Origin of the sequence: Ensifer sp. (genome assembly GCF_031989085.1) — a bacterium.
GTDB lineage: Bacteria > Pseudomonadota > Alphaproteobacteria > Rhizobiales > Rhizobiaceae > Ensifer.
Genome location: NZ_DALZXU010000001.1, coordinates 1,690,911 through 1,918,074 on the forward strand (window position 1 = coordinate 1,690,911; position 227,164 = coordinate 1,918,074).

Consider the following 227,164-nt stretch of genomic DNA (forward strand, 5'->3'; position numbering starts at 1 on the left):
GTCAAGGAGGGGGTGACCCGCGCCTTCGGGGCGAAGTTGCGGACGGGCCTTGCCCAGGGGACGAGCGGTCCGACGCGATCGTTCGTGACCGGGCTCGTCGCGACGATTGCCCTGCAGAGCTCGACTGCAACGGCACTGATGACCGCGTCCTTCGTCGAAAAAGGGCTCATTCGCGCGCGCATGGCGCAGATTGTCCTGCTTGGAGCCAATGTCGGCACGGCGGTCACCGCCTGGATCGTCGCCACCGGCATCGAATGGTTGTCGCCGATGATCATCCTGGTCGGTGTCGTGTTGCACCGCGTCAGCCGGTCGAACGCCCGCCAGGGACTTGGCGCGGCCTTTGTCGGGATCGGCCTGATGCTGTTGTCGCTGCATCTACTGGGGGCCGCGACCGAACCGATGCGCGAATCCCAGGCGCTTGCGGCGTTTCTCGGCATGCTCGACAGTGCCTGGCCGGTGGCCCTGATCATATCGGCAGGCCTTGCCTTCGCGTCGTCTTCAAGCCTTGCCGTGGTCATGCTGGTGCTTTCGCTGTCAGCGGCCGGCATTCTTTCCGTCGGGCTGACGGTGGCGCTGGTGCTCGGCGCCAATCTTGGCGGAGCGATCCCGCCGGTCATGGCGACGCTATCTTCGGCGCCGCCTGCGCGTCGTGTCACGCTCGGCAATCTCGTGGTTCGTGCCATCGGTTGTCTCATCGCGCTGCCGCTGACCGGCATCAGCGTCGAACTCCTCCAAAGCCTGCCCTTGCCGAAGCAGAACCTGCCGGTCGACATCCATCTGGCGTTCAATCTTGCTGTGGCGGTCCTCGCCTGGCCGTTCGCCGGGCTCTTGTCGCGGCTGATGACCCGCTTCATCCCCGACAGCGAAACGGACGAGACAGGCCCGCGCTATCTCGACGAGAATGTTCTGCACACGCCGGTCATGGCACTTTCGGGCGCGACACGGGAGGTGTTGCGCGTCGGCGATCTGATCGAAATGATGCTGATCCGCGCCCAGACCGCGTTCAACAACAATGAACTCTCTGAGATCCGCGATGTCGGCAAGTTCGAGAAGCAGGTTGACCTGTTGCAGCAGGAAGTGAAGATCTTCCTGTCTCGCCTTGGCCGCGACGGGCTGAGCCCTGAGGATGGTCGCCGTTCTATCGTGATCATCGACTACGCCATCAATCTCGAGCACATGGGCGACATCATCGAGAAGGGGCTGTGCGAGCAGATCACCAAGAAGGTCAACAACGGGCTCAAGTTCTCAGAGGACGGCTACCAGGAGCTCAAGAGCCTTTTCAACCTTACGATCGACAACCTGCGCGTCGCCCAGACGATCTTCGTGACCCGCAACGCCGATCTCGCCCGGCAGTTGATCGAGGTGAAGGTCAATGTGCGCCATATGGAAAAGCGGTCGGCCGAGCGGCATATCGAGCGATTGCGCGACGGCCGACTGGAGAGCCTGCAGACCAGTTCGCTGCATCTCGATATGCTGCGCGACCTGAAGCGGATCAACGCCCATATCGCATCCGTCGCCTATCCGATCCTCGAGGAGAACGGGCTCCTGACCGAAAGCAGATTGCGGCCGCCGGCCTGATCGTCAAGATCCGGTAGCCGCTTCCCCCGCGCGCAGTCCGCTGCGCACGAATGCATCGTAGCATCGCGTCAGCTTGATGCGCGAGTGGCTGGTTTCGAGGCTTGGCAGGTAGAGTGCCAGAAGCGCCCTGTTGACGTTGGTCGTCGGGCAGGTTGGTACGAGGGCTATGTCGACGGCGGTGACGGCCGCGCGCACGTCTTCATCCGGTGGCGGGATCGCGCGGAACGGATCCGCGCCGATGGCAACATGCTTGGGTGCGTGACGGTCCATGAGCCAGGGAAACGGATTGGCAAAATCGATGTTGAAGATCGTGTCGAAGCGAATGCCATTGGACTGTTCATAGGCGCGCAGCGCATCGATGGCTTCGTCGATATTGGTGAGCCAGCCGGTTTGAAAGTCGAAATCGCTGTAAAGCAGGAACGACGGCAATTCGCCGGCCCTCGCCAATGCCTCGAAAGCTCCAGGCTCGGATATGTAGATATCGCGCATCCGCTCGGCCCGAAGGGCGAGGATCGGGCGGACGTTGACGGCCCCCATGGTTTTCAGGTTTCGGCTTTCGATCGTGATGTTGTTGGCAGCACCGATCCAGGCGCGCGCGCTTTTTTGCGCGATGACTGTCATCGGCGGCAGTGCGGCGGCACTCGCCAGCAGCGAAATCGTTATGGTGCGCGTCCAGGAGCCGCCGTGAGCGATACAATCAAGTGTGATCTTGAGCAGCAATGGATAGAGGAAGATGAAGGCCTGGCTGCCGGTATTCTGGCTTTCGAACAGGATGCCGGCGACCACGAACGCGCCGAGCCAGACGAAATTCTGGTCGAAGACCTTGCCGATCGCGGCGAACGAGCGCTGGCGATAGGCGTTGCGCAGTGACGCGGAAAGTCCCGACAAGCCTGTAAGGAGCAGGATGAGGCAGAGCAGCCCCGCCGGCAGCAGCAGCCCGGCATTGAGCGATGCGGCCTGCAGAAGGCGCGTCAGCAGGATCCCGTCATTGACGTCGAGCAGAGCCAGAATGTCGCCGATATAGGCCGACACTGCGCCAAGCGACAACTCGACCAGGGCGAGCGCCCCAAAAAACACCAAGGCCGCCGCTGCCGCGTCGCGCAGCCGCATACGTCCCGCGACAAAGGCCGTCAGGCACAGGATCAGGCCGGCGACAGTTCCGGTGACCTTGACGAAGAAAAGCGCGGTCATGGCTCCGGCGACGACCGTGACGAGAATGCGCGGGTTGCGCACATAGATCAGCGCGGCCGCCAGGACATAGAGCAACTGGCAGACCTGCCGATTGTAGATGCCAAACCCATCCGAACCCGGATAAGGATAGAAGTCGCCGGTGTTGAACGGAAGAATGGAATAGAGAAGGAACGGCAGCAGGACAGCATAGGCAAGTGTCCGGGAGCGTTTCTGCATGTCGAGCGTCACCAGGCCGATCAAGGGACCGGTGACGATGAGAAGGCTCCAGCTGGCCAGCAGCAGGGGGTGGCCATTCGGAAAGACCGCTTGCAGGGCCGCAAACAGATAGTAACCGAGCGCGCCGACAGGCGCGAAAAAGTCGACCGATGGGATCTGTCCATCCTGAAGCCGGTTGGCGGCGTCGAGATAGAGGTAATGATCCCAGAACATCGGGCCGATCGGCTGTGGGATGGTAAAGGTCAGAAGCAATGCGAGGAGAACGAGCGCCGCAAGCAGGACCGCGATCGGCGAGCGGATGGCCGAGTAAACGCTGTCTTCTGACTTCGCCGATGCGTCGAGATCGGTGCGGGCATGCATTCTGGTCCCTCCCAAGGGAGCGGTGCACGCGCATGGGTTGTCGAGGCAGGCTCCGTCTCTCCTTATGGCATCATCCGGTTGTAACCGGGTTAACGTGACGTGATTGTATGGATTATGCTTCCCGCAATATGTTGCTGGTAGCAAAGTGCCGAATCGGGCAGCGCCGGTCGCTGCCCCCAAGAAAAAGACCAAGGAGATCATTGGATGGAACGGAGTTGCCTGGCGATTGTACTGGCCGCGGGTGAAAGCACGCGGATGAAGTCATCGATGTCGAAGGTGCTGCATCCCGTGGCCGGAAGGCCGATGATCGCCCATGTCGTCGACGCGCTTTCGAGCGCTGCCATATCCGATGTTGCGCTCGTGGTCGGGCGTGACGCGGAAGCCGTATCCGCTGCAGCAGGCGTTGCCGGGGTGTCGATTGGCTCGTTTCTGCAGAAGGAGCGCCTGGGCACGGGCCATGCGGTTCTTGCGGCGCGTGAGGCGATCGCGAAGGGGTTTGACGACATCCTGGTCGTATTCGGCGACACGCCGCTGATCACGCCCGAGCCGCTGAAGGCGGCACGCGATGGACTTGCGGCCGGCAACGACGTGGTCGTCATTGGCTTTCAGACGGCCGACCCGTCGGGCTATGGCCGGCTGATCGTCGAGGACGGCGCGCTGCTGGCGATCCGCGAGCACAAGGATGCGACCGAGGAAGAGCGCCGGATCACCTATTGCAATGGTGGCCTGATGGCGATCGACGGCCGCAAGGCGCTCGATCTGCTCGACCGCATCGGCAATGATAACGTCAAGGGCGAATATTACCTGACTGACCTGGTCGAGATCGTGCGGACGCTCAGTGGCCGCGCCATCGCGGTCGAAGCGCCTGAAGAAGAGCTGACCGGCTGCAACACCCGCGCTGAGCTCGCCTATATCGAGCGGCTCTGGCAGCAGCGCCGCCGGCATGCGCTCATGCTGTCAGGCGTGTCGATGATCGCGCCGGAGACCGTCTTTCTCGCCTGGGACACGGAATTGCAGCAGGACGTTCTCGTCGAGCCGAATGTGGTCTTCGGCCCGGGTGTGCGCGTCGAGAGCGGTGCAATCATCCATGCGTTCTCGCATCTGGAAGGCGCCACGGTGCGCGCTGGCGCAACGGTCGGCCCCTATGCGCGCCTGCGGCCCGGTGCCGATCTCGGGGAAAAGTCCAAGGTCGGCAATTTCTGCGAGGTGAAGAAGGCGGAAATCGGCGCCGGCGCCAAGGTCAACCACCTGACCTATATCGGCGACGCTTTCGTCGGCGCCGGGTCCAACATCGGTGCCGGCACGATCACCTGCAACTATGACGGCGTGAACAAGCATGAAACGCGCATCGGTGAGAATGCCTTCGTTGGCTCGAATTCCTCGCTGGTGGCGCCGGTTACGATCGGCGACGGCGCGCTGGTGGCGTCGGGCAGCGTCATCACCGAGGATGTGCCGGCCGACGCGGTCGCCTTCGGCCGCGCGCGCCAGGAAATCAAGCCGGGCAGGGCACGGGTTCTGCGTGAGCGTTACGAGGCGGTAAAGGCGGCGAAAAAGGCTGCCAAGACAGCCGGATAGCGTCCGCGTTAAACACTGAAACCGAAAGTGAAATCGGGGCGGATTGCCTCGTCCGGCAAATGCGTTACCAAGGCAGCGCGCCGGGCGGGACTTCCGCCCTGTCGATTGGGGCGTCGAGACGGCGCGGGATGAATTCGGAGACGATTATGTGCGGTATTGTTGGCGTCGTTGGGAACCAGCCGGTCTCGGAGCGTCTGGTCGATGCGTTGAAGCGGCTGGAATATCGCGGGTATGATTCGGCAGGTGTTGCGACCATCCATGCGGGTGCGCTTGAGCGCCGCCGCGCCGAAGGCAAGCTCGTCAATCTGGAGGCCCGCCTGCGCGAAGAGCCGCTGGCCGGCACGATCGGTATCGCTCACACCCGCTGGGCGACGCATGGCGCCCCCACCGAGCGCAACGCCCATCCGCATTTTACCGACGGCGTTGCCGTCGTTCACAACGGCATCATCGAGAACTTCTCCGAGCTGAAGGACGAGCTGATCGCCGGGGGGGCGAAGTTCGAAACGCAGACCGACACCGAAGTCGTGGCGCATCTGTTGGCAAAGTTCCGCCGCGACGGCCTTGGCCGGCGCGAGGCGATGCATGCGATGCTGAAGAAGGTGACCGGCGCCTATGCGCTGGCCGTCCTCTACCAGGACGATCCGTCGACGATCATGGCGGCGCGCAACGGCCCGCCGCTGGCGATCGGCCACGGCAAGGGCGAGATGTTCCTGGGGTCCGACGCGATCGCGCTGTCGCCCTTTACGAACGAGATCAGCTATCTCGTCGATGGCGACTGGGCGGTGATCGGCGCCAATGGCGTGCATATCTTCGATCTCGCCGGCAATGCGGTCGATCGCCCGCGGCAGATCTCGATGGCGGCGGCCTATTTGATCGACAAGGGCAATCACCGGCACTTCATGGAAAAGGAAATCTATGAGCAGCCGGAGGTCATCTCGCACGCGCTCGGCCATTACATCGACTTTTCCGAAAACCGCGTGAAGACACTTGCCGGCTCGATCGATTTTGCCGGCGTGCCGAGTCTCGCGATCTCTGCCTGCGGCACCGCCTATCTCGCCGGTCTCGTCGGCAAGTACTGGTTCGAGCGTTACGCGCGGCTGCCGGTCGAAATCGACGTCGCCTCCGAGTTTCGCTACCGCGAAATACCGTTGTCGTCGCAGTCGGCGGCGCTGTTCATCTCGCAGTCGGGCGAAACCGCCGATACGCTGGCGTCGCTTCGCTACTGCAAGGACCATGGCTTGAAGATCGGCGCCGTCGTCAACACGCGTGAATCGACCATCGCGCGCGAATCCGATGCGGTGTTTCCGATTCTGGCCGGCCCCGAGATCGGCGTTGCCTCGACCAAGGCATTCACCTGCCAGCTGGCGGTGCTTGCAGCCTTGTCGATCGGCGCCGGTCGCGCCCGCGGCACGGTCTCAGCGGACGAGGAGCAGGTGCTCGTTCGTCACCTCACCGAAATGCCGCGCATCATGGGCCAGGTGCTGAACGCCATCCAGCCGAAGATCGAGGCGCTGTCGCGCGAGCTGTCAAAGTGCAAGGACGTGCTTTACCTCGGCCGCGGCACCAGCTTCCCGCTGGCGATGGAAGGTGCGCTGAAGCTCAAGGAAATCTCCTATATTCACGCCGAGGGTTATGCCGCCGGTGAACTGAAGCATGGTCCGATCGCGCTGATCGACGAAAACATGCCGGTGATCGTGATTGCCCCGCATGATCGCTTCTATGAGAAGACCGTGTCGAACATGCAGGAAGTGGCGGCCCGCGGCGGTCGGATCATCCTGATCACTGACGAGAAGGGGGCGGTCGCCTCCAAGCTCGAGACGATGGCGACGATCGTGCTGCCGAACGTCGACGAGATCATCGCGCCGATGATCTTCTCGCTGCCGATCCAGCTCCTCGCCTATCACACCGCCGTGTTCATGGGCACCGACGTCGACCAGCCGCGAAATCTGGCAAAGTCGGTGACGGTCGAATGATTGCCATTCGGCCGGAACGAACGGGCGACGAACAGGCGATCCACGACGTGACGGCTGCGGCCTTCAAAGATCACCCGCACAGCGACCAAAGCGAGCCCTTCATCATCGAGCGCCTTCGGGATCAGGGCGCTTTGACGCTTTCGCTTGTGGCGGAGGAGGAGGACGGAAGTATCGTTGGCCACGTCGCCTTTTCGCCGGTGACGCTGACGCCGCCGGTTGCCGGCTGGTTCGGGCTCGGTCCCGTGGCCGTCTCGCCGGATCACCAGTCCAAAGGCATCGGCAGTCGACTGATCCGCGAGGGGCTCGCCCGGCTGGGCTCGGACGGCGCGGCGGGCTGTGTGGTCATGGGCGATCCCGATTATTACCAAAAGTTCAGATTCCGGCATGAATCTTCGCTTGTATTCCCGGGTTGTGCGCCGCAATATTTCATGGCGCTGGCCTTCTCCGGCGCGGTGCCTGAAGGCACTGTTGCCTACCACCCGGCTTTCGGCGTGGAGTGAGGTTTAGACGGAAGAGGCATGACGGAAAATTCGAAGAGCAGCTTCATTGCGACCCGGTTGCGGAACTACTTCCTGACGGGGCTGATCATCTGTGCTCCGTTGGCGATTACCGTCTGGCTGGTGCGCACCTTTATCGAGTGGGCCGATGGCTGGGTGAAGCCCTATCTTCCCAATCTCTATAATCCGGATACCTATTCGCCCGTGGCGATACCTGGGTTCGGGCTACTGGTCGCGCTTATCGTCATCACGCTGGTCGGTTTTCTCACCGCCAACCTCGTCGGGCGTTCGATCGTTGCCTTCGGTGAGTCGTTGCTCAACCGCACACCGCTGGTTCGCACCATCTACAAGTCGCTGAAGCAGATTTTCCAGACGGTACTGCAGGAGCAGTCCTCATCGTTCAAAAAGGCGGGCCTGATCGAATATCCGAGCCCCGGGCTCTGGTCGCTTGTTTTCATCGCAACCGATGTCAAGGGAGAGGTCGCAGCCAAGTTCAGTGAGCGCGGCATGGATATGGTCACGGTGTTCCTCCCGCCGACCCCGATCCCGACGGCCGGTTTCCTGCTGTTCGTGCCGCGCGACAAGATCATCCCGCTCGAAATGAGTGCCGAGGATGCGGCCAAGCTGCTGATTTCCGGCGGTCTCGTGGCTCCGGATTACAAGCCGCTCGCCAACGCGCCGCCGCGCAAGATTGCGCAGCAGAAGAGCGCCTGACGGCACTGTTCGCACGCACTCTCGGTAAAATCGCTTCGGTTTTCGCTCGGATAGGTCAGCCGGCGCGCAGGAAGCGGATCGCTTCGTCACGCCGATGCAGGTAGAGCAGGGTTCTCAGTGCCTCGCCACGCGGCGATGTCAGGTCCGGATCCCGTTCGATCATGTAGGCGGCGTCCTTGCGGGCGATTTCGAGCAGATCGCCGTGCGCCTCGAGACTGGCGATGCGAAAGCCCGGCGTGCCGGACTGGCGCGTTCCCAGCAATTCGCCTTCACCGCGCAGTTTCAGGTCTTCCTCGGCGATCAGGAAGCCGTCTTCACTGTCGCGCAGGATCGATAGCCGCGCCCGGCCGGTTTCGCCAAGCGGGCTCTTGTAGAGCAGAATGCAGGTCGAAGCCTCGTCACCGCGGCCGACGCGGCCGCGCAACTGATGCAACTGCGCCAGCCCGAAGCGCTCGGCATGTTCGATCACCATGATCGTGGCATCGGGCACGTCGACGCCGACCTCGACGACGGTGGTGGCGACGAGCAGGCGGATTTCCCCGTTCTTGAACGCGAGCATGACGGCGTCTTTTTCCGCCCCGTTCATGCGGCCGTGTACCAGTCCGACATCCCGCCCGAAGCGCTTTGCGAGCCCCTGGTAGCGCTCGTCGGCTGACATGACGTCGATCGCCTCGGACTCTTCCACGAGCGGGCAGATCCAGTAGGCTTTCTTGCCTTCCTGAAGGGCCGCGCCCAGCCGGTCGACGATTTCGTCCGTCCGCTCGGTTGGAATGGTGACCGTCTGGATCGGTTTTCGCCCGGCCGGCTTTTCGGTGAGCTTGGAAACATCCATGTCGCCGAAGGCGGCCAGGACCAGGGTGCGTGGGATCGGCGTGGCGGTCATAACCAGCATGTGCGGTGAGATGCCCTTGGCGGTCAGGCGCAGACGCTGGTGGACACCGAAGCGGTGCTGTTCGTCGACGACCGCAAGCGTGAGCTCCCTGTAGTTGACGGTGTCCTGAAACAGGGCATGCGTGCCGACGACGATCCGCGTCTCCCCGGAGGCGATGCGCTCGACGATCGCGTCTCGCTCCTTGCCCTTGGTGCGGCCGGTCAGGACATCCATGGTGATGCCAGCCGGAGCGGCCATTTTCGAAAGCGTGGCGAAATGCTGCCGCGCCAGGATTTCCGTCGGCGCCATCAACACGGCCTGGCCGCCAGATTCGACCGCCGCCAGCATCGCCATCAGCGCGACCATGGTCTTGCCAGATCCGACATCGCCCTGCAGCAGGCGCAGCATCCGATCGTCCCCGGCCATGTCTTTCAGGATGTCCGTGATCGCAGTCGACTGGCTCGCCGTCAGCGAAAACGGCAGCGCGCCGATGACGGGGCCAGAGAGTTTGCCTGTCGCGTGCACCGGCGTGCCGGAAACCTTTCGCAGACGCTGGCGAACAAGGGCAAGGGAGAGCTGGCCGGCCAGGAATTCGTCATAGGCCAGCCGTCGGCGCGTCGGCGCTTGCGGGTCGATGTCGGTGGCATCGCGCGGCTCGTGCAAGGCGCGGAAGCTGTCGGCGGCACTTTGAAAACCCTGCTTCGAAACGAGCGTGTCGTCGATCCACTCCGGCATTTCCGGCACGCGGGCGACTGCCGCCTCGATCGATTTGCGCAGGATGCGAGCCGAGAGCCCGGCGGTGAGGCCATAGACGGGCTCGACGAGTGGCAGGTTGTCCGCCTCGCTTGCCTTGACCATATAATCGGGGTGAACCATCGACGGTCGGCCGTTGAACCAGTCGACCTTGCCGCTGACGATGATCGTTTCGTCGACCGGCAGCGATTTTTCCAGCCAGTTGCCTTTGACGCGGAAGAAGGTGAGCGCCAGCTCACCGGTCTCGTCATGCAGAAATATGCGGTAGGGCAGGTTCTGCTTGCCGGATGGCGGTGGCTGATGGCGATCGACGCGCCCGGTGATCGTCACGATGACGCCCTGTGGAGCATTGGCGATCCCCGGCTGATGTCGCCGATCGATCAGCGAGTGCGGCGCATGGAACACGAGGTCGACCACGCGGCAGTCCTCGATGCTCTCGCGGCCGAGAAGCCGGGCATACAGCTCTCCGATCTTCGGACCGATGCCGGGCAAAGTGTTGAGCGGTGAAAAGAGCGGGTCAAGCAGGGCAGGGCGCATGGCGATGAAATTGCGACGACAATTTGCAGTTTGGCAAGGCTGACAATCATCTATTCAGCGTTTATAGAGCCCATTGACGACAAACCGTACCTCCGCGGACGGCAGGAAGGAATCCCCATGACTGGCATTTCACGCACCAGCGCCGATCTCGATCCGCGTCGCCGCCGGATCCTGTTTCGCGCCTGGCATCGCGGCATCCGCGAAATGGACCTCGTTCTCGGACAGTTCGCCGAAGCCGAGCTGCCGGGCTTGTCCGAGGTCGAGCTGGACGAGCTGGAGGTCATCATGGCCGAGGAAGATAACGACCTCATCAAATGGATCATCGGTGAAAAGCCGGTGCCTAAGCAGTACCAGACGCCGATGTTCGAGCGCATCGCCGCCTATCGTCCCGATTTCGAGCGGCTCCCTGAAGAGATGAAGTAGATCGATGCTGGCTGGCCTTCACCCGAAGAAGATTGTAGCGGCGACGCGTGAAGTCACGATTGGCCCGGTTCCATCTGGCGCCGAGGCGCTGGTGCTTGCGGATCTCGCCCGTGCCGGTGCGCCGGTGGCCTACATTCTCTCGGATGGCCAGCGTATTGCCGATCTGGAGCAGGTGCTCGGCTTCGTCGCTCCCGATATTCCGGTGCTGACGCTTCCGGGCTGGGATTGCCTTCCCTATGACCGTGTGTCGCCTAGCGCCGATACGTCGGCGCGCCGGCTTGCGGCGCTGAGCGCGCTCATCGCCCACCGCAAGAAGCCACATGCCGCGATCGTGCTGGTGACGGTCAATGCGGCCCTGCAGAAGATCTCGCCGCAGGACGTGATCGAGAGCCTTGCCTTCTCGGCACGGCCCGGCAACCAGGTGCGCATGGACGATGTTGCTGCCCGTCTGGAGCGCAATGGCTTCGAGCGCGTCGCGACCGTGCGTGAAGTCGGCGAATATGCCGTGCGCGGCGGCATTCTCGACGTCTTCGTGCCCGGTAGCGCCGATCCGCTAAGGCTCGATTTTTTCGGCGATACGCTCGAGACCATCCGCTCCTTCGATCCAGCAAGCCAGCGCACGACCGGTCAGGTCCGCTCCCTCGATCTCAATCCAATGAGCGAGGTGTCGCTGACGCCGGAGACGATCAGCCATTTCCGCACGCGGTATCTGTCGCTGTTCGGTGCAACCACCCGGGATGACGCGCTCTACCAGGCTGTTTCCGAGGGACGCCGTTATGCCGGCATGGAGCATTGGCTGCCGCTGTTCTACGATCGCCTGGAGACCGTCTTCGACTATCTTCAGGGCTTTCGCATCGTCACCGACCATCTGGCGCGTGAAGCTGCAGCCGAACGCTCGAAGCTCATCCTCGATTATTACGACGCCCGCCATACGGCGGCATCGCCTGGCAAGTCGCTGGCGACACAGGGCACACCCTACAAGCCTGTGCCGCCGGAATTCCTGTATCTGAACGCCGAAGGTTTTGCCGCCGCGTTGGCTGAGCGCAACGCCGTCCGCCTCACGCCCTTCAGCGAGCAGGAAGGCGAGGCGCGCCAGGTCGTCACCGTCGACGCACGCCAGGGCGTGCGCTGGGCGAAGACATCAGGCGAAGGCGAGGCCGAGGGCGATCGCGTCAACGTCTTCGATCAGGCGGTCAAGTACATCGCCGAGAAGCGGTCTAAAGGCTCCAAGGTTATCGTCTCGGGCTGGAGCGAGGGCTCGCTCGACCGCCTTTTGCAGGTGCTGGTCGAGCACGGCCTCGGCAATATCCGCCAGATCAAGGCGCTCGCCGACATCAAGACGCTGAAGCCGGGCGAGGCTGCGTCCGCGGTTCTCAGCCTCGAGGCCGGCTTCGAGACGGGTGATCTTGTCGTCATCGGCGAGCAGGATATTCTTGGCGACCGAATGGTGCGCCGTTCCAAGCGGCGCAAGCGCGGCGCCGACTTCATCGCCGAGGTCGCCGGCCTCGACGAAGGCAGCTACGTCGTGCATGCCGAGCACGGCATCGGTCGCTTCGTCGGGTTGCGCACAATCGAAGCTGTCGGTGCCCCGCATGACTGCCTCGAACTGGTCTATGCCGACAATGCCAAGCTCTTCCTGCCGGTCGAAAACATCGAGCTTCTGTCGCGCTACGGTTCCGAGGGAACGGATACGATCCTCGACAAATTGGGCGGCGTCGCCTGGCAGGCCCGCAAGGCCAAGCTCAAGAAGCGCCTGCTCGACATGGCGGGCGGTCTCATCCGCATTGCTGCCGAGCGTCATACGCGCCACGCCCATGTGCTGGTCGCCCAGGATGGTGTCTACGACGAATTCGTCGCCCGCTTCCCCTATGACGAGACCGAAGACCAGCTGAATTCGATCGACGCCGTGCGCGAGGATCTCGGCAGCGGTCGCCCGATGGACCGGCTCGTCTGTGGCGACGTCGGCTTCGGCAAGACGGAGGTTGCGCTGCGGGCGGCCTTCATCGCCGCCATGAACGGGGTGCAGGTGGCCGTCGTCGTGCCGACGACGCTGCTGGCACGACAGCATTTCAAAACCTTTACGGAACGTTTCCGTGGTCTGCCGATCCGCATCCAGCAGGCATCGCGCCTGGTGGGATCGAAGGAACTGGCGTTGACCAAGAAGGAAGTGGCCGAAGGCAAGACCGATGTGGTCGTCGGGACCCATGCCCTGCTCGGAACATCGGTCAATTTCGCCAATCTCGGCCTGCTCATCATCGACGAAGAACAGCATTTCGGCGTCAAGCACAAGGAACGGCTGAAGGACCTGAAGTCGGATGTGCATGTGCTGACGCTGTCGGCAACGCCGATCCCGCGGACGCTGCAACTGGCGCTGACGGGGGTGCGGGAGCTGTCGCTCATCACCACGCCGCCGGTCGACCGCATGGCGGTGCGCACCTTCATCTCGCCGTTCGATGCACTGGTGATCCGCGAGACGCTGATGCGCGAGCACTATCGCGGCGGCCAGAGCTTCTACGTCTGCCCGAGGCTCAGCGACCTCTCGGAGATCCATGATTTCCTGAAATCAGATGTACCCGAACTGAAGGTCGCCGTCGCCCATGGCCAGATGCCAGCGACCGAACTCGAAGACATCATGAACGCCTTCTATGAGGGGCGTTACGACGTGCTCTTGTCGACGACAATCGTCGAATCCGGTCTGGACGTGCCGACGGCCAATACCCTGATCGTCCATCGCGCCGACATGTTCGGCCTGGCGCAGCTCTACCAGCTGCGCGGTCGAGTCGGGCGCTCGAAGGTGCGCGCCTTCGCGTTGTTCACCCTGCCTGTCAACAAGACGTTGACGACGACCGCCGAGCGGAGATTGAAGGTGCTTCAGTCGCTCGATACCCTTGGTGCCGGCTTCCAGTTGGCAAGCCACGATCTCGATATCCGCGGCGCCGGCAATCTGCTCGGCGAAGAGCAGTCCGGCCATATCAAGGAAGTCGGTTTCGAGCTGTACCAGCAGATGCTCGAGGAGGCCGTTGCCGAGCTCAAGGGCGAGGAAGAGGTCCACGACACCGGGTGGTCGCCGCAGATCTCCGTCGGTACGCCGGTGATGATCCCGGAACATTACGTGCCGGACCTCCATCTGCGGCTTGGCCTCTACCGCCGTCTTGGCGAATTAACCGACCTGAAGGACATCGACGGCTTCGGCGCAGAAATGATCGACCGCTTCGGTCCGCTGCCGATCGAAGTGCAGCACCTGTTGAAGATCGTCTACATCAAGTCGCTCTGCCGCACCGCCAATGTCGAAAAGCTCGACGCCGGTCCGAAGGGGGTCGTCGTCCAGCTCCGCAACAAGGAATTCCCCAACCCGGCAGCGCTGGTCGGCTACATCGCCAAGCAGGGCACGTTGGCGAAGATCAGGGCAGACCACAGCATCTTCTTCCAGCGTGAGCTGGTGACGCCGGAAAAGCGCCTCTCAGGCGCCGCGATGGTGATGACGCAGCTCGCAGGTCTGGCGAAGCAGGCGTAACCGGCTTCCTGGGACCCGTATTTTCCGACGGCACGCAAGCCCTTCCACCGCGTCGGTCAGACGCGGTGCGATGGCCTCACAATCGACAGAAGCGCTTTTGCCCCGGATCGACGCAGATCGCGCGGACTATGCGGTGGCTTTCAACTGGGCGATTTCGCGAAGTGCATTGCTCAATACCTCGACCGATTGCGCGCCCATCACGGCATATTGCCCCTCGATGATGAAACAGGGGACGCCGGTCACACCCATCTCGCGCGCCATGCCGATCTCTTCCTTCACGGCATCCTTGTCGGCGTCCGAGTTGAGGAGTGCGGCGATAACAGGCCGGTCGAGGCCGGCCTCTGTGGCGATGTCGAGCAGCACCGCGTGATCGCCGACATTCCGGCCCTCCTCGAAGTTCGCCTTGAACAGCAGGCCGACGACGGCCGACTGCGCCGCATCGCCATGGGTGGCGGCCCAACGGATGAGCCGGTGCGCATCGAGCGTGTTGGGACTGATCTTTACGGCATCGAAATCGAACGCGATGCCATCCGCATGGCCAAGCCCGCGCAGCATTTCATGCGCCCTGTCGACCGCTTCCTGACCGCCGAGCTTGGCGGCAAGATGCTGCTTGTGATCCACGCCTTCCGGCGGCAGGTCCGGATTGAGCTGATAGGGCCGCCATTGCACCGCTACCTGCAGCTCGGCGCCGACATTGGCGACGGCCTGGTCGAGCCTTGCCTTGCCGAGATAGCACCAGGGGCAGACAACGTCCGATACGATATCGATGCTGACGGTTTGCATGGTGCTTATACCTTTCCTGTTGGCCAAAGCTGCGAGATAAGCCGGTTCCATCCGGCTTTCAATGCGTTACCAAAAGGGAACCGCCCCTTTTACTGGGCGTTTTCGTCCCACCAGACCGGCAACTGGTAGCCGTAAAGTGGCACCGTCGCCGGCCGGGCGATATGCTTGCGCCTGGCGACCCACTGTGCGTCCAGATGGTAGAGCGGCACGAGATAGGAGTTGTTGACCAGCAACCGATCATGTGCCCGCACCGCGGCGGTGAAATCCTCGGACGTCCTGGCCTGCAGGATGTTTTCAACCATCCGGTCGACGTCCTTGTCGGCGACGCCGGCAAAATTGTCGCTGCCCTGGCGGTCGCGCGACTGTGATGTCCAGCGGCCAACCTGCTCGACGCCCGGCGACAGCGTCGACGGGAACGACTTGATAATGACGTCGTAGTCGAAAGATTGGCTGCGCTGCTGGTATTGCGAATCGTCGACGGTGCGCACGGAGGCCTTGATGCCGAGCGGCGCCAGGAAACGCTGGTAGGCGAGGGCGATCTTCTCCTGACCGGCATTCTGGCTCATGATCTCGAAGGCGAGCGGCGCGCCTTTGGCGTCCACCATCTTGCCGTCCTTGATCTGATAGCCAGCCTCGCGCAGCAGCGAGACAGCGACGCGCAGCACGTTGCGGTCGCGCCCCGAAGCATCCGTCACCGGCAGGCGGTAGGTGCCGTCGAGGATCGCCGGGTTGATATGCTCGCGCGCATCGCCGATCAGACCGAGTTCGCGGTCATCGGCTGCCGCGCCGAGGAACGAAAGCGTCGAGTTCTGCCAATAGCTCTGGGTGCGGGTGTAGGCGCTGTCGAACAGGTTCTTGTTGACCCATTCGAAATCGAAAACGAGGGCCAGGCCCTGGCGGAGCTTCAGGTTGTCGAACATCCCCTTGCGGGTATTGAAGACGATACCGAGCATGCCTGACGGTGTTTTCGGCGTGAACGTCTCCTTGACGACGTCGCCGGAGCGAACGGCCGGAAAATCGTAGCCGCGCGCCCATTTCGTGGCGCTGCCCTCGGCATAGATGTCGATCTCGCCTTTCTTGAAGGCCTCGAAAAGGGAGTTCTCCTGCAGGAAATATTCGACGGAGATTTCGTCGTAATTGTCGAAGCCCACCTTGGAGGGAAGGTTCTTCGCCCAGTAGTCCGGGTTGCGGCGGTAGACGATGCGCTCGCCAGGCTTGACCTCTGCAACGCGGTAGGGCCCGGAGCCGACCGGCGGCTTGAGCGTGGTCTGGTCGAAGGTCGCGACATCCGTTGCATGTTTTGGCAAGACGGGAGAGAGGCCGAGAAGCAGCGGAAGCTCTCGGTCGGCATCTTCAGTGAAGGTGAAGCGGACGCTGAGGTCTCCGACCTTCTCGAGCTTGGCCACCTTCGCCATCCGGTTGGCGAAGGGGACGCGGCCCTTGTCGCGCATCAGCTCGAAGGTGAAGATGACGTCGTCAGCCGTGACGGGCTGGCCATCGGCCCAGCGGGCATCCGGGTTGATATTGAACTGGATGAACGTCCGGTCGTCGTCCCATTCCACCGTCTGGGCGAGTAGGCCGTACATCGTGAAGGGTTCGTCGCGAGAGCGCTGCATCAGCGATTCGTAGACGAGATTGCCATATTCCGGATCCCACATGCCGCGCGCCGTCGTGCGCATGCTCTTCAGAATGAAGGGATTGAGGCTGTCGAAGGTCCCGACCACCCCATAGGAAATCTTGCCGCCCTTCTTTACATCGGGGTTGACGTAGGGGAAACTTTTGAAATCCGCGGGCAGAGCGGGTTCGCCATGCATCGAGATGGCGTGGACGGGTGCGGCCAATGCGGCGCCACCGAATGCGGTTGCGGCCAACAGGATGGCCAGACCGGAAAGAATTGTGCGCAACGGTATCTCCAGTGAAGTGGCATTTGGCCGATTCCCGGCACGTTACCAATGCCGGCCGACAATTCCAACCGACGCTATACGCAAATTCGGGCAGGCAAGAGGTCAAAAAAAAGCAAGAAACACTGGATAAACCGCACGAGCCAATGTAACAGGTGTTTCCGGAAACGGGGTCATGCATTTGCCTTATTTGGCCAACAGGACAACGGCGGCTGACGATACTCACCTGCGGAACGAATGTTCCGTTACCGGATTTCAGGAGACGGAATCACAATGTTCTTCAAGTCGAACTTCACCAAACGTGCGGGTCTGGCAACGCTGGCGCTCTCGGTAGCAGCTGCGGGCGTCCCGAGCGTTGCATCTGCCCAGCAGGCAGGTGGCAAGCCTCCGCAGGGTTGGTTCAAGGTCTGCACCAAGCAGGAAGACAACGATGTCTGCATCGTTCAGAACCTCTTGACGGCAAACAACGGTCAGCTCGTGACCGCAGTCGGCCTCATCACCGTGACCGGCAAGGTCAACCGCAAGGTCCTGCAGATCTCGGTCCCGTCGGCCCGCTTGATCCCGACCGGCGTTCAGATGCAGATCGACGGCGGCAAGCCGGTGAAGCTCGACTACGCCATCTGCATGCCCGACAAGTGCGTGGCTGAAGCGCCGCTCTCCGACCAGCTGATCGCCAGCCTGAAGAAGGGCAACGAGGTGGTCTTCACCTCCGTCAACTTCCAGCGCGCGCCGAACCCGATCAAGATGGGCCTCGAAGGCTTTACCGGCATTTTCGACGGCGAGCCGATCGAACAGTCGCAGCTCGAAGAGCGTCAGCGCCTGCTGCAGGAAGAAATGCAGAAGAAGGCTGAAGACGCACGCAAGAAGCTTGAAGAGGCCCAGAAGGCCGCCAAGCAGAACTAAGCGCTTCCGCTATCTCAGACATAAAGAAACGCCCGGACGGTGTCCGGGCGTTTTTCATTTGAGCTGGAGGCAACGAGGTTTCCAGCCATCCTCGACGCGTCTATCCGGACGCGGGGTGGTTAGTGGCTGAAGGTGACCTTGGGCTTGTAGTGCCCGATATCGTCCTTATCGAACAGGGCGTCGACCTGAGCGTGGCGTATCGGCCGATCGCTCTCGTCGGAAACCAGGTTCTGCTCGGACACATAGGCGACATACTCGCTGTCGTCGTTCTCGGCGAACAGGTGGTAGAAGGGCTGATCCTTGGCTGGGCGGATCTCCTGCGGAATGGCATTCCACCATTCCTCGGTGTTTGCGTATTCCGGGTCGACGTCGAAGACGACGCCGCGGAACGGGAAAACCCGATGGCGAACCACCTGTCCGATCTCGAATTTCGCGTTTCTCTGTTTCATGACGCAACACATCCTTTCAAGGGATTATCTGGGTTGCCAGACCCAAAACATCAATAGGGTGTCATGCACGGCTTCGTGTACGCCTCAAAAACACTCCTCTTCAAAGCAGCAGCGCGTTCCCCCAAAAAACAAGCCGGCGGGATCCCTTGAACCCCGCCGGCTTGCCATGTCGTTTCAAACCGGATGCGGCATGCGCCGACCGGCCCGTCGGTCTTAGACCGAGTAGTACATGTCGTACTCGACCGGGTGCGGGGTCATTTCGTAGCGCATGACTTCGTGCATCTTCAGTTCGATGAAGGAATCGATCTGGTCGTCGTCGAACACGCCGCCGGCGGTCAGGTACTTGCGATCCTTGTCGAGGCTTTCGAGCGCTTCGCGCAGCGAGCCGCAGACGGTCGGGATCTTCTTCAGTTCCTTCGGCGGCAGGTCATAGAGGTCCTTGTCCATGGCCTTGCCCGGATGCAGCTTGTTCTTGATGCCGTCGAGGCCGGCCATCAGCATCGCTGCGAAGGCGAGGTAGGGGTTCGCGGTCGGGTCCGGGAAGCGGACTTCGACGCGCTTGGCCTTCGGGTTGGTGCCGAACGGAATGCGGCACGAGGCCGAGCGGTTGCGCGCGGAATAGGCGAGCAGAACCGGTGCTTCATAACCCGGGACGAGACGCTTGTAGGAGTTCGTCGACGGGTTGGTGAACGCGTTCAGCGACTTGGCATGCTTGATGATGCCGCCGATGAAGTAGAGGCACGATTCCGACAGGCCGGCATATTCGTCGCCAGCGAAGGTCGGCTTGCCGTCCTTCCAGATCGACAGGTGAACGTGCATGCCCGAGCCGTTGTCGCCGAAGATCGGCTTCGGCATGAAGGTTGCCGTCTTGCCGTAGGCGTTGGCGACCTGGTGCACGACGTACTTGTAGATCTGCATCTTGTCGGCGTTGCGAACCAGCGCGTCGAACTTGACGCCGAGTTCGTGCTGGGCCGCGGCCACTTCGTGGTGGTGCTTTTCGACGGTAACGCCCATTTCGGACAGAACCGTCAGCATTTCGGAGCGCATGTCCTGGCAGCTGTCGATCGGCGGAACCGGGAAATAGCCACCCTTGACGCGCGGACGGTGGCCGAGGTTGCCGGTCTCGTAGTCGGTGTCGTCGTTGGACGGCAGTTCCGAGGAGTCGAGCTTGAAGCCGGTGTTGTAGGGGTCGGCCTTGTACTTGACGTCGTCGAACACGAAGAATTCGGCTTCCGGGCCGACGAAGACGGTGTCGCCGATGCCGGATGCCTTGAGGTAGGCTTCAGCCTTCTTGGCCGTGCCGCGCGGATCGCGGTTGTAGGCTTCGCCCGAGACCGGGTCGAGAATGTCGCAGATGATGACCATCGTCGACTGCGCGAAGAACGGGTCCATATGCGCTGTTTCCGGATCGGGCATCAGCACCATGTCGGACTCGTTGATGGCCTTCCAGCCGCCAATCGAGGAGCCGTCGAACATGACGCCGTCGGCGAACATGTCTTCGTCGACGCAGACGACGTCCATCGTTACGTGCTGCAGCTTGCCCTTCGGATCGGTAAAGCGCAGGTCGACGAACTTGACGTCGTTGTCCTTGATTTGCTTCAGAATATCGCTTGCAGTCGTCATGTTCGGTAATTCCCTGTGTAAGATGACGAGATTTGAAAGTGGCAGGGCCGAGTGGCCCTTGAGGATCAGATGGCGTCGAGGCCGGTTTCGCCGGTCCGGATTCGGATGACTTCCTCGATGTTGGAAACGAAAATCTTTCCGTCGCCAATCCGGCCGGTTTGCGCGGCATTGCGGATCGCCTCGATGACGGCCTCCGCGTTTTCGTCCGCCAGCACCACTTCGACCTTTACCTTCGGCAGGAAGTCCACGACGTATTCGGCGCCGCGATACAGCTCCGTGTGACCCTTCTGTCGACCGAAGCCCTTGGCTTCCGTGACGGTAATACCCTGCAGGCCGACTTCCTGAAGGGCTTCCTTCACTTCGTCGAGCTTGAAGGGTTTTATGATCGCTTCGATCTTTTTCATGAGAAAATGTCTCTCCGCTTCTCCCTTTAAAGCAGGATCATGCCCGCTCACCGCTCAATATGCACGTTGCATGCCAGTTTTTCTGCAAAATGATGCTCATGCGGCAAAATTTCTTCCGGTTGGTCATGACTGGCCGCGTTCCATGCCTTTGCGTCCGGGTAATCTGCCTATTTTTTGTAAGGTTTCCGGCTCTGACGCTTGGTCGGCGGCAAGGGGTGAGGCGTATCCGCTTGGCAAGCACGTTATTTGAGCAACAAATATGTGCAAATGCATCATTTGGAGGCATCGCCTGTGCCTCTATCCCCTCTTGCCGCGGGCTTGTGGACAGGGCTAAGTCTCGGGCATGCACGCATCGCTCCAAGACCTCTTGATCACGCCGGCTCAAATGGCCGCAATCGACCTGGCGGCTGCCCGATCGGGGATCGACAGCTTCCTGTTGATGCGCTGCGCCGGATCGGCGGTGGCTGCCGCCGTACTCAGGCATTACCCGCAGGCGCAGCGCTATGTCGTGCTGTGCGGCCCCGGCAATAATGGTGGCGACGGCTATGTCGCTGCACAGGCTCTGGTCGAGAGTGGTGCGGATGTCGCGGTCTTCGCCTTCGGCGATCCATCCACGCTTCACGGCGACGCCGCCTGTGCGCGACGGCTGTGGCGTGGGACGATTGGGCCGCTTGCCGATCTCGTGCCGCGCAGCGGAGACGTCATCGTCGATGCGCTCTTCGGTGCAGGACTAGCGCGCGATCTGCCGGGGCCCGTTGTCGCGGCAATCGAAAGGGTCAATGCGGAAGATCTTCCCATTGTTGCCGTCGACCTGCCGACGGGCGTGGATGGTCGGACCGGGCAGGTCAGGGGTGCCGCCTTCGCTGCACGTCACACGATCACGTTCATGGCCAGGAAGCCTGGACACCTGCTGCTGCCCGGCCGCTCGCTATGCGGCGCGCTTGAGGTCCACGATATCGGCATTCCCGCACGTATCGTGGTGGCAGAGGACGGTGGCCTGCGCGTCAACGCGCCGGCGCTCTGGTCGGCGCATGCGACAAGGCTCGATGCGTCGAGCCATAAATTCCGGCGCGGCCACCTCGCGGTCTTCTCGGGCGGGGCGCAGGCAACGGGTGCGGCGCGCCTGTCGGCCACGGCCGGTCTTGCGGCCGGGGCGGGCCTGGTCACGGTCGCATCGCCGACGTCTGCCCTAGAGACCAATGCAGCCCATCTGACGGCCGTGATGCTGAAGGCAATAGACGACGGGCAGGACCTGGAGCGATGGTTGCAGGATGTGAGGCTCGGTGCGTTTGTTCTCGGACCTGGATTCGGCATCGGCGACCGCGCGCGCAACTTTGCGCTTACGCTTTGCGACCGGGCGCTGGTGCTTGATGCCGATGGCATTACGTCGTTCCAGGCGCACACGACGGCGTTGTTCGCCCGGCTGGCGGCCGCGTCGGGCAGGGTGGTGATGACGCCGCATGAAGGTGAATTTGCCCGGCTGTTCCCCGAAATTGCGCGGGACGTCAGCCTATCGAAGATCGAGAAGGCACAGGCAGCCGCGCGGATCAGTCACGCCACGATCGTCTACAAGGGCGCCGACACTGTGATCGCCAGCCCCGATGGCAAGGTTGCCGTCAACGCCAACGCACCGCCGTGGCTGGCGACAGCCGGATCCGGTGATGTGCTTGCAGGAATTATCGGCGCGCATCTGGCGCAGGATATGCCGGTCTTCGAGGCGGCGGCGGCGGGTGTCTGGCGCCATGGCGCAGCCGGCACACGTGCCGGGGTTGGACTGACCGCCGAGACGCTGGTTGCGTCGATCCCGCCGCTTGGCTGACACGTCTCGTGTCGTCACATCTACGACGGAAAACGCCCTCGGATCGCCCGTGCGAGCCGAGGGCGCTGAAATGCTGATTAACCGCGTGTGCCCTTGGCGATCGGCTCCTGATAGGTGAAGCCCAAATCCCAGGGGAAGTAGATCCAGGTGTCCTGGCTGACTTCGGTGACAAAGGTGTCGACCATCGGCCGGCCCTGGGGCTTGGCGTAGACGGCGGCAAAATGTGCCTTCGGCAGCATGGCGCGAACCTCGGCTGCGGTCTTGCCGGTGTCGGTCAGGTCGTCGATGATCAGCACGCCTTCGCCGCCATCCTTGGCGATCTCCGGCGCAATGCCCTTCAGCACCTTCATCTGACCTTGTGTGTCGTAGTCATGGTAGGAGGCGATGCAGACCGTCTCGATCATACGAATGTTGAGCTCGCGGCAGATGATAGCCGCGGGCACCAGGCCGCCGCGGGTGATGCAGACCATCGCGCGCCATTCCTGCCCCTGGTCGGCCAATCGCCAGGCGAGTGCCCGTGCATCACGGTGAAACTGATCCCAGGAAACGGGGAAGGCTTTATCGGGCAGGGACATTGGTGGGCTCCGGATTGTCTGGACGATGTAACGACGAAGCATCCGGCAGATCGGGCAGGCGCAGACGCTTCATCCTGATTTGCCGACATGCAATAGCGGCAATGATGGCCGATGTGCAAGGCCCTCGCATGCCTGCCATCTGGGCAGTACGGGGCGTGGCCGTGTTCATGCCTTGGCGCGGGAGGCGGTAATCGCATCGATCATCGCCTGCACATCGTTTGCTGCCGCAGACAGAGCCTGCGGATCGCGGGCCCGGACGACGATGTCGGTGGAGAAAACCTTGCCGTCGAATTTGGGGTAGGAGCCGATGCTCGTCTGCGGATGGTCTTTCTGGACCTGGGTCAACGGCGTGCCGATATCGCCTTCGCCGTAGGGGGAGCGTACCGATTGCGAAAGCAGCGGCGTGCCCGTCTGCAGCTCCGGCATGATCGCATCGAGCATCGCCTGAAATACCTGCGGCACGCCCGCCATCACGTGCACGTTGCCGATTGCAAAGCCCGGAGCCGTTGAGACCGGATTGGCAATCAGCCGCGACCCTTCCGGCATGCGCGCCATGCGCTTGCGGGCGTCGGAGAATTCCATGCCGCGACGCTCGTACATAGCAGCCAGCAGCGCCATCGCTCGTTCGTCATAGATGCACTCGACACCGAAAGCCGCCGACACGGCGTCGGCCGTGATGTCGTCATGGGTCGGGCCGATGCCGCCGGAGGTGAAGATATAGTCGTAGCGTGGGCGCACGGCGTTGATGGCGTCGACGATCGATGCCTCCTCGTCGGGCACGATCCGGACCTCGCGCAGATCGATGCCGACCATCGTCATCATGTCGGCGAGGTGGCCGATATTCTTGTCCTTGGTTCTGCCTGATAACAGCTCGTCGCCGATAGCGACCATGGCGGCAGTGACGATCTTGGGGCTGCTCATTGGCGATCCTGCTTATGTGAGGCAATTGTTCAGTAGCATCTCGTGATTGTTCGAGAATTGAGAACGCTCTGTTGACCGTGCGGCTTCTGGCAACCGGTCGCATTTTGATAAATCCTGCACCCGATGGTAATCAAGCGGAATTGCCTGAATCCAAAGGAGCATTTATGGCCAAGGTTCTTGTTCTCTACTATTCGGCATACGGCCACATCGAAACGATGGCTTACGCGGTGGCCGAAGGGGCCAAGTCGGCAGGTGCCGACGTGGTCGTCAAGCGCGTCCCCGAACTGGTGCCGGAAGACGTGGCCAAGGCATCCCATTTCAAGGTGGATCAGGCAGCACCGATCGCGACCGTCGACGAACTGGCAGGTTACGACGCCATCATCTTCGGTGCCGGCACGCGCTACGGCACGGTCGCATCGCAGATGCGCAACTTCATCGACCAGACCGGCTCGCTCTGGGCGCAGGGAAAGCTGGTCGGCAAGGTTGGCTCGGTCTTCACGTCTTCTGCCACGCAGCATGGCGGCCAGGAATCGACCATTCTCGGCTTCATTCCAACCCTGATGCATCACGGCATGATCGTCGTCGGCCTTCCCTATGCCTTCCAGGGCCAGATGGGGCTTGAGGAGATCAAGGGCGGTTCGCCCTACGGCGCCTCGACCATCACCGGTGGTGATGGCGCACGCCAGCCCTCGGCAGTCGAACTCGACGCCGCCCGCTACCAGGGGGCTCACGTCGCCAAGATCGCTGCGAAGGTTTCAGCATAAGCTGTTGAAAAGACGTACAAGCCTGCAGGGAAAGCGGCCACCGCAAGGGGCCGCTTTCTCGTTTTGTAACAGCCTGTCACATTCTGATTCGCGAAAGTGGCCTATTGGCCCCTTCCTGTGTTAATATCCGCTGGTCGGCACCCGTGTGCCTTTGACGAGGAGGAATGTTGGGCCGGGCGGTGACGGCTCGCGAAGGGCGTGAACGTCTCTTCGCAAGGCAGGGAGAGAAGTATGGCGCGCATCACGTACTCCATCGTTCCCCATGACGGCGGTTGGGCCTACAAGGCAGCCGACGCCTTTTCGGAACCCTTTCCCAGCCGAGAAATGGCGCTGGCGGCTGCCAAGGCCGCGGCAGCAGAACAGCAGGTCGGCGGCGACGACGAGGACATCAGTTTCCAGGACGAAAAAGGCGACTGGCACTTCGAACACACCGATGGCGGCGACCGGCCCGAGGCGACCGTCGAAGACGGTTGACTGACTTTTCGGACGATTTGAGCGGTCCGATCCACATTCAGCATCTGCAAGCGTACTGCGTCCACTGCGTCAGCATTAGCGGAGGATTTTCAATGCGGCATTATAGCGTTCAGATCTTCACCTGGACTGCCCGTAACGGCGTGCAACAGGTAGGGTCGTCAATTGAAGTCGATGCCCTCAATCCGAAGGCGGCAGCGGTCTCGCTGCTTGGCCTGCGGCTGGAGGACAAGGGAGCCTGCACGAAATTGGCGGTCAGGGTGTGGCACGATGATGCGCACATGGCCGAATGCGACTGCTTCTACTACCACTGAGCGGCAAATCGATCCCAAGCGAAACGGCTGAAAACCGCGCGTCGAGCGGCGGCAGAGCTATTGGCTGGAGCGTTCTTCCTGAAACCATAAATTGGTGCGGGCGGCGGGGCTCGAACCCGCACAGCCAAGGCCGAGAGATTTTAAGGCCATATATATAGGGCTCTCGTAGCCTCCCATTGCATGTGCTAGGGTGCTGAAATATAAAGGGAAACACACAATTTGCAGCGGCAGCGAGTTTCTACGGAATGCTACCAAATGCTGTAGGTTTGTACCCTGAGATATACCCTAGCCAAGCCGAGGGATTTTACATGGCCGAACTGATTTCAGAGTCATACGTCCGCGATAGATTGCCAAGGGCAATGGCGGGCAAGGGCGAAGCTTTCAAGCGCGACCGCCAGATTACCGGCTTTGCCGTCCGTTGCCGAAAGGCGGCAGGCGACAGCTTCATACGGACGTTTTTCTTCGAATATCAGCCGCCGGAAATCGCGGGCCAGAAGCCGCCGCGCAAGAAAATATCGCTTGGCGACTGGCCGACGCTTACCGCCGACGAGGCGCGGGAAAAAGCCCGCCTCATGGCCCAGCAGCTCAAGGACGGGATCGACCCGGCCACCATGCTTGCCAAGAAAAAGGCAGAGCCGGTTTTCGAGGAACTATGGACGCAATTCAAGGAAGAGCATCTTTCGCTCAAGGGCGAGGGGACGCAAAAGGATTATTCGGGCCGCTATCGGCGCGTCCTGTTGCCAGCCTTCAAGGGCCGTAAGGTTTCGAGCATAACGCGGGGCGAGGTAAACGCCTTGCGCGCCAAGCATGCGCCGAAGAAAACCGAGGTGAACCGTTCGTTCGCGGTCGGCTCGAAAATGTTCTCGTTCGCGATCATGAGTGAATTCTGCGAGAACAACCCTTTCAAGGGCGTCCAACGCTTTACCGAGAAGCGCAAGGAAGCATGGTTGGACGAAGACGCATTGCCGCGCTTCGTTGCCGCCTTGCTCAAGGCCGAAGGCCCGCGTGGCGATCTGTTGCGGTTCCTCTGCTGTACCGGCTGGCGCGTCTCTGCGGCGCGGTTCCTCCGCTTCGATCAGGTCGACTTGATGCGGCTGGAATGCCACTTGGAGGATTCTGAAACGAAGAAGACGGCAACGGCCTTGGCCCCCGACGCGGCAACGCTGATCCAGCGCCAGCCGCATAAGTTCGGCTATGTCTTCTCGAACACCAAAGGCCGCGAGCCGATTTGCTACAAAAAAGTTCTGGAAGGGCTAGGCGAGGTATGCGAGGCGGCGGGCCTCGAACGGGTAACGCCGCATACCTTGCGCCGAACATTGGCAACCCATGCCGCGATTGGCGGCGCAACTGTTCCTGAACTCATGGCCGCGTTCGGCTGGTCCGGCCCCGCCATGGCCATTCGTTATGTCCAGAAAAGCAAGTCGCTGGCCAAGCAAGCCGTCGAAAGCAATGCCGCGCTGGTCAATGTGTTGGGGAAACACAGCGCCGAGGTAATCGAATTGCCGCGTCGGCAGATTTAAATTTTTAAATCGAAATGCAGAATGGCGGGGCGCAATGTAATACCCTGATACACGGTGTTACATAATCCTGATACCAACTGATACCATCTGATACCGCTGAAATTTTAAACAGTTTAAACCGCCTTTCGGGGCGGTTTTTCTATGTCTTGATTTTAGCGTTCCTTGGGCGCTTGCTGGTTCTCATGGCACCGGAAGCAAACAAGGAAGGGCGCGAACCATGAATATTGTCGATCGGGTAAACCGGCGCATCGCCTATTGGCATGAGCAAGGCTTTCATGGACCGGAAACGTATTTGAAGCTGGCAACGGATACTGAGCTTCCGGCGGAAATCGAGGAAGACGACGCGGGGCAACTTGCCGGGATCGAAAAGAACGGCATGAAAAGCCGCCGCAGCCGTAACCAGCCGCCGCCCTACCTGAAAAAGGGCAAATATCCGGTCTACCCGCGCTACGAATTCTTTACATGGATCGCCAGCCAATACCGGCAGCCAGCCGCCGCTGAATAGCAGAACGCCGCCGGGAAACCCGACGGCGCGCTATTCTTTGGCGTGGCTCAGTGACTACCCTTGCCGCCCCGAAAATAACGCCGCCGGTTTCTCGCCGCAAGAGGAGCCGCACATGCAACGTCATTCAGAAGCCTTGGTGCTGTAATGCCAGCGCGGCGCGGAGATAGCCCCGTCGCCGCTCATGCCCTTCCTGCGGAAAACCCTTTTGCCAATTTGGCAAAAAAGCAGAGCCAAGAGCTAGAAAAGCTCCGGGCCGAACGCAATCGGCTGGCGATCGATATCGCCAACGAAAAGCGCGGCATTGCCGTGGCGCTCGATTACCTCCGAAGCGGAAGGGCCGACATGGCGCGGCGCTATCTGGAAAGGCGGCTCAAATGATGGACCGGCTTTCGCGGCAGGCGCGGCGAGCCGAACGCCGCAAGGAAATCCGGGCGGAAAGCTGGTTATGGCGGTTGGCCGAGGATCATCGGCTGCGCGGCGGATTCAAGCCTGTCCCGTATAAGCCGCTGCCAAGCGAGCGCCGCCGACAGCATGAACGGGATTGGCTCGATGGACTCGAGCGCGACAGGCGCGGCAAGCCGCTAACCTCATTGGCCAATACCCTTTGGGCGCTCCGCGAGGACTGGAACCTGTCGGGGCTGATAGCGCTCGAACCCGGCAAGGGCCGCGCCGTTCTCAAAGCCCGCCCGCCCTGGGCGGATGCATTCAGAGATTTCGAAATGCGCGGCTTTTCCCATCGCGACATGATCGAGCTTCATGCCTACCTCGAACGGCTCATGCCGGGGATCAAGCGAAGCATGGTTCTGGAAGCCGTTCATATCGCCGCCGCCGAAAACGCAATGGAACCCTGCTATGAACAGGCATGAGAACGGCTACGCCCGCGCTAAGCAAGGCGAACCGCCGGAACTGACCAAGGGCGAGATTCTGCTATCAGATATCTATGATTTCCTTGGGCGGTTTATCAGCTATCCAAGCGAACATGCGCGATTGGCCCATGCCCTCTGGATCATTCATACGCATTTGATGGAGTGTTGGGAGTCGACGCCGCGCATTGCGTTCCTTTCGCCGGAGGCCGGTAGCGGCAAGACCCGGTGCCTCGAACTGACGGAACTCATGGTTCCGAACCCGATCCCCGCCGTTAACGTTTCCGCGGCCTACCTGTTTCGCAAAGTTGGCGGGGCGGAGGAAGCGCCGACGATTATCTACGATGAGATCGACACGGTTTTCGGGCCAAGGGCTGGCGACCATGAGGACGTGCGCGGCTTTCTGAATGCTGGCCATAGGCGCGGGGCCGTTGCTGGCCGTTGCGTCGTCAAAGGCAAGAATATCGAAACCGAGGAACTTCCTTGTTACGCCGCCGTCGCCTTGGCGGGTTTGGGCAAGCTACCGGACACAGTTCTAACCCGCTCCGTCATTATCCGTATGCGAAGGCGCTCTCCAAGCGAACGGGTTGACCCATACCGCCGCCGCTCGCATGGGCCGCAGGGGGAAGCGCTGCGCGAACGGATCGAGCAATGGGCGAATACCCATTCCGGAGCGCTCGACGGGTACTTGCCGGAAATGCCGGGCGGCATTGTCGATCGAGACGCGGACGTTTGGGAACCGCTGCTTTCTGTTGCGGAAATCATAGGCGGCGAATGGCTGCCGAGGGCGCATGTTGCGGCTGTTGCGCTTGTTGCGGCTTCTAAGAGGGACAGGGGAAGCTTGGGGGAAAAGTTGCTTTCCGATATTCGTAATATCTATGGTGATATTCTCTATAGAATTAGTTCGTCAGCCTTAGTTGAATCGCTCATCGAACTCCCTGAATCGCCTTGGGGCGATCTCAAGGGAAAGCCGTTGAACGCCAATGGCTTGTCCCGGCTTTTGAAAGAATACGAGATATCCTCCAAGGAGATCCGTTTCCGAAATATCCCCTCTGACCGCGCTGAAAAATACGACGGTACGCACAAGGGCTATGAGCGGGGCGACTTCGTCGATGCCTGGGAGCGTTATCTTCCGCCGCCGGTTCCCCCCCTGTCCCACGATGAAGCCGCAACAGCCGCAACAAACGCAACAGAGGGCGCGGAAACGCTCTTTGGTGAATGAACCGCGCCGCCCGGACGACGGCAAAAACAGGAGGAAAGAGCATGACGATTTTCACAAGGGCAACGTTCGAGGAACGGGCGCTGTTTGAACGCGTCCTTGCGGCAATCCCCAATATGGAGAAGGGGTTCACCTTGCCAGCTTTCGCCGTCGCCGCGCTTGAATTGTTGCCACCCGGCTCAACAGACGAGGACGCGAAGTCGCTCTTTCGCCGCTGCAATCGAGCGCCCAACGATGAGGTGACGGTGGACGTGCCAGAGGGTGCGAGTGCCGACGCAATCAGGGCCATGGCCGATCTTATCCGCGATGGTAAGGGCGACAACGAGGTGTTGCGACTGACAGCTAGACACTACGGCGTCGTATCCTTGGAAGCGCTCGCAGCCAGCCATCGGCAATGCGCCGACGACTACGAGCGCGAGGCCGATGCATTGAGCCGCTATGTCGCATCAAGAGAAGCGAAGCACTGATCCGACCCCGGCCATTGGGGGGCATGGCCGAGGGATACAATCGATACACTTTCCGCGTGGGTTATCATGTATCGATACAATTTGAAAGTGCGTTGCGATCAATGCCGATCAATGGAGGAACGGAAATGCTAATGACGTTCGATGAACTGTTGGCACATCTGAAGAGCAAGCATCCAGACACCGGGGAACAGATGCCAAGGCCTTGATGCAGGCCGCCAAGGAAAACCGGCCAGCGGCTATCGTTTTCGATGATGCCGGGAAGCCGCACCTCATCATGGTCGGCCAACCGGTGGGGCGGGCATAAGCGGGGAATCCGCGCCGATTCGAAGCCTCCGCCAAATGGCGCAATCGAGCCACGAAATGGTTCGGGGCAACTTACCGTGGGTGCCCTCGGAATTTTCCTAGGTAGGAGCGTGCCCATTTTGCTTTGCGCATTGGCTGGCCCTGTCACCAAGCTATTAATTTGATCTTAACGGGGGGCGGTAATATATATCGACTCATGAGATTCCAAGTTGACAAGGAAAAGACTGTTGAGGCGCTGCTCTATATCGTGACGCGATATGGCGAGGTTGGCCGTTTCCACGCGCTGAAAACATTGTACTACGCCGACAGAGAGCATTTGCGCCGCTATGGCCGCCCGATAACAGGTGATCGCTACATCGCGATGGAAAACGGGCCGGTGCCGTCCTACGCATACAATGCCCTTAAGCATGAGGTTGCTGAGCCCGAACGCGCCAACGTGGCAGAGGCACTTTCGCCCGGTGAGAGCGAACGTCACCCCACGTACGTGCCGCATCGTGACCCTGACTTGAGCTATTTCAGCAAAACGGACATCTCTTGCATAGATTGGGCGGTCGATTACTGCCGCAAGCGCAGTTTCGGCGCAATATCCGACGAAACCCATGAACATCTCGCGTGGAAAAAAGCGCCATTGAATGGCGAAATGAACGTCGCCGATATGCTCGACGGGGTTGAGCAAGACATCATCAACGAGGCGGAGACGTTCGCATCGTATGGCGTCTTGTAAGCTTGGCCACATCTACATCGTTCCAACCGTTCTGACGAAGCCGCCGAAGGACAAATACGCGATATGCGTATGCGTTGCTGATGGATACTTTATTTGGGTAAACACAGAAGCCCGCCAAGATGGCATCGATCAGCTCCAGATACCGGCCGGTTGCCACCGCCTTATCAGACACGTTAGCCATGTCGACTTGTCGCGCATCGTCAAGCATCCTGATTTCGAGTTGGACAACGCCAAAGAATTTGAATGCATCTCGGCCCATCTTGCCCAAGGCGTCATTGACCGGGTTCAAGCTGGCCTAGACTTGTTGCCAGCAAAACATGCCGAGCTCATTATTGAGAACCTGCGAAAGCTACTTTGAAGGGCGCGCGCCGGACCGGGCACTCCAGTGCTTGGGCGGAATGGGCCGCTTCGTCCCTCGCTGCGTTGGCCGATGATGCCATCCGAAGGTTTCAAAGTCAGCTGCCTTCGCTTGTACGGCTGACCTTGATATAATCACCTTGGATAGCTTTCGCGCGCCATTACCGTGCTATCCTCAAAAATCAGGAACATGAATCGCACTAGCGTCGGAGGGTTGCGCGATGAATTGTCATGTTCCAGATTTCCGAGACGGCGAGCAACTGCATTGGCTCGACGTTCGCGCCGACGCCGCTCTTCTGGAAAGTGACCAAATCGACGGCGTCGAATTTCTCACCCGCGCATTCGTCCGCCTGTTATCGGTTTCTGAGGCCGAAATCCGTGCATGGCCTCGCGAAGCGCTTGAGGCGGTTGCCACTAACTTGCGCGAGAGCATTCGGGCACATGTGGAGGGACAGCGTGATTAGCTTAACCAGCCTTCCCTGGTCGCGCGCGATGTACCTTGGAGGCCAGCGGCAGCGCGGGGAAATTACCGAGGCCGATTATTGCGCGCGCCTGATCGCACTATACGCGGTTCGCTCTGGTCGTCGCCTGTCGGAAGCCGAACTGCATGAATGGGAACTCGGCGAGCTTGTTGCGCTGGCAGTGCAGATCGTTGGCAGGTTTAATCTCGGCGAGGAACTAGGCGACCAATGACAAGCATTGAGCCCAAAAGGGATTAGATTAGTCGAGATGGCCGTTGGGGTCGCCAGTTGTGGGAACGGAAAATGCCCTCATCCTTGCAACAACGGAGTCAGTGTATTCGGCCACGGCGGTAAAGACGAAGTGGCAGAAGTCGACTTGAAATAAAGAAGCTCCGCCGAACTTTATGTCATGGTCGTCGGCACGCATGAAGCTCACTGGATGAGTATGTACAAAGGCCGAAAGGTAAGATTGATTGAAGTCGAAAACGTCACCATCCCACCCGGCCTCACGCGCTGCCCCCCGGACGCCGTCGACGAACATAAACGTCCCTTTTTGATACTCCGCGATCTTTTCTTCACTGTATAAAAGTCCCGCGCCCAATGACTTTATTTTATCGAGAATTTCTTGTTTGATCACATCCTTGCTTTCAAAGAACGGGAACTCAACTCCGCGCTTGGTAAGAGCCTTTAGGAAACGACTGCGATTGTTGGTATCGTGTAGAAAAAGCAGCTGTCGTCTGAAGTCCCAGCGATTCAGTGAAAGAGACGGCTCAGATATGTACATTGTCATTAGAGCCGCATCGATTGACGCCCGGGCAAGCGTTGCAATCGAGAAATGATCAAGAATTGCTGTTTCCTCGGGATCGTGCACTAGATCAGTAGCGAGCGACATTATCGACATATTGTGGCTGATCATCTTTGCAAATACGAACAGGCCACGCATTTGACGGCCTGTCATCGTCTTGCCCATAGCTCCGTCTGAGACGTCCACGGCCCTTTGTGTTGCCGCGGAAAGGGTTTCAAATCCGGAACGGAGAGGAGCGATGTCAACTTCCTCTTGTTTCGAAGTGGCCCTCATTATTTTCATTATGACGCGCTCCGTCGATTCGTTCGGACGATTAGAGCGGGGAAAATCTCTGATTGTAAGTGGCGATTGCCGCAATTGGCTCCCGCAGCTTCAGAAAGCTTGCCTGCATGCGCGGTGTCAGCAACGGCTGTCGGGAGGGAAGCTTATTCGCTATCTCTGAGTTATGCAGCCAAGGCCGAGAACACGCCCTGTCCCGATCCTTGCCGGCTGGTGGCCCGGTTAAGTCTTAAGTCTGCCATTTCTGCATCCAGCGCTTAAGATGCATATGGGCATTGTCCTGAACCCATGCTTTCAAGGCTTCTTCGCTTTCGAAAGTGGGGCTATCGGGCATATCGGCTTTGCTGGTTGGCCGGAACGTATAGCTACCGTTCCCACCCCGAAGCGAGCCGATATAGTAGCCGTCGCAGAGAACAAGCCAGCCATATGGCGAGCCGTGCCAGTCGTTCGGTAGGTACTGGATAACGTTCGAGCGTCCCGTGTTGCTGGCCATGATCTTGCAGCGGTTCCTTTCAATGTCCATCATCATTCAATCAGCAGAGCTGTAAATACAACGTTTGCCGTCAGCCATGGCCCAAGACTCCAATAGAGTGGGGCTACTGGGGGTAAGTGTTTCATAAATCTCATGGGCCGGGGGGGATGGCACAACACTAGAGAGGGAGGGGCCGCGGATCGCGGCTGAAGTCTTGGTGTAGCTTCCGGGAAAAAATGTTTTGGGGACGTTTGCCAAAACGGGGAAAAAACGCCCTCAATAACCCCTACTGACCCGGCTTGACCGGCATTTCATTTCGTTTGTTCCGGTTCCGAAACTATATGGTACAATCGAGCCAGCCGCGAGGGAACGGGACCGGCCCCGCATGGAACGAACGAACCCCTCCGCGCCAACTTTGGAGGGTTTTTCATGTCAGAGGCAATTATCGACGCCGTTGGAACGCTTGTTCGCGACGTTCGACATGAATTGTTGGGCAAGATCGATAACGTCAAATCGTTGGCGATCAGCGCCAGCCGAACCGCCCAAGCCTCAAAGCGCCAGCAAGTGCCGATCCGCCGAACGCTGGTCCGCGCCGCCGTCGCCCGGTTCGTTTGCTTTCCGGCCAAGCGCGACCCTTTGGTTTTTGCCGAGGAGCAATGGAAATCGGGCCATGTCGCCGACGCCATCCTTTCCCCCGGCGCTTTCGTCTCGAAAGCCGTAACGAACCCGGCCATGACCTCGGTTGCCGGTTGGGCCGCCGATCTTCTCGGCACTTCGGTCGGAATGTTGGCCAGCCTTGCGCCGACCAGCGTTTTCGCGGCGCTATCAGCCCGCGCATTGGGCGTAGAACTGGCGGCCATGGGCAACGCAAACCTTCCGTATCGGGTAACGCCTGGTAGCGTTCCGAACCCGTTCATTGGCGAGGGCCTGCCGCTTCCGGTTCGGCAATTCCAGTTCGCCGCGAACAGCCTCCGGGGATACAAGGCGGGCGCTATCAGCCTGTTCTCCGCCGAAATGGCCAAGCGCTCGGTTTCCAGCCTCGAAACAATCCTTGGCCGGTTCTTGGAGGAGGATATCGCCGCCGGGATCGACGCGGTTCTGTTGGGCAACGCCCCGGCCTCCGCCAGCCAGCCGGCGGGACTGTTGAACGGGGTAACGGCGACAACCGCCTCGACGGGAACGGGCCTTGAAGCCCTGATAGCCGATATTTCCGCATTGCTGGCGGCGGTGCCGAACGTTGCCGACCCGACGCTTATCGTTTCGCCCGCGGATTTTGCGCGCGCCGCGCTCCTCGCCCCCAACCTTGGCGGCGGCCTATCGATTATCGCCAGCGAGAACGTGCCCGCGGGGAAAGTGATCCTGGTAGACGCCGCCGATATCGCGGTTGCGAGCGAGAACGACGGGACGCTCGATATCACCGAGGACGCGAGCGTTCATAGCGCCGAACCGGCCTTGCCGATTGCTACCGGAACCGCGGGCGCGGGCGCGGATACCGCCGCGCCGCATACCTCGCTTTTCCAGACGAACTTGTTGGGAATTCGCACGCTCGAGTCCGTCAGTTGGGCCATGCGCAGGCCGGGGCGCGTTGCCTTTATCGAGGCGGTTGCATGGTAAGGGCGGCTGAATTCATCCCGGCGGCGGGGTTGCCCGAATATCGCGCGTTGCGAGCCGACGAGGCCGCCCAAGGCGGCTATACCGTAGAGCCGGTTATCGCTTGGCGCGTAGCGGGCGACAGGCTGGCCCCGGTTACGCCTTGGGGAACGCTAAGCGAGGAACTTGCTGTTCAAGGCCCCAACCAAACCGTCTATGCCGCCGAGGGCCAGTTCAAGAGCCCCGCCGAGTGGCTGGCAAGCAGGCGGGTGAAGAAGCGTTAAACCGGCAGGGGCCAATGGAAACCCCTTGCTGGCGCGGCGGCGGTAAAGTGCAACCGTCGCCGCAACTATCCGGCTTCTCAAGCCGGGGCGCGGCGCTTCATGGTGCGCGTGCCTCCAACTCGTTTTTTAGAGCCGTTACCGCCTCCATAAGGTGCGCGAGCGGCTTGTCCTTGCAATAGTTATCGATCCACGTCCACATTGCATCGGCGTCTGGCTTGGGTTCGAGAAAATCGCTGCCCCATGATGCAACGTTGTGGCCAGACAAATAACCGGCAATCCATGATCGCTGTTGAAGGCTGTCCGCGTTGTCCGCAGCGCGATTTTTTTGCCATACGCGGCATGAAGTAAATCCAGCGCCCCAAACCTTTTTGGCGGATGCGCCGTCCGCTGTGGCGATGACCAGAGCAAGCCCAAGCAACAGTGTGCGGATCATTGTCCCTCTTTCCAGATGGTTCATTAGTTTCGAACGAATGTGCTGGATTGTGTCAGGAAGGCAAGCCGCATAAGCCGCCTATCGCCCATACCGAACCGGGCAACCGCGCGCATGCCGAACCGGCGGGGCTTTCCCGGCCAAGAGGCGCAGGCGGGCCAATAGTTCCCGGCTAGGCTCGGCTTTCGAATATCGAAGGGCATAGAGGCTTTCCGGCGAGATATCGAGCCTGCGGCAAATCTCGTCGCGCCTATGCCCCTTGGCGATCAGCGCTTCGATAATTTCGCGCGGCGTCATGGCTCGCCTCTTGGTCGGGGTGAACCATGCTTACGCCAGACTGTTTCCAGCTTCGAAAAGCTTTCGGCGCTTGGGCAACGGCTATCGCCTACCGCCGCCCTGAATACCGTCGAGGCCGCTAGCTTGGCCTCCCGCCCTATCATGCGGTGGGTAAGGCCCGTTGAAAGTAGGCCTTGGGCCATGCTTTCGAACTGGTGGGCTATGGAGGGTTCGCGCGGCATACGCGAAGAATAAAACGCGGCGGCCAAACGGGCAAGAAACGCGGGGTACAAGAAAAAACCATTCGGCCTGATTCGGGCGAGTAGCGAACAAAGGGCGAAAATATTGTACCCTGATTTGTACCCTAGAACCTGTCTTTTGCGCTCGATAAGCGGGCTCTGAAATGCCGGATTGTTCAATGATTTCAACTTGGTGCGGGCGGCGGGAATCGAACCCGCACAGCCGAGGCCGAGAGATTTTAAGTCTCTTGCGTCTACCAGTTTCGCCACGCCCGCACTTTGTGTTTTCAGTACCTTGGGCGCCATGGATTTGGAAGGGCCGATGACGGTTTTTTGTCGTGCGGGTGCGCAGGAAGAAGCCTTGGCTGCGTGGCGCAGCCCGGCTCGCGGATCGCATCGGTTTATCGGGATCGAACGCGCGAGAAGGTCGCAAAATTCTGAAGTGGTGTCGTTAATCCTGAGGCGGACCATGCCGCCGCGCCGCGCATGGCGCTGAACCGGGCAAAATCAGAAGTTGGTGGTGATGCTGTGACTGTAGATCCGGCCTTGCTCCGCTCTCTTGGCGGCAAGGGGAACTACGACGATAAAGGCGACGAGGGCGAGAATGAATGCCGGTCCAGGAAGTGCCACCAGATATTTCCCCGATTCTTGGTTGTCCCCATTATCCGTGGGTTAGGCTTAATTGAAACTGAATGGCACCTGTCGAACTGCTGTCGAGCGACTGAAAATTGTCGTCCGGAATGCTCGTAGTCAGTCTGACCGCGGGGCCGATTCCGCTGCCGAGGATTGGCAAAGACCGGATTGGCCTTTCGATCGTTTTCGATTTTTGGCTAGAAAGTCCTGAAATTTCACCACGATACCAAGCGTTGAAGCGTCCTGTGATGCGTTCGAGATCCGCGGTGTCGCACGCCTTGCATGTTTGCCATTGTTCGCACGCGCTTCGCTCCGGGGCCGGCGCTTAGAGGAAACAGACGACAAGGGCCGGGGCGACAGTGGACGTGACCGCAGTGGCGATAAACCGAAGCACGACGATATCGACATCGATGGTCCGGACTAGGCAATCCCGGGATTTGTCATCGTCGACCCGGTTAAGGCCTATTTTTCCCGGCGCGTTCTTGATTGAAAATCGGCATCTGCAGATGCGTCCAAGTCCGTCTTTGAGATCGTGCAGCGGTGTGCGCAGACGACTACCGGTTGCGGACCGCTTTCACCTAATGTTCTTCCCTCGAATGGGTTAGGTTCGGATGCGCAGGCCGGGTTCGTACTGTGGATGTTCGCCGATCGTTCGGCATGTTTTAGGGGTCGCTTGAGAGTGGGCGCTACCACTTGCAAGGATCGATTCGCCAGCAATGATTGGATGCACATGTGATCAGACGATCGCCAACGCCGCGTGATTCCGGCGAGATACGAATGGCGATCAGGGCAGGCGTGGCGTGCCCATCATCTTCTGTGACGTCCCGAGCGCGGGACGCCACACTATCCGTCCGTCAACTGTTCGGGCGTCGCGACGATCGCCGCATTTCCAAGCCCCCCGTCCGCATACTTGAACGCAAGTATGCTCATGACCGAGGCGACGATAACCAATAGGATGATCCGCATTCGTGCTTTCCTGACCGTTGCTCTGTCTAGCAACCCTCTGGAAGGCCCGTTGTTCCATCGTCCTGTGCGGTGGCGTCGTTCGTTGCACCGTCTCGGCACACTATCAATGCCGTCGAACAAGCGGCGATGGCCACGCCCGGATGTCGGCAGGGGATAGTTACGGCTTGATCTGAATTCCGGCTTCGCGCGCCGCTTCGATGAAGGCTTTGCGCGCGGCCTCGGGCGGCTGCTTGCCCTCGATCACGGCTGCGCATGTATCGAGCGCACGCGTCAACAGTTCGCTGTCTTCAAGCGGCCAGTCTTCGATCATTGCCCAGGATGCTTCGGTGGTGTTGGAGATAGTGGTGTATTGTTCCGGTCCCTCCAGCGCCAAGGTTACGGGCTTGTCCCAATTGTCAGCCATGCGGGTTACCTCAAGTTTGGTTGCTGGCGGCACGTAACACAGGTGGTGCCGATTCCGCGAGCGACACCTGCGTCTTGCTTCTGCCGGGCCGCGATCTCTGTTTCGATCGTGCCGTCCGTTTAGAGGACGACGTGGGACAGTCACGCGTTCACGTCGGCAGGCCGGATGAGATAGAATAATGCGCCGGCGAGAATGGCGCCGAGCCCGTAGGCGAAGAATGCTTCGAAGTAGGGAGTACGCGCCGTAAGCACGTCAATCGTCGGCGCCACGAACAGCATGACGGCGAGACCGACGATGCGCGCGCCAAGGACGCTCATGCCGAAGCATTTCTTGAGGACCCAGCCGAGCAGCACGCCGGCAAGCACCATTGCCACGGTTGCGGCCAATATCTGCACCATGCCTCCTCCTCAATGCGCCGTCGCGCACCGCTATCTGTGACTTGGACGGTCTGACTGCCCCGACGGCCGTATTGTCGCTGCCGACGGAGCTACCGGCTCAGCGTCTGCAGCACACCGTGCAGGCCGCCGAGATCGGCAATTTCGCGAAAGCGCGGATGGGTTTCTGGCTTTTCGCAATGCTCGAAAGCCCAGGTAAGGGCGTGCGGCACATAGATCCCCCAGCTGCCGGCATCGAGCGCGGGCACGATGTCCGATTTCAGCGAGTTGCCGATCATCAGGCTTTTTTCCGGACCGTCGCCATGACGTTTGAAGATGCGATCATAGGTGGCGGCGGTCTTGTCGCTGACAATCTCCACGGCGTCAAAATAATCGCCGAGGCTGGAGGCGGCGAGTTTGCGCTCCTGGTCGAAGAGATCGCCCTTGGTAATCATCACCAGCCGGAATGCGCCATGAAGCGCTTCAAGCGTTTCCTTGACATGGGGTAGGGGCTCGACCGGGTGGACCAGCATCTCGCGGCCCGCTGCAAGGATCTCTGCAATCACCGACGATGGCACTCGTCCGTCAGTAACCTCGACCGCCGTCTCGATCATCGACAGCACGAAGCCCTTGATGCCGAATCCGTAAAGGCCGAGATTGCGCTTTTCGGCTTCCAGCAACCGGGCAGGCAGGTTGTCCGTGTCGGCATGGTCCTTGAGCAGGTCGGCGAAGCGCGCCTCGGTGAGGCGATAGAACTGTTCGTTTTGCCAAAGCGTGTCATCGGCATCGAAGCCGATCGTCGTAATCATGTCGGGCATCGTCTCACGGTCCGGCGATCTTGAACGGCTGATCGATGGTCGCCGTCTTGCCGCTGTTGATGTCGTTGAAGTGGAAGCGTAGCACATAGTCGCCGGCAGGAGCCCCGGAGACGTCGATGGTCAGGGTTGAATAGATCTCCTGGTTCTTCAGGTAGCCGGTGAAGGTGAAGTCGCCAAACGCTTTCTGCCCGGCGAGGATCTTGCCGGCGGGATTGAGGATGTCGAAGTCGACGGTGAAGCGCGTTTCCAGCTTGTCCTTGGCGGATGCCGCTTTCCAGGTAAGGCCGACAGGTTCGACATAGGAAACGATGGTTTCCCCCGCCTTGAAGACCGCGCCGTCCTTTGGTTCGTACATGGCATATCCGGCCGGTTCCTTGGTGATGAAGACGGCCTTGCCGATGGAAAAGGGCAGCGTCTGCGAAAAGTCGCCGACGGCCTGCCTCAAGAGCTCTCTCGCCTTGGTCGCATCACCTGATGTTGCCAGTTGCTCGGCCTTGGTGGCAGCCTCGACGAGCGGTCCGGCGTCTGCCTCTAGAGACATGCAGAGCATGCTTGCCGCGGCCACGACCGCCAGCATTGACCGATGTTTCGCCATGACACTCCCCTTTGCCCCGTTGATCCGACTTTCGGCATCTGCCGCATCTCATCAAGACGATAGGGCCGGCGCCGCAATGGTCAATGTTTCCAGAAGATTGGCGTCGCAATAACCAGCACGGTCAGCACTTCCAGACGGCCCAGGAGCATCATCAGCGACAGCAGATAGAGTTCGGGGTCCTGCAGCGTCGAAAAGTTGCCGGCCGGGCCGATCAGGTTGCCAAGGCCGGGCCCGACATTGGACAGGCAGGTGATGACCGCCGAAGTCGCCGTGATGAAGTCATAGCCAAGCGCGCCCATGCCGAGGCTGCCCAGTACCCACAGCAGGATGTAGGTGGTGAAAAACAGGAAGATTGCGCGCTGTGTATCGGCATCGACGGTGTTGCGGCCGTAGCGGACCGCGTAGATCGCGTTTGGATAGATGAGCTTGTTGAGGCCTGACCCGATGGCGCTGAAGAGAACGACGAAGCGATAGGCCTTGATGCCCCCGGCCGTCGATCCGGAACAGCCGCCCATGAAGGTAGCGATGAAGGCAACCATCACCACGAACGGCCCCCACAGGCTGTAGTCCTCGCTGGCATAGCCGCTGGTCGACAGGATCGAGGTTATGTTGAAGAAGGAATGGGCAAGCGCCAGGTGAAACTCGACGCCGTTGGCAAGCCGGTGATAGATCGCGACGGCGATCGAAAACGCGCTGAGATATCCGAGAAAGACAATGATCTGCGGATCGCGCAAAGCATCGAGGCGGCCGCGCACGACGAGCACGATCAGGATCGAGAACGGCAGGCTGCACAGCGCCATGAAGAAGGTCGCCGTCCACAGAAGCGGGATACTGCCGAAGTAGCCGAAGGATGCGTCATGGGTGGAAAAGCCACCGGTCGCCACCGTCGACATCGCATGATTGATGGCGTCGAACCGGTTCATGCCAGCCATGTTGTAGGCGACCGTGCAAAGCACCGTGATCGAGACGTAGATCAGCAGGAAGGCGCGGCTGAAGCTGGCCAGCCGCGCGAACGGCTTGTCGCTGGTATCGGAGGATTCCATCTTGAAGAACGACATGCCGCCAACCCTGAGGTAGGGAATGATGAACAGGCCGAGCACGACGATCCCGATGCCGCCAAGCCAGCAGAGCAGCGAACGCCAGAGGAGCAATCCGGGAGGCGCGTCGTCGAGGCCGACGATGACGGTCGATCCGGTGGTGGTGATCGCGGAGACGGACTCAAAAAGCGCCTGCGCGAAATCGAGTTTCAGCGAGGACAGCCACAACGGTATGGCGCCGACCACCGAAAAAACGGCCCACAACATGTTCACCAGCACAAACCCGAATTTCTTCGAGAAGGGCGGTGGCCCTGTGCGCGTCGCCATGAACGTCGCGGCAGACAGCCCGCCGACCATGAAAGCGGATACGGCGAAAATCCGCCAATCCGGATGACCGTAGTAGAGATCGACCATCGCGGGCACCAGCATCGCCAGCGACAGATAGAGGCCTAGGATCGCCGATATATGCACAGCGTGCCGGATCAGGGTGGCGTTCAAGCGTTCAATGTCCCGGATATGGATCTGCGTGATCTGGCGAGGCGCAAGGCAATGACAGTCTCGCCCGGCGGCCGATTCGTGTCAAAGCGATGGCCTCAGTCGCTGCAATGTGCAATAGCGGCTGCCAACGGCAAACTCAATGGATGGCCTTCACGTGACCAAGCAGGATGTTGACAACGCGACCGCGGCGATGCGCGATATTTTCCCGGCCACGCCGCTGCAATTGAACGAACATCTGAGCGCCCGCTACGGCGCCAATATCTTCCTCAAGCGCGAGGACCTTTCGCCGGTTCGTTCCTACAAGATCCGTGGCGCGTTCAATTTCTTCCGCAAGGTGCTGGGGGACGGCGCGACGGCCAAGACCTTCGTGTGTGCGTCGGCTGGCAATCACGCCCAGGGCTTCGCCTTCGTCTGCCGGCACTTCGGTGTGCCCGGCGTCGTCTTCATGCCAGTGACAACGCCGCAACAGAAGATCGACAAGACCCGCATGTTCGGCGGCGAGTTCATCACCATCCGCCTGGTCGGTGACATCTTCGATCAATGCTACAAGGCCGCGCGTGATCACGTTGAAACGATCGATGGTGTGATGGTGCCGCCGTTCGACCACCTTGATATCATCGAGGGGCAGGCAACCGTTGCCGCCGAGATCGCCGAGCAGCTGCCCGAAGGTGTCAGGCCCGACCTCGTCGTGCTGCCGGTGGGCGGCGGTGGCCTTTCGGCCGGCGTCACCGGCTATCTGAGAGACGATATCGCCGCTGACCACTTCGTGTTTTGCGAACCGTCCGGCGCGCCGAGCCTCAGGCAGAGCCTCGAGACCGGCAGCCTTGTGACGCTCGACCAGGTCGACAATTTTGTCGATGGCGCAGCTGTGGGCCGGATCGGCGATCTGAATTTCGCCGCTCTTCGCCGCTTCTCCGCCGATCAGGTCATGTTGCTGCCGGAAAACGCGATCTGCATGACGATCATCGATATGCTGAACGTGGAGGGAGTCGTGCTCGAGCCCGCCGGCGCCCTGTCGATCACCGCGCTGGAAGCGATCGGTCGTGACAAGCTCGAGGGCAAGACCGTTGTTGCGGTCGTCTCCGGTGGCAACTTCGATTTCGAGCGTCTGCCCGACGTCAAGGAACGGGCGATGCGGCACGCGGGGCTCAAGAAATACTTTATCCTGCGCATGGCGCAGCGACCGGGAGCGTTGCGCGATTTCCTCAATCTGCTCGGCGACGAGGATGACATCTCGCGTTTCGAATACCTGAAGAAGTCCGCCCGCAACTTCGGTTCGATCCTCATCGGCATCGAGACCAGGCACGCGGAGAACTTCCCGGTTCTGAAGTCGCGGTTCGACGCGGCCGGCCTGCGCTACCAGGACATCACCGAAAACGAAATTCTCTCCAATCTGATCATATGATGGCTGCGGTCTGGGCAGAGTGCCGGCATCGGCACTTTCGCTTTGACAGCTTTGATTACCACGGCTAAGTCTTGCTCATGGCATCTTTTTTCTCAAAACTGTTCGGCCGTTCCGGCTCCACCGAAACCGAATCGCACGTCGCATCGGGCAAGACCGAGGCCTATGCGGAGTGCACGATCCGTGCGACGCCGATGCGCGAAGGCGCTCAGTTCCGCCTGGCTGGCAGCATCGAGAAGTCGATCGGTGAAGGTGGCGTGCGGGTCCGCAGCTTCATTCGCGCCGACCTGTTCACGTCAGAGCAGGATGCGATCGATGCCACCTTCCGCAAGGGACGCCAGATCATCGACCAGACAGGGCCGTCGCTGTTTTCCGACGACGCGCAGTCGCGGCAGGTCTGATCCGTCACAGCACTCTCTTCGAGATGCTTTAAACAAATAATACAGCGGCTTGGCGCCGGACTCTCGTCTGTTTTTTTAAAGCGCGCGAAACGCCGTGTTGCGCGGTGATTGCACGCAGCAAGCCGTTGCCGCCATTTCTGCAGACATCCTCCCATGCGCACCCCAGTCTCGGCACCGGGCGGAATGTGCCCCCGCATGGCGGGGGCACTAAGGTCACAGCTTGATGCGGAAGCGGGCAAATCCATCGGCAGCTTCGCCCGCGTCTTCGATGGTCACGCCCTTCACGGCTGACAGGAACTGCCGTGCCTTCGGGCCGCTGTCGAAGGTGACGCTGGTGTCGGCAAGCGCGGCGAAGGTCCAGTTGGCGTCCGCCGCCGGATTGATCGTTCCCTGGTCGATGATGTAGCGCACCACGACGTCGCGGTTGGTATCGGGCGCCACGAAGACAACCTTGTCGGCAGCGATATCGGGGAAGTGGCCGCCGCCGCCAGCACGGTAGTTGTTCGTCGCGACGACGAATTTTTGCGCTGGATCAATCGGTTGTCCGTTATAGCTCAAGTTCTTGATGCGATTGGCCGACGGATTGATCGTATTGCCGTCCTTGTCGAACTTCGGCGGTTCGGAGACGTCGATCTGGTAGGTGACGCCGTCGATGACATCGAAGTTATAGGACGGGAAGTCGCCATTGATCAGGGCTGAATCCGACGCGCCGGCCTTGATCTGGTTGAAGATGCCGGCAGACATTTCCAGCCAGTTGCGCACCTGCTCGCCGGTAACGACCACCGCCTGGACCGTGTTGGGGTAGAGGTAGAGGTCGGCGACGTTCTTGATGGCGATGTCGCCGGCGGGCACGTCGGTGTAGTAGTCGGCGCCCCCGCGACCACCGGCCTTGAACGGCGCTGCGGCCGACAGCACGGGCAGGTCCTTGTGCTCCGTGTCCTTCAGCATGTCCTTGATGTACCAGGTCTGCGCCTGGCTCACGATCTGGACGGACGGGTCGTCGGCGACGAGCGCGAAATAGGAATAGAGCGGGACTGCACTCTTGCCGACGGGCGTGCGGACATAGGCAAGCGTCGCCTCGTGCTCCTTTTGCGCTGCCGCCAGAACCTCCGGCTTGTCGGCGACGTTTGCGATGACTTTCTTGTCCTCGCGCCGATAGATCGGACGTGCTTCGCTGGTGGAACTGACGACGCGCCAGGCACCGCCTTCGCGTTCGATGAGCAGATCGATGAGGCCGAGATGCGAACCCCAGAACCCGCCCATGACGCCGGGCTTGCCGGAAATCAGCCCCTTGGCGTTGTCGACGCCGGCAATCTTGTCGAACTTCGGCCCGGGGAAATCGAGATGGCTATGGCCGGTGACGATGGCGTCGATCCCTTCTATTGCGGCCAGTGGTACGGACGCATTTTCGAGGTTCTCGGCATAGTCCTGCTGGCCGATGCCCGAGTGCGAAAGTGCGATGACGATATCGGCGCCTTCCTCACGCATCTGCGGAACCCAGGCTTGCGCCGCCTTGACGATATCACGGGCATTTGCCTTGCCATGGAGGTGCTTGGCGTCCCAGCTCATGATCTGTGGCGGCACGAAACCGATGAGGCCGACGCGGATTGCATGTTCAGTGCCGGCGCCGTCCTTCACCTTGCGGTCGAGGATGACATAGGGCTTCAGGAACAATTGATCCTGGCGGGCGTCGGCTGCGAGCGCCCCTTTGGTCAGGTTGGCGCAGACCAGCGGGAAGTTCGCACCGGCGAGGACCTTGAACATGAAATCAAGGCCGTAGTTGAATTCATGGTTGCCAAGCGTGCCGCAATCGTAGCCGAGCACGTTCATCGCCGCGATGACGGGATGGATATCGCCGTCCTTCATGCCGCGCTGATAGGCGATGTAGTCGCCCATAGGATTGCCCTGCAGGAAGTCGCCGTTGTCGACGAGGATCGAGTTGGTGGCCTCGGCGCGGATTGCGTCGACGATCGAGGCCGTGCGCGCCAGCCCCAGCGTGTCGTTCGGCTTGTCGCCATAGTAGTCATAGGGAAAGACGTGAACGTGCAGGTCCGTCGTTTCCATGATGCGCAGATGCGCCTGGTTGGCGGCAGCACGGACGGAGAAGGGGTGAAGCATGATGAGCGCCGACGTGGCCGCGACGCCGGATAGAAGCGAGCGGCGCGAGAGATGGAACGGGGATGTGGTCGATTGCATGCTTACCCTCCATTGATGAATGCCATTGCGGATGCAATCCGCAGTTTCGTGCGTGTTATGCGAACCACGTTGGGTTGGGCGCGACTATGCCGGAAAGGCAACACTTCGCAAAGCAGTTGATTCTTGCATGTCTAATGGCGGCGGTGTCGGGTCGGGCTAAAGTTTTCTTTAAGCTTTCGGCCTAACGGTCGAGTTGGCGAAACCGGAACTTTTTCAACAGCATGCCCAACGCCAATCTTGTTATTTTCGTCGGCGAAGCACTGGTCTACGTGACCGCGATGATCTGGCTGTTGCAGTTGCGTGCCCGGCTTGGTCTCGGCGTCTTCGTCGCAGCGCTCGGGGTCATGCATTTTATCGAGACCTACCTGGCGTCGGTCTTCTATGTGCAGCTTCCGTTCGGGATCGTGTCACCGGGTTCGGTGGTGCTTTTTTCCGGCAAGCTGATGATCATCCTGCTGCTCTACGTGAAGGAGGATGCGGCCACGGTCCGCCAGCCGATTTACGGCCTGCTCGCCGGAAACCTGCTCATGGTCATCCTCAGCCTGCTGCTGCGGCAGCACGAGACCGTCTCGATCGTACCAGGCCGCACGCCCGACATCGCCCTGATCGATGAAATGGGCGGGCTGATGGTGTGGGGGACCTTGGTTCTCTACCTCGACACGCTGCTGATCATTCTGCTCTACGAGCGCCTCGGCAAATGGTTGCGTCGTTTCGCAATCCTCCGGTTCCTCGTTTGCGGCGTCGTTATCCTCAGTTTCGATCAGCTGGCATTCTACGCGGCGCTGCACTGGCTGAACGATGCGCCCACTTCGGTGCTGTGGGGAGGATGGATCGCCAAGATGCTGGCCGCAATATTCTATGCGGTGGCGATCGGCCTTTATCTCAATGTATCGCGCCATCCGTTCCTGGCGATGTCCGACCGGCCGCTTGGCGATATCTTCAACGACCTGACCTTCCGCGAACGCTATGAGGATCTTCTGTCGCGCTCCGGCCAGGACACCCTGACCGGATGCCTCGATCGCAGCCGTTTCGATATCGAGGGGCCACAGATGTTGCGCGCCGCCGTCGCTTCGAAAACGCCGGTCAGCCTGCTGATCCTCGACGTCGACCACTTCAAGGGGGTCAACGATCGTTTCGGCCATCAGGAAGGAGACCGCATTCTGCAAAAGCTGGTGGAAGTGATGAAACGGCACCTGCGCGAGGGCGACCTGTTGTTTCGCTACGGCGGCGAAGAGTTCGTCGTCCTGTGTCCGGGACTGGCGCATGCCGATGCGCTGGGCCATGCCGAAACAATCCGGGTGGCGGTGTCGGCCGGTGTCTTCACGGCCGATGAGCAAGCGGTCACCGCCAGCATCGGGTTGTCATCGACGCCAGAGGATGGTGCGAGCATCGAGCATCTACTATCAGCGGCCGACCTCAGGCTCTACGCGGCAAAGGGACGGGGCCGCGACTGCGTCGTCGGCCGCTAAAGGATGCTGCCGCTCATATGCCGACATTCGGTCTGTCGATGATTTCGCGCAGGGAAAAGCTGGAGTTGATCTTCACCACATGCGGCAAGGCGGAAAGCCAGTCCCGATGGATGCGCTCGTAGTCCTGCAGGTCCTTGGCCGCGACCCTCAGGATGTAATCGTATTCGCCCGACATGAGGTAACAGACGAGCACATTGGGACAGAGTTTCACCGCCGCCTCGAACTCGGCCAGTGTTTTTGCAAACTGTCCGGACAGCGAAATATGTACGATCACCATGATCTGGTAGTCGAGCGCCTTGTGCGCGAGCCGGGCATGGTAGCCGCTGATCGTGCCGGATTTCTCAAGGATATCGACGCGGCGCGAACAGGCCGAAGGTGAGAGCCCGACCTTGGCGGCGAGGTCCGCATTCGAGATCCTGCCGTTCTGCTGAAGAATGCGCAGAATCGCATGATCGATGGCATCAAGTTCGCTCATTCGCAGCTTCCATCAAATTCCAGCCAAAAGGCGCAATCTTCTTCGAAAGTGATGCCTCGGCGAAGGCATCTTTGCAAGGACATTCGTTTCGTCGCGTGTTTTGCTGAGTGGGCGTCAATGAGGCGAAAATTGCCCACAACAGGAGAGGAACGCTCGATGCGTGTCGGTTGCCCGAAGGAAATCAAAAACCATGAATACCGAGTCGGCCTGACCCCCGGGTCGGTACGTGAATATGTCGCTCACGGCCACGAGGTTATCGTTGAAACCAAGGCAGGAGCGGGGATCGGCGCGGATGACGATACCTACCGTGCCGCTGGCGCGAAGATTGTCGCGACGGCAAAGGATGTGTTCGAAAAATCGGACATGATCGTCAAGGTCAAGGAGCCGCAGCCTTCCGAATGGGCGCAGCTGCGCGAAGGCCAAATTCTCTATACCTATCTGCATCTCGCCCCGGATCCGGAACAGACCAAGGGTCTGATCAACTCCGGCGTCACCGCGATCGCCTATGAAACCGTCACCGACGAGCGAGGCGGTCTGCCGCTTCTGGCGCCGATGTCGGAAGTCGCCGGGCGTCTCGCCATTCAGGCCGGTGCGACGTCGTTGCAGAAGGCCAATGGCGGCCGCGGCATCCTGCTCGGCGGTGTGCCCGGCGTGCTTCCAGCAAAGGTCGCGATCATCGGCGGTGGGGTCGTTGGCCTTCACGCGGCCCGAATGGCAGCCGGCCTTGGCGCCGATGTCGCCATCCTCGATCGCTCCATTCCTCGCCTGCGCCAGCTCGACGATATTTTCGGCGGTCGTGTCCACACCCGGTACTCGACCATCGACGCGCTCGAGGATGAGGTCTTCTCGGCCGATCTGGTCATCGGCGCCGTTCTCATCCCCGGCGCCGCAGCGCCGAAGCTGGTCACGCGCGAAATGCTGACCGGGATGAAGAAGGGGGCGGTCATCGTCGACGTCGCCATCGATCAGGGCGGTTGTTTCGAGACATCGCACGCAACCACCCATTCCGACCCGACATACGAAGTCGACGGGATCGTGCATTACTGCGTTGCCAACATGCCGGGCGCCGTGCCCGTAACGTCGGCCCATGCGCTGAACAATGCGACACTGCACTATGGCCTGCAATTGGCCGACCGCGGCCTGAAGGCCATCGCCGAAGACCGGCACCTGCGCGCCGGCCTCAACGTCCATCGTGGACGCGTCACCAACGGCCCGGTCGCAGAGGCCCTGGGCTACGACGCCTACGCGCCGGAAGCAGTGCTCAACGTCGCCTGACGCCCGACATGACGTCGGTCCGGCAACGGCCGGGCCGACGTTTCAGGCCGCTTCTATCCTGCATTGATAACAATTGCACCTGGCCGAGCGCACATGCACGCTTGCCACATCGGCCATGGCCAGCAGCTCCTGCGCACGCGTTTCGACCTCGTCCGCGGGAACGACGCTGCCGGTTCCATAGACGATGCGTTCGTCGCTGCCATAACCGCGCAGCAGAAAATCCTTGCCCGAAGCCAGGATCGGCGGTCGCACCGCCTCGTCATAGGCGGGGCAATTGTCGGCATGCATGAACACCGGACCCGTCTCGGCATAGGGTTGCAGAGACGTGAAGGGCCGCATCGAAAAAATCAGGAAGGCTTCGCCTGCGTCGACATTGCGCAGGCAGTGGCGGCACGGCACGCCGTCGCCGTCGGATATCTGCCGTTCCGGCAGGTTGCCATAGGCATCTTTCCCGCCCTGTCGCAGCTGCTCGGCCACTGGTGTGGATATCGGGATATAGCGCAAGGCCATCGGTGCATCTCCTTGATCATCGGTCGGAGCGCTCTGTGCTCCGACCGATGCGGGGATGACACCCGTTTCTTGCCGCTCTGCGCCGATCAGAGGTTTTTGGCGAAGGCGAGCAATTCTTGGTCGGTTAGCGGCTCGACGGTCGCTTCGCGGGTGGCCACGGGCGAGAAGCCGAATTGCTGATAGAGCTGCAGCGCCCGCGGGTGGTCGAGGTTGTTCGTCGTTACCGTCACCTTGCGCGGGTTCAACGTCCAGGCTGCAAACAGCGTTTGCAGGAGGAACCACTTGCCGAGCCCGAGCCCAAGGGCATGCTCCATCAAGCCGAAATGGGTGAGTTCGACAACATCATCGTCGGCCTGGTGCAATTCGAAGAAGCCGGCAGGCGCACCGTTGACATAGAGCACGGTGACGCTGGTGCGTTTGTCGGCGAGCAGTGCCGAAAGCTTGTCGTCGCTCATGCGCAAGCGATCGGCCCAGTGCCAGCGCTTGCCGACGCGCAGGTAGAGAAAGCGATAGTAGTTGAGCGGAATGTCCGACACGCGCAGGATCGCCGTCTGGATATTGACCGGCATCGGCAGGCTCTGCTTCGGCGGTGCGGTCATTTCCAGTTCGGTGACATGCGCCGTCAGCGAGGCGAGTTTGGTTGGGCGCATGATCTCACTCGCTGCCGGTCACGATTGTAGTATCCGGGCGCCCGCCCCATTCCGACCAGGACCCGTCGTAGAGCGTATTGTCGGTGTGGCCGAGGGATTGCAGCGCCAGCGTAATGATGGCCGCCGTAACGCCCGAGCCGCAGGTGGTCACCACTGGCTTCGAAAGATCGATGCCCGCGTCGGCGAACGTCTTGCGCAGCGTGTCCAGATCCTTGAACTTGCCGTTCTCCGAAAACGTGGTCGAGGGCAGGCTGCGTGCACCCGGCATGTGACCGGAGCGCATTCCGGCGCGTGGCTCCGCCTCCACTCCGAGGAAGCGCCCGGCACCCCGTGCATCGGCAATCTGGATCGTACCCGACTTGACGATATCCGTCATGCGATCGAAGGACGTGACCGCCGAAGGCGTGAAGGTGGCGTTGAACGTGACCGAGGTCGGCGAGGGGACGTCCGTCGTGACAGGGCGACCGTCCCTGTTCCAGCCATCCATGCCGCCATCGAGCACGTAGACGTCCTTTGCCCCCATGATGCGCAGCATCCACCACACGCGCGGCGCCGTCATGATGCCCGGGCCGTCATAGACGACGATCGTATCGGTCTCGCTGACGCCGAGCTTTCCGACGGCCTCGGCGAAGGCTGCCGGCGTCGGCAGCGTATGCGGCAGGCCACTGGTATGATCGGCGATGGCATCCTGGTCGAAGAACACGGCACCGGGAATATGCCCTGCATCGTATTCCGCCTTGGGGTTTCTGTTCTGCGCGGGCAGATACCAGGCGGCATCGAGAATACGAACTTTCGGATCGCCAAGCCTTTGTTGCAGCCAGTCGGGAGAAACGACGAAAGCACTTTTGTTGTTGGTCATGGTCGTATCTTTCCTGTTCAGATTGCCTGGCGGTCGTCTGCCGTGCCGAAGCGGATGCGGAAGCGGCGGTTTTCCTTACCCTTCTTTTCGATCTTGGCGATGTGGATCGCGCCGACTTCCTGTGTTTCCGACACATGCGTGCCGCCGCAGGGCTGGCTGTCGATCGCCGAGTTCTCGCCAATGCAGACAAGGCTGACGCGGCCAAGGCCGATGGGCGGGCGGACGTTCTTCGATTTGACGATCCCGGGATTGGCCGCAAGCTCTTCGTCCGTGATCCACTGCAGGTAGACCGGGTGGTTCTCGTCGATGAGTTTTTTCAGCGCCGCTGTCACCTCGTCCTTGTCGATCGTTTCGCTCATGTCGAAATCGACCCGGCTTTCGTCTTCGCCAACGGCGGCCCCGGTGATCGGGAAGGGGCAGACGACGGAAAGCAGATGGCAGGCCGTGTGCATGCGCATCAGCCGGTAGCGGCGCGGCCAGTCGATATGCAGGACAAGCTTCTCTCCGACCGCGGGGGTCGGTTGCCCTTCCGCCGGCACGTGAATGATGACGTCCTTGGTGGCGCCATGGCGAGCAACCGCAATATCGATGCGGCTGCCGTCGCTGCGCTCCAGGAAACCGCTATCGCCAGGCTGCCCCCCCGATGTGGCGTAGAAGCAGGTCTGATCAAGCTCGATGCCGCCATCCTCCAGAATTCCGCTGACACTTGCTTCGCAAGTCGAGAGGTAGAAGTCTTCGCGGAAGAGGGCAGTCACGGTCTTGGTCATCGCAAATCTTATCCGACTGATTCGTATGGAACGGTGATGCTTGAGGATCCCTTCAACCAGGCCGGGACAGGCAGGCCCTTCGAGGCCAGGAAGTCCGGATTGAAGAGTTTCGATTGATAGCGGTTACCATAGTCGCAGAGGATCGTCACGATCGTATGTCCCGGGCCAAGCTCCCTGGCGAGGCGCACGGCGCCTGCAATGTTGATGCCCGTCGATCCGCCGACGCAGATACCTTCCCGTTCAATCAGGTCGAAGACCAGTGGAACCGCTTCTGCATCGGAGATCTGATAGGAAAAATCGGGCGTGAAGCCTTCGAGATTGGCGGTGACGCGGCCCTGGCCGATACCTTCCGTGATCGAGCTTCCGCTCGCCTTCAATTCGCCGTGCGCATAAAAATTGTAGAGCGCGGCACCGTCCGGGTCCGCCAGGCCGATCTTGATTTCGGGGTTCTTCGCCCTCAGTCCCTGCGCCACGCCAGCAAGCGTGCCGCCGGAGCCGACAGCGCAGATGAAGCCGTCGACCTTGCCGCCGGTGTCGCGCCAGATTTCCGGGGCGGTTGTCGCGACATGGGCGTCACGGTTGGCGACATTGTCGAATTGGTTCGCCCAGATGGCGCCGTTCGGCTCGGTCTTGGCCAGTTCAGCAGCGAGACGCCCGGAGATTTTCACGTAGTTGTTCGGGTTCTTATAGGGGACGGCTGGCACTTCGACGAGCTCGGCGCCAAGCAGCCGCAGCGCGTCCTTCTTTTCCTGGCTCTGGGTTTCAGGAATGACGATGACTGTTCGGTAGCCCAAGGCCTGGGCGACCAGCGCCAGGCCAATCCCGGTATTTCCGGCGGTGCCTTCGACAATGACGCCGCCCGGCTTCAACTGTCCGGTCTTCTCTGCCTCGCGGATGATCCAGAGCGCGGCGCGGTCCTTGACCGACTGTCCCGGATTGAGGAATTCCGCCTTGCCGAGGATCGTGCAGCCGGTCGCCTCCGATACGGTTTTAAGCCGGATCAGGGGCGTGTTGCCGATTGCTTCGAGTACGGACGGAAGAATGGCCATTTGCAGAACCTCGTGCTTGTGAACGGCCGCCAAAGCGGGCCGCGTTACCGAAGAAAAACGCCGTGCGGCCGGCGAATATTGAGACCGCTGCCGGATCGCCGAAATATTGGCGTGTTTTCGGCTCAGCCTGCTTTCCAGGCAAGAAATAGCGTTTCACCGCTGCCCTGTCCCGAACAAAAAACGTCTTCAAGGGGAAAGCTTAGGGTTGCGGCAGCTCCGGGTGAGCGCAGGTCGTTGGAGAGGATTGGTCCGGGCCGGGCATGTCGTTCCTGGCCCCTTGAGTTGAGCGTGCACCGCGCGGGTGCGTGCCGAGGTATGAGCAATGAGTATGCACAGGGTAAATTCCGAACATGGCTTGGCTTGGGTAACGGGCGCGAGTTCGGGTATGGGCCGGGCCTTGGCGCTCCGGTTGGTCCGGGATGGCTATTCGGTGGTCGTCACATCAAGAAACCACGACAGATTGGTGGCTCTGCAGCAGGAGGCCGCCGCCGAAGGGCGCATCATTGTTCTCGATGGTGACGTCACCGATCCGCAGGACATGGAGCGCGTGCTTGCGTCAATTGAATATGACCATGGTGATCTATCGCTCGCCGTCTTTACGGCTGATGTCGCTATTCCGGTGCGGGGGGACGATCTCCACCGCGAGGCATTCGAGCAGAGTTTTGCCGTCAATGTGAACGGTGTCGTCAACTGTCTGCTGCCGGCGGTGGCTCACATGAAGGCGAGGGGGCAGGGCCACATCGCCATTGTTTCGGGGGTCGCCGGTTACCGCGGCTTGCCCGGGAACGCGGCCTATGGTGCCACGAAGGCAGCCCTCATCAATATGGCGGAGAGCCTGAAGCCAGATCTGGAGCGGATCGGCATTCGCCTGCAGTTGATCATCCCCAGACCGGTCGAAGCGACGGGATCGGCTCGGCTCGGATTTCCCGGCGTGGCCGCCATCAGCGCGGATGCGGCCGCCGGACAGATCGTTGCGGGTCTGAGGTCGAAGCATTTCGAGATCAGTTTGCCAAATGCAACGACGGCGATGACAAGGCTGGCGCGGTGGTTGCCCTATGGCGCATATTGCTCGCTGATCGAACGGTTGACCCGAAAGAAGGGAATGCCGCCCGTCTCGACGGTCAAATCCGCCAAGAGCGCTGAGCGGCCACCTCAGGCCGTGTGAAGCACCAGGACCGCGCCGAAGATCAGCGCGAGGCCGACCCAGCCGATCGGCTTCAGCTTCTGGCCGAAAAGCAGGCGTCCGCAGATGGCCGTACCGAAGATCCCCGTTGCACCGAGAACCGCATAGGCGATCGCAAGCTCCATGCCTTTGACCGCTTCCGCGAGGAAGGCAAAGGCAGCCAGAACCAGGACGATGGAAAGTGCGCCCCAGCCACGGCGGGCAAAACCGTTGGATTTCGTCGAGGCAAGATTTGCGGCGATATCGAGGATGCCCGCGATGACGGCAAAGATGAAATAAATGCTAGGCGCGCTCATCGGCTGCTCCTTCTGATGTCGGAGCGTCTTCGTCACGGTATTCCCCGGCATTGACCAGCAAGATGCCGACGACCGCCATCGACAAGCCGAGCATCTCCCGGCCGGTCAGCACATGGCCGAACACGAAGACCGAAACGAGCGTGATGATCGCGACGCCTGATCCCTCCCATATGGCATAGGCCACGCCAACCGAAATGGTCTTCACGGCCTTTGCCAGGAAGACGTAGGAAAGCGCGATGGAGACGTACATCACCACGTGGCCCACATAGGAGCCATTGGCGGATGCGGCCTTCATAGCCGTCAGGCCCGCCACTTCGGTTGCGATGGCGAGCGCCAGGAAAAACCATGCAAGGCGCATGAGGAACCTTCAAGAAGAGATCTGGATCGGTTGCCTCTTAGGCGTTGTCGCGCGATCGGTAAAGCCTGCGGGTGGATCGGCTTACTCGAAGACGATCTGGCGCACATCGATATTGCGCGCGCGAAAGCCGGCTTCGCAGTAATAGAAATAGAATTCCCACAGCCGCTTGAAGCGAAGATCGAAGCCCAGCGGCTCGATCTTGCTCCACACGGACCAGAAGCGCTGCCGCCACTCGCCGAGCGTGCGGGCGTAGTCGCCACCAAAGCCGAAATCGTTGATCATGCGCAAACCGACATTGCGCCCGAGATCGACCAGGTGTTCGCGTGTCGGCAGCATGCCTCCGGGAAAAACGTATTTCTGGATGAAATCCGGATTGGCGCGATATTCCTCGTAGGCTTCCGGCTTGATGGTGATGATCTGCAGGCCGGCCTTGCCGCCCGGTTTCAGACAGCGCTTCAGCTGTGCGAAATAGGTCGACCAGAATTTTTCCCCGACGGCCTCGAACATCTCGATCGAGACGATTCGGTCGTACAGCCCCTTTGCCTCGCGATAGTCCTGGAATTTCAGCTCGACGCGGTCGGCGATGCCGGCTTTTTGCATGCGCTCGCGCGCAAAGGCCAGTTGCTCGCGACTGATGGTCAGGCCCGTCACCCTGCAGCCGATCTCGGTTGCGGCAAATTCTGCAAATCCACCCCAGCCGCACCCGATCTCGAGCACGTGATCGCCCGGCCGCAGATTGGTCGCTTCGGCCAGCGCCCGATACTTGGCCGTCTGCGCCGATTGCAGATCGTTGGCCCCGGCCGCATAGAGCGCCGACGAATAGGTCATGCTCGGGTCGAGCCATTCACGGTAGAACGCATTGCCGAGGTCGTAGTGGGCGGAGATGTTGCGTTCGGCGCCTGTCTTGGTATTGGCGTTGCGCCAGTGAAGGAATTTCTCGAAGAGCCGCATCAGGCCGCGCACACGGTTCGGAAAGCGGTTCCCGATGTCGGCATTGACTAGGAAAAGCTCAAGAAACGCGCCGACGTCAGGGCTGTCCCAATCGCCGTCGATATAGCTTTCCGCAGCACCGATGGTGCCGCCGGTTATGGCCCTGTGCGGCAGGTTCCAGTTGTGCAGCGTCACGATGGCGCAGGGCCCAGGCTGCTTGCCCTTGACCCGAAGCCGGCGGCCGTCGGGCAGGGAGAGCGCCAGAGCGCCGGCCTGAAGATGCACAAGGCCGCGCAGCACCAGCTGCGCCTTGAGCGGCAAGTCCTTGAGCACTTGTGAGAGATTGTCCGCCGAAAGGAGCTCGGCGTTGTCGAATTCGGCAAAGCTGGATTCGGTATCGTGCATGAATCACCCTCCGGCAATCGTTGCATCCGTAACGTGAGCCTAGCGATAATCCTGCGGGAGGCCAACCACGGATTTGTACCCGTGGCAGTGCGGTTGTAGCGATTTTTCAGGTGGCGCTTCGGATGTCCTGAAACGCGGCGAGCGCCCGGTCGCGTGCAAAGCCATGCTCGATGATGGGGGCAGGGTAGGTCACGCCCAGCTCGATCCGTGCCTGTGACAGCGCCGCTTGCGGAGCAGCGAAAGGTCGGTGGACATAGCGTGCATCGAGATCGGCCAGTTCCGGAACGAATTGCTTCACATAGTGTCCTTCGGGATCGAACTTTTCGCCCTGGAGCACGGGGTTGAAGACGCGGAAGAAGGGCGAGGCGTCGGCACCGGAGCCGGCGACCCACTGCCAACTGGCGGCATTCGAGGCAGGATCCGCATCGACCAGCGTATCGCGGAACCACCTCTCGCCGTGTCGCCAGTCGATCAGAAGATCCTTGATCAGGAAGGAGGCGGCAATCATCCGGACGCGGTTGTGCATATAGCCATGGCGCCAGAGCTGGCGCATGCCGGCATCGACGATGGGATAGCCGGTCAGCCCCTTGGTCCAGCGCCGGAAATGATCGTCATTGTCCAGCCAGGAGAATGCGTCGAAGCGACGGTCGAGGTTGCGCCGGTCCAGATCAGGATTGTGAAACAGAAGATTGTAGGAGAATTCGCGCCAGGCGAGTTCCTTGCGAAACGTGACGACATCGTCGACCGGCGTGTCGGTCAGGCCACGTGTCGCATGCCATATCCGCGCGGGCGATATCTCGCCGAAGGCGAGGTGCGGTGAGAGCAGCGAGGTACCGGCTTCCGCCGGCAAATCCCTCGCCGTCTTGTAGCCGTCGAGCGTATCTTCGACAAAGGTCTGCAGGCGGTCCGAAGCACCGTCCTCGCCCGGAGACCAGATTTCACTGAAGGTCGAAGCCCAATCGGGTTTCGTCGGTAGCAGGTCCCACTGTTCCAGGCTCTCGGATCCAGGCCATCGTTGTGGCGCCGCAATCGAAACTGGCGGATCGATCGGTGCCGGCGGTTCGCCGCTTGCTTCGAGCGCGCGCCAGAAGGGCGTAAAGACCCTGTAGGGTCCGCCCGTCTTGTTGAAGAACCGGGTCGGCTCGTGCAGCAACTGACCGGCGAAGCTGCTCACCGAAAAGCCCTGCTCGAGCAGCGCCTTTTTAAGCGGCGCATCCGTCGCCATGCCGCTTGGATCATAGCGGCGGTTCCAGAAAACGCTGGTGCCGCCCGTTTCTCGCGCTATGTCCTTAATAACCTCGAACGGCTCGCCTGAGCGAAAAAGGAGATCCGACCCGATGTTTTGCAGCGATGTGCGAAGCGCCGATAGCGAATGATGCAGCCACCAGCGCTGCGCGGAGCCCAGCGGCCCGTTGCCGCTGTCGGCGGGCTCGCGAATATAGAAGGGAATCACCGGCACGCCATCGGCGCATGCAGCCGCGAGCGCGTGGTTGTCGCCAAGCCTCAGGTCCTTGCGAAACCAGATCAGAATGGGCGATGCCGAATTGGCGCTCATGACATTCCTCTGTGAGGTAGTCTGTGGACGGCGGCACCATAGCCGCAAAATGAAAAAGAGCCATTCGGGCGTTACCGCGAATGGCTCTTTTAGAAACTGGCTCCCCGGGCCGGATTCGAACCGGCGACCTGTCGATTAACAGTCGAATGCTCTACCGCTGAGCTACCAGGGATCATCTGCGGTTTGTGTCCTGCAGAAGTTCTGCGCGGTTTGTGTCCTGCAGAAGTGAGGCTGCTAATACAAATGCTTTTCCGATTTGCCAAGCGGTTTTTTCAAAAAAAGTGAGAAGTTTTGTTGCGAGCCTGTGGAGAAGCCCCCAATTGTGGGAAACGCAGGCGGATAGGGAATGATGAATAAAAACAGAAAACAGACGCATTTCGGCATAGACCCCCACACCCGGCAGATCGTGCTGGGCAAATGGCGCCTGGCGCTGCCGGAATCACCGCTGCTGCGCATGCTCGTGGGCGGTCTTTTGATCCTTGGCGGTTTTCTCGGCTTTCTGCCGGTGCTCGGCTTCTGGATGGTGCCCTTGGGTCTGCTGATCCTTTCACATGATATTCCGTCGGTTCGACGCCGTAGACGCAGGTTCGCCGTCTGGTGGGCCCGCCGTCGCGGCCGCCCGGGCTCTCCGAAGGAATAGCCTGTCTTTCTGAAGGGCGGTTACGTTGTCCTCCATCCACACCCCCGGAGCACTCCCGCATTCGGGGCGCCGGTGAAAACCATTCGGCAATGCATCGGTCGCATAATGCCGGCCGAATCAAAGGATGGGGCAGGATGGGTAAAGCCACGACAAGCCGCGGGCGTCGCCGCGGCAGCCGGACAAGGAAGCAGGGTGGTATGCTGCCCTGGTATTTCGCTGCCGTGGTCATCGTCGGCGGCGTCGTTGTCTATGATCACCGTGCAAAATTGCCGGAATTTCCCGGCGTTTCGCACCTCTTCGCTTCAGCGCCGAAATCGACCGCGACCGTAAGGGTCGACGAACGGCCGAGGGCCGATGTCCGCACCGCCCTGCCGACCGTGTCACACAAGACAAAGCCGATCGACGGGCCGGTACCGACCGTCAATGTCGGACTGGCAGCGCCAACTCCTATCGAGCGTCCGATCGCGCAGCCGGCAACCGTCGAGCCAAAGGCGAACCAGTTCTACTTCTGCGGGACCCGCAACGACAATTGCGTCGTCGATGGCGGAACGTTCCGCTATCGCGGAGAAGAAATCCGCGTTGCCGACGTCGATGCGCCGCGAATCAAGACGGCCAGCTGCGACAGCGAGCGCGCGCGTGGCTTTTACGCCAAGCAGCGATTGCGCGAACTCTTGAACGCGGGAGATTTCCGGCTGATCGAGGCAATCGGCCGAAGCGACGACAAGAACAGTGAAAATCTGCGCGTGGTGATGCGCGATGGCCGCTCCCTCGGTGCCGTACTCGTGTCGGAGGGGCTGGTTCGGCCCTGGAAGGGCCAGCCGACGCCCTGGTGCTAGGGGCGGGAGCATGTGCTGGGCACGCAGCCGTGCACATCACCAGCGACCTTTGGGCCGACGTGGTGAGCATGTCTGGTGCATCTGTTCGGCGTGAAGGTCGAGGCGGCGGCCTCATGCGCCATCAGTTTAATGGGTGCGACGGAAAGCGTGTGCAAACCGAAAAAACCATCACATTCAGAATGAACCCTCTTGCAGTCTTTCTACATTCATTCTAAACGCTCGCCACGACTTGATTACATCAGTCGGTGAGGCCTCGTGGCGGAGTGGTGACGCAGAGGACTGCAAATCCTTGTACCCCGGTTCAATTCCGGGCGAGGCCTCCAAATGTTTCTCTGAGAAAGAAAACATTGAGATAGCTGCACCGGCTATCGTCTGTCGCAGGTCAGCGGACCTTGCTGAGATTTCACGATCTTACTACCAGATTGCCAGCGGTTGCCTCCAGACGGTGACGTCTGACCTTCACTGAGCGACAGGACGGCGTAACCGGCGCAAGATCAGATAACCGGCCAGGCCGCTGACGAATGGCGTGATCGCTCCGAAACGAAGCCAGGGCGCCGCCGCCTGCCGATCCCCATCAAAGTAGGTCTGGAGGATTTCGACAGCGACAGCAGTCATCATCATGGACAGCGCCAATTCGAGAAGGTGAATGCCGCCGAAAGCCAGCAGTTTCGCGCCGAATCCTGTCCTGGGAGCGATTGCCGCTATGATGATCGTGACGATCGTCGCGCGAACCAGCGGTGCAATCTGCAGCTAACCGACCGGGATCTCGTGCATGTACGCGATCTGAGACAGTGCGACCGCTCCGATCGCTGCAGCCACGCACAGAGCAGCAATATTGAACGCGAGCGCCTTCATCAGCTTGGCGAAGGTGGCGAAATCGTCCTTCTGTCAGATACGTCATTCGTCTTCAGGTCGGCTGAGCGGTAATTTTAAATGCGGAAGGGTGGTTCGTGCGGCAAGTCGGACCAATTTACCTCCCGCGGAAGGACGGCGGCCCTCCAGCCGATGATCGTAGATATCCGCCCGTCAATCTTGCTTGCTTCATCTATGCAACCCAAAAGCCGGTGACAGGCCGCCAGCCGCTTGATCTTCTGATTATCGTATTGCGGGAATAAATAATAAGAACACGATAAGGTTGTCGAGATGGGAGATTTGTCTCCCATCTGTTTTTGTATCGCGGCCTTGAACATCAAGGCAGGCTCATGCTGGGGACGCTGGACTGCGCGATACGGGCCGAAGCAACAGTCGGCTCGGCAGGGGCCAGTGCAGGCTGCTACTTTGTCGGTCGCACGAGTGAGATGACCCGTGGCTTCGATGGTGCATCCAGCCATTCGATCCACTTGTCCCGTTCCTCGATCGTGTCGAAGAACCGCCAGAGCTTGTACTCTTCATCGGTCGTTTGCAGCATCTCTCCGATGGAAACGAGTTCCAGGGGCAGCGTCACCTCGTTGCCGTCAAAGCGGATGAAATAGATCCCTTCGGCAGCGAGGCGAATGACCTGGCCCGTGCCGTAGCTTCCATCCGGGTCGTCGACCGTGAAGTACATTCCGGTCAGCGTTTCATAGACTTTGTCGTTCATCGATTTCTAAAGCCAGTTCAAAGAGTGCAGGTCAAAGGACGTTCGCCCGCCGTTCGGATTAAGGCAAGCTGAAATCTGCGGGCGTCCACATGCGTTGCGCGTGCGGTCGCCTTGGTGCGCACGGTCAGTGGGGCGACCGAAAGGCATTCGTCGACCTTCGCAATGGACGCCTGTCGAATCCTTGACAGGCTTTCCAGTCACTCTGCCGGCGTGAAACGCAGTGTGCCTGCGAGCCTCGGGCCAGTAGAGCCCTTGGTGTCCATCGGGTGGTTGATGCCGTCGTTGACGGGCAATTCGGTGAAATCGAATGGGCTAATGCCTTCGAGACATGCGGCGTTCACGCCGTAGAAATCCGGGTTCGAGCGCGGCTTGTGAAAGGTGTAGATGCCGCATTTCGAGCAAAAATAGTGCTCTGCGGCATGGGTGTTGAACTGATACTTGGTGAGGGCGTCCTCGCCGGAAAGCACAGTTACGCCATCCTTGGCGGCCGAAACCACGACGGCACCCTTCAACTCGCAATAGGAGCAGGTGCACCGGCGGGCGGTGCGCAGGCCGTCCTTCAGCTTCACATTGAACCGGACCGTCTTGCAGTGGCAGGCGCCATCAAGCGCCTGAATGTCGAGGTTCATGGTCTCATCCATCTGAAATTGTGTCTAATTGTTCGTCTTCCATAGGGCATGCCATGAGGCATGCTCAAGCGCATTCGCGTGCAACGGCCAATAAGCCGCCCGCAATGAACGGTCGCGCGCATTTCCAACCGTATGCCGTCGCGAACCGGATCGGCATCGCGACTGTCGGGCGTAGAAGGTCGCTCGACTGCGGGCGACCACCTTCCATCGAACGGGACCGATTGTGGCAAGCGCCACGATGCGGCAATGAATGCCCGCACTCGCTCGCCTGTCGGTCAATTGAGGCCGTGGTTCAATTCTCCTGAACGGAAACCCCGTCCTGGCCAATCTTGATTTCGACACCGGCCGGTTTCGTTTCTTCGCGATAGGCATAGACGCCGAGCCCGACGACGGCCACGGCAAGGGCGGCGATGACGAGATAAAGGCCATTTCGGTTCATTCAGCAGTTCCTCTCATGGGGCATGGGAGGGGGTAGTTAGGCCGCGAACGGCGAAAGGCAACGGCACGTCCGTCGATTGAGGCCGGGCAAAGGCCGAGGCGGCAGTGTGCGACGTGTCGCGGCTGTCCTGCGATACGAACGACCCAGAACCGATCAACCGCCATCTGACATGGAAACGAACGTCAGGAAGTGTCTGCGGGCCAGGATGGATGGAAGGCGGTTTTCGCTGCTAACGCCGCGAAGGCCGGCTGATCGCTGCATGGCAAGCTTCCACTGGTTCCGTGACGTCGGGCCGCTCGACGCGCCGTTTTCGGAAGTGACAGGCGTCGCCTTCGCCACGTCGCCAACCAAAGTTTAAATTGAGTAAAATCAATATCAAACCATTTCCGGACGCCATCGTGCGACTTGTCGCCGTTCGCCGTTGCTGCCGTTACATGACCGACCCGGAAATGGTTGTGACGCAGCTCTTGTCACCGGAAAAAATATTGTCTCTAGACGGTAACGGGAATGAATATTCCGTCGATGCGACCCGTATAGGTGGTGTCAAACAAAGCCGACAATGGAGGAAATGACATAAAATGAAATGTAAGATCGCCCTGACCGCACTTGCTCTTCTTGCTGCAACGACGAGCGCTGCAAGCGCCGAGGATCTCGTCTTTCAGCTCAAGAACAAGACGAAGGCTGTTTTGACGAACTTCTACACATCGCCTGTTGGCGTCGACCAGTGGGAGGACGATGTCTTTGGACGGCAAGTGCTCAATCCCGGCGAGAGCATGGAAATTACCATCGCCGACGGACGCGACGTCTGTAAGTACGACATGCGCTTCGAGTTCGAGGAAGGTTCGGGTCTCGACACGACCGAAGACACGCAGGACCTCTGCGAGCTCGGCGAGTACTCCATCCACGAATAAGAATCCGCAAGCGCGCAAGCGCTCGGATGGATATCCGGCGTCTCGCTACCCCAGGGGTGGCGAGACGTTCGCATTCGGGAGAACGGTGGCGATGACGGCGCAAAGCGCCATTCGGGCCTAATGGTAGCGGCGGATCAAGCCGACCAGCTTGCCCTGTATCTTGACGCGGTCGGGTCCAAAAATTCGTGTCTCGTAGGCCGGATTTGCGGCCTCCAGCGCAATCGACGCGCCCTTGCGACGAAAGCGCTTCAAGGTCGCTTCCTCGTCGTCGACGAGGGCAACGATGATGTCACCGGGGTTGGCAGTCGTCGCGTTGCGAATGATCACGGTATCGCCGTCGAAGATCCCTGCCTCGATCATCGAATCGCCCTTTACCTCGAGAGCGTAGTGATCGCCGGTACCGATCATGTCGAGCGGAACGGAGATGTCGTGGGTGTTGTTCTGTATGGCCGAGATCGGCACGCCGGCGGCGATGCGACCCATGACCGGCACCGACACCGAGCTGTTGTCGGCAACGGGTGGTGCCTTAGCCGGAGCTGGGGCGGGGGGCTTGCCGAGGCTGCCTTCGATGACGCTCGGCGAAAAGCCGCGACGGGGCTGTGTGTTCGCCGCATAGGCTTCAGGCAGCTTGATGACCTCAAGTGCGCGTGCGCGGTTCGGCAGCCGTCGGATGAAGCCGCGCTCTTCGAGCGCCGTGATCAGCCGGTGAATGCCCGACTTGGATGCCAGGTCCAAAGCATCCTTCATCTCGTCGAAGGATGGCGGTACACCGGACTCCCTCATTCGTTCGTGGATGAAGAGAAGCAATTCCTGTTGCTTGCGGGTCAGCATGGCCAGTCGCTCCAGAAGCGTGAAACAAATCAAGAACAGACACTATCTGTTCCATATGTGTTCCGCAAGTGCCTAAAATTTGGTGAATGCTGCGGCTGTCGACGCGGAATTGGCTGGAGCCGGCGATCGCGAGGCTCTGTGCTGCCACGGGCCGCGGCGCACGGAGTAAGGTTGCGATGCAGGAATTGATTCGGGTCCTGTCGCCGATCGTGAACGTGGTCGCTGCGATAGTGGGCCCCGGTTTCGGTTGATACCAATATGTCGATACCGTCGGAAGACCGTTCGACGCGGTTGGCATCGTCTGGAGTGCAGCGATTCGGTGCCTGATCGATCAGTGGGTGGCGCGCGGCCAAAGTTGGCCTGTGGCACGGTGATTCCGCCCCATGGCTGTACCGACGCCGACGGGGGGATCTGGACGTAAGTTCGTCGGCACGCTCGCCACGCGATGAAAGTCGCGTGCCTCAGGCCGGTCGCGTGGCAGAGCAGGCGTCTTCGAATTCCTTGACGGTTTCAGCTGAATTGTCCTGTGGCAACACGGCGTCCGCGGCATCAGTCGCCACGGGTGTGTCCCCCTCGAAGACGAAGGACTGGATGTAGTAGGCGATCGCACCCTTCCAGACGTTGCGACCATCGATCTGCTGGCAAGGGACTGCAGATTCGAAATCGGCCTGCAGGTCATCGACCGTCGCTGCACTGAGGGCGATGTTTGGCGATGCGATAATCGAAGCAATGAGCAAGGCTGCGAGCACGATGAACGTCCGAAAGATGAGGAGTGAAGCCGGTAGATTGGTTAACGATGTGAACCGCGCTTTCGTTCCGAAGTCCAGCAAGCATGCCGCGCAGCCAGGCGTGTTCAACAGTTCTTTGAGAAGGTCGATAACGGCGCTTCGAGTTGTGGCATTCAGAGCACATTTCCTCGCGACGAACGGACCGGTCTGCGATGCCGTGCTGCGATTGTTCCGGTGGGGGCAAGCGCACGAAGCGTGATCGGCGCAGGCCGCTTGCCCCTCGCGCAGCTTGGGCGAGCGATGCGTTTAGGCTCGCAACGCTCGCCAGACTGTTGCGCCGACCGTGTCGTCCCGCAATTCAGCAAAGACGCACGGATGGGGCGGTCGACAGCCAGCGAAGATGTCTCATGCGCGTCTGGCGCAGAGATGACCGGGTGCGATTTTACTTCTTGTCCTTCTTGCCGGCCGGGAAACTGCTGCCGGCAAGTTTGACCTGCGAGCCTTCGGTTGCAACGGTCGTTTTGACGGCTTTGTCCTTTTTGGGCTTTCGAACCTCGCGGTTGCTGCGGACTTGACCTTTTGCCATGTTCGTCTCCTTGGAAACGCGTGCCGGGGGCCCTCCTGGGCTCCGAATGACCGGTAGCTCAGCCTGCATCGATACGCGCTTAAGTCAATGACGGCGCAGGTGGAATGATGGCTATTGAGACGCGATGCGTCGTCATGACAGGTCGGGCGGCGATGCCGTTGTCTTCTTCAGTTTCCGCCGCGCCGTGGCGATGCGGTGGAGGGGCCGATAACGGCGGCAACCTCTGTGATCCTGTTGGCGGGAAATCCGCCGCGTTCGGCGTGCTCGCGAATGACGTCGGCGCTCGGTGCTTCGTGAACGCAATAGATCTTGTCGCCGGCCACGTAACTGGTGATCCACGTATAAGGCACGCCAAGATCTGCGACGACAGCGTTGGACTTGGCCGACAGCGCGCAGAGATCGTCCTGGGTGAGCTTGTCGGCGCCAGGTACGTCACGTTCTATGATGAAGGTTGGCATCGCTCAGTTCCTTGACTGGTTGATGGCTGTATTTCAATCAATTCTAATGAAGTGGGAGCAGCCGGTTTCGGATTCAAGGCGTGCCGCGGCGATTTCGCCGGATGCGACTGACTGTGCCACGCCCACGGCCAACGTCGCTCTCGACCGATGGAGGTCTGGCGGAGTGCATGGAGAGATCAGGGGGGCGGTGAATTGGCCCGCGTGTGTCGTCGAAGGATGCAGAGGTTTTCTCAGCCCGAAACGGAATTGCGACCGCCCGACAGCGGTCGCGACGGCACCCGGTGGGGCGCCAAGCGCCTATCGCAACTCAGTAGCTGAGGCGGAAGCCACCGGGGCTTGACGCCGACGGATCAGGAACCGGATTTGGACCCTGCCATTGAGCATAGGTGGTGTTGGCGTCGCCGGTGCTTGCGCAGCCAGACAGCGCGAGAACAGCAAAAAAAGCGGCAGTTGTCAGGTATTTAAGAGGCATGGTTTTCTCCAGTTTTGGGAGATTGCCCAGGCCTCGATGGGCCGGAATCAGACTTTCCCTCAAATCACCTGACATGGCAAGCCGACCGACGTGCTGCCTCAGCAATGCACACGCATCTGTTGCCGCGCCGCAGGGCGTGGCTTCCAAAACGGCTATGCTCCAGCCGTCGCCGCGTCAGGGCAATTGGGCGACGAACGAACTCAATGGCAGAAAATGAAACAGGTGATGGCGGAGGAGGTGGGATTCGAACCCACGGTACGCTTTCACGCACGCCGGTTTTCAAGACCGGTGCCTTAAACCGCTCGGCCACTCCTCCGGGCAGGGCGTTATTGCGCGAAGCCTTGCCGCTTTGCAAGATTTAACATGCACTCGGAAAGATTTTCTTCCTGCGCGGATCAGGGATCCGGCCTCGCTAACCATTCGTAAACCATAACTGGAGATTTCGGGTGGGCGGCTGTGTGTCGGTTCGCAATTTTGCCTTGTTGCTGTCATGTTTAATCGACTGTTCCGTTTCGGGACGCCGAGATTTCCGCTGGGGCAAGAGCGGGAGGTTTCGAGTACGGCTTGTTCGATTGATGTTGTGGGACAGATGACATCCAGTAAAAATGCGGCATATCTGATGAGGGGATTGCGCCTTGCGGCGGTTCCCGTGTTTTGCGCAGCGCTTGCGGCTTGCGGGTCGACGTCCAGTGTCAGCAAGAGCAAGCCGAGAAGCAAAGAATACTTTCCCGAGTCGGTTTATGGCGTGAAGGCCAGCCCCCGTGTCGCCACGGGCAAGAATATCCCGAAGGGCGGCGGCCGGTTTCAGGTCGGCAAGGCCTACCAGGTCAAGGGCAAGTGGTATCAGCCGAAGGAAGATTTCGGCTATAACAAAAGCGGCATGGCGTCCTGGTATGGCGCAGCATTCCACGGGCGCCTGACAGCCAACGGCGAAGTCTACGACAAATATCATCTGTCTGCCGCGCATCCGACGTTCCCGCTGCCAAGCTATGCCCGCGTCACCAATACGGAGAACGGCACGTCCGTCATCGTCCGCGTCAACGATCGCGGTCCTTACGAGTTCGGTCGCATCATCGACGTATCCTCGAAAACGGCAGATCTGCTCGATATCAAGCGGAAGGGCAGCGCCAAGGTTCGGGTACAATATGTCGGCCGGGCGCCGCTCGAAGGAAACGACATGCCCTACCTGATGGCGTCCTACGTCACGAAGGGCGATCGCAGCCCGGGTGTCATGCCTGAAGGCCAGATCGCGACCGGTGTGATGGTCGCCTCCAACGAGCCGATGCGAAACCAGCTCGGCACGCTCACCATTCCGGCCAAAGCCTCGCTCGATACCAGTGGTCCGGTGACGGCCCTTGCGGCGCCCGTTCCGCAGTTTGCCACGCCGCAGTCGCTGGAGGAATTCGTGATGCTGCCGGAGATCGGACCGATCCCGCGCGAGCGTCCGGAATACATCCCGATGCCGGACGGCAACATGGCCTATGCGGCCGCCTATGTGGAGGTGCGGGTAAGCGACAAGGCTTCGCCGTTCGAGGCGATCATGGTCGAGACCAATCCGCTGACCCCCGACGCGATCGTCGCGCATGCGAAGCGGCAGGGCCGAGCGGGTTCGATCAGGTAGCCCGGAGCGTTGTACCATTCTGACGACGCTGCTATGCCCAATGGGAAACCGGAGTTTCCCATGCGCTTGAAGTTGCTTTCGGTCGCCTTTGGATTGGCGGCGTTGCTGGCGGGAACGGCCGCTGCCCAGACGCCGCCTGTGGCCTTCGATACCAAGGCCAAGCAGATCCTGCTGGTGGACGCCGAAACCGGCACCGTCCTGTTTTCCCGCGCCGAAAACGATCCTGTCCCGCCCGCCTCGCTTGCCAAATTGATGACGATGGAAGTGGTGGCCGAAGCCATCGCAAAGGGCGAAATCTCGGCTGAAACCGTCTACGACGTTTCCGAGCATGCGTGGCGCACCGGTGGCGCGCCCTCCGGCACATCGACGATGTTTGCGGCGCTGAAGTCACGCATCCGCGTGGCCGATCTGCTGCAGGGCATGGCCGTTCAGCTTGCCAACGATGCCTGCATTATCCTTGGGGAGGGTATGACCGGCAGCGAAGCGGCCTTTGCCGACAAGATGACGGCGCGCGCGCGCGAACTCGGCATGCCCCTTGCCACTTTCCGCAACGCGACCGGTCTTCCCGATCCGCAAAACCAGATCACCATGAGCGAACTGGTAACGTTGACCCGTCATCTGCACGAGGCGCATCCCGATTTCTACAGGCTCTACGCGCAGCCGGAGTTCGAGTGGAACAAGATCCTGCAGCGCAACAAGAACCCTCTGATCGCCGCCAATGTCGGGGTCGACGGTCTCGCCACGGGTTTTGCCGAGGGCTATGGCTTCTCGCTGGCCGCGTCGATGCAGCGTGGTGACAGGCGGGTCTATCTCGCGATGGGCGGGCTTGCGACCGACAAGGAGCGCACCGAGGAGAGCCGCAAGGTGCTCGACTGGGCGATGACGGCATTCGAGAAGCGGCGGATTTTTACGGATGGCGAAGCGATCGGCGAGGCGAGCATCTATGGTGGCGCCGCTTCACATGTGGCGCTTGTCGCGGGCGGCCCGGTCGACGTGCTGTTGCCGGTCGACAATCCGGAGCGGCTGACCGCGCGTGTCGTCTATAAGTGGCCGCTGCGAGCTCCGGTCGAGGCGGGCGCTGAAGTTGGCGTCGTTCGGCTCTGGAACGGCGAAAAGCTGCTACGCGAAGTCCCGGTCAAGACAGCCTCGGCCGTAGACAAGGGCACGCTTGCAAGCCGCGCGGTCGACGCGCTGCAGGAATTGCTCTTCTTCTGGCTCTAACAAAACCGGCTTCGGCGGTTTCATCGGTGGGGCCAATCGGCTACACAGGGCCAAATCGCATGCGATATAGGAAAGCACTGTGCCGCTGGCAAAAGGTCTGTTTGTAACATTCGAAGGCGGGGAAGGGGCCGGCAAGTCGACGCAGTTGCGGCTGCTAGCCGATTCGCTGCGCACGCTCGGCCACGAGGTGCTGACGACACGCGAGCCTGGCGGATCCGTCGGGGCGGAGGCGGTGCGCCATGTGCTGCTGTCGGGAGCGGCCGAAGCCTTTGGGGTCCGCATGGAGGCCATTCTGTTTGCAGCGGCGCGTAGCGACCATGTCGAAGAAGTCATAAGGCCGGCGCTGTCCAGGGGCGCGATCGTGCTTTGCGACCGGTTCATGGATTCTTCGCGCGTCTACCAGGGCATAACAGGCAATCTGGAGCCGGCCTTCGTCGAGACGCTCGAACGGGTCGCGATCAACGGTGTCGTGCCGGATCGGACCGTGATTTTCGATCTGCCGGCGGCGATCGGTCTGGAGCGCGCGCAACGTCGCGCGGGCGACGACAGCCCGGACCGCTTCGAAAAGGAAGAGTTGGAGACGCACGAAAAGCGCCGCGAGGCCTTTCTCGATATCGCCAATGCAGATCCGGGCCGTTGCCGCGTGATCGATGCGACGCAATCTGCCGAGGCGATCGCCGCCGAGGTGCTTGGCCTTCTGGAAAGCCTGCTCGCTGATGTCGAGGCGCCCAGTCCCTCGAATGAGGGGGCAGCCCCATGACGACGGAAACGCCAGGTGTGCTCGAAGGGGCAATTTCCCCCGTTCAGAACGACCGCCTGTTCGGCCATGAACAGGCCGAGGCGTTCCTGGCGCAGAGCTACCGGTCAGGCAAGGGGCACCATGCGATCCTGATCGAGGGGCCGGAAGGGATCGGTAAGGCGACGCTTGCGTTTCGCTTCGCCAGTCACATCCTCAATCATCCGGACCCGGAAAATGCGCCGGAGAGCCTCGCGGATCCGGACCCGACGTCGATTGTCAGCCGACAGCTGGCTGCCGGCGCGTCGCACAATCTTCTGCATCTGACGCGACCGGTCGACGAGAAGACGGGCAGGGTCAAGGGTGCCATCACGGTCGACGAGGTTCGAAGGGCCGGCAAGTTCTTCGCCCAGACGTCCGGCACTGGTAACTGGCGCATCGTCATCATCGATCCCGCCGACGATCTCAACCGCAACGCGGCCAATGCCATCCTGAAGATTCTCGAGGAACCGCCGCGCCGCTCGCTGTTTCTGGTGCTCACCCACGCGCCGGGCAAGTTGCTGCCGACGATCCGTTCGCGCTGCCTGCCGCTGCGGCTGAAGCCGCTGGAGCCGGCGGCGCTGCGCCAGGCGCTGGGCCACCTCGGTTTCGATCTCGAGAGCGAGAATGCTGCGCGCGTCCTGGCCGCTGCCAATGGTAGCGTCGCCGAGGCGCTGAAGCTGATCAACTACGGCGGTCTGGAGATCACCGCGACCTTCGAGGCGATCCTTGCAGGGCAGGGACCGGCGATCCGCAAGGACATGCACAAGCTGGCCGATGTTCTCTCGGGAAAGGACAGCGAAACGATCTTCGACTTCTTCACGTCGTTGTTGACCGGCCGGCTGATGCGGGAGGCCCGCGATGCGGCCGTCGCCGGCGATATCATGCGCGCCGAACGCTTTGCCCGGCTTTCGGCCATGAGCGGCGAGCGTCTCACCGTCAGCGACGCCTATAACCTCGATCGCAAGCAGACCATTCTGTCGCTGCTGGATGACGTGAAGGCAGCGCTATAGTTCGACCTGAAACCGCCATTTGCGTTTGATCGCCGCGACAAGATCGAGATCATGATGGTGTGCGAAAAGCAGCACATGCCCGAGCAGGTCCGCTGCCTCGTCCGCCATGTCCGTGCGCAGATCGTCCTCTGATTTCCCATGGCGCCTGCCGCGACCGGTCCGCTTGTTCCAGGCCTGGGTGAGTTCGCCGATTTCCTCCTGCATCTTCAGGATAAACCAGTCCGCATCCCGCTCGATGCCGTTGTCTTCGGCGTAGCGGGCAGATGCCGCCTCGAATTGGCGTTCCAGACGACGCAACATGGTGATTCCTCTCTCTTTGTTTCCTGTTTGTTCTATTTCGGTGTTTGCTTCAGCGCAAGCAGGGGCGGGGCATGACTGATGCCTCGCATCGGGGCTTTTCTGCCATCTCCCGGTTCCTTCCCAGCGGCGTATGCGCTAAGAGCGTCGTTAGCTTCATCCGAGATAGATTGAATCCGCCTATGAGAGACACGTCCCCCTTTTACATCACCACCGCGATTTCCTACCCGAACGGCAAGCCGCATATCGGCCACGCCTATGAGTTGATCGCAACGGATGCGATGGCGCGTTACCAGCGCCTGGACGGGCGCGACGTCTTCTTCCTGACAGGCACCGACGAACACGGCCAGAAGATGCAGCAGACGGCGCGCCGCGAAGGCGTGACGCCGCAGGAACTCGCCGACCGGAATTCCTCGGAGTTCCAGCAGATGGCTGTGCTTCTGAATGCATCGAACGACGACTTCATCCGAACCACGGAGAAGCGTCACCACGATGCGTCGCAGGACATATGGATCCGCATGGGTGAGGCGGGCGACCTCTATAAGGATTCCTATGCCGGCTGGTACTCCGTGCGCGACGAAGCCTACTACCAGGAAAACGAGACAGAGCTGCGCGCCGATGGCGTGCGCTATGGTCCTCAGGGCACCCCCGTCGAATGGGTCGAGGAGCAGAGCTATTTCTTCAAGCTGTCGGAGTATCAGGACAAGCTCCTGAAGCACTATGAAGAGAACCCGGATTTTATCGGCCCTGCCGAGCGCCGCAACGAGGTGATCTCCTTCGTGAAGTCGGGGCTCAAGGATCTGTCGGTGTCGCGCACCACTTTCGATTGGGGCATCAAGGTGCCGAACGATCCCGGCCACGTCATGTATGTCTGGGTCGACGCGCTCACCAACTACATCACTGCGACCGGCTATCTCGATGACCCGCAGGGACCGCGCGCCAAATTCTGGCCGGCCAACATTCACATCATCGGCAAGGACATCATCCGTTTCCACGCGGTCTATTGGCCCGCATTCCTGATGTCGGCCGGCCTGCCGCTGCCCAAGCGCGTCTTCGCGCACGGCTTCCTGCTCAACAAGGGCGAGAAGATGTCGAAGTCGCTCGGCAACGTCGTCGATCCCGTCAATCTTGTCGAACATTTCGGTCTCGACCAGATCCGCTACTTCTTCCTGCGCGAAGTCTCCTTCGGCCAGGACGGAAGCTATAGCGAAGAGGGGATCGCGACCCGCATCAACTCCGATCTTGCCAACGGTATCGGCAATCTGGCAAGCCGCTCGCTGTCGATGATCGTCAAGAACTGCGATGGCCAGATCCCGGTCTGCGGCGCACTGACCGACGAAGACAAGGCAATGCTTGCGGCTGCCGATGCTCTGCATGACATTACCCGCGACGAAATGGGAAAGCAGATGATCCACCGCGCGCTTGCGGCGATCATCGCGGTTGTTTCCGAGACCGATCGCTATTTCGCCGGCCAGGAACCATGGGCTTTGAAGAAGACCGATCCGGCGCGCATGGCGACCGTGCTCTACGTCACGGCAGAGGTCGTGCGTCAGATCGCCATTCTCTTGCAGCCGTTCATGCCGGAATCGTCAGGAAAGCTGCTGGACCTCGTGGCGGCCCCGGCCGACAAGCGTGACTTTGCGGCATTGGGCGAGGCCGGCCGTCTCGTCTCCGGCACGCCGCTGGAAGCGCCGAAGCCGGTCTTCCCGCGCTACGTGCCGCCGGAAGCACAGTAAGGCGCGTCGGCATGCTTATCGATACCCATTGCCATCTGGACTTCCCCGACTTCGAGGCCGAGCGCGACGCCATCATCGAGCGTGCGCGTGCGGCCGGCGTCGGTCAGATGATCACGATCTCGACCCGCGTGAAGCGGTTCGACACGATCCTTGCGATCGCCAATGCCTATCCGAACGTCTTCTGCTCCGTCGGCACCCATCCGCACAATGCGGATGAGGAGCTCGACATCACCGTCGACGAACTCGTCAGGCTTTCGGCTCACCCAAAGGTGGTGGCGATCGGCGAGGCGGGTCTCGACTATTTCTACGACAACGCACCACGCGATGCGCAGGCCGAAGGCCTGCGCCGGCACATCGCGGCAGCGCGCCAAACCGGGCTGCCGCTCGTCATTCACAGCCGCTCGGCTGACGACGACATGGCGGCGATCCTGACCGAGGAGACGGGGAAGGGCGCCTTCCCTTTCCTCTTGCACTGCTTCTCGTCGGGACCGGATCTGGCGCGCGTCGGCGTCGAACTCGGCGGCTACGTGTCCTTTTCGGGCATTCTGACCTTCCCGAAATCCGAGGAATTGCGCGAGATCGCCAAGACCGTTCCGCATGACCGGATGATCGTCGAAACCGACGCGCCTTATCTCGCGCCGAAACCCTTCCGCGGCAAACGCAACGAACCGGCCTATGTGGCGCATACGGCCGAGGTGCTTGCCGATACGATCGGCGTTTCGCGAGACGAGATTGCGACGCTTACGACCGCAAACGCGCTGCGCGTTTTTTCCAAGATGCCGAGGCTCTGACGTGGCATTCAGGCGCGCCTTCACCATTCTTGGCTGTGGGTCGTCGCCCGGTGTGCCACGCATAACCGGTGATTGGGGTGCCTGCGATCCCCAAAATCCGAAGAACCGTCGCATGCGCGCGGCCTTGCTGGTGGAGCAGGTTGCGCCGGATGGCGGCAAGACGACGGTTGTCATCGATACCGGTCCGGACTTTCGTGCGCAGATGGTGGCTGCCAATGTCCGCCACATCGATGCAGTGCTTTATACGCATTCGCACGCGGATCATCTGCATGGCATCGATGATCTGCGCGGGTTTGTCATTGAAAACAAGAAGCGCGTGCCGATCTGGGCGGATGCCTTTACGATGGGCCGGATCCGCGAAGGCTTTCGCTATTGCTTGGAATCGCCGCCTGGCAGCGGTTATCCGCCGATCGTCGACGGCCACATCATCGCTGACGATTTGTCGCCGGTCATCATTACAGGGGCGGGTGGGCCGATCGCCTTCCAGCCGCTGATGCAGTTTCACGGCAATATCCACTCACTCGGGTTCCGCGTCGGCGACTTTGCCTATTGCAGCGACGTCAGCGACTTTCCACCGGAAACGATCGCAAGACTTGGCGGCCTGGACCTGCTGGTCCTCGATACGCTGCAATACAAGTTCCATCCGAGCCATCTGTCGCTGGTACAATCGCTTGGCTGGATCGAGCGGCTTCGTCCGAAGAGAGCGGTGTTGACGCACATGCACGTGCCGCTCGATTACGATACGGTCCAAGGCGAAACGCCCGACCATGTCGAGCCGGCCTATGATCTGATGCGTCTGGAGTTTGACGTCGACGTCGCCGCGATCGGCGACGCCTGATTTTCATTTAATGTGAAAACTCTAATATTCAGGGTTGCGTCGTGAAATAGGGCGCCAGGTTCTTGCGGACGCGCTCGAGCACGGTGCTGCACGACAGGTTCGGAACGAATGTCCGGCCGGTGATCTTCTCATAGGCCTCGATATAGACGGCCGATGTCTGCTCCACGAGCTCCTGCGGGATTTCCGGAACCGGATCCTTGTACGGGTCGCAGCGTTCCGTGACCCAGGCGCGCACGAAATCCTTGTCGAAGCTTTTGGGCCGTTCGCCGCGCTCGAAGCTCTGCTGGTAGCTGTCGGCGATCCAGTAGCGGCTGCTGTCGGGCGTGTGGATCTCGTCGGCAAGAATGATCGTGCCGTCCTTGTCGGTGCCAAATTCGTACTTCGTGTCGACGAGGATCAGACCGCGCTCGGCTGCACGTGCCTGGCCGCGCGCAAACAGTGCCAGCGCATAGCTCCACACCTTGTCCAGCTGTTCTTTGGTCAAGAGGCCTCGCTCGAGAATCTCGGCCACCGACAGCGGCTCGTCATGGCCGCCATCGAAGGCCTTGCTGGTTGGCGTGATGATCGCCTGCGGAAGCTTCTGGTTATCGCGCATGCCGTCCGGAAGACGGATGCCGTACATCTCGCGTTCGCCATTGCGATACTTCGTCAGGATCGAGGTGCTGGTGGTGCCGGCGAGATAGCCGCGAACCACGATTTCGACCGGCAGGATGTCGAGCCGCTTGCCGATGACGACATTCGGGTCCGGGTAGCTGATCACGTGGTTCGGGCAGATATCAGCGGTTTCCTCGAACCAGTAGCGCGCCGTCTGCGTCAGCACATGACCCTTGTGCGGTATGGATGTGAGGATGATGTCAAAGGCGCTCAGGCGATCGGTCGCAATGATGATGCGTTCGCCGCCGGGCAGATCGTAGTTTTCGCGCACCTTGCCATTGTAGCGGTTTGGCAGTTCCGGAATGAAAGCATCTGAAAGAACGCGCAATTCGCTCATCACATAGGGCCTTGCAAAATGAGGGTCAGGTGGCGAAGGACTAACCAGTCGGCAAAGCTTCGGTCAAGCCAAGAGTGGATACAAGATGCAAGGAAACCGGCATTCTGCGCCATCCATTGGTTCCATAATCTATCTTATCTGATCTTCATGCGTAGCCGGGCGGCGTCCATGTCCGAGTGTGACAGAGACAGATTGGCCCCCGCTCCGTAACTGCCGCTTATACCGCATCGAGGTCGGCTCGCGCATTCATATAGGCTGCCGGGCTGGCTTCGCTCGTCATCATCGTTTTGCGCCAGGCCACTTGCTCGGCGTTTATCAGAGCCAGTTCCCAAACACAGGCTATGACAGGTCGTGTTGCGGTATCCATCGGCTCGGTGGCGGAATAGAGCTTGCGGTAGATATGCTGGCACAGCACCGAGCCTTGGATCCACCAATGCGCGGATATCGAGACGCCAAGCGTGCCGGGGTGAATGATGATGAAGCCCAGGCCATCCTCCTGCCCCTCGGCCGCAACGCGCTGCAGCACGTCGCTTCGCACGAAGGCTTGCGCCTGGGCCAGCAAAGCCGCGTCGACAGCTTTGGTGTCGGCAACGAGGCCGTAGACTTTCAGGGCAAGACCGCCGATGTCCCATTGGCCGAGATGTGACACGCGACGTGGCGTATAGATCTCGATTGTGCGTGATGTCATGGGGTTTCCGATCGGGTATGCAAGCCGTCTCCAATGCGCAGGGTAATCTTAGCGGATCAAGACGCGCACCATCTGGACATTGCGAGAACCCTGCCTGCGCGGGCGCGTCTCTGGCTCTTCCTTGGCTTGCATCAGTCCCACTTGAACAGCTTGTACCACATGTTCTGCCATTCCCTCATGACCAGGGACGACTGCTCATAGCGGCGCTGAGCTTGGAGAAATGCAAGTGATGCCGGGCCTTCGGCCTCGCCGGTCGCCTGGTCGCGCATGTTCCTGGCGTCGTCATAGGCAATCCGCGTCGCTTCATGGCTGTCGAACAGCATTTGCGCGCCGCTCTTCCCGTCGATGTCGGCGACGTAATGCAGCAACTTGCCATCGAGCCTGGTGTCGTATCCGACGACGATTTCACCTTCGCCGAATTGCTTGCGGTTGGCCCTGATGGTCGCCGTCAATGCGTTGGCGATCGCGGTCTCGATCGGCATCGACGGATCATGCTCGCGCTCCGATTCGATCCTTGCGGCGAGCGCCGCTCCGTTGCTTTCGATCAGCGCCTTGAGCTTATCCTTCACCCCAGGATCGCTCGACTTGAACTTGTCGGATTCCAGGAAGTCGATCGCGAGCGTGACCATGGCATCGGCCCTCGCCTGCTTGTCGAGAACGGCGTTGGCCGCAGCCGCGGTGGCTTGCGTCGTTGCCTTGCCGGGTTCTGCTGAAACATTGTTTGCCGTCATCAGCACGCTATCGGCGGCATTGGCAGCACCGTCCGCCGCATTGGCTTCTGGCCGCCGAAGGATCAGCAGCGCCGCGACGGGACCGGTCGAGGAAATAGTCGTCATTCGCTTGTCTCTCCACGCAGATGTGCCGCTTGATCCGGACAAATGCGCACAATGGCGAACAGCGTCATGCCTTCACGCGAATATGGAATAACTGCAACTATGGATTGCAAGCCTTAACAAACGGCAAACGGGCATGCGCTGGCGTGCAGCGACATACATTCGCTGCCATCGAGCTCGCATCGGCATGTTCGTGACAGGAGCGTCAGAATATCACGAAGTTATGATGCTTCAGGATGCTGTTTAAATATTCAATATAAGGAATTGAATATATTTAGAACTAACGCGTCGGAAACGCGTTCCATCTCTGCAGGGAACGGCCGTCGTCCATTTCCACAACGTTCAAACGGCCTATCATTTCAGGTGGCAGTTCAAAGGTGTATTTGCGGAGGACGGTGATGATCAGGACACATGCCATTGCTCTTGGTATCGCGGTGCAACTCGCGGCTGCCGCGCCGTCATGGGCGGAAGAGCCCGTTGATACCGCGCGTTCCATCATCCAGGACCAGATAGCGGCCTTCCTCAATGATGATGCGGATGCGGCCTACTCCTTCGCTTCGCCGGCCATTCGCGGCAAGTTTCCGGACAAGACCGCGTTTTTCGACATGGTCAGGCGCGGCTACCAGCCGGTCTATCGTCCGGGCAATTTTGCCTTCGGCCGATCCAAGGTGGCGGGCGATCAGATCATCCAGGAAGTGCTGATATCAGCCCCTGACGGCAAGGACTGGACGGCCGTCTACCAGCTCATGAAGCAGCCCGACGGCAGCTACAAGATCAATGGCGTGATGATGCTCCAGTCCGCGCCGGGGCCGGAAATCTGACCCGGACCCGCACTCAGAGGGGAGCCAGGTCCCCTCGCCGCCAGGTTTCCTGCGTCTCGGCCATGAAGTCGGCGAAGCGGCCTTCCTCGATTGCCAGGCGGATGCCAGCCATCAGCTCCTGATAATAGGCCAGGTTGTTCCAGCTGAGCAGCATGCCACCAAGCGATTCGTTGGAGCGGATCAGGTGATGCAGGTAGGCGCGCGAATAGTCCCGCGTCGCCGGGCACGAGGATTGCTCGTCGAGCGGCCGCATGTCTTCAGCATGTCGGGCGTTGCGCACGTTGATGCGGCCATAACGCGTGAAAGCGAGGCCATGGCGGCCGGAACGGGTCGGCATCACGCAGTCGAACATGTCGATGCCCTGGGCGACGGATCTGAGAATATCGTCCGGCGTGCCGACACCCATCAGGTAGCGTGGCTTTTCCACGGGCAGTACCGGGCAGGTGATGTCGAGCATGCGCAGCATCACCTCTTGTGGCTCGCCGACAGCAAGTCCGCCAATGGCATAGCCCTTCAGATCCAGGCCCTTCAGGGCTTCGGCCGAGCGAACCCGCAAGGCTGGAATGTCACCGCCCTGAACGATACCGAACATTGCCTTGCCGGGCTGGTCGCCGAAGGCGACCTTGCAGCGCTCCGCCCAGCGCAGCGACATTTCCATCGCGCGCTCAATTTCCTTGGGCTCGGCTGGCAGCGCCACGCATTCGTCGAGCTGCATCTGGATATCGCTGTCGAGCAAGCCCTGGATTTCGATCGAGCGTTCCGGCGACATATGGAAAAGCGCGCCGTCGACATGGCTCTTGAAGGTGACGCCCTGCTCGTCGAGCTTGCGCAGCCCGGCAAGCGACATCACCTGGAATCCACCGCTGTCGGTAAGGATCGGGCCCTGCCAGCGAATGAGATTGTGCAGACCACCGAGCCGCGCCACGCGTTCTGCGCCCGGGCGCAGCATCAGGTGGTAGGTGTTGCCGAGGATGATGTCGGCGCCCAGATCCTTGACCTGGTCGAGATACATCGCCTTAACCGTGCCCACCGTGCCGACCGGCATGAAGGCGGGCGTGCGGATCGTGCCGCGCGGCATTGAAACCTCGCCGCGACGTGCCTTGCCGTCGGTTGCGTGCAGCTTGAACTGGAAGGTTTCGGTCATCTAGTCTTTCCGGAAAAGCAGGCTGGAATCGCCATAGGAATAGAAACGGTAGCCGGTATCGATCGCATGGGCATAGGCCGCGCGCATGGTCTCCAGGCCGCAGAAGGCCGAGACCAGCATGAACAGTGTCGATTTCGGCAGGTGAAAATTGGTCATCAGCATGTCCACGGCGCGGAAGCGATAGCCGGGCGTAATGAAGATGCCCGTCGGCCCGGACCAGGCCTGGATCGTGCCGCTTTCGTCCGCGGCGCTTTCGATCAGCCGCAACGAGGTCGTGCCGACGCAGACGATGCGCCCACCCCTCGCCTTGACCGCATTGAGGCGCTCGGCGGTTGTCGCATCGACGTGGCCGATCTCCTGATGCATCACGTGATCGTCGGTATCGTCGGCCTTGACCGGCAGGAACGTCCCCGCCCCGACATGCAAGGTGACGAACTGGCGCTCGATGCCGAGTTCGTCGAGCTTTGCAAACAGCCGTTCGGTGAAGTGCAGGCCGGCCGTCGGTGCGGCGACGGCGCCCTCCTCGCGGGCATAGACCGTCTGGTAATCGGTGCGATCCTGCGCATCCTCCGCGCGTTTCGAGGCTATGTACGGCGGCAGCGGAATGTGGCCGGTGGCCATGATCGCTTCGTCGAGCAACGGCCCTGAAAGGTCGAAACGCAAAGTCACTTCGCCGGCGTCGCCCTTGTCCTCGACCGTCGCGTCGAGCATGCCGAGCAGGCAGCTGTTGCCGCCGTGGCCGAAGGCGATGCGGTCACCAACCTTCAGACGGCGCGCCGGCCGGGCAAAGGCCTTCCAGCGATCGGGAGCGATCCGCATGTGCAGGGTCAGGGAAACTGGCGTGGTGATCTCTTCCCCGCGACGACGAATGCCTTCGAGTTGTGCCGGGATGACCTTGGTGTCGTTGAACACCAGCGCGTCTCCGGGACGCAGGAAGGACGGCAGATCGAGAACGCCGTGATCGGTCAGCGGTTCTGGCGCGTCCGGATCGACCACAAGCAGGCGGGCGCTGTCGCGCGGGCTGACGGGCCTGAGCGCAATCGAGGTTTCCGGAAGGTCGAAGTCGAACAGGTCTACGCGCATGGATCGTTTCTGAAAAAAATGAAACCCGCCCCGGGGCCATCAGGCACGACCGGGACGGGTTTGTGCATTAGCGCAAATCAGGCGTCGGCGGCAACCCGCATGGACACGATGGTATCGGGATCACGCACCGGCTCGCCGCGCTTGATCTTGTCGATGTTGTCCATACCTTCGATAACCTGGCCCCAGACCGAGTACTGCTTGTTCAGCCAGGGCGCATCGGTGAAGCAGATGAAGAACTGCGAATTGGCCGAGTTCGGCATCTGGCTGCGAGCCATCGAGCAGGTGCCGCGAATGTGGCTGACGTTCGAGAACTCGGCGTTCAGGTCCGGCTTGGACGAGCCGCCCATGCCGGCGCGCGACGGGTTGAAGTGCTCGCCGCCGGTCTTGCCGTACTGGACGTCGCCGGTCTGTGCCATGAAGTCCTCGATGACGCGGTGAAACACCACGCCGTCATAGGCGCCTTCGCGGACCAGTTCCTTGATGCGGGCGACATGACCCGGAGCTACGTCAGGGCGAAGCTCGATAACGACCTGGCCCTTTGTGGTCTCCATGATGATCGTGTTTTCCGGATCTTTGATCTCGGCCATGGGTTTTCTCCTTCTGTTGACTTTTACTTGCCGACCTTGACGCTGATCATGCGGTCGGGATCGGTAACGGAGCCGTTGTTGGCGTCGTCACCCAATTTGATCTTGTCCACGTTCTCCATGCCGGAGACGACCTTGCCGACGACCGTGTACTGGCCGTTGAGGAAGTCGCCCGGGGCAAACATGATGAAGAACTGCGAGTTGGCGCTGTTGGGATCCTGCGAACGTGCCATGCCGACCGTGCCGCGCTCGAACGGAACGTCCGAGAATTCGGCCGGCAGATCCGGCTTGGAAGAACCGCCCGTGCCAGCTGCCTGGGGCTGGAAGCCGTCTTCCATGTCGCCGTATTGCACGTCGCCGGTCTGGGCCATGAAGCCCTTGATGACGCGGTGGAAGGCGACATTGTTGTATTCGCCGGCTGTTGCCAGCGCCTTGATCTGCTCGACGTGCTTGGGCGCAATGTCAGGGCGAAGCTCGACGACGACCGGTCCATCCTTCAGCGTGATGGTGAGGAAGTTGTCAGCCGTCTGCGCAAGCGCGGTTCCTGCAAAGGACGCGAGCGTGAGGGCACCGGCAAATGCGAGGTGGAGGATTTTCATGGTTTCTCCCTGAGTGGTGAATGGGTGTGGCGGCTTCAGGCTTTGCGCTTGGCCATGAGCGCAGCGTGAACCGCCTTGGGCACGAATGCGCTGACGTCGCCGCCCATGGCGGCGATCTGGCGGACCAATGTGGCCGTAATGGGCCGCGATGCCGTGCCCGCCGGCAGGAACAGGGTCTGGATATCGGGCGCCATCTGCCGGTTCATGCCTGCCATCTGCATTTCGTAGTCGAGATCGGTGCCATCGCGCAGGCCGCGCACAAGCAGCCGCGAACCGCTTTCACGTGCCGCATCGACCACGAGGTTGTCGAAGGAGACGACGTCGATGTCGGCAGCGCGCTCCGGCAAAAATTCCAGCAACGACTGGCGGATGAGGTCCGAGCGTTCGTCGAACGAAAACAGCGGCGCCTTGCCCGGATGGATACCGATCGCCACGATGACCTTTCGCGCAACGTTGAGCGCCTGGACAAGTACGTCGAGATGCCCGTTCGTCATCGGATCGAAGGAGCCGGGGTAGAATGCCGTCGTCATCGCACCTGTTTCCGTTTGGTGAAGCCTTTTGTCATGGACGGCGGCGGATCGCAAGAGTTGTACAGACGGGCTCGGCTTGTTCCCTGGGAAACAGCGGCTCTCAAGAAATGAATGCTAGATGAATGCCATGTTCAAGAGCGTTTCACGTCACCAACAGTAATGTGAAGCAAGAAAGAACGGAACCTTTTGGAAGATTGCGCCGTTTACGACCTGAAAGGATGACGGCTATGGGACTTGCTCTGTTTTCGATGACAATGTTTTTCGCAATGATTTTTGCGACGATACATGCGCTCCGGGACGAATCCCGTGAGCAACGCAACCGTTCAAGCAACCGTAAGATCTTCGGCTAAAGGTAAAATGTCATGGCGACTGTCTTCATGACCGCCGCGGCGGTAATCAGTCTTGTTTTTCTTGTGGATTTTGCCCGCACGATACGCGACCTCCAGCGCGATCGCATGGGTTCCAACGAAACCGGCGGATTCAACGTCTAACGGCGTCGGTAACCTCACAACGTTTCAAGAAGCTTCCTCCAGGAGTTTCGAAATAAGCGGCCATGTTCGTCCCCTGACGTGGTCGCCTTCGTAAGCCGGACGGCATCCCCTGCCCGTCCGGCTTTTTCTTTGCGTGGAGCCGTCTTGCTTCAGGCTGCCGTCACCTTGTGGGCGCGCAGCATCCGGAAGAACCGCCAGTTCAGGAACAGCGCGGCTGCGGCAAGACCGAGAACGAAACCGAACCAGACGCCGACGCCGCCGAAGTTGAGCGGGAACGCAAAGACCCAGGCGCAGACGAAGCCGATCGGCCAATAGGAAATCATTGCCAGGATCATCGGCACCTTCGTGTCCTTGAGCCCGCGAAGCATGCCGGCGGCAATCGCCTGCAGGCCGTCGACCAGCTGGAACGCGCCGGCGATCACGATCAGCGGAGCGGCAAAGGCCAGCACCTGCGCGGCATCTGGCCGGTTGGTGTCGAGGTAAAGCGCTGCGAGCTGGCTCGGAAAGATCGCAAAGATCGCGCTGCCGACCATGGCGAACACGGAGCCGAGCACCAGTGCCGAGATCGCCGCGCGCCGCACGCCGAGCATGTCGCCACGGCCGTAGGAAAGCCCGACGCGCACCGTCGCAGCCTGCGCTATGCCAAGCGGGATCATGAAGGCCATGGAGGCGAATTGCAGCGCGATGCCATGGGCCGCAAGCTCGATCGTGCCGATCGTTCCCATCAGCAGAGAGGCGACTGTGAACAGGCTGACTTCCGCCAGAATGGTCAGCGAGATCGGGATGCCGAGATAGACCACTTCCCTGAAGGCAGGCCAATCCGGACGCCAGAAGCGCACGAACAGCTCGTACTGGTTCAGTTCCGGCTTGCTCTTGATATAGGCGATGGTCAGCCCCGTACCGAGGACCGCGACGCCGAGGGCGGCGACAGCGGCGCCGAAAATGCCGAGTTGCGGGAAGCCGAAGTGGCCGTAGATCAGCACGTAGCAAAGCGCTGCATTGAGGACGAGCGTCGCCAGGGTGACGTAGAGAATGATCCCTGCCCGCTCCAGGCCGCTCAGGAAGGCGCGCAGCACCATGAAGATAAGGCCGGGGAAGATCGCCCATTGCGCGATGTGGAGATATTCAGCCGCAAGAGCCGCGACTTCCTTCTGTTGGCCTGCCATGAGAAGAATCGGCTCAGCCATCCAGAGCACCGGGGCCGTCAGCACGCCGTAGAAGAGAACCACCCAAAGCCCCATGCGCACGGAGCGGCGCACCGAGACCTTGTCGCCCCTGCCCTGCGCCTGTGCGGCCATCGGCACCACGGCGTTGGCGAAGCCGCTGCCGAAAATGTAGATGGTGAAGTACATCTGCGTTGCCAGGATGATCGCCGCCAGTTGGGTGGCGCCAAGCTTGCCAACCATCAGGACGTCGGTCGTGTTGATTGCAAGTTGAGCCAGCTGTGCGCCGATGAAGGGCACGCCGAGATAGAGGCTTGCACGATAATGGGTGCGCCATGAGTTGTCGTATTGCACCGGGATCGGGCTCGCATTCGCGGTCAGCATGACGGATTCCTGGATGTCGACGCGGCAGGTAATGCCGCAGGTCAGAACGAAGGGAAATATGAGCGAAATAGAACAGGGCTGGCGAAAGAGCCAGCGACAAAGCCCTGTCTGCTCAATTTTTCATCGAAGGATCAATTATATTGATCAATTTCAGGGCGCAGAACCGCTTTGGGTCGGGCGCAGCGTGACAGAGGGATCGGCAGGTTCGACATCTTCGGCCCGAACCGCCAGCCGTTTCGGAACCTTCAGCCAGAATACGATGATGGCGCCGACGACAAAGCAACTTGCAAGTGCGTAAGGTGCGCCGGAAAAGGAAACTGTTGCGGTCGAGGCGGTGAAGTAACCGAAGATCTGGGTAAAGATCAAAGGTCCGATGATCGTGGTGATGCTGCCGATACTGGTGAGCGCGCCCTGCAGTTCTCCCTGGGCCGAGGGTGGCACATGGCCGGCAGCAATGCTGCGCAGCGGCGGATCGGCGAGGCTTTCGAGCGCCGTGGCGATAATGACGGCATAGATCATCCAGCCCTGCCAGGCGGCCGCATAGCCAGCGGCACCGAGTGCCGTGAAAATCAAGCCAAGGATGGCTGTGCGCCACTCGCCAAGCCGCGGCACGACGCGCGGCAGGACGAACGCCATCACCAGAGCGCCGCCGATGCCGAAAATACCGAGCGACAGGCCGATCTGCCCTTCGCTCCAGCCGTAACGATAGGACGACACGAAGGACCAGACGGCCGGATAGACCGAATGTGCCATCCAGAACAGGAAGAACACCAGCCCGACCCAGCCGATTCCAGGATACTTGCGCATCTGCCTGAGTGCGCCGAGCGGATTGGCGCGCTTCCACTCGAAACGGCGGCGATGGGCCTTGTCGAGCGTTTCCGGCAACAGGAAAACCCCGAGCAGGAAGTTGACGAAGGAAAGTGCCGCCGCACCATAGAACGGCACGCGCGGTCCTAACTCGCCCAGCAGGCCGCCGATCACGGGCCCCAAGGCAAAGCCCGATCCGAACGCGATGCCGATCAGGCCAAAGTTCTTGGCGCGGTTTCCATCATGGCTGATGTCGGCGATGTAGGCGGCGGCCGTGCCGAAGCTCGCGCCGCTGATGCCAGCGAGCACGCGGCCGATAAAGAGCATCCAGTAGCTCGTCGCAAGCGCGCAGATCAGGTTGTCGATGGCAAAGGTCAACACCGAGGCGAGCAGGATCGGCCTGCGTCCGAAGCGGTCGCTGAGGTTGCCGATCAGCGGCGCGAACAGGAACTGCATCGCAGCATAGACCAGAAGCAGCCAGCCGCCGTCGATCGCTGCGTCGCTGACGCTGGCGCCGGTCAATTCCTCGAGATAGCTCGGCAGCACCGGCACGATGATCGCGATGCCGATGATGTCGAGAAGCAGGGTGAGAAAGACGAGGAACAGGCCGCGCCGCACCGATTTTTCGTCGAGCATAAACTCTCCCTGCGCTGTCCGTCGCCAGCGCGGAGACAGAACGTGAACGACGTTGCCAATTTCGGTGTAACGGATGATTTCGCCCGAAACAATACGTGAACGTCTCAAAGTTTCTTATGAGAACAATCACGTTTCTTTATCGATGCTCCCGACACCTCCCCGGCGCGCCGGCGTCCGATGGGACGGACTAAGTCGTGAACGTCAGTTGCCTCAAGGGATGTTCCTTTGTGAGGATTCGCTTGCGCGGTAAGCGCCTGTTCTTGCGAAGGTCGGGTGTTAATCGAAAAGGCCGGCATCGCTGCCGGCCTTCGCGTTCTTTAGCTGATCTTCAGGACGTCAGACCTGGCCTGAAAATGTATCGCAGGCTGCCATCTTGCCGCTGTCGAAGCCGCGCTTGAACCAGCGCATGCGCTGCTCCGATGTGCCGTGGTTGAAGCTTTCGGGAACGACATAGCCCTGCATGCGCTTCTGCAGCGTGTCGTCGCCGATCTGGGTGGCGGCGTTCAACGCCTCTTCCAGGTCGCCCTGCTCCAGCAGGCCCTTCTGCTGGGTATATTTGCCCCAGACGCCGGCGAAGCAATCGGCCTGCAGCTCGACGCGAACCGACATCTGGTTGGCTTCGGTCTCGCTCATCGACTGGCGCATCTGGTTGAACTTCGGCAGGACGCCGATCAGGTTCTGTACGTGGTGGCCGACTTCGTGCGCAACCACATAGGCCTGCGCGAAGTCGCCGGACGCGCCGAACTTCTGTTCAAGCTCATCGAAGAAGCTCATATCGAGATAGACCTTGCGGTCACCCGGGCAATAGAACGGGCCGGACGCGGCCGAAGCAAAGCCGCAGGCGGAGCGCACGGAGCCGCTGAACAGCACCATCTTCGGCTCCTGATACTGCTCGCCGCTCGCCTGGAAGATACCGTTCCAGGTGTCTTCGGTTTCGGCCAGTACCGTCGACATGAAGGCTTTCATTTCCTCCTCCTGCGCTGATCCGCGCGGTGCAGGCGAGCCGTCGCTCTGTTCGAAGCCCGGTTGCGAGACCGGACCACCGCCGCCGCCGAGCACCTGCAGCATGTCGATGCCCATGGCCTTCAGGATGAAGTAGAGCGCGATGAGAAAGATGATGGTGCCGAAGCTCATGCCGCCGCCGGCGCCGCGCATGCCACCGCCACCGCCGGGCATGCGGAAGCCACCGCCCCGGCCGAATGGATTGCCGCCCAGGCCGCCTCCGGGGCTCGCTCCACGCTGGTCCTCGACGTTTCCGGATTGGCGGCGGCCTTTCCATTCCATGATCTGTCCTCCCAGCGTGGTCGATACGCAATATCGGTCAGATCTTTTATAAGCCGGGCCGAATGCAGTTGTAAAACGCAATCAGGCCCGCAAGGTTGCGATCATGCCAATCTTTTCGCGGACTTGCCGCGCTTGAAGAGACGACCCTGACGGATGGCGAGGATGGCTGCTCCTATCAGCAGTGCAGCCAGCAAAACCGTCGTCGCAACAGCCTGCAAGCGCGATAGACCTGCAAAAAGGCTTGCATGCATCAATCGCCCCGGCAGCAATGTGAAGAAGCCGGCAACGACGATGCCGCCGAGATACATGCCGGCGACGTGGCCGCGATGGGCGGCGATGGCGTGGCGTCGGGCGGCGGCGATCGCCTGCCAGCTGGCGAAGAGCACATAGATCGACAGAAGGTGGATGGGGCTGAAGCCGCCGACCAGCCTGACTTCATGGATGAAGAATGTGGAGGACGCCGTCACCACCATGAGCGCGAGCCAGATCTTGCCCAGCGTCCGATGCATGCGTGTTCCCTTCGGACGTGCGAGCAAGACGGCGCCAAGAATGGCGGCGGGAATGACGGTTGCCACATGGAGCTGAATTGCAAAGGATGCATGGAGCAATGGCGCAAGTGTCATGGGCGGCTTCCAGATTGTTGACTTTCCCGACCTTGCGGCGGCCCCGGCGCTGCGCTCAAATGCTTTGACTGGAACGGACGGAAAACTTCGTGAAACGCGCACTTCTGCAAACCACGCTTCGTGAACTGCATCTTGTCGCAAAGGCGCCGCGCTTCTGGGCGACCTTTGCGTCGGTCGTGCTGATCTTCTGGATCACCGGTCCCTATGGAACCGCCGATCGGCTGGCGGCGGCGCCGAGGCTGGGGTTCTGGCTCGTTCTGCATGCCGCCACCTGGGCGATTGCGATCGTTTCGGCCGTGCTTGCCAATGGCCTGCTGCGCGAAAGGGTCGCCTCCGGTTTCGCGCGCATGATGATCGGGGCGGCGGTTGCGGGTGTCCCGATCGGTCTCGTCACCAGTGCGCTCGCGGCGGCGACATTTGCGGTGGCGCCGACACCAGGAGGCATGCTGTCGGACATTGCCACCGGCCTGTTGCTGTCACTGCTGTTTTGCGCCCTGACCTGGATGACGCTGAACACCGATAACCTGCTGGAAGCGAGCGACACCGGGGCTGCCACAATGGGACCCCGGATGGACGCGAATTGGGAGCCCTCCGACCCCGGCCGCTCGAGCGAGGCTGGCGGGATACCGCTGCTTCTGCGGCTGAAACCGGTCAATCGCGGCTGGCCGCTGCACCTGACTGTCAGCGATCATTACACGGAAGTCACCACCACGGCAGGTCGCGAACTTATCCTCTTGCGTTTCGCCGACGCGCTCGGCGAACTCGGCGCGGTGCCGGGGCTGCAGGTGCACCGTTCCCATTGGGTCGCCGACGCGCATGTCGCGCGGGTTGTGCGCGACAACGGCCGCATGACAATTCTGCTTGGGGATGGAACTGAGGTGCCGGTCAGTCGCACCTATGCCGCGGCCGTGCGGCAACGCTGGGGTTGAGCGCCAATCTTCATCGGATCCTTGACCGTGCCCCGCTTTGACGATCCTATTCGCCTCAAGGGAAACCGGTGAGTGAGGCATGGTCATGAAGGCGTTGCGGCTCGAGGCGATCGGCGATCTTTTCGTGCGCGAGGTGGACATTCCCTCGCCGGGCCCCGGCGATCTTCTGGTTCGCGTCGAGGCTTGCGGCATCTGCGGCACCGACCGGCATCTTCTGCATGGCGAGTTTCCATCTATGCCACCGGTCACGCTCGGCCACGAGTTCTGCGGCATCGTCGAAGCGCTCGGAAAGGACGTAAGCGATATCGCCATCGGCGTCCGCATCACTGGCGACCCGAACATTTCCTGTGGCTGCTGCCCGCAATGTCGCGTCGGCAGGGTCAACCTTTGTCACGCTCTGCGCGCGATCGGCATCCACCGCGATGGCGGCTTTGCTGACTATGTCATCGTTCCACGCAATCAGGCGCATGAAATCCCGCTGAGCCTCGATCCGGTTCACGGCGCGTTCTGCGAGCCCCTCGCCTGCTGCCTGCATGGCATCGATCTTTCCGGCATTCGTGCCGGATCGTCCGTCGTGGTTCTCGGCGGTGGGGTGATCGGCCTGCTGACAGTGCAACTGGCACGCCTCGCGGGTGCGACGACCGTCATTCTTTCGACGCGGCAGGCTTCAAAGCGCAGGCTCGCGGAAGAGGTTGGGGCAACGGCGACAGTCGATCCATCCGCAGGCGATATCATAGAGGCCATTACCGGTGAGGCCGGGCTTGTTCCCGGCGGCGTCGATGTCGTGATCGAATGTGCGGGCGTCGCCGAGACCGTCAGGCAATCGACTCGGCTTGCGAAATCGGGCGGTACGGTCGTCATTGTCGGGGTGATGCCGCAGGGCGAAAAGGTCGAGATCGAACCCTTCGACATTCTCTTTCGCGAGCTGCGCGTCCTCGGTTCCTTCGTCAATCCCTTCACGCATCGCCGCGCGGCAGACCTTGTGGCATCCGGCACGATCGAGATCGACAAGCTGATCTCTCGGCGCGTCTCGCTTGATGAAGCGGTCAGCGTTATCGCGCATCCGCCTGCTGCCGGCGAGGTCAAGGTCTTGGTGGTGCCACGCCCCGCTTGACGCCGTTCGAGTGCCCTTGAGACCGCTGCGCAACACCATGCAAAGGCGCATGGCGAAATATGTCGGCTTTCCTGTCGATTCCGGAATTTTCGGGGTTTCGCTTGCAGATACATTTGCCTATAAGCCGCTTCTAGCCTGAAAAGACCATCATTGCGTGCCCGGCCGGTGACCTCCCACCTTGGCCGGTTTTTCGCGCAGCTAGAAACGGATGACCGACCATGCCGAAGCGCCAAGATATCAAATCGATCCTCATCATCGGCGCGGGGCCGATCGTTATCGGGCAGGCATGCGAATTCGATTATTCCGGGACACAGGCCTGCAAGGCGCTGAAGGAGGAAGGCTACCGGGTCATCCTCGTCAACTCCAACCCGGCGACGATCATGACCGACCCGGGCCTGGCGGACGCGACCTATGTCGAGCCGATCACGCCGGAAGTTGTCGCCAAGATCATCGCCAAGGAGCGGCCGGACGCGCTGCTTCCGACGATGGGCGGCCAGACCGCGCTCAACACCGCGCTGTCGCTGCGCCGCATGGGCGTTCTCGACCGCTACAATGTCGAGATGATCGGCGCCAAGCCGGACGCGATCGACAAGGCCGAAGACCGCGCGCTTTTCCGCGAGGCGATGGCCAAGATCGGTCTGGAGACGCCGAAGTCGCGCCTCGCCAACGCCACCGACATCAAGGATCACGATCGCAAGGTGCATGAGGCCGAACGCGCCGAGCTGAAGAGCCGCCTGTCCGGTCCGGAACTCGACACGTCGCTCGACGAATTGGAAAACCAGTGGAACCTTGGCGAAGGCGATCGCAAGCAGCGCTACATGAACCATGCGATGGCGATTGCCGCGCAGGCGCTCGATGACGTCGGCCTGCCGGCGATCATCCGCCCGTCGTTCACGCTGGGCGGCACCGGCGGCGGTATCGCCTACAACCGCACCGAATTCTTCGACATCGTCGGCAGCGGCCTCGACGCCTCGCCGACCACCGAAGTGCTGATCGAAGAATCGGTTCTCGGCTGGAAGGAATACGAGATGGAAGTCGTCCGCGACACGGCGGACAACTGCATCATCATCTGCTCGATCGAAAACATCGACCCGATGGGCGTCCACACGGGCGATTCGATCACCGTCGCTCCGGCGCTGACGCTGACGGACAAGGAATACCAGATCATGCGCAACGCCTCGATCGCGGTCCTGCGCGAGATCGGCGTTGAGACCGGCGGCTCGAACGTGCAGTTCGCCGTCAATCCGAAGGACGGCCGTCTCGTCGTCATCGAGATGAACCCGCGCGTCTCGCGCTCCTCGGCGCTCGCCTCCAAGGCGACCGGCTTCCCGATTGCCAAGATCGCCGCCAAGCTTGCGATCGGCTACACGCTCGACGAACTCGAAAACGACATCACCGGCGGCGCGACACCGGCATCCTTCGAACCGTCGATCGACTACGTCGTCACCAAGATCCCGCGCTTTGCCTTCGAGAAATTCCCGGGCGCCTCGCCGGTCCTGACCACCGCGATGAAGTCGGTCGGCGAAGTCATGGCGATCGGCCGCACCTTTGCCGAATCGCTGCAGAAGGCGCTGCGCGGCATGGAGACCGGCCTCACCGGTCTCGACGAAATCGAAATTCCCGACATGGACGAGAACGGTGACGGCCGCAACGCCATCCGCGCCGCGATCGGCACGCCGACGCCGGATCGGCTGCGCATGGTCGCCCAGGCGCTGCGTCTCGGCATGAGCGAGGCCGAAGTCCACGAGGCGAGCAAGATCGACCCGTGGTTCATCGCCCAGTTCAAGGCGATCGTCGACATGGAGGCGCGGGTGCGCGAGCACGGCCTGCCCCAGGACGCCGAGAACCTGCGCATGCTGAAGGCCATGGGCTTCTCCGACGCCCGGCTCGCGACGCTCGGCGGCAAGCGCCCGAAGGAAGTGGCCGAACTGCGCAACGCGCTCAACGTCCGCCCGGTCTACAAGCGCATCGATACCTGTGCGGCCGAGTTCGCCTCGCCCACCGCCTACATGTACTCGACCTACGAGACACCCTTCGTGGGCGCAGCCCGTTCCGAAGCCGATGTCTCCGACCGCAAGAAGGTCGTCATTCTCGGCGGCGGCCCGAACCGCATCGGTCAGGGCATCGAGTTCGACTATTGCTGCTGCCATGCCGCCTTCGCCCTGAAGGACGCCGGCTATGAAGCGATCATGATCAACTGCAACCCCGAGACTGTTTCGACCGACTACGACACCTCGGATCGTCTCTACTTCGAATCGCTGACGGCCGAAGACGTGATCGAGATCATGCGCGCCGAGCAGGAAAAGGGCGAACTGGTCGGCGTCATCGTCCAGTTCGGTGGCCAGACGCCGCTGAAGCTGGCCGAAGCGCTGGAAAAGAACGGCATCCCGATCCTCGGCACCGCACCGGACATGATCGACCTCGCCGAAGACCGCGACCGCTTCCAGAAGCTTCTGATGAAGCTCGACCTCAACCAGCCGAACAACGGCATCGCCTACTCGGTCGAGCAGGCGCGCCTCGTTGCAGCCGAAATCGGCTTCCCGCTGGTCGTGCGCCCGTCCTACGTCCTTGGCGGCCGTGCCATGCAGATCATCCATTCGGAAAGCATGCTGCAGACCTACCTGCTCGATACGGTTCCGGGTCTCGTGCCCGAAGACATCAAGCAGCGTTACCCGAACGACAAGACCGGCCAGATCAACACGCTTCTGGGCAAGAACCCGCTGCTGTTCGACAGCTACCTGACCAACGCCACGGAAGTCGATGTCGATTGCCTCTGCGACGGCAAGGACGTGTTCGTGTCGGGTATCATGGAGCACATCGAGGAAGCCGGCATTCACTCCGGCGACAGCGCCTGCTCGCTGCCGGTCCACACGCTCGACACCGCCATGGTCGATGAGCTGGAGCGCCAGACGACTGCGCTTGCCAAGGCGCTCAATGTCGGCGGCCTGATGAACGTGCAGTTCGCGATCAAGGACGGCACGATCTACGTGCTCGAAGTCAACCCGCGCGCCTCGCGTACGGTTCCCTTCGTCGCCAAGACCATCGGCGCGCCGATCGCCAAGATCGCTGCCCGTGTCATGGCCGGTGAAGCGCTCGACGTGGCAATCGCCGCCTATGGCGAAAAGCCCGACCCGCGCAACCTGAAGCACATCGCCGTCAAGGAAGCCGTGTTCCCGTTCGCCCGCTTCCCCGGCGTCGATACGCTGCTCGGCCCGGAAATGCGCTCGACCGGTGAAGTCATCGGTCTTGATACCGACTACGCGCTCGCCTTCGCCAAGTCCCAGCTCGGCGCCGGTGTCGACTTGCCGCGCGACGGAACGGTGTTCGTATCGGTTCGCGACGAGGACAAGTCCCGCGTTCTGCCGGCGATCCGCATTCTCGTCGACATCGGTTTCAAGGTGATGGCAACGGGCGGTACCGCGCGGTTCCTCGGCGAAAACGGCATTGCCGCGACCAAGGTCAACAAGGTCCAGGAAGGCCGGCCGCATGTAGAGGACGCGATCCGCAATCGCCAGGTCCATCTCGTGATCAACACGACCGATGGCAACAAGGCGATCTCCGACTCCAAGTCGCTGCGCCGCGCAACGCTGATGCAGAAGGTGCCCTACTACACCACGATGTCCGGCGCGGAAGCCGCTGCGCGCGCCATCAAGGCGCTGAAGGCCGGCAACCTCGAGGTTCGCCCGCTGCAGAGCTACTTCAAGGCCTGATTGAACGATTGACTGCGCGCGTCGTGCGATGCGCGCAGTCAGGCTCAGCCGGGGGTCGCAGTCGCGTGGCGCTCCACGCCATCCCTTCATGGTTGTGAACGCCACGTGAATGCCGGGTTCAGCCTGTATTCGGACAGCCGATGTTTATATGCCGTCATGCGCACCCGAGCCGGAACGATCCGGCGTCGCGCATGGGATGGGGCAACATCGTGCAGATCTATTTCTTCGATTTGTATTGGGGTGATGAGCGTTTTGTCGACGAGGATGGCATCAGCCATTTCGACGAGGGCTCGGCCCTGTATTATGGCCAGAGGATAGCCGACAGGATCGGCCGTGATGCCGACTATGGATCGCTGAAGGTCCACGTTCGTTCTGGCAAGGGCGAACTGCTGGCGGTGATTGCGCCATCGGACGGCCGAGGCCGTGAACAAGACGCCTTGATCGGCAGGGGCAACCCGGGCGTGTTTCGCCGACCTGCTGCCGCTGGTTCCGTCCTGTCCACGGCCTGGTGATCATTCGATCGGCATGGGGCGCCGTGCGCTCGCCCTGCGGCCGGACGAACGCGGGCCGCGTGCAAGCCGGACGGTCCGTATGCCGAAGAACAGCGACAGCACCGAGATCAAGCAACTCATGGCAAACACTGCGAAGAGCGCCTCTTGCATGACTGCGACGCGGGCGCCTTCGTCGAAGCCGCGCAGGTTGGCCGCTACGCCGAAGACCGCTGCGCCGATGGCGTAGCCTGCCGATTGCAGCGTCGGGAGCAGCGCCGACGTCTTGTCACGTTCGGCGATCGGCGACACATCCATCAAAAGCTGGCTGAGCGTGCCCCAGCAAATGCCGAAGCCTGCACCAATGGCGATCTGGCTTGCGAAAACCAGTCGAAACTCGCCGGTCGCAATCGCTACGGTGATGCCGACGAGGCCGAGGAAAAGCAGGAGCGGCCCAGTCGCGATCAGCCGGACGCGCAGGTCGTGCGAGCGCAGGCTTGCGACAAGGATCGCCGTCAGGCTCCAGGACATCGCCATCAAGGCACTGGAAAAGCCGGCCGCCGTCGGGCTGAAATCCCACAGGTGTTGCAGGCCATAGACGAGGAAGACGGAGCCCGAGGCCTGCGCCAGCGGCATCAGGAGCACGATCCATAGGCCGGTGCCGAGCGGGCGGCCAACCGCGAATGCGCCTAATGGCAGGATCGAATGCTGGGAACGGCGATCGAGGTGAACGGTATTGATAAGAATGGCGATCGCCACCACGAGCAGCGCTGCCATGGCAAAGCCGTTCTGAAGCATGTTCGAGACTGAAATCAGCAGGATGCCGACCCCAAACCCCGCGAGACGCAGGAGTGGAATGGACTGAACGATCTGCGCAATGCTCGATTGCCTGGGGACGATGGCAAGAACGAGGGCGACGAAGATGGCGGCTGCCGGAATATTGACGAAGAACGCGGCGCGCCACGACCAGTGTTCGGTCAGAAACCCTGAAATCAACGGGCCGGCAAAGGCTGCACTCGCCCAGACGATCGCCTCGGCGCCGAAGACTTTCGGAACGAGCCGTGGCGGAAAGAGTTCGGGGATGAGTGCATAGCAGATGGCAGCGATGACGCCCTCGCCCAGTCCCTGAAACAATCGGCCGGCCAGGACCTGCGGCATGCTGGTTGCCAGCGTCGCGATCATGGTGCCGAAGACAAACACAATTGCGGCCGCGATCAACGTGTTGCGCGCGCCGAAGCGGGCCTTGAGATTAGCCGCCAGTGCGCCGCCGATGATCGCAAAGACGAGATAGAGCGTGAACGCCCACGAGAGCAGCGCTGCTCCGCCGAATTCCTCCACCGCTGTCGGCAGTGCGGTCGAGATGAAGAACTCGTTGAATGCGAAAAGTGCGACCCCGAGGCAAAGGGTCACGGTCGCCGCCAGATATCTTGGTTGCAACAACTCGCTCCAACGCCCCTCCGTATCAACATTCGGGCTGGGTTTTCCAGCGCTGGGGCCGTCTTTTGTCATGCTCATCCTGTCATTTCCGTCTGTTGGTCGTTTCGGAAACAGGACTGTTACGACCTCAACCGCGGTTGAGGTAAAGCCTCTTTATTGAGAATGTCGCTTTTCCAAGCCCCCCACAGGTTGCGTCGCTGCTCGAAGCGCGCGGTGGATCATGGCGAAAAATCTGGCATTGGCTATTTCATTTCTGCTATAAGAACGGTTCGGATATTTCGGACGGTTCCAGCGCTTGCGCGCCGGAGACCGTTTTCTTTTGCGTTGGCGCCGCCCCCAAGCGGCGCCTCGTGCTTGATGAAGGACATTGAAATGGTCGACAAAGTGCCGATGACACAGGGTGGATTCGTCAACCTGCAGGAGGAGCTGCGCTGGCGCCAGCAGGAAGAGCGACCACGAATCATCGAGGCCATCGCCGAAGCCCGCGCCCATGGTGACCTGTCGGAAAACGCTGAGTACCACGCGGCCAAGGAAGCCCAGAGCCACAACGAGGGTCGCGTCGGCGAACTCGAAGATTTCATCGCCCGTGCGGAAGTCATCGACCTCTCGAAGATGTCCGGCTCCAAGATCAAGTTCGGTGCCAAGGTGAAGCTCGTCGACGAGGACACCGAGGAAGAAAAGACCTACCAGATCGTTGGCGACCAGGAAGCGGACGTGAAGGCGGGACGCATCTCGATCTCTTCGCCGATTGCCCGCGCGCTGATCGGCAAGGAAGTCGGTGATTCCATCGAGGTGAACGCTCCCGGCGGTTCCAAGGCCTACGAGATCCTCGCGATCAACTGGGGCTGATCGCCCCTTGGGGCGACGGTTAGCGCTGCGCCCCAGATCTTCTCTTCCAAGACATTGATTGTCGCATGCCCAAGGAGAGCGCTTCCGTGGCCGATATCCGGGACGTCGAGGTGATCGCGCCCAATTTCAAACGGCGCCTCTCGGGCGTGACGTCGACAATCATCCAGTTGATCCCGATCCAGCGAGCGCTCGGCCAGAAGATCGCCGTGCTAGGTCCGGGGCTGCCCGATACTCTACCGTCGATCCGGTTTTCCGACCTCCTGCGCCTCTGGAAAGCGCCGGATGGCCGGCGCCGGCGCGTCTGGCATGCCCGCCGCAATGTCGAGATGCTGCCGGCGATCATCCTGCGCGACCTATTGCGCATGAAGCTGAAGATCGTCTTCACCTCGGCCTCGCAGCGCCGCCATACCGGCTGGAGCAAGTTCCTCATCGGGCGGATGGATGCGGTGATCGCAACCAGCGGCAAGACCGCCGCCTATCTCGACGTGCCGAACGACGTGATCCTGCACGGCATCGATACCCGGCGGTTCCGGCCGCCGATTGATTCTGGTCAGGCAAAGACGGCGCTGGGCGTCGACCCGGCGCAGAAGTTCGTCGGCTGCTTCGGGCGGGTGCGCCGCCAGAAGGGCACGGATCTCTTCGTCGACAGCATGATTGCGCTGCTGCCCTGCCGTCCGGGCTGGAGCGCGATCGTTGCCGGCCGGGCGACGGGGCCGCATGTGGCGTTTGAAAACGAGCTCAAGGAGCGCGTGGCAAAGGCCGGCCTTTCCGACCGCATCCTGTTCGTCGGCGAACACACCAACATTCCCGACTGGTATCGCGGCCTCGACCTCTTCGTTGCCCCGCAACGCTGGGAAGGCTTTGGCCTGACGCCGCTAGAGGCTATGGCAACCGGCGTCCCGGTGGTGGCGACCGATGTCGGCGCCTTCTCCGAGCTCGTCGTGGGCGGCTCGGCCGAAACCGGCACGATTGTTCCGGTCGACAATCTTCAGGCCATGGTCGAGGCCACGGCTGCCTTCATGGATGACGACCGGCGGCGTGCGGCTGCGGGCGCGAATGGTCTTTCGCGCACGTCCACCTCGTTTGCGATCGAAGGCGAAGCGGCTGCCATCAACGCGGTCTATGAGCGATTGATGCGCTGACTGTGGGCGAGCGCCCAGTCTCTTACTTTTTCGAGGCGAACAGCTTCATGTAGGCGTCGGTGATCGCCTGCTTGGAGAACTGGTTCATCAGCGTCTCATGGCCGCTTTCGGCCAAACGAGCCCCCAATTGCCGATCGTTGGCAATGCGCTCGATGGCGCTGCCGAAACCGTCGGCGTCGCCGATGTCGACCATCAGGCCGTTTTCACCGTCACGCATGAACCATTGCGGACCTTCCGAACGGCTGGAGACGACGGGTGTCCCCTGCGCCCAGGATTCGAGCACGACGTTGCCGAGCGGCTCGTGGCTCGACGCCATGACGAAGATGTCGGCTGCAGCCAGGAACGGGCGCACATCCTTCTGCCAGCCGGCAAAGCGGACCCGATTGGTGACGCCGAGGTCTGCGGCGAGCTTTTCCAGATTTTCGCGCTGTTCTCCGTCACCGATCAGCCAGAGGTGCGCATCCTGTACCTTGGCGATCGCTTCGATGAGGGTGTGGAAGCCCTTGCGCGGAACAAAGCGTCCCATCGACATCACGACCGGCACATCATCGGGCGTGTTGAGCGTCGCCCGGCTGACGGGTGGGACCCGCTCAGTGCCTGTGAAGTTGGAAATCACCTCGACATCGCGCTTCCAGCCGATATTGCGCACATGTTCGGCGATACCCGGCGTGTTGCAGACGAGGCAGTCGGTGTTGCGGAAATAGTCGAGACGCAGCGGATAGTCGCCGAGCCGGGAGATCTTGATGCAACCCTTGTAGTTGGGCATCAGCCGGCTGGCGCGCGGCATCCAGGCAAACAGTGCATCCGGCTTTTCGCGCCGCGCCATGCTGCTGACCTTCATGGGCAGCAGGATGCGGTCGAGCGAAAGGTTGCGGAAATTGCTCTCGACGATCCGCGTCGCGCCCTCGATATCCTTGCGCCAGAGGCGGCCCGGGCGAATGACGGCCGTCTGCTCGACGCCGCGTTCGGCAAGGGAGTTGACGAGATGGACGAAAAAGCGCTCCGCGCCGCCGTCCTTGCCGAAGTGGTAGTGCATGACTTTCATGGGAACCTCACGGCTGCCGACGCTGCCGATCCATGTCGTCATGGTTCGGATGGCGCTTAAGCGCGTGCCTCTGGTAGATCTTGGCGGCGGTCAGGAATGCATAAACGGCACCCGTCATGGCCTCGATGAAGCCGGGAAAGCCGCAGCGCCAAAGCCCGTTGCGGAAATAAAGACGATAGAAATAGAGCGGCGGGCTTGCCAGCATCTTGTAAGGGCGCGGCGGCTTGCCTGCTGCGAACTGCTGGTCTGCCTTCAGCGTCGAATACTTGTTTTCCTTCAGGATCTGCTCGTCGATGACAAGCGGACGGTAGTGAAGCAGGCTGCCCTTGCGCGCGACACCCACCTGGCCATCCGGCACGATACCTTCGTGCACCTTCTGGTTGAGGTCGTAACGTCCCCTGCCCTTGCGGATCAGGCGCAGATTGCGCCGCTCGTGCACCCGTTCCGGCGTGTAGCCATAGCCGATCAGGTAGGGACGGCGCGCAACGCGCCAGCCCACCGTCTCGGGCGTGGCGTCGACAAGCGATGGCAGCAGCGCCTTCAGCGGTTCGTCGAGACGCTCGTCGGAATCGATGTTGAGGCACCAGGGCTGGGTGCACTGATCGAGCGCGAACTGCTTCTGGCCGGCGTAGCCGCGCCAGGGCTCGTGCATGAAACGGATTGGCCAGCCCTTGTCGACGAAGGATTGAACAAGCGCGACAGTCCCGTCCGTCGAGCCGGAATCGACGATGACGATCTCGGCGCACTGCTCGAGGCTCTCGATGCAATTGCCGAGATAAGCCTCTTCATTCTGGCAGATGATGAAGGCGGAAAGGGGTAACTTGCTCATGGATGACGCCACTCAACTCCGGTCGTGTCTGCGTTCTCCAAGGGAGCCTCGCTGCCGTTGCGGATCCTCAATATCAACGGATCCTAGATCTGGACCAGCCCGATATCCTTGACCTGTCGAATGGTCAACATCGTGCGCACCGTATCGACCCGCTCGTTGGCGGTCAAAACCTCGATGACGAAATCCTGGAACGCTGTCAGGTTCTCGGCGACGCAGTGCAGCAGGAAGTCACTTTCGCCAGAAACGGTCCACGCCTGGCGCACGATCTGCCATTCGGCGGTGGCTGCCGCGAATGCCTTCAGGTCCGCTTCCGACTGCCGCTTGAGCCCGACCATGCAGAACGCCACGAGATCGAAGCCGAGCGCCGGCGCGTTCAAGAGCGCGTGGTATCCCTTGATGACGCCGGTCTCCTCGAGCTTGCGCACCCGACGCAGACAGGGCGGAGCCGAGATGCCGACGCGCTGGGCGAGGTCCACATTGGTCATCCTGCCGTCACGCTGGAGCTCGCGAAGGATCTTGAGATCGATTGCGTCGAGCTCGACTTGTTTCGTCATGAAGGTTGGTCCTTTTTACAAAGCGACTTTGGCGCGTGGGCAAAGCCTGGCAGGAGTATCTTTGTCTGGATTGCCGGGACGTTGTGGTCGCCGGGGATTGTATCGGATCAGCAATGGTGTCGTTGGGCCGCGGGCCGTCGGTTCAACCGCAACGGGTCGATCGACGTTGCGCTCAAGGTGCGGTGCGAGCCTTGCAGTAGCGCCACGCAATCCATGGCGACGACGAGGCAATTCCCGCGCGGCGACGTGCCCCACGCAGCGGGTTCGCGGTCGAGCCAAACGCGGCTTGCATTCAACCCCATATGCCTCTCCAGCAAAATGAATCCGCGTGAAATATCGCCAAACCGCACGGACAACAAGCATCTGCGCTGACTATTCGCGGGAAAACCGGCATTCGCCGGCCGTCTTGCCGGGTTAAATCGTTTCGTTGCGCAAAGACCGTGAGCAAACGGCCCCGGCTGGCGGTCTTCGCGCTCGTCGTTATCCCCGACCCGGCAGACGCCATTGGCGGTCGCAGGCAACATCGGTCGGCCACGATATTGGGCACGGAGGCGATACCCGGCGGTGCGTTCACGGGTTCGTGACGCCGACGGACACGGCCCAGGCGGTGCAAAAATGCCCGATCTGGTGTCAAATCGGCCGCAAGGGATCAAGCACTTGTGTGTATCACTGCCGCCGCCCTTGAAAGTCACCGGTGGGAATACCTAAAGTATGGACCTATTTGCCTAGGATGTAACGGAACCGGTCGGGCCTCGGCTGCCCGGTGAGCGAAGGACAAGATCATGACTGCCCGCCACGTAAAAGTGCTGATCATCGGCTCCGGCCCCGCTGGCTACACAGCCGCCATCTACACGGCGCGTGCGATGCTGGAACCGGTTCTGATCGCCGGCATGGAACAGGGCGGTCAATTGATGATCACCACTGACGTGGAGAACTATCCCGGTTATGCCGATCCGGTCCAGGGTCCATGGATGATGGAACAGATGTTGAAGCAGGCGACGCATGTCGGCGCCGAGATCGTCAACGATCTGGTGACGGACGTGGATCTTTCCGTTCGGCCCTTCCGCGTCAAGACCGACAGCGGCAACGACTGGACGGCTGACGCGCTCATCATCGCCACCGGCGCCAAGGCGAAGTGGCTCGGCATCGAGACAGAGCCGACCTTCATGGGCTTCGGCGTTTCGGCCTGTGCCACCTGTGACGGGTTCTTCTATCGCAACAAGGACGTGATCGTCGTCGGCGGCGGCAATTCGGCCGTTGAAGAGGCGCTCTACCTCTCGAACCTCGCCAAGACCGTGACCGTCGTTCACCGCCGCGATTCGTTCCGCGCCGAGAAGATCCTGCAGGAGCGCCTGTTCGCCAAGCCGAACGTCAAGATCGTCTGGGATCACGAAGTCGTCGAGTATCTCGGCGCTGCCCCCAAGCCGCCGATGCCGGCCTCGGTCAATGGCGTCAAGCTGCGCAACGTCAAGACGGGCGAATTGTCCGACGTCGCAATCGACGGCGTCTTCGTGGCGATCGGTCACGCACCGGCGGTCGAATTGTTCAAGGGCAAGCTTCGGCAAAAGTCGAACGGCTATCTGTGGACGGCGGCCGATTCGACGGCGACCGACGTACCGGGCGTTTTTGCCGCAGGCGACGTCACCGACGATATCTATCGCCAGGCGGTAACCGCTGCCGGCATGGGCTGCATGGCAGCCCTCGAGGCCGAGAAATACCTGGCGGGTCATATGCCCGTCGCAATTGCAGCCGAATAGAAGCTGCGAATCGGGAGGCTCCCCGCAAGGCGCCTTCCCGTGTGGGAACAGATGCATCAGCCGCACCCGGAGGACATGATCCCGTCCCCCGGGGTGGATTCATATGGGGGACTTCATGTCGCTGGATTGGGACAAACTGCGCATTTTTCACGCGGCGGCCGAGGCTGGGTCGTTTACGCATGCGGCAGACAAGCTCCACCTCTCGCAATCGGCGATCAGCCGCCAGGTGAGTTCGCTCGAACAGGATGTCGGCATCAAGCTGTTTCACCGCCATGCGCGTGGCCTGATCCTGACCGAGCAGGGCGAAATCCTCTACCGGACGGCGCATGAAGTCCTGATGAAGCTCGAGAGCGTCAAGGTTCAGCTGAGCGAGACGACGGACAAGCCGAGCGGCAAGCTGCGCATCACCACGACCGTGGGCCTCGGCCAGGGCTGGTTGACCGACAAGATCCAGGAATTCATGTCGCTGCACCCGGATGTCCAGGTCCAGCTGATCCTCGACAACGAGGAGCTCGACGTGAACATGCGCCATGCCGACTGTGCCATTCGCCTGCGCCAGCCGCAGCAATCCGACCTGATCCAGCGCAAGCTGTTCACGGTGCACATGCACGTCTATGCGGCGCCCTCCTATATCAACAAGCATGGCGAACCGCAGTCGCTGGATGATCTCGACAATCATCGCATCATCACGTTCGGCGAGCCTGCGCCCAACTACCTGCTCGACGTCAACTGGCTGGAAATCGCCGGCCGCGATTCCGACAATCCGCGCACGTCGCACCTGCAGATCAACAGCCAGACCTCGATCAAGCGCGCCTGCCTGCTCGGTATAGGTATCGCGATGCTGCCCGACTACATCGTCGGCCGCGACCCTGGACTGATACAGCTTCCGATAGCGGCCGACATTCCGTCTTTCGACACCTACTTCTGCTATCCCGACGAGATGAAGAACGCCGCCAAGCTCAAGGTCTTCCGCGACTATATCGTTGCCAAGGCCCGGAACTGGAGCTTCTGATGCCGAAACGACCGGTGCTCATTCAGTGGGCATTTTCGAAGTAGGTCGGCAACGTCCTGTTTTGTAAGAGAAATATCAATGATGCGGCGCACAATGTGCGCCGCATTTTCTTTGTGCGACGCAAAATTAGGCAGGGATGCGCGCATGTCATGGCTGACATGCATATTAAATGATTGTTGCCCGCCCAAAAAAGCAGCATACCACACTCAGCTGATGCATCTTTGGTGGCTTCTCCTCCCAGTGCCACCGCAGCAGCTGTTCCCCTCTGGAGGTTTAATTACCTTCACAACTATAAGGGCCCAAGTCATCTTGTGGCCCTCTTTTTTTGTCTACTATCTGGACACGGGCGAACCGTGACGAAATTCACAGCCGGCTATTGAAAACCGGTTCTTCGCTTACCATATCAAAATGCAGCTGATGCATTCTTGGTGGCTTTCTCCTCCCCCGCCACCGCAGCAGCTGTTCCCCTCTGGAGGTTCTAATTACCTTCACAACTACAAGGGCCCAAGTTTTCTTGCGGCCCTCTTTTTTTGCCTTTTCCCCGCTCACGGTCTTGTGATTTGTATATCTGGTATCGGCGATACATCTATCGATAAAACACGATATGGCGATAAACGATGGACAGAGACGAAATCTTGAAGGCCTTGGCCCACCCGGCACGCGTGAACATTCTTGCCTGGCTGAAGGAGCCCGAAGCGCATTTCCCCACACAGGAACATCCGTTTGAAATGGGGGTCTGTGCCGGGCAGTTCGAGCGCTGCGGCCTGTCGCAATCAACCGTCTCCTCGCATCTCGCCATCCTTCAGCGCGCCGGCCTGGTGACGACAAAGCGCCTCGGCCAGTGGGTCTTCTACAAGCGCAATGAAGACACGATTGCTGCCTTCCTCAAGGATATCGGCAGCCTGTGATCATCCCCTCCCCAAGACGAAACTGAAACCGAAAGGACCTGCAATGGCTACCCTCTTCGACCCCATCACCATCGGCGACATTACCCTGAAGAATCGTATCGTGATGGCGCCGCTGACACGCAACCGTTCGCCGAAAGCCGTGCCGAACACGCTCAATGCCACCTATTACGAACAGCGCGCGTCGGCGGGTCTGCTGATCACCGAAGCGACGGCAATCACCCAGCAGGGCCAGGGGTATGCCGACGTGCCCGGTCTCTACACGCCGGAAGCGCTTGATGGCTGGCGTCGGGTGACCGATGCAGTCCACGCCCGTGGTGGCCGGATCGTCGTGCAGATGTGGCATGTCGGCCGCATCTCGCATGACACGCTGCAGCCGGATGGCGGCAAGCCGGTGGCACCTTCGGCGATCCGCGCGAAATCCAAGACCTTTCTCATCAATCCGGATGGCACGGGCGCCTTTGCCGAAACCTCCGAGCCGCGCGCGCTCGAGATTTCCGAGCTCGACGGCATTGTCGAAGATTACCGCAAGGCAGCGCGCGCCGCGATCGATGCCGGTTTCGACGGCGTCGAAATCCACGCCGCCAACGGCTATCTGATCGATCAGTTCTTGCGGTCCGGCTCGAATGCGCGCACCGACGCCTATGGCGGCTCGATCGAGAACCGCGCCCGATTCCTGTTCCAGGTGGTCGATGCCATCACCTCGGAAATCGGAGCAGGCCGTGTCGGCATTCGCCTCTCGCCGGTAACGCCTGCCAACGACGCTTTCGATCCGGAACCACAACCGCTTTTCGGCTACGTCGTTAAGCACCTCGCGCGCTATCCCCTCGCCTACATCCACATCATCGAGGGAGCGACCGGCGGTCCGCGCGACCACCAGCAGGGCGAACGTCCGTTCGATTACGATGCGTTGCGCGCAGTCTATGTCGCAGCCGGCGGTAAGGCCGCGTGGATGACAAACAACGGCTATGATCGCGACCTTGCGGTCGAGACAGTCGCCAGCGGCGAGGCCGACCTGGTTGCCTTTGGCAAGCCCTTCATCTCCAATCCTGATCTCGTCGAGCGGCTGAAAGAGAACGCGCCGTTGAATGCACCCGATCAGGCGACGTTCTACGGCGGCGGCGCCAAGGGATATACCGACTACCCGTCCCTTGAACAGGTCGCCTGACGCTCCCACATGGCTTCATGCCCCGTCACCCGGCGGGGCATGTTTCCCGGGAAGCCTCTCCGTTCATGTCATCATCCTACTTTGATAAATGGTCATTGCTGCCCGATGGCGCGCTGATCACCACGCCCTCCAGCCATCTTTACCCGGTTCGCTATCGTGACCGGCCGGCAATGCTGAAGATCGCTCACGACCCGGAGGAGAAGTTCGGTCGTCTGCCGCTCGTCTACTGGAACGGTCACGGTGCTGCATGCGTCTATGAATCGGACGCCGACGCCGTTCTGATGGAGCGGACGGACAGCCAGAAGAACCTGTTCCACATGGCGATGACGGGAAGCGACCTAGACGCAACCCGCATCATCTGCCGCACCGTCGCCAGGCTTCACGCCCCGCGCCCGGTCGCCTTTCCGTCGGATCTCGTGCCTCTCGACAAATGGTTTTCCTCGCTTGAGGCCGCCGCGCCCGTTCACGGTGGTTTGTTTGCGCGCGCGCTCGAAACGGCGAAAACCCTGTTTGCCGATCCCGGGCCGCCGGTCGTGCTGCATGGTGACGTTCATCACGCCAACATCCTCGATTTTGGCGACCGCGGCTGGCTGGCGATTGATCCGAAGCGCGTCCTTGGCGACCGCGGCTACGACTATGCCAACCTGTTTTGCAATCCGGAACTGCCGCTCGTAACCGCGCCTGGACGGCTGCAACGGCACCTGCCCGTCGTTGCCGAGGAGACGGGGTTGGCACCCCGCCGGCTCCTTCAGTGGATTTTGGCCTATGCCGGGCTTTCCGCCGCCTGGTTCATGGAGGACGGTGACGATCACGGCGTCGAAAGCGATCTCACGATGGCTCGCATCGCCATCGCCGAGCTTGACCGTTAAGGACCTGTGCGCCCTGAGGAACGGGGCAATGCACAACCAATGTAGTGCCGAAACCCTTCGTCCGCCTTCAGTGTCGACCTCTAGGCAGATCCTCTAGGTCGCACCGGTTTTCACAAGGATGACTGCGTAGATGCATGGCGCGCTGCCGGTGTTGCGAAAGACGCAATCCTGCGGCGAACCGAGTTCCAGGCAGTCCCCTTCGCCCAGCACATGCGTCTCGTTGCCCTCCACGAAGGTCAGGATTCCGTGTTTCACCCACACCCACCGCCGATGAAAGGCATAGGCTGCGGCCGGGATCGGCACGTCGCTGCCCGGCGGTAGTTCGACCTCAACGAGGTCGAGTGGCTGATCCGACAGCGGCGAGACATGGCGGCGAAGGTAACCGCTCTGCGGGTCGCGCCACACGGGCTGGTCCTGTCGTCGCGACAGCCGACCCTGGCTCATCTCGGCCCGGGCGATCAGGCTCGACATCGTCAGCCCGAACGCGCCCGCAAGCCGCGCCAGCAGCGCGGCCGTCGGGCTGCTGTCTCCCCGTTCGATCTTGTGGATCATCGTGCGGGAGACGCCGGAGTGTGTGGCAAGTTCGCTCAGCGACCACCCACGAACCTCCCTTTCAAGCCGAATACGATCGCTGATCCGTTGTTCGAGGCTGTACACTTTATTGTCCATCGCGTAGTCATATCGTGGACGAATATGCGAGGCAACATGCTGATCAAGCAAGCAACGGAAGATGACCTGCCGGTCATCCGCGACATCTACAACGACGCGGTCGCCAACACGACCGCAATCTGGAACGAGACCATCGTCGATCTCGCCAATCGATCCGCCTGGCTCAAGACGAGACGCGGTGCCGGATACCCGGTGTTGACGGCCGTGTCTGACACCGGCGATGTCGTCGGCTATGCCTCCTTCGGCGACTGGCGGGCGTTTGACGGCTATCGGCACACGGTAGAGCACTCCGTTTATGTCCACCGCGACAGCCGCGGCGGCGGTGTCGGCCGCAATCTCATGGTCGCCCTGATCGCCGAAGCCGAGCGTCTCGGCAAGCATGTGATGGTGGCAGGCATTGAGTCGGAAAATGCGGCTTCGATCCGGCTCCACCAGCAGCTCGGTTTCATCGAAACAGGTCGCATGCGTGAAGTCGGGACGAAGTTTGGCCGCTGGCTCGACCTGACCTTCATGCAACTGGTGCTGACCACGGGTTCGCCTTCCTGACAGATCTGTTTTTCCACCGCTTGCAAGATGCTATGTAGGAAGCGGGTCTGTTTGATGAGACAACGGGCGACACGGCATGAGGAACGGCACGTCAAAAGGTCCTGCGTTTGCTGCCAGAGTTCTCCTCGCGCTGCTGATAGCCGCGAATGTGGGGAACCAGGATGTTGCACATGCGCGTATCGATGACGTGCCGGTGCGTGCCAGATGCATCTACATCGGCCAGTCGGCGACCGATCCTGCCAAATCGCTCTGCGTTACGAAGGAAAGCTTCGAGCGAGACGTTTGCAGCGTCATCGATCATTACGCTGCCGCCAACGACCTGCCCCCGGCCTTCTTCGCACGCCTGATCTGGCGCGAGAGCCTGTTCCGGCCGAATGCGGTCAGTCCCAAGGGCGCGGAGGGCATCGCGCAGTTCATGCCGGGTACGGCGAAAATGCGCGGCCTTTCAAACAGCTTCGACGTCGTTGCCGCCTTGGGGAAATCGGCCGAATATCTCGGTGAGCTGAAGGCCCGCTACGGCAATGTCGGTTTCGCGGCGGCCGCCTACAATGCTGGCGAGAACGGTCTCGAGCGTTTCCTCGAAGTCGATTGGCTGCCCTCCGAGACCCGAAACTATGTGCTGGCGATCACCGCCTATAGCGTCGAGGACTGGCGCGACAATCCCCCCAAGGTGCTCGATCTGACGCTCGACAAAAGCAAGAATTTTCTCGACGGCTGCGTCGCGCTCGCGAGCACACGGCAACTGCGCGAGATCGACGTGATCGACGAAGCCGAATGGGCGCCCTGGGGCGTGCAACTCGCGGCCCACTTCCAGAAGTCCGTTGCGCAGCGGCTGTTCGTCAACGCGGTCAAGCGGTTGCCGGACCCGATCCGCAGCGAGAAGGCGCTGCTCTTGCGGGAGCGCAACGCCAGCTTCGGTCGCCGCATTCGCTATGCCGCCCGCATCGGTCGCGACAGCCAGGCGGAGGCCAATGCGCTTTGCGCCACCATCCGGAAAAATGGTGGCGCCTGCCTGGTGTTCAGGAACTGACGGCCATGTTTGCCGGCGGCAAGCCCTCGGCTGTTGCGATGCGGCCGGCGGTGGCGGACGCGCAGCCAAGCGCCTTGAGCGTCGCTGCCACCGCCTCGTCGATCGGCGTATGAGGCTCCTCGCCGAGCGTCGCCAACAGCCTTTCGTTCGGCATCTCGAGTGGCTGGCGCCAAAGATAGCGCATCTTGCGCAGTTCGCGGAAAAGCGGAACGAAGGGGGAGGCAAGCGTCATCAGCCACCACGGGAAGGCGTGTACCGGAAGTCGGTCGCCGCCCGCGGCGCGCCGGATCGCCGCAATCATCTTCGTGCCGTCATCGTCGACAAAACCGCGCATGTGGTAGACGGCAAACGCCGGCAGCTCTGCCGCGCGCTCGACCAGCCGGATCATCGTCTCGGCCACGTCAGGCAGATATGCCCATTGGTGGGCGACACCCTTCTTTCCGGGGTAGCTGATCGCGGCCAATGGCTTGCCCGGCTTGACCAGCCCTTGCGAGAACCAGTTGTTGGCGGCGTCGGGACCGAAGAAATCCCCTGCCCGCAGGATGATCACGCCAACGCCGGTTTCTGAAGCGGCCTTCAACCGCAGTTCCATCTCCTTGCGGATCGTGCCCTTGTCTGTGTGCGGGTTCTGCGGGCTCTCTTCGGTCAAAACCGGAAAGGCATCGGGACCGAAATTGTAGATCGTGCCCGGCAGGAGGATGCGTGCGCCCTCTGCCTTGGCCGCGGCAATGGTGTTGTCGAGCATCGGCAGGACCAGTTTACCCCAGTTGCGATAGCCCGGCGGATTGACAGCATGCACGATCAGCTCGACGCCTTCGGCCGCTGCACGAACGTCCAGTCGCCGCATGGCGTCGCCCTCGATCCACTCGAACCGCGGTGCGCTCGCGGCCGCCCGGGCGAAATTGCGGTTGAGTGCGCGCACCTTCCATCCCCGTTGGCTGAGGCCGCGCGCAACGGCGCCGCCGATGCCGCCGGTTGCGCCGAGCACGAGAACTGTTCGTGGTTTCTGTGATCTGTCGGTCATCAAACGTCTCCATCGCTTCTGATGGTGACACTGTCCCCGGTATTCCAAGATAAACGGAATTGTCGATTTATCTTTCGCTGCTATACTTTTCCGTATGACAAAGATCGAGCCAAGCTGGGACTATTACCGGACGTTCCTGATGGTGCTGAGGCAAGGATCGCTGTCGGCGGCCGCGCGAGAACTCGGCCTCACGCAGCCGACGGTCGGGCGCCATGTCGACGCGCTGGAGGAGATGCTTGGCTTTGCGCTCTTCACGCGCTCGCCGCAAGGGCTTCTGCCGACCGATGCGGCGCGCGCGCTCGAGCCCTATGCCGAAACACTGGCAGCGACGTCGGCCGCGCTGCTTCGCGCCGCCTCCGGCAGGCAAGGCGCCGTCAGCGGCACGGTGCGCATCAGCGCCAGCGAGGTGATCGGCATCGAGGTGTTGCCGTCGATCCTGGCCGAGCTGCATGAGCGCTATCCGGACTTGACGATCGAGCTGTCGGCTTCCGATGCGATCGAGGATATCCTTCGGCAGGAGGCGGACATTGCAGTGCGCATGGCGGTGCCCGGCCAGGATGCGCTCGTGGCGTTGCATATCGGAGCCGTCCCGCTCGGCTTCCATGCCCACCGCCGCTATCTGGAGCGCCGCGGCACGCCGCAGACCCTTGCCGATCTCAGCAATCACAGTCTGATCGGCTATGACCGCGAAACGGCGGCGATCCGCGCCATCATGGCGCGCACACCCGGACTACCCGAAGTGCGCTTCGCGTTGAAAGCCGACAGCAACCTCGCACAGCTTGCCGCCATTCGCGCCGGTTTCGGCATCGGTATCTGCCAGGACGCACTTGCCGCGCGCGATCCCGACATTCTGCCCGTGTTGGCGGACAGTTTCACGATGAAGCTCGAGACCTGGCTCGTGATGCATGAAAACCTGAAGAACGCCCCCCGTTGCCGTGTCGTCTTCGATGCGCTGGCAAAGGGATTGAAGGTCTATCTGCGCTCGCAGGAGGTGCCCTCCACCCAATAAGAAAAGCCCGCCGATTGGCGGGCTTTTCTGTTGATTGAAGCAGTCTATCAGGCTTCGGCTTCAGGTGTTTCCGGTGCGCCATTTTCGGCCGCCACCAGGTCCTCGCCCTCTTCGTCACCTTCCGGCTCGCTGATGCGTTCGACCGAGACGACCTTTTCGTCCTTTGCCGTCGAGAAGATCGTCACGCCCTTGGTGGCGCGGCTCGCAAGCCGGACGCCATTGATCGGAACGCGGATCAACTGGCCGCCGTCGGAAACGAGCATGATCTGGTCGTTGTCTTCGATCGGGAAGGTGGCGACCAGCTGGCCGATTTCAGCCGTCTTCGACGTATCGGTGGCGCGGATGCCCTTGCCGCCACGACCCGAGGTGCGGAAGTCGTAGGACGATGAACGCTTGCCGAAGCCCTTCTCCGAAACCGTCAGCACGAACTGTTCACGTGCCTTCAGCTCTTCGTAACGCTCATTGCTGAGTTCGCCGCCTTCGGTAACTTCTTCGCCAACCAGAGCGATTTCTTCTTCGTCGCCATTCGTCGTGCGCCGCTCGGCAGCCGCACGCTTCAGATAGGCCGCGCGCTCCCATGGCTCGGCATCGACATGGCCGAGGATGGCCATCGAGATGATGCGGTCGCCGTCGGCAAGGTTGATGCCGCGCACGCCGATCGAATTGCGGCCGGCAAAGACGCGCACGTCGTCGACGGGGAAGCGAATGCACTGGCCGAGCGCCGTCGTCAGCATGACGTCGTCATGTTCGGTACAGGTGTCGACCGAAAGGATCTCGTCGCCAGCCTCGTCGAGCTTCATCGCGATCTTGCCGTTGCGGTTGACCTGGACGAAGTCCGACAGCTTGTTGCGGCGAACCGTGCCGCGTGTGGTCGAGAACATCACGTCGAGGTTTTCCCACGTCGTTTCGTCCTCGGGCAGCGGCATGATCGTGGTAATGCGTTCACCCGCTTCCAGCGGAAGCATGTTGATCAGCGCCTTGCCGCGCGATTGCGGCGTGCCGATCGGCAGACGCCAGACCTTCTCCTTGTAGACGATGCCCCGCGAAGAGAAGAACAGGATTGGCGTATGGGTATTGGCAACGAATAGCCGGGTAACGAAATCTTCGTCCCTGGTCGACATGCCCGAACGGCCCTTGCCGCCGCGACGCTGCGCGCGATAGGTCGTCAGCGGGACGCGCTTGATGTAGCCGAGATGCGAGACGGTCACGACCATGTCTTCGCGGGCGATCAGGTCCTCATCGTCCATGTCGGGACCGCCTTCGGCGATCTCGCTGCGACGTGGCGTGCCGAACTCCTGGCTGATGGCCGTGAGTTCATCCTTGACGATCGTCATGATGCGCAGGCGCGACGACAGGATGTCGAGGTAATCCTTGATTTCCTCGCCGATCTTGTTGAGTTCGTCGCCGATTTCGTCGCGGCCAAGCGCTGTCAGGCGCTGAAGACGCAGGTCGAGAATGGCGCGCGCCTGTTCTTCCGACAAGTTGTAGGTGTTGTCTTCGTTGATCCGGTGACGCGGATCGTCGATCAGCCGGATGAGGCTGTCGACGTCGTGCGCCGGCCAGCGACGCTCCATCAGCTGTTCGCGCGCTGTCTGCGGATCGGGCGCCTGCCGGATCAGCTTGATCACTTCGTCGATGTTGGCGACGGCGATGGCAAGACCCACCAGGACGTGAGCGCGGTCGCGCGCCTTGCGCAGGAGGTACTTTGTTCTCCGGCTAACGACTTCTTCGCGGAAGGAGACGAATGCCCTGAGCATGTCGAGCAGCGTCATCTGTTCCGGCTTGCCGCCGTTGAGCGCCACCATGTTGCAGCCGAAGGACGACTGCAATGGCGTATAACGGTAGAGCTGGTTCAGGATGACGTCGGCATTTGCGTCGCGCTTCAATTCGACGACGACGCGGTAGCCCTGGCGGTCGGATTCGTCGCGCAGGTCCGAGATGCCCTCGATGCGCTTGTCGCGCACCAGTTCGGCCATCTTCTCGATCATCGTCGCCTTGTTCACCTGGAAGGGAATCTCGGTGATGATGATCTGTTCGCGATCGCCGCGCATCGGCTCGATATGTGCACGGCCGCGCATGATGACCGAGCCGCGGCCGGTCTCGTAGGCCGAGCGGATGCCCGAACGGCCGAGGATGAGCGCGCCGGTCGGAAAGTCCGGCCCGGGGATGATTTCCATCAGTTCCGGCAGTTCGATCGCCGGGTTGTCGATCAGTGCGATACAGCCATTGATGACTTCGACGAGGTTGTGCGGCGGAATGTTGGTCGCCATGCCGACCGCGATGCCTCCGGCGCCGTTGACCAGCAGGTTCGGGAACTTCGCGGGCACCACCACCGGCTCGCTCAGCGTGCCGTCGTAGTTGTCGCGGAAATCGACCGTTTCCTTGTCGAGGTCGTCGAGCAGCGAGTGCGCAGCCTTCTGCAGGCGGCATTCGGTGTAGCGTTCTGCCGCCGGCGGATCGCCGTCGACGGAACCGAAGTTGCCCTGACCGTCGATCAGCGGCAACCGCAGCGACCAGTCCTGTGCCATGCGCGCCAGCGCATCATAGATCGCCGAGTTGCCGTGCGGGTGATACTTACCCATCACGTCGCCGGTGACGCGGGCGCATTTGACGTATTTCTTGTTCCAATCGATGCCGAGCTCGCTCATCCCGTAGAGGATGCGGCGGTGAACGGGTTTAAGACCGTCACGCACGTCTGGAAGCGCGCGGCTGACGATAACGCTCATCGCGTAATCGAGATAGGACCGCTGCATTTCCTCGATGATGGAAATCGGCTCGATGCCTGGCGGAGTCTTTCCGCCGCCCGGAGTGCTTTGCTCAGTCAATTGTGATCACGATCTTTGTTCAGAATCAGTCGGATATTTATAGCGGAATGCGCCTCTCAGCGCCAATTTTGGCCCGTGGTTGTGAACAGTCTTTTGCCGTCGGAGCAGGCTTTTCTAGGGCATTGCGGCGGAAATCGGAAGTGCTGGAGACAAAGTCGGCTGCCGGGCCTGAACGGCTGCGAGAACGTTCCGTCATCCCCTCATTAAGCTATTGCTCAAGCTTTGGCCACCAACCCCTTCCCAAGCCCCCCTCGCATGCCTAACAATGCCGTCCTGTCACCGGGAATACCCGGGGCACGAGACAATCCGGAAGGGGAAACGGATGTTCAATGTCGACCTCCTGGTCAACGCACTTACGACGCTTTTGGTCACGCTCGATCCGCCGGGGCTCGCCCCGATCTTCCTGAGCCTGACCGTCGGTCTCAGCCGGCAGGAACGCCGTCAGGTGGCGACGCGCGGCTCGCTCATCGCCTTCTTCATCCTTGCCGCCTTCGCCGTCTTCGGCAACGGCATCCTCGGGCTGCTCGGCATCTCGATCGGCGCCTTCCGCATCGCCGGTGGCCTGCTTCTGTTCTGGATTGCCTTCGAGATGATTTTCGAGAAGCGTCAGGAGCGCAAGGAAAAGACCGGCGAGAATGCGACGATCAAGGACCACATCCACAATATCGCGGTGTTCCCGCTCGCCCTGCCGCTGATCGCCGGACCGGGCGCGATCTCGGCGACGATCCTGCTCGCCGGCTCGTTCCCGACGGCGGTCGAGCGCACGCAGCTGCTGATCGTCATCGCGCTGTCGATGTTTAGCCTGTTCCTGGCGCTCGTCATCGCAGAGCGCATCGATCGTTTCCTTGGCGTTACCGGCCGTGCGATCCTCACCCGCCTGCTCGGCGTCATCCTGGCGGCGCTGGCCGTGCAGTTCGTGGTCGATGGCGTGAAATCGGCAATGGCCATGTGAGACAATCGAGATTTCAACAGACCGAGCGTTCGAATGAACGCAGAAAGGGCCGGTTTTCCGGCCCTTTTGATGTAATGATGGTGATCGGCTCCTGTTGTCGCGGCACGCGCAGAGACGTTCGTGACGCTGAGTGCGTCGATCAGAACGGGATGTCGTCGTCGAGGTCACGCGAGAAGTTGCCGCCCTGGCTGCCCTGACCACCCTGGCCGCCGCCCGAGCGTCCGCCGCCGGAAGACTGGCGCGGCTGCTGGTCGTAGTCGTCGTAGCCACCACTGCTGGCGCCGCCGAAATCGCTTCCGCCGCCACGGCTGACGCCGCCGCCACCGCCCTCGCCGCGACCGTCAAGCATGGTCAGCGTCGAGTTGAAGCCCTGAAGCACGATTTCGGTCGAGTAACGGTCGTTGCCGGTCTGGTCCTGCCACTTGCGGGTCTGCAGCGCACCTTCGATATAGAGCTTGGCGCCCTTCTTGACGTACTGCTCTACCACCTTGCAGAGGCCCTCGTTGAAGACCACCACGGTATGCCATTCGGTCTTCTCGCGGCGTTCGCCGCTGTTGCGGTCGCGCCAGGTTTCCGATGTGGCGATGCGCAGGTTGGCGATCGGCCGGCCGTCCTGCGTGCGCCGGATTTCCGGGTCTGCCCCGACGTTTCCGACCAAGATCACCTTGTTGACGCTACCAGCCATATTGCTTTTCCCGTGGTTTTGCCGCGCCACCGACGCGGCTTTCGAATTTCAAGAGCGCGCATCTTAGCGGTCCGTTGCCGCGGATACGCCCCGCATCATGCATAATCCACAACAGATTTAGTCGATTTGCGCAATGTTTGTTCTTTATTTGTTCTAGTATTTGCCTATGATCCTGTCAACCGAATCGAAATGGCCACCAGTTTTGCCGATTGCGCCTCGACATGGGCGTTAGCGTCATTACATAGGGGCTTTCCAACAGACATGCAAAAGCTGGCTTCCGATGAGCGAACTCAAGACCATCTCCATTCGTGGCGCGCGCGAGCACAATCTCAAGGGCATCGACCTCGATCTGCCGCGCAACAAGCTGATCGTGATGACGGGGCTTTCCGGCTCCGGCAAGTCGTCGCTCGCCTTCGATACGATCTATGCCGAAGGCCAGCGCCGTTATGTCGAGAGCCTGTCTGCCTATGCGCGCCAGTTCCTGGAGATGATGCAGAAGCCGGATGTCGACCAGATCGACGGCCTGTCGCCGGCGATTTCGATCGAGCAGAAGACGACCTCGCGCAATCCGCGCTCGACGGTCGGCACGGTCACCGAGATCTACGACTACATGCGCCTGCTGTTCGCGCGCGTCGGCGTGCCCTATTCGCCGGCGACGGGGCTTCCGATCGAAAGCCAGACGGTCAGCCAGATGGTCGACCGGGTGCTCGCCTTCGGTGAGGGCACGCGGCTTTATATTCTTGCGCCGCTCGTTCGCGGCCGCAAGGGCGAGTACAAGAAGGAACTCGCCGAGCTGATGAAGAAGGGTTTCCAGCGCGTCAAGGTCGACGGCACCTTCTATGAAATCGCCGAGGTGCCCGCCCTCGACAAGAAGTACAAGCACGACATCGACGTCGTCGTCGACCGCGTCGTCGTGCGGCCGGATCTCGCCTCGCGCCTCGCCGACAGCCTGGAGACCTGCCTGACGCTGGCCGACGGTCTGGCTGTTGCCGAATTTGCCGACAAGCCGCTGCCCCCGGAAGAAACGGCCGCCGGCGGCTCGGCCAACAAGTCGCTCAACGAAACGCACGAGCGCGTGCTGTTTTCGGAAAAGTTCGCCTGCCCGGTCTCGGGCTTTACCATTTCCGAGATCGAGCCGCGGCTGTTTTCGTTCAACAACCCCTTCGGTGCCTGCCCGACCTGCGATGGTCTCGGCAGCCAGCAGAAGATCGACACGGCGCTGATCGTGCCGGAGGAGCACCGCACGCTGCGCGACGGCGCCATCGCCCCATGGGCCAAATCCTCGTCGCCCTACTACAACCAGACGCTTGAGGCGCTCGGCAAGGTCTTCGGCTTCAAGCTCGGCAGTCGTTGGAATGAGCTGTCTTCCGCTGCGCAAAACGCGATCCTGCACGGCACGGAAGAGAAGATCGTCTTCCATTATGAAGACGGCGCGCGTTCCTACAACACCACCAAGAATTTCGAGGGCATCGTGCCCAATCTCGAGCGCCGCTGGAAGGAAACCGACAGCGCCTGGGCGCGCGAGGAGATCGAGCGCTACATGTCGGCAGCGCCCTGCCCGGCCTGCGCCGGTTTCCGCCTGAAGCCGGAGGCGCTTGCCGTCAAGATCGACACGCTGCACATCGGCCAGATCACCGAAATGTCGATCCGCGTCGCCCGTGACTGGTTCGAGGGCTTGCCGGAGCGTCTGAACACCAAGCAGAACGAAATCGCTGTTCGCATCCTCAAGGAAATCCGCGACCGGTTGCGCTTCCTCAACGATGTCGGTCTGGAATATCTCAGCCTGTCGCGCAATTCCGGCACGCTGTCTGGCGGTGAAAGCCAGCGCATCCGGCTCGCGTCGCAGATCGGCTCGGGCCTCACGGGCGTTCTCTACGTGCTTGATGAGCCGTCGATCGGCCTGCACCAGCGTGACAACGCCCGCCTGCTCGAGACGCTGCGCCATCTGCGCGATATCGGCAATACTGTGATCGTCGTCGAACACGACGAGGACGCCATCCTGACGGCAGACTATGTCGTCGATATTGGCCCTGCCGCCGGTATTCACGGTGGTGAGGTCATCGCGCAAGGCTCGCCTGCCGACATCATGTCCAATCCGAAGTCGCTGACCGGCAAGTATCTATCAGGCGAACTGTCGGTTGCTGTGCCCAGCGAGCGCCGCAAGCCGAAGAAGAAAAAGGAAATCACCGTCGTCGGCGCCCGCGCCAACAATCTGAAAAACGTCACGGCGTCGATACCGCTCGGCATCTTCACGGCTGTGACCGGCGTCTCCGGTGGCGGCAAGTCCACATTCCTGATCGAGACGCTTTATAAGGCGGCTGCCCGCCGGATCATGGGCGCGCGGGAAAACCCGGCCGAACACGACCGCATCGACGGCTTCGAGCATATCGACAAGGTCATCGACATAGACCAGTCGCCGATCGGCCGCACGCCGCGCTCCAACCCGGCGACCTATACCGGCGCCTTCACGCCGATCCGCGACTGGTTCGCCGGATTGCCGGAAGCCAAAGCCCGCGGCTACCAGCCCGGTCGCTTCTCCTTCAACGTCAAGGGCGGGCGTTGCGAAGCCTGCCAGGGCGACGGCGTCATCAAGATCGAGATGCACTTCCTGCCGGATGTCTACGTCACCTGCGACGTCTGCCACGGCAAGAGATACAATCGCGAAACCCTCGACGTACACTTCAAGGGCAAGTCGATTGCCGACGTGCTCGACATGACCGTCGAGGAAGGTGTCGAGTTCTTTGCCGCGGTTCCGGCTGTGCGCGACAAGCTGGTGACGCTGAACCAGGTGGGTCTCGGCTACATCAAGGTCGGACAGCAGGCAAACACGCTTTCGGGCGGCGAGGCCCAGCGTGTCAAGCTCGCAAAGGAACTGTCCAAGCGTTCGACCGGACGCACGCTCTATATCCTCGACGAGCCGACAACAGGCCTGCATTTCCATGATGTGGCGAAGCTTCTTGAAGTTCTGCATGAACTCGTCAACCAGGGCAATTCGGTTGTGGTCATCGAGCACAATCTCGAGGTGATCAAGACAGCCGACTGGGTCATCGACTTCGGTCCCGAAGGCGGCGACGGCGGCGGCGAAGTCATCGCCAAGGGTACGCCGGAAGAAGTGGTCAAAGAGCCGCGCTCCTACACCGGCCAGTTCCTGAAGGAGCTCCTGGAGCGTCGACCGATGAAAAAGGTCGAGGCAGCCGAGTGAACCTGGCACCGACCGGGAAGAACGATCCTGTTGCCGGTCTCGCGATGATGCGGCCGGCGACGATGAACGACATGCCGGTCGTGCGCGACATCACCGCTGCGGCCTATGCGCCCTGCACTGCCCTGCTTGGCGGGCCGCCCTTGCCGGTGACCGAGGACTATGCGCCGCGCATAGCGCGAGGCGAAGTCTGGCTTCGTGACGATGGTCGTGTTGTTTCTGCCCTTGCCGTCATCGAGCGGCACGCGGATCACATCTTGATCTTCAGCCTCGCAGTCTCACCGTCCTTCCAGGGGCAAGGCCTCGGGATCGCGCCGCTGCGCTTTGTGGATGTGCGGGCCGTCGAATGGGGTGTGCCGGAGGTGCGGCTCTATACCAATGCGCGGATGGAGCGGAACATCGCGCTCTATCGCGCCTATGGCTTTCAAGAAACGGGTCGCAGGGCGAACCCCTATCGGCCAGGGTGGATGCTCGTGGATATGGCCAAGCCCGCCGGGCAGATGGCGTCCGGGTAAATTGACATGCGGCCTGACTGTGCCGCCATGAGGAGGATGGGATGACGAAATCCGGAAAGATCCGTGTCGGTATTGGCGGTTGGACGTTCGAGCCCTGGGAGGGAACGTTCTACCCAGACACGCTGTCGAAGAAGCGGCAGCTCGAATATGCGTCCAAGGAATTGCGGGCAATCGAAGTCAACGGCACCTATTACTCGTCGCAGAAGCCTGAGACCTTCGCCCGATGGGCCGCCGAAGTGCCGGAGGATTTCGTCTTCTCGCTGAAGGCCAGCCGCTTCGTCACCAACCGCAAGGTTCTCGCCGAAGCCGGTGAATCCATGCAGAAATTCCTGACGCAGGGACTGACCGAACTCGGCCCCCATCTCGGGCCGATCCTGTGGCAGTTCGCGCCGACCAAGAAGTTCGAGCCGGAGGATTTCGAAGGCTTTCTCAAGCTCTTGCCTGAAAAGCAGGACGGGCTGCCGCTTCGTCATGTGGTCGAGGTGCGCAACCCGACATTCCAGACAGCTGAGTTCGTGCACCTGCTGGACAAATACAAGGTCGCCGTCGTGCTGGCAGAGCACGCTGACTATCCCATGATTGCCGATGTCACCGCGGATTTCGTCTATCTGCGCCTGCAGAAGGGCAGCGACGATATCAAGACCTGCTACGCACCCGACCAGCTCGACGTCTGGGCCCAGCGTGCCAAGACTTTTGCTGCGGGCGGAGAACCCGAGGGACTTGCCAAAAGCGCGCCGGATCGCAAGGCCGCCAAGGAGCCGCGCGATGTGTTCGTTTTCTTCATCACGGAAGGCAAGGTCAACGCACCGAATGGTGCGCGCGAGCTGCAAAAGCGCGTCGATTAGGCTCTGCCTGGAAAATGCGCGGCATCCTTCTATAGGATCCGTGCAAATATAAGGGCCTGGAGCGCGATAAGCTTTGAATGCATGAGGTGCGGGACCATGCCCGCGCCTCCTGTTCCGGCCCAAATGGCCGTCGCGTCCATCCGAAAACGAATCAATTTTCGCCACCCCACATCGGCCGTGGTTGCGCAATCGCGACTGCCGCTGGGGAGGCCAATAATATGCTTTTTTACCCTTCAAATTTTTGATTTTTCGCCTGCCGCTGCGGCAGCGTCGCAGGCAACCTGCCGAAGTGCCTGATTTTCAAGGCGTTGGCCGCTTTCCCCGTTTTCCACAGTCGATCCACACAACATCTAGCGCCCAAACTTCCGTCACAAACCACCCCTTGACGCCCCGGGTCGATTCACGGTTAATGGATTTCACGTTGCGACGGCGGCAGACCGGATTGTTTTGAGCCCGGTTCATTTCACGAAATCGTCGGTTCTGACATGCGGCAAATGCGGGTTTCTCGCTTGAGCCGCAACGAGGAAACCTGTGCGCATTTCCGAGCCCGCTCGAGCAAGTTTTGGCTGGCTAAAAGAAGCTGTTGATACTATATTTAGTGTTTGCAGTCGGCCTATCTCACAAGATACAGGGTCACCCAAAGATGGGTTTCCCTTTAAGGATGGAAGCTGAGACTGGCTGCGGAATGCCTCCGCGACCAGGCGGGGACACGTGCGTCTGTGGCGGGCGCATTTCAACACGAAGGACACGGGACAATGCTGATCGAACGCCGTTTCACGAAAGCCGGGCAGTCCGCCTATGCGGAGATTGAATTCCGCAAGGCTACGAGTGAGATCAAGAATCCCGACGGCTCGATTGTCTTCCGTCTGGCCGATATCGACGTGCCGGCACAGTTCAGCCAGGTCGCGGCCGACATTCTCGCCCAGAAGTATTTTCGCAAGGCCGGCGTGCCTGCAAAGCTGAAGCGCGTCGAGGAGAACGATGTCCCCTCCTTCCTCTGGCGCTCGGTCCCCGACACCGAAGCGTTGAAGGCGCTGCCGAAGGAAGAACAGTACGGCTCCGAAACCGATGCTCGCCAGGTTTTCGATCGCCTGGCCGGCACCTGGGCCTATTGGGGCTGGAAGGGCGGCTATTTCGCCAGCGAAGAAGACGCCTCCGCCTTCCGTGACGAACTTGCCTATATGCTCGCCACCCAGCGCGTCGCGCCGAACTCGCCACAATGGTTCAACACCGGCCTTCATTGGGCCTATGGCATCGACGGCCCCGGCCAGGGCCACTTCTATGTCGACCCGTTTACCGGCAAGCTGACGAAGTCCAAGTCGGCCTACGAACACCCGCAGCCGCACGCCTGCTTCATCCAGTCGGTTGCCGACGACCTCGTCAACGAGGGCGGCATCATGGACCTGTGGGTGCGTGAAGCGCGCCTGTTCAAGTACGGTTCCGGCACCGGCTCCAACTTCTCGCACCTGCGCAGCGAAGGCGAAAGGCTTTCGGGCGGCGGCAAGTCCTCGGGCCTGATGTCGTTCCTGAAGATCGGCGACCGCGCCGCAGGCGCCATCAAGTCCGGCGGCACCACCCGCCGCGCCGCCAAGATGGTCGTCGTCGATATCGACCATCCGGATATCGAGGAATACATCAACTGGAAGGTCAAGGAAGAGCAGAAGGTCGCAGCGCTCGTCACCGGCTCGAAGGTCGTCGCCAAGCATTTGAAGGCGATCATGAAGGCTTGCGTCAATTGCGAAGGCACCGACGACGCCTGCTATGACCCCAAGCAGAACCCGGCGCTCAAGCGCGAGATCCGCGCTGCCAAGCAGGCGCTGGTTCCGGAAAACTACGTCCAGCGCGTCATCCAGTTCGCCAAGCAGGGCTATAAGGACCTCGAGTTCAAGACCTACGACACCGACTGGGATTCGGAGGCCTATCTCACGGTTTCGGGCCAGAACTCCAACAATTCGGTCTCGATCAAGGACGACTTCCTGCGCGCCGTCGAAGCCGATGGTGACTGGCACCTGACTGCCCGCAAGGACGGTCGCGTGATGAAGACGCTGAAGGCGCGCGACCTCTGGGAATCGATCTCCTACGCCGCCTGGGCCTCGGCCGATCCGGGCCTGCACTTCAACACGACTATGAACGACTGGCACACCAGCCCCGCCGCCGGCCCGATCCGTGCGTCGAACCCGTGCTCGGAATACATGTTCCTCGACGACACGGCCTGCAACCTTGCCTCGCTGAACCTGATGACCTTCAAGGATGCAGCGACCAAGCGCATCAACATCGCCGACTACGAGCATGCCGTGCGCCTGTGGACCGTCGTTCTCGAAGTCTCCGTGATGATGGCGCAGTTCCCGTCCCGCGAGATTGCCGAGCTGTCCTACGAATACCGCACGCTCGGTCTTGGCTACGCCAATATCGGCGGCCTGCTGATGTCCTCGGGCATTCCCTATGACTCCACCGAAGGCCGCGCCATTGCCGGCGCCCTGACGGCGATCATGACCGGCGTCTCCTACGCCACATCGGCTGAAATGGCCGCCAAGCTCGGTCCGTTCCCCGGCTTTGCGCCGAACCGCGACAACATGCTTCGCGTCATCCGCAACCATCGCCGCGCCGCTTACGGCGAGACGACGGGCTATGAAGGCCTCTCGGTCAACCCGGTCGCGCTCATTCACAGCGAAAACCCGGACCAGGACCTCGTCATCCATGCCATGAGCGCCTGGGACAAGGCTCTGGAGCTCGGCGAGAAGCACGGCTACCGCAACGCCCAGTCAACCGTGATCGCGCCGACCGGCACGATTGGTCTGGTCATGGATTGCGACACCACCGGCATCGAGCCCGATTTCGCGCTGGTCAAGTTCAAGAAGCTCGCCGGTGGCGGCTACTTCAAGATCATCAACCGTGCGGTTCCGGAAGCGCTGCGTTCGCTTGGCTACTCCGAGAGCCAGCTCGCCGAGATGGAAGCCTACGCAGTCGGTCACGGCAACCTCAACCAGGCACCTGCCATCAATCCCTCGACGCTGAAGGCCAAGGGCTTCACCGACGAGAAGATCGAGGCGGTCAACGCCGCCCTGAAGTCCGCCTTCGATATCAAGTTCGTCTTCAACCAGTGGACGCTCGGTGCGGACTTCCTGAAGGGCACGCTGAAGGTCACCAACGAGCAGCTCGCCCAGATGGACTTCAACCTGCTTGACCACATGGGCTTCTCCAAGAAGGACATCGAAGCGGCCAACATCCACGTCTGCGGTGCGATGACGCTCGAAGGCGCGCCGTTCCTCAAGAACGAACACCTGCCCGTCTTCGATTGCGCCAACCCGTGCGGCAAGATCGGCAAGCGCTACCTCTCGGTCGAAAGCCACATCCGCATGATGGCTGCGGCCCAGCCGTTCATCTCGGGCGCCATCTCCAAGACGATCAACATGCCGAACGAGGCGACCGTCGAGGATTGCAAGAACGCCTACATGCTGTCGTGGAAGCTGGCACTGAAGGCCAACGCGCTCTACCGCGATGGTTCCAAGCTGTCGCAGCCGCTCAACGCCTCGCTGATCGAGGACGAGAACGACGAGGACGCGCTGGAGGATCTGATCCAGGCGCCGGCCGCAGCCCAGGCCGTGACCATAACCGAGAAGATCGTCGAGCGCGTCATCGAGAAGGTGATCCGCGCCCGCGAAAAGCTGCCGAACCGCCGTCAGGGCTACACCCAGAAGGCCGTCGTCGGCGGTCACAAGGTCTACCTGCGCACCGGTGAATTCGGCGATGGCCGTCTCGGCGAGATCTTCATCGACATGCACAAGGAAGGCGCTGCCTTCCGTGCGATGATGAACAACTTTGCCATCGCCATCTCGCTCGGCCTGCAATACGGCGTGCCGCTGGAGGAATACGTGGAGGCCTTCACCTTCACCAAGTTCGAGCCGGCCGGCATGGTCCAGGGCAACGACGCGATCAAGAACGCGACGTCGATCCTCGACTACGTCTTCCGCGAACTGGCGGTGTCCTACCTCGGCCGTCACGATCTGGCCCATGTCGACACGTCCGATTTCAGCAACACGGCACTCGGCAAGGGCATTCAGGAAGGCAAGACCAACCTGATCTCGACCGGCTGGACCCGAGGCTACAAGCCGACGATCGTCGGCGGCACCGCTGACCGCGCCGGCGAGCCGAAAGGTTCTGCGACCGCAGCCCCTGCCCGCGCCTCGTCCACCGCGGCGGTGACGTCGATTGCCGGCAACACGGTGCGCAAGATCGAACAGACGACGTCGATCGCAACCTCCGAAATCGTCGCCTTCAAGCGCGATTACGAAGAGCGTGCGGCGGAACTGGCCGAGGAGATCGCCGAGGAAACGACCGAGACGGTAACGGCCCTGTTCTCCGACAAGGCCGCCGCCGAAGCGGCATCGGCCAAGGCGGATGCAAAGAAGCTCGAGGCCGAACGGCGCGCCCGCTCGATCATGCAGGGCTATACCGGGAACATGTGCACCGAGTGCCAGAACTTCACGATGGTGCGCAACGGCACCTGCGAGAAGTGCGACACCTGCGGCGCCACCAGCGGCTGCAGCTGATCTCTGCGTCCATCGCTTGAATAGCGGACAGCCCGAAGGAAACTTCGGGCTGTTTGCGTTTTGGAGCGCCGTTGAACTATGGGTTGTGTGATGATGAAAGACGTCATCCGGCACGGCCAATGGCGCTGATTGCCGACATTGTTCCACCGAGCGCAGGCGAGATCCCTCCAAATGACAGCCCCCATCATCGACATCGTTCTTGGCGATCCGAGTAAGGACGACCTGCGGGCGATCGTTGCGACGCTCGATGCCTATAACGATGCGCATAGCGGCATGGTCGACCAACCGGGCTTTGCTGTCCTCCTCCGTGATCCGGAAACCGAGGTGGCGATCGGCGGGCTCTATGCCACGGATGGATATGGCTGGGCGTTCATCCGTTACCTTGCGATACCGGAGGGCCTTCGCGGTCAGGGTCTGGGGCAACGGCTCATCGCTGAGGCGGAGAAGATTGCGCGCGAGCGCGGATATATCGGTCTGTGGCTCGATACGTTCGAATTCCAGGCGCGGCCGTTTTACGAGAAGCTCGGTTTTGAGGTTTTCGGCCAGCTTGAGGGCGGATCAGGTGCAATACCTCGGTATTTTCTGAAGAAGCGGTTTTAGAGCCTACGCGTAAACGAGCGCAGCTTGTGGCGCCGCCTTCGGCGGGGACTGTGGCGCCAGTGTGGGTCATAGGGCCGTGCTCATTTTCGGGCGGCGTCAACGAAGCGACGCGCGCGCCAGCGGCAGGCCGGTTTCCAAGTCTTCCAAGGGATGGCCAATTGCCATATCAGACCTGTTCGGGCAGGGCCGTGATCAGCCTATTTCATCAGCCCCGCGGCGCGTAAAGCATCTTCGATAACTTTTTGGATGCCGGAGGCGGATGCCTTCGCCGTTCCAGTCTGGCGACCGCCTGCCTGCGTCTCCTCGTTTTGATGGACGAGTGCGCCGGGCAGGAGAATATCACCCGTGTGGACGAAATCTTTCGCCTGGGGGCCTTTCCTATCATCTCTGCTGTGAGATGGATTTGCGCCCACAAGCCCCCAGAAGGTGGCAATCCTTAACGTGGACGAAATGCCGGTTTCCAGCATATAAGGACCAGCCTTGCCATAGCCATCGGCACCAGACGTAGCCAAGGGTGTGCCATGCCCCATGCCTTGGACAGAATAGGCTTCAACGGCCGGTCGTCCATCTGCATCGTTCCAGATCCGTCGCACGTAACCTTTCTCATGTTCGCTGGTGAAATCGGTCGTGTTCACACCGTGAAGCCCGGTCCATTGCCGGACGATTGCCTCCATGTTCGACACGTCGACTGTACCATCGGCTGTGCCGTGCCACACCGATATCGTCGGCCAGCGCCCCTTGTGGGGCGATGCGCTGCGAACCAGCGTTTGCAGCTGGGCTTCACCGGGGCCACCATGCCCCCGCATGCGATCGAACGCTTCGGGCACGGAGGTTGCGGTACCGAAGGGCAATCCGGCGATGATCGCCCCACCCGCGAATACTTCGGGATAGGTTGCCAGCATCACCGATGACATCGCACCGCCGGCGGAAAGCCCAACGATGAAGATGCGGTTGCGATCGAGGCCGTGCGTTGTCACGATCGTCTCGATCATTTCGCGGATCGAGCGTGCTTCACCGCCATCGCGTTTCGCATCGCCGGGTTCAAACCAGTTGAAGCAAAGATTGGCATTGTTGGCGCGCTGTTGCTCCGGGAAGAGAAGCGCAAAGTCGTATCGATCGGCCAGATCCGACCATCCCGATCCTTCGTCGTAGCCAGCCGCGTTCTGAGTGCAGCCGTGCAGGACGACCACCAGCGGTGCACCGGAGGACAGGTTGCCCGGGATGAAGGTTTTGGCTTTCAGCGCTCCGGGATTGGACCCCGCGATCTTCATGTCCGCCAACCGGTTCCGGGTGGGAGCAGCACTCTCCTTGCGATATGCCGCTTTGAGGGAGGCAAGGCGGGCAACGGTGTCCTGCAGATTTCTCATTTCAGGCATCCTTCAAGGTGGGAGTGCCAACATAGGCGCTGACATCACACCAACGCGCTCGCGGTAAATTGGTTGCTGCACTGCACAAAATAACGCACGGCAATCCGGTGACAGAATATCAGGCGGTTTTCCGCGATCACGCTGGTCTGTTTATTTCAAAGATCCGGGAACCATCCATGCTGCGAAGGGTTGCATCACCGTGGCTCGACGCCAGGAGATGGAATCGGTCGAGGCCGTTTGCGGGTCGCGCGCCTATCGGTCGCATTACGGTCAGAGCTATCAACGCAAGCCAGACGCGCATTCGGCAACGCGCTGTCTCACTGCGAGTTCAAAGCGTCAGAGCCGATACGGCGCTGCTGTGGCGGCCACACCGGACAAGGACGCGCAAACAAGGATCAAGTTCATGGCCAAGCAAACCTTTGAAACCCGCAAGGGCGAAGGCGGAGAGACACATCAGCAAGTGTCTGACGACAGTACGCGAACGGCAGATACTGCGCGTCTCACGACAAACCAGGGCATCCGCATTACCGACAACCAGAACAGCTTGAAGGCCGGTGCGCGTGGCCCTACCCTTCTCGAAGATTTTGTCCTGAGGGAGAAGATCTTTCATTTCGACCACGAGCGCATCCCGGAGCGCATAGTTCACGCTCGCGGCTCCGGCGCACACGGCTATTTCGAGCTTTTCGAATCCCTGGCAGACATCACCAAGGCCGACCTATTCCAGCGGCCGGGCGAAAAAACGTCCCTGTTTGCAAGATTCTCAACGGTTGCCGGCGGTGCGGGTTCGGTCGATACGCCACGGGATGTTCGCGGCTTTGCGGTGAAATTCTACACGCGGCAAGGTAACTGGGATTTGGTCGGCAACAATATTCCTGTCTTCTTCATCCAGGATGCCATGAAATTCCCTGATCTTGTGCATGCAGTTAAAATGGAATCCGATCGCGCCTTTCCGCAAGCCGGAAGTGCGCACGATACGTTTTGGGATTTCGCGTCCTTGATGCCCGAAAGCACGCACATGCTGATGTGGGCGATGTCGGATCGAACCCTTCCACGTTCGTTGCGCATGATGGAAGGCTTTGGCGTCCATACCTTCCGTCTGGTGAACGCCGAAGGCAAATCGACATTCGTCAAGTTTCACTGGAAGCCGAAGCTCGGCATTCAATCGACAGTATGGGACGAGGCCTTGAAGCTGCAGGCTGCGGACAACGATTACCATCGCCGCGATCTGTGGGAGGCGATCGCCGTGGGTAATTTTCCGGAATGGGAACTCGGGTTGCAGTTGTTCGATCAGGCCTTCGCCGACGCCCAGCCTTATGACGTGCTGGATGCTACAAAGCTCATTCCAGAAGAGGTCATCCCGGTGCGGATCGTCGGCCGAATGGTCTTGGATCGGAATCCTGACAATTTCTTTGCGGAAACCGAGCAGGTCGCTTTCTGTCCTGCCAACATCGTGCCGGGGGTGGATTTTTCCAACGATCCCCTGCTTCAGGGCCGGTTGTTCAGTTATCTCGACACACAGAAATCGCGGTTGGGCACGGCGAACTTCCATCAGATCCCGATCAATGCTCCCATATGTCCTGTCATGAATTTTCAGCGCGACGGGCAGATGCAGATGAATGTCCCGAGGGGGCGCGCCAACTATGAGCCCAACAGCCTCGCTGACCACGGCGAAGACGGCGGCCCGCGCGAATGTCCTATGACGGGTTTCACGACGTCGACCGGCCGTCCCGAGCATGAGGAAGAGGGCGACAAGTTACGTGTACGCGCCGAACTCTTTGCCGACCATTACAGTCACGCACGTTTGTTCTGGCTATCTCAACAGCCGGCAGAGCAGGCGCATATCGCCTCCTCGTTCGTCTTCGAGTTGTCTAAGGTGCAGCTTGCACAAGTGCCGGCACGCATGATCGCGAACCTGCGCAATGTCGACGATGATCTTGCCAAGCGTGTGGCCGAAGGCCTTGCTATTGCGCTGCCTGACAAGAAGCCGGCCGCTCGAGAGCCCGTGTCAATGCAGCCGTCGCCAGCGTTGAGTATTCACACAAACATGAAGGCGGTCTTGACCGGCCGTAAGGTCGGCGTCCTGATCGCGGATGGGACAGATGCCGCAGAACTGAAGGGCCTCCTGGCGGAAATTGAAAAAGCGGGTGGTAGCCCGTTCCTTGTTTCACCCAGAATAGGTGGAGCCAAATTATCCGACGGCAAAGTCATGAAAGTCGACGGGCAACTGGCCGGGTCGCCGTCGCAGCTCTTTGACGCTGTTGCCGTGGTCCTCTCGAATGCCGCCGTCGAGGATCTCGCCAAACAGGCCGTCGCCATTCAATGGGTGATGGATGCATTCGGGCATTTGAAGGCAATTGGCTCGAACGAGGCTGCAACGCCGCTTCTCGAAAAGGCGGGTGTGGTTCCTGATGCAGGCGTTGTCGGGCTCGACACATATTTCGCCAAGGCCGCTGCCAGCAGATATTGGGACAGGGAGCCCCGAGTTCGAGTGCTGGCGTAAGTTTGAACGCCTTGAGGCCGGGAAAGCATGTTCGGCGGTTGCCTCGTTGACTGGCAACCGCCCCTACCCGCACCGAAAGCACTTCAGGCGAATGCTGTTCGGAGTATTCATGTCACCGTATAGGGCGCTCCTGCCTCGATTGATCGGTGCGTGGGAGATCGCAACCGTGCAACCGAAGCCGCTTTGGGAAAATGCCGCGATAAGGTGTGATTTCCGCTTGTCTTCGGCGGATTATTTCGGTGAGACGATACCCTGGTAATAGTCGCCGTCGCCGCTCACGTAGTTCACACCATAGCCGCCACCGGTGGTCTGAGCACAGGCAGCCAGCGTGGAGAGAACGATTAGCAACATCGCGGTTTTCATAGGCTTTTGCTCCTTCAGCGTCGTTTCTTACATTCGGTCAAGCGGCCGCCGAAGCGACGCGTGACGCGTTGACCCACAATTCTATGATGCCCGATAGGGAATCGATCAAGGGCGTTGATTGTTTAAAGCTAATTTGTGCTTGCCGTTGATGTTTTCAACGCCTGCGCGTGCTGCTTGGCCATTTCCGGGCGCGTCACGGTGCCACAGCATTTGCTGAGGGTGGGCAACCACGACAAGGTGCAAAGCCTCTATCTCTCGAATTAGGTTTCCCTCAAACAGGAGAGCTCACGAAATCTCACGTCGACAGGTGTTTTGTCGCCTGCTCACGGTCCCGCCAGTAACGCAGTCTGAGCCGTGGGGCCATCACCCAGGCGATGAAGGGCGTGAGGATGAAACACAGCACGACCACGACAGGCAGAGCGTATTTGGCATTGTCGGCCAGCACCGGGATGGAGAGCACGATCACCGCGCCAATGCCGAAGAGCACGGCGTTGATCATCAGTCCAACCATGATGGCAAGCTGCAGGCGTACTGACATGTCGACCTCCGTTGAAAACCACCTGTTGGCAACGCAGTCTGTCTCGGATGGTTCCGATGCCGGAATTGTAACACAGGCCGCTTGCTCGCGAAATGAGAGTAGAAGCGGGTCTCCGTTCGTTTTCTGACTGTCGTTTCCGCACGGGTGCCCTATGCTTGTAGGCAGCCGATCGATGAACCAACTGGGTTTGGATGTGCGTTGCGCCACACAGCCCAGTCCGCTGCCGATCGCTTCAGTCCGAGGGAGTCCGCATGCCGAGCAGTCCTTATGAAACCCTTGGTGTCAGCCGGGACGCCACGCAGAAAGACATTCAGAGCGCCTATCGCAAGCTCGCCAAGAAGCTTCATCCCGATCTCAATCCCGGAGACAAGGGAGCCGAGGAGCGCTTCAAGGCTGTATCGGCGGCCTATGCGCTGCTGAGCGACGAGGACAAACGCGGCAAGTTCGATCGTGGCGAGATCGACGAGACCGGAGCGGAAACCGCGCCGCGAAACTTCTATCGCGACTATGCCGGCGCCGGCGGCACGGCCGGGCGTTACGAAAGCGCCCACGGGTTTCAGGATTTCGGGGACAAGGACGATATCTTCTCAAGCTTCTTTTCTCGTCGCGGCCGGGGCCAGCAATCCATGCGCGGGCAGGATTTACATTTTTCGATGGAGATCGATCTGCTCGAGGCGGTCAACGGCGCCAAGAAGCAGATCAGCCTGCCGGGCGGCGGGCCCGCCCTTGATCTGACGATCCCGCCGGGCACGCGCGACGGCCAGACGCTGCGTCTGCGCGGCAAGGGCGAGCCCGGGTTCAACGGTGCGCCGGCCGGCGACGCGCTGATCGACATCCGCGTCCGCCCTCACCCGCTGTTTCAAATCGACGGCGAGGACGTGCGTTATGACATCCCGATCTCGCTCAGCGAGGCCGTGCTCGGCGGCAAGATCCGCGTGCCGACCATGGATGGCGCCGTCAACGTCACCATCCCGCCGAACTCCAACACCGGCAAGGTGCTGCGGCTCAAGGGCAAGGGGCTACGTAAGCCGGGCGGCGGCCACGGTGACGCCTATGTGACGCTTAAGATTACCCTTGCGCAACAGGCCGATCCGGCGCTGGCCGCCTTCGTCGAGGGCTGGGCGGCCGGAAAGGCGGAGGACCCGCGCAAGAACCTGGGAGGCAACGCATGAACGACAGCGAGTTTTGCGAACACCTCGAGATCGAGGTTACCGTTCTGAAGGTCTGGGTCGAGCAGCATTGGCTGGTGCCGCGCCATGCGGACAGCGGCTGGATCTTCGAGGAAGACGATCTCGCCCGCGCCCGTCTGATCCAGGACCTGACCGGGCCGATGGGCGTCAACGATGACGGGATCGACGTCGCGATGCAGCTGCTCGATCAGGTTCACGGTCTTCGTGGCCGGTTGAGCGCCCTGATGGCGGCCATCCGCAGCCAGGATCCAGACATTCAAAGGTTGATCCTGTCGCGGATCGACGAAGCTTAATCGGCTGCCGCCGCTGGCTTCGGAACAAGACCGACGGTTTCTGCAACGAGCAGCGTGTCGACGAATTCGGTCAGGTCAATCATGCGGTCGTCTCGGAAGCGGAACCTGTCCATGATTTCCGTATCGAACCATGTGCCGGTGGGAATGAAGCGAATGGCCCCGACCCGGTGGGCATAGGCCGTATCGTCCACCACATCGAGCTGGACAGTCTTCATCTGGCTCAAGTCCCAGGCATCGACCAGGCTGCGAAATGCCGAGCGCACGGATTGCGGATCGCTGACCTTCTGGGTCATTGGATCAAGACGTCCGCTGCCGACGATACGAAAACTGAAGGTCGCGTGCAGGCAGGCCAACATGCCCTCGAGGTCGTTGGCATCGCGCGCTGCATAGAGCGAGCGCACGGCTTCTTCTAATGCGGTCCGATCCGTCATCGCATTGCTCCTCGATTCTATCTGGCTGCGCCTGCGGCAATGCACGAGTGTGTGCGTATTTTAGGTGTATCGCAAGTATATGCGATGGTTGCGGCGCAACCTTCCTCGGCTGCCGGATGTCGCTGGTGCGCCACGCCCGGCGAAGACAATCTTTAGGATTTGACTAAAAGACGACTGCCAATTTTCACCTGGCTTCAAGCGAAACAGCGCAAAAAGGAAAGATTGATAGCAGGAAAGGCAGGGAAACCCGGTGGTACAGGTCGTTACGGTATCCGCGACCACAGCGGCTTACGCGGCGGAAGCCGTCAAGCCGAAGGCGCGTGTGTCTGGAGATGGTCCGGCCGACGAGGCGATCACCCTGCTTTCGGGCCGACGCGTCAACGAGCCGGCGATCACGCCTGCTTCCATCCCGAAGATGAAGGGCGCCCTGCCCCTGTCATTGATGCTGATGAGCGCCGACGGGCGGTTGCCGCAACAGACCGAGGCGGAAACCCTGCGGCGTTATCTCGAATACATGCGCGACGATGAAGACGAGGTCGCGCAGGATCCCGAAGGCGAGAGCCGGCAGGATGACCCAGCCGGCCACGACGATGAGAACGGCGCCGCTGCCTGAAGCGCCGCCGCCCGTTCCTCCAGGTCTTTAGTGGTGCGAGTGACCGCCGGTCGCTGCGGCAGCGCCGCCTGCCGTTCCCACGGCAAGCGTGGCATCGACCTTGCCGGCCCTCTCGAAGGTGAGCGTCACCGGCACCGTTTCGCCCTCCGCAAATGGCTTCGACACCTGCATGAACATCAGGTGCAGGCCGCCGGACTTGAGCTCGACGGTCTCGCCGGCCGGGATGACGACGCCGTCATCGAGCTTGCGCATCTTCATGACGCCGTTTGCCATCGCCATCTCGTGAATTTCGACCCGACCGGCAACCGGGCTCTCGACGGCGACGAGGCGATCGTCGGCGCTGCCGCCATTCTTGATCGTCAGGAAGCCGCCACCGACCTTTGCGCCGGGCAGCATCGCCTTGGCCGCACCGCCGGAAATTTCGAGATCGCCCAGCATGACCGGTCCGGGCGCTGCCATATGGCCTGCATGCTCGTCGCCACCGGCGGCGAGCGTCACGGTCACCGTTGGTGCCGGGCTCTTCAGGTCATGGGCGCTCTGCCCTTCGGCTGCCACTTCGTCCCACAGCACCTTGCCCTCCGTGCCGCAAAGTTGGACGGTCGGGAAGGCAAGGACGGTTTCCTTGTCGAAGCCGGAGATCTTTCCCTTGACGACGAAGGTGTCGTAGTACTCGTCGGGCAGGTTTCCGCCTTTCCAGCGGATCTCGACGGGGCCTGACGAGACTTTCTTTCCGTGATTGTCGTAGGTCTTCTGGTAATCGCCCTTGATGATCTCGATCTCCCAGCCGGGCTTGGGCTGCGGCTGTGCGAAAACGAAGCCTTCCGGCAGCTTCATCTGCACCTCCGTCGTCGCCTTGCCGTCGCAGCCGTGCGGAACCTGCAGCACCGCCTTGAAGCTCTTTTCCGATTGGGCGCTGTCGCTTTCGAATGTCGCATGCGCCTGGGCGATGCCGGCCGTCGCAAGCGTAAGGCCGAGGGTAAGCATTGTCAGTCTGGTCGTGTTCATCTCGTAATCTCCTGACCACGGGCCGCTTGAAGCGTCGTCACGCCGTGGTCGATGCCGCCATTGCGGCGCACTGAAAGGGAATGCGTGCGGAAACGTTACGACTGACGAGGAGGTCCGCGCGCCGGCGGCAGCAAGCGGGCTTGCCTGATGGCGGCGTGATCGTAGGTCTGCAGCAGATTGGCAAGCCAGCTGCTCCCATCGGCACGACCGCTTTGCTGCGGAGGTGTCGGTAGAAGCGCGGCAGCGGCGAGACGGCAAGCCTCGCAGACCGGCGCCATCGATTGCGACTTGCCGCTATCGTGGTCGATACCGTCCATGCCGAAGCAGATATCGGCGATCGTTCCATCGGGAAGTTGGTAGGCTGCGATCTCCGCGGGCGACAGGCTCTTGGCCATCGCCGGCTTATGCGCGAACGACAGGAAAACAAGCGCGAAAGCGGCGACAACGCGCACGGCAATCGGCAAATGTCTTATAAACCCAGTCATCATCGTCCCCGGTATCTGTTGTGAGTTATCCTCAAGCGGAAAAGAATGCAAAGGCAGAATTGCCGCACGCCTTTGCCGCGACCGAAAAACGCTGCGACAAAAATGTGTTTGACCGCGACACCGCCCCCTTGCCAAGGTCACGGGTTCGCCGTTATTTGGAGGCGATCTTGTTGGGAGAAACCGGTTCGCTCCGGTGCCGAAGGAGCAACCGCCCCGGAAACTCTCAGGCCAAAGGACCAGCAAGGTGCCGGTAGGACTCTGGAGAGAAGCGCTTAAGCGCTCGCCGAAGGGATAACAATCTCAGGCAAAGGGACAGAGGGGGCTCGAATTTGACGGCGTCTGACGCCGGAAGTGTGAGCCGGCGCGCGTGCGCGCCAGACCTGGAGGCCGGAGTTGGAAGACATTTCCCATTTGAAACACACGCCGTTGCGCGCGCTGCACCTGTCGCTGGGTGCCCGCATGGTGCCCTTTGCCGGCTACGAAATGCCGGTGCAATATCCCGATGGCGTGATGAAGGAGCACCTGCATACGCGCACCGCGGCAGGCCTGTTCGACGTTTCGCACATGGGCCAGGTCATCGTTCGTCCGAAGTCCGGCAAGATCGAGGACGCGGCCCTTGCGCTGGAAAAGCTGGTGCCGGTGGACGTGCTCGGCCTTGGCGAAGGCCGCCAGCGCTATGCGATCTTCACCAATGCTGAAGGCGGCATTCTTGACGACCTGATGATCGCAAACCGTGGTGACCATATGTTCCTCGTGGTCAACGCCGCCTGCAAGGATGCCGATTTCGAGCATCTGCAGAAGGGCTTGTCGGATACCTGCGAAGTGACGATGCTCGAGGACCGGGCGCTGATCGCGCTGCAGGGTCCGCGTGCCGAAGCCGTGCTCGGCGAATTGTGGGCCGACGTCTCGGCCATGCGCTTCATGGACGTCGCGGAAGCCGACCTGCACGACGTCACCTGCATCATTTCGCGCTCCGGATACACCGGTGAAGACGGTTTCGAGATTTCCATTCCGACGGCATCCGCGGCTGATGTGACCCAGCGGCTGCTGGAACATCCCGATGTCAAGCCGATCGGCCTTGGCGCGCGCGATTCGCTGCGTCTCGAAGCCGGTCTTTGTCTCTATGGCAACGATATCGACACCACGACCACCCCGGTCGAAGGCGCCATCGAATGGGCGATGCAGAAGGCGCGGCGCGCCGGCGGCGCGCGCGAAGGCGGCTTCCCCGGTGCTGACCGCATTCTCGGCCAGTTCGCAGACGGTGCCACGCGCCGCCGTGTCGGCCTGAAGCCGGAAGGCCGCGCGCCCGTGCGCGGCGGTGCCAACCTGTTTGCCGACACCGAGGGCAAGACCCTCGTCGGCAAGGTCACTTCGGGCGGCTTCGGCCCCACGGTCGATGGCCCTGTCGCCATGGGCTATGTCGACACCACCCATACGGACAACGGGACGACCGTCTATGCGGAGGTGCGCGGCAAGTATCTGCCGGTCGCCGTCGCCGCCCTGCCCTTTGTCAAACAAACCTACAAACGCTGATCAGGAGAGAGCGCAAATGTTGAAGTTCACCGACGAACACGAGTGGCTGAAGGTCGAAGCAGGCGTCGCAACGGTCGGCATCACCGAACATGCGGCCGGCCAGCTCGGCGATCTCGTCTTTGTGGAACTGCCGGAAACGGGCTCCACCTTCGCCAAGGGCGACACGGCTGCAACCGTGGAATCCGTCAAGGCAGCTTCCGACGTCTATTGTCCACTTGATGGCGAAATCGTCGAAGTCAACCAGGCGATCGTCGACGACCCGTCGCTGGTCAACAGCGACCCGCAGGGCGCTGCCTGGTTCTTCAAGCTGAAACTCGCCGATCCGAACGCAGCCGACGCCCTTCTCGACGAAGCGGCCTACAAGGAGCTCGTCGCCTGATGAGCATGCCCAAGGACTTCACCTTTACCGACTACAAGCCGTATGACTTCGCCAATCGGCGTCATATCGGCCCGTCGCCGGCGGAAATGGATGAGATGCTGAAGGTCGTCGGTTATCCGTCGCTCGACGCTCTCATCGACGATACCGTGCCGCCGTCGATCCGTCAGAAGACGCCGCTCGCCTGGGGCGCGCCGATGACCGAGCGCGAAGCGCTCGACAAGATGCGCGAAACGGCGAACCGCAACCAGAAGCTCGTGTCGCTGATCGGCCAGGGCTACTACGGCACGATCACGCCGCCGGTGATCCAGCGCAACATCCTGGAAAACCCCGCCTGGTACACGGCCTACACGCCCTACCAGCCGGAAATCAGCCAGGGTCGCCTCGAAGCGCTGCTCAATTATCAGACCATGGTCTGCGACCTGACCGGCCTCGACGTCGCCAATGCCTCGCTGCTCGACGAAGCAACCGCTGCCGCCGAAGCCATGGCGATGGCCGAACGCGTGTCGAAATCGAAGGCCAAGGCCTTCTTCGTCGACGAGAGCTGCCACCCGCAGACGATCGCGCTTTTGAAGACCCGCGCCGAGCCGCTCGGCTGGCAGATCGTCATCGGCAATCCGTTCACCGATCTCGATCCGGTCGACGTTTTCGGCGCCATCTTCCAGTATCCGGGCACCTACGGCCATGTGCATGATTTCACCGGCCTGATCGCCCGCCTGCACCAGACCGGCGCGATCGCAACGGTCGCTGCCGATCCGCTGGCGCTGGCACTCCTGAAATCGCCCGGCGAGATGGGTGCGGATATCGCCATCGGCTGCACCCAGCGCTTCGGCGTTCCTGTCGGCTACGGTGGCCCGCACGCCGCCTACATGGCCGTCAAGGACGCACATAAGCGTTCGATGCCGGGTCGTCTCGTCGGCGTCTCGGTCGATGCGCGCGGCAACCGCGCCTATCGCCTGTCGCTGCAGACCCGCGAACAGCATATCCGCCGCGAAAAGGCGACGTCGAACATCTGCACCGCGCAGGTTCTGCTCGCCGTCATGGCATCGATGTACGCCGTTTTCCATGGACCGAAGGGTATCAAGGCGATCGCCCAGAGCGTTCACCAGAAGACCGTTCGTCTGGCCATGGGCCTTGAAAAGCTCGGCTACACCGTCGAGCCCGACGTGTTCTTCGACACGATCACCGTCGATGTCGGCAAGCTGCAGGGCATCATCCTCAAGACTGCCGTCGCCGAGGAAGTGAACCTGCGCAAGATCGGCGAAACCAGGATCGGCATCAGCCTCGACGAGCGTTCGCGCCCCGTCACGCTCGAAGCCGTCTGGCGCGCCTTCGGCGGCGACTTCAAGGTGGAAGAGTTCGAGCCGGGCTACCGCCTGCCGCAGCCGCTGCTGCGCACCAGCGAGTACCTGACGCACCCGATCTTCCACATGAACCGCGCCGAAAGCGAAATGACACGGTACATCCGTCGTCTTTCCGACCGCGACCTCGCGCTCGACCGCGCGATGATCCCGCTCGGCTCCTGCACGATGAAGCTCAACGCGACCGCCGAGATGCTGCCGATCACCTGGCCGGAATTTGCCGAAATCCATCCCTTCGTTCCGAAGGATCAGGCAGCCGGCTACCAGCACATGATCGAGGACCTGTCGGAGAAGCTCTGCGCCGTTACCGGCTATGACGCGATCTCGATGCAGCCGAACTCCGGTGCGCAAGGCGAGTACGCCGGTCTCCTGACGATCCGCGCCTACCATCTGGCGCAGGGCAACGAACACCGTGACGTCTGCCTGATCCCGACCTCGGCCCACGGTACCAATCCTGCCTCCGCGCAGATGGCCGGCATGAAGGTCGTCGTCATCAAGGTGAGCGACAACGGCGACATCGACATGGACGATTTCCGTGCGAAAGCCGAGCAGTACGCGGAAAACCTCTCGTGCTGCATGATCACCTATCCCTCGACGCACGGCGTGTTCGAGGAAAATGTGCGTGAGGTCTGCGAGATCGTGCACAAGCACGGCGGCCAGGTCTATATGGACGGCGCCAACATGAACGCCATGGTCGGCCTTGCCCGTCCCGGCGACATCGGCTCCGACGTCAGCCACCTCAACCTGCACAAGACCTTCTGCATTCCGCATGGCGGCGGCGGTCCCGGCATGGGCCCGATCGGCGTCAAGGCGCATCTGGCACCCTACCTGCCCGGCCACCCGGAAACGGACGGCAATGACGGCGCGGTTTCGGCGGCGCCCTTCGGCTCGGCCTCGATCCTGCCGATCTCCTGGAGCTACTGCCTGATGATGGGCGGTGAAGGCCTGACGCAGGCGACCAAGGTGGCGATCCTCAACGCCAACTACATCGCTGCCCGGCTCAAGGGCGCCTATGAGGTGCTCTACAAGTCGTCCAAGGGCCGCGTCGCGCATGAGTGCATCATCGACACCCGTCCGCTGGTCGAAAGCGCCGGCGTGACCGTCGACGACGTTGCCAAGCGCCTGATCGACTGCGGTTTCCACGCTCCGACCATGAGCTGGCCGGTTGCCGGCACGCTGATGATCGAGCCGACGGAATCGGAAACCAAGGCTGAGATCGACCGCTTCTGCGAGGCGATGCTGGCAATCCGCGAGGAAGCCCGCGCCATCGAGGAAGGCCGGATGGACAAGCTGAACAATCCGCTGAAGAACGCTCCGCACACGGTCGAAGACCTGGTCGGCGATTGGGATCGCCCCTATTCGCGCGAACAGGCCTGCTACCCGCCGGGCGCCTTCCGGGTCGACAAGTACTGGTCGCCGGTCAACCGCGTCGACAATGTCTTCGGTGACCGCAATCTCGTCTGCACCTGCCCGCCGCTGGAAAGCTACGCGGAAGCAGCCGAATAGGCCTGAAAACAGCGGGGCGCGCCACGATGGCGCGCCCCGTTTTCACTCTACTGGTGAAGCATCGCACCGCCGGGCGGCAACGTGTTGTCGATCCAGAAGCGAACGAAGGCTTCGGCGAACTGCCGGTAGCCCGAAAGCGATGACGGCTTGGCCGCATAGGCGTTCGCCCCGGCCTTGTAAGACCTGACGACGTCGCTCGGATTGGTCGACGAGGTCAGAACGATGACCGGCACCACCGCTGTACCCTCATTGGAGCGTATGCGCCTCAACAGCTCCATTCCGTCGATCCCGGGCATCTTGATATCGAGAAGCACATAGTCGAAGTGCTCACGCTGCATGCGCAGCACCGCCTCGTCGGCATGGATGACATGAACGACATCGAGTGTATCGTCTGTCTGCGATAGCGCGCGCGTGACGAAACGCGCGTCGTGCACGTCGTCTTCCACCACAAGCAATCGCTTCGGTGACTTGGCCAAGCCGCTCGCCTTATCTCGTCTTCCGCATGCGTTTCGGAAGGGTCACCACAAATCGTGCGCCCTCGGTAAAGCCCGTGTCAAGACGGATCGATCCATTGTGGCTTTCCACGATCCGTTTTGCGAGCGCAAGGCCGATGCCGGTGCCCCCATAGATGCTCTCGTCCTGATGCAGCCGCTGGAACACTTCGAAGATGCGCAGCGCGAATCGCGGGTCGATGCCGATACCATTGTCCTCGACCACAAGTTCGACATGCTGGCCGGCCGCGCGCCCACTGACGCGCACGATGGGCCGGCGATGCGGATGACGATACTTGATGGCGTTTCCGACAAGGTTCTGCACCAATCGGCGCAAGAGTTCCGGGTCGCCGTGCACCTTCGGCAAGGGAGCGATCTCGAACGTCACATCCGCTTCGCGGGCGTGGCTGCCGAGGACGCCGAGCGTGTCGGCAACGATATCATCAAGGTCGACCTCCGACCACGCGGTGATCTGGTAGGCGATCTGGGCATAGTCGAGCAGGCTGTCGATCACGCGGGTCATGCGCCTGGCGCTTTCGCGCAAATGCCGGGCGCTCGCCGCGACTTCTTCCTGGTTGCCAGCCGCAAGCTCGTCCTCGATCATCTCCGAGAACATCGAAATGTGGCGCAGCGGCGCCTTCAGGTCATGGGAAACCGTTGCCGTGAACTGATCGAGCGCTTCGTTCTTGTGCTGCAACTCCTGCCGCTGACGCTCGAGCGCGAGTTCCGCCCGCTTCAATTCGGTGACGTCGACGCGAAGGACGACCGTGTTGCCGTCCTTGGTCTTGATATTCTCGACCCGCAGCCACCGGTCGTCGGCGTACCGATAGATCTTGGCGCGGTTGTCCGGTTGGCGGAAGTCCTGCATGCGGTGCGCCATCCAGGCCGGCCAGTCCGGACTATCCGGCAAGGCGTCGGGATAGTGGCTGTTCTCTTGCGCAATCTGAAGGATCTCTTCGGCGGTGATGCCGGGGCGAATGAGCGGGCCCGCCGGGCCACAGATCGTCACATAGGCGCGGTTATAGACCAGAAGCCGCTCCTGCGCATCGAAGATCGCGAACCCTTCGGGCATGGCATCGAGCGCAGCATCGAGCATGTCGGATGCCTGCTGTTTTTCCTGCACTGCCCTGGCAAGGTCGGACACGTCGCGAATGATGCCGATCAGCGCCAGTTCCTTGCCATCTGCATCGATCAGCGGCGTCGTGCGCAAATGCCCGGAGAAGGTCGATCCGTCGCGCCGGATGTAGCTGTAGGTCGAGGTCCGGGCGATCCGCTCGTCGACCCCGGCTGCGCGATTGTGCAGGCGGCGCGCATATTCTTGGTCGTCGGCGTAGATGAGGCGCGCCGGTTGGCCGATGAAGGCATCGACAGGATAGCCGAACTTGGCAAGTGCGGCCGGGTTGGCGGAGCGGATGACCCGCCCGGCGTCGAGGATGATCACCGGATCGGGGAAAGTCTCATAGAGCGCTTTGAAGACAAGCTCCTCGCCGAACGTCGTCACGCTCCGTCTCCCCCAGCCACGCCGCCGCATATCAGCAGAAAAAAGGCCCGGCGAAAACCCGGGCCTGCACTCTCGATGACGCTATTGCTGGTATCAGTTCGCCCGCACCACGGCCTCGCCGCTTGCCGCAAGCGCTGCCAGATCGGCCGGCTTCAGCTCGACCGATTCGCCACACCCGCAGGCCGACGTCTGGTTGGGGTTGTTGAAGGTGAAGCCAGAGCGAAGCGTGGTCACCTCGAAATCCATCTGCGTGCCGAGCAGGTAAAGTACCGCCTCCGGCGCGACCCAGACCTTGGCGCCATCGCGCTCGATCAGATCGTCCTTCGGATTGGGTTCCTTGACGAGATCCACCGCATATTCCATGCCGGCGCAGCCGCCCTTCTTGATGCCGACACGAATGCCCAGGGCATCTTCACCGGCATTTTCCACAATCGCCCGAACGCGCCCGGCGGCCGCCTCGGTCAAGCTCATCACGGCAAAGCCCATCGGCTCTTCTCCTTGTCGCCACCGGGGTTAAGGCCCGGCGCCTTCCAGAATCAAATGTAGTGCCCGTAGCTTAACGGATCAATATGGCACCGGCCGGTCAGTACCAGCCGATCGCCACCTGTGCCTCTTCCGACATGCGGTCCGGTGTCCACGGCGGATCGAAGGTCATCGCGACCTCGACGCCCGACACGCCTTCGACGGCGCCGACGGCATTTTCAACCCAGCCCGGCATCTCGCCGGCAACGGGGCAACCCGGAGCCGTCAGCGTCATGTCGATCTTGACCATGCGGTCGTCTTCGATGTCGATTTTGTAGATCAGGCCGAGTTCGAAGATGTCAGCCGGGATTTCCGGGTCGTAGACCGTCTTCAGGGCACTGATGATGTCGTCGCTCAGGCGCGCCAGCTCTTCGGCCGGGATGGCCGAATGCACGATGCCCTCGCGCACGTCGATCTTGTCTTCCGTTGCATCCAGGCTCATGTCGGCCTCCTAGACTTTCTGTTTCGGTTCAGATGCTTGCGCAGAGTTTCCAAACCATATTTTGAATTCGCTCAGGCGAAGAACTTGCGGGCATGCTCCAGCGCGTCGGCCAGGGCATCCACTTCGGCGCGTGTATTATAGAGCCCGAAGGATGCGCGGCATGTGGAGGTGACGCCGAAGCGTTTCAAGAGCGGCTGCGCACAATGCGTGCCGGCACGCACGGCCACTCCGGCGCGGTCGATCACCGTCGAGATATCATGGGCGTGAACGCCAGCAATCTCGAAGGAGAAGATGCTGCCCTTGTCGGGCGTATCGCCGAATACCTTCAGCGAATTGATCCGCGACAGGCGCTCGCGCGCATAGGCGGTCAGGTCGGCTTCATGCCTTGTGATCGCTGCCCGGCCGATCTTTTCCATGTAGTCGAGGGCATAGCCAAGGCCGATCGCCTGGACGATCGGCGGCGTGCCCGCCTCGAAACGGTGCGGCGGATCGTTGTAGGTAATGCGGTCTTCCGTCACTTCCTCGATCATTTCGCCGCCGCCCATGAACGGGCGCATTTCCTTCAGCCGGTCCATCTTGCCGTACAGCACGCCGATGCCGGAGGGCCCGTAGAGCTTGTGACCGGTCATCACGTACCAGTCGCAATCGATATCCTGGACGTCGACAGGCATGTGTACGGCGCCCTGGCTGCCGTCGACCAGGACGGGAATGCCGCGCTCGCGGGCGATGCGGCAGATCTCCTTGACCGGGACCACTGTGCCCAGAGCATTCGACATATGGGTGATGGCGATGAGCTTGGTACGCTCGGTCAGGCACTTGACGAAATCTTCGATGTGGAACGCGCCGTCATCGTCGATCGGCGCCCAGACCAGCTTTGCGCCCTGGCGTTCCCTGATGAAATGCCATGGCACGATGTTGGAGTGGTGCTCCATGATCGACAGCACGATCTCATCACCCTCACCGAGCTTCGGCATGCCGTAGCCATAGGCGACCGTGTTGATCGCCTCGGTCGAGGATTTGGTGAAGATGATGTTGTCGGCCGATGGCGCATTCAGGAAGCGGCGCACCTTTTCGCGCGACGCTTCATAGGCCTCGGTGGCGGCATTCGAGAGAAAATGCAGGCCGCGATGCACGTTGGCGTATTCGTTGGCGTAGGCATGGCTCACTGCGTCGATGACGACCTGCGGCTTCTGCGCCGATGCGCCGTTGTCGAGGTAGACAAGCGGCTTGCCATAGACGGTCCGCGACAGGATGGGAAAATCCCTGCGGATCGCTTCGACGTCGTAGGCGGGCACCGGCACAGTGTGTTCCATGTCATACAATCCAATCAGACGCGCCGATCAGGCGTGCTTGTCGAGCCAGGTCGAGATCACGCTTTCCAGCGCTTCGACCAGCGGTTCGTCGTCAAGTTCTTCGACGATCTCGGCGACGAAGGCGTTGACGAGCATGGCCCGTGCCTTGTTTTCCGGGATGCCGCGCGCCATCAGGTAGAAGAGCTGCGTGTGGTCGATATCGGCAACGGTGGCGCCGTGGCCGCACTGAACGTCGTCTGCGAAGATCTCAAGCTCGGGCTTGGCCGACAGGTCGGCATCGTCCGAAAGCAAGAGCGTGTTGCACGCCATCTTCGCGTCGGTCTTCTGCGCATCCTTGGCCACCAGGATCTTGCCCTGGAACACGCCCTTGGCGCGGTCGAAAACGACGTTGCGGATGACTTCAGTCGACGTAGTGTGCGGCACGTTGTGACCGAGCGTGAAGGTCACGTCCGTGTGGCTTTCGCCGCCGAGCAGGTTGATGCCGCGCAGCTTGAAGTCGGCGCCCTCGCCGCTCGTCTTGCCGTGGATCTCCTGGCGAACCAGCTTGCCGCCCGCATTGATGATGAACAGGTGCAGCTTGGCATCGGCAGCGAGATCGAAGCGGATCTGGCCGAGATGGGTATCGGCCGCACCCTGCTGCTGCAGGATGATCCAGGTGATGTCGGCACCTTCGCCAACGGTGATGTCGCTGACCGACGAGATCAGGCTCTCCGCGGCATTGGTCGACAGGTGGCGCTCGATCACGGTCGCCTTGGTGTTTGCACCGAAGGAGACCGGGAAGCGCGTATGCGCCTGGCCAAGGCTCTGCACCAGCTGGATTTCCAGCGGGTCTTCGAGTTCGGTTCCATCCGCGATCGAAAGTTCCAGTCCGCCACGCACGAGGCCGCCATTGATGCGGCCGATGGCGTCGTCCGAGCCGAGTACGGCAAGGCCGGCCGCAGCAGAGCCGTCGAGCAGGCTGTCCGTGTAGGAGCGGATCGTCACGCCTTCAGGCGCATTGCCCTTGAAATCGGCATGGCCGTTGCGCACAGAAAACACGGTGGCGCCCGAAACGAGAGCCTCGACGCGCTCGGCGAAAGCCGAGGGGTCGGCAGCCGGCACGGCGCGAAGCAGCGTGCGAAGGTCCGTGTAGTGCCAGGATTCGACACGGCGGGTCGGAAGGCCAGCCGTCTTCAGTTCGTGCACCAAGGTGTCACGAACCGAAAGCACTGCGCCGTCGCCGGGCAGATCGCCGATCTGTGCCGTATAGGCATCGACGAGCGCCGTTTCCGCCGCCGTCATCTTGATTGCCTGTTGCATATTCATTCGAACACTCCTTCAACAGGCCCTAGGCTGCAGCTTCGATGATGTCAGCGTAGCCGTTGGCTTCGAGTTCGTGTGCAAGCGTCTTGTCGCCCGACTTGATGACCTGGCCCTTGTAGAGGACGTGGACAGTGTCCGGTACGATATAGTCGAGCAGGCGCTGGTAGTGAGTGATGACGATCACGGCGCGGTCGGGCGAACGCAATGCGTTGACGCCGTCGGCAACGATCTTCAGGGCGTCGATGTCGAGACCGGAATCGGTTTCGTCGAGCACGCACAGCTTGGGCTCGAGCAGCGCCATCTGCAGGATTTCGGCGCGCTTCTTCTCACCGCCGGAGAAGCCGACGTTGAGCGGGCGACGCAGCATTTCCGGAGCGATCTTCAGCTCGGCTGCGGCTTCCTTGACGCGGCGCATGAATTCCGGCGTCGTCAGCTCGTCTTCGCCGCGGTACTTGCGCTGCTCGTTCATCGCCACCTTGAGGAACTGCATGGTGGCAACGCCCGGAATTTCGACCGGGTACTGGAAAGCGAGGAAGATGCCCTTGGCGGCGCGCTCGGAAGCTTCCAGCTCAAGGATGTTCTCGCCGTTGTAAAGGATCTCGCCTTCAGTCACTTCATAGTCTTCGCGACCCGACAGGATGTAGGACAGCGTCGACTTGCCGGAGCCGTTCGGGCCCATGATGGCGGCGACTTCGCCGGCCTTCACGGTCAGGTTCAGGCCACGGATGATTTCGGTGCCGTCTTCGGCGATACGGGCGTGCAGGTTCTTGATTTCAAGCATTTCTATCGTCCTCTTGGGAAACGAACGTCTGTTTGCGCGCAAGGCAATGCGCGCCATTCAATTATGGTGTCGCAGCCTTAGCCAACCGAGCCTTCGAGCGAGATGCCAATCAGCTTCTGCGCTTCGACGGCAAATTCCATCGGCAGCTCCTGGATGACTTCCTTGACGAAGCCGTTGACGATCAGCGCGATCGCCGCCTCGGTCGGGATGCCGCGCTGCAGGCAGTAGAACAGCTGGTCCTCGGAGATCTTCGAGGTCGTCGCTTCGTGCTCGAACTGTGCCGTCGAGTTCTTCGCCTCGATGTAGGGCACAGTATGCGCGCCGCACTTGTCGCCGATCAGCAGCGAATCGCACTGGGTGAAGTTGCGGGCGTTCTCAGCCTTGCGGTGGGCCGAAACCTGGCCGCGATAGGTGTTTTCCGAAACGCCGGCAGCGATGCCCTTGGAGACGATGCGGCTCGACGTATTCTTGCCGAGGTGGATCATCTTGGTGCCCGAGTCGATCTGCTGGTGACCGTTCGAGACGGCGATCGAGTAGAACTCGCCGCGCGAACCGTCGCCGCGCAGAATGCAGGACGGGTACTTCCAGGTGATCGCCGAACCGGTTTCCACCTGGGTCCAGGAGATCTTGGAGTTCTTGCCGCGGCAATCGCCACGCTTGGTGACGAAGTTGTAGATGCCGCCCTTGCCGTCCTTGTCGCCCGGATACCAGTTCTGGACCGTCGAGTACTTGATCTCGGCGTCATCCAGCGCGATCAGTTCGACAACGGCAGCATGCAACTGGTTTTCGTCGCGCTGCGGCGCCGTGCAGCCTTCGAGATACGACACGTAGGCATTGTCTTCGGCGATAATCAGCGTGCGCTCGAACTGACCGGTGTTCTTCTCGTTGATACGGAAGTAGGTCGACAGTTCCATCGGGCAACGAACGCCCTTCGGCACGAACACGAACGAGCCATCGGTGAAGACGGCGGAGTTGAGTGTCGCGTAATAGTTGTCGGTCGTCGGCACAACGGTGCCGAGATACTTCTTGATGAGATCGGGATGTTCGCGGATGGCTTCCGAGATCGACATGAAGATCACGCCGGCCTTCTTCAGCTCTTCCTTGAAGGTCGTGACGACGGAAACGCTGTCGAAGACGGCGTCGACGGCGATCTTCGACTTCTGCACGCCGGCCAGCATTTCCTGTTCTTTCAGGGGAATGCCGAGCTTCTCGTAGACCTTCAGGATTTCCGGGTCGACTTCGTCGAGCGACTTCGGACCCGTCGTGCCCTTCGGCGCGGCGTAGTAATAGAGGTCGTTGAAGTCGATCTTCGGATAGTTGACGCGCGCCCAGGTCGGCTCTTCCATCGTCAGCCAGCGGCGATAGGCGTCAAGACGCCATTCGAGCATCCATTCCGGCTCGTTTTTCTTGGCGGAGATGAAACGGATGATATCCTCGGAAAGGCCCTTCGGTGCCTTCTCGACTTCGATGGTCGTCTCGAATCCGTATTTGTACTGGTCCACGTCGATCTGACGGACCTGATCAATGGTCTCCTGCACGGCAGGCATGTCGTTCTCCAATCTTTCCGGATCCAAGGTCCGGCAGCTTGTCAACACGATGCGAACTTGGCGCACCGCTTATGTAATGGCTAAAAGGCGCTTTTCACCCCATTCGCCAAGCGGAAAATTGCTTTTCCGCAATTTCGTTCAACCGCACGTTCTCATGCGGCCTGACCTGTTGTCCGGCGCCTTGCGGCGACCTTGGCGAACACCGCGGCGCAGCGATCGATGTCGGCTTCGGTCGTTGCCGGTCCGATCGAGATGCGCAACGCGCCCTGGCGCGGGTCGTAGCCCATCGCCGTCAGCACGTGGCTCTGGCCGACCTTGCCGGACGAGCACGCCGAACCCGCCGATAGTGCCACGCCCTCCAGATCGAATGCGATCTGCCCCGTTTCCGCCTTCATGCCTGGAAGCGTGAAGAAGATGGTGTTGCCAACGCGCGAAACGTCGCAGCCATGGATAACCACATCCGGCGCCGACGTCCGCATGTCCTGCTCGAGGCGGTCGCGAAGCGCTGTGACCGATCTCATTCGGTCCGTCAACTGATCTGCGACCTTGCGGGCAGCAGCTGCAAAGCCTGCGATCGCAACGGCGTTCTCCGTACCCGACCTATGGCCCTTTTCCTGACCGCCGCCGCGGATCAACGGCGCTGGCATCATGATCTCGCCGCGGGCGACAAGCGCGCCTGCCCCTTTCGGGCCGCCCATCTTGTGCGAGGAGATGATCAGGAAATCCGCGCCCAGCTCTTCGATCGAAAGCGCCAGCCGTCCGGCCGCCTGAACCGCGTCCACCACCAGTATACCGCCATGGCCGCGAACAATCTCGGCAATCTCGGCAACGGGCTGAACAATTCCGGTTTCGTTGTTGACCAGCATCGCCGCGACCATCGGCAGCCCGCTATCGCGATCGTGGGCACCAAGCAGGCCACGCAGGGCTTCGAGGTCGACGATCCCCGCGGCGGTCACCGGGATCTCGGTGACGTTCTCGCGCGCAAAGCGTCCGCCTTCGCGCACCGCCGGATGCTCGATCGCCGAAGCGTAGAGCCGGCCGATCTTCAGCGCCGTGCGCCCCATGCGAAAATCGGGAGTGAGCACCGTGTTGGCCGCCTCTGTGGCGCCGCTGGTAAAGATCACGCTCGCGGCCCTCGCGCCGCAAAGGGTGGCGATGTCGCGGCGGGCATTTTCGATCAACGTGCGGACAATTCGGCCCTCGCCGTGGACCGAGGACGGATTGCCGGTGACGTCGAGCGCAGACAGGCACGCGTCGCGCGCTTCGGCAAGAAGCGGGGCCGTGGCGTTCCAGTCCATATAGATGCGCGAGGTCGACATAATTTCCTTCGCTAGAACAATAGGCTCATCGCAGACAACCGCCGACGATGCATTTTCCTTGAATTTTCCGCACCGCTTGCCTTATGAGACGAAACACGGCGGAATGCCCGCATAGAAGTTTTGAACGGTTCTAAACTAGGTTTTAGAAAAGCTGAGTGCTTGCGTCAAGACTCATCGCGATCCGAAACCAAGATTCGAACCAGGAACACCCCCGGAGAGCCAATGCCCGAAATTATCTTCAACGGACCTGCCGGCCGCCTCGAAGGCCGCTATCAGCCTTCGAAGCAGAAAAGCGCCCCGATCGCCATCATCCTGCACCCGCATCCGCAGTTCGGCGGCACGATGAACAACCAGATCGTCTATCAGCTCTTCTACATGTTCCAGAAGCGCGGCTTTACGACGCTGCGCTTCAATTTCCGGGGCATCGGCCGCAGCCAGGGCGAATTCGATCACGGCGCCGGCGAGCTTTCGGATGCTGCATCGGCGCTCGACTGGGTGCAGAGCCTGCACCCAGATTCGAAGAGCTGTTGGGTTGCCGGCTATTCCTTCGGTGCCTGGATCGGTATGCAGCTCCTGATGCGCCGCCCCGAGATCGAAGGCTTCATGGCCGTAGCACCTCAGCCCAACACCTATGACTTCTCGTTCCTGGCGCCCTGCCCGTCCTCCGGTCTCATCATCAACGGTGATTCGGACAAGGTGGCGCCCGAGAAGGACGTGAACGGACTGGTCGAGAAGCTGAAGGCGCAGAAGGGTATTCTCATTACCCACAAGACGGTGCCTGGCGCCAACCACTTCTTCAACGGCCAGGTCGAAAACCTGATGGCGGAATGCGAGGATTACCTCGACCGTCGCCTGAACGGCGAGTTGACGCCGGAACCGGCAGCCAAGCGCATCCGTTGATCAAGATCCGGGCGGTCCTCAGGGCCGCCCGATCCATTGTGGCACCAAAGGGTTGACCACAGTCTGCGGCGCATCTGCGCATTCGACGCGATTGCGACCGTTTTCCTTTGCTGCGTAGAGAGCCTTGTCCGCCCGCTGCATCGCCTGCTCCAGCGGTTCGCCCTCGGCAATGGCTGCAACGCCGAAACTCGCCGTTATCCGCGCCTGTTCTGCAAGGCCATCGATCTTCTGCGACATCATGGCAGCGCGCATGCCATGCGCCACCACGCGTGCCTCCTCCAGATCGGTGGAGGGTAGGAACACCGCGAATTCCTCGCCACCGAGACGGCCCGCGACCGCGCGGTTCGGCATGACCTCGCTCAGCACCCGGGCAAACTGGCGGATGACCTCGTCGCCGGTGTGGTGCCCATAACTGTCGTTGACCTGCTTGAACCGGTCGAGGTCGGCCAGGATCAGGGTGCCGGCCGGCCGGCCCGGCTGGAGCATGGGAGTGACGCGCTCGATAAAGCCGCGACGGTTGTAGAGCCCGGAAAGAAGGTCGATTTCCGAGCGCGCGCGCGCATCGTCGACGATGTCCTTGATCATGACGCCGAGCATGGCAAGGCCGGTACCGACGATCAGCATGGCGCCGAGCGCCTGGGAGACCAGCGCGAACGGGCTCGAAACATAGTCCTGGGCCGTGGTTCCCGATCCGGCGGCGACGGCGATATACACCTTCAGGGCGCAATAGCCGGCGGTCAGGACCAGCAGCGAAAGCAGGATCCAGTCGGCTGCCGACCGGCGCCTCGATCGCCACACGGCCGTCGCTGACCACGCCTGAATGATAAAGAACGGAAGCTGATAGAGAACGGCGTGCTGCAGCGTGCCGCGCTGCATGGGGTAGATCACCAGATCGAGTGCCACCGAAGCCAGGAAGAATGCGACCAGTACCTGCCAGCTCGCCGGTACCCGGTAGAAAAGGCCGAGACCGAAGCGCAGCAGGCAGAATCCTGCCAGCATTGTGGCGAAGGCGCTGATGGCGAAAAAGCGCGGGAACGACGTGAAGGGCACGACGGTTTCAAACACGGCAGCCAACGACGCAACGGCAAAGCCGGCGGCGCAATACTGCGCGGCCTGGCGCGACCGGCTCTTGGCCGCGGTCACCAGAAACGCTGCCGTGAACAATTGTGCGATGACAAAGTTCACGATCAGCAGAGAAATCGCACCACCCATCGACGGAACCCGAATTGTCTGTACGCGGCGGACACTATCGGCGGTAGGCGAAAATTTGATTAATCACCCGGTATCACAACTTGCTGTTCAAGCGGTTTCGCTCCGCCTGCTTCCGCGAGCAAGCGTGCCGCCACTGACGGGCCTGCGCACGCCGGTCGTTCCGGGATAGGTGAGCGGCAATCCTTCGAGTGAGCGGACTGCGAGATAGGCCCACGCCTCCGCCTCCATCGAATCACCGTTGAAGCCGACGGCCTCCGCCGCCAGCACATCGGCGCCATGAATTTTCGCCTCGGATGCCAGGTCCCGCATGATCACCGGATTGAGCCGGCCGCCGCCACACACGATGTATGTCCGGGGCGTCGCTGGCAGGTGGCGAGCGGATTTGACGATCGCCGCCGCCGTCACATAGACAAGTGTGCGCGCGCCGTCCTCGAGGCTGGCGTCCAGTCCCTGTGGCGGCGCGAAATCGTTACGATCGAGCGATCGGCGCGTGGTTGCCGAGAAAAACGGGTTGAGCAGATAGCGCTGGGCCAGATCTGGCAGCACCGCGCCTTCGCTGGCGATCATCCCGCCCTGGTCGAAGGGAATGCCTGCATGCGCTTCGACCCATTGATCGATCAATGTGTTGCCGGGGCCGCTATCATAGGCGACGAGCCCATCATCCGCGCCGATGAAGGTCAGATTGGAAATGCCGCCGATATTGACGAAGACCACCGGCGCGACAAGCGCTGCGGTTGCGGCCGCACCGCGGGCGAGCGCTGCATGATAGGCAGGGATCAGCGGTGCGCCCTGGCCGCCATGCTCCATGTCGTTGGCGCGCATGTCGTAGACGACGTCGATCCCTGTTTCCCGGGCAAGCAGCGACCCGTCGCCGATCTGGACTGTCAAGGCTTCGTCGGGACGGTGAAGCACGGTTTGCCCGTGGAAACCGATCACATCCACATTCTCTCTCGAAATGTTGTTTTTCTTTAAGAAAGCCTCGATGGCTTCGGCGTGCCTGAGGGTCAGATCCTGTTCGAGAGCGGTCAGGCTGCCGGGCCGCTGTTTGCGGCTCGTGATCGACTTTGCCTCATTCAAGCCCTGTTTCAACCGGTCACGAAAGCCCGCTTCATAGGCGTATCCGTCGGCTGGCCCGCGCTCGACGAGCCTGTCGCCATCGGTGCGCAGCAGCGCTACGTCGATCCCGTCCATGCTCGTGCCGCTCATCAAACCGATCGCGGTCATGATCTTGCCCATGCAATTCCTCCAAGGCGTTGCCTGTCTACATAGCAAAAACATCGGCCAAGCAAAGACGTGCACTTTTTGCCAAACAGTGCTAAACGCCGCGCGCAGACGTTCTACCCAGCCGAAAGAGACAGGTCATGTCCGAGTTCAAGTCCGATTTCCTCCACACCCTCAGCGAGCGCGGTTTCATTCATCAGAGTTCCGATGACGCCGGCCTCGACCAGCTGTTCCGGACGGAGACCGTGACTGCCTATATCGGCTTCGACCCGACGGCGCCGAGCCTTCACGCCGGCGGCCTCATCCAGATCATGATGCTGCACTGGTTGCAGGCGACCGGCCACCGGCCGATTTCGCTGATGGGCGGCGGCACCGGCATGGTCGGCGACCCGTCCTTCAAGGACGAAGCCCGCCAGCTGATGACGCCAGCGACCATCGACGCCAACATCGCCAGCATCAAGACGGTGTTTTCCAACTACCTGACCTACGGCGACGGCCCCAAGGACGCGTTGATGATCAACAACGCCGACTGGCTGCTTGGCATCAACTACCTCGAATTCCTGCGCGACGTCGGCCGTCACTTCTCGGTCAACCGCATGCTGTCGTTCGACAGCGTCAAGACGCGGCTCGAGCGCGAGCAGTCGCTGTCGTTCCTCGAATTCAACTACATGATCCTGCAGGCCTACGATTTCGTCGAGCTGCACAAGCGCACCGGCTGCCGCTTGCAGATGGGCGGTTCGGACCAGTGGGGCAACATCGTCAACGGTATCGACCTCGGTCACCGCATGGGCACGACGCAACTCTACGCGCTCACCTCACCGCTGCTGACGACATCGTCGGGCGCCAAGATGGGCAAATCGGTCAACGGCGCCATCTGGCTCAACCCGGACATGCTGTCGGCCTATGATTTCTGGCAGTACTGGCGCAACACCGAAGACGCCGACGTGACGCGCTTCCTGAAGCTCTACACGACCCTGCCGATGGCGGAGATCGCGCGACTTTCGCAGCTCGGCGGTTCGGAAATCAACGAGGTCAAGAAGATCCTTGCGACCGAGATCACCGCCATGCTGCACGGCCGCGCTGCGGCCGAACAGGCGGCGGAAACCGCGCGCAAGACCTTCGAGGAAGGTGCCGTCTCCGACAACCTGCCGTCGATCGACGTGGCAGCTGCGGATCTTGAGGCCGGCATTGGCCTTTTGTCGCTGGTCGTGCGCGCCGGGCTTGCCGCATCCAATGGTGAGGCACGCCGTCACGTCCAGGGCGGCGCCGTGCGCATCAACGACGAGGCCGTCAGCGACGAGCGCCGGCTGATCGGCAGTGGCGACGTCACCGCGGATGGTATCGTCAAGCTGTCGCTCGGCAAGAAGAAGCACATCCTCGTTCGCCCGACATAAAGGCCGGCGCATCGGGAAGGACCTTTAAGGCCGGCCATTGCGCCGGCCTTTTTATTGAAATTCGAAGATCCCGCGGAAGACGCCGGGGGCGATGATGGACAGCGGGTTGATCGTCAGCTTCGGCTGGTTGAACGGGCCGTTGAGCTTAAAGGTGATGCCAAGCAGGCCACGGTCTCTGCCGTTGCCGAGGATGACGCCGATCAACGGCAATTCCCCAAAAATTCGGTTGAGGCCGTAGGCCGGCATGAAGGTGCCGGTCATGTCCATGATGCCGTTTCCGTCGCGCACGGTGCCCTGGAAGGTGGCCCCGACATCGGTGCCCCTGAGGACGCCGCCATCGACGCGAATGGCGCTGCGGTCGAGCGCAAGCTGGGCAAAGCCGCGTTCGAAGCGTGCCGTGCTGACGTCGATGTCGCGCCTGACGGCCTGGTTGAGGCTTCGCCCGTCCTGGCCCGCAGGCGTCGACACCATCGACTGCAGGCGCTGTTCGCCAACCAGCGAAAACTTGCGGATGTCGATCGAACCGCGCCAGGATCGGGCACCGCGATCGCGCAGCTTCAGGTTCAGCAGTCCGCCGCGCATGTTGCTGTAGATATCGGCAAAGCGGGCGAGCGAGCCGGCATCGCCGGTCGTCAGTTCAAGGATGTTGTCGGCCCCCGCTTTGGCGAGCTTGGCCACCACGGCCTGGCCGCTTCCGGTCACGGCCGACAGGTTGATGTCCTCGATCTGCTGTCCGCGTTCCGAATAGACCAGATTGACGTTTGACAGCACTTCTCCGTTGAAGCCGGCAACCCGGCCGAGTTGCCCCTGGATGGTGATGTCGTCGCCACCGCCGCCATTGCCGTTCGATCCGCTCTTCATCTGGGCAAGGATCGGCCTGATATCTGCGGCCGCTCCGCTTAGCGCCACGACATGGACGCCCTTGCGGCGATCGATACTGACGTTGAAATCGTCGCCTTGCGCCAGGCGCACATTGCTGAGCTTGGCGTTGGCAATGCCGGCGTCATCGACCTGCAGCGTGCCGCGTGCGCCGAAACCGTCGCCGGCGATGGCGAAGTCCTTGATGGTTGTCAGGCTGTCGTTGATGTCGGATTTGTATGTCACCTCGGCAGAAATGCCTGCGCCCTTGCTCCAGCCGATCCAGGGCAACGACAGCTTCGCCTTGGTCAGGTTGATGGTGGCGTGCTGGATGTTCGCGTCGTCGATCACGAGATCGACGTCCATCGGCCCCGAGATGATCTTGGACAGGCCGGGCGCCAGTTTTTCGCGGGCGGCGTCATCGATCGTGCCGCTGATTTCGCGCTTGCGCTTCACCTTCGACGCGCTGTCGACAGGCTCGACCAACGCAAGCTTGATCTTCGCGCCCTCGACCACCGCATCGGCATCAAGGACAGCCTGGGCGGTGTCGACCCGAAACGTGCCGGATACGTTCGACACGGCGCGTCCCGCGATCGGCCGCGTCACAGTCACGTCATCCAGTTGCATTTCCACTTGCCATAGCGGCGGCGGCGGGTGCTGGTCGGTCACCAGGCCGAACCGTGCGCCCACCTGCGCCGTGACCTGGCCGGTAAAGTCGCCGGGAGCGAAGGGCGTCTTTTGCAGCGCCTGGATCGGCTTGTAGGTGACAAGTTCGGCGATCGCGTCGGCCTCGCCGCCCACTTCGATCTTCATCTCTGCGATCAGCGGCTTGGTGTAGACATCGGGAATGATGAAGTCGCCGCCCTTGAGCGCTACGGACCGGCCGGAGGTGAAAAAGGCCGCGCCGCGCTCCACGCCCACTTCCATCCGCTGGCCGCTGAGCTTGAACGTGCCCGAGGTATCGCGCAGCGGCGGTATTTCGCCGGCGATGTTGATGCGCGTGTCGTCGATCTTGAATGCGATGTTGAGTTCTTTTTCATCGAGCTTCAGCTCGCCTTCGTTCTCGGCGATCCGCCCCTCGGCGACCGAGACCTCGATGCGTGCATCGGTGACGGTGCCGCCGAAAAGATTGCCGATCGCCCAACGTCGGGCACCTTTGGCAAGCCACCAGGGCCAGAGCTGCTTGACTGCCGTCGGCTGCATGCGGTCGCTGACCGCGGCAAAACTCACCTGCGGTGAGGTCTTGCCGAAGGCGACGGAAAGCGAGCCGAACATCGAGCCGAGCGGACTGGAAACGGCGAGCTGGTCGAAGATCAGCCGGTGGCGCGCATCCGAGGTGAAGCGGCCGCTCGCCTTTGCATCGAAGATCAGCGGACGCTCGGCGATGTCCTCCGGCGCGGAACTGGCATTCTTGAACAGGAGATCGATGGCGAAGCCCTGATCCCCAGCACCTTCGATCCGGTCGAGGTCTTTGACCGCGCCGGTAAACGGGAAGACCGACCGACCGATATTGACCGTCGACGGCAGGATCTCGACGGAAGCGCGCTCGAAATCATAGGCGATGTCCATCTGCGACGGATTGATCGAAGAGATGAGACCACCGGCGTGAAACGCACCGTTCGACGTGCGAACGGCAACACGAAGGTCCGGTTTCGCGCCGTCGGCGGCGCGCGTTGCCGTCAGTGTCAACCCGGCGGTCGCGTCGATGCCAAAGGCCGCCTCCCTGCCCGCAGGACCATGATAGAAGAACGGCTTCAGCGGCACATTCGTGATCGCCGCTTCGAAACCCGTTACATGGCCGTTCGCCCCAAGGGCGTTGGCGCTCAGGTCGACATCCATGCCATCGACGGCAACACTGCCCTTGACGTGCATCGAGCCGTTGGCGTCGCGGTTGAATTCAAGTTCCTTGGCCTCGACCGGCACGACGCGATTGCGCGCGCCGGCGACCGTGAACGAGAAGTTTGAAAGCAGCACCGTCTGGTCGCCGCGCGTGGTCGCCATCCGCGACATGCGGTCGACATGGGCAAACAGCTTTTCAAGGGCGTCGCCGACATCGGCGATCTTGATCTTGGTCAGGTCGATCGGCTCGCCGCGCGGCAGCAGCCCTGTGTCGAAATCACCGCCTTCCGCTTCGAGGCGCGAGACCGCGATCCGGCCAGTCAAAAGCGCGAGCGGGTCGAGGGCAATGGAAATCGATTGCAGCTTCGCGACCGGTTGGCCGGAGGCGGCCTCGCTCAGCGCCACTTCACGGGCCTTGAGCGCCAGGGCACCGTTGGAGCTCAAGCGCACGACCGTGCTTCCGACCTCGGCGCGATAGGCGCCGCCGAGGGCCGCGTTCAACGCAAGCCGGGCACGTGTATTGAGCGTGCTGTCGATCGCGCCGCTTTCGACCACGGCGATCAGGCTGGCCCCGACGATGAAGGCGAGCAAGAGCGCACAAAGGGCCATCTTGCTGAAAAAACGCAGCAAACCGCGTTTGTGCGGGGCATGCACGATAACGGGTTCGTGCGCCTGCGCCGAAGGCAACGCATGCAACGCGACGATGTCTTTCTTGCGAAAGCCGACTTTTTCGCCGCGGATCTCACTCATCGGCGCGGACGCCCTCCGGTTCAAAACGGGAAAGCCCGCCTCTCCCGCAGGCGCATCATGCGGCAACGGGGCGACGGATCAATACCGCCATGTAGACCACATATGGCTGGACGGTGTCATCACGTCTTGCCGACCATGCTGTGGAAAGCATTCACACATTTGTCAGTTTCCTGCGTGCGAACGCCGGGCAAAGCCTCCTATAGACGCAACCCGTCCGGCAGCTGTCAAATCTAGCACAAATCCGCTGGACGGAGGTTGTCGATTTTCGATATGCCCTAGCCGTCGATTGTCGGCAAAACTTGGCGCAAGGAAGGTTTATTGATGGCAGGCCTCACACCCGGTGAACTCGCTCCCGACTTCACGCTTCCGCGTGACGGCGGCGGCACGATTTCTCTTTCGGCGTTTCGCGGCCGCCCGGTCGTCCTGTTCTTCTACCCGAAGGACGACACCAAAAGCTGCACGCTGGAGGCGATTTCCTTTACTGAGCTTGCCTCCGATTTCGAAGCCGCCGGCGTCGAGCTGATCGGGATTTCACCCGATTCGGTGAAGCGTCACGACCGCTTTGCCAAGAAACACGAACTCACCGTCGCGCTGGCCGCCGACGAGGAGAAGAGTGCCATCAATGCCTATGGCCTCTGGGTGGAAAAGAGCCTCTACGGGCGCAAGTACATGGGCGTCGAGCGCAGCACGTTCCTGATCGACGCCGACGGTCGGATTGCCCGCGTCTGGGAGAAGGTCAAGGTCAACGGGCATGCCCAAGAGGCGCTCGCGGCCGCCAAAGCGCTGTGAGCGATAACGACGAGGCCGCAATGACGATGCTTCCGACCTTTCACAGTCTGCGCGGAGCCGCGGTAGCCGCGATCAGTGCCGCCGACCTCGACGTCAAGACGGAGCTTGCGCAGGAAGCCGCCCGGCGCTGGCAACGGCGCACGCTGTCGCTGCGGTCGCCGCTCGACCGCCCCGTTCCGCTTCGTCCGGGTCGGCCGGACAAGCCGGTTCTGACGCCGCCGACAAAGGTGAAGAAGCGTTCGCTCGGCTCCCTGAAAGGGCGGATAGCACTCCTGCATTCGATCGCCCATATCGAACTCAACGCCGTTGACCTGGCGCTCGACATCGTCGCGCGCTTTGCTACCGAATCAGTGCCGAATTCGTTCTTCGACGGCTGGATGAAGGTGGCCTTCGAGGAAGCCAAGCATTTTCGCATGGTTCGCCAGCGTCTCCATGATCTCGGCGCCGACTATGGCGACCTGCCCGCCCATGACGGGCTCTGGCAGGCAGCGCACGACACCCGCAACGACCTGACCGCAAGGCTGGCGGTCGTGCCGCTGATCCTTGAGGCACGCGGTCTAGACGTGACGCCGGCGCTCCAGGCGCGCATGCGCGAAACCGGAGATTTCGAGACGGCCGCTGTGCTCGACGTCATCTACGAGGACGAGAAGGGCCATGTGGCCGTTGGAGCCAAGTGGTTCCGCTTCTTGTGCGCCCGTGAGAAGAAGGATCCGGCGGCAACCTTTCAACAGCTCGTCCGCGCCAATTTTCGTGGACCGCTCAAGGCACCCTTCAACGATATCGCCCGCGCCGAAGCGGGGTTGACGCCATCATTCTACCGCTCGATGACGGCGTCCACGAACCTCTCCTGACCTGCCTCTGCAACCAAATATTAACCCTAACGAAGTGTAATGCCCCTCAAGCAATGCGAACCAATTCGCAGACAGCGGGAGTGGTGGAGTGTCAGAGCGTTCGGCAAATCGCACCTTCGGAAAGCGCGCGCAGAACCATGTTCTGATCCTGGCGAGTGGCGACCGCGTGCGCCACATGACCGTGCGTCCCTGGATGGCTGTCCTTTCCGCTTGTACGGTCGGCGTCTTCGGTATCGGCTATCTCGCCGCCACCTCCTACCTGGTACTGCGTGATGACCTGATTGGCGGAACGATTGCCCGCCAGGCGCGCATGCAGCACGAATACGAAGACCGAATCACCGCGCTGAGAGCACAGGTCGATCGCGTGACCAGCCGTCAGTTGCTCGACCAGCAGGTGGTCGAGGACAAGGTCGAAAAGCTGCTTCAGCAACAGCAGGCGCTTTCCTCGCGCAACGGCAAGCTCGGCGCGCTGATCGAGCGGGCGGAAAATTCCGGATTGTCGACCGACTTCACCCAGCCGGCGCCGATCGAACCCCTCGCCTACGAAAAACGTGCCGATGCGACCGGCGGCGTAAAGGCGATCGAAAAGTTGATGGGGTTAAGCGGTGCGCCGAGTGCAGCACCTGCCCGTGCCGCCGCTCTTGGCTATGCCCGACCGACGTCCGGCGAAAGCACCTCCGACCGGGCCGATCGGCTCTTTTCCAAGGTGACGCTCTCGTTGAAGGACGTCGAGCGGGACCAGATGGAACGGCTCGAGCAATTGACCGATGGGGCGGCAAAAACGTCGGAAGCCATCCGAAAGATCGTCGTGCGCACAGGCGTTGCCTTGCCGCAGGATGATGTCGCCGACTTGGCGCCGGTCGACGAAGCAACCGATTCGGGTGAAACGGCAATCGGCGGCCCGTTCGTGGAACCGGTCGATGATGGCGGGTTCGGCCAGTCGCTTGCAGCACTCGATTCGGCGCTGGTCGAGCTCGAACGGACGCGCGCGCAGGTTCGCGAACTGCCCTTCGGCAATCCGTCGCCGGCAAGCGATATCACCAGCGACTTCGGCAACCGGCTCGACCCTTTCCTCGGGCGGCTGGCCCTGCACGCGGGCATTGATTTTCGCGCTACCGTCGGCACTCGTATTCGGGCGACTGCGCCAGGTACCGTCGTGACTGCAGGCCTGACGGGCGGATACGGAAACATGGTCGAGGTCGATCATGGCAACGGCGTTTCCAGTCGCTACGCCCATCTGTCGACGGTGCTGGTCAATGTCGGGGACCGGGTCCAGGCGGGCGATATCGTTGCGAAATCCGGCAACACCGGTCGATCCACCGGTCCGCACCTGCACTACGAGGTCCGGCTCAACGGCCAGGCCGTGGATCCCATGCGGTTTCTCAACGCCGGAGCAAAGCTCGCGAGCTACATGAAGTGAGCCTTCTGTCAGCGTCTCTGACGGCCATGGCTTGACAAGAAACGCGACAGATTCGCCATCATCAACCTTTTCCCGCTTCAACGTGCTGGATTTCTTGACTTTCGACGGCATTCGGCTTAAGAGCCCGGCCACGCGGTGGTGTGTTTTCCACCGATCGAGCAGTGTTCTTATCGAACCGGAACGGAAACAGATTTCCCTTTGACCAATTTTGCTGACCTTGGCCTTAGCCAAAAAGTTCTCTCCGCAGTAACCGATGCGGGCTACACAATCCCGACCCCGATCCAGGCCGGTGCCATTCCCCCGGCGCTTCAGCGTCGGGATATTCTGGGCATCGCGCAGACGGGAACAGGCAAGACGGCATCCTTCGTGTTGCCGATGCTGACCCTGCTCGAAAAGGGTCGTGCACGTGCGCGCATGCCGCGCACGCTGATTCTGGAGCCGACGCGCGAACTGGCAGCCCAGGTCGCCGAGAACTTTGACAAGTACGGCAAGAACCACAAGCTCAACATCGCGCTTCTCATCGGTGGCGTCTCGTTCGACGAACAGGACCGCAAGCTTGAGCGTGGCGCCGATGTGCTCATCTGCACGCCCGGCCGCCTGCTCGACCATTTCGAACGCGGCAAGCTCCTGATGAGCGGCGTCGAGATCCTGGTCATCGACGAAGCCGACCGCATGCTCGACATGGGCTTCATTCCCGACATCGAACGCATCGCCAAGATGATCCCGTTCACGCGCCAGACGCTGTTCTTCTCGGCAACGATGCCGCCGGAAATCCAGAAGTTGGCCGACCGGTTCCTTCAGAACCCGGAACGCGTCGAAGTCGCTCGCCCGGCGTCCACGGCGCAGACCGTGACACAGCGTTTTGTCGCGACGCACGCGAAGGATTATGAGAAGCGCGCCGTGTTGCGCGATCTGATCCGCGCCCAGGACGACCTGAAGAACGCCATCATCTTCTGCAACCGCAAGAAGGATGTTGCCGACCTCTTCCGTTCGCTCGAGCGTCACGGCTTCTCGGTCGGCGCTTTGCATGGCGACATGGACCAGCGCTCGCGCATGGCCATGCTTGCCGGGTTCAAGGACAATCACATCACGCTGCTCGTTGCATCCGACGTGGCGGCCCGCGGTCTCGACATCCCCGATGTCAGCCACGTGTTCAATTTCGACGTGCCGATCCATGCGGAAGACTATGTCCACCGCATCGGCCGTACCGGCCGTGCCGGCCGCTCCGGTGCTTCCTTCACGCTCGTTACCAAGCGCGACACGAAGTTCTCCGAGGCTATCGAGAAGCTGATCGGCCAGAAGGTCGAGTGGCTGAACGGTGATCTGGCGAACCTTCCTGAGCCGATGGAAAGCCACGATACCGGTCGCCGTGAGCGCGGTCGCGACGGTCGCAAGGATCGCAAGAAAGATGGGGACCGCTCACCGCGCGGCCGTTCCGATCACAAAACCGATACGGTTCGCGCCGATAGTGAGGCCGAAATCGAAGCAGTCGTCGAAAGGGAGGAAGCGGTGAAACCGGTACGCAACGCAGAAACAAAGCCGAGCAACGGTCATCGTCCGGAGCGTCCGGTCCGCGCGTCAAACCCTGCCAATGACGACAACCGCGATCGCCGCAATCGCCACCGTCGCGATCACGACGACGGCCCGACACCTGTCGGTTTCGGCGACGAAATCCCCGCATTCATGCTGATCGCCGGCAAGGCCTGATCCTTCAATGGGTCGGCCTGGCGTTGACTTTCCCGGCTTCGGCTGCGGACTGGCGATCATGCGCGACGGCAAGCTGCTGTTGTACAAGCGCCTCAAGGCGCCCGAAGCCGGCCACTGGAACATCGTGGGCGGCAAGGTCGACCACATGGAGCGCAGCGAATTGGCTGCGCGCCGCGAGGCGGAAGAAGAAAGCGGCCTGTCGATACACTCGACGCGCTTTCTCTGCCTGAGCGAGCAGTTGATCGAGGCGGATCGCCAGCACTGGATCTCGATGATCTACGTGACCGACGATTTTTCGGGAGAGCCGCAGCTGACCGAGCCGGACAAGCTGTCCGACATCGGCTGGTACGATCTTGATGCCCTGCCCGAGCCGCTTTCGCGTTTTGCGGCCGACGCCGTCGGCGCTATCCGGGCGGAGACGAAGCGGCTGGTTGGAGCCAACTAGGCCGCTTTCGTCGAGCGCACGCGATATCCGCGTGCCATACTATTTCTTGGCTCTCAGCGCCGCTTCATAGGCAAGCCTGACCCAGCGCGCCATCTCATCCGGTTCGTCGTATGCCTCTTCCGGTATGCTCCAATAGGGCATCTTCACCGGCTTTCCCTTGCCGTCATAGGCCCATTGCCGGGATCCTGCCGCCTCGAATGTCGGTCCTGTCCGCTCATCCGCCTTCAACAGGATTTCTCCGTCGACTTCGAGAGCGAAGATGATGCCTTCGAAATAGACACCCTTTCCGCCGAACATGCGTTTGATCGTGACGGGCCCGAGCGTTTCGAACATCTCTTCGATTGCGGCATTGTCCACGCGTCTACTCCTCCAGAATTCCGCCTGCGGCGATGATCTGCTCCGGCGTATCGAGGTCGAGCCGTGCGGCGGCACCGATTTCGACGTCGATCACCGGCAGACCGCAACGCTCAACAATATCTCTTGCGCCGACATCACCGACCAATTGGCCAACGGCGGCAAAGGTCTGGCGCGGCAGGATGACCGGGTTGCCGCGCTGCCCGTCGGCCGTCGCCCGTATCACTGCACGCCCGCCTTCGCTCGTGAAGGTATCGACGAGCCGGCGCAGATCACCGGCCGTTATGCCCGGCATGTCGGCGAGCATCACAAGCATGCCGCCGGCTGCGGGATCGAGCGCGGTGAGCCCCGTCGTCAGCGATGACGCCATACCGGACGTGTAGGCGGAGTTGGAAACCAGCGTCACCGGCAGGTCGCCGAGAGCTGCGCGGATTTCCTGTTCGCGATGTCCGGTGACGACGATCACGCGCCCGGTATCGGCGGTGAGCGCGCTGACAACGGTCCGGCGGATCAGCGGCACGCCGTCGAACGTCGCCAGGAGCTTGTGGCCGCCCTGCGACCCCATGCGGCTGGCGCGGCCCGCTGCCATGACGACCGTTTCCACTGGTCCCAATGGCGGCTGCGCGGTGGGGTCGCGCGGCTGTGGCCGGGTCGGTATTTCTTTCAGCAGGCCGCCGACCCCGAGGCCGGCAATGTCGTCGCGGCTCGGCCATTCGCCAGCAATGATACGATCGAGCACCCAGTCGAAGCCGTTTTCACGCGGGCTGCGCGCACAGCCCGGTGCCCCCACCACCGGCACTTCGCCGACGCGGCCGATGACGATGAGATTGCCGGGATCGACGGGCATGCCGACGTGGTCGACGATGCCGCCGGCGCGGCGAATGGCGGCCGGAATGACATCGTCCGCATCGGCAACCGCCGAGGCGCCGAATACGATGATCAGGTCATGGTCGGCGGACAGATCCCTGATGGCTGTCGCGACCGCTTCGTGCGTATGCGCGACGCGCCGTTCGCTCACGAGCCGGCTTTCCGATTGCGTCAGTCGCGCGGAAAGGACCGCATGGGTCTTGTCCATGACCTGGCGCTTCAATGACGGCAACTCCGTTGCTATCAGCGCCGCCTGGCGTGCGACGAAAGGCTTGACCTCGAGGGCGACGCGCTCGCGCAGCAGTGTCTCGGCCCGCTCCACCAGCGATCCCGCCACCGCAAGCGGTATGATCTTGATCGTCGCGACCATGTCGCCGGGCCGGACAGGCACATGGTCGGCAAGGCAGGCGAGCGTGATCGCCGGATCGATGCGGTTGAGTTCGTCGATGGTTTTCCGGCTGGCGACAAACAGGCCCGAGACGCGGGAATACAGGTTGACGCGGCCGGTTGCCGCCGGTGAAAACCTGAGATGGTCCGGGGCGATGGCGCCTGCGATCCTTGCCGCCGCTTCATCTTCCAGCAGGTCGCCGGGGTCCGGTTGAGCGACGATGATCTCTTCGATCCCTGCCTGCGTCAGGGCCTGGATATCGCCGGCCTGCAGGAGGTGGCCCTTCGGCAGGCGCAGATCTGCGGCCCGGACGGCGTGCGCCAGCACTGCGCCTTCGGCCTTTGAGACGGGGACAGAACCAAACTTCATCGGCGCGCCTCGCCGGCGGACCCTATATCGCGGCGGCGCAAAGCCTCGATGATTTCGGCAAGGATCGCGACCGCGATTTCCGCCGGGCTTGCGGCACCGATGTCGAGGCCGATGGGCGCCCGCACCCGCTGAATGGCGTCGTCGGCAAGTCCGAGGCGCCGCAGCCGCTCGACTCGGTTTGCATGGGTCTTTCTGCTGCCAAGCGCACCGACATAGAAACAGTCGGCGGCAAGGGCTGCGCGGAGCGGTTCGTCGTCGATCTTCGGGTCGTGCGTGACGGCCACCATGGCGGTGAACCGGTCAAGCGGCCGGGTTTTGAGCGCCTCGTCGGGCCATTCCGCAATCAGCTCGACGCCGGAGAAACGCTCGGCCGTTGCAAAGGCGGTGCGTGGATCGACGATCGCCAGGTCGAAGCCTGCGACCGGTGCCATGCGCGCCAGCGCCTGGGAGATGTGGACGGCGCCGATGACGAGAATGCGCGGCGGTGGCAGGTATACATTGAGGAAATAGGATCGCCCGCTGACCACGATCGTTCCGGGCTTGCCGGAGCGGAGCGCGGCAGCCATCGGCTCGACCCATTCGTCCGGACAGTGTTCGCCTTCGACTAGGAGCGCGTTCCGGCCGGTCTCTAGATCGGCGAAAAGAACGGCAGCCCGCCGCCCGGCGCGCGCTGCATTCAATGCCTGCAGGGTTTTGAGATCCATGGTTCAGCCATCAACCCGTTCGACCAGCACCCGGATCCGGCCGCCACAGGACAGGCCGACGCGCCAGGCCGTTTCGTCGGCAACGCCGAATTCGAGGATTTTCGCCTGACCGGTCTCCAGAATATCGGCAGCTTCGCTGATCACGGCACCCTCGACGCAGCCACCGGAGACCGACCCTTCGAAATGACCGGCACCGTCGATCACCAGGTGACTGCCGACTGGCCGTGGCGCAGATCCCCAGGTTTCGATCACCGTCGCGATCGCGACCCGGCGGCCTTCGCCGATCCAGGTTTCGGCAACCACGAGCGGATCCGGGATGTCGGTCAGGGCCTGCATGTCACGTCCTCCCTCAAAGGCTTCACGTCTTGATGCGATGCTTGCTCATGAACCGCCTCGGATCCGCCTCCCCGGACCTTTGACCCGAGAGCGACTTGACCAGTTCGCCCACGGATTGAAGATTGTGCACCGCTCGCAATTCGTCAACATGCGGCAGCATCGCCTTGACGCCGCGGGCACGCGCCTCGAAGCCGTCGAAGCGCAACAGCGGATTGAGCCAGATCAGCCGGCGACAGGACCGGTGAAGGCGATCGATCTCCTGCTCGAGCTCTGTCGTATCGTCCCGCTCGAGCCCGTCGGTGATGAGAAGTACGATCGCACCCTGCCCCAGCACCCGCCGCGACCAGCGTCGATTGAATTCATGCAGCGTTTCGCCGATGCGCGTACCGCCGGACCAGTCCTTGACCGATGCGATGCATTCGTCGAGTGCGACATCCGGGTCGCGGTTTCGCATCGGCCTGGAGACATTGGTCAGCCGGGTGCCGAAGAGGAACGTGTGAACGCGCTGGCGCTTTTCGCTGAGGGCGTGGAGAAAATGCAGAAAGATGCGGGTGTATTGGCTCATCGAACCGGAAATGTCGGCAAGGACGACCAGTGGCGGATGCACGAAACGCCGCTCGCGAAAGCGCGGCAGAATGAGCTCGCCGCCGAACCGCATGGCGTCACGCATCGTCGCGCGTGGATCGATGCGGATCTGCCTCGCCGAAGGCCGGTAGCGCCGCGTCCTGACCTGGTCGAGCGGCAACACCAGCGACGACAGCGCCCGCCTTGCCTCGATAATCTCGGCGGCTGTCATCTGGGCGAAATCGACCTGCCGGAAAAGCTCCCCGCCCGAAACCGTATAGCGGGAATCGACCTCGACATCGGGTTCTTCACGCGGTGGCCGGGGCTCATCATGGCCTGATCGGAGCGCATCGCTGACCCTTGTCTCGCCCGCCCGCCGGCGCTGGCGCTCGCTGTCGCGTTCCGGCGCCAGCGGCGACATCAGGGCGATCATCTTTTCGACAAGGCCGCGCGACCGCCAGAACAGGCGAAAGGCTTCGTCGAAGACCGGTTGGTCCTCATGGTGTTTGAGAAAGATGCATTGCAGGGCAGCGTAGAATTCGTCGCGTCCGCCGATACCGATCAGGGTGACGGCGTCGATGGCATCGGCAACAGCTCCGGGACCGATCTTGACGCCCGCGCGTCGCAAGGCACGGGCAAAGAAGACGATGTTGTCGGCAAGCTTGCCGTCACCGGGCTGGGGTGGCGGGAGAATGGCACCATCGGGCGGATGTTCTCCCGGCTGCATCGTCAACCCGCCGCCAGCAATTCCGCCTTGACCTCGGCGAGCAGCTTGCGCCCCTCGGCACCGTCGATCCGGGCGATGTCGTCCTGGTACTTGAGCAAGGTGCCGAGCGTATCGGCGATTGTTTCGGGATCGAGGGCAAGGCGATCAAGTTCGGTCAGGGCCGTCGCCCAGTCGATGGTCTCGGCGACGCCCGGGTTCTTGAAAAGGTCGACGGTGCGCAGCCGCTGCGCATAGGCGATGATCTCGCGCGACAGGGCCGCGTTGCACCCGGGGACCTTGCGGCGAATGATCTCAAGTTCCTGTGCGGCCTTGGGATAGTCTACCCAATGGTAGAGGCAGCGCCGCTTCAAGGCATCGTGGATCTCGCGCGTGCGATTGGTAGTGATGATGACCACAGGCGGCTCGGTGGCTCGGATGGTGCCGAGTTCGGGAATGGTCACCTGGAAATCGGAGAGGACTTCGAGCAGGAACGCTTCGAAGGCCTCGTCGGTACGGTCGAGTTCGTCGATCAGGAAGACCGGCGCCCGTCCGCTCTCGGCGGAAATGGCCTGGAGAACAGGGCGTCGGATCAGGAACCGTTCGGAGAAGATGTCGCTCTCGACCTGGCGCCGGTCGACCGTGCCCGCCGCTTCCGACAACCGGATCTCCAGCATCTGCGCCGGGTAGTTCCACTCGTAGACGGCAGAGGCGACATCCAGCCCCTCGTAACACTGCAGGCGGATCAGGGGACGATCGAGCGCACGGGCCAGCACTTTGGCAATCTCGGTCTTGCCGACGCCGGCCTCACCTTCGAGGAACAGCGGGCGCTTCATTCTGAGCGCGAGAAACAGCACCGTCGCCAGCGCCGTGCCGGCGAGGTAATCCTGCGCCTCCAGCATCGCCATCGTTTCATCGATGGATTGGGGCAATGCGCCTGTCACCGGTGCCGCCATGCATCCTCCGCCACGGACAGTTGCTGCAATCAAGTGTATTCGTCGTTTTAAATCAGGTAATTGTCGTGATTTTATAAAGTCAACAATGAGCGAGAGTCGCCCCTGTTGAAAAAACTACAGCGAGTGATATCCGCGGTCCAGATAAATGAGCGGCGGGCGCGCGGAGCCAAGGGTGACATCGACCACTTCGCCGAACAGCACCAGATGGGTGGCTATGGTCTTGACCTCGATCAGCCTGCAATCGAATGCGGCGGTCGCGTCGGCGAGGATCGGCGAACCGGTCGTAAGCTGCGTCCATTGCCCGAGCGCAAAGCGTCGGTCCATGTCGAGCTGGTCGCGGCCGGAAAAGGCATGGGCAAGCGCGCGATGCTCGTCGCCGAGCAGGTTCAACGCAAAACTCTCTCCGCGCACGAAGATGTCGTTGCGCGGGTTCGCGCCGTTCAGGCAGACGAGAACCGTGGGAGGGCTATCGGACACCGAACACGATGCGGTGACCGTCACGCCGCGGCGCTCGCCGCCGTTGGCAGCGGTGATGAGCTGCACGTGGCCAGCCAGGCGGCTCATTGCGTCGCGATAACTGATCGGGTCCAGTCGGGTTCTCTCCAACACATCTCTCTCCGGGCGATGTCAGGCACATATAGCCGTTGGCGTGAAATATGAAACCCGCTTCCAGGAGATTCTTGCAGATCCGCGACATGGCCATGGCGTGGATCGGATGTCCGTTGTTTCCATTTACATCTTTTCCTTTGACGCCGGTGGCCACATCCTTAAAACATGCGGCCACTACAGCGCCACGGACGGTTGAGCTCTTGCCGGGGAATGCGGTAGCATTCAGTCTCGCTGCATATCTCCTCGTGAGACCATTCCGAGCCTGGGATTTATGCAGCTGCGGGGAATTGCATGCTTCGATCGATTGTTTTGGGCTTCATCGTTGCGGGAATGGCGCAAGCCGCACCTGCCTCGGCAGCCGGCGTCAAGGTTGCGGTCGTCGCGCCGGTCGAAGGACCCTTCGCGCTTCTCGGCAAGCAGATCATCGATGGCGCATCCTTCCAGGCGGGTGACCGCGGCAGTGAGGTCGTCGTCATCCCCGAGACATGCGAAGCGGCCGGGGCCGAAGCCCTGACGAAGGCGCTGCTGGCGGCTGGCGCCGAAGCGGCGATCGGCTTTCTCTGCACCGAAAGCCTTGACGCCGTGCTGCCGGCGCTTGCCGAGGCCAATGTGCCGGCGCTGACCCTCAGCGTGCGTTCCGATATCCTGATGGAAGACGTGTTGAAGAAGAACTGGCCGTTCTTCCGTCTCGCCCCGAGCGGCAAGGCCGAGCCGGCGGCAATCGTTGCCGCCATTACCAGCCGCTGGAAGGACAAGCCGATCGCGCTGATCGACGACGGTACGATCCACAGCCGTGAACTGGTGGAAAGTGTGCGCACGGCACTCGCCGAAATCGGAATGACGCCTGTTTTCACCGACACCTATCGCCCGGCTCAGGAACAGCAGATCAATCTTGTGCGGCGGCTCGTCAAGAGCGGCGCAACGCACGTCTTTACCGGTGGTGACCGGCAGGATACCGCCGTGATCGCACGCGACGCGCAGGAGGAAGGCGCCGACCTGACCCTTCTCGGTGGCGATACTCTGAACGCAGCCGACGTAACAGTGCCGCTCGCCGATGGCGTGCTGGCGCTGACCTTGCCCGACGCGGCGCAATCGCCTGAAGGCAAGCCTGTCGCCGACGCCATGCGCGCGGCGGGTTTCGAGCCTGAAGGCTATGTTCTCCCGGCGTTCAGTGCCATGGCCGTGCTGGAGCAGGCCAAGGACCAGGCCGAGAAGGACGACAAGCCGTTGACGGACGCCCTGCTCAAGGGGCCCTATCAAACGATCCTTGGCCCGATCGCGTTCAACGCCGGGCATGAACGTGGAGATACCCCCTACCGATTGATGCAATGGCAGTCCGGCCGCTTCGTGCCCGTTGCCGATACGGTAGGAACGCCTTGATGCAGCCTGGTCCGCGCAATCTGATTACCGATGTGGCTGGCCTTGCCGTCGGCAACGCCGAAGATCATCGCTTGAAATCTGGCGTCACCGCAATTGTATGTGATCCCCCTGCAACGGCCGCGGTCCAGATCCTCGGCGGTGCGCCCGGCACCCGCGAGACCGACCTGCTCGAGCCGCACAATACCGTCCAGACCGTTGACGGCATCATTCTTTCAGGCGGTTCCGCCTTCGGACTGGACGCCGCGTCCGGCGCGCAGGCGGCGCTCAGGGAAATGGGGCGTGGTTTTGCCATCGGCCCGCACCGGGTCCCGATCGTACCGACGGCGATCCTCTTCGACCTTATCAATGGCGGCGACAAGGACTGGGGACAGTTTCCGCCCTATCGCGAACTCGGCTACGAAGCGGTGCGCAACGCTGCCCCGACATTCATGACTGGTTCCGCAGGTGCCGGCACCGGTGCCTTGACCGCGACCTTCAAGGGTGGTCTCGGCTCAGCCTCCGTGGTGCTGCCGAACGGCGTGACCATCGGCGCGCTCGTCGCGGTCAATGCCTTGGGCTCCGTGACCGTCGGCAGCAGCCGCCATTTCTGGGCCGCTCCCTTCGAGCAACAGGACGAATTCGGCGGCCTCGGCCTGCCCCACCCCATGCCGGCGGACGCATCCGATATCCGCACCAAAATGGGCGCTAATCTCAAGGCCGCCGCCAACACCACGATCGCAGTCATCGCCACCGACGCGGTTCTGACCAAGGCGGAGGCAAAACGTCTGGCCGTTGCCGCGCATGACGGGTTCTCTCGTGCCATCTGGCCCGCCCACACGCCGCTCGACGGCGACCTCATCTTCGCGCTTGCGACCGGCGCCAGCGGCAAGACCCTGGAGCTTGCGGATTTTCTCGACCTGGGCGCGACCGCCGCAGCGACGATGGCACGAGCGATCGCCCGCGGCGTTTACGACGCGAAAGCGGCCGAAAACGATCCCGTGCCGTCATGGTCGGGCAGTGGCTAAAGCGGCAATAGCGCCGCGCATGTTGTTTGCGCGGCGACAGAGTGCTATTGCGCGACAAACAGCCGGAGCCTCTCATGACCCATCCCATCCGCATTGCCCCGTCGATCCTGGCGGCCGATTTCTCGAAGCTCGGACAGGAAGTCCGCGACGTCGTGGACGCCGGCGCGGATTGGATCCATCTCGATGTCATGGACGGCCATTTCGTGCCCAACATCACGTTCGGACCTGACGTGATCAAGTCGCTGCGCCGCTACACGGAAGCGACCTTCGATTGCCACCTGATGATCTCGCCCGCCGATGCCTTCCTCGAAGCGTTCGCCAAGGCCGGTTGCGACATCCTGACGGTTCATGCCGAAGCGGGTCCGCACCTGCACCGCTCGCTGCAGACCGTGCGGTCGCTCGGCAAGAAGGCCGGCGTTTCGCTCAATCCGGCAACGCCGGAAAGCGCTATCGAATATGTGCTGGATACAATCGATCTGGTACTGGTGATGACGGTCAATCCGGGCTTTGGTGGCCAGAAGTTTATCGACGCGACGGCGGAAAAGATCCGCCGGATCAAGAAGATGATCGGCGACCGGCCGATCGAGATCGAAGTCGATGGCGGCATCGCGCCGGAAACGGCGGCGATTGCGGCCGGCGCCGGCGCCAACGTGCTCGTGGCCGGTTCGGCGATCTTCAAGGGCGGTTCGGTCGATGCCTATCGCTCGGCGATCCAGGCGATCCGCACCCCCGCCGAAAAGGCACGCTGATGACGGCGCGCCCGGCTGCGCCATCGCTTTTCCTGGCGGTGGCGACACTTATTGCAACGCAGGCGTCTGCCGGAGACTACGCCGCGTTTCAGCCAATCGGCTTTTCCTCCGACGGCAATGTCTTTGCCTTCGAGGAATACGGCGTCCAAGACGGCTCGGGCTTCCCCTATTCCACCATCTACGTCATCGATACGCGCAATGACACGTTCATGCCGGGGTCGCCGGTGCGCGCGGTCGGGCGCGAGGACGGTGCCCCCCTCCACCGCACGAGGCACGAGGCGCATCGCCGCGCCGCGCCCTTGATCGATGCCTATCGGCTGGCCGACCAGCCGGGATTGCTCGCGGCCTACAACCCGATTACCGAGGCGAATGCAACGCCGCTGGCGCTGACCTACGACGCCTTTGCCGCTGACGAGGCGTTCCGCGAGACCTATGGCCTGGCGCTCGAAGAAAAAAGCTTCGATCCCGGCCCGCTGTGCAAGGACTTCCTGAAGGACGTCAAAGGTTTCCGCCTGTCGATGACGTTGAAGGCGGGAAAGGCGGCAAGCGAGGTGCTCCAGGACGACGAGCGCGTGCCGGAAAGCCGCCGTTGCCCCACCGGCTATCGCATCGGCGGTGCCGTGACGCACAGGAACGACGACGGCACCCAGACCCACATCATCATGGTGCTGGTCAAATCGCTCGGCTTCGAAGGCACCACCGACGGGCGCTGGATCGCTGTTCCGACCCGGATGGCACAATGAATGAGGCGCGCACCGGGACCGGGTCGAGATCGGCCTACCGATCCGCACTGGTCCTGACGCGCTCCCGGTTCGTGCGGGCGTTTCCCTCCGCGTCCGAGATCGTCTTCGGCACGCCCGTCTGGGGGCTGGCGATGGTCGTATCTGCCTGGTTCGCGCTCGTTCTGCGCGAGAGCGCCCTCACCTTCCATCTGGTCGAACTCTTGGTGATGTACGGGATCGGTGGCATGCTGGCCTGGCCGCTTGCCGTTTTTCTCGCACGCTTCGCAACGCTTGGGCGTCCCGGCGAAACCCGGTTTGCCGCCTATCTGTTGTGCCTGTCGCTTGGAACGATCGCCTTCACGGCGCTGCTGTTCGCACTCGATTACCGCGTCTTCTACGCGCGCTGGCATGCCCATACGGGCACGCGCACCTGGTTTTACCAGTTCGGTTTCACCTCCCTCGTGGCGTTCTATCAGTTCCTCGTGCTCGGTGTGCGGCTGTATCTTCCCTTTGGCGGAGCTGTACTTGTGGCGGCCAGTCTGTGGCTTGCACGCTCTGAAGGTCGTCAACAGCGTTGAGCTTGCCGGGCATCTTTGCTAGAGGCACAGCCATCCTCCACTGATGACGAAAGCTGAGAGCCCATGATCCCCCGTTATTCCCGACCGGAAATGGTGGCCATCTGGTCGCCGGAGACCAAGTTCCGCATCTGGTTCGAGATCGAGGCCCATGCCTGCGATGCGTTGGCCGAAATTGGCGTGATCCCGAAAGATGCCGCGAGGACGATCTGGGAAAAGGGCGGCGCCGCGACGTTCGACGTCGATCGCATCGACGAGATCGAAGCCGTCACCAAGCACGACGTCATCGCGTTCCTGACGCACCTGGCCGAATTTGTCGGTCCCGACAGCCGCTTCATCCACCAGGGCATGACGTCTTCCGACGTGCTCGACACCTGCTTCAACGTCCAGCTGGTGCGTGCAACCGACCTTCTGCTGGCCGACATGGACAAGCTGCTGGAAGCGCTGAAGCGCCGCGCTTACGAGCATAAGGATACCGTCACGATCGGCCGCTCGCACGGCATCCATGCCGAACCGACGACCTTCGGCGTCAAGCTGGCGCTCGCCTATGCCGAGTTCGATCGCTGCAAGCAGCGCCTGATCGCCGCTCGCGAGGAAATTGCCACCTGCGCCATTTCCGGCGCCGTCGGCACCTTCGCCAACATCGACCCGCGCGTCGAGGAACACGTCGCCAAGGCGCTTGGTCTGAAGCCGGAACCGGTCTCCACCCAGGTCATCCCGCGCGATCGCCATGCGATGTACTTCGCCACGCTCGGCGTCGTCGCCTCGTCGATCGAGCGGCTGGCAACCGAAATCCGCCACCTGCAGCGCACCGAAGTCCTCGAAGCCGAAGAATATTTCTCGCCGGGCCAGAAGGGCTCGTCGGCGATGCCGCACAAGCGCAACCCGGTGCTGACCGAAAACCTCACGGGTCTTGCCCGCATGGTTCGCGCCTTTGCCATTCCGGCCATGGAAAACGTGGCGCTCTGGCACGAGCGCGACATTTCGCACTCCTCGGTCGAACGCATGATCGGCCCGGATGCGACGGTGACGCTCGACTTCGCGCTTGCCCGCCTGACCAACGTGATCGACAAGCTGCTCGTCTACCCCGACAACATGACGAGGAACATGAACAAGTTCCGCGGTCTGGTGCATTCGCAGCGCGTCCTGCTCGCGCTCACGCAGGCCGGTGTATCGCGTGAAGACGCCTACCGCCTCGTTCAGCGCAACGCGATGAAGGTCTGGGAACAGGGCAAGGACTTCCTGGAAGAACTGCTTGCAGACACGGAAGTTCGCGCTGCGCTTTCCGAAGCCGACATCCGTGAAAAGTTCGATCTCGGCTACCACACCAAGCACGTCGACACGATCTTCGGACGCGTGTTCGGCTAAGCCCGCCAACGAAAAGAAGTGCCGCGCCAGCGCGGCACTCGAGACTCAAGACGCTCCGAGATGCCCGCATTTGACGCAGTTTGCGCGAATGCGGGCATTTTTGTTAGCAAGGAATTCAATCTTTACGTGAGATGATCGACCCAGATCAATCCAGGTCGAGGGTTCACATGGCCTACAAGGACAGTGTTCATCGCGCCACAGCGCGCACGCAGACTAAGATTACCGGGAATGTTTCCGTCAAAACGGGCGCAAGCAACGGCATCGTCACGGATCTTTCCGCCGAGGGCATCTGCTTTCAGCTCTACTTCGACATCAATGCACGTACCGGGCAGGAAGTGACGATCCGCAGTGAGGAACTCGGATGTCTGACCGGCATGGTGCGCTGGTATCGTGGCGACAAGATCGGCATCAAGCTCAATCTGTCGTCCAACACGGCGGCGCAGATTTCCGCCTACTACAAGTTCTTCAAGTAGTTCGGGCGATCTTTTCAGGAAAAGCCGGCCAGACCTCTCATCCGCGAGGCTGGCCGGTTTTTGCTATCGTGCCCGGCTGCGTGGGCCTGGTTCGACCATCTTGCGATACATATGCCATGTCGCATGACCAAGGATCGGCATGATCACGGCAAGGCCGACGAAGACCGGGAGTGAGCCGATCAGCAGGCCGGCCGCGACGATCAGGCCCCAGAAGGCGACGGGCACGGGATTGACCAGGGTCGCCCGGATAGAAGTCTCGACCGCAGCGACAGCGCCGACGTCGCGATCGATCAGCAGCGGGAACGAGACCACGCTGATCGACAGCACGATGGTCGCAAACACGAAGCCGACGGCGTTGCCGACCAGGATCAGGTTCCAGCCCTGCTCGGTGTTGACGATGCCGTTCCAGAAGGCTGCGAGCGATGCTGGAGGTTCGGCGCCGAAGATCCGGATATAGAGCGCCTGCGCCACCAGAAGCCAGGCGATGAAGATGACGAAGAGCAATGCCGCGACCGCGAGGATCGATGGCAAAGCCGGAGAACGATGCAAGCGCAGAGCGTGAGGCCAGGACGTATCCATACCAAGTTCGCGGCGCCGGCTAATCTCGTAGAGGCCGATGGCCGCCACCGGCCCGATGAGCGCAAAGCCTGACGCAAGCGGATAAAGCAGCGGCAGCATGTTGGCACCTGCGCTCCAGGTCATCAGGACGGCGCCGGCGATGGGATAGATCAGGCAGAGAAAAACATAGTGAGACGGCTTCTCGCGAAAGTCTTCGAAACCCAGTCGCAACGCGTCCGTAACGTCGGAAAGGCCGATCTTTCGTATTCCGGGATGGGCGACACTTGCGTCCGCTCCCGACAGAACATGGAATGTTGTCATGGCTCACACTCCTCAACCACCACAGAGCGGCCCCGGACCAGCGACAACGGCAAAACTCGAGCCGCATCGACCGCGACCTGCAGTGTCGATTATACATAAAATGCGGCCGCTGTCGCCTACGCCTTGACTTCGACGCGTTTCGACGCCACATCGCGGCCACTATGAAACTTTCCGACGCCCATATCCTGATCGTTCCCGGTTACACCAATTCCGGCCCTGAACACTGGCAGTCCCGCTGGGAGCGGAAAATGTCGACCGCGCGTCGCGTCGAGCAGGCCGAATGGGCCAAGCCCGTGCGCGAGGATTGGGTCGCGCGAATGGTCGAGGAGGTCAACGCCGCCGAAAAGCCGGTGGTGATCGTCGCGCATTCGCTTGGCGTCGCCACCGCGGTCCATGCCCTGCCCCATATCGAAAAGAAGATCGCCGGCGCCTTCCTGGTCGCACCGCCGGATGTGGCCAATGCCGGCATCCGGCCGAAACACCTGATGACCTTCGGCCCCTACCCGCGCGATCCGCTGCCGTTTCCCTCGCTGATGGTCGCAAGTCGCAACGACCCGTTCGGCTCCTACGAACACGCAGACGAGATCGCCAAGTCCTGGGGCTCGCTGCTGGTGGATGCCGGGGAATCGGGCCATCTCAACACGGAGTCCGGACACGGCCCCTGGCCCGAAGGCACGATGGTCTTCGCGCAGTTTCTCAGCCGTCTCAAACCCTGACAGCACTGCGAAATACACGGTTCCGCATTAATCCGAAGTTCATGGTCCGCGATCATGATCGTGCGGTAACACATGCTGGATCGTGGGATACGTGACCGGACCGAAAGATCCCATCAAGGGCAAGCGCCGAGCATCGGCGACACCGCAAATCTGGACTGACCCGGCACTCGACCAGCTGCCGGCAGCGGCGGTCGTCGTCGACATGCAGGGTGTCATTGTTTCGGCCAACGCTTTTCTGTGCAGCCTGCTGCAACTGTCGTCGTCTGCGCTTGTCGGTCGGACTTTCCACGATCTCGTTCACGCCGACGATCATGATCTGCTGACGGCATCGGGTATCCCGCAAACCGTCGCCCCGGCGCAGACCCTGCGTTTGCATGGCGCAACCGGCACCGTGGCCGTGGTGTGCACGTCGCGTGCCGAGACTGACCCCTCCTTGTTGCTGATGCTGCCGATCGATCATCTGATCTCGGAGATCGCGGGGCTGCGAAACGACGAGACGCGTTGGAAATATGCGCTTGAAAGTGCGCTCGAAGGCGTCTGGGATCACGATTTTTCGACCGGCGATCTCTTCTATTCCGCCACGTGGAAGCGGTTGCGCGGCCTTTCCGACGATGCGCAGGTTGACGGCTCGCTCGAGCGCTGGATCGAGAATGTGCATCCCGATGACCGCGCGCATGTGATTGCCTCGATCGAACGGCAGGATTCGGGTGCGGCCACCTACAACACATTCCAGTACCGCGAGCGCCATGCGGACGGACACTGGATCTGGATCGAGAGCCGTGGCGCTTCGGTCGCCTACGGGCCGGACGGCAAGCCGACGCGCATCATCGGGACAGACAGCGACATCACGGCGCGAAAAGAAGCCGAGGCACAGCTCGAGGAAATCTCGCGCCGCCTGCGGCTCGCCCTCGATGTGTCGAAGATCGGGGTCTTCGACCATAACCTCGAAACCGGCGAGACGCTCTGGGACGAGCGCATTCTCGGGATCTACGGGCTTGAACCGCACGCCGGCGCTCCGAGCGGTCGCAGTTGGGAGGACATGCTGCATCCGGATGACCGGCAGGCTGCCATCGCCCGGGTCAATGGCGGCGTCGCGGCCGGTGCCCCCTTCACCAACGCGTTCCGCATCGTCCTTGCTGACGGTGAAACCCGGCACATTCGCGCCAACACCGCATTTTACGTCGACCGCGACGGTACCCGCAAACTCATCGGCGCGAACTGGGATGTGACCGAGGACATTGCGCTGCAGGAAGAACTGCGCAAGGCCAAGGCTGCAACCGAGGCCCGCAATCTCGAGCTCGAAGAGGCGCGCATCCGCATCGAATACAATGCGTTGCACGACTACCTGACCGATCTCCCCAACAGGCGTTACCTCGATCAGATCCTCGCCGACGATCCGACGCTCAACGCCATCCTCCATCTCGATCTCGATCGCTTCAAGCAGATCAACGACACGCTCGGACATCAGGCGGGCGACGCCATGCTCACCCATGCGGCGGCAATTTTGCGATCGCATGCCGACGAGGACGATTTCATCGCCCGCATTGGCGGCGACGAGTTCGTCATCCTCTGCCGGCGCGGTCGGAGCCTGGATCAGCTTGAGGATCTTGCCTCCCGCATCGTTCATGCCTTCCGCCGCCCTATCCCCCACGACGGGCAGCTCTGCCGGCTGGGCGCAAGCATCGGCATTGCCTGGCGCGGCGAAAGCGAAACGGATCCGAAACAGCTGCTGATGAATGCCGACATCGCGCTCTACAGGGCCAAGAGCCTCGGCCGTGATCGTTTCGAGGTGTTTTCCGAGCAGATCCAGAACCAGATCCTCAGCGCCAAGCGCACCGGCGACGATATCCGTCAGGCGCTGGAGGAAGGACAGTTCGTCCCCTACTACCAGCCGCAGTTCGACGCCCGCTCGCTGGAGCTCACCGGTGTCGAGACCCTGGTGCGGTGGGTTCATCCCGAACGCGGCGTGCTTGCGCCGTTCCATTTCCTGAAGGTTGCCGAGGAGATCAACGTTCTCTCGGCGATCGACAGGAGCATCGTCGAGATGGCCTATGCCGATTTCGAGGCCTGGCGGCGTGCCGGCCTCATGGTTCCGAAGATCTCATTCAACATTTCGTCGCGCCGGCTGCGCGATCCGAGCCTCATCTCGGACCTTCGGGCCATGCAGATACCGTCCGGCGTCATGTCTTTCGAGCTGCTGGAATCGATCTTCCTCGACGATCTCGAAGACGAGATTGCCGAGACGATCGTCGCCCTCAACGCGCTCGGCATCGACATCGAGATCGACGATTTCGGCACGGGACATGCATCGATCATCGGCCTTCTCAACCTCAATCCCGCGCGACTGAAGATCGATCGCGCGCTGGTCGGTCCGATTACCGAAAGCGCCAAGCAGGCAAAACTGGTCCGCGCCATCATCGACATCGGCCGCTCGCTCAACATCAAGGTGGTGGCGGAGGGTGTTGAAACCTGGGCCCATGCCGGGATGTTGCGCGATCTCGGTTGCGACATTCTTCAAGGCTATGCGCTGGCAAGGCCGATGAGCCGCCGCGAACTCGAAGTGCGCCTGAAGAGCGGGTGGAAACCGTCGCCGCATCCCGACGAAACGGTGCAGACGCAGCCGAACATCCGGGCTGCAAAATAAAAAACCGCCCGGCCTTTCAGCCGAGCGGTTGTGTCACGGGTATCTGAAGATCCAGTGTTACTTGTTCTGGATCTGGTCGATCGCTTCGCCGAGCAGCTCGAGCATGCGAACGCGGATCTGCTCTTCGCTCTGCGCCACGCCGGCGGCGTCGAAGTCTGCCTTGATCTTGCGCACGACATCCTCGTGGCCGGCTTCCTCGAAATCGGCCGCTACGACTTCCTTGGCATAGGCTTCCGCATCGGACTTGCCGAGCAGGCCGGCAGCCCAGAGGCCGAGCAGCTTGTTGCGGCGTGCTTCCGACTTGAATCTCAGTTCCTCGTCCAGCGCAAACTTCGCTTCGAAGGCCTTTTCGCGATCCTGCATACCAGTCATCAATCGATCTCCTGTGAGAATTTCATGCCGTAAAGAGTTATGGCCATAAATCAAAACAGTGGTCAAAGTGCAATGCGCGTTTTCCTGTTTTGCGACTTTCGTGATACCTTAGCAAACCCGCATGAATATGCCCCCCGCCGTGGGCGAGCCCGAAAGGTGGATGCGCGCTTCGGGTAAATCAGGGGACGGGAAGACACGCCGATTGTGAAATGCGTTCTTTTCAGCTATGGACCCCGTGAGAAGACACCATTAGCGCGGCCCAAGAGCGCCAACAACCACAGAGACAATATCCATGAATCGTCGCCGCCGTATCTACGAGGGCAAGGCAAAGATCCTCTATGAGGGTCCCGAGCCGGGCACGCTGATCCAGTTTTTCAAGGACGACGCGACCGCCTTCAACAAGAAAAAGCATGACGTCATCGACGGCAAGGGCGTCCTGAACAACCGGATTTCCGAGTATATCTTCACGCATTTGAACCGTATCGGCATTCCGACGCATTTCATTCGTCGTCTCAACATGCGCGAGCAGTTGATCAAGGAAGTCGAGATCATCCCGCTCGAGATCGTTGTGCGCAATGTTGCTGCCGGATCGCTGGCCAAGCGTCTCGGCATCGAGGAAGGCACCGTCCTTCCCCGCTCGATCATCGAATTCTACTACAAGGCCGATGCGCTCGACGACCCGATGGTCTCCGAAGAGCATATCACCGCGTTCGGCTGGGCGAGCCCGCAGGAACTTGACGATGTCATGGCGCTTGCCATCCGCATCAACGACTTCCTGACCGGCCTGTTCCTCGGCGTCGGCATCCAGCTCGTCGATTTCAAGATCGAGTGCGGCCGCCTGTTCGAAGGCGACATGATGCGCATCATCCTGGCGGACGAGATTTCGCCGGACAGCTGCCGTCTGTGGGACATCGAGACCAAGGAAAAGCTCGACAAGGATCGCTTCCGCCGCGATCTCGGTGGCTTGGTCGAGGCCTACCAGGAAGTCGCGCGCCGTCTCGGCATCATGAACGAGAACGAGCCCGTGCGCGGCACCGGCCCGGTTCTGGTCAAGTAAGTTCTGGTCAAAGTTAGTTCGGGGAAAGTTTAAAGTGATCAAGGCACGTGTAACCGTGACGCTGAAGAATGGCGTTCTCGATCCGCAGGGCAAGGCAATCGAAGGCGCGCTCGGCGCGCTCGGCTTCGACGGCATCGGTCAGGTCCGCCAGGGCAAGGTGTTCGATCTGCAGATCGAGACCGGCGACCAGGCGAAGGCCGAAGCCGACCTCAAGGCGATGTGCGAAAAGCTGCTCGCCAACACGGTGATCGAAAACTACAGCATCTCCTTCGCCTGACGGCGGGAGAGCGCCGCGGATGGCCTGACAGGACATCGAAGGAATATCCCGTCCGCGGCTCGATGGTTTGAAAATTACAGGATGCGCAGTGCATCCAATATCGGCTCCAAGCGCATTGAACCGTGCTTCGGCCGCATCGGAAACCGCCTCGAATTGCATGAGCTTCAAGAGGCGCAGGCAGGGTTTGAACCGCACCATGAAGTCAGCCGTCGTCCAGCTTCCAGGCCTCAATCGCGATCGCGACATGATCGCTGCCCTCACCAAGATCTCCGGCAAGGCGCCCGTGACCGTCTGGCAGACGGAAACGGAGCTGCCCGACGTCGACCTGATCGTCATCCCCGGCGGCTTCTCCTACGGCGACTATCTGCGTTGCGGCGCGATTGCTGCCCGCATGCCGGTGATGCAGGCGATCAAGGCGAAGGCTGAACAGGGCGTCAAGGTTCTCGGCGTCTGCAACGGCTTCCAGATCCTGGTTGAGGCAGGCCTCCTGCCCGGCGCGCTGATGCGCAATGCCTCGCTGAAGTTCGTCTGCCGCGAGGTCAAGCTCGAGGTCGTCAACGCCGACACCGATTTCACCCGCGCCTACGCCAAGGGTCAGATCATCCGCAGCCCCGTGGCCCATCACGATGGCAACTACTTCGCCGACGCCGAGACCCTGAAGTCGATCGAGGGCAATGGCCAGGTCGTCTTCCGCTATGCCGAAGGCACCAATCCGAACGGCTCGATGGGCGATATAGCTGGCGTGATGAACACGTCGGGCAACGTACTCGGCATGATGCCGCATCCGGAAAACCTGATCGAAGCGGCCCATGGCGGCTCCGACGGTCGCGGTATCTTCGCTTCCGCTCTCGAAGTAATCGCCGCTTAACCCAGACGCTGATAGAAGGCATTCGACCATTCCCTCAACGCAAGCGAGACCGTCGATGCCTTCAATCTTCTCTGGACGCCTGATCGGCCCCGCTTGCACGGTTTTTGCCGTGGCATTCCTGGCTTCATGCCAATCGCCGCGCCCGCCTGCACCGACCGCAAGCTCGGCAGCGCTGCCGACGATGGAGCGCGTTGCGCTTGGCGCCAACAGCTGCTGGTTCAAGTCGGGCGACGCGGCCTTCAAGAATTACCGGCTTGCGCCCGAACTCAATTCCTTCTCCGGCCGTCCGCGTATCCTGATCGTGCCGCGCAAGTCGCCCGAGGCGCGTCCATTGGCCGTGGTTCAGGCGGAAGGCCAGCCAGCGCGACTGCAAGCGTTCGGACCGCTCATGAACGAACCGGTCGGTACGCGCATGAGTGCGGATATCCGGCGCTGGGCCGCTGGCGGCCAGGGCTGCAACTAATCAAACAGCCAATTGAAGTGAGGCGCTGTGGGTTTGACACCTGCAGCGCCTGATTTGTTTTTGGGCATTGCCTTGCGCAAGGCGAGCGGGAATCGGCGTCCCTGGACGCGCTATCGCCAGAACGGCACCGACGATTCCCGTCGCGCATCCTTTTCAGAGACGCCGATATCGCAGAGTTGCCAGTCGCTCATCTCCTCGAGCGCCAGACGGCTGCGCCTCTTTGCAGCCAGCACGCAATAGAACCGCCATAACTGGTGCAGGACACCCGTCGCGCGGCCCGAAAATTCGACGTCGAACCCGACCTTGCGCCGTGCACGGGCGGGTTTTTCGACGGCCCCTGAGCAAATTGTATCTATTGTACTCATTGTCTGCTCCAATGCATCGATTGACATCATTGCATCGGTGTTAATTGACATATTTGACGCTGTAATCTAGATAATTGTCACTATGACAAATTGGCTCCCGGACATTCAGCAGGGTCATGGTCCGCTTTACGCGCGGATTGCTGACCAGATCGAACAGGCAATTGGCGACGGCGCCCTGCCCGTCGGCGCAAAATTGCCGCCGCAACGCAATCTCGCCTATGACATTGGTGTCACCATTGGCACCATTGGACGCGCCTACAATATGGTGCGCGAACGTGGCCTCGTCAGCGGCGAAGTCGGGCGCGGAACCTATGTGCTCGACCACCAGGAGAGCCGCCCGCCGGAACAGGCCGACCCATTGACCACGTCGCTTGCCGGGACCCGGCCGCTGATCGCGCCGGCTGGCAAGCTGCGCTTCGACAGCACGGCGGCACCGGATATTGGCCAGGGCTTCGTCCTGAGCGAATTGCTGAGCGAAATCAGCCGCGATCACCACGCCGACATCGCGAGCTACGCCCGCAACTTCCCGGACCACTGGTTCGAGGCCGGTTGCCAGTGGCTGGCGCGCGGAGGCTTTCGTCCCTCTCCCGAGACGATCGTGCCGACATTGGGTGCGCACGCCGCCGTCATCGCCGTGATCGCGGCCGTCACGTCGCCGGGCGATCGTATCGCTTTCGAGACCTTGACCTATTCCCAGGTCAGCCGCAGCGCCGGGTTGATCGGGCGGCGCACCACTCTGATGGAGTCGGACGAATTCGGGCTCATCCCGGAGGACTTCGAGCGGGTCTGCGCGCAGCAGCATCCCAAGCTCGCCTTCCTGATGCCGAGTGCGCAGAACCCGACCGTTGCCGTCATGCCGCTTGCGCGACGTCAGGCGATTGCCGACATCGCCCGCAAATATGGCGTCTGGCTGGTCGAGGACGATCTTTACGGCGCCATGACCAGCGACCCCCTGCCGCCCCTGGCGGAGCTTGCACCCGAGCGCACCTTTCTGGTTGGCGGTCTGTCGAAGTCGGTCGCCGCAGGCGTGCGCGGTGGCTGGGTCGCCTGCCCGCCGCATTTCAGCCAGCGCATCCGCATCGCCCATAAGATGGTCAGCGGCGGCTTGCCGTTCATCCTGGCGGAACTGTGCGCGCGGCTGGTCCTTTCGGGTTCGGCCAGCATTTTGAGAGCCAAGGGCATCGAGGAGATAAGGGCGCGCGAAGCGATCGCGCGTGAAGTGTTCGATGGCATCGACTTCAGCTCCCACCCCTGCGTGCCCTTCCTCTGGATGAAGCTGCCGGAGCCGTGGCTGTCTGGAACCTTCAAGCAGGCAGCGCTACAGGAAGGCGTGCTTGTCGACGACGAGGACGAGTTCAAGGCGGGCCGCGCGGACCGTGTGTTTCACCGCATCCGCATCGGCTTTTCGTCCCCCTCCGATCGGGCCGAAGTGCGTCGTGGCTTCCAGACGCTGAGGCGCCTGCTCGACAGTGGGCGGGCGGGATACGATAGTTTCGAGTGATCGCTGGATCCGCGGGTGACTTTCGCGCAAGGCTGAGCATCATATGTTTCAGCAGTTTTGCGTAGATCGATTCGCTTCAAGGAACCGGTATGCCATCATTGCTTTTTCTTCGGCCCCTGCGCCGCCTGGCGGCAGTGCCGCTTGTTGTTGCTGGTATGCTTCAGGCCGTCCCCGCCGCTGCCGCAGGCGGCGTCTTCGACGAGATGCGCTTCGGCACGACGGCCTCGATCAGCAACGGCGACAAGCGCGAGCATGGCGTCTTTCCCTCTGTCACCGTCTTTCTGGATCCGCTCGGCGCCGACAGTGCCAAGGATCTTGGCGAGAAATTGTTGCGGCCGCGCATCCATGCGGGGGCTGCCATCGCCACATCGTCGCATGGCGCCAACGAGGTCTTTGGCGGATTGAGCTGGACCTTCGACGTGACGAAGCAGTTTTTCGTCGAGTTCGGCGCCGGCGGAACGGTCCATGACGGTGACCTCCACGCTGACGACACATCCGGACCGAAGCTCGGTTGCCGTCTGCTGTTCCGCGAATATGCCGCGGCCGGCTTCCGGTTCGACGAGCATTGGAACCTGTCGGCAACGGTCGAGCATGCCTCGCATGCCGAACTTTGCGATGGTCCCAACGATGGCCTGACACGCGCCGGCCTCGCCCTCGGCTACAAATTCTAGACTTGGGTGCTCACGCGGCGCTTAGACCATTGATGCTTGACATGCGCTAGAAACCGAAGGCTTCCCTCCATTTGTCGCCCCAGGCGTTGAGTTCATCTATGGCGGCAAACATCGCTGACGCCGTGCTCTTCAGCCTGCTGCCGTCAAAACTGTTCGGCTTTGTCGGATCCTTGGCGACCTCAAGGAACTCCTTCAGCGTGGCGGTATCTTCGTCCCGGGCTGCGTTATGACGTGCGGACAGAGCGCCATAGGTGCTCTTGCCGCTCTTGTCGTCAATACTGGTTATGTTTGATGAACCGTTCGAGTAGCGGAAACCCATGACGATTTCATCATCGGTGAACTTGTCGCGGTTTCCCTTGATCATCTTCATAATGGCATTCGTGATCGCGTTTTCGTCAGCCAGCCGAGGGTTTTTCGCTTTCTCCGCCTTCACCAGGGCCGCAAAGCCACCGCCATCCTGGCTGATGAGCGACTTTAGCGTGTCCTTTACGCCTGTGTCGCTGGACTTGAAGCCGTCCGAATCGAGGAATTTCAGCGCAGCCGCGACGATGTCGTCATTGGCCTGCTTCACGTCCAGGAGGCTGCTGGTGATCTGGGACGCGGCTTGTGTCTTCACCGGGCTATCGCCGCCTGCGACCCTGTTGATGATGGCGGCAATTTCATCGGTCGCGCTCTTCTGAGGGCCGTTTTCGTGGATTGCAGGAGGCCGAACTTGCTGCAGAATCAACAGAGCTGCGTTGTTCGTGGAGGCGATGGATGTCACGGTCGTTCCTCATGCTTCCACCGCCGCTTCATTGTCGGGGAAGTCCGCGGGTTCGAGCTTCATGTTCGAAACGGTGAGCAGGTAGATTTCGTTTATGCAACCTTAGGGTGCGCAACTTAACATCGCGTAAAAGTGTGCCGCGGCAGCAACCGTGGCGTGAAATCTGTTCCGTGGTGGCATTCGATCACAGGGATTCACGCATCCTTTCGTGAAGATGGGCGCACAGTCGGCCACATGGAGCCACCTTGCCCTTGGCAAGCATGTTCTGGTGTCGCGGATCAGGGAGCCGGTCTTGACGCTGCGTGCCCGCCGCAACCGTTGTTGATCGGCGGTATTTTTCTGTCGCGCCGCGGCGCAGCATACGCTAAAGAAGCCGCAAAGCGCCCCCTGTGTCTGTTGCGGTTCGCACGCGCCATATCCCGTGGAAGGATTGCGCGCCGCCCGAAGGATTTGACGGTCGACGATGACGATTTCCAACACTCGCCCCATCACCCCGGAACTCATCGCCTCGCACGGGCTCAAGCCCGATGAATACGAGCGCATTCTCGGCCTGATCGGTCGCGAGCCGACCTTTACCGAGCTCGGCATCTTCTCGGCGATGTGGAACGAGCACTGCTCCTACAAGTCTTCGAAGAAGTGGCTGCGCACGCTGCCGACCAAGGGGCCGCGCGTCATCCAGGGTCCGGGTGAAAACGCAGGGGTCGTCGACATCGATGATGGCGACTGCGTCGTCTTCAAGATGGAGAGCCACAACCACCCGTCCTATATCGAGCCCTACCAGGGGGCAGCGACCGGCGTCGGCGGCATCCTGCGCGATGTCTTCACCATGGGTGCCCGTCCGGTCGCGGCGATGAACGCGTTGCGCTTCGGCGCGCCGGATCACCCGAAGACCCGCCACCTCGTTTCCGGCGTCGTCGCCGGCGTCGGCGGCTATGGCAATTCCTTCGGCGTTCCGACTGTCGGCGGCGAAGTCGAGTTCGACGCGCGCTACAACGGCAACATCCTCGTCAACGCCTTTGCCGCAGGCCTCGCCAAGAGCGACGCGATCTTCTACTCCAAGGCCGAAGGCGTCGGCCTTCCCGTCGTCTATCTCGGCGCCAAGACTGGCCGTGACGGTGTTGGTGGCGCCACAATGGCATCGGCCGAGTTCGACGAATCGATCGAGGAAAAGCGCCCGACCGTGCAGGTTGGCGACCCCTTCACCGAAAAGTGCCTGCTGGAGGCCTGCCTCGAGCTGATGCAGACGGGCGCCGTCATCGCCATCCAGGACATGGGTGCCGCCGGCCTCACCTGCTCGGCCGTCGAAATGGGCGCCAAGGGCGACCTCGGCATCGAGCTGAACCTCGACACCGTGCCGGTGCGCGAAGAGAGCATGACGGCGTATGAAATGATGCTGTCGGAGAGCCAGGAGCGCATGCTCATGGTGCTGGAGCCGGCTAAGGAAGAGGTCGCAAAGGCGATCTTCGTCAAGTGGGGCCTCGATTTCGCGATCGTCGGCAAGACCACCGACGACCTGCGCTTCCGTATCCTGCACCAGGGCGAGGAAGTCGCGAACCTGCCGATCAAGGAACTGGGCGATGAAGCCCCCGAATATGACCGTCCCTGGACGCCGGCCAAGGTTCCGACCGCACTGGCCACCAACGACATCCCGCAGACGGATGTTGCCGACGCGCTCGTGCAACTGGTCGGTTCGGCCAACAATTCTTCGCGCCGCTGGGTCTACGAACAGTACGATACGCTGATCCAGGGCAACTCGCTGCAGCTGCCGGGCGGTGACGCCGGCGTCGTGCGCGTCGAGGGCCACCAGACAAAGGCGCTGGCCTTCTCCTCCGACGTGACGCCGCGTTACGTTGAGGCCGATCCTTTCGAGGGCGGCAAGCAGGCCGTCGCCGAATGCTGGCGCAACCTGACGGCAACCGGCGCGCTGCCGCTCGCCGCCACCGACAACCTCAACTTCGGCAATCCGGAGCGCCCCGAAATCATGAGCCAGCTGGTTCATGCCATCAAGGGCATCGGCGAGGCCTGCACGGCGCTCGATTTCCCGATCGTTTCCGGCAACGTATCGCTTTATAACGAGACCAACGGCCAGGGCATCCTGCCGACCCCGACCATCGGCGGCGTCGGCCTGATCAGGGACTGGTCGAAGATGGCGCGCATCCGTTTTGCCGCCGCCGGCGAAACGATCCTGCTTGCCGGTGCGCCTGAGGGGCTCGGTTCGCATATCGCCCAGTCGGTCTACATGCGCGACATTCATGGCCGCACGGACGGTCCGGCGCCGCATGTTGATCTGGCGCACGAGCGCAAGGTCGGCGACTTCGTTCGCGAGCTCATCGTCGAAGGTCTGGCGACATCGGTTCACGATTGCTCGTCGGGCGGTCTTGCGCTTGCCGTTGCCGAAATGGCGATGGCGTCCGATATCGGCGCGACGGTCGATGCCGTCGAAGGCCATGATCCGATTGCTGTTTTCTACGGTGAGGATCAGGGTCGCTACGTGTTGACAGTCGCCGACGCCAACGTCGCTGCTGTTCGCGCCCGTGCCGACAAGGCAGGCGTTTCCCTGCCGCAAATCGGCAAGACCGGTGGCGATGCCGTCAAGCTCGGTGCAGCGCGCGGCGTGGCAATTCAGCAATTGCGCTCGGCCCATGAATCGTGGTTCCCTGACTTCATGGACGGCTCCAGCAACGCTGCTGCAGCCGCAGAATAATAAAGGGAGTAGGCGTATCATGCCCATGGCACCAGGCGACATCGAAGACATGATCAAGGCAGGAATTCCCGGTGCCAAGGTCACGATCCGCGATCTGGCCGGTGACGGCGACCACTACGCCGCCGAAGTCGTGGCCGAAGCATTTCGCGGCAAGACCCGCGTGCAGCAGCACCAAATGGTCTACAACGCCCTGAAGGGCAACATGGGCGGCGTTCTGCACGCCCTCGCCCTTCAGACCAGCGCGCCGGAGTGATGCAGAAATGGCCGACCTGATCAAGGAACTGGTCAGTGGCGTCGTCGACAGCGCGCTGAAGGAGATCCTGAAGAAGACCGGCGTCAAGCGGACCGCGACGAAGCGGACCAAGCGCCGGACGCGCAAGACGGCGACAGGCGGCATTCTGGGCGATATCCTGGAGGCCGCCATCGGCAAGCCGGCCAAGAAGCAGGTGAGCCGGCGTCGGACCGCCGGTTCCCGCAGCAAGGCGCGCCGGACGGCGTGAGCAGTTGTATTAAAACCACATCTTGAGGCCCATCAATATTTGTTGCACTTGGGTGATGAAAATCACCGATATGCATGCTATCTAAAGGCCAAACGGATATCCGGCCCTTGAAGCCGGCGCAGGAAGGATGAAAAGATGAGCGGAATTCACGAATTCATCGCAAACGAAGTCAAGACCAACGACGTGGTGCTCTTCATGAAGGGTACGCCGCAGTTTCCGCAGTGTGGATTCTCCGGCCAGGTGGTCCAGATTCTCGATTACATCGGTGTCGACTACAAGGGCATCAATGTCCTTGCCGACGCAGACCTGCGCCAGGGTATCAAGGACTATTCGAGCTGGCCGACCATCCCGCAGCTTTACGTGAAGGGTGAGTTCGTCGGCGGTTGCGACATCGTGCGCGAAATGTTCCAGGCTGGCGAACTCCAGTCGCATCTGCAGGAACAGGGTATCGCGGTCAAGGGCGCCGCGGCCTAAGCCGAATAGCCAACTCCGATATGATCGGAAAAGGCGGGCGACCGCCTTTTTTTCTTCCGGAATACCGTCCGGAACACCGAATTTACCTAGTTCCTTTATGGGCGGAACACTGCCCCGTTCTGTCATGAAGCGTTCGCGATAATTCGGCATAAGCAGCCTGAATGGGCATTCTCGCCCCCCACGCTCCGGCCTGGCCCTGCTGCTTCTAGCCGAAAGTCCCTCTCGCTTCGCACCGGACGCTGCCTGCACCGCTTTGCTGGACCAGGACGTCCCCCCAACGACCTTCGACATGCCGACCGGCATTTTGCCAGCCGACGTCGCTTCTTTCCGGAACCAACTCCGGCCTAAACCCATTTCGGTTGCGCCCGGCGCGCCGCAAGGATTTTGCCTATGACGAGCATCACAGACGACGTGGCCCTGCCCGGCCTCAGCAAATTTCAGTTCATCGCGCTGATGGCGATGCTAATGGCGGTCAATGCCATCTCGATCGACATCATGCTGCCGGGTCTGCAGGAAATCGGGGCGAGCCTTGGCGTCACCGACGAGAATCATCGGCAATACGTCATCACCGCCTACCTCATCGGCATGGGCGTGGCGCAGCTGTTCTTCGGCCCGCTGTCGGATCGCTTCGGCCGCAGGGCGCCGCTGCTGGCGGGCCTCGGCATCTATGGTCTCTGCGCCGTCGCCATCGCCATCGTGCCGACGTTCAGCGCCTTGCTTGCGCTGCGTTTCGTGCAGGGCATAGGTGCTGCCGCCACACGCGTCATCACCGTGTCGATCGTTCGTGACGTCTATGGTGGCCGCCGGATGGCGGAGGTGATGTCGCTGATCATGATGGTTTTCATGATCGTGCCGGTGATCGCGCCGAGTGTCGGCCAGCTGATCATGATCTTTGCCGAATGGCACATGATCTTTGTCGTCATCGCGCTGTTTGCCTTTGTCATGGCGACATTGGTGGTGTTGCGGCTGCCGGAAACATTGAATCCGGATCATCGCCGGGCTTTCACGCCGTCGGTCATCCTCAATGGTTTCAAGATCGTCCTGACCAACCGCCTGTCGCTGTTCTACACCTTGGCGACATCGGTGATCCTCGGGGCACTCTTCGGCTTCATCAACTCGGCCCAGCAGATTTTCGTCGGCGTCTACGGGCTGGGTCTCTGGTTCCCTGTCGTGTTCGCGGCATTTGCCGGCATGATGGCGGTGGCGTCCTTCACCAATTCGCAGCTCGTTCGTCGCTTCGGCATGCGGGCGCTGTCGCACGGGGCGCTGCTCGGCTTTGCGTTTGCGAGCTTCCTGTGGATGCTGGCTTCGCACTACGGGCCGGTGCCCTTCCCGCTGTTCGTCGTTCTCTATGGCGCGGCGATGTTTCAGTTCGGGCTGATTGCGTCGAATTTCAACGCGATGGCGATGGAGCCGCTCGGCCACGTTGCCGGCACGGCCTCGTCGGTGCTCGGCTTTACCCAGACCATCGGCGGCGGGGTCATCGGCGCCTTCATCGGACAGGCATTTGATGGAACGACAACACCGCTGGCGACCGGCTACTTCACCGTTGCAGCGATCGGCATCGGCTTCGTCCTGATCGCCGAACGCGGAAAGCTGTTCAAGCCACACAATCCGGCGGGCTGATCGCAGCCTGCCAAGCCAGATTTCTCCTCCCAGATCTGCTTTTTACGGATACCCACAATGACGACGATCACCACACAAACAGACCACGCCGACGGCGTTTCCGGCGCCGCGCGCCTGAACATGGGCCTCCTCGAATTCATCATCACCATCGCCGTCATGACAGCGAGCGTGGCGATCGCCATCGACAGCATGTTGCCGGCGTTGCCGAGCATCGGCCAGTCGTTGAATGTTGCCAATTCCAACGATACCCAGCTCGTCATTGGCGTCTTCTTCCTCGGCTTTGGCCTGTCGCAGATCTTCTTCGGCAGCCTTTCCGATACGTTCGGCCGGCGCGCCGTGTTGCTCGGCGGCCTCGCCTTCTTCACCGTGTCGATGTTTGCCGCTGCTCTGACCCAGAGTTTCGAGATGCTGCTCGTCCTGCGTTTCGTCCAGGGCATCGGCGCTGCCGCCGTGCGCATCACGACCATGGCAATCGTGCGCGACTGCTTCGGTGGTCGCGAGATGGCGCGGGTGATGTCCTACGTCATGATCGTCTTCATGGTCGTCCCGATCGTCGCACCGTCGATCGGCCAGCTGGTCATTCTCTATGCCAACTGGCACTGGATCTTCATCCTGATCGGCATCATCGGCGCCATCCTCTTCGTCTGGGCCCTCGCCCGCATGAAGGAATCGCTGCCGAAGGAGGAGCGCCTGCCGCTTTCCGTCAAGTCGGTCGCATCAGGCTTCAAGACGGTGCTGACCAACCGCATCACCTGCGGGTACATGATCGGCATGACGATGTTCACCGCGGTGATCTGCGCCTACATCGTCACCGTCCAGCAGATCTTCGGCGAGGTCTACGGCCTCGGCGAGTGGCTGCCGATCGCTTTTGCCGGGACCGCCGGCGGCATCGCCGTTGCCAACTTCGCCAACGGCTTCTTTGTGCGCAGCTTCGGCATGCGTCGCATCTCGCACGTGTCGATGATCCTGTTCACGCTGATTTCGGTCATCGGATTTGCCATGGCGCTATCGGGCACACCGGCTTTTGTCGTCAGCTACCTGATGTTCTCGGTGCTTTTGATGTTCTTCGCGGTCATCGCCACCAACTTCACCGCGATCAGCCTGGAGCCGATGGGGCACCTGGCCGGCACCGCGACGGCGATTACCGGCTTCGTCTCGACGACAGGCGGCGCCCTCATCGGCGGTCTCGTCGGCCAGCTGTTCAACGGCACGCTGCAGCCGCTGCTCGGCGGCTTTGCGCTGTTCGGCATCGTGACGATCATCGCCACGCTTTGGGCTGAAAAAGGCAAGCTCTTTACCCATCCGGGCGACAAGGACGTGTCGCTCGACCATGGCGGCGGCCATATGTGATCGCGACGCTACCAACAAAAAAGCCCGCCCGGAGCGATCCGGGCGGGCTTTTTTGTTGGCAGGCCGATGGCCTCAAACAGTGAAGACTTCGCGGCGCAGCGTTTCCCAGCTGTCCTTGTCGGTGGCCAGCAGCAGCCCGCCATTGAGGTGGGCCGGCAGGTAGGGCGAACCGTCGAAGCGCGCGGCATAGGCACCAGCCTCCTGCGCGATCAGCGTGCCGGCCAGGTGGTCCCAGGGCATCAGCTTCTGGTACATCAGGAAGTGGATGTGACCGCCGGCAAGGATGCGATACTCATGTGCGGCGCAACGATAGCTCGTTGCGATCCGAACCTTTGCCATATTGGCCATGACTTCGCGCCGGGCCTCTTGCTTGTAGAAGCCGGTGGAGGCGCCGCCGACCATGGCCTCGAGCGGAACGCCTGCCGTGACCGCCATGCGCTCCTGCGAGCCATCGGGCCGGCACATCCAGGCGCCGGAGCCCTTCTCGGCGATCACCCAGTCATTCCCGAGCGGATCGTAGATGATACCCGCGACCGTTTCGCCCTTGGAGACGACACTTGCCATGACGCCGAAAAGCGGCAGGCCGGCTGCAAAATTGAAGGTGCCGTCGATCGGATCCACGACCACGGCGAGATCAGCGTCGGCCAGCTTGTCGAGCAGGGCCGGATCGGCGGCCACCGACTCTTCGCCGATGAACACGGCGCCGGGCGCGATTTCGTCCATGCGCGCCTTGATCAGGCGCTCTGCCGCCTCATCACCTTCGGTGACGAGATCGATCGCTTCCGACTTCATCCGGACATCGCCCGCGCCGAGATTGCGAAACCGCGGCAGGATTTCTTTGACCGCGGCCTCCTGCAGCAGATTGGCAAGGGCGGCGATGTCGACGGAATGGCTCATTCTTTGGGCTCCGGTGTGAGGGACTGGAAGTCGAATAGCTTGGGGTCGAGCAGATGCGACGGGTTCACGTGGCCGAGCGCCCGCAGCATTGTGTCTTTGCGGCCGGGCATGCGGCGTTCGAGATCACCGAGCATCGCCTTCATCGCATTGCGCTCGAGCCCGTCCTGCGATCCGCAAAGGTCGCAAGGAATGATCGGGAATTCCATGGCGGCGGCAAACTTCGCAAGATCGTCTTCCGCCGCATAGGCGAGCGGCCGCAGCAGCATCAGGTCGCCTTCGTCGTTCAACAGCTTTGCCGGCATCGACGCGAGCCTGCCGCCGTGGAAGAAATTCATGAAGAAGGTCTCGAGAATGTCTTCGCGGTGATGGCCGAGAACCAGCGCGTCGCAGCCCTCTTCACGGGCGATACGGTAAAGGTTGCCGCGGCGCAGCCGCGAACAGAGCGAGCAGTACGTCGCGCCCGTTGGCACCTTTTCCTTCACGATCGAATAGGTGTCGCGATACTCGATCCGGTGCTTGACGCCGATCGACGCCAGATACTCCGGCAGGATGTGCTTCGGAAAGTTCGGCTGGCCCTGGTCGAGATTGCAGGCGATGATTTCCACCGGCAGGAGCCCGCGCCATTGTAGGTCCATTAGCAAGGCCAGCAGGCTGTAGCTGTCCTTGCCGCCGGAGATCCCGACCAGCCAGCGCTTGGCGCCTTTCAGCATGCCGAAATCGTCCATCGCCTGTCGCGTCTGCCGCAACAGCCGCTTGCGCAGCTTGTTGAACGAGACCGACGACGGCATGCGTTCGAAGATCGGGTGAAGGCCCGTTTCGATCTCGCCGTCTTCAACGGCATTGTCGATGGCGTCAGGCGAAAGGGCTGGCGAATGATCCATGGCAACGGTCCTGGAATGGCGGGCGCAGAGAAAAATGCGCGCGGCGCGTCATGGCCAGCACTTGCCCCGTTCCCACTGCAAGATCAAGGGAAAACGGCCTTTTGGGCTGAAATCAGGACCCGAACACCGACCAGCCGGTGCGCGCGGCCAACATCTCGAGCGCCAGCGATCCAAGCAGCGAATTGCCGTTCTCGTTCAGGCCCGGCGACCAGACAGCCACCGACGCCTTGCCGGGCGCGACCGCAAGAATGCCGCCGCCGACGCCACTCTTGCCGGGAAGACCGACGCGATAGGCGAAATCGCCCGAACCGTCATAGTGACCGCAGGTCAGCATCAGCGCGTTGATGCGCCGGGCGCGCTGGCGCGAGACGACCGAATGGCCGGTCAGCGGATTGGTGCCGCCGGCGGCCAGAAACAGACCGGCCTTGGCAAGCTGGCTGCAGGTCATCGAAAGCGCGCAATGGTGGAAGTAGACGCCGAGCACATGCTCGACCGGATGATCGAGCCGGCCGAAGGAGCGCATGAAGTTGGCAAGCGCGAAATTGCGGAAGCCGGTCGCCGTCTCGGAGCGGGCGACTTCATGGTCGATCACGATGGCGTCGTCGTCAGCAAGGTAGCGGACGAACTGCACGATCTCGCCGATCAGTTCGCGTGGCGTGTGGCCGGCGAGGATCAGGTCGCTAACGGTGATGGCGCCGGCATTGATGAACGGATTGCGCGGCTTTCCGCCTTCCTGCTCGAGCTGGACGATCGAGTTGAACGCCGAGCCCGAGGGTTCGCGACCGACCCGGTGCCAGATGTTTTCGCCATGTTTGCCCAGCGCCAGCGTTAGGGTGAACACCTTCGACACGCTCTGGATGGAGAATGGCACCTCGGCATCGCCAACCCGGTGCACCTGCCCGTCCGTGGTGACGATTGCCATGCCGAAATGTTTGGGATCGACGCGCGCGAGCTGCGGGATGTAATCCGCGACCTTGCCCTCGCCCAGACGCGGTGCGAGTTCGCGGTGAATGTCCTCGATGATCGCCTGCAGGTCCTGCGGCGTCTTTTGCTCCGGCATGCGAATTCCCTTTCGCCGCGCAGGTCATCGCCGTGTCCGTGACGACAGCGACGCGCAGCAGATCAAAGGCTACGATATCTGAAGAGACAAAAAAACCGCCCGTTTCCGGGCGGTTTTCGAAACGTTACAAGGCGTGAGCCTCGGATTAACGCGAGTAGAATTCGACGACCAGGTGCGGTTCCATGACGACGGCGTAAGGCACGTCGGAGAGAACCGGAACGCGGACGTAGGTCGCAACCATCTTGTTGTGGTCGACTTCGATGTAGTCCGGAACGTCACGCTCAGCGAGCTGAACCGATTCGAGAACGGTCACGAGCTGCTTGGACTTTTCCTTGACTTCGATGACGTCGCCCGGCTTGCAACGGTAGGAACCGATGTTGACGCGAACGCCGTTAACCTTGACGTGGCCATGGTTGACGAACTGACGTGCAGCGAAAACGGTCGGAACGAACTTTGCGCGGTAGACGATCGCGTCGAGGCGCGATTCGAGCAGGCCGATCAGGTTCTCCGGGGTGTCACCCTTGCGGCGGTCAGCTTCGGCGAAGATCGCACGGAACTGCTTTTCGCGGATGTCGCCGTAGTAGCCCTTCAGCTTCTGCTTGGCGCGCAGCTGCACACCGAAGTCCGAAAGCTTGGACTTGCGGCGCTGGCCGTGCTGGCCCGGGCCGTATTCGCGACGGTTAACCGGGGACTTCGGGCGACCCCAGATGTTTTCGCCCATACGGCGGTCAATTTTGTACTTGGACGATTCGCGCTTGCTCATCGCATTTCCTTTCAGTCTGTTACACCGGTCTGTTGCCAAACCGGATCAAGGAAACACGCCCTCCTCTGAACCCATTTTGAGAGTTCTGACAGGATTCTCACGATCACGATGCCGGAGAAACCACGGGACATGTCAAATGAAACACCGGACATTTCTGCCCGGCGTTGGGGCGGCTTTAGGGCTTCCGGCCGGCATTGTCAAACAAAATCGCAGCATTAGGTGCCATTTCAGGTGGGCTCGCCGGCCTGTTGGCTTTCGACGGAAACAAGCAGCTTCTTCAGAAGCGCAGCCAGTGTCTTGCGCTCCTCTGGGCCCAGGCCTTCGAGATAACGAGCCTCGCTCGCCATGTCGGCGCGAAACGCCGATTCGGCAAGCGCGATCCCCTTGTCCGTCAAACCAACCACGCTGCTGCGGCCATCCGATGCCGAACGCTCGCGCACGATCAGTCCCGCCTTCTGCAACCGATCGAGACGATGCGTCAGTCCGCCCGACGAAATCATCAGTAATGTATAGAGATCGGTCGGCGTCAGTCGATATGGGGGGGCGGAGCGCCGGAGCGTGGAAATCACGTCGAATTCGCCGCGGTCGAGGCCGAAGGCCGCAAAGGTCGCCTCGATCGACGGACGCACCAGGTTTGAAAGCCGGTACGCACGTCCGAGAATGGCCATCGGCTCGGTATCGAGATCCGGTAATTCGAGAACCCATTGCGCCCGCAACCGGTCCACGTGATCCCTCGTCTCTTCATCATTGCGCATCGTCAACTCCGCTGCCTGAGAAATATATCTTGACAAGAAGATAGTTTCGCATAATATCTTCTCATAAAGATAACTTATTCAAACCAGCAAGCAACCCCATGGAGGCCAGCATGTTTCATGTCATCCCGCGTGCAGAGCAGAAGCAGAGCCCAAACCGGACGATCCTGTTTGAAGGCGGGCAATATGGCGCGCCGGTTTCGCTCTTCCTGATGGATGCGGCGCCTGGGCAAGGACCGGCGCTTCACGTCCACCCCTATTCGGAAACCTGGCTCATTCATTCCGGTGAGGCGACGTTCACGGTCGGCGAGGAGACGCTCACCGGCAAGGCTGGCGACATCATCGTCGTCGACCCCGGTACGCCTCACCGCTTCGTCAACAGCGGCAGCGCCCGGCTGGAGATGACCTGCATCCATGCGTCCGATCATGTGATTCAGGACTGGGTTTGACAGACCGCGCGACTGACGCCGCAAACCGGGCCTATTCCGCCGCGGCGGCGGACGGATCCATGGCATCAGGCCCGTTTGCGTCGCCCGGCGCGGTTTCGCATCCGAGATCCGGAAAGGCGACGATGCGCTTGCCAGTGAAATCGGCATGGACGACGATCAGCCCATTCTCCTCGAAATAACCAAGCAGGCGGCGGGCGCGACGGGCGGAATGGGTGCCGTAGGCCCGGGCAATCATCGCGTCCGATGGGCACGCCAGGCCGCGCACGGCAGCCTGCGCCATCATCAGGAATACCCCTTGCAGATCCTCGGTAACGCGATCGGCCAAGCGAATGGCTGACGCCCATGCGTCAGTCGCCGCAGTCTCCGCATCGACGCCGGACCGCGCTATTGCCATCTTGCGCCGGAATGCGCTCAATGACAGTGCAGCACCAGGCACGCGGCGGATGCGGCAGCGCACGAGAAAGTCTTGGAACAGCTCCGCGTCCGGCCGGAATGCGGCCTCGGGATTGGCAAGAATCTCGGCAAGTAGGCTGTCGAGCAGCGCGCCACGCTCTTCAGACGACATTTCCGGCTGTACCGGTTTTGCCTCGATTGGCGCCATCGGCTCCGGTCGCGGACGCGAAAGTTCGGCGAGAATGTCGGTGGCTGGGCGTGGTGGTGGCGCGGCGCGGCGCACGAGCGGCCGCGTCAGTTCGTCGGCGTCGGGCGTGAAGATAAGGTCTTCGACATCTTGCGGCGCTTCCGGCAGCGGCATCAGCTTCGGGCTCGTCGAGCGCGCCGATGTCTCGACTGTGCCGATCGTCACCTTCAGCGGACGGCGCGACAATGCCGGTCCGAGGGCGACGAACGAGCCGCGCTTCAGGTCACGGAACATCTCGGCCGTGCGCCTGTCCATGCCGAGGAGGTCCGCGGCGCGCAGCATGTCGATATCGAGGAAAGTCCGGCCCATCAGGAAGTTGGAGGCTTCTGCCGCAACGTTCTTGGCAAGCTTTGCCAGACGCTGCGTGGCGATGACGCCCGCCAGTCCACGCTTTCGTCCGCGACACATGAGATTGGTCATGGCGCCGAGCGAGATCTTGCGGACCTCTTCGGTCACGTCGCCGGCAACCGCCGGTGCAAACATCTGCGCCTCGTCGACCACCACCAGAACAGGATACCAGTACTCGCGGTCCGCATCGAACATGGCGTTGAGGAACACACCGGCGCTGCGCATCTGCTGGTCGATATCGAGACCTTCGAGCGACAGGACGCAGGAAACGCGATGCTGACGGATCCGCGTGGCGATGCCGATCAGCTCGGCGTCGGTGCGTTCGCCCTCGACGACCACATGGCCGAACTTGTCGGCGAGCGTGACGAAATCACCCTCGGGATCGATGATGCATTGCTGTACCCAGGGTGCGGATTGCTCGAGCAATCTTCTGAGAAGGTGCGATTTACCCGAACCGGAATTGCCCTGCACCAGCAGACGAGTGGCCAGAAGCTCTTCGATATCGAGAGAGGCCGAAGTCCCTTCGGACGTCGCTCCCATGTCGATGCCGACTTTCATCTGGACCTCATCCTGCCTTCAATTTGTTTCTGTTTCAGACGGACGCGCACAAGCACTGCGTCTATCTCTGCTTCGGCGCATTCCCCGACGGAAATCCGCTTCGCAACGTTCCCTGGACATGCTCTCGCTGATTTCGGGCGAGTGCCCGCAAGCCCTGAGGTCTAGCACCCTTCCCCGGAATTTTCCCGGTACAAAGCGCAAAACCCACAGATAAGAAAGCGCTGTTTATCGCACTTTCAAACCGAAGCCCTGCATCAGGCGTCTCGTCGAAAAATCCGGTTGTCCCGATGTGAAGATCGCCGGGTCTTCGCCGTTCAATGGCGCAAAACCGTTTGGCAACGGCACCAGCGAGCGCGCCCGCCGCGCGATCGCCTCGGCCGGATCCAGCCAGTCGACGGGCCATGGCGCCAGCTTGCGAAACAGGTTGGCCATGAACGGGTAATGCGTGCACGCAAGGACGATAATGTCGGTCCTGCGGCCGTCCATCTCGACGAAACACGGCGCGATTTCGGCAAGCACTTCGGCGTCGTCGAGTTTCTCCCCGCGAATATAGGCCTCGGCCATCCGCGCGAGGTTTTCCGAGCCGACCAGGCGGACGTGGCATTGCGTGGCGAAAGACTGGATGAGGTCGCGCGTGTAGGCGCGCTTGACCGTGCCGGGTGTTGCAAGGACTGAGACGAGCCCGGAGCGCGTGCGCTCGGCCGCCGGCTTGATCGCCGGCACGGTTCCGACGAAAGTCATCTGCGGAAAGGCAGCGCGCAGATCTGCGCCGACGAGGGTGAAGGCTGTGTTGCAGGCAATGACACAGATTTCAGGGGTGTGTTCGGCCAAAAGGCGCTCGAAAAGCGCAATGACATGCGCCCGCAGCGCTTCTTCCTCCCAGCCGCCATAGGGAAAGCCGGCGTCGTCTGCGATGTAGATGAAATGCCGCTCGGGCATCAGCACCCGCGCCTCGCGCAGCACCGTGAGCCCGCCGATGCCGCTGTCGAAGACGAGAATGGGTTTCAGGTCAGTCGCTGTCACCGCTGTCTGATACTTTCTTGTTGGTCTCGGCCCTGCTGCTGTCGGCAGGCGCGCCGGAGCCGCGGGGATGTTCGCGCGAGAACCGGTCAAGCGACGAGATCACGCCACGTAGCACCCGGATTTCCGTTTCGGTGAAAGATGGTCTGGTCAGAACGGTCCGCAGATTTTCGACCAATTTCGGCTTTTTGTCGGCAGAGCGGAAATAGTTGCGCGCTTCCAGCGCATCTTCAAGATGATCGAACAGGCCCTGCAGATCATCCTTCTTCGCCGGGCGCTGTTCCAGTGCCTGGAAAGACGTCTGGTCTTCGCTTTCCATGCCGGTCTTCAGCCACTCATAGGACATGAGCAGCACGGCCTGGGCAAGGTTCAGCGAGGCAAAGGCCGGGTTCACGGGAAAGGTGACGATTTCGTCGGCAAGCGCCACCTCCTCGTTGGTAAGCCCGGTGCGCTCACGGCCGAAGATGATGCCGGTCGCCTCGCCGGCGACAAAGCGCTGCCTGAGCGTGCGCGCGGCAATGATCGGCGAGCGCACCGGCTTGTAGCCGTAGCGGTCGCGTGCCGTCGTCGCGTAGACGAAATTGAGGTCGGCGATCGCCTCTTCAAGCGTGTCATAGAGCTTGGCGCCCTCGATGACGTGGTCGGCGCGGCTGGCGGCCGATTGCGCTTTTTCGTTCGGCCAACCGTCGCGCGGGTTGACGAGGCGCAGTTCCGACAGCCCGAAATTGGCCATGGCGCGGGCGACCATGCCGATGTTCTCGCCGAGCTGCGGATAGGCAAGTATGATCGCCGGTCCTTCGGTCAGGAGTTCTCGTTCGCTGTTGGTGCCTGCCATGTCTCTTGCCTTCGTCTTCTGTTCGCCGTTTCCCTCGCACAAAAGCCCGGAAAGTTAAAGTCCAGGCATCTGTGGACATCAGGCCGCAGCTGGATGCAGCCGGTTGAGCGAGATCCCGATCATCTCCAGCCCCAGCTCGGCATCGTCCTTCGATATCGGCAGGTGCCGGTCGACCGGTCCGGCGACGCGGCCGACGTCGTAGAAATAGCCGGCCCCCTTTTCCTCGATCGCGCGGACAAGCGCGAGGTTCTGGTCGATGTCATTGAGGAAGGTTGTGTCAACGGCATCAGCCTCGTCGGCGACACGGCGGGCAAAGACGCGTGCCCAATAGGTGCAGCCCATGAAAATCGCCAGCGTCTGCCGCACATGCCCCGGGCGCGTCACCAGTTGCCAGGAAACGCCAAGCGGCTTGGCCGCTGCCGCCAGATCGCGATAGGCTCGGTCGAGTGCCTGGGACCGGACGATCAACGCCATGCCCGACTGGCCTTCCCTCGCCGCCTGCATCAGGCCCGTCAGTTCTGCGCACCAGGATTTGATCGCCGCATCGAGCGATGTTCGCGTTCGCGTCGGAAAGACGACGAAGGCAACCGCAGCACCGGCGATCGAGCCGATCAGGGTTTCTTCCAGGCGCAGCTGCAGCAGCTCCGGCGTCAGCACGCCCATCAGGCTGTAGAGCAGAGACAGCACGACCGAGACGAAGAACGTCATCGTCGCATAGGAAACGGCAAGGAAGTAGAAGGCGAGAAAGACGCAGAGGGCTGAGAGCGGCAGCACCAAATAGATGTTACCGGCGACCAGCGTGCCAACGACGATGCCGACCACGATGCCGAACAGCGTACCGGCCGAGCGCTGCAGCGCCTTGACCGCGGTATCGCCGCGCGATCGCGTATTGGTGAAGACGAGGAAGGCCGCCAGCACCGCCCAGAACCAGCGATCGCGCGACAGCATCAGCCCGAAGACCATGGCGATCCCGGTGGCGAGCGTAATCTGGATGGCGGACTTGAGTGCCGGATTGTCGACAGACAGGTCGAGACGCATCGGCTGTCGGTCGGTCTCGGGTTTGCTCGGGTCGTCGAGGTCATGCTCGTCAAGATTTTCAAGGCTGCGCGCCAGCCGCTGCCGGACGTTGCGCAGCCACGAGAGCGCCTTTGCTGTTTCTGCGAGCCGCTCGTTTGTCTTGTCGATGCGTGCCGTCTCCGCTTCGATCTCGGCCGTGTTGCGCGCAAGCATCGCTTCGATCAGGGCGACGGGCGGCATTGCCTGAAGGCTGAGAACGATCACGCTTTCTGCGGCCAGGTGCAGGTCGAAGAGGTTGATTACCACATCCGAGGAAGCCAGGCCCGGCTCAGGCTCCGGGCGTCGGTTTTCAGTCGGAATAAAGCTTTCCGCCATCAGCACCGCCTCCTTGAGGCGCTCTTCCCTGCGATGGAGCCTCGTGCGATCCGTTTCGAGCAGCATCGGTTTGCGCGCGACGTCGAGCAATTCCTCCAGCATCTGGTCGACGCGCTGCTGGACGCTTGCTGCGGCGCGCAGTAGATCCCGGTAGCGGTTGTCGGGCAGAAGGACGGTGCGCACCAGGTGGGCAACCGTTGCGGAAACCGCCGCGCCAAGAAACAACGCCGGCAACTGATCGGCCGTCGGCCGCAGATACGCGCCGATGAAATAGGACATGAAGGCGAACATGCCGACGGCAAACCACCGGGGTCCGAAGGATCTGCCATAAACAGCCAGGAAGATGATCGTCAGAAACACCACGTCCGAGACGTAGCGGTGGCTTTCGAGCAACGAGGCGAGCGCCACCATGGAGACGCCGACCACGACCGCGATCACGCGGGTCACCAGCTGTTCGCCATGCGTGCGATCGCGCACCGCAAGCCCGCCTTCGATCGACAGCGAAACGGCTAGGCCATAGGCAGCCGGTGGAAGCGGCGCGATGAGAAAGTGAAATGCCATCAGCAGCAAAACCGACGTAACGATCGTCGCGGTGATGCGTGTTGCCTGGCGCAGCCGGGAAAAGGCCGGATCGTTGGCCAGAAGCCAGTCGCGCACGCGGGAGCGGATTTCCATCGGATGCCTTTGCCTGCCGCGACGACCATCGAACGGCGCCGCTTCGCTGCTCTTTTCTGATTAACGTCGCCCCTGATCTTTTCAAGGCGCCGGGTGGATTAAAAACCCCTGAAATACCGCCCGGGGCGCTGTCCTCAGGTGGTTTCATCCTCCACCCAAAGTTTCAGCCAAGCATGCTTTGCCTTGCCGTTTCACAATGCTATAGGGCACAGGATTTTTCAAAAGAGGAAGGGACATCGCTCCCGCTGTCCCGCTAAACTACGAGGCATATTCATGGCAAAGATCAAGGTCGCCAATCCGGTCGTCGAGCTCGACGGCGACGAGATGACCCGCATCATCTGGCAGTTCATCAAGGACAAGCTGATCCACCCCTACCTCGACATCGACCTCGAGTATTATGACCTCGGCATGGAAAACCGCGACGCCACCGACGACCAGGTGACGATCGACGCTGCCAACGCCATCAAGAAGCACGGCGTCGGCGTCAAGTGCGCCACGATCACCCCGGACGAAGCCCGCGTCGAAGAATTCAAGCTCAAGAAGATGTGGAAGTCGCCGAACGGCACCATCCGCAACATCCTCGGCGGCGTCATCTTCCGCGAGCCGATCATCTGCAAGAACGTACCGCGCCTGGTTCCGGGCTGGACCAAGCCGATCATCGTCGGCCGTCACGCCTTCGGCGACCAGTACCGCGCGACCGATTTCAAGTTCCCCGGCAAGGGCAAGCTGACGATGAAGTTCGTCGGCGAAGACGGCAAGGAAATCGAATACGACGTGTTCGACGCGCCGTCGGCCGGTGTTGCCATGGGCATGTACAACCTCGACGATTCGATCACCGAATTCGCTCGCGCGTCGCTCAACTACGGCATCCAGCGCAAGGTTCCGGTTTACCTGTCGACCAAGAACACCATCCTCAAGGTCTATGACGGCCGCTTCAAGGACATCTTCCAGAAGGTGTTCGACGAAGAATTCGCCGACAAGTTCAAGGAACTGAAGATCTGGTACGAACACCGCCTGATCGACGACATGGTCGCATCGGCGCTGAAGTGGTCCGGCGGCTACGTCTGGGCGTGCAAGAACTACGACGGCGACGTCCAGTCCGACATCGTGGCCCAGGGCTTCGGCTCGCTCGGCCTGATGACCTCGGTTCTGATGACGCCGGATGGCAAGACGGTCGAAGCAGAAGCTGCGCACGGCACGGTGACCCGTCACTACCGCCAGCACCAGAAGGGCGAGGAAACTTCGACCAACTCGATCGCCTCGATCTTCGCCTGGACCCGTGGCCTTGCCCACCGCGCCAAGCTCGACGACAATGCCGAGCTGGCCCGTTTCTCGGAAACGCTTGAAAAGGTCTGCGTAGACACGGTCGAATCGGGCTTCATGACCAAGGACCTGGCGCTGCTGATCGGCCCCGACCAGCCGTGGCTCTCGACCACGGGCTTCCTCGACAAGATCGACGAAAACCTGAAGAAGGCCATGGCTGCCTGATCGGCGCCAGTAAGCGACTGAAATGCGAAACCCGGCCTAGTGCCGGGTTTCTTTTTGGTCGGACAACAGCAACTGGACGAGAGCTGTCGAGGCTGTGACCTATCACTTCAGCGGCAGATAGATCTCGCTCAAGAGCTCGGTCGGCGCAACCTCGCGCGGATTGTTGAGATACTTCTCGAACATCAGGCTGTCACGGACTTCGCGACCGGACTGCGGCAACCAGGTGCCGTAGAGCCATTGATAGGCCAGCGGCATATCCGCATAGGGGCCCTTGTGGCGCAGAACGGCATAGCGACCGCCGTCGAGCGTCTGGGGCGTCAGCGGTGCATCGGCGGGCAAATCTCCCTTGGCCGACACACAGGCAAAGGAGCGCAACCTGTCGGTCGGCACCAGCTCCGGATCATCGAGGTAGATGCCGATCATTTCCATGTCGGGGCGGAAAAGGTTGCGCGAAAACAGCGTGCCGTAGAGCGTCTCGAACGCCTTCCCGATGCCCATATAGGACCCGGTATGGGCCACGCCGATGACGTCGAAACTGTCGATTTCCTTTAAGGTGACTTCATACATGTCCGCAATTCCTTCCGATGACGCGGTTTCGAAGGTTTTGTGGCTGCCCTCCTTGCGATACCGCACCGGCGGTAGCCCGTAGACTGCCTTGAAGGTGCGGTTGAAGGATTGAACGTTCGGGTAGCCAGAACGCTGCGCGATCGCTTCGACAGGAAGATCGGTCTGCACGAGATCGGCGGCGGCCTTCTGCAGCCGCAGCCGCTTGACCGTTGCCGCCAGCGTCTCGCCGTGGACGGCCCGGTAGATCCGGTGCCAGTGATGCGGCGACAGGCAGGCGATCTCGGCGAGCCGATCGAGATCGAGCTCCTCGTTGAGATGGCCGTAGATATAGTCGCTCACCCTGTGCAGACGTCTCTCATAGGCCGCCCAGCTTGCCTGCTCGTCCATGCCGAACCTTTCGCGTTTTGCTCACGGATCGGTAGACCATAGACGAGTTTGACAAATCCTGCGGAGTTTTGCGGCATGCGGCAAACCCGCAGCGCGGCACTCTTTGCAGACACGAAAAAAGGCGCCCGAAATCGGGCGCCTTCTTCAAATTCCAGTGTGAGCGCTTGGCCTTAGCCGGCCAATGCCACGGCAACAGCCTCGATTGCTTCGGCTGCCTTCTCGCCATCAGGGCCGCCGGCCTGGGCCATGTCGGGGCGTCCGCCGCCGCCCTTGCCGCCGAGAGCGACCGAGGCGACGCGCACGAGATCGACGGCGCTGACCTTGGAGGTCAGGTCATCGGTCACGGCCACGACCGCGCTTGCCTTGCCGTCGCCGGAGACACCGACAAAGGCGACGACGCCGGAGCCGAGGCTCTTCTTGCCGTCGTCGGCCAGGCTCTTCAGGTCCTTGGGCTCGACGCCGGAAACCACCTTGCCGAGGAAGCGCATGCCGGCGATGTCACGGGCAGCATCGGCCGAACCCGCTTCGCCGCCGCCGCCAAGCGCCAGCTTCTTCTTGGCTTCCGTCAGTTCACGTTCCAGCTTGCGACGCTCGTCGAGAAGCGCCTCGACGCGGCCGAGCACGTCACCCGGCTGAACCTTGAGCGTGTTGGCAAGCGTCTTGACCCGCTCATCCTGCTCGTTGAGGTAGGCGCGAGCCGCCTCACCCGTCAGCGCCTCGACGCGGCGAACGCCAGCGCCGACGGCACTTTCGGAAACGACGCGGACCAGACCGATGTCGCCGGTCGCCGATACGTGCGTTCCGCCGCAGAGTTCGACCGAATAGGGACGGTTCGCCTTGGAGCCATGAATGCCCTGGCCCATCGAGACCACGCGTACTTCGTCGCCGTATTTTTCACCGAAGAGCGCCATCGCGCCTTCGGCAATCGCATCGTCGACGCTCATCAGGCGGGTGGTGACCGGCGTGTTCTGAACGATGATCTCGTTTGCCATCTCCTCGACGATCTTCAGCTCCTCGGCCGACATCGGCTTCGGGTGCGATACGTCGAAACGCAGGCGCTCCGGTGCGACCAGCGAGCCCTTCTGGGCCACGTGCGTGCCGAGCACTTCGCGCAGCGCCTCATGCAGCAGGTGCGTGGCCGAGTGGTTGGCGCGCAGACGCGAACGCCGGGCGTGGTCGACTTCGAGCTGTGCCGCATCGCCAACCTTGATCGTGCCTTCAGCAACGACGCCGAAATGGACGAACAGCCCCTCGCCGCGCTTCTGCGTGTCGGTGACAACAAGCTTGCCGCCATCGGTGGTGATGGTGCCGGTGTCGCCCATCTGGCCACCCGATTCGCCGTAGAACGGCGTCTGGTTGAGGACGATCTGGACCGTTTCCCCCTTGGCCGCCGACTGGGCGACGGCGCCGTCGCGCACGATAGCCTGGATCACGCCTTCTGCGACTTCCGTGTCGTAACCGAGGAACTCGGTCGAGCCGTGCTTTTCACGCAGCTCGAACCAGATGGTTTCGGTTGCCGCTTCGCCGGAGCCCGACCAGCTGGCACGCGCTTCGGCCTTCTGGCGCTGCATGGCCGTGGTGAAGGCGTCGGTGTCGACCGAAATACCCTTGGCGCGCAAGGCGTCCTGGGTCAGGTCGAGCGGGAAGCCATAGGTGTCGTATAGCTTGAAGGCGGTTTCGCCGTTGAACTGGTCGCCTTCCGAAAGGTCGGCCGAGGCTTCGGAAAGCAGGTTGAGGCCGCGCTCCAGCGTCTTGCGGAAGCGTGTTTCCTCGAGCTTCAGCGTCTCGGAGATCAGCGCTTCGGCGCGCATCAGTTCCGGATAGGCGCGGCCCATCTGGCCGACGAGTGCCGGCAGCAGCTTCCACATCAGCGGATCGCGGGCGCCGAGCAGCTGGGCGTGGCGCATGGCGCGGCGCATGATGCGGCGCAGGACGTATCCGCGGCCTTCGTTGGACGGCAGCACGCCATCGGCGATCAGGAAGGCTGATGAGCGCAGGTGATCGGCAATGACCCGGTGGCTGGCGCGCTGGTCGCCCTCGGCCTTGACGCCGGTCGCTTCTTCGGACGCAGCAATCAGCGCACGGAACAGGTCGATGTCATAGTTGTCGTGCTGGCCCTGCAGCACGGCGGCCAGGCGCTCGAGGCCCATGCCGGTGTCGATCGACGGACGCGGCAGGTTGACCCGTTCTTCCCTGGTGATCTGCTCGTACTGCATGAAGACGAGGTTCCAGATCTCGATGAAGCGGTCGCCGTCCTCGTCGGCCGAACCCGGAGGTCCGCCCCAGATCTTGTCGCCATGATCGTAGAAGATTTCCGAGCAAGGGCCGCAAGGGCCGGTATCGCCCATGGCCCAGAAATTGTCGCTGGTCGGGATGCGGATGATACGGTCTTCGGAGAGACCGGCGATCTTCTTCCACAGGCCGAAGGCCTCGTCGTCGGTGTGATAGACAGTGACCAGCAGGCGCTTGGCGTCGAGCCCATACTCCTTGGTGATCAGGTTCCAGGCAAGCTCGATGGCGTTTTCCTTGAAGTAGTCGCCGAAGGAGAAGTTGCCGAGCATCTCGAAGAACGTGTGGTGGCGCGCGGTATAACCGACATTGTCGAGGTCGTTATGCTTGCCGCCGGCGCGCACGCATTTCTGCGCGGTCACGGCCGTCGAATAGGGACGCTGCTCGAGCCCGGTGAAGACGTTCTTGAACTGCACCATGCCGGCATTGGTGAACATCAGCGTCGGGTCGTTGCGCGGCACCAACGGGCTCGACGACACCACCTCGTGACCATTTCTGCGGAAATAGTCGAGAAACGTCGACCGGATTTCATTCACGCCGCTCATCTTGCGTCCTATCTGTGCACCAATTCAGGCCCAAGCCCCGGCATTTGCCGCGCCCCTTGCCGTTGTCCTTCAACCCCGCAGCCGTCCCTGACGGCTACGCCCTCCAACGCCCACGGCCGCCGGAACCACAGGCTTTTATCGTTCGCGTATCATGCTGTCCAGACGGCAGCAAAAAACCGGCCGCCATAGAAGGCGACCGGTTTTGAACGCACACGCTTGGCGTGACAATTATGCTTCGGCAGCGTCGTCGCCGTCGTCCGCTTCCGGACCACCGTTCTCCAGGAAACGGTCGGCGATCAGGCCAGCGTTCTGGCGCAGAGCCGTCTCGATCTCGCGTGCCAGGTCCGGATTGTCCCTAAGGAACGACTTGGCGTTTTCGCGGCCCTGGCCGAGGCGCTGGCTGTTATAGGAGAACCAGGCGCCCGACTTCTCGACGAGGCCGGCCTTGACGCCGAGATCGACGAGTTCGCCGGTCTTGGAGACACCTTCGCCATACATGATGTCGAATTCGACCTGCTTGAAGGGAGGCGCCATCTTGTTCTTGACGACCTTGACGCGGGTCTGGTTGCCGACGACCTCTTCGCGCTCCTTGACGGAACCGATGCGGCGGATGTCGAGGCGAACCGAAGCGTAGAATTTCAGCGCGTTGCCGCCGGTCGTCGTTTCCGGCGAACCGAACATGACGCCGATCTTCATGCGGATCTGGTTGATGAAGACGACCATGCAGTTGGACTTCGAGATCGAGGCAGTCAGCTTGCGCAGCGCCTGGCTCATCAGGCGGGCCTGCATGCCCGGCAGGCTGTCGCCCATTTCGCCTTCGATTTCGGCGCGTGGCACGAGTGCGGCGACCGAGTCGATGACGAGAACGTCGATCGCTCCGGAGCGGACCAGCGTGTCGGTGATTTCAAGCGCCTGTTCGCCGGTGTCGGGCTGCGAGATCAGCAGGTTTTCGAGGTCGACACCCAGCTTGCGCGCATAAACCGGGTCGAGTGCGTGTTCGGCGTCGACGAAGGCGCAGATGCCGCCCTTCTTCTGTGCTTCGGCGATCGTCTGCAATGCAAGCGTCGTCTTGCCCGAGCTTTCCGGGCCGTAGATCTCGATGATGCGACCCTTCGGCAGGCCGCCAATGCCGAGTGCGATGTCGAGGCTGAGAGAGCCGGTCGAAACCGTCTCGATCTCGATGATGCTGTCCTTCCCACCGAGCTTCATGATCGATCCCTTGCCGAACGACCGTTCGATCTGGGAAAGTGCCGCTTCAAGTGCCTTGCTTTTATCCACCGATTTGTCCTCTACGAGCCGCAAAGAGTTTTGTGCCATTTCGTCCACCTTTAGGTTATTGAAGCTACTGAGGCAATGAAGCCGCCGCACGAGTTTTTGTACATGTTTTGTTCCTGTTTTGCAATAGCCGAACAAGACATTGTAAAATATGGGTAATTCGAATTGCGTTCGATTCATGTTCACGCTTTGGGGCGTGATTTTTCCAGCATCGCGCTGCGGGCCTGGAAACGATGAACAGTCCCGATCCGATTCGCCCGAGAGACAGCAGAGGAAGATTCATGACGGAAGGCGAAATCGCCGTCTTTGGCGGGGCCCACATCGATCGGCGCGGACGCATCGCGGGCGCGACGGCGCCCGGGTCCAGCAATCCCGGCTCCTGGTTTGAAGAGGCCGGAGGCGGTGGATTCAATGCTGCGCGCAACCTGGCGCGGCTGGGGCATAGCGTCAGAATGATCAGCACGCGCGGCGGTGACGCCGCCGGCGAGATGGTCACTGCGGCCGCCGCCGCGGCCGGCGTCATCGACACGCCCCTCACCTTTCTTGACCGCCAGACGCCGAGCTACACTGCGATCATCGAGAGTGACGGCAATCTTGTGATCGCGCTTGCCGACATGGACCTATACCGGCTGTTCTCGCCGCGACAGTTGCAGCGGCGCGCATTGCGTGAGGCCATCGCCGACAGCCGGCTGGTGCTGACGGACGCCAACCTGCCGGAGGAAACGATTGCAGCCCTCGTCGATCGCGCCTCCACCGACGGGCGCATCGTCGCCGGCATCGCCGTTTCGCCGGCAAAGGTCGTCCGCTTTCAGCAAAGCCTAGCCAAGGTCAGCTACCTGTTCATGAACGAGGCCGAGGCACGGGCGCTGACTGGCAAGGATTGCCCGGATGCCGAGGGCTGGCCGCCGCTTCTGCGCGCAGCCGGCCTCAATGGCGGTGTCGTTACCCGCGGCGGCCGGGCGGTCGTCGCCTTCGATCGAGAAACGGTGTGCGTCGCGACACCGCCGGCACTGCCGGAACTTGCCGATGTCACCGGCGCCGGCGATGCCCTGGCGTCGGGCTTCCTCACCGCCCGCCTTTCCGGGCGCGGGCTTGATGAATGCCTGAGGCAAGGTATCGCTGCGGCGGGTATCACCCTGCGCTCGCCTCTGGCGGCCTCGGAACAAATGTCGCAGGCCAATCTTGAACAGGCACTGGCCCTTGTGCCGGCGCCTCAAATGCTGGCATGAACGCCGCCAGCCGAACTCCCAAGGAAAAACCATGACCAAACCCGCTTCCCCTTTCCTGCCGATGGAATATTCCGACGAGGTTGCAGCCGCCAAGGCGCGTGGCGCGCCGATCGTGGCACTGGAATCGACCATCATCACCCATGGCATGCCCTATCCGGGCAACCTCAACATGGCCCGCAGCGTCGAGGCGATCATCCGCGATCAGGGTGCCGTCCCGGCGACCATCGCCGTCATCCATGGTGTCCTGCACATCGGCCTTGACGACGCCAAGCTCGAAGAGCTTGCAAAGACCGAAGGAGCGATGAAGGTCTCGCGGGCCGATCTCGCCTTTGCGATCGCCGAGCGCCGCACCGGCGCGACCACCGTCGCCGCCACGATGATTGCGGCTGCCCGCGCCGGCATCCGCGTGTTTGCGACCGGCGGTATCGGCGGCGTGCACCGTGGCGCCGAGCTGACCTTCGATATTTCAGCCGATCTGGAAGAGTTGGGCCGCACGGCCGTCATCGTCGTTTGCGCCGGCGCCAAGGCCATTCTCGACATTCCGAAGACGCTCGAAGTTCTGGAAACCCGCGGCGTGCCGGTCGTCACCTATGATAGCGACGTCTTCCCTGCCTTCTGGTCGCGCGATTCGGGCCTGAAGAGCCCGTTGATGCTCAACAGCCCGGCGGCGATCGCCAACTTCCAGAACATGCGCGAACAGCTCGGCGTCGATGGCGGCATGCTGATTGCCAATCCGGTTCCGGCCGAAAGCGAGATCCCGCGTGAGGAGATGGAAATCTACATCGCTCGCGCGATCGACAACGCCGAACGCGACGACGTCACCGGCAAGGCCGTCACGCCCTACCTGCTCGACAACCTCTTCCACCTGACAGACGGACGCAGCCTCGAAACCAACATCGCGCTGGTGGAGAACAATGCCCGCCTCGCCGGTGAAATCGCTGTGGCGCTGACTGCGAAGTAAGAGCGTCAGTCAATTCTGGACAAAAAGAAAGCCCGGCGCGCAAGCGTCGGGCTTTTTGTTGGGCTAACGGTTGGGGCGCGTCTCAGGAGTCGAGCATCTCGCGCACGGCCACTGCCAGCTGCTTTAGCGAGAACGGCTTCGGCAGGAACCCGAACTTGGCATCAGCCGGCAGATTGCGGGCGAAGGCGTCTTCCGCATAGCCCGAGACGAAGATGAACTTCAGGTCCGGGTATTTCTTGCGCAATTCGGTCAGGAGCGTCGGCCCGTCCATTTCCGGCATGACCACGTCGGAAACGACGATGTCGACGGCACCATCGAGCTCGTCCATGATGTCGAGCGCCTCGACGCCCGAGCCTGCTTCATGCACGGTGTAGCCACGCGTCTCGAGCATGCGCTTGCCGCCGCGACGTACTGCCTCTTCATCCTCGACGAGAAGAACGACGGCCGAATCGCCCGTGAGGTCGGTTGGTTCCTCGGCCTTGGCGACGGGCTTGGCGACCGTTGCGACCGGGGGCAATGCCATTGTCTCGCCGGCGGCACCCGAAGCCTGGTCGTCCACGACTTCAGGAATGTCGATGTGGCGCGGCAGCAGAATGCGGAAGGTGGTTCCCTTGCCGACTTCGGACTCCGGGTAGATGTAGCCGCCGGACTGCTTGATGATGCCATAGACCATCGAAAGGCCAAGGCCGGTGCCCTTGCCAACTTCCTTCGTCGTGAAGAACGGCTCGAAAATCTTGTCGAGGATTTCCGGCGGGATGCCGGTTCCCTGGTCGGAAACCTCCACCATCACGAAATCCTCCTCCGGCAGCTCGCGCCGGCCAAGGGCGGCGATCTCGCTTGACGGCAGATTGCGGGTGCGAAGCGTGATGATGCCGCCGGAAGGCATGGCATCGCGCGCATTGACGGCGAGGTTGAGCAGCACCTGCTCGAACTGGCCGAGATCCGTGCGCACCGGCCAGAGGTCGCGCCCGTAGTCGACCTCGACCTTGACGTTGGTTCCCGTCATGCGATCGACGAGCATGCGCAGATCGCCGATGACGTCGGTCATGCTCAGAACCGTCGGCCGCATCGTCTGCTTGCGCGAGAACGCCAGCAGCTGCCGCACGAGCACGGCCGCCCGATTGGCGTTGCGCTTGATCTCCATGAGATCGGCAAAGCTTGCATCCGCCGGACGGGCCGACAGAAGCAGGTGATCGGACGACAGCAGGATTGCCGTCAGCACGTTGTTGAAGTCGTGGGCGATGCCGCCAGCAAGCGTGCCGACCGCATTCATCTTCTGCGTCTGCGCCATCTGGTTCTCGAGCGCCTTCTGCTCGGTAATCTCAAGCGCATAGATGATCGCCGCCTCTTCAGGCGCCTGATCGCTCTGGTCGATGACGGCGTTGATGTAGAAGCGGAAGTGGCGCTCGCCATCGGCCGGATGCAACGCGTCGATCGGAGCGATGTCGCCCTGGCGATCCTTGGCCGCGGCAAGCGCTTCGTGCAGGCGCCCCTTTTCCGTCGAGTGCACGACCGTCTCGATCAGCGCACCGCGCTCGACATCATCCTGCGAAACAAGACCCGAAAACAGCTTGAGGAACGGCGCATTGGTGCGAAGGATGCGGCCATTGCCGTCGACCGAAGCGATCGCCATCGGCGTGTTGTTGAAGAAGCGGGTAAAGCGCATGGCGGCGCTCGACGCCGACTGGTCCTCGTCCTCGCCACCGTCGCGCGACATGACGATCGTCCGGCTCTCGCCCGGAGCGCCGTCGCGCGCCGACGACACCCGGTGCACCATGCGCACCGGCAGGCTCTGGCCGTTGGACTTGCGCAGATCGAGGTCCAGCACCTTGGTCTTCTTCAGCCCGGGCTCGGCCTGCACCGACTGCACCAGCGTCAGCCCCTCGCCGGCAACCAGGTCGCCGATGCTCATCGAGCCCGGCTGGAATTTCGTCAGGTCGATGCCGAGCCAATCGGCAAGAGTGGCGTTGATGTAGAAAATCTCGCCCTTGCGGCCAGCTGAGAAGAATCCCGCCGGGGCGTGGTCGAGATAGTCGATGGCGTTTTGCAGTTCCTTGAAGAACCGCTCCTGATCGTCGCGTTCCGCCGTAATGTCGGCGATCTGCCAGAGATAGAGCGGGTTGCGGTCCGTGTCTTCCAGCGGTAGCACGCGCGCCTTCAGGCGAAACCAGTGCGCGCCAGACCCACTGGAGGAAGCCGCCGTCGCCAGCGGCTTCAGCAGGCGAAACTCCTCGTGCCCCTGCTTGCCCTCGTGCAGGCCGTTCGTGAGGCGATAGATCGCCTCCGTCGCCTCGCGGTTTCGCGACAGGATCGTTTCGAGCGACTGGATGCCGGCTGAATTCTTTGCGCCGGTCAACGCACCATAGGCCGCATTGGCATAGATGATCCTGCCCTTGCGGTCAGTGACGATCGTTCCATCTTCATGCGCATCGAGGAAGGCGCGCGCCAGCTCGTCCGGCCGTGATTGCGGCATCACCTCGATGAAGCCGATGACCGACGAGACGAGGAAGAAGATCCCGACCATGGCGAGCACGCCGAGGATGCCCAGCACGATCTCGTTGTCGAGTTCGTTCTTGAAGATCACAAAGGCGATCGCAGACACAGTCAGCACGATCGCAAGCAGCACGATCCGCATGACGGTTCCCGGCCTGACGCCACGGTCAACAACCGGCATCTGGTAGTCGCCTGACTGGCGCAATTTCGTCATCGGGTCCTCATCTGCCGCCAATGCCGCCCGTCGCACGACGGAACGGTCCGGCTCTCCGGCCGGCATCCGCACAATCCTCCGGGATGAAATCGGCCAATGCCGACACGCCCTCGATCATTCGGATAGGAATCATCTTTAACGATCAGAGATAACAGCAAAAAGCACCTGTGCGGAAGCGCAGCTGTCAATTCACAGGGAATGTCGGCGAAGTGCTTGTCCAAGCCCGAAAAAAGCCGTCAAATACTGCCACTCGAAAGGCTAAAGGAGTTCAGCCTATGATGGAAACGATCGTCGGAGACAACGGTAGCCGATTCATTATCGCTGCTGGCGCCGTTGCTATCGGGCTTTTGTGCCTTGTGGCCGTGCTCTGGATCATGCGCAACAGGCCATCGTCGCCCTTCATTCGTGGCGGCAAGAACAGGCAACCGCGCCTGGCGGTTCTCGATGCGGCTGCCGTGGACACCCGGCGTCGGCTGGTGCTCGTTCGACGCGACGACGTCGAACACCTGATCATGATCGGTGGCCCGACGGATATCGTCATCGAAAGCCGGATCGCACCCGCAGACGACAACGGGTCGCGCAGCGACAACGTTGTTGTCAACGAGCGCAAGCCGATCGAACCTTCGATTGCAAACGGCAACGGCAGCAAGGTGCCGGCGCCTGCCGCATCACCGGTACAGGCGCGTCCCGTCGCCGTTCAGCCTGAGGTGGTTGCAGCAGCACCTGTGCGCCCGGCATCCATTCCGCAGGAACAGCCAGTTGCCCGGGCCGAGCCTGCGCCGGCGATCCGCCCGGCTGTCGAGCAGCGCCCCGCGCCGGTGATGGCTGTGGAGCCGCGCCCGGTCGCAAGGGTTGTACCACCCGCCCCCGAGATTGTTTCTCCTGCCCAGGCAAGCGAGAAGGTCGAAGGTATCTTCGATGCCGCCCGCAGCCGCGTGTTGCCGGCACAGCCGGCCCAACAGGAACAGCGCCCTGCACCCGTCGCCCAGCCGCTGCCAGCCCCGCAACAGGCTACGCTGTCGGACTTCGAGCGAATTCTCGACGCGGAAATCACTGGGGACCTGCAGCGTCTGGCACCGACGGATGCCGTTGCCCGGCCGGAAAACCGGGCGCCGACGACGGCGGCCGTGCGACAGGAGCCCGTACTCGGCGCCCCCTCGGACGGAGCCCGCAAGGAACCAACGATCGAGGATGAGATGAACCGCATGCTCGCCGACATCTCTGCCGGCCGTAAGCCCTGACGCACCTGAGCGCGGGCGCTGCACTTTACCATCGAGCAAAACAGAAAGAGGCGCGGGTCAGACCCGCGCCTCTTTCTCGATAAAGTTCCGGAAACCGGACATCTATTCGTCTCTGTAGACCTTTTCCCGACGCTCGTGGCGCTCCTGCGCCTCGATCGAGAGTGTTGCGATCGGTCGGGCGTCGAGACGCTTGAGGCCGATCGGCTCCCCCGTTTCTTCGCAGTAGCCGTAGGTCCCTTCATCTATCCGCTGCAACGCGGAATCGATTTTGGAGATCAACTTCCGCTGACGGTCCCGGGCTCTCAGTTCGATTGCCCGGTCTGTTTCGGAAGAGGCTCGGTCTGCGAGATCGGGATGATTGGCGCTCTCCTCGGCCAAGTGATCCAGTGTCTCGCGCGCCTCGCGAAGGATGTCGTTTCTCCAAGCATTCAGCTTGGCCCGGAAATAGGCCCGGTGGGTGGCATTCATGAATTCCTCGTCCTCGGAGAGAACAAAGGTACTAAGATCGATCTTCTCACTCAACGCGATTCTCCTGAAGAACATCTCATTGCGGCGGTGTATAGACCCATGGAAGCCGCGATTCAAGCCTCGGATTAAACACTCAACCGTATTTTAACGATGCTTGCAATTCAGGCTAACTGGCGAATATTTCATCAAAATTACAGATCAGATCTTATTCGTAGAGATGATCACCTACTCTGCACCAAGAAGACCGGCCTTAACCTGGATGTCCTATCGCCGCATCGACGGTCTTTGCCAATCTGGCATTTCGGGCCTGCGCGCATTGGCGCAATCCCCGGAAAAAAGCGTCTCGCAGCTTGATCTTTGCATCATCGATGGGAAAAGGTGGTGATCCGCCGGCAGTCGCGCAAGGGCCTGCTTCGGCGATACCCGATCCGGCCGCGACCCGCGGCTGGCAGCGACCGGAATTCATCCCATGCAAGACAGCGCCGCCAGGCCCTTCCGCCTCTTCCTTCTGCGTCATGCCCAATCCGGCTGGGCGCTGCCTGGGCAGCGCGATTTCGACCGGGCGCTCGACGCCACAGGCTATGCCGAAGCGGATCTGATCGCCGAGATGGCGTCCGATGGCGGCATCCGGCCGGATCTGATCCTGTGCTCGACCGCTGTGCGTTGCCGTCAGACCGTCGAACCGTTCTTGCGCACCCTCAGTGAAGACCTCGACATCAGTTACGTGGACGAACTCTACTCCGGGCCGGCAAGCGTCTACGCGGATATCATCGACGCAAACAGGCACCTGACTTCACTGATGATCGTCGGGCACAATCCCATGATCGACGAGCTGTTCCGCCGATTTGCCGGAAGCCAAGCGGCTGAAGATACCCTTCCGCATGGATATCCGCCCGCAGCTCTTGCGATCCTTGATGTGTGGCCAGGCGTCGGCGCGGCGACGGCGACGCTCGTGTCACTGATGTTGCCGACGGGCCGGGCTAAATGACAGGCAATTGTTGCGGTGCGGGAAATATTTCCTATATCGCCAAGGCAATGCGCAACCGCCGTTCATCTCGGCGCAGGGCATAGGGCACGAACAAGAGCGGCAGGGTCCGCGAGGGATAGCACGACTTGGCGCCAAATCTGACCAGCTTCAAAGACGACGCCCTGATTGCATTCGACAATCTCACCGACCGCGCATCGGGCCTCGTCAATCCGTCGATCCGGCTCGGGGTCACCGGGCTTTCGCGCGCCGGCAAGACTGTCTTCATTTCGTCCCTGGTCCACAACCTGCTCAACGGCGGACGCCTGCCGGTCTTTGAGGCGGTGCGCTCCGGCCGCGTCTCTAAGATCAGGCTGGAGCCGCAGCCGGATGATGCGGTGCCGCGTTTTCAATACGAGGATCATATTGCCGCATTGGTTCGCGATCGCATCTGGCCGGATTCGACCCGGGCGATCTCGCAACTGCGCATTACCCTCGATTTCGAGAGCGCCAGCGGCTGGAACCGGATGTTCTCGGCGGGCCGCCTGTCGCTCGACATCGTCGACTATCCCGGCGAGTGGCTGCTGGACCTGCCGCTGCTTGCTCAGGATTTCAAGGCATTCAGCGACAATTCGGTAGCGCGCGCCCGTGCTCTCGGTCGCGCCAAGCTGTCGGCGGACTGGCTGACGCTCGCCCAGTCGGCGGGATCGACCGCGGTTGCCGATGAAAGCAGCGCGCGCCGGCTCGCCGAAAGCTTCACGGCCTACCTGAAGGCCTGCAAGGCCGACGCCAGCTCGCCCTCGACGCTGCCGCCCGGACGGTTCCTGATGCCGGGCGACCTGGAAGGGTCGCCGGCGCTGACCTTCTCGCCACTTCCCGACCTGCCGGATGGCCGTGCGCCGAAAGGTTCGCTCTGGGCGATGATGGAGCGACGCTACGAGGCCTATAAGAAGCACGTGGTCAGCCCGTTCTTTCGCGAGCATTTTGCCCGGCTCGACCGGCAGATCGTGCTGGTAGACGCACTGCAGGCGATCAATGGCGGTCCGGAAGCCCTGCTCGATCTTGAACAGGCGCTCGCCGACGTACTGGCGTGCTTTCGCCCCGGCACGAACAGCTGGCTGTCCTCGCTTTTGACCCGCCGGATCGACAAGGTGCTGATCGCCGCCACCAAGGCCGATCACCTGCACCATGAAAGCCATGACCGCCTCGAGCGCATCACGGCGCGCCTCGTCAGCCGGGCTGCGGCGAGCATCGGCATGAGCGGCGCGGGCCTCGAGGTCATGGCGATTGCCTCCGTGCGCGCGACCCGCGAAGCAACGGTAGATCACGGCGGCCACACACTTCCCGTCATCGTCGGCACACCGATCGCCGGCGAGAGGATCAACGGCGACGTGTTCGATGGCGAACGGAAAACAGCTATATTTCCCGGTGACTTGCCGGATGATCCTGAAGTTCTTTTCAAGGCTGTTGATGCGGATTCCAAGGCACTGACATTCGGCGACGCCCACCCGATGCCGGAGCTCAGCTTCGTGCGGTTCCGGCCACCGCATCTCGAGGAAACCGGAGGTGGGCTGAAGCTGTCGGTGCCGCATATTCGGCTCGACCGGGCGATGCAGTTCCTGTTTGGAGATCGGCTGGCATGAGCGACGATTTCACCGGCAAGGGCCGAAAGCCCGGGGCGTTTTCGGTCAGTCCGGATCCTGATCCGAAGCCCGCCGAAGGCATCCGCCCTCGCCGCGCGCCGGCAAGCTTCGACGACAGGGTGGTCCTGACGCCGGACGCGGAGGATCCTTTCCGCGAGACGACACTGGCCGTCGAAAGCCACGCGCTGCCGGAGGCAAGCCCGCGCAGACGCCGTTTTTCCGTTGGCAGGATCGCGATCGGGGCGTTCGGCATTCTCCTGTCATTGGCAACGGGGCTTTGGGTTGATCGCCTGATCCGCGACCTGTTCTCCCGCGCCGACTGGCTCGGCTATAGCGCGATGGGTGTCGTCGCCGTTGGCCTTCTGGCATTGCTGGTCGTTGTCGCCCGCGAGCTTTCGGGCATGATGCAGCTGACGGCTGTGCAGGCCCTGAAGTCGGAGACCGAGAGTGCAGCTGCCTCCGGCAACACCAAGCTGGCGCGATCGGCTTCGGACAAGCTCGTGCATCTTCTGGCCACCAATCCGCGTACCGCACGCGGCCGGACGCGCCTCAAGGAGACGCAAGGCGAGATCATCGACGGCCCGCATCTGCTCGACCTGACGGAGCGCGAATTGCTGACGCCGCTCGACCGCGAGGCGCGGCGCATAATCCTGGCGGCATCCAAGCGGGTGTCGATCGTCACTGCTGTCAGCCCGCGCGCGCTGGTCGATCTCGGCTATGTGCTTTATGAATCGACCCGCATGATCCGTGCCATGGCCGAGCTTTACGGCGGTCGCCCGGGTACGCTGGGGATGATCCGGCTGATGCGGGACGTCATTGCCCACCTGGCGGTGACCGGCTCGATCGCGGCCGGCGACAGCCTGATCCAGCAGGTTCTTGGCCACGGCCTTGCCTCGAAGCTCTCGGCGCGGCTTGGCGAAGGCGTGATCAACGGGTTGATGACGGCCCGCATCGGCATCGCCGCCATGGATCTCTGCCGGCCAATGCCCTTCCGTGCGCTGAAGCGCCCGGGGATCGGCGACTTTCTCTCGGACCTCACGCCGGGTGCGGGACGTGCGTCGGGCCCGAATGACGTCAGCTGACGGCGAGCTATATCCCCGCATACCAGTCATAACCGAGGTCTTCCCAGAAACCGCCGCGGCCGCGGCCAAACGGTGAAAGGTCGGAAACGACCTCGATGGCGCTGATGTACTTCGCCATCTTGTAGCCAAGCTGCCGCTCGATGCGCACGCGAAGCGGTGCGCCGTTTTCGACCGGCAGCGGTTTGCCGTTCAATCCATAGGCAAGAATAGTCTGCGGATGACGCGCGTCGATGAGATCGATCGATTCGTAATAGGCCGTCTCCCCGGAAAGCCCGAGGTTCATGCGATCGAAGCAATGGAAGACGACATAGCGCGCTTCCGGCCTGACCCTCGCTTCATCGAGCACCCTGGCAAGCGGAACGCCGGTCCATTTGGCAATACAGCTCCAGCCCTCGACGCAGTCATGGCGGGTGATCTGTGTGCGCGACGGCATGTTCCGGAGCTCCGTCAATGTCAGGCTGAGCGGTCTTTCGACCAGCCCGGTTACACCGAGGCTGTATCCGGAGAAGTCCTGCTGGCGGAGTGCGATGTACGGCTCGTCGGTCGGGTCGGTAGAACCGTTCGGCCTTTGGCCCTGGCGGATTTCACTCTCGGCAAACTCCGGCGCCAGCCGGTCAGCATCCGCCAGCAGCCGTTGCACCCGATAGGTCAGGCCGTTGGCCGAGGCCAGGACATCCCGAACCGGGGTGCGGTTCTGCAACAGGCCGTCAAAAGCGTCACATCCGGCCAACGGCAGCGTTGCCCCGGCAAGACCGGCAGCCGTCAAGAGCCGCCTGCGCGTGATCAAGAGCCGGCTCATCGGCCCGCCTCCTGCTGGTGTGGTTCGCTATCGATGCGGTAACGGCCCGATATCATCGAGCGCAACTCGTTGATGGGGCCTGCGGCAAAAACCATGAAGATGTGGACGACAAAGAACAGAACAAGGAGGAGCATGATCACGAAGTGGATCGTGCGCGCCGTCTGCCGCCCACCGAAGACATCGAGCAGCCACGGCCAAGCCGCATTCATGCCCGGCGACATCGACATGCCGGTGAGGATCATCAGCGGAAAAAATATCAGTAAGACAATGGCGTAGGAGAGTTTCTGCAAGCCGTTGTAGCGGCGACCATGATCAAACTGGAAGCGCAGATGACGCAGGACACTCCGTGGCAAGCCGCGCAGGTCTTCGCCCGATGGCACGATATCGCGGCGCAGGTGGCCATTGATGATGCTGGCGATGATCCACGCGACAAAGACCGTTGCAAAGACCCAGGCGAAGAAGAAGTGCACCACCCGGCCCGTCGCCAGATCCTGATAGGATGGAACCGTCAGCCAGGAGGGAAACGCCCTGTAGGCGCGCCGGTCCACGGGGCCGCTGACCCCAAGCATCCCCGTCGTGTCGAACCCATGACCGAAGAACGTCGTCACGCCACGGACGTCACCATCCGCTGTGCGCGTGGCGTTGATAGAAAGAACGCTGTTGTCGAAGGCGAAGCCCGATTGCTGTCCGACATAAAGCGCCGGATGGGCGTTGAAGATCTGCAGTCCGCTCAGGAGCAGAAAGAACAATGCCAATGCCCACAGCCAATGGGTCAGCCGGGTGACAAGTGCATGCCGCCTGACCACAAGGGACATGGAACGGTCGGTCTGCTCAGTGCCGTTGTCAGCCGCCGCCATCTTGAAACCTCCTGTGTTTCAAGTGCATACGTATCCCCCGGCGACGAAGTTTCATAAACACGTCTGCGCGCATCGGCGCACATCATGGTGATCGGTCATCAGCATGTTGCGACGAGGCAACCAACGCCGACGGGATCGGCTCCGTCGTCACAAAGATGCCTTGATATCCACCCGAAAGAAACCGTCCATTAACCATTTGCGCGCAAATGTGGCTCCTAGTTTCGGACGTTGACCCATCAAGGATCGTTTATGTTCTCGCGCCCTTCTTTGATCGCTCGCGGCGCTGCCGCTTTCGCGCTTGCAGCAACCGTCGGCGTTGCTTCGCCAGCCCTCTCCGGCGGCAAGGACAAGGCTTTCTTCGAGAAAGTTTCCGGCCAGTGGAAGGGTCCGGGCGAGATCGTCGCCGGCAAGTACAAGGGCACGAAGTTCACCTGCGATCTCGCCGGTGAAGCGGTTTCAGGCAGCGACGCCGGCATCAAGCTTGACGGTTTCTGCCGCGTCGGCGTGTTCAAGCAGCCGATGTCGGCGCTGATCACCCAGAAGGGCAACACATACACCGGCAAGTTTCTCGACGGCGCCGGCGGCAAGGGTCTCGATATCGTGTCAGGCAATGTCGCCAAGGACAAGGTCGTCGTCGGCATCAACCGCAAGAAGCTGAACGGCGCAATGATCGCCCGGCTTCAGGACGACTCGACGATGAACATCACGATCTCGGTCAAGGTCGAGAATGCCATGGTCCCGGTAATCGGCGTCAGCCTCAACCGCCAGGTCGACAACATCGCCGTCGGCTCGATCAAGTAAGCAGCAAAGCTCCATTCAAACAAAAAGCCCGGGTCGAACACCCGGGCTTTTGCTGTTATCCGGCCTGGTTCGCGGCCGTAGCCCGCCACCATTGCCTGTCTTCGTCGGCCACTTCGATGCCGCTGACGTCTGCATCCGCCAGCCAGTCTTCGATCGCGCGCCCATCGACCGTCATCGCCGGCGCGAAGTCAGCAAGCGGCATCAGCACGAAACCGCGCGCCGTCATGCGTGGATGCGGTAATTCCAGCCTGGCATCGGCCTGGGACAACGCGTCATAGGTCAGGACATCGATATCAATCGTTCGGGGGCCCCAACGCTCGTCACGCACCCGCTTCATCTGCCGCTCGATATCGAGGCAAACGTCGAGCAAGGCTTCCGGCCCTAGCGTGGTTTCGATCTCTGCGCAGGCGTTGAAAAACCAGGCCTGGTCGGTCTTGCCCCAGGGGGGCGTGCGAAACAGCCGCGAAACCGCCCGAACCGAGCAATCGCGCCTGGCATCGAGCATCTGCAGCGCGTCGGCCATGGCCCTGCGCGGCTCGCCCAGATTGCCGCCGAGCCCCAGTGTCGCAATCGCGCCGGTCATGTCAGGCGACATGCTCGACCGTCACCGCGACATAGTCGAGCACGCCGGGCACGGGGGCATTCGGCTTGCGCACGGAAATCTTCGCACGGCGGATCTGCGGGAAGCGCACGCAAAGCGTCTTTGCTACCTCAAGGGCAAGCGCTTCGATCAGATAGCGGCGACGCCCAGTGACGATGCGTTCGATCTCAGTGAAGACGATACCGTAGTGCACGGTATCGTCGATCGAATCGTCGACCAGCGCGTTGCCCTGATCCACTTCGAGTTCGGCGTCGACGAAAAACCGCTGCCCGAGGAACTCTTCCTCGTCGAGAACGCCATGGCGCGCGAAGAAGGCACAGTTTTTCAAGGTAATCGTGTAGGTCGCGCTCATGGTCTCTTGCCCCGTCATCTCTTCTTTGCACTCAGCATAGCATCCGCCATCATCAACGCATCCCTGCTGTTTGCGACATCATGTACGCGGAAAATGGCGGCACCCGCGATACGCAGCAATGCTGTTGTCGCCGCGGTCGCGGCATCGCGCTCCGCCGGCTCCCGCCCGGTGACGGCGCCAAGGAAACGCTTGCGGGAGGTGCCCACCAGAAAGGGCCGCTCGAACCGGTGCAGTTCCGCGAAACGCGCCATCAACTCCACGTTCTCGTCCGTATCCTTGGCAAAACCGAAACCCGGATCGAGCACGATGCGCTCGCGTTCGACGCCGGCCTCCGCCGCGATCTCAAGCGAGCGGTCCAGGAACTGGAACTGGTCCGCCACCACGTCACCCAGTTTCTGCCGATCGCGTCCGGTATGCATGATGCACAGCCCTGCCCCGGTCTGCGCAGCTACATTTGCAATATCCGGTTCGCGCTGAAGGCCGTGGACGTCGTTGACGATATGGGCGCCGGCCTCGACCGCAAGCCGCGCGGTTTCTGCCCTGTAGGTATCGACCGAAATGAGTGCGTCGGTTTCGCGCGCCAGGGCTGCGATGACCGGAAGGATACGGCGCTGCTCTTCTTCGGCACTCACCGGCGCCGCATCGGGCCTGGTCGATTCACCGCCGACATCGAGGATCTCGGCGCCGTCGTCGAGACAGCGCTTGCCCTGCGTAACCGCCGCCGCGGTACTCGCGAAACGCCCGCCGTCCGAGAAAGAATCCGGGGTAACGTTGATGATCGCCATCAAAACGCCACGCGAGCCCAGTTCGACGCTACGCCCATGCGCCAGTGTCCAATGAAACTTTAGAAATGGATTGTAAGTCATTTCCCCTCACGATGCGCAGCAGGTGATCCATTTCGATTTGCTGTTGCACCCGCGCTGGCTATGCCCCAAGCTTGATTGAAGTTCAACTAAAGAGAACTCCGTATTGATGTCCCGAGTACGCCTCCCGTTCAAAGCCGCCCTTCTTGCGCTTCTGGTTGCCATGCCTCTGGGCGCTGCGTCCGGCGAGACGGTTATCAACAAGAGCTTTTCGTATTTTTCGATCGGCGGGCGCACGGCGGCCGAACTCGACAACGCCCTGTCCAAGGGCGGGCCGATGATGAAGTCGACCGGTGCCCGCCATCCGGGCGCCACGCGCATCAAGTTCGGCGGCACGATCACCTACGTCAATCGCGGTGGTCGTTGCGCGGTGGGTGCCGCTCGCGTTACGCTCAGCACCCGCATCATCCTGCCACGCTGGAAGCATCGCCCTCAGGCCGGCCGCGACCTTGCCCTGGTCTGGGACACATTGTCGAGCGACATCAAGCGGCACGAGGAGCGGCACGCAGAGATCGCCCGCAATCACGCCCGCAAGATGGAGAAGATGTTTCTGGCTCTGAGGCCGCAGACTGACTGTGAAAAGATGCAGGAAAGCGTCACCACCGCCAGCGCGGAAGCGATTGCCGCCCATGACAAGGATCAGGCCCGGTTCGATCGGACGGAGGCGGCCAATTTCGACAGGCGCATGATCCGCTTGCTGCAGTACCGCCTGGAAACGCTGAAAAAGGCGCAGCGTTAGCAAGCTTGATGCCCGACCGGCGCAGCTGATCCAAGCATAACGGGACTATACTTGGCGGCCCCCTGCAAAGGGCCGCATACCCACAGCATTTTATTGGTGAAATCTAGCGATAGCTGCTGCTGTACGACTCGCTTATATTCAAAACATGAAACGTGCGGGGGAGATGAGTTTCTGCCCTAGCGTTGTCGAAAGCAATTTGGCGGACCATGACGGTCCTGCAGAATGTTTGAATATTGCCGTTACTTGAGTTCCGCAGCGTCGTCTTGGCACATCAGGTGCAAAGCAGGGTGACGCGGCAACGAAGGTTCTCCTGGCGTGTCTTGATGCCGCAGATGTTCCCTCCCTCATCTGTGTGCGATGCGCCCTCCTAGCCTCGCTCGTCACACGACCAGCGAGGCGCTTTTTTGGCGCATATGCAAACTGAAGGACCGGCACGAAAACGCGGGTGGGATCAGGCCTGGCGCTCGGGCACGTGAACGACCAGCCCATCCAGGGCATCGCTGACCTTGATCTGACAGGAAAGGCGCGAGGTCGGACGCACGTCATAGGCGAAGTCCAGCATATCCTCTTCCATCGCTTCCGGCGCGCCGACGACAGCCGTCCAGGCATCGTCGACATAGACATGACAGGTGGCGCAGGCGCAGGCACCGCCACATTCAGCCTCGACGCCCGGAACCGAATTGCGAACGGCGTTCTCCATGACGGTTGAACCATTCGCGACATCGAGTTCGTGGCGCGTGCCATCAAAGGCGACGATCGTAAGTTTTGTCATGTCACTTTCCGGAATAAGCTGATGAGACTGGCCGATAGCGCTAAGCCGCATGGCAGCGGGCGCGGATTCAGGAAAAGGTCTTCCAACAATTCGGCCATTCAGTCAACAACGGCCCGACTGTGCATCGCGGCCGAACCCTTCAGGCACGCGCCGCGATGACACTTTTCGGCAGGTTGCAATCAGCGGCAGAGCTTCAGGATGAACATCTCCGCCTCAAGCACGCTCTCCGCAAGGATGGCGGGCAAGGCTGGATCCATCGGGCGCTGTTCGATCGCGCCGGCCGCAGCGGCGACATCGACGGCTCCGACCGCAAGGGCCGCCCCCTTCAACTGGTGGGCTGCCTGGGCGCGTGCGTTGACGTCGCCTTCGGTGATGTCCTTCATCACCTTGCGCGCTTGCCGGGCAAACAGCTGCAGCACTTCGATCTCGAGCGCCTTGTCGCCCATCGTTTGCGCGGCAAGATGGACAAAATCGATCGGCTTCCGGCCGGAAGACGAAGCGCTGCCGGGTGTGTCGGGAGCTTCGAAGGCAATTCTGAGGGCCGCCATGAGCCAATTTCCTATTGCTTGATATGTTGTCTTTATCCGGTGTCGCCGCGCCGTCGCGCAACTTTTGCGCATCGACCGCATCGGGTGGCACCGGCGCCGTGCCCTGAGGCGCCCTTTCACCGGGCGCCGTCAAAGGACACTCGCTACGATTTCGAGCGATCATCCTCCACGGGCGGGCGCTGCTATCGGCTTAAATCGGGGCGCAATATAGGCAGGAATCTGGGAAATTGGTTAACGACCGTTAAACCTGCTGATTTCCTTGTCTTTTCCGCCCTAACCCCCTCTATCGCATTAAGAATTCATTAGGATTTTAATGAAGCCGGAGTGCTCTTAATTGTAAGAACCTGGCTAATGTGTCACTACGATACGGTTAGGAACGGACCTGCGTACAAAAATGGCAACCGTTCCGGTGGATAAGCGTTGCGAGTGGTGCCCTCCGGGACCAATTCCGACTATCCATCGAGGAAATGCAGTGGGTGTGAGTAGGGTATTGCGTAGATGTGATGCGCGTATCTTGCCGTCACCGCCCCGGTGAAGACGATCCCTGCCCGCAGACGCGGGCGATGCGGAGCAGGTTTCGCCGGAGGCAAAAGGTAATGAGGCGTATCCCTATGGCGACGAAGAAGAGCAACGAGTCGATCGACGAAAAGGCCTTCCAGGCTCTGGAAGCGGCCCTTAAGATCGATTTTGACGAGCTTAAGTCGAGCCCTAACGACAAGACTTCCTTGGATGATCCGGAGGAAAATGTGTCTGAACCCACCCATCAGGCTGCCCAGCCCGATAACAGCCGAAATGCCAAGCCTCAGCAGGACGCCGCCCGCGCTGCGCGAGCCAATGACGCCGCGCGCGGACTTTCACCCGAACCTGCGCCGAAATCACCACCCCTTTCCCCTGCCAACGACGATGGACGTCGCTCGCCGGCCGCCATGCTGCGCGCCCTCGACGTGCGCTCGAACCGGGCCGCCATCCGGGTTGCAGCGCTCGTGTCGATCGTCTGGGCTATCGCCGGTCTGGGTGTCGCCAATCTTCTCTACGGTCCGCAGATCTGGCAGATCCGCACACTGAGCGATCTGGCAGCCACGCCAGGCGCGGTCGGCGTTGCCATCGGCATCCTGTTGCCGATCATGCTCTTCTTCTCCTTTGCCATCATGATCGCCCGCGCGCAGGAACTGCGCAACGCCGCCCGCTCCATGGCCGAAGTCGCCTTGCGCCTGGCCGAACCGGAAACGGCAGCCGCCGACCGCGTGATGACTGTCGGCCAGGCCGTTCGCCGCGAAGTGTCGGCGATGAACGAAGGCATCGAGCGCACGATCGCCCGCGCCACCGAGCTCGAAACGCTGGTTCATTCCGAGGTCAACGCGCTGGAGCGCAGCTACAGCGAGAACGAGCTTCGTGTGCGCACGCTGGTCCAGGAACTGGGCCTTGAGCGCGAAGCCATCATCGGCCACTCCGAGCGCATCCGCTCGACCATTGCCGGGGCGCATGGCAAGCTCAAGGACGAGCTCGACCAGGCGGGTGACGACATCGCGTCGCGCATCGCGATCTCCGGCGAGGCCTTCGCCTCGCTGATCGACACGCGCGCGGCCGCCCTCAGCGAAAAGTCCGACACGGCGCTCCAGAACATCAGCACCATGCTGTCGAACCGCACGGATTCGCTGCTTTCGGGCCTCACCGCTGCCGGCCTCGGGCTCAGCAACGAGTTCGATACCCGCCTCGACCAGCTGAGCGACACGCTGACGAAGCGCGGCGAGCAGTTGCTCGGCCAGTTCGAGACCCGCGCCTCCTCGCTCGACGCCAATACCGAAAAGCTCAATGCCGCCCTCAACGAGCGCGCGCGCCAGCTCAACGAAACGCTGATCGCCCGCACCCGCGACCTCAACGAAAGCCTGAGCGTCGGCCAGAGCGCGATCGCCGGCGGTCTTGAAGACGTGCTGGCCACGCTCAATGCCACCCTCGACGAAAAGGGCGCTCATTTCCGCCAGAGCCTGCGCTCCAGCGCCGATGACGCGATCATGGATCTCGACCTGCGCGGCGGATTCTTCGAAGAGAAGCTGCAGACGACGGTCGGCCAGCTCGCCACCGCCTTCGACGAGCGCTTCCACGAGTTTGCATCTGCATTCGACAAGCGCGCCAGCATGCTCGACACCAAGCTGATGGAGAGCCTGCATCGCATCAACGAGACCGTCTCCGGCGGATCGGATGCCATCGGCGGCGCGCTCGACAGCAGCATCGAAAAGATCGGCTCCGCCCTGTCCGATCAGTCGCTTTCGCTGGCGACGGCACTCGGCGCCACGCACGACTTCATCGAGGAAACGATCGGCAGCCGCACGTCCGACCTCAGCAACCTGATCGGCGGCGCTCACAGCCGTATCGACAGCGTCCTGTCCGAAAAGACCACCAGCCTGATGGGCGCGCTCTCGGAGGCACAGGATCGTATCGAGAACGGCTTTGGCCAACGCGCCGAGGCGCTCGCCAGTGCGCTGACATCGAGCGAGCAGCGGCTGACCGCAGGTCTCGACACCCGCACGGCGCAGTTCGTCGACGGCCTGCAGGCCGCTCATGCCCGCATCGAGCAGACGCTGACGGGCTCCGCAGACGAAATCACCAGCGCCATCGCTGCAAGCCAGCATCGCCTCGACAACACCCTGTCCGAGCGCACCCTTGCCCTTTCGACCGTTCTGTCGACCGGCACGGACGCGATCGAAGGCGCCGTGGGCGAAACGGCCGACCGGCTGGAGCGCGTCCTGTCCGAGCGTAGCCAAGCGATTGCCGAAACCCTGTCGACCCAGACGTCGGCACTCGATGGCGTTCTTGCCGATCGTTCTGCCCACATCACCTCGACGATGACGGCCCGCGCCAACGAGATGGCCGACTCCTTGAGCCGCCACGCCGAAGACGTTGCCGACAACCTGACATTCCGCGCCACGGCTGTCGCAGAGACGATGACCGATCGCGTCGGCGAAATCGAGCAGAAGCTTTCCGATAGCGTCTCGCTCGTCGCCGAAAATCTCGGTGGCCGCGTCAGCGAGATTTCCGACACGCTGACCAACACCAGCGCCCGCATCGCCGAAGACCTCAGCGGCCGTGTCGGCAAGATTTCCGATGCACTGACGGCCACGAGCGCCCAGATTGCCGAAGCGCTGACCGCGCGCACCACCGAGGCGACCGCCTCGCTCGCCGGCAAGGCGACGGAGATCGAACAGACCCTGACCGGTCGCGCCGAACACCTGCGCGAAACCCTGTCGTCGACGCACGAGCAGATCCGTGCAACCCTCGACGACCGCATCCATGCGATCAACCTCGCCGTCGATCAGGGTCGCGACCAGCTGGAAGGCATGCTGTCCGACCAGTCGATGTCGATTGCGACCAGCCTCGCCACCAGCGCCAGCATGCTGGAAATGTCGCTCGAAGAACGCCAGGCGGCCCTTGCCGGCATCATCGATCGCAGCGGCGAAACGCTCGAAGCCCGCATGCGCTCGACCACCGGCAACATCGCCGAACGCCTTGCCGAAACAGCAGGTCAGATCAGCCTTGCAGCCGACACCCTGACCAACCGCGTCGACATGTCGATCAACGGCCTCAACGACCGTCTCGACGATACCGGCCTGCGCATCGAGACCAGCCTTGGCGCGCTCGAAGAGCGCATGCGCGACAGCGCGGAGAACGTCGGCGCGATTGCCGATACCGCGGGCGCACGCGTCGAGACACGGCTCGGTTCGCTCGAAGAACGCATGCGCGGCAGCGTTGATAATGTCAGCGCCATTGTCGACGATACGGCAGCCCGTATCGAGACCCGTCTCGGTTCGCTCGAAGGCCGCATGCACGGCAGCGTCGACAAGGTTGGCGCGATCGTCGACGAAACCGGCAACCGCATCGAATCCCGTCTCGGTGCGATGGAAGACCGCATCCGTGACAGCGTCGGCAACGTCAACGCGATTGTCGACGACACGGGCTTCCGCATCGAGGCCAGCATCGGCACGCTTGAAGATCGCATCCGCGACAGCGTCGGCAGCGTCAACGCCATTGTCGACGATACCGGCGCCAAGATCGAAACAAGCCTCGGGTCTCTGGAAAGCCGTATTCGCGGCAGCGTCGGCAGCGTCAATGCGCTCGTCGATGACACCGGCCTGCGGCTTGAGACGAGCCTGGGCACGCTGGAGGATCGCGTCCGCGACAGCGTCGGCAGCGTCAACGCGATTGTTGGCAATGCGGGCCAACGCATTGCCGATAGTCTCGGTGAGCGTGCCGGCGAAATCGACCGGGCCAGCGAGGAAGCGGCAAGCCGCATCTCCAGCGCCATCAATGCCGGCACGGACCGGATCGAAGAGCGGCTCGGCACCATGGACCGCGCGCTCAACATCGGACTTGAAAACGTCAACCGGACCATCGAAGGCAAGGCCGCGGTGCTTGTCACCAGCCTGCGCGGCGCCGTCAGCGACGTAACGCACGAGATCGATGCCGAAGCTGGCCGTATTGAAGGCAAGACCGCAGACCTCGTCACCAGCCTTCGCGGCGCCGTCAGCGAAGTCACGCAGGAGATCGACGCCGAAACCGGCCGCATCGAAGGCAAGACGGCAGACCTCGTCAGCAATCTTCGTGGCGCCGTCGGCGATGTCGCCCAGGAGCTTGACGCCGAAGCCGCCCGTATCGAGGGCAAGGCTCAGGGTCTGGTCGACACGCTTCGCGGTGCTGTCAGCGACGCGGCACAGGAGCTCGATGCGGAAGCGGCCCGTTCTGCTGGCCTTCTTTCCAAGGCCGGTCAGGACTTCGCCAACGTGCTGGCGTCCCGCAACGCCGACTTCGCCAATGCGATCGAGCAGACGGCAGCAGCCACAGCCGCACGCCATGCGGAGCTAGCACGCTCTGTGGCCGAAGCCTCCGACACGGCCACCGCTCGCCTTGCCGCGACGCATGGCAAGGTCGCGAGCCACGCCCAGAACATCCAGCAGGGCCTCACGGACGCCGAGAAGGCGCTGGAAGCCCGCAGCGAAGCGATCCGCGCCACGCTCGACGACCGTACCCGCGAACTCAACTCGATGCTCGCCGGTCGCTCGATGGAGCTCACACGCATCATCGACGAGCAGGCACGCCCTGTGATCGACCAGTACGCTGCGACCGGCCGCGAAGCCGCCGAGCGCATCGCCAGCGTCACCCAGGACAGCACCGATCGCCTGCGCGCCGAGAATGCCGCCCTGGTCAACGCCATCACCGAGCGCACCGGCGAGACGCTCAATGCCATCTCGCTGCGCGCCGAAGAAACGGCAAAGGCGATGAAGATGGTCGAGAACCGTCTGCAGTCGACCGCGCTCGGCCTGATCGACCAGCTCGCCGCCAACAACACGGCAATTGCCACCGTCATCGACCAGGCAAGCAACAATCTCGGCGACATGGACCAGCGGCTGGAGGCTACGGCCACCCGCTTCTCGGAGACCACACGCCAGGCTTCCGATATGCTGTCGACGTCCACCCGCCTCATCGAAGGCAAGGTCGACAAGCTCTCGGACATCTCCGCTTCCACGCTGTCGCAGATCGGCGGCATCGTCGGTCGCTTCGAGGATCACTCCAAGGTGCTCGGCCAGGCGTCTGACCTCCTGGGCGCCGCCCAGTCAAACCTCGTCAGCACGCTCGAGGAACGGCAGGACGCGCTTCGCACCCTGTCGGTCGGTCTCGTCCAGCGCTCGGAAGAAATCGAACGCACGATGCGTGCGCTCGAGGGCTTCGTGGATGGAGCCTTCCAGCGCGCCGAAGAGCGCTCTGGTTTGGTTGCCGGCAACCTGCGCAGCGGCATCCAGCAGTCCTTCTCAGACGTCGGCCGCCTGCTGTCGAGCACCGAACAGCGTGCAGCCGAAGCCGC

General features: G+C 61.6%; 214 protein-coding genes, 4 tRNA genes and 1 riboswitch (2 of these 219 only partly in view). Of the genes, 106 read left to right on the forward strand and 112 right to left on the reverse strand.

The window, feature by feature from the left end:
- Positions 1–1,578, forward strand: the 3' portion of a protein-coding gene (locus RTP54_RS08240; RefSeq protein WP_312361923.1) for a Na/Pi cotransporter family protein. 69 nt of this gene lie to the left of the window's left edge; 1,578 of the gene's 1,647 nt are visible here — the last part of the coding sequence; the start codon falls outside the window, past its left edge; it ends in the stop codon at positions 1,576–1,578.
- Between the two features lie 3 nt (positions 1,579–1,581).
- Here the strand turns inward: RTP54_RS08240 and RTP54_RS08245 are convergent, their stop codons facing one another.
- Complete coding sequence (locus tag RTP54_RS08245) at positions 1,582–3,345, reverse strand: hypothetical protein (protein WP_312361924.1); 1,764 nt, start codon at positions 3,343–3,345, stop codon at positions 1,582–1,584.
- 204 nt (positions 3,346–3,549) lie between these two features.
- Between RTP54_RS08245 and glmU the strand changes: the two genes are divergently transcribed.
- From glmU to RTP54_RS08265, 4 genes are all read left to right on the forward strand, one after another.
- The gene (gene glmU, locus RTP54_RS08250) at positions 3,550–4,920 is read left to right on the forward strand and encodes a bifunctional UDP-N-acetylglucosamine diphosphorylase/glucosamine-1-phosphate N-acetyltransferase GlmU (protein ID WP_312361926.1); all 1,371 of its coding nucleotides are present in this window, start codon (positions 3,550–3,552) and stop codon (positions 4,918–4,920) included.
- A gap of 146 nt (positions 4,921–5,066) precedes the next feature.
- Positions 5,067–6,893, forward strand: coding sequence for a glutamine--fructose-6-phosphate transaminase (isomerizing) (gene glmS, locus RTP54_RS08255; protein ID WP_312361927.1), 1,827 nt, complete (start codon positions 5,067–5,069; stop codon positions 6,891–6,893).
- Positions 6,893–7,393 (forward strand): N-acetyltransferase, encoded by a 501-nt coding sequence (locus RTP54_RS08260; RefSeq protein ID WP_312363205.1) that lies wholly within the window; start codon positions 6,893–6,895, stop codon positions 7,391–7,393. The genes glmS and RTP54_RS08260 overlap by 1 nt, the downstream gene beginning before the upstream one ends.
- 18 nt (positions 7,394–7,411) lie before the next feature.
- Positions 7,412–8,104 carry a DUF502 domain-containing protein gene (locus tag RTP54_RS08265; RefSeq protein ID WP_312361928.1) on the forward strand — a complete coding sequence of 231 codons (693 nt, stop codon included), beginning with the start codon at positions 7,412–7,414 and terminating at the stop codon, positions 8,102–8,104.
- A 55-nt stretch (positions 8,105–8,159) separates the two neighbouring features.
- Here the strand turns inward: RTP54_RS08265 and recG are convergent, their stop codons facing one another.
- Positions 8,160–10,265 (reverse strand): ATP-dependent DNA helicase RecG, encoded by a 2,106-nt coding sequence (gene recG / locus RTP54_RS08270; protein WP_312361929.1) that lies wholly within the window; start codon positions 10,263–10,265, stop codon positions 8,160–8,162.
- 117 nt (positions 10,266–10,382) lie between these two features.
- Here recG and RTP54_RS08275 point away from each other — a divergent pair, with 117 nt between their 5' ends.
- Positions 10,383–10,688, forward strand: a complete 306-nt coding sequence (locus tag RTP54_RS08275; protein ID WP_312361930.1) for a succinate dehydrogenase assembly factor 2 — start codon at positions 10,383–10,385, stop codon at positions 10,686–10,688.
- 4 nt (positions 10,689–10,692) lie between these two features.
- Entirely contained in the window at positions 10,693–14,202 is a 3,510-nt protein-coding gene (mfd, locus tag RTP54_RS08280; protein WP_312361931.1) for a transcription-repair coupling factor, read from the forward strand.
- A gap of 126 nt (positions 14,203–14,328) precedes the next feature.
- On the opposite strand, the gene RTP54_RS08285 is transcribed toward mfd, so the two are convergent.
- Both RTP54_RS08285 and RTP54_RS08290 read right to left on the reverse strand, forming a co-directional pair.
- Positions 14,329–14,985: a DsbA family oxidoreductase gene (locus tag RTP54_RS08285; protein ID WP_312361932.1), complete on the reverse strand. Its 657-nt coding sequence runs from the start codon at positions 14,983–14,985 to the stop codon at positions 14,329–14,331.
- An 89-nt stretch (positions 14,986–15,074) separates the two neighbouring features.
- Complete coding sequence (locus RTP54_RS08290; protein WP_112815441.1) at positions 15,075–16,889, reverse strand: extracellular solute-binding protein; 1,815 nt, start codon at positions 16,887–16,889, stop codon at positions 15,075–15,077.
- 270 nt (positions 16,890–17,159) lie between these two features.
- Here RTP54_RS08290 and RTP54_RS08295 point away from each other — a divergent pair, with 270 nt between their 5' ends.
- Positions 17,160–17,789: an invasion associated locus B family protein gene (locus RTP54_RS08295; RefSeq protein WP_112805197.1), complete on the forward strand. Its 630-nt coding sequence runs from the start codon at positions 17,160–17,162 to the stop codon at positions 17,787–17,789.
- Between the two features lie 119 nt (positions 17,790–17,908).
- On the opposite strand, the gene hspQ is transcribed toward RTP54_RS08295, so the two are convergent.
- The 3 genes from hspQ to RTP54_RS08310 form a co-directional block, all read right to left on the reverse strand.
- Positions 17,909–18,238, reverse strand: a complete 330-nt coding sequence (gene hspQ, locus RTP54_RS08300) for a heat shock protein HspQ (RefSeq protein ID WP_112805195.1) — start codon at positions 18,236–18,238, stop codon at positions 17,909–17,911.
- Between the two features lie 213 nt (positions 18,239–18,451).
- The gene (gene glnA / locus RTP54_RS08305) at positions 18,452–19,861 is read right to left on the reverse strand and encodes a type I glutamate--ammonia ligase (RefSeq protein ID WP_112805194.1); all 1,410 of its coding nucleotides are present in this window, start codon (positions 19,859–19,861) and stop codon (positions 18,452–18,454) included.
- 65 nt (positions 19,862–19,926) lie between these two features.
- Positions 19,927–20,265: a P-II family nitrogen regulator gene (locus tag RTP54_RS08310; protein WP_025427016.1), complete on the reverse strand. Its 339-nt coding sequence runs from the start codon at positions 20,263–20,265 to the stop codon at positions 19,927–19,929.
- Positions 20,266–20,608: 343 nt separating this feature from the next.
- On the opposite strand from RTP54_RS08310, the gene RTP54_RS08315 reads away from it, so the two are divergent.
- Complete coding sequence (locus RTP54_RS08315) at positions 20,609–22,084, forward strand: NAD(P)H-hydrate dehydratase (protein WP_312361935.1); 1,476 nt, start codon at positions 20,609–20,611, stop codon at positions 22,082–22,084.
- Positions 22,085–22,161: 77 nt separating this feature from the next.
- Here the strand turns inward: RTP54_RS08315 and gpt are convergent, their stop codons facing one another.
- Together gpt and RTP54_RS08325 are read right to left on the reverse strand one after the other, a co-directional pair.
- A complete protein-coding gene (gpt, locus tag RTP54_RS08320) occupies positions 22,162–22,659 on the reverse strand; it encodes a xanthine phosphoribosyltransferase (protein WP_112805191.1) in 498 nt (165 codons plus the stop codon).
- A 165-nt stretch (positions 22,660–22,824) separates the two neighbouring features.
- Positions 22,825–23,580, reverse strand: coding sequence for a competence/damage-inducible protein A (locus RTP54_RS08325; protein WP_312361937.1), 756 nt, complete (start codon positions 23,578–23,580; stop codon positions 22,825–22,827).
- Between the two features lie 164 nt (positions 23,581–23,744).
- Here RTP54_RS08325 and wrbA point away from each other — a divergent pair, with 164 nt between their 5' ends.
- The 12 genes from wrbA (at position 23,745) to RTP54_RS08385 (ending at position 31,780) form a co-directional block, all read left to right on the forward strand.
- The gene (wrbA, locus tag RTP54_RS08330; RefSeq protein ID WP_112805187.1) at positions 23,745–24,344 is read left to right on the forward strand and encodes an NAD(P)H:quinone oxidoreductase type IV; all 600 of its coding nucleotides are present in this window, start codon (positions 23,745–23,747) and stop codon (positions 24,342–24,344) included.
- A gap of 231 nt (positions 24,345–24,575) precedes the next feature.
- The gene (locus tag RTP54_RS08335) at positions 24,576–24,818 is read left to right on the forward strand and encodes a DUF2188 domain-containing protein (RefSeq protein WP_025427021.1); all 243 of its coding nucleotides are present in this window, start codon (positions 24,576–24,578) and stop codon (positions 24,816–24,818) included.
- Between the two features lie 92 nt (positions 24,819–24,910).
- On the forward strand, positions 24,911–25,129 hold the full coding sequence (locus tag RTP54_RS08340; protein ID WP_112805310.1) for a hypothetical protein: 219 nt from the start codon (positions 24,911–24,913) through the stop codon (positions 25,127–25,129).
- 308 nt (positions 25,130–25,437) lie between these two features.
- Entirely contained in the window at positions 25,438–26,649 is a 1,212-nt protein-coding gene (locus tag RTP54_RS08345; protein ID WP_312361940.1) for an integrase family protein, read from the forward strand.
- Positions 26,650–26,866: 217 nt separating this feature from the next.
- Complete coding sequence (locus tag RTP54_RS08350; protein WP_312361941.1) at positions 26,867–27,154, forward strand: hypothetical protein; 288 nt, start codon at positions 26,867–26,869, stop codon at positions 27,152–27,154.
- A gap of 144 nt (positions 27,155–27,298) precedes the next feature.
- Positions 27,299–27,532, forward strand: coding sequence for a hypothetical protein (locus RTP54_RS08355; RefSeq protein ID WP_312361942.1), 234 nt, complete (start codon positions 27,299–27,301; stop codon positions 27,530–27,532).
- A 74-nt stretch (positions 27,533–27,606) separates the two neighbouring features.
- On the forward strand, positions 27,607–28,020 hold the full coding sequence (locus tag RTP54_RS08360; RefSeq protein ID WP_312361943.1) for a hypothetical protein: 414 nt from the start codon (positions 27,607–27,609) through the stop codon (positions 28,018–28,020).
- Positions 28,007–29,239, forward strand: a complete 1,233-nt coding sequence (locus RTP54_RS08365) for a DUF3631 domain-containing protein (protein WP_312361944.1) — start codon at positions 28,007–28,009, stop codon at positions 29,237–29,239. Before RTP54_RS08360 ends, RTP54_RS08365 begins: the two co-directional genes overlap by 14 nt.
- A gap of 41 nt (positions 29,240–29,280) precedes the next feature.
- The gene (locus RTP54_RS08370) at positions 29,281–29,703 is read left to right on the forward strand and encodes a hypothetical protein (protein WP_312361945.1); all 423 of its coding nucleotides are present in this window, start codon (positions 29,281–29,283) and stop codon (positions 29,701–29,703) included.
- Between the two features lie 499 nt (positions 29,704–30,202).
- Entirely contained in the window at positions 30,203–30,730 is a 528-nt protein-coding gene (locus RTP54_RS08375; RefSeq protein WP_312361946.1) for a Panacea domain-containing protein, read from the forward strand.
- Positions 30,717–31,088: a hypothetical protein gene (locus RTP54_RS08380; protein WP_312361947.1), complete on the forward strand. Its 372-nt coding sequence runs from the start codon at positions 30,717–30,719 to the stop codon at positions 31,086–31,088. The genes RTP54_RS08375 and RTP54_RS08380 overlap by 14 nt, the downstream gene beginning before the upstream one ends.
- A gap of 230 nt (positions 31,089–31,318) precedes the next feature.
- Positions 31,319–31,780 (forward strand): hypothetical protein, encoded by a 462-nt coding sequence (locus RTP54_RS08385; RefSeq protein ID WP_312361948.1) that lies wholly within the window; start codon positions 31,319–31,321, stop codon positions 31,778–31,780.
- 27 nt (positions 31,781–31,807) lie between these two features.
- Here RTP54_RS08385 and RTP54_RS08390 read toward each other — a convergent pair whose 3' ends face one another.
- Positions 31,808–32,635 (reverse strand): hypothetical protein, encoded by an 828-nt coding sequence (locus tag RTP54_RS08390; protein WP_312361949.1) that lies wholly within the window; start codon positions 32,633–32,635, stop codon positions 31,808–31,810.
- A 226-nt stretch (positions 32,636–32,861) separates the two neighbouring features.
- The gene (locus tag RTP54_RS08395) at positions 32,862–33,158 is read right to left on the reverse strand and encodes a hypothetical protein (RefSeq protein WP_312361950.1); all 297 of its coding nucleotides are present in this window, start codon (positions 33,156–33,158) and stop codon (positions 32,862–32,864) included.
- Positions 33,159–33,593: 435 nt separating this feature from the next.
- Between RTP54_RS08395 and RTP54_RS08400 the strand changes: the two genes are divergently transcribed.
- Positions 33,594–34,718 carry a phage major capsid protein gene (locus RTP54_RS08400; RefSeq protein ID WP_312361951.1) on the forward strand — a complete coding sequence of 375 codons (1,125 nt, stop codon included), beginning with the start codon at positions 33,594–33,596 and terminating at the stop codon, positions 34,716–34,718.
- 357 nt (positions 34,719–35,075) lie between these two features.
- Here the strand turns inward: RTP54_RS08400 and RTP54_RS08405 are convergent, their stop codons facing one another.
- The 9 genes from RTP54_RS08405 to RTP54_RS08445 form a co-directional block, all read right to left on the reverse strand.
- A complete protein-coding gene (locus RTP54_RS08405) occupies positions 35,076–35,411 on the reverse strand; it encodes a hypothetical protein (RefSeq protein WP_312361952.1) in 336 nt (111 codons plus the stop codon).
- A 703-nt stretch (positions 35,412–36,114) separates the two neighbouring features.
- Positions 36,115–36,199: transfer RNA gene (locus RTP54_RS08410), tRNA-Leu, on the reverse strand.
- A gap of 231 nt (positions 36,200–36,430) precedes the next feature.
- The gene (locus tag RTP54_RS08415; protein WP_312361954.1) at positions 36,431–36,553 is read right to left on the reverse strand and encodes a hypothetical protein; all 123 of its coding nucleotides are present in this window, start codon (positions 36,551–36,553) and stop codon (positions 36,431–36,433) included.
- Positions 36,554–37,399: 846 nt separating this feature from the next.
- Positions 37,400–37,522 (reverse strand): hypothetical protein, encoded by a 123-nt coding sequence (locus RTP54_RS08420; RefSeq protein ID WP_312361956.1) that lies wholly within the window; start codon positions 37,520–37,522, stop codon positions 37,400–37,402.
- Positions 37,523–37,679: 157 nt separating this feature from the next.
- Positions 37,680–37,925, reverse strand: coding sequence for a DUF982 domain-containing protein (locus RTP54_RS08425; protein WP_112805162.1), 246 nt, complete (start codon positions 37,923–37,925; stop codon positions 37,680–37,682).
- Positions 37,926–38,065: 140 nt separating this feature from the next.
- Entirely contained in the window at positions 38,066–38,323 is a 258-nt protein-coding gene (locus tag RTP54_RS08430; protein WP_312361958.1) for a hypothetical protein, read from the reverse strand.
- An 89-nt stretch (positions 38,324–38,412) separates the two neighbouring features.
- Positions 38,413–39,117, reverse strand: a complete 705-nt coding sequence (locus RTP54_RS08435; RefSeq protein ID WP_312361959.1) for an HAD family hydrolase — start codon at positions 39,115–39,117, stop codon at positions 38,413–38,415.
- A gap of 4 nt (positions 39,118–39,121) precedes the next feature.
- Positions 39,122–39,694: a hypothetical protein gene (locus RTP54_RS08440; RefSeq protein WP_409517119.1), complete on the reverse strand. Its 573-nt coding sequence runs from the start codon at positions 39,692–39,694 to the stop codon at positions 39,122–39,124.
- A gap of 98 nt (positions 39,695–39,792) precedes the next feature.
- Entirely contained in the window at positions 39,793–41,247 is a 1,455-nt protein-coding gene (locus tag RTP54_RS08445) for a TrkH family potassium uptake protein (protein WP_312361963.1), read from the reverse strand.
- A gap of 139 nt (positions 41,248–41,386) precedes the next feature.
- On the opposite strand from RTP54_RS08445, the gene ilvA reads away from it, so the two are divergent.
- Together ilvA and RTP54_RS08455 are read left to right on the forward strand one after the other, a co-directional pair.
- Positions 41,387–42,652: a threonine ammonia-lyase gene (gene ilvA, locus RTP54_RS08450; RefSeq protein WP_312361965.1), complete on the forward strand. Its 1,266-nt coding sequence runs from the start codon at positions 41,387–41,389 to the stop codon at positions 42,650–42,652.
- A gap of 77 nt (positions 42,653–42,729) precedes the next feature.
- Positions 42,730–43,050 (forward strand): HlyU family transcriptional regulator, encoded by a 321-nt coding sequence (locus RTP54_RS08455; protein WP_112815447.1) that lies wholly within the window; start codon positions 42,730–42,732, stop codon positions 43,048–43,050.
- Between the two features lie 213 nt (positions 43,051–43,263).
- Here the strand turns inward: RTP54_RS08455 and RTP54_RS08460 are convergent, their stop codons facing one another.
- Positions 43,264–45,246 (reverse strand): bifunctional 2',3'-cyclic-nucleotide 2'-phosphodiesterase/3'-nucleotidase, encoded by a 1,983-nt coding sequence (locus tag RTP54_RS08460; RefSeq protein WP_312361966.1) that lies wholly within the window; start codon positions 45,244–45,246, stop codon positions 43,264–43,266.
- A 221-nt stretch (positions 45,247–45,467) separates the two neighbouring features.
- Between RTP54_RS08460 and RTP54_RS08465 the strand changes: the two genes are divergently transcribed.
- The gene (locus RTP54_RS08465; protein ID WP_312361968.1) at positions 45,468–46,715 is read left to right on the forward strand and encodes a GGDEF domain-containing protein; all 1,248 of its coding nucleotides are present in this window, start codon (positions 45,468–45,470) and stop codon (positions 46,713–46,715) included.
- Between the two features lie 13 nt (positions 46,716–46,728).
- Here the strand turns inward: RTP54_RS08465 and RTP54_RS08470 are convergent, their stop codons facing one another.
- On the reverse strand, positions 46,729–47,190 hold the full coding sequence (locus tag RTP54_RS08470; protein WP_112805144.1) for an Lrp/AsnC family transcriptional regulator: 462 nt from the start codon (positions 47,188–47,190) through the stop codon (positions 46,729–46,731).
- A gap of 156 nt (positions 47,191–47,346) precedes the next feature.
- Here RTP54_RS08470 and ald point away from each other — a divergent pair, with 156 nt between their 5' ends.
- Positions 47,347–48,465: an alanine dehydrogenase gene (gene ald, locus RTP54_RS08475; RefSeq protein WP_112815449.1), complete on the forward strand. Its 1,119-nt coding sequence runs from the start codon at positions 47,347–47,349 to the stop codon at positions 48,463–48,465.
- 42 nt (positions 48,466–48,507) lie between these two features.
- Here the strand turns inward: ald and RTP54_RS08480 are convergent, their stop codons facing one another.
- From RTP54_RS08480 to RTP54_RS08500, 5 genes are all read right to left on the reverse strand, one after another.
- Positions 48,508–48,975 (reverse strand): DUF1203 domain-containing protein, encoded by a 468-nt coding sequence (locus tag RTP54_RS08480; RefSeq protein ID WP_312361971.1) that lies wholly within the window; start codon positions 48,973–48,975, stop codon positions 48,508–48,510.
- 86 nt (positions 48,976–49,061) lie between these two features.
- The gene (locus tag RTP54_RS08485) at positions 49,062–49,625 is read right to left on the reverse strand and encodes a GNAT family N-acetyltransferase (protein ID WP_112805138.1); all 564 of its coding nucleotides are present in this window, start codon (positions 49,623–49,625) and stop codon (positions 49,062–49,064) included.
- 4 nt (positions 49,626–49,629) lie between these two features.
- A complete protein-coding gene (gene sseA / locus RTP54_RS08490) occupies positions 49,630–50,484 on the reverse strand; it encodes a 3-mercaptopyruvate sulfurtransferase (protein WP_312361973.1) in 855 nt (284 codons plus the stop codon).
- 17 nt (positions 50,485–50,501) lie between these two features.
- Positions 50,502–51,251, reverse strand: a complete 750-nt coding sequence (locus tag RTP54_RS08495; RefSeq protein ID WP_312361974.1) for an alanyl-tRNA editing protein — start codon at positions 51,249–51,251, stop codon at positions 50,502–50,504.
- An 8-nt stretch (positions 51,252–51,259) separates the two neighbouring features.
- Positions 51,260–52,300, reverse strand: coding sequence for a cysteine synthase A (locus RTP54_RS08500; protein WP_312361975.1), 1,041 nt, complete (start codon positions 52,298–52,300; stop codon positions 51,260–51,262).
- Positions 52,301–52,622: 322 nt separating this feature from the next.
- Between RTP54_RS08500 and RTP54_RS08505 the strand changes: the two genes are divergently transcribed.
- Positions 52,623–53,465 carry an SDR family NAD(P)-dependent oxidoreductase gene (locus tag RTP54_RS08505; protein ID WP_312361977.1) on the forward strand — a complete coding sequence of 281 codons (843 nt, stop codon included), beginning with the start codon at positions 52,623–52,625 and terminating at the stop codon, positions 53,463–53,465.
- On the opposite strand, the gene RTP54_RS08510 is transcribed toward RTP54_RS08505, so the two are convergent.
- The 5 genes from RTP54_RS08510 to RTP54_RS08530 form a co-directional block, all read right to left on the reverse strand.
- Positions 53,453–53,779: an SMR family transporter gene (locus RTP54_RS08510; protein ID WP_112805128.1), complete on the reverse strand. Its 327-nt coding sequence runs from the start codon at positions 53,777–53,779 to the stop codon at positions 53,453–53,455. The two genes, RTP54_RS08505 and RTP54_RS08510, sit on opposite strands and share 13 nt — an antisense overlap.
- Positions 53,766–54,137, reverse strand: coding sequence for an SMR family transporter (locus tag RTP54_RS08515; protein ID WP_112805126.1), 372 nt, complete (start codon positions 54,135–54,137; stop codon positions 53,766–53,768). The genes RTP54_RS08510 and RTP54_RS08515 overlap by 14 nt, the downstream gene beginning before the upstream one ends.
- Before the next feature lie 81 nt (positions 54,138–54,218).
- Positions 54,219–55,472 (reverse strand): cyclopropane-fatty-acyl-phospholipid synthase family protein, encoded by a 1,254-nt coding sequence (locus RTP54_RS08520; RefSeq protein ID WP_312361978.1) that lies wholly within the window; start codon positions 55,470–55,472, stop codon positions 54,219–54,221.
- 106 nt (positions 55,473–55,578) lie between these two features.
- On the reverse strand, positions 55,579–57,027 hold the full coding sequence (locus RTP54_RS08525) for a deoxyribodipyrimidine photo-lyase (protein ID WP_312361979.1): 1,449 nt from the start codon (positions 57,025–57,027) through the stop codon (positions 55,579–55,581).
- A gap of 97 nt (positions 57,028–57,124) precedes the next feature.
- Positions 57,125–57,199 (reverse strand) — tRNA-Asn (locus RTP54_RS08530).
- Between the two features lie 174 nt (positions 57,200–57,373).
- Here RTP54_RS08530 and RTP54_RS08535 point away from each other — a divergent pair.
- The 3 genes from RTP54_RS08535 to RTP54_RS08545 all read left to right on the forward strand — a co-directional run bounded on the left by RTP54_RS08535 (position 57,374) and on the right by RTP54_RS08545 (position 58,826).
- Positions 57,374–57,667: a hypothetical protein gene (locus tag RTP54_RS08535; RefSeq protein WP_409517093.1), complete on the forward strand. Its 294-nt coding sequence runs from the start codon at positions 57,374–57,376 to the stop codon at positions 57,665–57,667.
- 134 nt (positions 57,668–57,801) lie between these two features.
- Positions 57,802–58,503 (forward strand): thermonuclease family protein, encoded by a 702-nt coding sequence (locus RTP54_RS08540; RefSeq protein WP_312361980.1) that lies wholly within the window; start codon positions 57,802–57,804, stop codon positions 58,501–58,503.
- 249 nt (positions 58,504–58,752) lie between these two features.
- A tRNA-Cys gene (locus tag RTP54_RS08545) sits at positions 58,753–58,826 on the forward strand.
- A gap of 136 nt (positions 58,827–58,962) precedes the next feature.
- Here RTP54_RS08545 and RTP54_RS08550 read toward each other — a convergent pair.
- The 4 genes from RTP54_RS08550 to RTP54_RS08565 form a co-directional block, all read right to left on the reverse strand.
- Positions 58,963–59,124 carry a hypothetical protein gene (locus RTP54_RS08550; protein WP_312361981.1) on the reverse strand — a complete coding sequence of 54 codons (162 nt, stop codon included), beginning with the start codon at positions 59,122–59,124 and terminating at the stop codon, positions 58,963–58,965.
- A 652-nt stretch (positions 59,125–59,776) separates the two neighbouring features.
- Positions 59,777–60,082 (reverse strand): hypothetical protein, encoded by a 306-nt coding sequence (locus RTP54_RS08555; protein ID WP_112805118.1) that lies wholly within the window; start codon positions 60,080–60,082, stop codon positions 59,777–59,779.
- Between the two features lie 197 nt (positions 60,083–60,279).
- Positions 60,280–60,711, reverse strand: coding sequence for a GFA family protein (locus RTP54_RS08560; protein ID WP_312361982.1), 432 nt, complete (start codon positions 60,709–60,711; stop codon positions 60,280–60,282).
- Positions 60,712–61,003: 292 nt separating this feature from the next.
- Positions 61,004–61,150, reverse strand: coding sequence for a hypothetical protein (locus tag RTP54_RS08565; RefSeq protein ID WP_312361983.1), 147 nt, complete (start codon positions 61,148–61,150; stop codon positions 61,004–61,006).
- Between the two features lie 578 nt (positions 61,151–61,728).
- Between RTP54_RS08565 and RTP54_RS08570 the strand changes: the two genes are divergently transcribed.
- Positions 61,729–62,061 (forward strand): hypothetical protein, encoded by a 333-nt coding sequence (locus tag RTP54_RS08570; protein WP_112815461.1) that lies wholly within the window; start codon positions 61,729–61,731, stop codon positions 62,059–62,061.
- A gap of 117 nt (positions 62,062–62,178) precedes the next feature.
- Here RTP54_RS08570 and lexA read toward each other — a convergent pair whose 3' ends face one another.
- From lexA to RTP54_RS08600, 6 genes are all read right to left on the reverse strand, one after another.
- Positions 62,179–62,892: a transcriptional repressor LexA gene (gene lexA / locus RTP54_RS08575; RefSeq protein WP_312361984.1), complete on the reverse strand. Its 714-nt coding sequence runs from the start codon at positions 62,890–62,892 to the stop codon at positions 62,179–62,181.
- 461 nt (positions 62,893–63,353) lie between these two features.
- A complete protein-coding gene (locus RTP54_RS08580) occupies positions 63,354–63,722 on the reverse strand; it encodes a hypothetical protein (RefSeq protein ID WP_312361985.1) in 369 nt (122 codons plus the stop codon).
- 340 nt (positions 63,723–64,062) lie between these two features.
- A complete protein-coding gene (locus RTP54_RS08585) occupies positions 64,063–64,206 on the reverse strand; it encodes a hypothetical protein (RefSeq protein ID WP_312361986.1) in 144 nt (47 codons plus the stop codon).
- A 167-nt stretch (positions 64,207–64,373) separates the two neighbouring features.
- A complete protein-coding gene (locus RTP54_RS08590) occupies positions 64,374–64,664 on the reverse strand; it encodes a DUF4242 domain-containing protein (RefSeq protein ID WP_112815462.1) in 291 nt (96 codons plus the stop codon).
- A gap of 307 nt (positions 64,665–64,971) precedes the next feature.
- The gene (locus RTP54_RS08595; RefSeq protein ID WP_312363268.1) at positions 64,972–65,283 is read right to left on the reverse strand and encodes a hypothetical protein; all 312 of its coding nucleotides are present in this window, start codon (positions 65,281–65,283) and stop codon (positions 64,972–64,974) included.
- 79 nt (positions 65,284–65,362) lie between these two features.
- Positions 65,363–65,452 (reverse strand) — tRNA-Ser (locus tag RTP54_RS08600).
- A 273-nt stretch (positions 65,453–65,725) separates the two neighbouring features.
- Here RTP54_RS08600 and RTP54_RS08605 point away from each other — a divergent pair.
- The 4 genes from RTP54_RS08605 (at position 65,726) to RTP54_RS08620 (ending at position 69,766) form a co-directional block, all read left to right on the forward strand.
- The gene (locus RTP54_RS08605; RefSeq protein WP_112805107.1) at positions 65,726–66,757 is read left to right on the forward strand and encodes a septal ring lytic transglycosylase RlpA family protein; all 1,032 of its coding nucleotides are present in this window, start codon (positions 65,726–65,728) and stop codon (positions 66,755–66,757) included.
- A 60-nt stretch (positions 66,758–66,817) separates the two neighbouring features.
- Entirely contained in the window at positions 66,818–67,978 is a 1,161-nt protein-coding gene (locus RTP54_RS08610) for a D-alanyl-D-alanine carboxypeptidase family protein (RefSeq protein WP_312361987.1), read from the forward strand.
- A gap of 79 nt (positions 67,979–68,057) precedes the next feature.
- Entirely contained in the window at positions 68,058–68,738 is a 681-nt protein-coding gene (tmk, locus tag RTP54_RS08615; protein WP_112815465.1) for a dTMP kinase, read from the forward strand.
- Entirely contained in the window at positions 68,735–69,766 is a 1,032-nt protein-coding gene (locus tag RTP54_RS08620) for a DNA polymerase III subunit delta' (protein WP_112815466.1), read from the forward strand. Before tmk ends, RTP54_RS08620 begins: the two co-directional genes overlap by 4 nt.
- Here RTP54_RS08620 and RTP54_RS08625 read toward each other — a convergent pair.
- Positions 69,761–70,066 carry a pyrophosphatase gene (locus tag RTP54_RS08625; protein WP_312361988.1) on the reverse strand — a complete coding sequence of 102 codons (306 nt, stop codon included), beginning with the start codon at positions 70,064–70,066 and terminating at the stop codon, positions 69,761–69,763. The genes RTP54_RS08620 and RTP54_RS08625 overlap by 6 nt on opposite strands.
- A 179-nt stretch (positions 70,067–70,245) precedes the next feature.
- Here RTP54_RS08625 and metG point away from each other — a divergent pair, with 179 nt between their 5' ends.
- From metG to RTP54_RS08640, 3 genes are read left to right on the forward strand one after another with little or no spacing between them, the layout of a single operon-like run.
- Entirely contained in the window at positions 70,246–71,799 is a 1,554-nt protein-coding gene (metG, locus tag RTP54_RS08630) for a methionine--tRNA ligase (RefSeq protein WP_112815468.1), read from the forward strand.
- A gap of 11 nt (positions 71,800–71,810) precedes the next feature.
- Complete coding sequence (locus RTP54_RS08635; RefSeq protein ID WP_112805095.1) at positions 71,811–72,590, forward strand: TatD family hydrolase; 780 nt, start codon at positions 71,811–71,813, stop codon at positions 72,588–72,590.
- 1 nt (position 72,591) lies between these two features.
- Positions 72,592–73,428, forward strand: coding sequence for an MBL fold metallo-hydrolase (locus RTP54_RS08640; RefSeq protein WP_112805093.1), 837 nt, complete (start codon positions 72,592–72,594; stop codon positions 73,426–73,428).
- 28 nt (positions 73,429–73,456) lie between these two features.
- Here the strand turns inward: RTP54_RS08640 and RTP54_RS08645 are convergent, their stop codons facing one another.
- From RTP54_RS08645 to RTP54_RS08655, 3 genes are all read right to left on the reverse strand, one after another.
- Complete coding sequence (locus RTP54_RS08645; protein ID WP_312363207.1) at positions 73,457–74,410, reverse strand: phosphoribosylaminoimidazolesuccinocarboxamide synthase; 954 nt, start codon at positions 74,408–74,410, stop codon at positions 73,457–73,459.
- A 226-nt stretch (positions 74,411–74,636) separates the two neighbouring features.
- On the reverse strand, positions 74,637–75,107 hold the full coding sequence (locus tag RTP54_RS08650) for a hypothetical protein (protein WP_312361989.1): 471 nt from the start codon (positions 75,105–75,107) through the stop codon (positions 74,637–74,639).
- A 131-nt stretch (positions 75,108–75,238) separates the two neighbouring features.
- Positions 75,239–75,943, reverse strand: a complete 705-nt coding sequence (locus RTP54_RS08655; protein ID WP_312361990.1) for a hypothetical protein — start codon at positions 75,941–75,943, stop codon at positions 75,239–75,241.
- 395 nt (positions 75,944–76,338) lie between these two features.
- On the opposite strand from RTP54_RS08655, the gene RTP54_RS08660 reads away from it, so the two are divergent.
- Positions 76,339–76,761 (forward strand): DUF4864 domain-containing protein, encoded by a 423-nt coding sequence (locus tag RTP54_RS08660; RefSeq protein WP_312361991.1) that lies wholly within the window; start codon positions 76,339–76,341, stop codon positions 76,759–76,761.
- 13 nt (positions 76,762–76,774) lie between these two features.
- On the opposite strand, the gene tgt is transcribed toward RTP54_RS08660, so the two are convergent.
- From tgt to coaD, 5 genes are all read right to left on the reverse strand, one after another.
- Positions 76,775–77,905, reverse strand: a complete 1,131-nt coding sequence (tgt, locus tag RTP54_RS08665) for a tRNA guanosine(34) transglycosylase Tgt (RefSeq protein ID WP_312361992.1) — start codon at positions 77,903–77,905, stop codon at positions 76,775–76,777.
- Positions 77,906–78,988 carry a tRNA preQ1(34) S-adenosylmethionine ribosyltransferase-isomerase QueA gene (gene queA / locus RTP54_RS08670; RefSeq protein WP_312361993.1) on the reverse strand — a complete coding sequence of 361 codons (1,083 nt, stop codon included), beginning with the start codon at positions 78,986–78,988 and terminating at the stop codon, positions 77,906–77,908.
- 77 nt (positions 78,989–79,065) lie between these two features.
- The gene (locus RTP54_RS08675) at positions 79,066–79,575 is read right to left on the reverse strand and encodes a peptidylprolyl isomerase (RefSeq protein WP_112805085.1); all 510 of its coding nucleotides are present in this window, start codon (positions 79,573–79,575) and stop codon (positions 79,066–79,068) included.
- A gap of 23 nt (positions 79,576–79,598) precedes the next feature.
- Entirely contained in the window at positions 79,599–80,171 is a 573-nt protein-coding gene (locus RTP54_RS08680; protein ID WP_112805084.1) for a peptidylprolyl isomerase, read from the reverse strand.
- Positions 80,172–80,206: 35 nt separating this feature from the next.
- Positions 80,207–80,701: a pantetheine-phosphate adenylyltransferase gene (gene coaD, locus RTP54_RS08685; RefSeq protein WP_312361994.1), complete on the reverse strand. Its 495-nt coding sequence runs from the start codon at positions 80,699–80,701 to the stop codon at positions 80,207–80,209.
- 362 nt (positions 80,702–81,063) lie between these two features.
- Here coaD and RTP54_RS08690 point away from each other — a divergent pair, with 362 nt between their 5' ends.
- Positions 81,064–81,192: a hypothetical protein gene (locus RTP54_RS08690; protein ID WP_312361995.1), complete on the forward strand. Its 129-nt coding sequence runs from the start codon at positions 81,064–81,066 to the stop codon at positions 81,190–81,192.
- 149 nt (positions 81,193–81,341) lie between these two features.
- On the opposite strand, the gene RTP54_RS08695 is transcribed toward RTP54_RS08690, so the two are convergent.
- From RTP54_RS08695 to RTP54_RS08710, 4 genes are all read right to left on the reverse strand, one after another.
- A complete protein-coding gene (locus RTP54_RS08695) occupies positions 81,342–82,739 on the reverse strand; it encodes an MATE family efflux transporter (RefSeq protein WP_112833415.1) in 1,398 nt (465 codons plus the stop codon).
- 150 nt (positions 82,740–82,889) lie between these two features.
- Positions 82,890–84,182 (reverse strand): TCR/Tet family MFS transporter, encoded by a 1,293-nt coding sequence (locus RTP54_RS08700; protein WP_312361996.1) that lies wholly within the window; start codon positions 84,180–84,182, stop codon positions 82,890–82,892.
- 336 nt (positions 84,183–84,518) lie between these two features.
- Complete coding sequence (locus tag RTP54_RS08705) at positions 84,519–85,466, reverse strand: neutral zinc metallopeptidase (RefSeq protein ID WP_112805079.1); 948 nt, start codon at positions 85,464–85,466, stop codon at positions 84,519–84,521.
- Between the two features lie 101 nt (positions 85,467–85,567).
- Entirely contained in the window at positions 85,568–86,089 is a 522-nt protein-coding gene (locus tag RTP54_RS08710) for a DUF2306 domain-containing protein (protein WP_312361997.1), read from the reverse strand.
- A gap of 89 nt (positions 86,090–86,178) precedes the next feature.
- Here RTP54_RS08710 and RTP54_RS08715 point away from each other — a divergent pair, with 89 nt between their 5' ends.
- From RTP54_RS08715 to RTP54_RS08730, 4 genes are all read left to right on the forward strand, one after another.
- On the forward strand, positions 86,179–87,018 hold the full coding sequence (locus RTP54_RS08715) for a LytTR family DNA-binding domain-containing protein (protein WP_312361998.1): 840 nt from the start codon (positions 86,179–86,181) through the stop codon (positions 87,016–87,018).
- 85 nt (positions 87,019–87,103) lie between these two features.
- Entirely contained in the window at positions 87,104–88,132 is a 1,029-nt protein-coding gene (locus tag RTP54_RS08720; RefSeq protein ID WP_312363208.1) for a zinc-dependent alcohol dehydrogenase family protein, read from the forward strand.
- A gap of 218 nt (positions 88,133–88,350) precedes the next feature.
- Positions 88,351–91,842 (forward strand): carbamoyl-phosphate synthase large subunit, encoded by a 3,492-nt coding sequence (gene carB, locus RTP54_RS08725; RefSeq protein ID WP_312361999.1) that lies wholly within the window; start codon positions 88,351–88,353, stop codon positions 91,840–91,842.
- A gap of 191 nt (positions 91,843–92,033) precedes the next feature.
- The gene (locus RTP54_RS08730) at positions 92,034–92,354 is read left to right on the forward strand and encodes a hypothetical protein (protein WP_312362000.1); all 321 of its coding nucleotides are present in this window, start codon (positions 92,034–92,036) and stop codon (positions 92,352–92,354) included.
- On the opposite strand, the gene RTP54_RS08735 is transcribed toward RTP54_RS08730, so the two are convergent.
- On the reverse strand, positions 92,355–93,845 hold the full coding sequence (locus RTP54_RS08735; RefSeq protein WP_409517094.1) for an MFS transporter: 1,491 nt from the start codon (positions 93,843–93,845) through the stop codon (positions 92,355–92,357).
- Between the two features lie 294 nt (positions 93,846–94,139).
- On the opposite strand from RTP54_RS08735, the gene greA reads away from it, so the two are divergent.
- Together greA and RTP54_RS08745 are read left to right on the forward strand one after the other, a co-directional pair.
- Positions 94,140–94,616, forward strand: coding sequence for a transcription elongation factor GreA (greA, locus tag RTP54_RS08740; protein ID WP_112805067.1), 477 nt, complete (start codon positions 94,140–94,142; stop codon positions 94,614–94,616).
- An 86-nt stretch (positions 94,617–94,702) separates the two neighbouring features.
- Complete coding sequence (locus RTP54_RS08745) at positions 94,703–95,758, forward strand: glycosyltransferase family 4 protein (RefSeq protein ID WP_312362001.1); 1,056 nt, start codon at positions 94,703–94,705, stop codon at positions 95,756–95,758.
- A 22-nt stretch (positions 95,759–95,780) separates the two neighbouring features.
- On the opposite strand, the gene RTP54_RS08750 is transcribed toward RTP54_RS08745, so the two are convergent.
- From RTP54_RS08750 to RTP54_RS08760, 3 genes are all read right to left on the reverse strand, one after another.
- Complete coding sequence (locus RTP54_RS08750) at positions 95,781–96,803, reverse strand: glycosyltransferase (protein WP_312362002.1); 1,023 nt, start codon at positions 96,801–96,803, stop codon at positions 95,781–95,783.
- A 7-nt stretch (positions 96,804–96,810) separates the two neighbouring features.
- A complete protein-coding gene (locus RTP54_RS08755) occupies positions 96,811–97,632 on the reverse strand; it encodes a glycosyltransferase family 2 protein (RefSeq protein ID WP_112805063.1) in 822 nt (273 codons plus the stop codon).
- Between the two features lie 83 nt (positions 97,633–97,715).
- Positions 97,716–98,186, reverse strand: coding sequence for an Lrp/AsnC family transcriptional regulator (locus RTP54_RS08760; RefSeq protein ID WP_053247447.1), 471 nt, complete (start codon positions 98,184–98,186; stop codon positions 97,716–97,718).
- Between the two features lie 782 nt (positions 98,187–98,968).
- Between RTP54_RS08760 and trxB the strand changes: the two genes are divergently transcribed.
- The 5 genes from trxB to RTP54_RS08785 all read left to right on the forward strand — a co-directional run bounded on the left by trxB (position 98,969) and on the right by RTP54_RS08785 (position 103,897).
- Entirely contained in the window at positions 98,969–99,943 is a 975-nt protein-coding gene (gene trxB, locus RTP54_RS08765) for a thioredoxin-disulfide reductase (RefSeq protein WP_112805061.1), read from the forward strand.
- Between the two features lie 115 nt (positions 99,944–100,058).
- Positions 100,059–100,955: a LysR family transcriptional regulator VtlR gene (locus tag RTP54_RS08770; protein ID WP_077503906.1), complete on the forward strand. Its 897-nt coding sequence runs from the start codon at positions 100,059–100,061 to the stop codon at positions 100,953–100,955.
- A gap of 617 nt (positions 100,956–101,572) precedes the next feature.
- Positions 101,573–101,863, forward strand: coding sequence for an ArsR/SmtB family transcription factor (locus RTP54_RS08775; protein ID WP_112815483.1), 291 nt, complete (start codon positions 101,573–101,575; stop codon positions 101,861–101,863).
- Between the two features lie 43 nt (positions 101,864–101,906).
- Positions 101,907–103,028 carry an alkene reductase gene (locus RTP54_RS08780; protein ID WP_112805057.1) on the forward strand — a complete coding sequence of 374 codons (1,122 nt, stop codon included), beginning with the start codon at positions 101,907–101,909 and terminating at the stop codon, positions 103,026–103,028.
- Positions 103,029–103,093: 65 nt separating this feature from the next.
- Entirely contained in the window at positions 103,094–103,897 is an 804-nt protein-coding gene (locus tag RTP54_RS08785; RefSeq protein WP_312362003.1) for an aminoglycoside phosphotransferase family protein, read from the forward strand.
- Positions 103,898–103,990: 93 nt separating this feature from the next.
- Here the strand turns inward: RTP54_RS08785 and RTP54_RS08790 are convergent, their stop codons facing one another.
- Positions 103,991–104,566 carry a helix-turn-helix domain-containing protein gene (locus tag RTP54_RS08790; protein WP_112815486.1) on the reverse strand — a complete coding sequence of 192 codons (576 nt, stop codon included), beginning with the start codon at positions 104,564–104,566 and terminating at the stop codon, positions 103,991–103,993.
- A 36-nt stretch (positions 104,567–104,602) separates the two neighbouring features.
- On the opposite strand from RTP54_RS08790, the gene RTP54_RS08795 reads away from it, so the two are divergent.
- Both RTP54_RS08795 and RTP54_RS08800 read left to right on the forward strand, forming a co-directional pair.
- Complete coding sequence (locus tag RTP54_RS08795) at positions 104,603–105,112, forward strand: N-acetyltransferase family protein (RefSeq protein ID WP_312362004.1); 510 nt, start codon at positions 104,603–104,605, stop codon at positions 105,110–105,112.
- 76 nt (positions 105,113–105,188) lie between these two features.
- A complete protein-coding gene (locus tag RTP54_RS08800) occupies positions 105,189–106,142 on the forward strand; it encodes a lytic transglycosylase domain-containing protein (protein WP_312362005.1) in 954 nt (317 codons plus the stop codon).
- On the opposite strand, the gene RTP54_RS08805 is transcribed toward RTP54_RS08800, so the two are convergent.
- Positions 106,132–107,166, reverse strand: a complete 1,035-nt coding sequence (locus tag RTP54_RS08805; RefSeq protein ID WP_312362006.1) for an NAD(P)H-binding protein — start codon at positions 107,164–107,166, stop codon at positions 106,132–106,134. The two genes, RTP54_RS08800 and RTP54_RS08805, sit on opposite strands and share 11 nt — an antisense overlap.
- Positions 107,167–107,260: 94 nt before the next feature.
- On the opposite strand from RTP54_RS08805, the gene RTP54_RS08810 reads away from it, so the two are divergent.
- Positions 107,261–108,175: a LysR family transcriptional regulator gene (locus RTP54_RS08810; protein WP_312362007.1), complete on the forward strand. Its 915-nt coding sequence runs from the start codon at positions 107,261–107,263 to the stop codon at positions 108,173–108,175.
- Between the two features lie 47 nt (positions 108,176–108,222).
- Here RTP54_RS08810 and gyrA read toward each other — a convergent pair whose 3' ends face one another.
- The gene (gene gyrA / locus RTP54_RS08815; protein ID WP_112815491.1) at positions 108,223–111,000 is read right to left on the reverse strand and encodes a DNA gyrase subunit A; all 2,778 of its coding nucleotides are present in this window, start codon (positions 110,998–111,000) and stop codon (positions 108,223–108,225) included.
- Positions 111,001–111,322: 322 nt separating this feature from the next.
- Here gyrA and RTP54_RS08820 point away from each other — a divergent pair, with 322 nt between their 5' ends.
- Positions 111,323–111,952: a MarC family protein gene (locus tag RTP54_RS08820; RefSeq protein ID WP_112805041.1), complete on the forward strand. Its 630-nt coding sequence runs from the start codon at positions 111,323–111,325 to the stop codon at positions 111,950–111,952.
- Between the two features lie 139 nt (positions 111,953–112,091).
- Here the strand turns inward: RTP54_RS08820 and RTP54_RS08825 are convergent, their stop codons facing one another.
- On the reverse strand, positions 112,092–112,637 hold the full coding sequence (locus RTP54_RS08825) for a single-stranded DNA-binding protein (RefSeq protein WP_112805039.1): 546 nt from the start codon (positions 112,635–112,637) through the stop codon (positions 112,092–112,094).
- A 280-nt stretch (positions 112,638–112,917) separates the two neighbouring features.
- Between RTP54_RS08825 and uvrA the strand changes: the two genes are divergently transcribed.
- The 5 genes from uvrA to RTP54_RS08850 all read left to right on the forward strand — a co-directional run bounded on the left by uvrA (position 112,918) and on the right by RTP54_RS08850 (position 122,346).
- Entirely contained in the window at positions 112,918–115,839 is a 2,922-nt protein-coding gene (gene uvrA / locus RTP54_RS08830) for an excinuclease ABC subunit UvrA (protein WP_312362008.1), read from the forward strand.
- 44 nt (positions 115,840–115,883) lie between these two features.
- Complete coding sequence (locus tag RTP54_RS08835) at positions 115,884–116,351, forward strand: N-acetyltransferase (RefSeq protein ID WP_312363211.1); 468 nt, start codon at positions 115,884–115,886, stop codon at positions 116,349–116,351.
- Positions 116,352–116,392: 41 nt separating this feature from the next.
- Entirely contained in the window at positions 116,393–117,196 is an 804-nt protein-coding gene (locus RTP54_RS08840; protein WP_312362009.1) for a DUF72 domain-containing protein, read from the forward strand.
- Positions 117,197–117,951: 755 nt separating this feature from the next.
- Complete coding sequence (locus RTP54_RS08845; protein WP_312362010.1) at positions 117,952–121,746, forward strand: vitamin B12-dependent ribonucleotide reductase; 3,795 nt, start codon at positions 117,952–117,954, stop codon at positions 121,744–121,746.
- Between the two features lie 171 nt (positions 121,747–121,917).
- A complete protein-coding gene (locus tag RTP54_RS08850; RefSeq protein WP_312362011.1) occupies positions 121,918–122,346 on the forward strand; it encodes a GNAT family N-acetyltransferase in 429 nt (142 codons plus the stop codon).
- A 197-nt stretch (positions 122,347–122,543) separates the two neighbouring features.
- Here the strand turns inward: RTP54_RS08850 and RTP54_RS08855 are convergent, their stop codons facing one another.
- The gene (locus RTP54_RS08855) at positions 122,544–123,713 is read right to left on the reverse strand and encodes a PHB depolymerase family esterase (protein WP_312362012.1); all 1,170 of its coding nucleotides are present in this window, start codon (positions 123,711–123,713) and stop codon (positions 122,544–122,546) included.
- 403 nt (positions 123,714–124,116) lie between these two features.
- Between RTP54_RS08855 and RTP54_RS08860 the strand changes: the two genes are divergently transcribed.
- Entirely contained in the window at positions 124,117–126,213 is a 2,097-nt protein-coding gene (locus tag RTP54_RS08860; protein ID WP_312362013.1) for a catalase, read from the forward strand.
- A 658-nt stretch (positions 126,214–126,871) separates the two neighbouring features.
- On the opposite strand, the gene RTP54_RS08865 is transcribed toward RTP54_RS08860, so the two are convergent.
- Positions 126,872–127,114 (reverse strand): hypothetical protein, encoded by a 243-nt coding sequence (locus RTP54_RS08865; RefSeq protein ID WP_112805024.1) that lies wholly within the window; start codon positions 127,112–127,114, stop codon positions 126,872–126,874.
- A 251-nt stretch (positions 127,115–127,365) separates the two neighbouring features.
- Here RTP54_RS08865 and RTP54_RS08870 point away from each other — a divergent pair, with 251 nt between their 5' ends.
- Entirely contained in the window at positions 127,366–128,286 is a 921-nt protein-coding gene (locus tag RTP54_RS08870) for a DnaJ C-terminal domain-containing protein (protein ID WP_312362014.1), read from the forward strand.
- Entirely contained in the window at positions 128,283–128,597 is a 315-nt protein-coding gene (locus tag RTP54_RS08875; protein WP_112805020.1) for a chaperone modulator CbpM, read from the forward strand. The genes RTP54_RS08870 and RTP54_RS08875 overlap by 4 nt, the downstream gene beginning before the upstream one ends.
- Here RTP54_RS08875 and RTP54_RS08880 read toward each other — a convergent pair.
- Complete coding sequence (locus RTP54_RS08880; RefSeq protein ID WP_112805017.1) at positions 128,594–129,028, reverse strand: nuclear transport factor 2 family protein; 435 nt, start codon at positions 129,026–129,028, stop codon at positions 128,594–128,596. The genes RTP54_RS08875 and RTP54_RS08880 overlap by 4 nt on opposite strands.
- 250 nt (positions 129,029–129,278) lie before the next feature.
- Between RTP54_RS08880 and RTP54_RS08885 the strand changes: the two genes are divergently transcribed.
- On the forward strand, positions 129,279–129,641 hold the full coding sequence (locus tag RTP54_RS08885) for a hypothetical protein (RefSeq protein WP_312362015.1): 363 nt from the start codon (positions 129,279–129,281) through the stop codon (positions 129,639–129,641).
- Positions 129,642–129,668: 27 nt separating this feature from the next.
- Here the strand turns inward: RTP54_RS08885 and RTP54_RS08890 are convergent, their stop codons facing one another.
- Together RTP54_RS08890 and RTP54_RS08895 are read right to left on the reverse strand one after the other, a co-directional pair.
- On the reverse strand, positions 129,669–130,646 hold the full coding sequence (locus tag RTP54_RS08890; protein ID WP_312362016.1) for a copper chaperone PCu(A)C: 978 nt from the start codon (positions 130,644–130,646) through the stop codon (positions 129,669–129,671).
- A gap of 95 nt (positions 130,647–130,741) precedes the next feature.
- Positions 130,742–131,131, reverse strand: coding sequence for a hypothetical protein (locus RTP54_RS08895; RefSeq protein ID WP_312362017.1), 390 nt, complete (start codon positions 131,129–131,131; stop codon positions 130,742–130,744).
- A gap of 161 nt (positions 131,132–131,292) precedes the next feature.
- Positions 131,293–131,380, forward strand: a riboswitch (glycine riboswitch).
- Positions 131,381–131,524: 144 nt separating this feature from the next.
- Between RTP54_RS08895 and gcvT the strand changes: the two genes are divergently transcribed.
- From gcvT to gcvP, 3 genes are read left to right on the forward strand one after another with little or no spacing between them, the layout of a single operon-like run.
- Positions 131,525–132,664 carry a glycine cleavage system aminomethyltransferase GcvT gene (gcvT, locus tag RTP54_RS08900; protein WP_312362018.1) on the forward strand — a complete coding sequence of 380 codons (1,140 nt, stop codon included), beginning with the start codon at positions 131,525–131,527 and terminating at the stop codon, positions 132,662–132,664.
- 16 nt (positions 132,665–132,680) lie between these two features.
- Positions 132,681–133,043: a glycine cleavage system protein GcvH gene (gene gcvH, locus RTP54_RS08905; RefSeq protein WP_025427112.1), complete on the forward strand. Its 363-nt coding sequence runs from the start codon at positions 132,681–132,683 to the stop codon at positions 133,041–133,043.
- Entirely contained in the window at positions 133,043–135,907 is a 2,865-nt protein-coding gene (gene gcvP, locus RTP54_RS08910; RefSeq protein WP_112805009.1) for an aminomethyl-transferring glycine dehydrogenase, read from the forward strand. Before gcvH ends, gcvP begins: the two co-directional genes overlap by 1 nt.
- A 47-nt stretch (positions 135,908–135,954) precedes the next feature.
- Here gcvP and RTP54_RS08915 read toward each other — a convergent pair whose 3' ends face one another.
- The 9 genes from RTP54_RS08915 to RTP54_RS08955 form a co-directional block, all read right to left on the reverse strand.
- Positions 135,955–136,383: a response regulator gene (locus RTP54_RS08915; RefSeq protein ID WP_112805007.1), complete on the reverse strand. Its 429-nt coding sequence runs from the start codon at positions 136,381–136,383 to the stop codon at positions 135,955–135,957.
- Between the two features lie 10 nt (positions 136,384–136,393).
- A complete protein-coding gene (locus RTP54_RS08920) occupies positions 136,394–137,899 on the reverse strand; it encodes an ATP-binding protein (RefSeq protein WP_312362021.1) in 1,506 nt (501 codons plus the stop codon).
- 93 nt (positions 137,900–137,992) lie between these two features.
- Complete coding sequence (sufA, locus tag RTP54_RS08925; protein WP_112805003.1) at positions 137,993–138,385, reverse strand: Fe-S cluster assembly scaffold SufA; 393 nt, start codon at positions 138,383–138,385, stop codon at positions 137,993–137,995.
- Positions 138,386–138,482: 97 nt separating this feature from the next.
- The gene (locus tag RTP54_RS08930; protein WP_112805001.1) at positions 138,483–138,863 is read right to left on the reverse strand and encodes an SUF system Fe-S cluster assembly protein; all 381 of its coding nucleotides are present in this window, start codon (positions 138,861–138,863) and stop codon (positions 138,483–138,485) included.
- A gap of 71 nt (positions 138,864–138,934) precedes the next feature.
- Complete coding sequence (locus RTP54_RS08935; RefSeq protein WP_312362023.1) at positions 138,935–140,176, reverse strand: cysteine desulfurase; 1,242 nt, start codon at positions 140,174–140,176, stop codon at positions 138,935–138,937.
- Between the two features lie 27 nt (positions 140,177–140,203).
- Positions 140,204–141,481, reverse strand: a complete 1,278-nt coding sequence (gene sufD, locus RTP54_RS08940; RefSeq protein ID WP_312362025.1) for a Fe-S cluster assembly protein SufD — start codon at positions 141,479–141,481, stop codon at positions 140,204–140,206.
- 22 nt (positions 141,482–141,503) lie between these two features.
- On the reverse strand, positions 141,504–142,259 hold the full coding sequence (gene sufC / locus RTP54_RS08945) for a Fe-S cluster assembly ATPase SufC (protein WP_112804995.1): 756 nt from the start codon (positions 142,257–142,259) through the stop codon (positions 141,504–141,506).
- Between the two features lie 77 nt (positions 142,260–142,336).
- Complete coding sequence (gene sufB / locus RTP54_RS08950; RefSeq protein WP_112804993.1) at positions 142,337–143,806, reverse strand: Fe-S cluster assembly protein SufB; 1,470 nt, start codon at positions 143,804–143,806, stop codon at positions 142,337–142,339.
- A 152-nt stretch (positions 143,807–143,958) separates the two neighbouring features.
- Positions 143,959–145,125 (reverse strand): cysteine desulfurase family protein, encoded by a 1,167-nt coding sequence (locus RTP54_RS08955; protein WP_312362027.1) that lies wholly within the window; start codon positions 145,123–145,125, stop codon positions 143,959–143,961.
- Between the two features lie 222 nt (positions 145,126–145,347).
- On the opposite strand from RTP54_RS08955, the gene RTP54_RS08960 reads away from it, so the two are divergent.
- Positions 145,348–146,025 (forward strand): alpha/beta hydrolase, encoded by a 678-nt coding sequence (locus RTP54_RS08960; protein WP_112804989.1) that lies wholly within the window; start codon positions 145,348–145,350, stop codon positions 146,023–146,025.
- Between the two features lie 18 nt (positions 146,026–146,043).
- On the opposite strand, the gene RTP54_RS08965 is transcribed toward RTP54_RS08960, so the two are convergent.
- Both RTP54_RS08965 and RTP54_RS08970 read right to left on the reverse strand, forming a co-directional pair.
- Complete coding sequence (locus RTP54_RS08965) at positions 146,044–147,237, reverse strand: GGDEF domain-containing protein (RefSeq protein WP_312362030.1); 1,194 nt, start codon at positions 147,235–147,237, stop codon at positions 146,044–146,046.
- 87 nt (positions 147,238–147,324) lie between these two features.
- Complete coding sequence (locus RTP54_RS08970; protein WP_312362032.1) at positions 147,325–148,473, reverse strand: anhydro-N-acetylmuramic acid kinase; 1,149 nt, start codon at positions 148,471–148,473, stop codon at positions 147,325–147,327.
- 125 nt (positions 148,474–148,598) lie between these two features.
- Here RTP54_RS08970 and tyrS point away from each other — a divergent pair, with 125 nt between their 5' ends.
- Entirely contained in the window at positions 148,599–149,852 is a 1,254-nt protein-coding gene (gene tyrS / locus RTP54_RS08975) for a tyrosine--tRNA ligase (RefSeq protein WP_312362034.1), read from the forward strand.
- Positions 149,853–149,903: 51 nt separating this feature from the next.
- On the opposite strand, the gene RTP54_RS08980 is transcribed toward tyrS, so the two are convergent.
- The gene (locus RTP54_RS08980) at positions 149,904–153,299 is read right to left on the reverse strand and encodes a DUF3971 domain-containing protein (protein ID WP_312362035.1); all 3,396 of its coding nucleotides are present in this window, start codon (positions 153,297–153,299) and stop codon (positions 149,904–149,906) included.
- A 321-nt stretch (positions 153,300–153,620) separates the two neighbouring features.
- Between RTP54_RS08980 and RTP54_RS08985 the strand changes: the two genes are divergently transcribed.
- The 5 genes from RTP54_RS08985 to RTP54_RS09005 all read left to right on the forward strand — a co-directional run bounded on the left by RTP54_RS08985 (position 153,621) and on the right by RTP54_RS09005 (position 158,511).
- The gene (locus tag RTP54_RS08985; RefSeq protein ID WP_312362036.1) at positions 153,621–154,088 is read left to right on the forward strand and encodes a peroxiredoxin; all 468 of its coding nucleotides are present in this window, start codon (positions 153,621–153,623) and stop codon (positions 154,086–154,088) included.
- Positions 154,089–154,108: 20 nt separating this feature from the next.
- Positions 154,109–154,939 carry a ferritin-like domain-containing protein gene (locus tag RTP54_RS08990; RefSeq protein ID WP_112804977.1) on the forward strand — a complete coding sequence of 277 codons (831 nt, stop codon included), beginning with the start codon at positions 154,109–154,111 and terminating at the stop codon, positions 154,937–154,939.
- A gap of 88 nt (positions 154,940–155,027) precedes the next feature.
- Complete coding sequence (locus RTP54_RS08995; protein WP_312362038.1) at positions 155,028–156,359, forward strand: M23 family metallopeptidase; 1,332 nt, start codon at positions 155,028–155,030, stop codon at positions 156,357–156,359.
- Positions 156,360–156,557: 198 nt separating this feature from the next.
- The gene (locus RTP54_RS09000) at positions 156,558–158,066 is read left to right on the forward strand and encodes a DEAD/DEAH box helicase (protein WP_312362040.1); all 1,509 of its coding nucleotides are present in this window, start codon (positions 156,558–156,560) and stop codon (positions 158,064–158,066) included.
- Positions 158,067–158,073: 7 nt separating this feature from the next.
- On the forward strand, positions 158,074–158,511 hold the full coding sequence (locus tag RTP54_RS09005) for an NUDIX hydrolase (RefSeq protein WP_112815513.1): 438 nt from the start codon (positions 158,074–158,076) through the stop codon (positions 158,509–158,511).
- Between the two features lie 39 nt (positions 158,512–158,550).
- On the opposite strand, the gene RTP54_RS09010 is transcribed toward RTP54_RS09005, so the two are convergent.
- The 7 genes from RTP54_RS09010 to RTP54_RS09040 form a co-directional block, all read right to left on the reverse strand.
- A complete protein-coding gene (locus RTP54_RS09010; protein ID WP_112815514.1) occupies positions 158,551–158,868 on the reverse strand; it encodes a TfoX/Sxy family protein in 318 nt (105 codons plus the stop codon).
- A 4-nt stretch (positions 158,869–158,872) separates the two neighbouring features.
- Positions 158,873–160,489 (reverse strand): molybdopterin-binding/glycosyltransferase family 2 protein, encoded by a 1,617-nt coding sequence (locus RTP54_RS09015; protein ID WP_312362042.1) that lies wholly within the window; start codon positions 160,487–160,489, stop codon positions 158,873–158,875.
- Positions 160,486–161,193: an XdhC family protein gene (locus tag RTP54_RS09020; RefSeq protein ID WP_312362044.1), complete on the reverse strand. Its 708-nt coding sequence runs from the start codon at positions 161,191–161,193 to the stop codon at positions 160,486–160,488. Before RTP54_RS09020 ends, RTP54_RS09015 begins: the two co-directional genes overlap by 4 nt.
- Positions 161,194–161,196: 3 nt before the next feature.
- Entirely contained in the window at positions 161,197–161,529 is a 333-nt protein-coding gene (locus RTP54_RS09025; RefSeq protein WP_112804965.1) for an XdhC family protein, read from the reverse strand.
- Positions 161,530–161,551: 22 nt separating this feature from the next.
- Positions 161,552–162,820: a VWA domain-containing protein gene (locus RTP54_RS09030; RefSeq protein ID WP_312362047.1), complete on the reverse strand. Its 1,269-nt coding sequence runs from the start codon at positions 162,818–162,820 to the stop codon at positions 161,552–161,554.
- A gap of 2 nt (positions 162,821–162,822) precedes the next feature.
- Positions 162,823–163,752 carry a MoxR family ATPase gene (locus RTP54_RS09035; protein WP_312362048.1) on the reverse strand — a complete coding sequence of 310 codons (930 nt, stop codon included), beginning with the start codon at positions 163,750–163,752 and terminating at the stop codon, positions 162,823–162,825.
- A 114-nt stretch (positions 163,753–163,866) separates the two neighbouring features.
- Positions 163,867–164,316 carry a flavin reductase family protein gene (locus RTP54_RS09040; protein ID WP_112804959.1) on the reverse strand — a complete coding sequence of 150 codons (450 nt, stop codon included), beginning with the start codon at positions 164,314–164,316 and terminating at the stop codon, positions 163,867–163,869.
- 336 nt (positions 164,317–164,652) lie between these two features.
- Between RTP54_RS09040 and RTP54_RS09045 the strand changes: the two genes are divergently transcribed.
- From RTP54_RS09045 to RTP54_RS09075, 7 genes are all read left to right on the forward strand, one after another.
- A complete protein-coding gene (locus tag RTP54_RS09045; RefSeq protein WP_112804957.1) occupies positions 164,653–165,741 on the forward strand; it encodes a branched-chain amino acid ABC transporter substrate-binding protein in 1,089 nt (362 codons plus the stop codon).
- The gene (locus RTP54_RS09050) at positions 165,738–166,745 is read left to right on the forward strand and encodes a P1 family peptidase (protein ID WP_312362050.1); all 1,008 of its coding nucleotides are present in this window, start codon (positions 165,738–165,740) and stop codon (positions 166,743–166,745) included. Before RTP54_RS09045 ends, RTP54_RS09050 begins: the two co-directional genes overlap by 4 nt.
- Before the next feature lie 74 nt (positions 166,746–166,819).
- Positions 166,820–167,494: a ribulose-phosphate 3-epimerase gene (gene rpe, locus RTP54_RS09055; protein WP_312362052.1), complete on the forward strand. Its 675-nt coding sequence runs from the start codon at positions 166,820–166,822 to the stop codon at positions 167,492–167,494.
- Positions 167,494–168,237: a DUF2259 domain-containing protein gene (locus RTP54_RS09060; protein WP_312362054.1), complete on the forward strand. Its 744-nt coding sequence runs from the start codon at positions 167,494–167,496 to the stop codon at positions 168,235–168,237. The genes rpe and RTP54_RS09060 overlap by 1 nt, the downstream gene beginning before the upstream one ends.
- Positions 168,234–168,794, forward strand: a complete 561-nt coding sequence (locus tag RTP54_RS09065; RefSeq protein ID WP_312362056.1) for a hypothetical protein — start codon at positions 168,234–168,236, stop codon at positions 168,792–168,794. The genes RTP54_RS09060 and RTP54_RS09065 overlap by 4 nt, the downstream gene beginning before the upstream one ends.
- 63 nt (positions 168,795–168,857) lie before the next feature.
- On the forward strand, positions 168,858–170,159 hold the full coding sequence (gene purB / locus RTP54_RS09070; RefSeq protein ID WP_112804950.1) for an adenylosuccinate lyase: 1,302 nt from the start codon (positions 168,858–168,860) through the stop codon (positions 170,157–170,159).
- Positions 170,160–170,326: 167 nt separating this feature from the next.
- Entirely contained in the window at positions 170,327–170,632 is a 306-nt protein-coding gene (locus tag RTP54_RS09075) for a PilZ domain-containing protein (protein WP_112804948.1), read from the forward strand.
- 63 nt (positions 170,633–170,695) lie between these two features.
- Here the strand turns inward: RTP54_RS09075 and RTP54_RS09080 are convergent, their stop codons facing one another.
- The gene (locus tag RTP54_RS09080; RefSeq protein WP_112804946.1) at positions 170,696–171,511 is read right to left on the reverse strand and encodes a DUF2189 domain-containing protein; all 816 of its coding nucleotides are present in this window, start codon (positions 171,509–171,511) and stop codon (positions 170,696–170,698) included.
- A 161-nt stretch (positions 171,512–171,672) separates the two neighbouring features.
- Here RTP54_RS09080 and RTP54_RS09085 point away from each other — a divergent pair, with 161 nt between their 5' ends.
- Complete coding sequence (locus RTP54_RS09085) at positions 171,673–172,227, forward strand: RBBP9/YdeN family alpha/beta hydrolase (RefSeq protein WP_112804944.1); 555 nt, start codon at positions 171,673–171,675, stop codon at positions 172,225–172,227.
- 91 nt (positions 172,228–172,318) lie between these two features.
- Positions 172,319–174,871: an EAL domain-containing protein gene (locus tag RTP54_RS09090; RefSeq protein WP_312362063.1), complete on the forward strand. Its 2,553-nt coding sequence runs from the start codon at positions 172,319–172,321 to the stop codon at positions 174,869–174,871.
- 57 nt (positions 174,872–174,928) lie between these two features.
- Here the strand turns inward: RTP54_RS09090 and RTP54_RS09095 are convergent, their stop codons facing one another.
- Entirely contained in the window at positions 174,929–175,243 is a 315-nt protein-coding gene (locus RTP54_RS09095) for a DUF1476 domain-containing protein (RefSeq protein WP_112804941.1), read from the reverse strand.
- A gap of 292 nt (positions 175,244–175,535) precedes the next feature.
- Between RTP54_RS09095 and purC the strand changes: the two genes are divergently transcribed.
- The 4 genes from purC to RTP54_RS09115 all read left to right on the forward strand — a co-directional run bounded on the left by purC (position 175,536) and on the right by RTP54_RS09115 (position 177,908).
- A complete protein-coding gene (gene purC, locus RTP54_RS09100; protein ID WP_025427151.1) occupies positions 175,536–176,300 on the forward strand; it encodes a phosphoribosylaminoimidazolesuccinocarboxamide synthase in 765 nt (254 codons plus the stop codon).
- 34 nt (positions 176,301–176,334) lie between these two features.
- Complete coding sequence (gene purS / locus RTP54_RS09105) at positions 176,335–176,577, forward strand: phosphoribosylformylglycinamidine synthase subunit PurS (protein WP_112804939.1); 243 nt, start codon at positions 176,335–176,337, stop codon at positions 176,575–176,577.
- A gap of 196 nt (positions 176,578–176,773) precedes the next feature.
- Complete coding sequence (purQ, locus tag RTP54_RS09110; protein ID WP_112815721.1) at positions 176,774–177,445, forward strand: phosphoribosylformylglycinamidine synthase subunit PurQ; 672 nt, start codon at positions 176,774–176,776, stop codon at positions 177,443–177,445.
- Positions 177,446–177,500: 55 nt separating this feature from the next.
- The gene (locus tag RTP54_RS09115) at positions 177,501–177,908 is read left to right on the forward strand and encodes a hypothetical protein (RefSeq protein ID WP_112804937.1); all 408 of its coding nucleotides are present in this window, start codon (positions 177,501–177,503) and stop codon (positions 177,906–177,908) included.
- Between the two features lie 110 nt (positions 177,909–178,018).
- On the opposite strand, the gene RTP54_RS09120 is transcribed toward RTP54_RS09115, so the two are convergent.
- Positions 178,019–178,273, reverse strand: coding sequence for a DUF1127 domain-containing protein (locus tag RTP54_RS09120; protein ID WP_312362071.1), 255 nt, complete (start codon positions 178,271–178,273; stop codon positions 178,019–178,021).
- An 82-nt stretch (positions 178,274–178,355) separates the two neighbouring features.
- Here RTP54_RS09120 and RTP54_RS09125 point away from each other — a divergent pair, with 82 nt between their 5' ends.
- The gene (locus RTP54_RS09125; RefSeq protein ID WP_112804935.1) at positions 178,356–179,774 is read left to right on the forward strand and encodes a PLP-dependent aminotransferase family protein; all 1,419 of its coding nucleotides are present in this window, start codon (positions 178,356–178,358) and stop codon (positions 179,772–179,774) included.
- Positions 179,775–179,929: 155 nt separating this feature from the next.
- Positions 179,930–180,445, forward strand: coding sequence for an acyloxyacyl hydrolase (locus RTP54_RS09130; RefSeq protein WP_312362074.1), 516 nt, complete (start codon positions 179,930–179,932; stop codon positions 180,443–180,445).
- Positions 180,446–180,491: 46 nt separating this feature from the next.
- Here the strand turns inward: RTP54_RS09130 and RTP54_RS09135 are convergent, their stop codons facing one another.
- Positions 180,492–181,208, reverse strand: a complete 717-nt coding sequence (locus tag RTP54_RS09135; RefSeq protein ID WP_312362075.1) for a hypothetical protein — start codon at positions 181,206–181,208, stop codon at positions 180,492–180,494.
- Positions 181,209–181,671: 463 nt separating this feature from the next.
- On the opposite strand from RTP54_RS09135, the gene purL reads away from it, so the two are divergent.
- The 6 genes from purL to RTP54_RS09165 all read left to right on the forward strand — a co-directional run bounded on the left by purL (position 181,672) and on the right by RTP54_RS09165 (position 187,862).
- A complete protein-coding gene (gene purL / locus RTP54_RS09140; RefSeq protein ID WP_312362076.1) occupies positions 181,672–183,912 on the forward strand; it encodes a phosphoribosylformylglycinamidine synthase subunit PurL in 2,241 nt (746 codons plus the stop codon).
- A 19-nt stretch (positions 183,913–183,931) separates the two neighbouring features.
- On the forward strand, positions 183,932–184,165 hold the full coding sequence (locus RTP54_RS09145; protein ID WP_053247510.1) for a BolA/IbaG family iron-sulfur metabolism protein: 234 nt from the start codon (positions 183,932–183,934) through the stop codon (positions 184,163–184,165).
- A 7-nt stretch (positions 184,166–184,172) separates the two neighbouring features.
- Positions 184,173–184,412 (forward strand): hypothetical protein, encoded by a 240-nt coding sequence (locus RTP54_RS09150; protein ID WP_312362077.1) that lies wholly within the window; start codon positions 184,173–184,175, stop codon positions 184,410–184,412.
- 135 nt (positions 184,413–184,547) lie between these two features.
- Positions 184,548–184,886: a Grx4 family monothiol glutaredoxin gene (grxD, locus tag RTP54_RS09155; protein WP_112804925.1), complete on the forward strand. Its 339-nt coding sequence runs from the start codon at positions 184,548–184,550 to the stop codon at positions 184,884–184,886.
- Between the two features lie 390 nt (positions 184,887–185,276).
- Entirely contained in the window at positions 185,277–186,512 is a 1,236-nt protein-coding gene (locus tag RTP54_RS09160; protein WP_112804923.1) for a multidrug effflux MFS transporter, read from the forward strand.
- A 57-nt stretch (positions 186,513–186,569) separates the two neighbouring features.
- Positions 186,570–187,862 carry a multidrug effflux MFS transporter gene (locus tag RTP54_RS09165; RefSeq protein WP_112804921.1) on the forward strand — a complete coding sequence of 431 codons (1,293 nt, stop codon included), beginning with the start codon at positions 186,570–186,572 and terminating at the stop codon, positions 187,860–187,862.
- Positions 187,863–187,934: 72 nt separating this feature from the next.
- On the opposite strand, the gene RTP54_RS09170 is transcribed toward RTP54_RS09165, so the two are convergent.
- The 5 genes from RTP54_RS09170 to RTP54_RS09190 form a co-directional block, all read right to left on the reverse strand.
- Positions 187,935–188,759, reverse strand: coding sequence for an inositol monophosphatase family protein (locus RTP54_RS09170; RefSeq protein WP_112804919.1), 825 nt, complete (start codon positions 188,757–188,759; stop codon positions 187,935–187,937).
- Positions 188,756–189,640, reverse strand: coding sequence for a tRNA 2-thiocytidine(32) synthetase TtcA (gene ttcA / locus RTP54_RS09175; protein WP_312362081.1), 885 nt, complete (start codon positions 189,638–189,640; stop codon positions 188,756–188,758). The genes RTP54_RS09170 and ttcA overlap by 4 nt, the downstream gene beginning before the upstream one ends.
- A gap of 112 nt (positions 189,641–189,752) precedes the next feature.
- Positions 189,753–190,700, reverse strand: a complete 948-nt coding sequence (locus tag RTP54_RS09180; protein ID WP_112804915.1) for a glutaminase — start codon at positions 190,698–190,700, stop codon at positions 189,753–189,755.
- Between the two features lie 145 nt (positions 190,701–190,845).
- A complete protein-coding gene (gene rpsD, locus RTP54_RS09185; protein ID WP_065780161.1) occupies positions 190,846–191,463 on the reverse strand; it encodes a 30S ribosomal protein S4 in 618 nt (205 codons plus the stop codon).
- Between the two features lie 227 nt (positions 191,464–191,690).
- Positions 191,691–192,218: a MarR family transcriptional regulator gene (locus RTP54_RS09190; protein ID WP_312362083.1), complete on the reverse strand. Its 528-nt coding sequence runs from the start codon at positions 192,216–192,218 to the stop codon at positions 191,691–191,693.
- Positions 192,219–192,328: 110 nt separating this feature from the next.
- Between RTP54_RS09190 and RTP54_RS09195 the strand changes: the two genes are divergently transcribed.
- Positions 192,329–192,664 (forward strand): cupin domain-containing protein, encoded by a 336-nt coding sequence (locus RTP54_RS09195; protein ID WP_312362085.1) that lies wholly within the window; start codon positions 192,329–192,331, stop codon positions 192,662–192,664.
- Between the two features lie 31 nt (positions 192,665–192,695).
- On the opposite strand, the gene RTP54_RS09200 is transcribed toward RTP54_RS09195, so the two are convergent.
- The 4 genes from RTP54_RS09200 to RTP54_RS09215 all read right to left on the reverse strand — a co-directional run bounded on the left by RTP54_RS09200 (position 192,696) and on the right by RTP54_RS09215 (position 198,132).
- Positions 192,696–194,210 carry an ATP-binding protein gene (locus RTP54_RS09200; protein ID WP_112804909.1) on the reverse strand — a complete coding sequence of 505 codons (1,515 nt, stop codon included), beginning with the start codon at positions 194,208–194,210 and terminating at the stop codon, positions 192,696–192,698.
- A gap of 225 nt (positions 194,211–194,435) precedes the next feature.
- Complete coding sequence (murI, locus tag RTP54_RS09205; protein WP_312362086.1) at positions 194,436–195,233, reverse strand: glutamate racemase; 798 nt, start codon at positions 195,231–195,233, stop codon at positions 194,436–194,438.
- Positions 195,220–196,065 (reverse strand): RNA methyltransferase, encoded by an 846-nt coding sequence (locus tag RTP54_RS09210; protein WP_112804905.1) that lies wholly within the window; start codon positions 196,063–196,065, stop codon positions 195,220–195,222. The genes murI and RTP54_RS09210 overlap by 14 nt, the downstream gene beginning before the upstream one ends.
- A gap of 78 nt (positions 196,066–196,143) precedes the next feature.
- Complete coding sequence (locus tag RTP54_RS09215; protein WP_312362087.1) at positions 196,144–198,132, reverse strand: FUSC family protein; 1,989 nt, start codon at positions 198,130–198,132, stop codon at positions 196,144–196,146.
- Positions 198,133–198,405: 273 nt separating this feature from the next.
- Here RTP54_RS09215 and RTP54_RS09220 point away from each other — a divergent pair, with 273 nt between their 5' ends.
- On the forward strand, positions 198,406–199,620 hold the full coding sequence (locus RTP54_RS09220) for an NADP-dependent isocitrate dehydrogenase (RefSeq protein ID WP_112804901.1): 1,215 nt from the start codon (positions 198,406–198,408) through the stop codon (positions 199,618–199,620).
- A gap of 102 nt (positions 199,621–199,722) precedes the next feature.
- On the opposite strand, the gene RTP54_RS09225 is transcribed toward RTP54_RS09220, so the two are convergent.
- From RTP54_RS09225 to recA, 3 genes are all read right to left on the reverse strand, one after another.
- The gene (locus RTP54_RS09225) at positions 199,723–200,574 is read right to left on the reverse strand and encodes an AraC family transcriptional regulator (RefSeq protein WP_312362092.1); all 852 of its coding nucleotides are present in this window, start codon (positions 200,572–200,574) and stop codon (positions 199,723–199,725) included.
- A 170-nt stretch (positions 200,575–200,744) separates the two neighbouring features.
- Positions 200,745–203,408 carry an alanine--tRNA ligase gene (gene alaS / locus RTP54_RS09230; protein WP_312362094.1) on the reverse strand — a complete coding sequence of 888 codons (2,664 nt, stop codon included), beginning with the start codon at positions 203,406–203,408 and terminating at the stop codon, positions 200,745–200,747.
- Between the two features lie 228 nt (positions 203,409–203,636).
- Positions 203,637–204,725 (reverse strand): recombinase RecA, encoded by a 1,089-nt coding sequence (gene recA / locus RTP54_RS09235; RefSeq protein ID WP_112804896.1) that lies wholly within the window; start codon positions 204,723–204,725, stop codon positions 203,637–203,639.
- Between the two features lie 239 nt (positions 204,726–204,964).
- On the opposite strand from recA, the gene RTP54_RS09240 reads away from it, so the two are divergent.
- Both RTP54_RS09240 and RTP54_RS09245 read left to right on the forward strand, forming a co-directional pair.
- Positions 204,965–205,912, forward strand: coding sequence for a carbohydrate kinase family protein (locus RTP54_RS09240; protein ID WP_312362095.1), 948 nt, complete (start codon positions 204,965–204,967; stop codon positions 205,910–205,912).
- 31 nt (positions 205,913–205,943) lie between these two features.
- A complete protein-coding gene (locus RTP54_RS09245) occupies positions 205,944–206,873 on the forward strand; it encodes a pseudouridine-5'-phosphate glycosidase (RefSeq protein WP_112804892.1) in 930 nt (309 codons plus the stop codon).
- A gap of 82 nt (positions 206,874–206,955) precedes the next feature.
- Here the strand turns inward: RTP54_RS09245 and cckA are convergent, their stop codons facing one another.
- Complete coding sequence (gene cckA / locus RTP54_RS09250) at positions 206,956–209,580, reverse strand: cell cycle histidine kinase CckA (protein WP_312362098.1); 2,625 nt, start codon at positions 209,578–209,580, stop codon at positions 206,956–206,958.
- Between the two features lie 275 nt (positions 209,581–209,855).
- Between cckA and RTP54_RS09255 the strand changes: the two genes are divergently transcribed.
- Positions 209,856–210,821: a flagellar biosynthetic protein FliO gene (locus tag RTP54_RS09255; protein WP_312362100.1), complete on the forward strand. Its 966-nt coding sequence runs from the start codon at positions 209,856–209,858 to the stop codon at positions 210,819–210,821.
- Between the two features lie 102 nt (positions 210,822–210,923).
- On the opposite strand, the gene dksA is transcribed toward RTP54_RS09255, so the two are convergent.
- Positions 210,924–211,343 (reverse strand): RNA polymerase-binding protein DksA, encoded by a 420-nt coding sequence (gene dksA, locus RTP54_RS09260; RefSeq protein WP_112805284.1) that lies wholly within the window; start codon positions 211,341–211,343, stop codon positions 210,924–210,926.
- Positions 211,344–211,758: 415 nt separating this feature from the next.
- Here dksA and RTP54_RS09265 point away from each other — a divergent pair, with 415 nt between their 5' ends.
- The 3 genes from RTP54_RS09265 (at position 211,759) to RTP54_RS09275 (ending at position 214,978) form a co-directional block, all read left to right on the forward strand.
- Positions 211,759–212,277: a histidine phosphatase family protein gene (locus RTP54_RS09265; RefSeq protein WP_312362103.1), complete on the forward strand. Its 519-nt coding sequence runs from the start codon at positions 211,759–211,761 to the stop codon at positions 212,275–212,277.
- Between the two features lie 125 nt (positions 212,278–212,402).
- Positions 212,403–213,896 carry a YcjX family protein gene (locus tag RTP54_RS09270; RefSeq protein WP_112804884.1) on the forward strand — a complete coding sequence of 498 codons (1,494 nt, stop codon included), beginning with the start codon at positions 212,403–212,405 and terminating at the stop codon, positions 213,894–213,896.
- Positions 213,893–214,978, forward strand: a complete 1,086-nt coding sequence (locus tag RTP54_RS09275; RefSeq protein WP_312362105.1) for a TIGR01620 family protein — start codon at positions 213,893–213,895, stop codon at positions 214,976–214,978. Before RTP54_RS09270 ends, RTP54_RS09275 begins: the two co-directional genes overlap by 4 nt.
- A 7-nt stretch (positions 214,979–214,985) precedes the next feature.
- Here the strand turns inward: RTP54_RS09275 and RTP54_RS09280 are convergent, their stop codons facing one another.
- Positions 214,986–215,777: a molybdopterin-binding protein gene (locus RTP54_RS09280; RefSeq protein WP_312362108.1), complete on the reverse strand. Its 792-nt coding sequence runs from the start codon at positions 215,775–215,777 to the stop codon at positions 214,986–214,988.
- The gene (locus RTP54_RS09285) at positions 215,774–216,592 is read right to left on the reverse strand and encodes a cytochrome b/b6 domain-containing protein (RefSeq protein ID WP_312363214.1); all 819 of its coding nucleotides are present in this window, start codon (positions 216,590–216,592) and stop codon (positions 215,774–215,776) included. Before RTP54_RS09285 ends, RTP54_RS09280 begins: the two co-directional genes overlap by 4 nt.
- A gap of 291 nt (positions 216,593–216,883) precedes the next feature.
- Here RTP54_RS09285 and RTP54_RS09290 point away from each other — a divergent pair, with 291 nt between their 5' ends.
- Positions 216,884–217,435, forward strand: a complete 552-nt coding sequence (locus tag RTP54_RS09290; protein ID WP_112804878.1) for a hypothetical protein — start codon at positions 216,884–216,886, stop codon at positions 217,433–217,435.
- A 55-nt stretch (positions 217,436–217,490) separates the two neighbouring features.
- Here the strand turns inward: RTP54_RS09290 and folK are convergent, their stop codons facing one another.
- Genes folK through folP form a run of 3 tightly spaced genes read right to left on the reverse strand, consistent with a single transcriptional unit; the run spans position 217,491 to position 219,254 of the window.
- A complete protein-coding gene (gene folK / locus RTP54_RS09295) occupies positions 217,491–218,030 on the reverse strand; it encodes a 2-amino-4-hydroxy-6-hydroxymethyldihydropteridine diphosphokinase (protein WP_312362111.1) in 540 nt (179 codons plus the stop codon).
- Positions 218,020–218,388 carry a dihydroneopterin aldolase gene (gene folB / locus RTP54_RS09300; protein ID WP_112804874.1) on the reverse strand — a complete coding sequence of 123 codons (369 nt, stop codon included), beginning with the start codon at positions 218,386–218,388 and terminating at the stop codon, positions 218,020–218,022. The genes folK and folB overlap by 11 nt, the downstream gene beginning before the upstream one ends.
- Before the next feature lie 14 nt (positions 218,389–218,402).
- Entirely contained in the window at positions 218,403–219,254 is an 852-nt protein-coding gene (folP, locus tag RTP54_RS09305; RefSeq protein WP_312362115.1) for a dihydropteroate synthase, read from the reverse strand.
- Between the two features lie 106 nt (positions 219,255–219,360).
- Here folP and RTP54_RS09310 point away from each other — a divergent pair, with 106 nt between their 5' ends.
- Positions 219,361–219,990: a DUF922 domain-containing Zn-dependent protease gene (locus tag RTP54_RS09310; RefSeq protein ID WP_112804870.1), complete on the forward strand. Its 630-nt coding sequence runs from the start codon at positions 219,361–219,363 to the stop codon at positions 219,988–219,990.
- Positions 219,991–220,441: 451 nt separating this feature from the next.
- Here RTP54_RS09310 and RTP54_RS09315 read toward each other — a convergent pair whose 3' ends face one another.
- Together RTP54_RS09315 and RTP54_RS09320 are read right to left on the reverse strand one after the other, a co-directional pair.
- Positions 220,442–220,762, reverse strand: a complete 321-nt coding sequence (locus RTP54_RS09315; RefSeq protein ID WP_112804868.1) for a 2Fe-2S iron-sulfur cluster-binding protein — start codon at positions 220,760–220,762, stop codon at positions 220,442–220,444.
- 179 nt (positions 220,763–220,941) lie between these two features.
- A complete protein-coding gene (locus tag RTP54_RS09320) occupies positions 220,942–221,310 on the reverse strand; it encodes an Hpt domain-containing protein (RefSeq protein ID WP_112815542.1) in 369 nt (122 codons plus the stop codon).
- 611 nt (positions 221,311–221,921) lie between these two features.
- Between RTP54_RS09320 and RTP54_RS09325 the strand changes: the two genes are divergently transcribed.
- A protein-coding gene (locus RTP54_RS09325; protein ID WP_312363215.1) for a kinesin crosses the window boundary here: on the forward strand, positions 221,922–227,164 show its 5' portion. Its footprint extends 1,333 nt past the window's final position; only the first 5,243 of its 6,576 coding nucleotides appear in the window; the start codon lies at positions 221,922–221,924; its stop codon lies beyond the right edge, outside the window.

Excerpts from the sequence above, each read along its gene's own strand:
- RTP54_RS08245 (WP_312361924.1), bottom strand. The coding sequence starts at position 3,345 with ATGCATGCCCGCACCGATCTCGACGCATCGGCGAAGTCAGAAGACAGC.
- glmU (WP_312361926.1), top strand. The coding sequence starts at position 3,550 with ATGGAACGGAGTTGCCTGGCGATTGTACTGGCCGCGGGTGAAAGCACG.
- glmS (WP_312361927.1), top strand. The coding sequence starts at position 5,067 with ATGTGCGGTATTGTTGGCGTCGTTGGGAACCAGCCGGTCTCGGAGCGT.
- RTP54_RS08265 (WP_312361928.1), top strand. The coding sequence starts at position 7,412 with ATGACGGAAAATTCGAAGAGCAGCTTCATTGCGACCCGGTTGCGGAAC.
- recG (WP_312361929.1), bottom strand. The coding sequence starts at position 10,265 with ATGCGCCCTGCCCTGCTTGACCCGCTCTTTTCACCGCTCAACACTTTG.
- RTP54_RS08275 (WP_312361930.1), top strand. The coding sequence starts at position 10,383 with ATGACTGGCATTTCACGCACCAGCGCCGATCTCGATCCGCGTCGCCGC.
- mfd (WP_312361931.1), top strand. The coding sequence starts at position 10,693 with ATGCTGGCTGGCCTTCACCCGAAGAAGATTGTAGCGGCGACGCGTGAA.
- RTP54_RS08285 (WP_312361932.1), bottom strand. The coding sequence starts at position 14,985 with ATGCAAACCGTCAGCATCGATATCGTATCGGACGTTGTCTGCCCCTGG.
- RTP54_RS08295 (WP_112805197.1), top strand. The coding sequence starts at position 17,160 with ATGTTCTTCAAGTCGAACTTCACCAAACGTGCGGGTCTGGCAACGCTG.
- hspQ (WP_112805195.1), bottom strand. The coding sequence starts at position 18,238 with ATGAAACAGAGAAACGCGAAATTCGAGATCGGACAGGTGGTTCGCCAT.
- glnA (WP_112805194.1), bottom strand. The coding sequence starts at position 19,861 with ATGACGACTGCAAGCGATATTCTGAAGCAAATCAAGGACAACGACGTC.
- RTP54_RS08310 (WP_025427016.1), bottom strand. The coding sequence starts at position 20,265 with ATGAAAAAGATCGAAGCGATCATAAAACCCTTCAAGCTCGACGAAGTG.
- RTP54_RS08315 (WP_312361935.1), top strand. The coding sequence starts at position 20,609 with ATGCACGCATCGCTCCAAGACCTCTTGATCACGCCGGCTCAAATGGCC.
- gpt (WP_112805191.1), bottom strand. The coding sequence starts at position 22,659 with ATGTCCCTGCCCGATAAAGCCTTCCCCGTTTCCTGGGATCAGTTTCAC.
- RTP54_RS08325 (WP_312361937.1), bottom strand. The coding sequence starts at position 23,580 with ATGAGCAGCCCCAAGATCGTCACTGCCGCCATGGTCGCTATCGGCGAC.
- wrbA (WP_112805187.1), top strand. The coding sequence starts at position 23,745 with ATGGCCAAGGTTCTTGTTCTCTACTATTCGGCATACGGCCACATCGAA.
- RTP54_RS08335 (WP_025427021.1), top strand. The coding sequence starts at position 24,576 with ATGGCGCGCATCACGTACTCCATCGTTCCCCATGACGGCGGTTGGGCC.
- RTP54_RS08340 (WP_112805310.1), top strand. The coding sequence starts at position 24,911 with ATGCGGCATTATAGCGTTCAGATCTTCACCTGGACTGCCCGTAACGGC.
- RTP54_RS08345 (WP_312361940.1), top strand. The coding sequence starts at position 25,438 with ATGGCCGAACTGATTTCAGAGTCATACGTCCGCGATAGATTGCCAAGG.
- RTP54_RS08350 (WP_312361941.1), top strand. The coding sequence starts at position 26,867 with ATGAATATTGTCGATCGGGTAAACCGGCGCATCGCCTATTGGCATGAG.
- RTP54_RS08355 (WP_312361942.1), top strand. The coding sequence starts at position 27,299 with ATGCCAGCGCGGCGCGGAGATAGCCCCGTCGCCGCTCATGCCCTTCCT.
- RTP54_RS08365 (WP_312361944.1), top strand. The coding sequence starts at position 28,007 with ATGAACAGGCATGAGAACGGCTACGCCCGCGCTAAGCAAGGCGAACCG.
- RTP54_RS08370 (WP_312361945.1), top strand. The coding sequence starts at position 29,281 with ATGACGATTTTCACAAGGGCAACGTTCGAGGAACGGGCGCTGTTTGAA.
- RTP54_RS08375 (WP_312361946.1), top strand. The coding sequence starts at position 30,203 with ATGAGATTCCAAGTTGACAAGGAAAAGACTGTTGAGGCGCTGCTCTAT.
- RTP54_RS08380 (WP_312361947.1), top strand. The coding sequence starts at position 30,717 with ATGGCGTCTTGTAAGCTTGGCCACATCTACATCGTTCCAACCGTTCTG.
- RTP54_RS08385 (WP_312361948.1), top strand. The coding sequence starts at position 31,319 with ATGTTCCAGATTTCCGAGACGGCGAGCAACTGCATTGGCTCGACGTTC.
- RTP54_RS08390 (WP_312361949.1), bottom strand. The coding sequence starts at position 32,635 with ATGAAAATAATGAGGGCCACTTCGAAACAAGAGGAAGTTGACATCGCT.
- RTP54_RS08395 (WP_312361950.1), bottom strand. The coding sequence starts at position 33,158 with ATGATGGACATTGAAAGGAACCGCTGCAAGATCATGGCCAGCAACACG.
- RTP54_RS08405 (WP_312361952.1), bottom strand. The coding sequence starts at position 35,411 with ATGATCCGCACACTGTTGCTTGGGCTTGCTCTGGTCATCGCCACAGCG.
- RTP54_RS08420 (WP_312361956.1), bottom strand. The coding sequence starts at position 37,522 with ATGCGGATCATCCTATTGGTTATCGTCGCCTCGGTCATGAGCATACTT.
- RTP54_RS08425 (WP_112805162.1), bottom strand. The coding sequence starts at position 37,925 with ATGGCTGACAATTGGGACAAGCCCGTAACCTTGGCGCTGGAGGGACCG.
- RTP54_RS08430 (WP_312361958.1), bottom strand. The coding sequence starts at position 38,323 with ATGGTGCAGATATTGGCCGCAACCGTGGCAATGGTGCTTGCCGGCGTG.
- RTP54_RS08435 (WP_312361959.1), bottom strand. The coding sequence starts at position 39,117 with ATGCCCGACATGATTACGACGATCGGCTTCGATGCCGATGACACGCTT.
- RTP54_RS08440 (WP_409517119.1), bottom strand. The coding sequence starts at position 39,694 with ATGCTGGCGGTCGTGGCCGCGGCAAGCATGCTCTGCATGTCTCTAGAG.
- ilvA (WP_312361965.1), top strand. The coding sequence starts at position 41,387 with ATGGATGGCCTTCACGTGACCAAGCAGGATGTTGACAACGCGACCGCG.
- RTP54_RS08455 (WP_112815447.1), top strand. The coding sequence starts at position 42,730 with ATGGCATCTTTTTTCTCAAAACTGTTCGGCCGTTCCGGCTCCACCGAA.
- RTP54_RS08460 (WP_312361966.1), bottom strand. The coding sequence starts at position 45,246 with ATGCAATCGACCACATCCCCGTTCCATCTCTCGCGCCGCTCGCTTCTA.
- RTP54_RS08465 (WP_312361968.1), top strand. The coding sequence starts at position 45,468 with ATGCCCAACGCCAATCTTGTTATTTTCGTCGGCGAAGCACTGGTCTAC.
- RTP54_RS08470 (WP_112805144.1), bottom strand. The coding sequence starts at position 47,190 with ATGAGCGAACTTGATGCCATCGATCATGCGATTCTGCGCATTCTTCAG.
- ald (WP_112815449.1), top strand. The coding sequence starts at position 47,347 with ATGCGTGTCGGTTGCCCGAAGGAAATCAAAAACCATGAATACCGAGTC.
- RTP54_RS08480 (WP_312361971.1), bottom strand. The coding sequence starts at position 48,975 with ATGGCCTTGCGCTATATCCCGATATCCACACCAGTGGCCGAGCAGCTG.
- RTP54_RS08485 (WP_112805138.1), bottom strand. The coding sequence starts at position 49,625 with ATGCGCCCAACCAAACTCGCCTCGCTGACGGCGCATGTCACCGAACTG.
- sseA (WP_312361973.1), bottom strand. The coding sequence starts at position 50,484 with ATGACCAACAACAAAAGTGCTTTCGTCGTTTCTCCCGACTGGCTGCAA.
- RTP54_RS08495 (WP_312361974.1), bottom strand. The coding sequence starts at position 51,251 with ATGACCAAGACCGTGACTGCCCTCTTCCGCGAAGACTTCTACCTCTCG.
- RTP54_RS08500 (WP_312361975.1), bottom strand. The coding sequence starts at position 52,300 with ATGGCCATTCTTCCGTCCGTACTCGAAGCAATCGGCAACACGCCCCTG.
- RTP54_RS08505 (WP_312361977.1), top strand. The coding sequence starts at position 52,623 with ATGAGTATGCACAGGGTAAATTCCGAACATGGCTTGGCTTGGGTAACG.
- RTP54_RS08510 (WP_112805128.1), bottom strand. The coding sequence starts at position 53,779 with ATGAGCGCGCCTAGCATTTATTTCATCTTTGCCGTCATCGCGGGCATC.
- RTP54_RS08515 (WP_112805126.1), bottom strand. The coding sequence starts at position 54,137 with ATGCGCCTTGCATGGTTTTTCCTGGCGCTCGCCATCGCAACCGAAGTG.
- RTP54_RS08520 (WP_312361978.1), bottom strand. The coding sequence starts at position 55,472 with ATGCACGATACCGAATCCAGCTTTGCCGAATTCGACAACGCCGAGCTC.
- RTP54_RS08525 (WP_312361979.1), bottom strand. The coding sequence starts at position 57,027 with ATGAGCGCCAATTCGGCATCGCCCATTCTGATCTGGTTTCGCAAGGAC.
- RTP54_RS08535 (WP_409517093.1), top strand. The coding sequence starts at position 57,374 with ATGATGAATAAAAACAGAAAACAGACGCATTTCGGCATAGACCCCCAC.
- RTP54_RS08540 (WP_312361980.1), top strand. The coding sequence starts at position 57,802 with ATGGGTAAAGCCACGACAAGCCGCGGGCGTCGCCGCGGCAGCCGGACA.
- RTP54_RS08550 (WP_312361981.1), bottom strand. The coding sequence starts at position 59,124 with ATGATGATGACTGCTGTCGCTGTCGAAATCCTCCAGACCTACTTTGAT.
- RTP54_RS08555 (WP_112805118.1), bottom strand. The coding sequence starts at position 60,082 with ATGAACGACAAAGTCTATGAAACGCTGACCGGAATGTACTTCACGGTC.
- RTP54_RS08560 (WP_312361982.1), bottom strand. The coding sequence starts at position 60,711 with ATGAACCTCGACATTCAGGCGCTTGATGGCGCCTGCCACTGCAAGACG.
- RTP54_RS08565 (WP_312361983.1), bottom strand. The coding sequence starts at position 61,150 with ATGAACCGAAATGGCCTTTATCTCGTCATCGCCGCCCTTGCCGTGGCC.
- RTP54_RS08570 (WP_112815461.1), top strand. The coding sequence starts at position 61,729 with ATGAAATGTAAGATCGCCCTGACCGCACTTGCTCTTCTTGCTGCAACG.
- lexA (WP_312361984.1), bottom strand. The coding sequence starts at position 62,892 with ATGCTGACCCGCAAGCAACAGGAATTGCTTCTCTTCATCCACGAACGA.
- RTP54_RS08585 (WP_312361986.1), bottom strand. The coding sequence starts at position 64,206 with ATGGCAAAAGGTCAAGTCCGCAGCAACCGCGAGGTTCGAAAGCCCAAA.
- RTP54_RS08590 (WP_112815462.1), bottom strand. The coding sequence starts at position 64,664 with ATGCCAACCTTCATCATAGAACGTGACGTACCTGGCGCCGACAAGCTC.
- RTP54_RS08605 (WP_112805107.1), top strand. The coding sequence starts at position 65,726 with ATGACATCCAGTAAAAATGCGGCATATCTGATGAGGGGATTGCGCCTT.
- RTP54_RS08610 (WP_312361987.1), top strand. The coding sequence starts at position 66,818 with ATGCGCTTGAAGTTGCTTTCGGTCGCCTTTGGATTGGCGGCGTTGCTG.
- RTP54_RS08620 (WP_112815466.1), top strand. The coding sequence starts at position 68,735 with ATGACGACGGAAACGCCAGGTGTGCTCGAAGGGGCAATTTCCCCCGTT.
- RTP54_RS08625 (WP_312361988.1), bottom strand. The coding sequence starts at position 70,066 with ATGTTGCGTCGTCTGGAACGCCAATTCGAGGCGGCATCTGCCCGCTAC.
- metG (WP_112815468.1), top strand. The coding sequence starts at position 70,246 with ATGAGAGACACGTCCCCCTTTTACATCACCACCGCGATTTCCTACCCG.
- RTP54_RS08635 (WP_112805095.1), top strand. The coding sequence starts at position 71,811 with ATGCTTATCGATACCCATTGCCATCTGGACTTCCCCGACTTCGAGGCC.
- RTP54_RS08650 (WP_312361989.1), bottom strand. The coding sequence starts at position 75,107 with ATGACATCACGCACAATCGAGATCTATACGCCACGTCGCGTGTCACAT.
- RTP54_RS08655 (WP_312361990.1), bottom strand. The coding sequence starts at position 75,943 with ATGACGACTATTTCCTCGACCGGTCCCGTCGCGGCGCTGCTGATCCTT.
- RTP54_RS08660 (WP_312361991.1), top strand. The coding sequence starts at position 76,339 with ATGATCAGGACACATGCCATTGCTCTTGGTATCGCGGTGCAACTCGCG.
- tgt (WP_312361992.1), bottom strand. The coding sequence starts at position 77,905 with ATGACCGAAACCTTCCAGTTCAAGCTGCACGCAACCGACGGCAAGGCA.
- queA (WP_312361993.1), bottom strand. The coding sequence starts at position 78,988 with ATGCGCGTAGACCTGTTCGACTTCGACCTTCCGGAAACCTCGATTGCG.
- RTP54_RS08675 (WP_112805085.1), bottom strand. The coding sequence starts at position 79,575 with ATGGCCGAGATCAAAGATCCGGAAAACACGATCATCATGGAGACCACA.
- RTP54_RS08680 (WP_112805084.1), bottom strand. The coding sequence starts at position 80,171 with ATGAAAATCCTCCACCTCGCATTTGCCGGTGCCCTCACGCTCGCGTCC.
- coaD (WP_312361994.1), bottom strand. The coding sequence starts at position 80,701 with ATGACGACGGCATTCTACCCCGGCTCCTTCGATCCGATGACGAACGGG.
- RTP54_RS08690 (WP_312361995.1), top strand. The coding sequence starts at position 81,064 with ATGGCGACTGTCTTCATGACCGCCGCGGCGGTAATCAGTCTTGTTTTT.
- RTP54_RS08695 (WP_112833415.1), bottom strand. The coding sequence starts at position 82,739 with ATGCTGACCGCGAATGCGAGCCCGATCCCGGTGCAATACGACAACTCA.
- RTP54_RS08700 (WP_312361996.1), bottom strand. The coding sequence starts at position 84,182 with ATGCTCGACGAAAAATCGGTGCGGCGCGGCCTGTTCCTCGTCTTTCTC.
- RTP54_RS08705 (WP_112805079.1), bottom strand. The coding sequence starts at position 85,466 with ATGGAATGGAAAGGCCGCCGCCAATCCGGAAACGTCGAGGACCAGCGT.
- RTP54_RS08710 (WP_312361997.1), bottom strand. The coding sequence starts at position 86,089 with ATGACACTTGCGCCATTGCTCCATGCATCCTTTGCAATTCAGCTCCAT.
- RTP54_RS08720 (WP_312363208.1), top strand. The coding sequence starts at position 87,104 with ATGAAGGCGTTGCGGCTCGAGGCGATCGGCGATCTTTTCGTGCGCGAG.
- carB (WP_312361999.1), top strand. The coding sequence starts at position 88,351 with ATGCCGAAGCGCCAAGATATCAAATCGATCCTCATCATCGGCGCGGGG.
- RTP54_RS08730 (WP_312362000.1), top strand. The coding sequence starts at position 92,034 with ATGGGATGGGGCAACATCGTGCAGATCTATTTCTTCGATTTGTATTGG.
- RTP54_RS08735 (WP_409517094.1), bottom strand. The coding sequence starts at position 93,845 with ATGAGCATGACAAAAGACGGCCCCAGCGCTGGAAAACCCAGCCCGAAT.
- greA (WP_112805067.1), top strand. The coding sequence starts at position 94,140 with ATGGTCGACAAAGTGCCGATGACACAGGGTGGATTCGTCAACCTGCAG.
- RTP54_RS08750 (WP_312362002.1), bottom strand. The coding sequence starts at position 96,803 with ATGAAAGTCATGCACTACCACTTCGGCAAGGACGGCGGCGCGGAGCGC.
- RTP54_RS08755 (WP_112805063.1), bottom strand. The coding sequence starts at position 97,632 with ATGAGCAAGTTACCCCTTTCCGCCTTCATCATCTGCCAGAATGAAGAG.
- RTP54_RS08760 (WP_053247447.1), bottom strand. The coding sequence starts at position 98,186 with ATGACGAAACAAGTCGAGCTCGACGCAATCGATCTCAAGATCCTTCGC.
- trxB (WP_112805061.1), top strand. The coding sequence starts at position 98,969 with ATGACTGCCCGCCACGTAAAAGTGCTGATCATCGGCTCCGGCCCCGCT.
- RTP54_RS08770 (WP_077503906.1), top strand. The coding sequence starts at position 100,059 with ATGTCGCTGGATTGGGACAAACTGCGCATTTTTCACGCGGCGGCCGAG.
- RTP54_RS08775 (WP_112815483.1), top strand. The coding sequence starts at position 101,573 with ATGGACAGAGACGAAATCTTGAAGGCCTTGGCCCACCCGGCACGCGTG.
- RTP54_RS08780 (WP_112805057.1), top strand. The coding sequence starts at position 101,907 with ATGGCTACCCTCTTCGACCCCATCACCATCGGCGACATTACCCTGAAG.
- RTP54_RS08785 (WP_312362003.1), top strand. The coding sequence starts at position 103,094 with ATGTCATCATCCTACTTTGATAAATGGTCATTGCTGCCCGATGGCGCG.
- RTP54_RS08790 (WP_112815486.1), bottom strand. The coding sequence starts at position 104,566 with ATGGACAATAAAGTGTACAGCCTCGAACAACGGATCAGCGATCGTATT.
- RTP54_RS08795 (WP_312362004.1), top strand. The coding sequence starts at position 104,603 with ATGCTGATCAAGCAAGCAACGGAAGATGACCTGCCGGTCATCCGCGAC.
- RTP54_RS08800 (WP_312362005.1), top strand. The coding sequence starts at position 105,189 with ATGAGGAACGGCACGTCAAAAGGTCCTGCGTTTGCTGCCAGAGTTCTC.
- RTP54_RS08805 (WP_312362006.1), bottom strand. The coding sequence starts at position 107,166 with ATGACCGACAGATCACAGAAACCACGAACAGTTCTCGTGCTCGGCGCA.
- RTP54_RS08810 (WP_312362007.1), top strand. The coding sequence starts at position 107,261 with ATGACAAAGATCGAGCCAAGCTGGGACTATTACCGGACGTTCCTGATG.
- RTP54_RS08820 (WP_112805041.1), top strand. The coding sequence starts at position 111,323 with ATGTTCAATGTCGACCTCCTGGTCAACGCACTTACGACGCTTTTGGTC.
- RTP54_RS08825 (WP_112805039.1), bottom strand. The coding sequence starts at position 112,637 with ATGGCTGGTAGCGTCAACAAGGTGATCTTGGTCGGAAACGTCGGGGCA.
- uvrA (WP_312362008.1), top strand. The coding sequence starts at position 112,918 with ATGAGCGAACTCAAGACCATCTCCATTCGTGGCGCGCGCGAGCACAAT.
- RTP54_RS08835 (WP_312363211.1), top strand. The coding sequence starts at position 115,884 with ATGATGCGGCCGGCGACGATGAACGACATGCCGGTCGTGCGCGACATC.
- RTP54_RS08840 (WP_312362009.1), top strand. The coding sequence starts at position 116,393 with ATGACGAAATCCGGAAAGATCCGTGTCGGTATTGGCGGTTGGACGTTC.
- RTP54_RS08845 (WP_312362010.1), top strand. The coding sequence starts at position 117,952 with ATGCTGATCGAACGCCGTTTCACGAAAGCCGGGCAGTCCGCCTATGCG.
- RTP54_RS08850 (WP_312362011.1), top strand. The coding sequence starts at position 121,918 with ATGACAGCCCCCATCATCGACATCGTTCTTGGCGATCCGAGTAAGGAC.
- RTP54_RS08855 (WP_312362012.1), bottom strand. The coding sequence starts at position 123,713 with ATGAGAAATCTGCAGGACACCGTTGCCCGCCTTGCCTCCCTCAAAGCG.
- RTP54_RS08860 (WP_312362013.1), top strand. The coding sequence starts at position 124,117 with ATGGCCAAGCAAACCTTTGAAACCCGCAAGGGCGAAGGCGGAGAGACA.
- RTP54_RS08865 (WP_112805024.1), bottom strand. The coding sequence starts at position 127,114 with ATGTCAGTACGCCTGCAGCTTGCCATCATGGTTGGACTGATGATCAAC.
- RTP54_RS08870 (WP_312362014.1), top strand. The coding sequence starts at position 127,366 with ATGCCGAGCAGTCCTTATGAAACCCTTGGTGTCAGCCGGGACGCCACG.
- RTP54_RS08875 (WP_112805020.1), top strand. The coding sequence starts at position 128,283 with ATGAACGACAGCGAGTTTTGCGAACACCTCGAGATCGAGGTTACCGTT.
- RTP54_RS08880 (WP_112805017.1), bottom strand. The coding sequence starts at position 129,028 with ATGACGGATCGGACCGCATTAGAAGAAGCCGTGCGCTCGCTCTATGCA.
- RTP54_RS08890 (WP_312362016.1), bottom strand. The coding sequence starts at position 130,646 with ATGAACACGACCAGACTGACAATGCTTACCCTCGGCCTTACGCTTGCG.
- RTP54_RS08895 (WP_312362017.1), bottom strand. The coding sequence starts at position 131,131 with ATGACTGGGTTTATAAGACATTTGCCGATTGCCGTGCGCGTTGTCGCC.
- gcvH (WP_025427112.1), top strand. The coding sequence starts at position 132,681 with ATGTTGAAGTTCACCGACGAACACGAGTGGCTGAAGGTCGAAGCAGGC.
- gcvP (WP_112805009.1), top strand. The coding sequence starts at position 133,043 with ATGAGCATGCCCAAGGACTTCACCTTTACCGACTACAAGCCGTATGAC.
- sufA (WP_112805003.1), bottom strand. The coding sequence starts at position 138,385 with ATGGGCTTTGCCGTGATGAGCTTGACCGAGGCGGCCGCCGGGCGCGTT.
- RTP54_RS08930 (WP_112805001.1), bottom strand. The coding sequence starts at position 138,863 with ATGAGCCTGGATGCAACGGAAGACAAGATCGACGTGCGCGAGGGCATC.
- RTP54_RS08935 (WP_312362023.1), bottom strand. The coding sequence starts at position 140,176 with ATGGAACACACTGTGCCGGTGCCCGCCTACGACGTCGAAGCGATCCGC.
- sufD (WP_312362025.1), bottom strand. The coding sequence starts at position 141,481 with ATGAATATGCAACAGGCAATCAAGATGACGGCGGCGGAAACGGCGCTC.
- sufC (WP_112804995.1), bottom strand. The coding sequence starts at position 142,259 with ATGCTTGAAATCAAGAACCTGCACGCCCGTATCGCCGAAGACGGCACC.
- sufB (WP_112804993.1), bottom strand. The coding sequence starts at position 143,806 with ATGCCTGCCGTGCAGGAGACCATTGATCAGGTCCGTCAGATCGACGTG.
- RTP54_RS08955 (WP_312362027.1), bottom strand. The coding sequence starts at position 145,125 with ATGTCGACCTCGCGCATCTATATGGACTGGAACGCCACGGCCCCGCTT.
- RTP54_RS08960 (WP_112804989.1), top strand. The coding sequence starts at position 145,348 with ATGCCCGAAATTATCTTCAACGGACCTGCCGGCCGCCTCGAAGGCCGC.
- RTP54_RS08965 (WP_312362030.1), bottom strand. The coding sequence starts at position 147,237 with ATGGGTGGTGCGATTTCTCTGCTGATCGTGAACTTTGTCATCGCACAA.
- RTP54_RS08970 (WP_312362032.1), bottom strand. The coding sequence starts at position 148,473 with ATGGGCAAGATCATGACCGCGATCGGTTTGATGAGCGGCACGAGCATG.
- tyrS (WP_312362034.1), top strand. The coding sequence starts at position 148,599 with ATGTCCGAGTTCAAGTCCGATTTCCTCCACACCCTCAGCGAGCGCGGT.
- RTP54_RS08980 (WP_312362035.1), bottom strand. The coding sequence starts at position 153,299 with ATGAGTGAGATCCGCGGCGAAAAAGTCGGCTTTCGCAAGAAAGACATC.
- RTP54_RS08985 (WP_312362036.1), top strand. The coding sequence starts at position 153,621 with ATGGCAGGCCTCACACCCGGTGAACTCGCTCCCGACTTCACGCTTCCG.
- RTP54_RS08990 (WP_112804977.1), top strand. The coding sequence starts at position 154,109 with ATGACGATGCTTCCGACCTTTCACAGTCTGCGCGGAGCCGCGGTAGCC.
- RTP54_RS09005 (WP_112815513.1), top strand. The coding sequence starts at position 158,074 with ATGGGTCGGCCTGGCGTTGACTTTCCCGGCTTCGGCTGCGGACTGGCG.
- RTP54_RS09015 (WP_312362042.1), bottom strand. The coding sequence starts at position 160,489 with ATGAAGTTTGGTTCTGTCCCCGTCTCAAAGGCCGAAGGCGCAGTGCTG.
- RTP54_RS09020 (WP_312362044.1), bottom strand. The coding sequence starts at position 161,193 with ATGGATCTCAAAACCCTGCAGGCATTGAATGCAGCGCGCGCCGGGCGG.
- RTP54_RS09025 (WP_112804965.1), bottom strand. The coding sequence starts at position 161,529 with ATGCAGGCCCTGACCGACATCCCGGATCCGCTCGTGGTTGCCGAAACC.
- RTP54_RS09030 (WP_312362047.1), bottom strand. The coding sequence starts at position 162,820 with ATGCAGCCGGGAGAACATCCGCCCGATGGTGCCATTCTCCCGCCACCC.
- RTP54_RS09035 (WP_312362048.1), bottom strand. The coding sequence starts at position 163,752 with ATGGCGGCACCGGTGACAGGCGCATTGCCCCAATCCATCGATGAAACG.
- RTP54_RS09040 (WP_112804959.1), bottom strand. The coding sequence starts at position 164,316 with ATGAGCCGCCTGGCTGGCCACGTGCAGCTCATCACCGCTGCCAACGGC.
- RTP54_RS09045 (WP_112804957.1), top strand. The coding sequence starts at position 164,653 with ATGCTTCGATCGATTGTTTTGGGCTTCATCGTTGCGGGAATGGCGCAA.
- rpe (WP_312362052.1), top strand. The coding sequence starts at position 166,820 with ATGACCCATCCCATCCGCATTGCCCCGTCGATCCTGGCGGCCGATTTC.
- RTP54_RS09060 (WP_312362054.1), top strand. The coding sequence starts at position 167,494 with ATGACGGCGCGCCCGGCTGCGCCATCGCTTTTCCTGGCGGTGGCGACA.
- RTP54_RS09065 (WP_312362056.1), top strand. The coding sequence starts at position 168,234 with ATGAATGAGGCGCGCACCGGGACCGGGTCGAGATCGGCCTACCGATCC.
- purB (WP_112804950.1), top strand. The coding sequence starts at position 168,858 with ATGATCCCCCGTTATTCCCGACCGGAAATGGTGGCCATCTGGTCGCCG.
- RTP54_RS09075 (WP_112804948.1), top strand. The coding sequence starts at position 170,327 with ATGGCCTACAAGGACAGTGTTCATCGCGCCACAGCGCGCACGCAGACT.
- RTP54_RS09080 (WP_112804946.1), bottom strand. The coding sequence starts at position 171,511 with ATGACAACATTCCATGTTCTGTCGGGAGCGGACGCAAGTGTCGCCCAT.
- RTP54_RS09085 (WP_112804944.1), top strand. The coding sequence starts at position 171,673 with ATGAAACTTTCCGACGCCCATATCCTGATCGTTCCCGGTTACACCAAT.
- RTP54_RS09095 (WP_112804941.1), bottom strand. The coding sequence starts at position 175,243 with ATGACTGGTATGCAGGATCGCGAAAAGGCCTTCGAAGCGAAGTTTGCG.
- purC (WP_025427151.1), top strand. The coding sequence starts at position 175,536 with ATGAATCGTCGCCGCCGTATCTACGAGGGCAAGGCAAAGATCCTCTAT.
- purQ (WP_112815721.1), top strand. The coding sequence starts at position 176,774 with ATGAAGTCAGCCGTCGTCCAGCTTCCAGGCCTCAATCGCGATCGCGAC.
- RTP54_RS09115 (WP_112804937.1), top strand. The coding sequence starts at position 177,501 with ATGCCTTCAATCTTCTCTGGACGCCTGATCGGCCCCGCTTGCACGGTT.
- RTP54_RS09120 (WP_312362071.1), bottom strand. The coding sequence starts at position 178,273 with ATGAGTACAATAGATACAATTTGCTCAGGGGCCGTCGAAAAACCCGCC.
- RTP54_RS09125 (WP_112804935.1), top strand. The coding sequence starts at position 178,356 with ATGACAAATTGGCTCCCGGACATTCAGCAGGGTCATGGTCCGCTTTAC.
- RTP54_RS09130 (WP_312362074.1), top strand. The coding sequence starts at position 179,930 with ATGCTTCAGGCCGTCCCCGCCGCTGCCGCAGGCGGCGTCTTCGACGAG.
- purL (WP_312362076.1), top strand. The coding sequence starts at position 181,672 with ATGACGATTTCCAACACTCGCCCCATCACCCCGGAACTCATCGCCTCG.
- RTP54_RS09145 (WP_053247510.1), top strand. The coding sequence starts at position 183,932 with ATGCCCATGGCACCAGGCGACATCGAAGACATGATCAAGGCAGGAATT.
- RTP54_RS09150 (WP_312362077.1), top strand. The coding sequence starts at position 184,173 with ATGGCCGACCTGATCAAGGAACTGGTCAGTGGCGTCGTCGACAGCGCG.
- grxD (WP_112804925.1), top strand. The coding sequence starts at position 184,548 with ATGAGCGGAATTCACGAATTCATCGCAAACGAAGTCAAGACCAACGAC.
- RTP54_RS09160 (WP_112804923.1), top strand. The coding sequence starts at position 185,277 with ATGACGAGCATCACAGACGACGTGGCCCTGCCCGGCCTCAGCAAATTT.
- RTP54_RS09165 (WP_112804921.1), top strand. The coding sequence starts at position 186,570 with ATGACGACGATCACCACACAAACAGACCACGCCGACGGCGTTTCCGGC.
- RTP54_RS09170 (WP_112804919.1), bottom strand. The coding sequence starts at position 188,759 with ATGAGCCATTCCGTCGACATCGCCGCCCTTGCCAATCTGCTGCAGGAG.
- ttcA (WP_312362081.1), bottom strand. The coding sequence starts at position 189,640 with ATGGATCATTCGCCAGCCCTTTCGCCTGACGCCATCGACAATGCCGTT.
- RTP54_RS09180 (WP_112804915.1), bottom strand. The coding sequence starts at position 190,700 with ATGCCGGAGCAAAAGACGCCGCAGGACCTGCAGGCGATCATCGAGGAC.
- rpsD (WP_065780161.1), bottom strand. The coding sequence starts at position 191,463 with ATGAGCAAGCGCGAATCGTCCAAGTACAAAATTGACCGCCGTATGGGC.
- RTP54_RS09190 (WP_312362083.1), bottom strand. The coding sequence starts at position 192,218 with ATGCGCAATGATGAAGAGACGAGGGATCACGTGGACCGGTTGCGGGCG.
- RTP54_RS09195 (WP_312362085.1), top strand. The coding sequence starts at position 192,329 with ATGTTTCATGTCATCCCGCGTGCAGAGCAGAAGCAGAGCCCAAACCGG.
- RTP54_RS09200 (WP_112804909.1), bottom strand. The coding sequence starts at position 194,210 with ATGAAAGTCGGCATCGACATGGGAGCGACGTCCGAAGGGACTTCGGCC.
- RTP54_RS09210 (WP_112804905.1), bottom strand. The coding sequence starts at position 196,065 with ATGGCAGGCACCAACAGCGAACGAGAACTCCTGACCGAAGGACCGGCG.
- RTP54_RS09215 (WP_312362087.1), bottom strand. The coding sequence starts at position 198,132 with ATGGAAATCCGCTCCCGCGTGCGCGACTGGCTTCTGGCCAACGATCCG.
- RTP54_RS09220 (WP_112804901.1), top strand. The coding sequence starts at position 198,406 with ATGGCAAAGATCAAGGTCGCCAATCCGGTCGTCGAGCTCGACGGCGAC.
- RTP54_RS09225 (WP_312362092.1), bottom strand. The coding sequence starts at position 200,574 with ATGGACGAGCAGGCAAGCTGGGCGGCCTATGAGAGACGTCTGCACAGG.
- alaS (WP_312362094.1), bottom strand. The coding sequence starts at position 203,408 with ATGAGCGGCGTGAATGAAATCCGGTCGACGTTTCTCGACTATTTCCGC.
- recA (WP_112804896.1), bottom strand. The coding sequence starts at position 204,725 with ATGGCACAAAACTCTTTGCGGCTCGTAGAGGACAAATCGGTGGATAAA.
- RTP54_RS09240 (WP_312362095.1), top strand. The coding sequence starts at position 204,965 with ATGACGGAAGGCGAAATCGCCGTCTTTGGCGGGGCCCACATCGATCGG.
- RTP54_RS09245 (WP_112804892.1), top strand. The coding sequence starts at position 205,944 with ATGACCAAACCCGCTTCCCCTTTCCTGCCGATGGAATATTCCGACGAG.
- cckA (WP_312362098.1), bottom strand. The coding sequence starts at position 209,580 with ATGACGAAATTGCGCCAGTCAGGCGACTACCAGATGCCGGTTGTTGAC.
- RTP54_RS09255 (WP_312362100.1), top strand. The coding sequence starts at position 209,856 with ATGATGGAAACGATCGTCGGAGACAACGGTAGCCGATTCATTATCGCT.
- RTP54_RS09265 (WP_312362103.1), top strand. The coding sequence starts at position 211,759 with ATGCAAGACAGCGCCGCCAGGCCCTTCCGCCTCTTCCTTCTGCGTCAT.
- RTP54_RS09275 (WP_312362105.1), top strand. The coding sequence starts at position 213,893 with ATGAGCGACGATTTCACCGGCAAGGGCCGAAAGCCCGGGGCGTTTTCG.
- RTP54_RS09280 (WP_312362108.1), bottom strand. The coding sequence starts at position 215,777 with ATGAGCCGGCTCTTGATCACGCGCAGGCGGCTCTTGACGGCTGCCGGT.
- RTP54_RS09285 (WP_312363214.1), bottom strand. The coding sequence starts at position 216,592 with ATGTCCCTTGTGGTCAGGCGGCATGCACTTGTCACCCGGCTGACCCAT.
- RTP54_RS09290 (WP_112804878.1), top strand. The coding sequence starts at position 216,884 with ATGTTCTCGCGCCCTTCTTTGATCGCTCGCGGCGCTGCCGCTTTCGCG.
- folK (WP_312362111.1), bottom strand. The coding sequence starts at position 218,030 with ATGTCGCCTGACATGACCGGCGCGATTGCGACACTGGGGCTCGGCGGC.
- folB (WP_112804874.1), bottom strand. The coding sequence starts at position 218,388 with ATGAGCGCGACCTACACGATTACCTTGAAAAACTGTGCCTTCTTCGCG.
- folP (WP_312362115.1), bottom strand. The coding sequence starts at position 219,254 with ATGACTTACAATCCATTTCTAAAGTTTCATTGGACACTGGCGCATGGG.
- RTP54_RS09310 (WP_112804870.1), top strand. The coding sequence starts at position 219,361 with ATGTCCCGAGTACGCCTCCCGTTCAAAGCCGCCCTTCTTGCGCTTCTG.
- RTP54_RS09315 (WP_112804868.1), bottom strand. The coding sequence starts at position 220,762 with ATGACAAAACTTACGATCGTCGCCTTTGATGGCACGCGCCACGAACTC.
- RTP54_RS09320 (WP_112815542.1), bottom strand. The coding sequence starts at position 221,310 with ATGGCGGCCCTCAGAATTGCCTTCGAAGCTCCCGACACACCCGGCAGC.